This is a genomic window from Streptomyces sp. NBC_00029, from assembly GCF_045160505.1.
In the GTDB taxonomy this organism is placed as follows: Bacteria; Actinomycetota; Actinomycetes; order Streptomycetales; family Streptomycetaceae; genus Streptomyces.
Window position 1 is genome coordinate 6024556 of sequence record NZ_CP108292.1, and the last position, 230686, is coordinate 6255241.

Below are 230686 nucleotides of genomic sequence, written 5' to 3' on the forward strand. Positions count from 1 at the left end.
GAGCAGTACTACGAGCGGGCGCGACGGGTGATCAGGGAGGTGTCCGACTGACGTGTGGCCCACACGCTCCTCACACGGGACCAGTGCGTAGCAACGACAAAGGCCCGGACTCAGTGGGACTGAGTTCGGGCCTTCATGCTTGGCACTTCAGCTGGTCAGCGGCGTGATCGCGCTGTCTCTGCTGGAGTGCCCCCGGCAGGATTCGAACCTGCGCACACGGCTCCGGAGGCCGTTGCTCTATCCCCTGAGCTACGGGGGCGCGTCGTTGGTGTTGCGGCGACGGGTTGAACACTACCAGCTTCCACGGGGTGATCAGGAACTGCTTTGCGGGGGAGGCGGGGGTGGTTCGCCCGCAGGGGGTGGAAGTGGCAAAAACCCGGACGCGGGGCCCCGGCTCGACCTACTCTCGAGTTGTGCCAGGCGTCTCGGGCCGGGTTCTTGTTGTCGACGACAACAAGGTCATCCGGCAGCTGATCAGGGTCAACCTCGAGCTGGAGGGCTTCGAGGTCGTGACCGCGAACGATGGTGCCGAGTGTCTGGACGTCGTGCATCGGGTGGCTCCCGATGCGATCACCCTTGATGTGGTCATGCCGCGGCTGGACGGGTTCGGGGCCGCCGCGCAGTTGCGGGCCGATCCGCGGACCCGGGACGTGCCCGTCGCCATTGTCAGTGCCTGTACGCAGCATGAGGTCGAGGCCGGGATCGCGGCCGGGGTCGATGCCTTCCTCGCCAAGCCGTTCGAGCCCACCGAGCTGGTCAGGGTCGTGCGCAGGCTGGTCGAACGCAAGGATCGGCGCGACGGGAGGAAAGGGGCTCCCGCTGGGAGGGGGAGGGGATAGGTTCTTCTGCTTCCCCTGTTTCCCCTCGTTTCCTCCTGCCCCTCCCTTCGCTTGTTCCGTCCTCCTCGCGTCCGCTGTTCACATGCCGAAACCCTTGGCGGGATGAGGGGTCGTCTCCCCTAGGCTTGGACCCGTGAACCCCGCCGACCTCCCCCGTGCCGTCGTACGCGCCGTGCGCTGCGCCGTCGCCGACGGGGAGCTGGCCGCCGGCGCGGGTGTGCCCGAGCGGGTCGTCGTCGAGCGGACCCGGCCCGGCGGGGTGGGGGACTACGCCACCCCCGTCGCCTTCCAGGTCGCCAAGTCCGCCGGGTGTGCGCCGCAGGCCGTGGCGCAGGTGCTTGCCCGGCGGCTCGCCCAGGAGCCTGGGATCGAGCAGGTCGAGGTGACCGGTCCCGGCTTCCTCTGTTTCGTGCTGCCGGCGCCCACCGCCCCCGGCGTCATCTCGCGGGGGATCGTCGACGACATCGTCATCCGCGACGTGCGCGGAGGTGCCGCTCTCCTCTCGCCGGCCGACACCGCCGACGCCGACGCCTCCCGCGGACCCCGCGAGCGCGTCGTGCACGCGTGCGTGCTGCGGCTCCTGCGCACCCAGGGCATCCAGGGCGTCCAGAGCACCCAGGGCATCCAGGGCGTCCAGGGCATCCAGGGCGTCCACGATGAGATCGGCCCGCTTACCGTCGCCCCCGTCGCCAAGCGCGACGGGGACGTGCTCGCCCGCTACGGGCGCGACGCAGCCTTCTGGGCCATGCTCGCCGTGCCGGCCGGTCAGACGCCCGCGTTCAGTGAGGCGCTGCTCCTCCAGTCCGAGGCCAGCGAGTTCTTCCGGGTGCGGTACGCCCACGCCCGCGCGCATGCCCTCGTACGCAACGCCGATGAGCTGGGCTTCCACCCCGAGGCGGGTGATGTCGACGCGCCCGCGCTGCTGCGCGCGCTCGCCGACCACGCCCTCGTCCTCGAAGCCGCCGCGCACCACCGTGCGCCCGAGCGGCTGGTGCGGCAGCTCGTCGACGTGGCCGACGCGCTGCTCGACTTCCAGTACCGCGTCCTGCCCAAGGGTGACGAGAAACCCTCGGCCGCCCACCGCGCCCGGCTGGCTCTTGCCGAAGCCGCCGGGACGGTGCTGGCCGGTGGCCTGGCCCTGCTCGGCATAGACGCACCGACACGCCTGTGACCCGCGAAGAGAGATACCGATGAGCCGTTCCGCGCACCCCGCCGGGCCCCGCCACGCCGACGTCCTGCCCGAGGGCCACTACTCCCCGCCGCCCGCCGACCTGAACGCGCTCGACGAGAAGGTCTGGGCCCGGACCGTCGAGCGCAACGCGGACGGGGTCGTCGCCGTCGGCGGCATCGAAGTGACCAGGCTCGCCGAGGAGTTCGGCACCCCCGCCTACTTCCTCGACGAGGAGGACTTCCGGTCCCGGTGCCGGGCCTGGGCGCACGCCTTCGGCCCCGACGCCGACGTCTTCTACGCCGGCAAGGCGTTCCTCTCCAAGGCCGTCGTGAAGTGGCTGAAGGAAGAGGGTCTCAATGTGGACGTGTGCTCCGGCGGGGAGCTGAGCACCGCGCTCGCCGCCGGGATGCCCGCCGACCGGATCGCCTTCCACGGCAACAACAAGTCCGAGGGCGAGATCCGCCGGGCCGTCGAGGCGGGGGTCGGGCGCATCGTGCTCGACTCCTTCCAGGAGATCGCCCGCGTCGCGCACATCGCCCGTGAGCTCGGCGTTCGCCAGCCCGTCCAGATCCGTGTGACGGTCGGCGTCGAGGCGCACACCCACGAGTTCATCGCCACCGCGCACGAGGACCAGAAGTTCGGCATCGCGGTCGCCGACGGTTCCGCCGCCGAGGCCGTGCGCCGCGCGCTCGGGCACGACTCGCTGGAGCTGCTCGGCGTCCACTCCCACATCGGTTCGCAGATCTTCGACATGGCCGGCTTCGAGGTCTCCGCCAAGCGCGTCGTACGACTGCTCGCGGCCGTACGGGACGAGCACGGCGTGGAGCTGCCCGAGATCGACCTCGGCGGCGGCCTCGGCATCGCCTACACCTCGGGCGACGACCCCCGCGAGCCCCACGAGATCGCGAAGGCCCTGCACGAGATCGTGGCCCGGGAGTGCGAGAGCGCCGGGCTGCGCGCCCCCCGGATCTCGGTGGAGCCCGGCCGCGCCATCGTCGGCCCGACCGCCTTCACCCTGTACGAGGTGGGGACGATCAAGCCGCTGGAGGGTCTGCGGACCTACGTGAGCGTCGACGGCGGGATGTCCGACAACATCCGCACGGCCCTGTACGACGCCGAATACTCCATCGCGCTCGTCTCCCGCACGTCCGACGCCGAGCCCATGCTCGTGCGCGTCGTCGGCAAGCACTGCGAGAGCGGCGACATCGTCGTGAAGGACGCGTTCCTGCCCGCCGACCTCGCCCCCGGCGACCTCCTGGCCGTCCCGGCGACCGGCGCGTACTGCCGCTCCATGGCCAGCAACTACAACCACGCACTCCGCCCGCCCGTCGTCGCCGTGCGTGACGGACAGGCCCGAGTGATCGTCCGCCGCGAGACGGAGGAAGATCTCCTGCGTCTCGACCTCGGATGATGAAATAGGTGTCTCACTCAATGGACCGAGGATGGAAACTGCTGTCCATTGAGTGAGACTTGTTCCACCCGGCGGGCAAACCGCCCGCACGGGGACTGATGGAAGATCGAAAGGCGTAGGTCGAATGATGCGTACGCGTCCGCTGAAGGTGGCGCTGCTGGGCTGTGGAGTGGTCGGCTCAGAGGTGGCTCGCATCATGACGACGCACGCCGACGACCTCACGCAGAGGATCGGCGCGCCCGTGGAGCTCGCCGGCGTGGCCGTACGCCGCCCCTCCAAGGTCCGCGAGGGCATCGATCCCGCGCTGATCACCACCGATGCGACCGCCCTCCTCAAACGCGGTGACATCGACATCGCCATCGAGGTCATCGGCGGCATCGAGCCCGCCCGCGGCCTCATCACCACCGCCTTCGAGCAGGGCATCTCGGTGGTCTCCGCGAACAAGGCGCTGCTCGCCCAGGACGGCGCCGCGCTGCACGCCGCGGCGGAGCAGCACGGACTGGACCTGTACTACGAGGCCGCCGTCGCCGGTGCCATCCCGCTGGTCCGCCCGATGCGCGAGTCGCTCGCGGGCGACAAGATCAACCGCGTGATGGGCATCGTCAACGGCACGACGAACTTCATCCTCGACAAGATGGACTCCACCGGCGCCGGGTACCAGGAGGCGCTCGACGAGGCCACCGCCCTCGGGTACGCCGAGGCCGACCCGACCGCCGACGTCGAGGGCTACGACGCCGCCGCCAAGGCCGCGATCCTGGCCGGCATCGCCTTCCACACCCGCGTCCGCCTGGACGACGTGTACCGCGAGGGCATGACCGAGGTCAGCGCGGCCGACTTCGCCTCCGCCAAGCGGATGGGCTGCACCATCAAGCTCCTCGCCATCCTGGAGCGCGCCGCCGACGGCGAGTCCGTCACCGCCCGCGTCCACCCGGCGATGATCCCGCTCACCCACCCGCTCGCCTCCGTCCGCGAGGCGTACAACGCCGTCTTCGTCGAGGCGGAGGCCGCCGGGCGGCTCATGTTCTACGGGCCCGGTGCGGGCGGCGCGCCGACCGCGTCCGCGGTCCTCGGCGACCTCGTCGCCGTCGCCCGCAACAAGCTCGCCGAGGCAACGGGGCCTGGCGAGTCGGCGTACACCCAGCTGCCGGTCAGCCCCATGGGGGATGTCGTCACCCGCTACCACATCAGCCTCGATGTGGCGGACAAGCCGGGCGTTCTCGCCCAGGTGGCGACCACCTTCGCGGAGCACGGTGTGTCCATCGACACCGTCCGCCAGCAGGGCAAGGACGGCGAGGCCTCCCTCGTCGTCGTCACCCACCGCGCCGACGACGCGGCCCTCTCCGGGACCGTCGAGGCGCTGCGGAAGCTGGACACCGTCCGCGGTGTCGCCAGCATCATGCGTGTTGAAGGGGAGTAAGGACCCATGAGCAGCAATCGCACCCACCAGTGGCGCGGCATCATCGAGGAGTACCGGGACCGCCTGCCGGTCACGGCCACGACTCCCGTGGTGACGCTCCGTGAGGGCGGCACTCCCCTCGTCCCCGCCCAGGTGCTCTCCGAGCGCACCGGTTGCGAGGTGCACCTGAAGGTCGAAGGGGCGAACCCCACGGGGTCCTTCAAGGACCGCGGCATGACCATGGCGATCACCAAGGCCAAGGAGGAGGGTGCGAAGGCGGTCATCTGCGCCTCCACCGGCAACACTTCGGCCTCCGCCGCCGCGTACGCGGTGCGCGCCGGGATGGTCTGCGCGGTGCTCGTGCCCCGCGGCAAGATCGCGCTGGGCAAGATGGGCCAGGCGCTGGTGCACGGCGCCAAGATCCTGCAGGTGGACGGCAACTTCGACGACTGCCTGAACCTGGCCCGCGCGCTCTCCGACAACTACCCCGTCGCGCTGGTCAATTCGGTCAACCCGGTGCGTATCGAGGGCCAGAAGACGGCCGCGTTCGAGATCGTCGACGCGCTCGGTGACGCCCCCGACATCCACGTGCTGCCCGTCGGCAACGCCGGCAACATCACCGCGTACTGGAAGGGCTTCAAGGAGTACAAGGCCGACGGCCTGTCCACCCGTACGCCCCGCGTGTGGGGTTTCCAGGCCTCCGGTTCCGCGCCCATCGTGCGCGGCGAGGTCGTCAAGGAGCCGCACACCATCGCCACCGCGATCCGGATCGGCAACCCGGCCTCCTGGGACTACGCGCTGGCCGCGCGCGACGAGTCGGGCGGCTTCATCGACGAGGTGACGGACCGCCAGATCCTCGCCGCCTACCGGCTGTTGGCCTCCCAGGAGGGCGTCTTCGTCGAGCCCGCCTCGGCCGCCTCGGTGGCCGGCCTGCTCAAGGCCGCCGAGCTGGGCCTGGTCGACCCCGGCCAGCAGATCGTGTGCACCGTCACCGGCAACGGCCTGAAGGACCCCGACTGGGCGATCGCCGGCGCTCCGCAGCCGGTCACCGTTCCGGTGGACGCCGAAGCCGCCGCGCTGCGCCTCGGCCTGATCTGACCGCAGCACCGCAGCACCTGCGGTACCGCAGCACAGCAGCACCCGCAGCGCAGCAGTACCCGCAACACCGAGTGAGCCGGGTCCCGGAGGGCTCCCGAAGGCCTTCCGGGGCCTTCCCGGGGCCCTCCGGAACCCGGCAACTCGCCCCGTACGACAACAAAAATGCGGCCTAAGCCGGTCGAAGTCGGTCGAAGTCCGCGACACGCATCGTGCGCCTCCTGTGCGCCCTATGTCGCGAGAGAACCTTCCTTCGATACGCTGTACCTACATCCGCCACCGCGCATATGACTGCGGTGCTGCCCCGAGGGCCTTCGGGTGTCGTACGTTCTCCAGTACATTCGCAGCGAGCCAGCGAAGAGCGAAGATCTCGCACAGTCACAAGGAGTGTCATCGGACGATGGCCGGTCCAGCGTTCCGCGCCGCCGCCGTACGGGTGCGCGTCCCCGCCAGCAGTGCCAACCTCGGCCCGGGCTTCGACGCCCTGGGCCTGGCCCTGGGGCTCTACGACGACGTAGTCGTCCGGGTGGCCGACTCCGGCCTGAACATCGACATCGCGGGTGAGGGTGCCGACACCCTCCCGCGGGACGAGAGCCACCTGCTCGTACGCTCCATGCGCACCGCCTTCGACCTGCTGGGCGGCCAGCCGCGCGGCCTCGAGGTCGTCTGCGCCAACCGCATCCCGCACGGCCGCGGCCTCGGTTCCTCCTCCGCCGCCATCTGCGCCGGCATCGTCGCCGCCCGCGCCGTGACCATAGGCGGCGAGGCCAAGCTCGACGACGCGGCGCTGCTGGAGCTCGCCACCGAGATCGAGGGCCACCCCGACAACGTCGCCGCCTGTCTGCTCGGCGGATTCACCCTCGCCTGGATGGACGGCGGCAGCGCCAAGGCGATCCGGATGGAGCCCGCAGAGTCCATCGTTCCGGTGGTCTTCGTACCGTCCAGGCCGGTTCTGACGGAGACCGCGCGCGGCCTGCTGCCGCGCAACGTCCCGCACGTGGACGCGGCCGCCAACGCGGGCCGTGCGGGCCTGCTCGTGGAAGCCCTGACCAGGCGTCCCGAGCTCCTGCTGCCGGCCACCGAGGACCGGCTCCACCAGGAGTACCGCTCCCCGGCGATGCCGGAGAGCGTCGCACTCGTCAACAGGCTGCGGGCGGACGGGATCCCCGCGGTCATCTCCGGTGCGGGCCCGACGGTCCTCGCGCTGGTCGACAACGGCGCGGCCGACAAGGTCGCGCAGCTCGCGGGCGAGGGATGGGCCGCAAACCGGCTCGCGCTCGACGCCGCGGGCGCGAGCGTACTTCCGCTGGGCACCCAGGGCGGCTGAGCCGCTTTTCGGAGTGCACAGCCGGTCAGGGGCGGGCGGCCTGGGCAGGCCGCCCGCGCGGAAGGGCGCGATTGCCGGTGATTGAGAGGGGGAATATCTATTGGATCCGGTAGTGTTAGTCTCAAGTGCGCATCGGAAGCCGCCATGGCTCGGTGCTCAGTGTCCCCATTCGGGACCACATTTCTTCCGGGAGCCTCCCCGACTGCTTTGATCACTCCAGCAGTTTCGAGCACGCTCCGGAATCGGCGTGACATTCCCACGCTTTCAGCTCGGGGGCTTCTCGCCGGAACCAGCCATGCACGTTTCCCTCCGCCGTATTTCTACCGGCGGACCACCGCCCCGGCACGGTCCACACCTAGGACTGTTGTCGGACAGCACAACCGGTCGCCGAGCCAGACAGGCCGACGTCCGCTCCAGGGAAGGACCCTTCGTGAGCGACACCACCGATCTGATGGGCGCTGCCGACACCTCTGTCGACACCAGTGCCCCCGCCGCGGGCGCCGCACCCAAGCGTCGACGCACCGGCACCGGCCTTGACGGCATGGTCCTGGCCGAGCTGCAGCAGGTCGCGTCGGGCCTCGGGATCAGGGGCACCGCGCGGATGCGCAAGAGCCAGCTGATCGAGGTCATCAAGGAGGCGCAGGCGGGCAGCGGTGCCCCCAAGGCCGCTGCCTCCGCCGCCGCGGACACCGCCGAGGCCAAGCCGAAGCGCCGTGCCACCAGCAAGGCCCGTTCGGCCACCGCCGATGCTTCGCAGGCGGGTGGGGCCGCCGCCGAGGCGCCCGCCGAGAAGCCTGCCGCGCAGGCGCAGATCGAGATCCCGGGCCAGCCGGCCAGCGACGACGCGCCGGCCGGCGAGCGCCGCCGCCGTCGGGCCACCGCCCCCTCCGGCAGCCCGGAGGCCTCGGCCCCCGTCGCCGTGCAGGTCGAGCAGAAGACCGAGACGGTCCCCGCCGCCACCGCCCCGTCCGAGGCCAAGGCCGAAGCCGCCACCGCGGTCTCCGCCGGCCAGGCGCAGGGCCAGGACGGCGAAGGCCGTGGCCGTCGCGACCGCCGTGACCGCGGCGACCGCACCGACCGTCAGCGTGACCGTCGTGACCGCGGTGCCAAGGCCGACGACCAGGGCCAGGGCGGCCAGGGTCAGGGCCAGGGCGCGCAGGGCGGCCAGGGCCAGGGCGGCGGTCGCCAGGACCGTGCCGACCGCGCCGACCGCCAGCAGCAGGGCGGCCGAGGCCAGGGCCAGGGCCAGGGCCAGGGCCAGGGTCAGCAGGGCCGTCAGGACCGCCAGGACAACGGGCCGCAGGACGACTTCGACGGTGAGGACGGCCGTCGTGGCCGTCGCGGCCGCTACCGCGACCGCCGTGGCCGTCGTGGCCGCGACGAGTTCGCGCCGAGCGAGCCGCAGGTCGCCGACGACGACGTCCTGATCCCCGTCGCGGGCATCCTCGACATCCTCGACAACTACGCGTTCATCCGGACCTCGGGCTACCTGCCCGGCCCCAACGACGTGTACGTGTCCCTCGCGCAGGTCCGCAAGGCCGGCCTGCGCAAGGGTGACCACACCACCGGCGCCGTGCGCCAGCCCAAGGACGGCGAGCGTCGCGAGAAGTTCAACGCCCTCGTGCGTCTGGACTCGGTGAACGGCATGGCGCCCGAATCCGGCCGTGGCCGCCCGGAGTTCCAGAAGCTCACCCCGCTCTACCCGCAGGACCGGCTCCGTCTGGAGACCGACCCGGGCGTGCTGACCACCCGCATCATCGACCTCGTGTCGCCGATCGGTAAGGGCCAGCGCGGTCTGATCGTGGCCCCGCCGAAGACCGGTAAGACCATGATCATGCAGGCGATCGCCAACGCGATCACCGTCAACAACCCCGAGTGCCACCTGATGGTCGTCCTGGTCGACGAGCGTCCGGAAGAGGTCACCGACATGCAGCGGTCGGTCAAGGGCGAGGTCATCTCCTCGACCTTCGACCGCCCGGCCGAGGACCACACCACCGTCGCCGAGCTGGCCATCGAGCGCGCCAAGCGTCTCGTCGAGCTGGGTCACGACGTGGTCGTCCTGCTGGACTCCATCACCCGTCTGGGCCGCGCGTACAACCTCTCGGCCCCCGCCTCCGGCCGCATCCTGTCCGGTGGTGTCGACTCGACCGCGCTGTACCCGCCGAAGCGCTTCTTCGGTGCCGCGCGCAACATCGAGGACGGCGGCTCGCTGACCATCCTGGCCACCGCGCTGGTCGACACCGGCTCGCGCATGGACGAGGTGATCTTCGAGGAGTTCAAGGGCACCGGCAACATGGAGCTCAAGCTCGACCGGAAGCTCGCCGACAAGCGCATCTTCCCGGCCGTCGACGTCGACCCGTCGGGCACCCGCAAGGAGGAGATCCTCCTCAACGCGGAGGAGCTCGCCATCGTCTGGAAGCTGCGCCGGGTGCTGCACGCGCTCGACTCGCAGCAGGCGATCGAGCTGCTGCTCGACAAGATGAAGCAGACGAAGTCGAACGCCGAGTTCCTGATGCAGATCGCGAAGACGACCCCGTCGGGCAAGAACGACGACTGACGTCCCGCTCGCGCGTCACCGCGACAGCCCCCGCCGCACCCGCGGCGGGGGCTGTCGCGCTTCCACGTCCCGTACGGCACCGCGTGCGGCGGTTCGGCCCGGAATGGAACCCTGCGCGGCGTACGCCCGTCTGTGTCAGGGGGACCGCGGGATCGGGAGCGGGCCACAGCGACCAGGGGACCGGACCCGGGACTGAGGAGAGCATGACCGAGGAGAGCAAGGACCACGGCGGGCGTGCCGCGGCCCGGCGACGGCGCAAGCCGGCCGGGCGACGCAAGGCCCTCGCCGTCGCCGCCTGGAGCGCCGCGGGGGTGGTCCTGCTGGGGGGCGCGGGCCTCGGCTACTTCTACTTCAAGTTCAACGGCAACCTGAAGACCGTCGACATCGACCAGGCCCTCGGCGCCGACCGACCGCAGAACGTCGACAACGGCTCGATGGACATCCTCGTCCTCGGCTCCGACTCCCGCGACGGCGCCAACGGCGAATACGGCCGGGACGACGGCGGCTCCGCCCGCTCCGACACGGCGATGATCATCCACCTCTACGAGGGCCACGAGAAGGCCAGCGTGGTGTCCATACCCCGCGACACCATGATCGCCCGGCCCTCCTGCGCGACGGCCGGCGGGAAGACCGACCCCGGGGGCCGGCGCACGCAGTTCAACGAGGCGTTCACCGTCGGCGGCGCTGCCTGCGCGGTGAAGACCGTCGAGAAGATGTCGGGGATCCGCATGGATCACTACATAGAGGTCGACTTCACCGGCTTCAAGAAGATCATCGACAACCTCGGCGGCGTCGAGGTGACCACCAACAAGCCGATCAAGGACGGCGCCAGCCACCTCGACCTCGCGGCCGGCACCAACAAGCTCGACGGGGAGCAGGCCCTCGGCCTCGTACGCACCCGCAAGAGCGTCGGCGACGGCAGCGACCTCGGCCGAATACAGCTCCAGCAGGCCTTCATCAAGGCGCTCATCAAGCAGGTCAAGGGCATCGGGGTGTTCGACAACCCCAAGCGGCTGCTCGACCTCGCGGACTCCGCCACCAAGGCGATCACCACCGACAAGGCGCTCGGCGATGTGAAGTCCCTCATGGGCTTCGCCCAGGGCCTCCAGGGCATCGACGCCCAGGACATGCAGATGATCACGCTGCCGGTGACGGCGGACGCCCTCGACAGCAACCGGGTGGCGCCGCTGGCCAAGGAGACCAAGATGGTCTGGGACGCCCTGCTGGCCGACCGGCCGATCCCGGCCGAGGCCACCGTGAACTCCTCCGGCGACAAGGGCACGGCCGGGTCGATCGTCCAGTAGAACACCAGCTCACAGGGGGTGCGGCACAGGCCGCACAGGGGGCCGTACAGGCGCTTGGGGCCGGTGCGGAATAGATGCCGACCCCTTCCCGTTGAGGAAGGCGTCCTCAGAATTTTGACAGGCAGCCCGGTCCTGGCAGACTGGTCTGTCGGCCCCGGTTCACGCAGTGCGCAATTCGGCTCCTGCGACCCGGCGCCCTCCCGAATCTAGGAGACACCTTGAAGCGCGATGTTCACCCCGAGTACGTCGAGACCCAGGTCAGCTGCACCTGTGGCGCGTCGTTCACCACTCGTAGCACCCTGACCGAGGGCTCCATCCGAGCCGAGGTCTGCTCCGAGTGCCACCCGTTCTACACGGGCAAGCAGAAGATCCTCGACACCGGTGGCCGTGTGGCCCGCTTCGAGGCCCGCTTCGGCAAGGGTGCGGCCAAGAAGTAGCGCGACCCAGGCGCCGGTCTCCGGCCGCCCCCTGTCCACTCGGGGGCGGCCGGACCGGCGCCTTTGTCGTCGTTCCGCCACGTCACCCCCGCCCGTGCAGTCCCCTCGCACTTTCACCCCAGGAGTCCCCCGATGTTCGAAGCGGTCGAGGAATTGGTCGGCGAGCACGCCGACCTCGAGACGAAGCTCGCCGACCCTTCGGTCCACTCGGATCAGGCCAACGCGCGCAAGCTGAACAAGCGCTACGCGGAGCTGACCCCGATCGTCGCGACCTTCCGTGCCTGGAAGCAGTCCGCCGAGGACATCGAAACGGCCAAGGAGTTCGCGGCCGACGACCCCGACTTCGCGGCCGAGGTCAAGGAACTGAGCGCGCAGCGCGAGGAGCTCACCGAGAAGCTCCGCCTGCTGCTCGTTCCGCGCGACCCCAGCGACGACAAGGACGTGCTCCTCGAGGTCAAGGCGGGCGCGGGCGGCGACGAGTCGGCACTGTTCGCCGGCGACCTGCTGCGCATGTACCTGCGCTACGCCGAGCGCGTGGGCTGGAAGACCGAGATCATCGACGCCACCGAGTCCGAGCTCGGCGGCTACAAGGACGTCCAGGTCTCCGTCCGCACCAAGGGCGGCAACGGCGCCACCGAGCCCGGCCAGGGCGTGTGGGCCCGCCTGAAGTACGAGGGCGGCGTGCACCGCGTCCAGCGCGTTCCGGCCACCGAGTCCCAGGGCCGCATCCACACCTCCGCCGCCGGCGTGCTCGTCACCCCGGAGGCCGAGGAGGTCGAGGTCGAGATCAACATGAACGACCTCCGCATCGACGTGTACCGCTCGTCCGGCCCCGGCGGTCAGTCCGTCAACACCACCGACTCGGCCGTGCGCATCACGCACCTCCCGACCGGTGTGGTCGCCTCCTGCCAGAACGAGAAGAGCCAGCTCCAGAACAAGGAGCAGGCCATGCGCATCCTGCGCTCGCGGCTCCTGGCCGCAGCCCAGGAGGCCGCCGAGCAGGAGGCCTCCGACGTGCGCCGCAGCCAGGTGCGTTCCGTGGACCGTTCCGAGAAGATCCGTACGTACAACTTCCCGGAAAACCGGATCTCGGACCACCGCACCGGATTCAAGGCGTACAACTTGGACCAGGTGCTCGACGGTGACCTCGACTCGGTCATCCAGGCCTGTGTCGACACGGACTCCGCGGCCAAGCTCGCGGCCGCGCACTGACCTGATCCCTGCATCACCCCCGTACGACAGCAGCCCGGAGGACCAGCGTGAACTTGCTGCTTGCCGAGGTGGCCCAGGCCACCCAGCGGCTGGCCGCCGCCGGCGTGCCCTCACCGCGCTTCGACGCGGAGGAGCTCGCCGCCTTCGTGCACGGCGTCAAACGGGGGGAACTGCACCACGTCAAGGACGCGGACTTCGACGCCCGCTACTGGGAGGCCGTCGCCCGCCGCGAGGCGCGCGAGCCGCTCCAGCACATCACCGGACGCGCGTTCTTCCGGTACCTGGAGCTCCAGGTCGGGCCCGGGGTCTTCGTGCCCCGGCCCGAGACCGAATCGGTCGTGGACTGGGCCATACACGCCGTCCGCGCGATGGACGTCGTCGAGCCGCTGATCGTGGACCTGTGCACCGGCTCCGGCGCGATCGCGCTGGCCATGGCGCAGGAGGTGCCGCGCTCGCGCGTGCACGCGGTGGAGCTGTCCGAGGACGCCCTGCGGTGGACCCGCAAGAACGCCGAGGGCTCCAGGGTCACCGTGCACCAGGGCGACGCCCTGAGCGCGCTGCCCGAGCTCGACGGCCAGGTCGACCTGGTCATCTCCAACCCGCCGTACATCCCGCTCACCGAGTGGGAGTACGTCGCCCCCGAGGCCCGCGACCACGATCCGGAGATGGCGCTCTTCTCCGGCGAGGACGGCCTCGACACCATCCGCGGTATCGAACGCACCGCCCACCGGCTGCTGCGGCCCGGCGGCATCGTCGTCATCGAGCACGCCGACACCCAGGGCGGCCAGGTTCCGTGGATCTTCGCCGAGGAGCGGGGCTGGGCCGACGCGGCCGACCACCCGGACCTCAACAACCGCCCGCGCTTCGCGACCGCCCGCAAGGCCCTGCCGTGACCGGCGCGACGATTACCGCCACCCCCCTGCTGCACGAGGAGGCCCGCTGATGGCCCGGCGATACGACTGCAACGACGCGACGGACCGTAAGACGGGTCTGCGCGAAGCCGCATCCGCCGTGCGCCGCGGCGAGCTCGTCGTGCTGCCCACCGACACCCTGTACGGGATCGGCGCGGACGCCTTCAGCCCGGAGGCCGTCCACGACCTGCTCGCCGCCAAGGGCCGGGGCCGCGGCATGCCCACCCCGGTGCTCATCGGCTCCCCGAACACGCTCCACGGCCTCGTCACGGACTTCTCCGAGCAGGCCTGGGAGCTCGTCGACGCCTTCTGGCCGGGCGCGCTGACGCTCGTCGCCAAGCACCAGCCCTCGCTGGCGTGGGACCTCGGCGACACCGGTGGCACCGTGGCCGTCCGCATGCCCCTGCACCCCGTCGCGATCGAGCTGCTGACCGAGGTCGGCCCGATGGCGGTGTCCTCGGCCAACCTGTCCGGGCACCCGGCGCCCGAGGACTGCGACGCCGCGCGCGAAATGCTCGGGGACTCCGTGTCCGTGTACCTGGACGGCGGCCCGACGCCCGGCATCCAGCCGTCGTCGATCGTCGACGTCACCGGCAAGGTTCCCGTCCTGCTGCGCGAGGGGGCGCTCACCGCAGACCAGCTGCGGGAGGTCGTACCCGACCTCGAGGTCGCCCCGTGAGCCCTGAGGGGCGTGGCATAGCAGGGGGGTACCGCCCGCCGGTGGCCGGGGGAAACACCTTTCGCATACTCCACGTCAGCACCGGGAACGTATGCCGCTCGCCCATCACCGAGCGGCTGACGCGGCATGCCCTCTCGCACCGCCTGGGCGGGCCCGTCACCGGCGACCTCATCGTGGAGAGCGCCGGCACCTGGGGGCACGAGGGCGCCCCGATGGAGGCGAACGCGGCCGCCGTGCTGGCGGACTTCGGCGCCGACGCGTCCGGGTTCACGGGGCGGGAACTGCTGGACGAGCACGTCATACGCGCCGACCTGGTGCTGACCGCCACCCGTGACCACCGGGCCCAGGTCATCTCGATGGGCCACTCGGCGGGACTGCGCACCTTCACGCTGAAGGAGTTCACCCGGCTGGTACGGGCGATAGACCCGGCCACCCTGCCGCCGCTGGACGACGGCATGGCGGAGCGGGCACGGGCGCTGGTCCGGGCCGCCGCGGCGCTGCGCGGCTGGCTGCTGGCGCCGTCGCCCGACGCGGACGAGGTGTACGACCCGTACGGGGCGCCGATCACCTTCTTCCGCTCCATCGGCGACGAGATCAACCAGGCGCTTGACCCGGTCGTGACGGCCCTGACGGGCGTGACGACCCCGCGCTGACAGGGCACGGCGGGGTCCGCGGGCCTACAGTGGCTGGTACCCGGTACCCCTGGAGTCGCGCCATGAGCGTCATCACCCAGCCCACGGACCTGCTGCGCACGCAGGACCCGCAGATGGCCGACGTACTGGCCGGGGAGCGGCAGCGGCAGGCCCGCACGTTGCAGATGAGCGCCGCGGAGAACTTCACCTCGACCGCCGTCCTGGCCGCGCTCGGGTCCGCGCTCGCCAACAAGTACGCGGAGGGCTATCCGGGCGCCCGGCACCACGGCGGCTGCGAGTACGCCGATCTGGCCGAGCGGACCGCCGTCGAGCGGGCCAAGGCGCTCTTCGGGGCCGAGCACGCCAATGTGCAGCCGCACTCCGGCTCCTCCGCCGTCCTCGCCGCGTACGCCGCCCTGCTGCGCCCCGGGGACACCGTGCTGGCGATGGGGCTCCCGTACGGAGGCCACCTCACCCATGGTTCGCCCGCGAACTTCTCCGGGCGGTGGTTCGACTTCGTCGGGTACGGCGTGGATGCCGAGACCGGCCTCATCGACTACCGGCAGGTGCAGCGCCTCGCCCACGCGCACCGGCCCAGGGCGATCGTGTGCGGCTCGATCTCCTACCCCCGCCACCCCGAGTACTCGGCCTTCCGGGAGATCGCCGACGAGGTCGGGGCCTACCTGATCGCGGACGCCGCCCACCCGATCGGGCTGGTGGCCGGCGGGGCGGCGCCCAGCCCCGTCCCGTACGCCGACCTCGTCTGCGCGACCACGCACAAGGTGCTGCGCGGGCCCCGCGGCGGAATGGTGCTGTGCGGCGCCGAGTACGCCGAGCGCGTCGACCGGGCGGTGTTCCCCTTCACCCAGGGCGGGGCCCAGATGCACACCATCGCCGCCAAGGCCGTGGCCTTCGGCGAGGCGGCCCGGCCGGCCTTCACCACCTACGCGCACCGGGTCGTCGCCAATGCCCGGGCGCTGGCGGGCGCACTCCAGGAGCGCGGCTTCGCCATCACCACCGGTGGCACCGACACCCATCTGATCACCGCCGATCCGGCGGGGCTGGGCCTGGACGGCCCGACCGCACGCGGCCGGCTGGCGGCCGCCGGGATCGTGCTGGACACCTGCGCCCTCCCGTACGGGGACCAGCGGGGCGTCCGGCTGGGCACGGCCGCCGTGACCACCCAGGGGATGGGGGAGCCGGAGATGGTCCGGATCGCGGCGTTGTTCGCCGCGGCGCTGGGCGGGGATGGCGTGAAAACACGTACGGAGGTCAGTGAGCTCGCGATGGGATTTCCCCCTTACGGGGAGTAAATGGGGCAAGCGGGGCGTACCGCAACCAGGGTGTGGCCCCCTCGCGTCCTCGAAGGAGGTGACATCGCAGCTAATGTGTGGGGCTGAGATGGCCGGCGATACATCTGGGGCAGCCCGTGCGTGAATATCTGCTGACGCTTTGCGTCACGGTCGCGGTGACCTACCTGCTGACCGGGCCCGTGCGGAAGTTCGCGATCGCGGCCGGGGCCATGCCGGAGATCCGTGCCCGTGACGTGCACCGCGAGCCCACACCGAGGCTGGGCGGCATCGCCATGTTCGGCGGTCTGTGCGCGGGACTGCTGGTCGCGGACCACCTGAAGAACCTCAACGGCGTCTTCGAGCTGTCGAACGAACCACGGGCGCTGCTCTCCGGGGCCGCCCTGATCTGGCTGATCGGCGTCCTCGACGACAAGTTCGAGCTCGACGCCCTGATCAAGCTCGGCGCACAGATGATCTCCGCCGGCGTGATGGTCATGCAGGGCCTGACCATCCTGTGGATTCCCGTCCCGGGAATCGGGACGGTCCCGCTCACCCAGTGGCAGGGCAACCTGCTCACCGTGGCCCTCGTCGTGATCACCATCAACGCCGTGAACTTCGTGGACGGGCTCGACGGCCTGGCCGCGGGCATGGTCTGCATCGCGGCCGCCGCGCTCTTCCTCTACGCCTACCGGATCTGGTTCGGCTACGGCATCGAGTCGGCGGCGCCCGCCACCCTCTTCGCCGCCATCCTGATGGGCATGTGCCTGGGCTTCCTGCCGCACAACATGCACCCGGCCCGGATCTTCATGGGCGACTCCGGGTCGATGCTCATCGGCCTGGTGCTGGCCGCCTCCGCGATCTCCCTCACCGGGCAGGTGGACCCGGACGCGCTCGCCCTCTTCGCCGGTGGCGAGCGCAACGCGACGCACGCGATGCTCCCGGCCTACATCCCGCTGATCCTGCCCCTGACGGTCATCGCGATCCCGATGGCGGACCTGGTTCTGGCCATCGTCCGGCGTACGTGGAAGGGCCAGTCGCCCTTCGCGGCCGACCGCGGGCACCTGCACCACCGGCTGCTGGAACTCGGACATTCGCACAGCCGTGCGGTCCTGATCATGTACTTCTGGTCGGGGCTGATCGCCTTCGGCACGGTGGCCTACTCGGTGCATTCCGCCACGATGTGGATCGTGCTCGCGATCGCGGTACTGAGTGCGGTGGGCCTGATCCTGCTGCTCCTGCCGCGCTTCACCCCGCGCGCCCCGCGCTGGGCGGAGGGGCTTGTTCCGCCCCGCTACCGGCATGCCGCACGCGCGGCCGAGGCCGCCGCGGAGGCGGCTGCGCGGGACGCCTCGGGGACGGAGCCGGAGCCCGCGAGGCCCATCGCCGCGGGCGTCTCGGGAGTCAACGGAGCAACCGCCGTGGGCCCCCGCTCGCGCTTCCCCGACCGGCGGAAGGCCGAATCCACCCGCTGACGTCCCGCGCCCCCGCAGGGCGGCGGGAGTCCGCCGCACGGTGGGCAGCCGCGTTCGTGGAACATGCCGTGGGCCCCGTGCGTGAGCCGGGGCCCACGGTCATGTGTGCGGTCAAGCGCGCGCGTCCGCCGTCCCCGATTGAGCACGTCCGCACTGGTGCGCATTACGGACGCCGAATGCCAATACCAGACAAGACGACGGCCTGTCGCGCACACACGCGCAGGGTCACTCTCATGTGTGACAGTCGGCACACCCAGCAGGTAAAGCTCTCATCAAATAGTTTGTGATACCGTTCACTAAACCCGGCGACAGAGCCGAAGGACCGTAGTGCGACGGTCCCTTGGCCCGAGGTTCTCTCTCGGACCGGGCTTACGCTCGTCCTGTACGAGTCCAGTGCCCCCACCACCACGCGGAGCAAACCGCCATGCGGTCAGATGACGTCCGACTCCTCCTGCAAGCCGCTGTACCCACAGCGGTAGCCGGCGCTATCGCCGCCGTGATCAGCGCGCTGGTCGTCGGCAGCAAGGGCGCAGTCGGAGCCGTTGTCGCGACGCTGGTCGTGATTCTGTTCATGGGCATCGGATTCGTCGTTCTGCAGCGCACGGCGAAATCACTTCCGCATCTCTTCCAGGCCATGGGGCTCATGCTCTATACGGCCCAGATCCTGCTGCTCTTCGTGTTTGTCGCGGCGTTCAAGAACACCACCCTGTTCAATCCCAAGGCGTTCGCGATCACGCTCGTCGCCACCACCCTGGTGTGGATCGGCGCGCAGACCCGTGCTCACATGAAGGCCAAGATTCTTTACGTCGAACCGGACTCGGTGAAGGGCGACAAGCCCGAAAATCCGGGGCCGAAGTCGTGAAGGGTAGGGCCGGGATAAGTGGGCGTTCGAGATCCTGCTATCGTCCGGTGCCAACTGCGGCACTGCGGGCGCGGGCATCTGAGCTGACGCCTGTTCCATCGCGAGGCTCGATGCCTGACTGCCGCCCCACCATCCGTTACACCAGTCCAGTGCCGAACCGCGGCTGCGCGCCGCGCCGACACAACGAGGTTGCCGTACCTATGCGCCACGCTGAAGGAGCCCTGCGGTGAGTGCTGCTGACATGACGCTCGCCTTCGAGATCAATTGTCATTTCGAAGACGGCACTGGCTGCGGCTTCCCGGGCCCGACCCTGTACTCGTTCCTGTTCAAGCCGATCTTCGGTGACGACAGCGGCCTGTACTTCAACAAGACGATGCTGCTGGCCCTGCTGGGCTCGGTCATCATCGTCGGCTTCTTCTGGGCTGCGTTCCGGAAGCCGAAGGTCGTCCCGGGCAAGCTGCAGATGGTCGCCGAGGCCGGCTACGACTTCGTGCGCCGCGGCATCGTCTACGAGACGATGGGCAAGAAGGAGGGCGAGAAGTACGTCCCCTTCATGGTCGCGACGTTCTTCTTCGTCTGGATGATGAACCTCTGGTCCATCATTCCGCTCGCCCAGTTCCCGGTGACCGCGGTCATCGCGTACCCGGCCGGTCTCGCCGCCGTCATCTACGTCATGTGGATGTCGGTGACCTTCAAGCGCCACGGCTTCGTCGGCGGCTTCAAGAACATCACCGGCTACGACAAGTCGCTCGGCGGGATCCTGCCGCTGGTCATGGTGATCGAGTTCTTCTCGAACGTCCTGGTCCGGCCCTTCACCCACGCGGTCCGACTGTTCGCGAACATGTTCGCCGGCCACACCCTGCTGCTGCTGTTCACCATCGCCAGCTGGTACCTGCTGAACGGGATCGGCATCGCCTACGCGGGCGTCTCGTTCGTCATGGTCATCGTGATGACCGCGTTCGAACTCTTCATCCAGGCTGTCCAGGCCTACGTCTTCGTGCTCCTGGCTTGCAGCTTCCTGCAGGGCGCGCTCGCCGAGCACCACTGAGCGCGACCCGCTCCAAGCAATCCCCCCAGTCGTCCGGTGGCCAACCCCCACCGGTCCGTGAAAGAGAAGGAAGAACTGGCATGTCCCAGACCCTTGCTGCCGTCACCGGTTCCCTCAGCTCCGTGGGCTACGGCCTCGCGGCCATCGGCCCCGGCGTCGGCGTCGGCATCATCTTCGGTAACGGCACCCAGGCGCTCGCCCGTCAGCCCGAAGCTGCCGGTCTGATCCGCGCCAACCAGATCCTCGGCTTCGCCTTCTGTGAGGCGCTCGCCCTCATCGGTCTGGTCATGCCGTTCGTCTACAGCTGACGAACCCCACGACTAGTCCGAATCGACGAAAGGCACTGATGTGAACCTCCTGGTTCTCGCGGCCGAGGAGCCGGGTAACCCGCTCGTCCCGCCGATCCCCGAGCTCGTCATCGGTCTGCTCGCCTTCGTCATCGTCTTCGGTTTCCTCGCGAAGAAGCTCCTCCCGAACATCAACAAGGTTCTGGAAGAGCGCCGCGAGGCCATCGAGGGCGGTATCGAGAAGGCGGAATCCGCCCAGACCGAGGCCCAGAGCGTCCTGGAGCAGTACAAGGCCCAGCTCGCCGAAGCCCGGCACGAGGCCGCGCGCCTGCGCCAGGAAGCGCTGGAGCAGGGCACTGCGCTCAAGGAAGAACTGCGCGCAGAGGGCCAGCGGCAGCGTGAGGAGATCATCGCTGCCGGCCACGCCCAGATCGCGGCCGACCGTAAGGCTGCTTCCCAGGCGCTGCGTCAGGACGTGGGCAAGCTCGCCACCGACCTGGCCGGAAAGCTCGTCGGCGAGTCCCTTGAGGACCACGCCCGGCAGAGCCGCACCATCGACCGCTTCCTCAGCGAGCTTGAGGAGAAGGCCGAGGCGGCCCGATGAACGGAGCGAGCCGCGAGGCGCTGGCCTCCGCGCGTGAGCGTCTCGACGCGCTGACGGACAACACGTCCGTCGACGCGGCGAAGCTCGCCGGTGAGCTGGCTGCCGTCACTGCGCTGCTCGACCGTGAGGTCTCGCTGCGTCGGGTCCTCACCGACCCGGCGCAGTCCGGCGAGGCCAAGGCCGAGCTGGCCGGTCGGCTGCTCGGCGGACAGGTCGGCGGGGAGACCGTCGACCTGGTGTCCGGCATGGTCCGGTCCCGCTGGTCGCAGTCCCGCGACCTGGTGGACTCGCTGGAGGAGCTGGCGGCCACCGCCGACCTCACGGCGGCCCAGCAGGGCGACGCGCTCGACAACGTCGAGGACGAGGTGTTCCGGTTCGGCCGGATCGTCTCCTCGAGCACCGAGCTGCGTTCCGCGCTGACCGACCGCGCGGCGACCGCCTCCGCCAAGAGCGAGCTGCTGCGCAGCCTGCTCGGCGGCAAGGTGAACGCCGTCACCGAGCGCCTGGTGATCCGTCTTGTCACGCACCCGCGTGGACGTAGCCTGGAAGCGGGACTCGAGTCCCTTTCCAAGCTCGCCGCCGAGCGCCGTGACCGCATGGTCGCCACTGTGACCAGCGCGGTTCCGCTCAGCGACGTGCAGAAGGCCCGTCTCGGTGCGGTGCTGGCCAAGCTGTACGGCCGCCAGATGCACCTGAACCTCGACGTGGACCCCGAGGTCCTCGGCGGGATCTCGGTGCGAGTCGGCGACGAGGTCATCGACGGCACCATCGCGGACCGCCTCGCCGAGGCGTCGCGCCGCATGGCCGGCTGACCAGCCACCAAAAGAACAAAAGCATTCCTAGCGGCCCGGTTGGGCCGTGCAGAACTTGCAGAAGATTCCTGGGGGTCGCCCCCAGACCCCTAAGAAGCTTCAGGCCCAACAAGGAGAGCAGGGAACCCAGATGGCGGAGCTCACGATCCGGCCGGAGGAGATCCGGGACGCACTGGAGAACTTTGTCCAGTCGTACCAGCCGGACGCGGCCTCGCGCGAGGAGGTCGGAACGGTCAGCGTTGCCGGCGACGGCATCGCGAAGGTGGAGGGTCTGCCCTCCGCCATGGCGAACGAGCTGCTGAAGTTCGAGGACGGCACCCTCGGTCTCGCCCTCAACCTCGAGGAGCGCGAGATCGGTGCGGTCGTCCTCGGCGAGTTCAGCGGTATCGAGGAGGGCCAGCCGGTGCAGCGCACCGGTGAGGTGCTCTCCGTCGGCGTCGGCGAGGGTTACCTCGGCCGCGTCGTCGACCCGCTCGGCAACCCGATCGACGGTCTCGGCGAGATCGCGACCGAAGGCCGACGCGCCCTCGAGCTGCAGGCCCCCGGCGTCATGGTCCGCAAGTCGGTCCACGAGCCGATGCAGACCGGCTACAAGGCCATCGACGCGATGGTCCCCGTCGGCCGCGGCCAGCGTCAGCTGATCATCGGCGACCGTCAGACGGGTAAGACCGCTCTGGCCGTCGACACGATCATCAACCAGCGCGACAACTGGCGCTCGGGCGACGTGAACAAGCAGGTTCGCTGCATCTACGTCGCCATCGGCCAGAAGGGCTCGACCATCGCGTCCGTTCGCGGCGCCCTGGAAGACGCCGGTGCGCTCGAGTACACGACGATCGTCGCCGCCCCGGCGTCCGACCCGGCCGGCTTCAAGTACCTGGCGCCGTACACCGGTTCCGCCATCGGCCAGCACTGGATGTACGCCGGCAAGCACGTCCTGATCATCTTCGACGACCTGTCGAAGCAGGCCGACGCCTACCGCGCCGTGTCGCTGCTGCTGCGCCGCCCGCCGGGCCGCGAGGCCTACCCGGGTGACGTCTTCTACCTGCACTCCCGTCTGCTGGAGCGCTGCGCGAAGCTGTCCGACGACATGGGTGCCGGTTCGATGACCGGTCTGCCGATCGTCGAGACCAAGGCGAACGACGTGTCGGCGTTCATCCCGACCAACGTCATCTCCATCACCGACGGCCAGTGCTTCCTGGAGTCCGACCTGTTCAACGCGGGCCAGCGCCCGGCGCTGAACGTCGGTATCTCGGTCTCCCGCGTCGGTGGCTCCGCCCAGCACAAGGCCATGAAGCAGGTTTCCGGCCGTCTGCGCCTGGACCTCGCCCAGTACCGTGAGCTGGAGGCGTTCGCCGCCTTCGGTTCCGACCTGGACGCCGCTTCGAAGGCTTCGCTGGAGCGCGGCAAGCGCCTGGTCGAGCTGCTGAAGCAGGGCCAGTACCAGCCGATGCCCGTCGAGGAGCAGGTCGTCTCCGTCTGGGCCGGCACCACCGGCAAGATGGACGACGTTCCGGTCGCCGACATCCGTCGCTTCGAGTCGGAGCTGCTGGAGCACCTGCGCCGCGAGCGCAAGGACCTCCTCACCTCCATCGCCGACGGCAGCAAGATGTCGGACGACACCCTGTCCTCCATCGCGGACGCCATCACCGGCTTCAAGCGGCAGTTCGAGACCTCGGACGGCAAGCTGCTGGGCGAGGACGCACCGGCCGTCAACGTCTCCAAGTGACGACGGAAGGGACCTGACTCATGGGAGCGCAGCTCCGGGTCTACAAGCGTCGCATCCGTGCCATCACGGCGACCAAGAAGATCACCAAGGCGATGGAGATGATCGCCGCCTCGCGCATCGTCAAGGCGCAGCGCAAGGTGGCGGCGTCGATGCCGTACGCGACCGAGCTCACCCGTGCGGTGACCGCGGTGGCGACCGGTTCGAACACCAAGCACGCCCTGACGACCGAGGTCGAGCAGCCGACCCGTGCCGCGATCCTGCTCATCACGAGCGACCGCGGTCTGGCCGGCGGCTACTCCTCGAACGCCATCAAGCAGGCGGAGCGGCTCACCGAGCGGCTGCGCGCTGAGGGCAAGGAGGTCGACACGTACATCGTCGGCCGCAAGGGTGTCGCCTACTTCGGGTTCCGCGAGCGCAAGGTCGCGGATTCGTGGACCGGCTTCACCGACAGCCCGGCCTACGCCGACGCCAAGCGCGTCGCCGGACCGCTGATCGAGGCCATCCAGCTGGACACGGCCGAGGGCGGCGTCGACGAGCTGCACGTCGTCTACACGGAATTCGTGTCGATGATGACGCAGAACGCGGTCGACGGCCGGATGCTGCCGCTCAGCCTCGACAAGGCAGAGGAGGAGGACGGCGCGAAGGGCGAGATCCTTCCGCTGTTCGACTTCGAGCCGTCGGCGGAGGACGTCCTCGACGCCCTTCTGCCGCGCTACGTCGAGAGCCGTATCTACAACGCACTGCTGCAGTCGGCCGCTTCCGAGCACGCCGCCCGCCGCCGCGCGATGAAGTCGGCGACCGACAACGCCGGAGACCTCATCAAGAGCCTCTCCCGGCTTGCCAACGCGGCCCGCCAGGCCGAAATCACCCAGGAAATCAGCGAGATCGTCGGTGGCGCGAGCGCCATGGCTGACGCGACCGCGGGGAGTGACAAGTAATGACGACCACTGTTGAGACGGCCGCCGCCACGGGCCGCGTCGCCCGGGTCATCGGCCCGGTCGTCGACGTGGAGTTCCCCGTCGACGCCATGCCCGAGATCTACAACGCCCTCAAGGTCCAGGTCGCCGACCCGGCCCAGGACGGCGAGCTGAAGACCCTGACCCTCGAGGTCGCGCAGCACCTGGGTGACGGCCTCGTCCGTACCATCTCGATGCAGCCGACCGACGGTCTGGTCCGCCAGGCCCCGGTGACCGACACGGGCGAGGGCATCACCGTCCCCGTCGGTGACTTCACCAAGGGCAAGGTGTTCAACACCCTCGGTGAGGTGCTGAACTACCCGGAGGAGAACGCCAACGTCACCGAGCGCTGGCCGATCCACCGCAAGGCGCCCCGCTTCGACGAGCTCGAGTCGAAGACCGAGATGTTCGAGACCGGCGTCAAGGTCATCGACCTTCTCACCCCGTACGTCAAGGGTGGAAAGATCGGTCTGTTCGGTGGTGCCGGTGTCGGCAAGACCGTTCTGATCCAGGAAATGATCTACCGCGTCGCCAACAACCACGACGGTGTGTCGGTGTTCGCGGGCGTCGGTGAGCGTACCCGTGAGGGCAACGACCTCATCGAGGAGATGGCCGACTCCGGCGTCATCGACAAGACGGCGCTCGTCTTCGGCCAGATGGACGAGCCCCCGGGCACCCGTCTGCGCGTCGCGCTTGCCGGTCTGACCATGGCGGAGTACTTCCGCGATGTGCAGAAGCAGGACGTGCTCTTCTTCATCGACAACATCTTCCGGTACACCCAGGCGGGTTCCGAGGTGTCGACCCTGCTCGGCCGTATGCCCTCCGCGGTGGGTTACCAGCCGAACCTGGCCGACGAGATGGGTCTCCTCCAGGAGCGCATCACCTCGACCCGTGGTCACTCGATCACCTCGATGCAGGCGATCTACGTCCCCGCGGACGACCTGACCGACCCGGCGCCGGCGACCACCTTCGCCCACCTCGACGCGACGACGGTTCTTTCCCGTCCGATCTCCGAGAAGGGCATCTACCCGGCCGTGGACCCGCTGGACTCGACGTCCCGCATCCTCGACCCGCGGTACATCGCGGCGGACCACTACGCCACGGCGATGCGCGTCAAGGGGATCCTGCAGAAGTACAAGGACCTCCAGGACATCATCGCGATCCTCGGTATCGACGAGCTGGGCGAGGAGGACAAGCTCGTTGTCCACCGTGCCCGTCGCGTCGAGCGCTTCCTGTCGCAGAACACCCACGTGGCGAAGCAGTTCACCGGCGTGGACGGTTCGGACGTTCCGCTCGAGGAGTCGATCACCGCGTTCAACGCGATCTGCGACGGTGACTACGACCACTTCCCCGAGCAGGCGTTCTTCCTGTGCGGTGGCATCGAGGACCTGAAGGCCAACGCCAAGGAGCTGGGCGTCTCCTGATCCGGCGCGCTCCTCACGGAGCGCATCCGGTGTCACAGGTTTCATGGAGAGGGGCGGGTGTGTCCCGTCCCTCTCCCCACGCCCATTAGAATTTGACCCAACACCCGGCCGACCCGCCGGGTGGTGACCCGAGGAGCCACCTTGGCTGCTGAGCTGCACGTCGAGCTGGTCGCGGCGGACCGCAATGTCTGGTCCGGCGAGGCCACCCTTGTTGTCGCCCGCACCACGTCCGGCGACATCGGCGTCATGCCCGGTCACCAGCCGCTTCTCGGTGTGCTGGAATCGGGCCCGGTGACCATCCGCACCAGCGAGGGCAACACTGTCGTCGCCGCGGTGCACGGCGGTTTCATCTCGTTCGCGGACAACAAGCTGTCCCTGCTGGCCGAGATCGCCGAGCTCGCGGACGAGATTGACGTCCAGCGTGCGGAGCGGGCACTGGAGCGCGCGAAGGCGGAGGCCGATGCGGCCGCCGAGCGTCGCGCTGATGTCCGGCTGCGCGCCGTAACGGGCTGAACGCCCGTCGGAGTTTGATCGCTTGAGTCCCGGTGGGCGACCGCCGGGACGCAGCAGACCTCAGCCGCGGTCCGTGCTGGAATTTTCCAGACCGGGTCGCGGCTGAGGCGATGCAGGTCCTCCCCCGGACTCCGTCTGGGAGGGGCCCCCAGTTCTCATGCGTATTCGATGTGCGAGGAGGTCGGTGAAGATGCTCCTCGCTCTGCTTGTGAGCGGCCTGGTCGTAACCCTGGTGGTGATCGGGCTGTTTGTCTTCGGGCTGCGCCGCAGACTCATCCAGCGGTCCGGCGGAACCTTCGACTGCAGCATGCGGTGGGGTGTGTCCGACGAGCCCGACATCTCCGGCAAGGGCTGGGTGTACGGGGTCGCGCGCTACAGCGGTGACCGGATCGAGTGGTTCCGGGTGTTCTCGTACTCCCCGCGCCCGCGCCGGCTGCTGGAGCGGTCCTCCATCGAGGTCGTCGCCCGCCGCGCCCCGGAGGGCGAGGAGGAGCTGGCGCTGCTCTCCGACGCCGTCGTGCTCGGCTGTCTCCACCGGGGGACCCGCCTGGAGCTGGCGATGAGCGAAGACGCGCTGACCGGTTTCCTGGCCTGGCTGGAGGCGGCGCCTCCCGGCCAGAGGGTGAATGTGGCCTGATCGGGCCGCACGCACGCCGGACGTGAAGAAGCCGGGGAGACGGGGGCGGACCCGTCTCCCCGGCTTCGGTCCTTACTGCAGCCCGGTGTGGACCGCGTTCGCGAGCTCACCGTTCGTGGTGTCGCCGCTGAACTCCCAGTAGAAGGCTCCCCGCAGGCCCTGCTGCTTGGCCCAGGTCATCTTCCCGGCGATCGTGGCGGGGGTGTCGTAGCTCCACCAGTTGCTGCCGCACTTGGCGTAGGCCGTGCCGGCGACGGTGCCGGTGGCCGGGCAGCTGTTCTTGAGCACCTTGTAGTCCTCGATGCCCTGCTCGTACGTGCCGGGCGCGGGCCCGGTGGCGGTGCCGCCGGGGGCCGCCTGGGTGACTCCGGTCCAGCCGCGGCCGTAGAAGCCGATGCCGAGGTTCAGCTTGGAGCCTGCGACGCCCTTGGCCTTGAGCTTGGCGATGGCGTCGGCCGAGTTGAAGCCGGCCTGCGGGATGCCCGCGTACGAGGTGAGCGGGGAGTGCGGGGCCGTCGGCCCCTGCGCCGCCCAGGCACCGAAGAAGTCGTACGTCATGACGTTGTAGAAGTCGACGTACTGCGCGGCGCCGCCGTAGTCGGCCGCGTCGATCTTGCCGCCGCTGGAGGCGTCGGCGGTGATGGCCGCGGTGACCAGGTTGTTCGCGCCGAACTTGGCCCGGGTCGCCTGCATCAGGTTCTTGAAGGCGGCCGCTCCGCTGGTGTCGCAGGACAGGCCGCAGGCGTTCGGGTACTCCCAGTCCAGGTCGATGCCGTCGAAGACGTCGGCCCAGCGCGGGTCCTCGACCAGGTTGTAGCAGGACTGGGCGAAGGCGGTCGGGTTGGCGGCGGCTTGCGGGAACCCGCCGGACCAGGTCCAGCCGCCGAAGGACCACAGGACCTTGATGTTCGGGTAGGCCTTCTTCAGCTTGCGCAGCTGGTTGAAGTTGCCGCGCAGGGGCTGGTCCCAGGTGTCGGCGACGCCGTCGACGCTCTGGTCGGCGGTGTAGGCCTTGTCGTAGTCGGCGTAGGCGTCACCGATGGTGCACTGGCCGTTCTGGACGTTGCCGAAGGCGTAGTTGATGTGGGTGATCTTGCCCGCGGTGCCGGAGGTGACCAGGTTCTTCACGTGGTAGTTGCGGCCGTAGACGCCCCAGTTGGTGAAGTAGCCGAGCTTGACCTTGCCGCTCGGGTCCGGGGGAATGACCCCTCCGGTCGTCGTGACCGTGGTGGAGCCGGAGGAGGGACCGGTCTGGTCGATGGTGTCGCGGGCGGTGACGCTGTAGGTGTACGTCGTGCCCTTGGTCAGGCCCGAGTCCGCGTAGCTCGTCCCGGTGACGGTGGCGATCCTGGCGGAGCCCCGGTAGACGTCGTAGTTCTTGACGCCCTTGTCGTCCGTGGCCGGGGTCCAGGTCAGGGTCAGCGAGGTGTCGGCGACGTTGCTCGCGGCGGGGGCGCCGGGAGCCGTGGGGGGAGTGTCACCGGGCTGGGTGCCGCCGTCGCAGGAGGCTCCGTTGATCCTGCAGCCGCTCGGGGCGCCGGAGCCGGCGCCGTTGAAGCCGAAGCTGGCGGTGGCCCCGGGGGCGAGGGTGCCGTTCCAGCCCAGGTTCTTCGCGGTCCAGTGGGTGCCCGAGCTCGTGACGGTGGCGTCCCAGGCGGAGGTCACCGAGGTGCCCGCCGGGTAGTCCCACTCCACGGTCCAGCTGCTGAGGGTGGTGGTGCCGGTGTTCTTCACCACCCACTTGCCCTCGAAGCCGGAGCCCCAGTCGGAGACCTTGGTGTACGTCGCCGTCGCGGAGGCGGCCGCCTGGGCCGGGCCGGCGAGTGCGACCAGGCCGGTGACGGGGAGGGCGAGCACGGCCACGATCGCCGCGACTCGACTGAAGAACCGGGTGCGCCTGGTGCGGGGTGGGGATGCTGTGCTCAAGGATCCTCCGTAGGTCCGTCGCGGCCGTGGGGCCGGCTGCGACATGGGGGTGGGACCTGCGCCGCCCGTGAGCACGCTTTGTCATGGCACGCTCACCACAGTGTTGCGGCGAGCGTAGAAAGGTCTGGACCAACCGTCAAGAGGTCCAGACCGGTGGGCGACTTCGTGCCTATATCCCCAACTCCTGCGCCAGTACAGCCGCTTGGAGGCGACTGCGCAGCTCCAGCTTGCCGAGCAGCCTGCTGACGTGCGTCTTGGCCGTCGCCTCCGCCATCTCCAGCCGCGCCGCGATCTCCGCGTTCGACAGCCCCTCGCCCAGAGCGCTCAGCACCTCCCGCTCCCGCCGGGTGAGGGAGGCCACCGCCGCGGCCCGCTCGGGCGCCGGAGCGGGCCGCGCCGGACGGGGAGCCGCGAACTCCGCGATCAGCCGTCTGGTCACCGCCGGGGAGATCAGGCCCTCGCCGCGCGCGACGGTGCGTACCGCCTCGATGAGCTCCGCCGCGTCCGCGTTCTTCAGCAGGAAGCCCGACGCCCCCGCCCGCAGCGCCCCGAAGACGTACTCGTCGAGGTCGAAGGTGGTCAGCACCAGGACATCGGCCAGGCCCTCCGCGACCACCTGTCGGGTCGCCGAGACCCCGTCCAGCCTGGGCATCTGCACGTCCATGAGGACGAGATCCGGCCGCAGCTCCCGGGCCAGGCGCACCGCCTCCTCCCCGTCGGCCGCCTCGCCCACCACCTCGATGTCGCCCGCGCTGCGCAGGATGAGCACCAGCCCGGCGCGCACCGCGCCCTGATCCTCCGCCACCACCACCCGAATGGTCATGCCTCCACCGCCTTCTCCTCCGCGGGCAGTGTCGCCCGTACCTGCCACACCGCATCGCAGCGGCCCGCCGTGAACTCCCCGCCCAGCAGTTCCGTCCGTTCCCGCATGCCGATCAGCCCGGCCCCGGAGCCCGGGGCTCGCGGGCCCGGCCGGTCGCCGTAGGGGGAGTCCACCGCCACCGTCAGCAGTCCGCCGGTGTGCTCCACGCGGACCGTGACCGTGCCCGGAGCGGCGTGCTTGAGGGCGTTGGTCAGCGACTCCTGGACGATCCGGTAGGCGGCCAGCTCCACCGGGGCCGCCGCCGGTTCCCCGGGCGGCCGCTCGTCGTGGAGTACGAAGGCCAGCCCGCTCGCCGAGCCGTTGGTCCGGGCCTGTCCGATCAGGGCGTCCAGGCCGTCCAGTGAGGGCACGGCGACCGGTTGCCGGTCGCCCCCCGCATCCCGGAGCAGCCCGATCAGACGGCGCATTTCGGCCAGCCCCTGCACGCTGTTCTCACGGATCACCCCGAGCGCGTCGCGGCTGGTCGCCGCCGTGTCGATGGACAGCGCGGCGGTGGAGTGGATGGCGATGGCGGAGAGGTGGTTGGCCACCATGTCGTGCAGCTCCCGGGCCATCCGGGCACGCTCGGCCGCCACCGCCTGGCTGCGGTCCATCTCGGCCAGCAGCGCGGTCTGCTCCGCCCGCAGCCGGGCCGCCTCGGCGGCCTCGCGGTGATTGCGCAGGGTGGCGCCGGTCAGGGCCGGGGCGAAGCTGACGATGCCGGTGATCGCGCCGATCAGCAGGGCCTGCGGGGAGCGCAGCCAGGCCAGCGAGGCGATGGTGATCACGATCGTGATCAGGCCGGTGCTGACCGGGAGGCGCCGGGCCATGGCCGGTTTTCCGTAGACCACGGCGGCGTACATCAGATCGGTGAAGATGACGACGGTGGCGAGGCAGCCGACCGTGAACTGGTCGGCGATCACCCCGAGGGTGCCGACGACGAGGGTCACCCGGGGCCTGGTGCGGCGCAGCAGCTCCATCGAGCCGAGGACCACCAGCGGCACCAGGGCCGCCCAGGCCGGCAGAGAGTTCCGGCTGGGGCTGCTGTAGACGCCGAGCGACCAGAACGCCAGGCCCGCGGCCGTGCTGACCGCCGCGAGGAGGACGTCGTCCCGGTGCGGACGCAGGTCGTGGATCTTCGTGGTCACGGTCCCATCCAACAGGGTGCGCGGCTCCTGCACCTCGGCGGAGAGACCGAGGTCCGGGTACATCGAACGATGCATGCCGACATGGTCACTGGTGACGACGCAACGGGCCCGGCCGGACGGGAGCCTTGAAGGGAACGAGGAAACCGAGCGGACGGAGAGTCCCATGATCGTCGCGCTGATCATCGCCTGTGAGATCGGCTTCTGGGTATTGCTGGCGGCCGGACTGGCCCTGCGCTACCTGGCGAAGATGCCCAGGCTGGGGGCGGCGGTCCTGCTCTGCGAGCCCCTGATGGAGCTCGTCCTGCTGGTGGTCACCACGCTCGACCTCAAGAACGGCGCCGAGCCGGACTGGAAGCACGGACTGGCCGCGCTCTACATCGGCTACACCGTGGCTTTCGGCCACTACACGGTCAAGTGGCTCGACGGGCACGCCGCGTACCGGCTGGCCGGAGGACCGAAGCCGGCGGGCGCCGGGTACGGAAGGGCGCGGTCCCTGCACGAGTGGAAGCTCTGGGTCCGTACGGTGATCGCCGCCGCCGTCGCCCTGGCCCTGCTGCAGGTGGCGATCTGGTACGTCGGCGACGCGGGCGACGTCAGCTCCCTCCAGGCCTGGCAGTTCGGCGCCCTGCGCGTGGTCGGCATCCACGCCCTGGTCGCCGCGGCGTACACGATCTGGCCGGGCAAGGCCCCGGCGGCCGCCGCCGAGGACCCTTCTTGCGTCCGGTCCGAGCGCTGACCCGGGTCGTCCCGTCAGCGCTCGCCGCCCGGCACCCACAGCACGTCCCCGACCTCCTTGTTGGCCACCCTGGCCAGAATGAACAGGAGGTCGGACAGGCGGTTCAGGTAGGTGGCGGTCAGCGGGTTCATCACCTCGCCGTGCACCTCCAGGGCCGCCCACGTCGAACGCTCGGCGCGCCGGACCACGGTGCAGGCCTGGTGCAGCAGGGCGGCGCCGGGGGTACCGCCGGGGAGGATGAAGCTGCGCAGCTTCTCCACCTGCTCCAGGAAGTGGTCGCAGTCCGCCTCCAGCTTGTCCACGTAGAACTGCTCCACGCGCAGCGGCGGGTACTCCGGGTCCGCGACCACCGGGGTGCACAGGTCGGCTCCTACGTCGAACAGGTCGTTCTGCACACGAACCAGGACCTTCACGACCTCCGCCGGCAGTCCGCCGAGCGCGATCGCCGTCCCGATGGCCGCGTTCGCCTCGTTGGCGTCGGCGTACGCGGAGATCCGCAGGTCGGTCTTGGCCGTGCGGCTCATGTCGCCCAGGGCGGTCGTGCCCTTGTCGCCGGTACGGGTGTAGATGCGCGTGAGGTTCACCATGCGGCCAGGGTAGACGGGCCCGCCGGGGAAATTCCGGGCGAGGTCGCCGCTTCGCGCGTACGGTCCGAGGGGGCCGCAGGAGCCCCGGGAACGGGGGAGTGGCCACGTGGCCGACGCGTACTACATCTGGCGGCTCGCCGAGGCCGCCCAGCAGATCGACCTCCTGGCGGGTTTCCTCGCGACGCGGCGCGAACCGGGCCCGGACCGCCTCGCCGCACCGGCCGAGTGCGCCGGGGCCGGGCGTGCGGCCGTGGCCGCCGGACGCCTGGGGGACGCCCTCGAGCGCCTCGACGACCTGCGCGAGCACGCCGCCCGCTGGGCGGGGCATCCGCACCATCCGGGCGAACCGGGCGCCGCCGAGCACGACGCGCAGGTGTGGGACTACGCGAAGGACATGCTGCGCGAGGAGCGCGGGCCCGTGCCGACGTACCTCCCCACGGCGCGCGACATCCTCTGGCAGCTCCGCTTCCTGCAGCGGAGGATCTGTGCGTGCCCGCAGGCGGACGCGCAGGCCAGGGCCGACGCGCACTACCTCGCGGGCCGCGCCGCCATGGCCGTCGAGATCGGTCACCTCGGCGCCGCGCGCAGGGAGCTGAGGCGGCTGCGCGCACTGGCCGAGAAGCACGCCGGGGACGACGGCGGATGAACTGGACGCCGGGGCAGGGGTGCTGGGCCGTACCGGTGTGATGTCCGTCATCTGAGACGTGACGCGTGTTACTTCGCGGTCACACCGCACCGCCCGGGCGCTAGTCTCCGCCGGAGTGGCTACGTGACTGTGGCGTATGGAAACGAGGGGTGTGTAGTGGCTGGGAAGCTCGCCGTCATCGGTGCCGGACTCATGGGTTCCGGCATCGCGCAGGTCTCCGCTCAGGCGGGTTGGGACGTCGTACTCCGCGATGTCACCGATGCCGCGCTGACCCGCGGCACGGACGGAATCAAGGCCTCCTACGACAAGTTCGTCTCCAAGGGCAAGCTGACGGCCGAGGACGCCGAGGCCGCGCTCGCGCGCATCACCACCACCACGGACCTCGACGCGGTCTCCGACGTCGACATCGTGGTGGAGGCGGCCTTCGAGAAGATCGAGATCAAGCACGAGATCTTCCGCGCCCTGGACAAGATCGTCCGTGAGGACACGATCCTCGCCTCCAACACCTCCGCCATCCCGATCACGAAGATCGCTGCCGTGACGGAGCGTCCGGAGCGGGTCGTCGGCGCGCACTTCTTCTCGCCCGTCCCGATGATGCAGCTGTGCGAGCTCGTACGCGGCTACAAGACGAGCGACGAAACCCTCGCCACCACCCGGGCCTTCGCCGAGTCCGTCGGCAAGACCTGCATCGTCGTCAACCGCGACGTGGCCGGCTTCGTGACGACCCGTCTGATCTCCGCGCTGGTCGTCGAGGCCGCGAAGCTGTACGAGTCGGGCGTGGCCTCCGCCGAGGACATCGACATCGCCTGCAAGCTCGGCTTCGGACACGCGATGGGCCCGCTGGCCACCGCCGACCTCACCGGCGTCGACATCCTGCTGCACGCCACCAGCAACATCTACACCGAGTCCCAGGACGAGAAGTTCGCCCCGCCGGAGCTCATGCGCCGGATGGTGGACGCCGGGGACATCGGCCGCAAGAGCGGCCAGGGCTTCTACAAGCACTGAGGTCTGGCCCCGCCACGGAGCACCACCGTTCGAATGCCTTCACCCCTCAGGGTGAATTAGGTATCGGTTCGCTCACGGTCGGCAACTTCCCTGCCCGTGCGGCAGTCAGTTGCAGTGAGAGTTGCCGACCACGGACCAGTCGGACCCATACGTACGCAGTACTGCCGGGAGTACACATGCACATCAGGGGCGACCACGCCGAACTCGCTGTCGGGGGCCGCCTCGACGTGCGCAGCGCGGCGGACGCCCGTACGGTCCTCCACACCGCCCTCGACGACGGCCAGGGCGATCTCGTCCTCGACCTCACCGGGCTCGACTCCTGGGACGCCACCGGCCTCGGCGTGATCATGGGCGCGCACCGCCGGGCCGGCCGGACCGGCCGGCGCCTGGTCCTGCGCGGGGTGCCGCCGCAGATGCAGCGGCTCCTCGTGGCGACCAGGCTGCACCGGATCCTCGCGATCGAGGGCGGCCTCGAAGCCGAGTCCCTGCCCCGCGTCTGACCGGCAGCCCGCTGACCTTTGCATTTCCTGCGGAAACGTAACGGTCCGGTGGTGATCCCCTCCCTGCGGTTTCCCGCACGACCGGGCACGGTCTAGGGTTCGGGCGGAAACCGGACCAGTAGCGACAGCGGGTGCGCTCAGGCCGGGCGGTACGACGGCGAGGCGCGCGGCCCGCGATCGGGGGACTGGGTCATGGACCGTACACAGGGGCAGAGCGAGCAGCACGAGCAGCCCAAGGGCGACTCCGCGCCCGCGGCGCCGGCCGCGGCCACCACACCGGCCGCGCCCGCCGCGGCCGGGCCCGCACGGGTGGTCAGCCTGACCACGGGCGAGTTCACCCTCACCGTCAACCCGGTCGACGGCAGCGAGATCGAACCGCTGCGCCCCGGCACCGGACGGCCGGGCCGCCCCGCCAAGCGTGACGCGGCCGCCCGCGCGGTCCGAGCCGCCGCCGCACGACCTCCCGTACTGCCGGGCCCCGCCGTCCCCGCCCGGCCCCTGCTGGAGCGCGAGGAGGAGCGGGAGCGGCTGGTGCGGCTGCTGGGCCGCGGCCGTTCCGTACGGCTGACCGGGCCCTCCGGATCCGGCCGCAGCGCCCTGCTCGACGCGGTCGCCGACCGGTGCGAGGGTCTCGCACCCGACGGCGTCGTACGGCTCTCCGGCCACGGGCACCAGCAGCCCGGGGAACTGCTCCACACGCTCTATGCCACCGTGTACGAGGCCGTGCGGGAGCGGCCCGCACGGGCCGAACTCCTGGCCCGCGTACGGGAGATAGGCGCCGTCGTCCTGCTGGACGACCTGGAGATGGGCGGGCCCGCCCTCGACGAGCTGCTGCGCGCCACCCCCGAATGCGCCTACCTGCTGGCCGCGACCCCCGACACCCGGGCCCCCTCCGACGACTCGCACATCGAGGAGGTCTTCCTCGGCGGGCTCGGCAAGGCCGACTGCGTGCAGCTCCTGGAGGCGGGCCTCGGACGTCCGCTGACGGACGAGGAGACCGCCTGGGCGGGCGACCTGCGCTTCGCCTCCGAAGGGCTTCCGCTTCGCTTCGTCCAGGCCGCCGCGCTGCTGCGCCAGCGGGACGAGCTCAACCACAGCGACGAGGACGACGAGGAGGAGGAGCCCGGCGTCTTCGAGGAGCGCCCGCGCGACGCCGTGCACGTGCCGCTGCCGACGCTGGCCGAGGCCGCGGCCCCGGCCGAGCTGCTGGCCTCGCGGGTCAGCGAGTCCGCGCGCGCCGCCCTGCGGATCGCGTGCGCGCTGGGCGGGGAACTGCCGCACCACGCGCACCTGCCGGCACTGGTGGGGGACACCCACGCCGACACGGCCGTGGCGGAACTGCTCGCCTGCGGGCTGCTGACGCCCGTCGGAACGCGCTACCGGCTCGCCCCCGGCGTCGCGCGCCAGCTGGAGGAGGTCGGGTACGGGGACACCGCGTCCGAGGAGGCCCGTACGGCCGCACGGCACTACGCCTGGTGGACCGGGCACGCCTCGGTGGTCCCGGAGCGGGTCGCGGCGGAGGCGGACGCGGTGCTCGCGGCGCTGGCCGGTGCGGACGTGGTCGCGGCGGTGCTGCTGGCGCGGACCGCGGCCCCGGCGTTCGCCGCCTCGCTGCACTGGGAGGCCTGGGAGCGGGTGCTGCGCTCGGGGGCGGAGGCCGCGCGCAAGGCCGGAGAGGTCGCCGAGCAGGCGTACTTCCACCACGAACTCGGCGTGCTGGCCCTGTGCGAGGAGCGCCTGGACCGCGCGCGGGCCGAGCTGGAGACCTCGATCGGGCTGCGGGGCGCGCTGGCGGACAAGCGGGGCACGGTCGCCGGCCGGCGGGCACTGGCCCTGGTCGTCGACCGGGAGACCGCGGGCGCGGCGTCGCCGCCGCTGCGGCTGGAGGCACCGGCCGCCCTGGCGGCCGCCTCGGAGGCCGTGACGGCGGCCACCCCGGCTGCCCCGGCCGTTTCGACCACCAAGGCCACCAAGGCCACCAAGGCCGATCCGGCCGCCCGGGCGGCCTCCGAGGCGCCCACGGCCCGCGTGGCCCCGGTCGCTGCCGTCGGACCGGCGACCGCTGCGTCTCCGGTGGGCCGGGTTTCCGCCGAGGCGGTGACCCGTATGACTCCGGTCGTGCCGGTGACCGCCCGCTCGCAGACCCCCACCACGCTGTCCGAGGTCTTCGAGGACGCCTTCCCGCTGGATCCGAAGCCCGCCGCGCCCGCCGCCCCCCGGCCGGCCGCCGCGCAGGCCCCGGTCCCCAGCCGCCGCCGGCGGGTGCTGCTGGCCGGCGCGGGCGCGCTGACGGTGGTGGCCCTGGGCACGGTCGTGAGCCTGGCGGTCAGTTCCTCCGACACCTCGCCGCCGGCGCAGGGACCGGCGGTGTCCTCCACTCCGACGGCCACGGTGCCCATGACGGCCCCGAGCACCAGCGGGAACGATCCTGCACCGGAGCCGCCCGTATCGGCGCCGCCGTCGCAGGCCGCGGTTCCCGGCCAGAGCGTCGCCCCGGCCCCGGGCCGCACGCCCGTCCGGACCCCGTCGCGCCGTCCGTCCGCGACCACGCCCGGCTCCACGCCGCCGTCGCCCGTCTCGCCCCCGCCGACGAGCGCGAACCCCTCTCCCACCCCGACGGAGACCGCCGTACCGTCGCCGACGGCCACCCAGGCGGTCACGGCCACGGCCACCTCACCGGTCACCGGCCGCTGAACGAAGAACGGCTCCGTCCCTGGGGGCGGAGCCGTTGCCCGGAGGCGCCGTTGACCACGAGCGCCGATGGACCGGAAGAACAGAAGGACCGGAGGATCAGAACAGGCGGAGCTTGTCGTCCTCGATGCCGCGCAGCGCGTTGTAGTCCAGCACCACGCAGTCCATCCCGCGGTCCGTCGCCAGGACCTTCGCCTGCGGCTTGATCTCCTGGGCCGCGAAGATGCCGCGGACCGGGGCCAGGTGCGGGTCGCGGTTGAGGAGTTCGAGGTAGCGGGTCAGCTGCTCGACACCGTCGATCTCGCCGCGGCGCTTGATCTCCACGGCCACCGTCGCACCGGAGGAGTCCCGGCACAGGATGTCGACCGGGCCGATCGCCGTCATGTACTCGCGCCGGATCAGCGTGTAGCCCTCGCCCAGCGTTTCGATGCGGTCCGCCAGCAGTTCCTGCAGGTGTGCCTCGACGCCGTCCTTGATGAGCCCCGGGTCCGTGCCCAGCTCGTGGGAGGAGTCGTGCAGGACTTCCTCCATGGTGATGATGAGCTTCTCGCCCGCCTTGTTGATGACCGTCCACACGTTGGCCTCGTCCCCGCTCCCCTCCTTGAGGGTGCACGGCGGCGACATCCAGTTGAGCGGTTTGTACGCTCGGTCGTCCGCGTGGATCGAGACACTGCCGTCGGCCTTCACGAGGATCAGACGGGGTGCCGAGGGCAGATGGGCGGTGAGCCGGCCCGCGTAGTCGACGGAGCAGCGGGCAATGACGAGACGCATGGTCGGCAACGCTACTCGACGGATGCGCCTTCACGCGATTCGCCCCTGAAAGCCCCGTTCGCCGATGGCGCGTTGTATGCGCATTCTCCTGGTGCGTCACCCATGGGACGCCTACCGTGGTGAGCGGGAGGTTGTCGAGCGTGCACTCTGCGTCGCGACCTCCTTCCCTGCCCGTAAGACTCCGGCAACCCAAACAGCCGGGGTCGCGAGAGGAGAACCCATGTCGCTCGACGTCTCACCGGCCCTACTCGAACAGGCCGAGCGAGGCGAGGTCGACGAAGCCGCCTTCGTCGACTGCGTCCGGACCTCCCTGCCCTACGCCTGGGAGATGATCAGCTCGCTGGTGGCCCAGCTGAAGGTGGACGGCGGAGAGTTCGCCGACAACCAGACGCCGCCGCCGGACGAGCAGGCGCGGGGGCAGCTGCTGCGCGCCCTCGCGAGTGACGCGATACGCGGTGCGCTGCAGCGGCACTTCGGAGTGCGCCTGGCATTCCAGAACTGCCACCGGCTGGCGGTCTTCCCGCTGGATCCCTCGGTGGACGACCGGCTGGCCAAGTTCACTTCGATACGTGGTCAGCTGCTCAACCAGTCGCCGGAGCTGCGCGACTGCTAGGTCCTGTCGTCAGAGTTCCTCCCCCCGGCCACCGCCGGGTGGTGTGCCCCCGGACCCGCGACGCCCGGCACCGGACGTCGCGGGCCCGGGCGGCGCTGCTTTGACGACAGAACCTGGGCCGTCTCCTGCGGATCGTGCCGCACGGGCGTGATCCGCGGGAAACGGCCCGGGCAGGACCGGCAGGTCTCAGCCGAGGCGGGGAAGGACTTCGGCGCCGAGTCGTCGGACGTTCTCCTCCGTCGCGGCGAGATCGCCGCTGCCCTCCGTCAGGAGGGCGAAGCGCGTGATGCCCGTCCGTGCCGACGTGGCCGCCAGCCGGTCCGCCGCCACCTCAGGGGTGCCCACCGGGTGCAGGTCGCACAGCAGTTCCGTATAGGCGACCGGATCCCGCATCGCGCGCACGCGGCCGTCCACCGTCACATGCGCGTCGAGGCCCTGCTTGAGCCAGCCCGGCATCGCCTTCAGCAGGGTCTCTCGCGCGTCCGCCGTACGGTCCGCGATCTGGCACACTCCGGCCGAGACGTGTCCCGCTCCCGCCACGACCTCGCGCGAGTGGCCCGCCGCGAGCGCCGTGCTGCGCCACAGCGCGACCATCTCGGCCTTGCTCTCGTCCCCGCAGTGCATCCCGAGCAGCATCGGCAGCCCCCGCTCCGCGGCCATCCGTACCGACGCGGCCGAGGTGCAGGCCACGATGACCTCGGGCCCGGCCACGTCCCCGTCCAGGGCCTCCGAGGGCCGCGGTACGACGGCCACCTCGCGGAATCCGTACCGCTCGCCGGCGGCCCCCACCCGCGCCTCGGTCAGCCACCGCCGCAGCAGGTCCAGGGCCTCCGGGAAGCCGTTCTCGTAACTGTCCAGGCCTCCCCCGAACACCTCCAGGTCGACCCACGGCCCGCCGCGGCCCACGCCGAGGGTGAACCGGCCGCCCGAGGTCACGTGCAGCAGGGCCGCCTGTTCCCCGAGCGCCACCGGGTGCGTGCTCGGCAGCACGCTCACCGCCGTCCCCACCCGCAGCCGCCGGGTCCTGCCCAGCATCAGGGCCGCCAGGGTCACCGCCGAGGGGCAGACCCCGTACGGCACGAAGTGGTGCTCGGCGAGCCAGACCGAGTCGAGCCCGGCCTCCTCGGCCACCTCGGCGGTCCGCACCGCCCGGTGCAGTGCCTCTCCCTGTCCCTGGCCCGGGAACTGGGCCGCCAGTACAAACGCTCCTACGCGCATCGCCTTTAGCCTCCTCGCGGCTGACGCGGCCTCCCCCAGGTGGACCGGTTCTTCCTATGGCAACAACGTCTGACACGTGCCAAAGGCACGGGCTGACACGAAAGTTATTGGGATTGTCGGGCCATTCCTCTTCGCGCGCCGGCCTTCATCAGCCACCCTGCGGGTACCCGGCCTCGCTGCGCGTAGTCTGGGAGAAAGTCACTGCCGTCCGCCCATCCGTGAGGTATACGTGTCACCGCGCAACAACCGCCCCAGGGGCGGCGAGACTCCGGAAGAACGCCCCGGCACCGGCCTCGACCGCTACGGGCTGGAGCGCACGGAGGAGTACCAGGGCGAGGACTGGAAGGTCCGGCACGTGGCCGGCGCGAGCGCTGCGGGCAAGCGCTACCGCTGCCCCGGCTGCGACCAGGAGATCCCCTCCGGGACCCCGCACCTGGTGGCCTGGCCCGAGTACGGCGGCGTGGACGACCGCCGCCACTGGCACAAGGCCTGCTGGAACGCGAAGGACCGCCGCACCACGAAGGTGCAGCGGTCCCGCAACGCTCCCCGGTACTGACCGGGCGAAGGCCCCGGCCTAGGCCGTCTCTTTCGGATCCTGCTCCCCCAGCTACCGCTGGGAGGTGCCCCCAGGCCCGCGCTGCCCGGTGCCGCACCTCGCTGTGTTGTCGGGGCTCCCGAGTACGTCCAGTACGAGGGAGCTCCTCCGCCTTGCGATGCACGGCACCGGGCAACGCGGGCTCGGCCGACAAGATCCGAAAGAGACGGCCTAGACGTCCCGGCGGCCGACGATCACGTACGAGGCGGCCACCGCGCCGCCCGTGACCAGCACGATGAGCATCAGCTGCGAGAGGGTGCTCGGCTCGGGGCCCACGTCGCCGCCCTGCGGCAGACCGAACAGCGTCATCAGCGCCACCGGCACGTTGTGGCGCAGGATGAGCTCACCGGCGGCCGCGACGGCCTCCCACATGCTGAGCATGGCCCCGATCACCGGCGGCAGCGTGACCACGCCCAGCATGACGGCGATCCCACCGGCGGAGTGCCGCACCAGGGAGCCGATGGCGAGCGCGAGCACGCCGAGCAGCGTGACGTAGCCGCAGCCGGCCAGCGCTCCGAACCACTCGCCGGCCGCGTGCGGGCCGGACGCGGAGCCGCCGCGCACGACGGCCGCGGTGATCCCGACCACGAAGACCGACAGCGTGGTGGTGGCGAAGGCCGCCATGCTGAAGACGAGGTACTTCGCGGTGAGCACCCGGTACCGGTCCGGGGCGGCCGTGAACGTGGTCCGCACCAGCCCGGTGCCGTGCTCCGAAGTGATGGTCAGGACGCCGAGAACCATCACCGCGAGCTGGCCGACCATCAGGCCGACGAGCGCGGGCGTGGTGAAGTTGATCTGCGAGTAGTCCCCGTCCGCGGTCTGCGAGACGACGATCAGGCCGATGCCGACCACGGTCAGCACGAGCGAGCCCAGCGTCCACAGGGTGGAGCGCAGCGAGACCAGCTTGGTCCACTCCGAGGCCATGGCGTGCCCCAGGTGCGGCCGCGGCGTGGCGAGGGGGGAGCTGTAGTTCCCGGGCTGCTCCACCGTCGTGGTCGTCGCGGTCATCGGGTGTCCTCGGGGGTGTGCGGGGTGTTCCTGGCGGCGCTCGCGAGCTCGCCCGGCTTGCTGGGCATCAGGAAGGGCTGCCCGCCCGCCCCCGGCGGCGGGGGCGCGTAGAAGCCGGTCTGCGGGACCTCGGGGGCCGCCGCCTCCGACTCCTCCTCCCAGGCCGGGAGGGAGAGCGGCTCCGGCTCCCACAGCTCGGCCCGCGGGTCGTCGGTGGAGGTGTACTCGACGGCGGACTGGGTCATCCGCATGTACGCCTCCTCCAGCGAGGCCCGGTGCGGAGACAGCTCCCACAGCCGTACGCCGGCCCCGTGCGCGAGATCGGAGATCCGCGGCAGCTCCAGGCCGGTCACGCGCAGTGCTCCGCCGGGCTCCTGGAGGACCCGGCCACCCGCCTCGGCGAGGGCCTTACCCAGCGCGTCCCGGCCATCAGGATCAGTGTCGGCCGCGCGCACCCGAGCGAATCCGGCCGAGTTGTGCGCGATGAACTCCTGGGTGCCCATATCGGCCAGCAGCCGGCCCCGGCCGATCACGATCAGGTGGTCGGCGGTCAGCGCCATCTCACTCATCAGGTGCGAGGAGACGAAGACGGTGCGGCCCTCGGCGGCGAGGCGGCGCATGAGATTGCGGACCCAGAGGATGCCCTCGGGGTCGAGACCGTTGACCGGCTCGTCGAACAGGAGCACCTGCGGGTCGCCGAGCAGGGCGGTGGCGATGCCGAGCCGCTGGCCCATGCCGAGCGAGAAGCCCTTCGTACGCTGCCGGGCGGCGTCCTGGAGGCCGACCACGGCCAGCACCTCGTCCACCCGCTTCTCCGGGATCCCGGAGAGCTGGGCGATGGACAGCAGGTGGGCGCGGGCCCGCCGGCCGCCGTGGACGGCCTTGGCATCGAGCAGGGCCCCTACGTGCCGCTGGGCGTTCGGCAGGTCCCGGAAGGGCCGGCCGTTGATCGTGACATGACCGGACGTGGGCCGGTCGAGGCCGACGATCATGCGCATGGTGGTCGACTTGCCGGAGCCGTTGGGTCCCAGGAATCCGGTGACGTGACCCGGCTTGACCTGGAAGGACAGCTGCTCGACGGCGGTCTTGGCGCCGTAGCGCTTGGTCAGGCCGACTGCCTCGATCATCTTGCTGCCCCTTACCAGGCCGGGACGACTTTCGCCCGCGTAAGGGTTAAGAGGATAACGAGGTTCCTGTGGTTCCGTCCCCGGCCGGATCCCTGAGCCGCCCCTGAGACCGACCCGGGCATCACCCGTAGTACTTCAGCGGGGGGCGCGGGGTCAGGCGTCCTTCTTCCTGAGGACGACGTAGCCCCCGAGTACTGCGGCGAGCGCCCACAGGGTCATGATCCCGAGGCCGCCCCACGGGCCGTACGGGGTGTCGGCGGTGTCCATCCCGTTGGGCACGACCTGCATGATCCTGGATCCCGCCTGGTTGGGCAGGTACATGCCCACCTTCCGGGTCGCCTCGGCGATGGCCAGGATGGCCGGGAGGACCAGGACGAAGGGGATCAGGAGGCACATCGAGAGGACCGAGCTGCGCAGCAGTGTGGTCACCCCCATCGAGAACAGGGCGAGCAGGGCCATGTAGAGGCCCGCACCGACCACCGCGCGCAGCACGTTCTCCTCGCCGATCCCGATACTGCGCCCGCCCAGCAGGGCCTGGCCGATGAAGAAGGACAGGAAGCTGGTGAGGAGGCCGACCAGCAGGGCCAGGGCCGTCGCCACCACGAGCTTGCCGAGCAGGAAGTGCTCCCGGCGCGGTACGGCGGCCAGCGAGGTGCGGATCATGCCGGTGCTGTATTCGGTGCCGACCACCAGCGCCCCGAAGACGATCATCGCCAGCTGGCCGAGGGTCATCCCGGCGAAGCTCACCTGGGTGGGGTCGAAGGTGGCCTGCTGGGCCGGGGGCATGTCCTGGAAGCTCGCGTTGACGAAGGCGCAGATCGCGGCGCCGATGCCGACGGTGACCACCAGTGAGACGATCAGGGTCCAGCTGGTGGAGGCGACCGTGCGGATCTTGGTCCACTCGGACTGCAGGACGGCGGTGAAGGCCATGTTCACTCGCCTCCCTTGTGCGTCGCCCCGAAGCCGGCGCCCCAGGCGGGAACATCGGCCGGCCGGGCCGGGTTGTCGTTCGCCCCGGCGCCCGGTGCGTGGGCGTGGTACTCGACGGAGTCGGCGGTCATGCGCATGAAGGCTTCCTCCAGCGAGGCCCGTTGCGGACTGAGTTCGTGCAGCACGATCCGGTGCTCGGCGGCCAGCTCGCCGAGCCGCTCCGCACTCACACCGTCGATCTCCAGCGTGCCGGTGGCCGGAACGGCGACGGCATCGATTCCGGCCTCGTGCAGCAGGTCCTTGAGGCGCTCCTGCTGCGGCGAGCGCAGCCGGACGTAACTGCGTGAGTTCTGCTGGATGAAATCGGCCATCGGCAGGTCTGCCAGCAGCTTTCCCTGTCCGATGACGACCAGATGATCTGCGGTCAGCGCCATTTCGCTCATCAGGTGGGAGGAGACGAAGATCGTCCTTCCCTCGGCCGCCAGGCCCTTCATCAGATTGCGGATCCAGAGAATTCCCTCGGGATCCAGACCGTTGACCGGCTCGTCGAACATCAGGATTTCCGGATCGCCCAGCAATGCATAGGCGATTCCCAGCCGTTGGCTCATTCCCAGCGAAAATCCTTTGGACTTCTTCTTCGCCACAGGCGTCAGACCGACCAGATCCAGCACCTCGCCGACCCGTTGCCGCGGGATGCGGTTCGACTGGGCCAGGCACAGGAGGTTGTTGTACGCACTCCGGCCACCGTGCATGGCCTTCGCGTCCAGCAGCGCCCCGACGTGCTTCAACGGCTCCTGCAGGTCGCGGTAGTGCTTCCCGTACACCCGGACCGTGCCGCTGGTCGGGTTGTCGAGGTCGAGCATCATGCGCATGGTCGTGGACTTGCCGGCCCCGTTGGGGCCGAGGAAGCCGGTCACCACCCCCGGTCTGACCTGGAAGCTGAGGTGGTCCACGGCGGTCGTCGCACCGAATCGCTTGGTGAGGCCCTCAAGCTCGATCATGCGGCCACGCTAGAACGCCCGAGGGCCCTACGCCACCTCTACAGGTGACATAGGGCCCTCGAACGGGCGAACGGGGGGCGGTGCGCCCTGCCCGTCGGTGATCAGCGGCTCTGCTGCGCCGGGACGCCGCGGGTGACGGGCTCGTCGTCGACGATCGGGGTGGCCGCCGCGACGGCCGCACCGGTGAGCGTCGCCAGCATCTCGCGGACGTTGGTCAGCTGCGCGTTGATCGAGTCGCGGCGGTTGGTGAGCGCCGCCAGCTCGCGCTCGGACTCGCTGCGGATGCGGTCCGCCTTGGCGTTGGCGTCGGCCACGATGTCCTCGGCCTGGCGCTGCGCGGTCTCCACGGTCTGGCGGGCCCGGCGCTCGGCGTCCGTACGCAGCTTCTCGGCCTCCAGGCGCAGCTGCTCGGCGCGGTGCTCGATCTCCGCGAGACGCTTCTCGGCCTTGGCCTGGCGGGAGGCGAGGTCGCGCTCGGACTGCTCACGGCGCTTGGCGAGGTTGGTCTCGAAGTCCGCGGCGGCCTGGGCGGCCTTGGCACGGGTCTCCTCGAACAGGGCGTCGGCCTCCTCGCGCTTGGAGGCCGCGTCCTTCTGGGCCTCGGCGCGCAGGGTGGAGGCGTCGCCCTTGGCCTTCTCGACAATACGGACGCCCTCGTCCTCCGCCTTCGACTTGCGGTCGGCGGCGAACGACTCGGCGTCGTTGCGCACCTGCTGGGCGGCCGACTCGGCGAGCTCACGGTGCTGCTCGGCCGCGCGACGGGCCTCCTCGCGCAGGTCCTTCGCCTCCTCCTCGGCCAGCCGCAGGATCTTCTCGACCCGGGCGCCGAGACCGGCGTACGACGGCTCGGCGTCGTTCACCTGGGCCTGGGCGTTCTGCGTCTCGAGGTGCAACTCCTCGATCCGCTTTTCCAGAGAGTTGATTCGTCCAAGGGCGCTGTCGCGGTCGGAGACCAGCTTGGTAATGCGGTCGTCCACCTGACCGCGGTCGTAACCACGCCGCACGAGCTCGAAGCCGAAGGGGGAGGAAGTGTCGCTCATGGGGTTCCTGTCGAATGAGACCGATGAGGTGCTACGTGAGGTGTTAGGGGAATCCTAGGCGCCCAGACGGCGTGTCATCGAGTCAATCCGCGTTTGATCTGGACAATGACACCCCTTTTGAGTGGCAAGGCGAGAGAACGCTTGTCACTCGTTCGCCTGAACCTTCATCAGGTGCACACATCGCTGAGCATTTGGCTACCCCTCCGACGCCTTGCCACCCGAACGAGTGGAACCCGCTGTCGCCCCGGCCTTCACGCCCCCTGCGCCCTGACCGCCGACCGCCGGCTTTCCGCCGCCCGAAGGCGCCTCGAATGATTCCAACGCCTCAAGAACGTCCTGGACACGGGAGATCTCCGCCTGAATGTCCTCGCGACGGCGCACCAGGACCTCCAGCTCGCGGCGGCCCTCGTCGACGAGCTGCTCCGCCTCCGCCTTGGCCTCGGCGAGCGTGCTCTCGGCCTCCCGGGTCAGCTCGGCCTTCTTCTGCTCGGCCTCCTTGAGCAGCGCCTCCGCCTTGCGGACCGCGGCGATGCGCACCTTGCTCGCCTCGCTGCTCGCGTCCGAGACCAGCTCCTTGGCCTTCGCCTCGGCCTCGACGCTCTGCTCGGTGGCCGCGCGCACCAGCTTGTCCACGCGCTCACCGGCCGACTTCATCTGCTCGGCCGACTCCCGGCGGGCCCGCTCGTGCAGCTCCTCGACCTCGCCCTCGACGCGGCCGCGCAGCTCCTCCGCCCGTTCCCTTATGGCGGCCGCGTCCGTGCGCGCGCCGACCAGCAGCTCGTCCGCGTCCGTACGGGCCTTCTCCACCATGGAGTTGCCCTCGACGGTCGCCTCCGAGGTGATCCGCACGGCCTCCTTGCGGGCCGCGTCGACCATCGCGTCCGCCTGCTCCTCGGCCGCCGTCGTCGCGGCGAGGGCCTGCTTCTGCGCGTCGGCCGTGAGCTTCTCGGCTTCCGCCGAGGCCTCCGTGATGAGCCGGTCGACCTGCTCCGCGGCCTCGCTGCGGCGCTTGTTGGCCGCCTCGCGGGCCTCGTCCAGCAGCCGCTCGGACTCCGCGCGGGCCTCGCCGCGGTTGCGCTCCGCCTCGGCCGCCGCCTGCGCCTTGACGCGCTCGGCCTCCGACCGGGTACGGGTCGCGTGCTCCTGGGCGGAGGACAGCGCCTCCGACGCGTCCGCGCGCAGCCGCTCGGCCTCGCCGGCCGCCTCGCCCACCGTCCGCTCGTTGTCCTTGCGGGTCTGCGCGGTGAGCTTCTCCGCCTCGGACACGGCCTCCGCGACGAGCCGGTCCGCCTGCTCGGCCGCCTCGGTGCGCAGCCGGTTCGCCTCGGCGCGCGCCTCGTCCAGCGTCTGCTCGGCGTCGCGCTCGGCGCCCGCCAGCGTCTCGTTCGCCGCGACCGTGACGCGGTCCGCCTCCGCGGTGGCCTCGCCGATGATCCGGCCGCCTTCCGCGCGGGCGTCGTCCAGGACCCGGGCCGCCTCGGCGCGCAGCCGGTCCGCCTCCGCGGCCGCCTCGCCGACGGTGGCCTCGTTGGCCACGCGGGTCTCGTCGATCAGACGGTCGCCCTCGGCGCGCGAGTCGACCATGATCCGGGCGGCGTCGCGCTCGGCGCTCGCCAGGGTGTCGGCCGCCTGGGCCTTGAGCCGGGCCGCCGCCGCGGTGACCCGCTCCGCCTCGGCCGTCGCCTCGCCGACGGTGGCCGCGTTCGCGGCGCGGGTCTCCTCCGTGAGCCGGTCCGCCTCCGCCGAGGCCTCCGTGATGAGCCGGTCGATCTGCTCCGCGGCCTCGGTACGCAGCCTGTTGCCCTCGGCGCGTGCCTCGTCCAGGATGCCCGCGGCCTCGATACGGGTGGCCTCGGCGATCTCGGACGCGTCGGTGGTGATCCGCTCGCCCTCGGCCTTCGCCTCGTCGACGGTGGCCGCGTTCGCGGCGCGGGTCTCCTCGGTGAGCCGCTCGGCCTCCGCCGTCGCCTCGGCCGTGATCCGCGCGCCCTCGGTGCGGGAGGCCTCCAGGGACTCCGCCGCCTCGCCGCGGATGCGGTTCGCGTCGTCCCGGGCGTCGGCCCGGGTCCGCGCCGCGTCCCGCTCGGACGCGGCCAGCGCGTCGGTGGCCTCCGTACGCACCCGCTGCGCGTACTCGGCGGTGTCGCTGCGCAGCTGCTCCGCCTCGGCGATCGCCTCGCCGACCGTCCGCTCCGCCAGCGACTTCGCCGCGTCCGTCTCGGCGCGCGCCTCGCTGCGGATCCGGTTGGCGTCCTCGGTGGCCCGCTCCCGTTCCGCGTAGGCGTCGCTGCGGACCCGGCCGGCCTCTTCCTCGGCCTCCGTCCTCGTACGCTCCGCCGCGTGCTCGGCGGCGTTGCGCAGTCCGGCGATCTCCTCCTCGGCCTGCTCGTGCAGCCCGGCCACGGAGTCGCGCACCTGCGTGGCGGTGGCCTCCGCCGCCGCCACGACCTCCGACGCGCGGCGCTCGGCCTCCTCCGTCAGCCAGACCGCCTCGGCCTGCGCCTCCTCGGAGCGCTTGCGGGCCTGCGCCAGCAGTTCCTCGCTCTGCTCGCGGGCCTGGGCCCGCTCGCTCTCCGCCTCGGTCCGCGCCGACGCCAGGGTCTCCTCGGACTCCCGGCGACGCCGGGCGGCCTCCTCCTGAGCGGCGGCCAGCGCCTCCGCGGCCTCCTCGCCGACCCGCTCGGCGGCGGCCTTCGCCTCCGCGCGCAGCCGGTCCGCGGTCTCCTGCGCCTCGGAGCGCACCCGCTCCGCCTCGGCCTCGACCTCGCCGCGCAGCCGTACGGCGGACTGCTCGGCCTCCGCGCGCACCCGCCCGGCGTCCTGCGCCGCTTCGGTGCGCAGCTGGTCGGCCTCCGTCTCCGCCTGCGCCTGCAGGGTACGGATCCGCTCCGCCGACTCGGCGCGCAGCCGGTCGTTCTCCTCCGTCGTCTCCCGGCGGATGTTCTCCGCCGCACCACGGGCGTCGCGCAGCGTCTGCTCGGCCGTCGTCAGCCGGCCTTCGGCCTCCGTGTGCAGCCGTACGAGGTCCTCGTCGGCCTCCGCGCGCCGCGCGGCCACGGCCTGCTCGGTCTCCTCGCGCCGGGCGAGGGCCGCGGCGTCAGCCTCGGCCCGTACGGCCTCGGCCTGCTCCTCGGCCTCGGCGCGCAGCCGCTCGGCCTCCGCGCGGGTCCGCTCCAGGGTCTCCTCGGCCTGCTTGCGCAGGGTGCCGGCCCGCTCCACGGCCTCGGCGCGCACCCGCTCGCTCTCGGCGGTCGCCCCGCCGCGCAGCTCGTCCGCGTCCGACTTGGCCTTGCCGAGCAGTTCCTCGGCGGTACGGGCCGCCTCCTCGATCTGCTGGACGGCCTCGCGGCGGGCCTCGCCGCGGATCCGCTCGCCCTCGGCGACGGCCTCGGCACGCAGCTGCTCGGCCTCGCCGCGCAGCCGCCGGGCCTCCTCCTGGAGCTCGACCGTGCGGGCCCGGTACTCCTCGGTGTCGTCCTTCGCGGCGCCCTTGAGCTCGTCGGCCGTGGTCGCCGCCTGCAGGCGCAGCCGGTCGGCCTCGGTCTCGGCCTCGCGGCGGATCCGCTCGGCCTCCTCGGACGCGGCCCGGGTGGTGGCCCGGGCGTCCTCCGAGGCCTTGTTCAGTACGTCCTCGGCGGTGCGGGCGGCCTTCGCCAGCTGGGCCGCCATGTCCTCGGCCGCGGCCGTACGGGCGCTGTCGCCGGCCTCGGAGCGCAGCCGCTCGGCCTCCGCGCGGGCGTCGGCCAGGGCCTGCTCCGCCTCCGCCTTGAGGGCCTCGGCCTCCTTCGTGGCCTCGCCGACCAGCCGGGCGACCTGCTCCTTGGCGGTGCGGGTGCGCTGCTCGTTGACGGATTCCGCCGACGCCAGCTGCCGGGTGGAGCTCTCCTTTGCCTCCGCGAGGAGCTTCTCGGCCTCGGCGCGGGCCTCGCGCAGGGCGGAGTCGGCCTCCTGCACCCGGGATTCGGCCAGCCGGCCGAGATCCAGGGTCTGCTGCCGGGTGTGCTCGGCCTCGGCGGACGTGGTGGAGCGCAGCCGCTCCGCGTGCTCGCTGGCCTCCTGGGCCTGCGAGGAGGCGGCGGTCAGCAGCCGCTCCGCCTCCTTGCGGGCGCGCAGCAGGGTGGACTCGGCCTCCGCACGGGCGGTCTCGGCGTCCGCGGCCATCCGGCGCCGGGTCTCCTCGGCGACCCGGGCGGCTTCGGCGCGGGCGGCGTTCAGGGACTGCTCGGCCTCGGCGCGGGACTCCTCCATCAGCCGGCGCGCCTGGGACTCCGTACGGGCGCGCAGCTGCTCGGCCCAGGCCACGTTCTCGTTGACGTGGGCCTCGACGGTCTGGCGCCGCTCGCCCAGCTCCTGGTCCAGGCGCTGGCGGCGGTTGACGGCCTCGGCGTGCAGCTCGGCCTGCAGGCGCGCCTGGTGCTCGGCGTGCTCCTGGAGGATGCGCTGGGTCTGCGCCCGGGCGTCGCGCAGCTCGCGCTCGGCGTCGGAGCGCATCTGGTCGGCCTGGATCTGGGCATTACGGAGCAGCTGCTCCGCCTGGTAGCCCATGTCCGCGCCGTCGTAGGCGGGGCGGGACGCCAGTGAGCGTCGTACCTCGTGAAGCTTGGCGCGCAGCACCTCGACCTGGTATCCCAGGTCCTCAGCGTGCTGGACGGCCTTCCCGCGCTCCTTCTTCAGCCGCTCCATCTCGGCCTCGAAGCGCGAGAGATGGTCGGCCTCGGCCTGATGGCTCTCCTGGCTTTCGTAGCCCCGCACAGCGCGGTCCCATCCGTCCCCTGGTCGCAAGCTCACTCCCAAATGAGCATCGCTCGCCCGCTGAACGACGCCCCCGGGGGAATGGTGTCAGATACCGGGGCAGGGGTCACAGGCCCCGACCCCGTCTCCGCACCGAACCCCGGCCGAGCCATGGCCACTCTACCGGCCGGGGAATCGGGCCATCAGTGGTCCGTCAGTGCTCGGGGTTCGAGGTGACCAGTTCGGTGAGAACGCCGTGGCAGTCCTTGGGGTGCAGGAAGGTGATCGAGGAGCCCATCGAGCCGGTGCGGGGCTGGTCGTAGAGGACGCGGACGCCCTTGCCGCGGATGGCCTCGGAGTCTCCCTGGACGTCCTCGGTGCCGAAGGCGATGTGGTGGACGCCCTCGCCGTTCTTGGCCAGCCATTTACCCACCGCGGAGTCCTCGCGGGTGGGCTCCAGGAGCTGGAGGTAGGAGGCGCCGCCGTCGGACGTCTCGTTGATCTTCAACATGGCCTCGCGGACACCCTGCTCCTCGTTGACCTCGGAGTGGAACACCTCGAAGCCGTACGTGGCACGGTAGAACTCGACGGTTTTGTCCAGGTCGAAGCAGGCGATCCCGATGTGGTCGATTCTTGTCAGCATGGTGACAGTGCACCGCCGAAGGGGGTGGTCACGCAACGTGCGCGCGATCACACCGGCAGCCCGGTGACCGCTGCGGTACCGCCCAGTACATTCACGTAAACCCTCGTTCACTCCTCATCCAAGGGGCTGTGCCTCATGTCCGGATCGAACAACACCACTTCTGTGATCGTCGCCGGGGCCCGCACGCCCATGGGGCGCCTGCTCGGCTCGCTCAAGTCCTTCTCGGGTGCCGACCTCGGCGGCTTCGCCATCAAGTCCGCGCTGGACCGGGCCGGGATCTCCGGCGACCAGGTGCAGTACGTGATCATGGGCCAGGTGCTGCAGGCCGGCGCGGGCCAGATCCCCGCCCGCCAGGCGGCGGTCAAGGCCGGCATCCCGATGAACGTGCCCGCCCTCACGATCAACAAGGTGTGCCTCTCGGGCCTGGACGCGATCGCGCTGGCGGACCAGCTGATCCGCGCCGGTGAGTTCGACATCGTGGTCGCCGGCGGCCAGGAGTCCATGACCAACGCCCCGCACCTGCTGCCCAAGTCGCGCGAGGGCTTCAAGTACGGCGCCATCGAGATGCTCGACGCGATGGCCTACGACGGCCTCACCGACGCCTTCGAGAACATCGCGATGGGCGAGTCCACCGAGAAGCACAACACCCGCCTGGGCATCGAGCGCGCCCCGCAGGACGAGTTCGCCGCCTCCTCGCACCAGCGGGCCGCGGCCGCGCAGAAGAACGGCGTCTTCGAGGCCGAGATCGTCCCCGTGGAGATCCCGCAGCGCAAGGGCGACCCGGTGATCTTCTCGACCGACGAGGGCATCCGCCCGGAGACCACGGTGGAGTCCCTCGGCAAGCTGCGTCCGGCCTTCGCCAAGGACGGCACCATCACCGCCGGCACCTCCTCCCAGATCAGCGACGGCGCGGCCGCCGTGGTCGTGATGAGCAAGGCGAAGGCCGAGGAGCTCGGCCTGGAGTGGATCGCCGAGATCGGCGCCCACGGCAATGTGGCCGGCCCCGACAACTCGCTCCAGTCGCAGCCGTCCAACGCGATCCTGCACGCCCTGAAGAAGGAGGGCCTGGAGGTCTCCGACCTGGACCTCATCGAGATCAACGAGGCCTTCGCCGCGGTCGCCGTGCAGTCAATGAAAGACCTCGGCGTGACCCCGGAAAAGGTGAACGTCAACGGCGGCGCCATTGCCCTGGGGCACCCGATCGGCATGTCCGGCGCCCGTGTGGTGCTGCACCTGGCGCTGGAGCTCAAGCGCCGCGGCGGCGGCGTCGGCGCGGCCGCGCTGTGCGGCGGCGGCGGCCAGGGCGACGCGCTGATCGTCCGCGTCGCCAAGTAACCGGCGCCAGGCCGCCGGGCCCCGCCACGGGAGCCCGGCGGCCCGCACGGCACGAACCCGTACGAGAACCGAGGAGCGCAGCACGTATGACGGCGGTGGACGTCCCCCAGCTGGTGGCCCAGGCGCGTGAGGGCCGGCCGAGAGCGGTGGCCCGGCTGATCTCGCTGGTCGAGGGGGCGTCCCCGCAGCTGCGCGAGGTGATGGCCGCGCTGGCGCCGCTGACGGGCGGGGCGTACGTGGTGGGGCTGACGGGGTCGCCGGGCGTCGGCAAGTCGACCTCGACCTCGGCGCTCGTGTCCGCGTACCGCAAGGCCGGCAAGCGGGTCGGCGTCCTCGCCGTCGACCCCTCCTCGCCCTTCTCGGGCGGGGCGCTGCTCGGCGACCGGGTGCGGATGTCGGACCACGCCTCGGACCCCGGGGTCTACATCCGCTCCATGGCCACCCGGGGCCACCTGGGCGGGCTGGCCTGGGCCGCGCCGCAGGCGATCCGCGTGCTGGACGCGGCCGGCTGCGAGGTGATCCTCGTCGAGACGGTCGGCGTCGGGCAGTCGGAGGTGGAGATCGCCTCGCAGGCCGACACCTCGGTGGTGCTGCTGGCGCCAGGGATGGGCGACGGGATCCAGGCCGCCAAGGCGGGCATCCTGGAGATCGGCGACGTGTACGTGGTCAACAAGGCGGACCGGGACGGGGCGGACGCGACGGCCCGGGAGCTGAACCACATGCTGGGCCTCGGCGAGGCGCGCGGCCGGGACGACTGGCGGCCGCCGATCGTCAAGACGGTCGCGGCCCGCGCCCAGGGCATCGACGAGCTGGTCGAGGCGCTGGAGAAGCACCGGGCGTGGATGGACGAGCGCGGGGTGCTGGCGCAGCGCCGGGCGGCCCGGGCGGCCCGGGAGGTCGAGACGATCGCGGTGACGGCGCTGCGGGCGCGGATGGCGGACCTGCACGGCGACGCGCACCTGGACGCGCTAGCCGCCAGGGTGGCCGTGGGCGAGCTGGACCCGTACGCGGCCGCGGACGCGCTGCTGGCGACGCTGACGGAGGCCTGAGCGGCGCGTGCCCGGCCCCCGGGCCGGGCCGTCAGGGGCGCGTGGGCGGCCCTGACGGCCTCCTGCCGCCCCGGGGCGGCCGCGGGCGGGCCCGCAGCCGCGCAGCCGGGCTGCGGCGCGCGCAGACCCTCCACGGGCTCCGCTCGCCGTCGGTCGCCGTGAGATGCCGTCCGCCGTCAGTTGTCGCCGTCCTCGTCGTTCCCGTCACCGTCGGCCGAGCCGGACTGGGTGACCTTGCCCGTGGCGTGGTCCACCTGGGCGTTCCAGGTCTTGCCGTCGGGCGACCGCACCTCGACGTCCCAGGTGTGGGCGTCGCCGTCCTCGTCGTCGTCCCAGCTGACGGACCAGACCTGCCCGGGGTGCGCGGCCAGTGCGGCCTTCATCGCGTCCTCGGCCGTGACCTTGGCGGCGACCAGGGCCTTGTTCTCCGCCGCGTTCTCGTCGGTGTCCCGGTTCTGCTCGGTGACCGTGCCGCTCGCGGAGACCTCGAGCTCGGCGTGCCCCTTGCCGTCCTTGCTGATCACGTCGACGTGCCAGACGTCGCCGTCCTTGTCGAGGGACTCGACGACGCCCGGGTAGTGCTTCACGGCCGCCGCGGCAGCCCCTTCGGCGGTCACGTCGGCCTGTACGGCGACGGCGGGGACGAGCGTTCTCGCCGTGTCGGCGGTGGCCGCTGCCGCGACCGCCACCGGGCCTCCCGCCATCAGGACGACGGACACGGCCGTGGAGATGCACAGATTGCGCTTCATGGCTGGACCTCCTCGGGCCGGCCAGGGTGCGCACGGTTGCCCGGCGGCGGCCGGCTTCAGGCGAACAGTGCCCATTGTCCGGCCGGCCGCCGTTCGCGGCGCGTCGAGCGCGCCGGCCTCAGATCTTGCCGCGGTTGTCGCGCAGGTGCTCCGCGACCGGGGCGAGCGAGGCGCGCAGCGCCGCCAGGGCGTCCGGCGGCAGCAGGTCGATGAAGTGCTGGCGGACGGACGCCACGTGGTGCGGGGCGACCTTGCGCATCGTCTCCATGCCCTCGTCCGTGAGCACCGCGTACAGACCGCGGCGGTCGGACTCGCAGTTCACCCGGCGGACCAGGCCAGCCGTCTCCATGCGTGTGATCTGGTGCGAGAGCCGGCTCTTGGACTGCAGCGTGGCGGTCGCGAGATCGCTCATGCGCATCCGGTGGTCCTTCGACTCCGAGAGGTTCACGAGGATCTCGTAGTCGTTGTTGGTGAGTCCGAAAGGCTGGAGATCCTTTTCCAGCTGGTGCATCAGCAGTCTGCTGACGTCCAGATGGGTGCGCCAGGCGCACTGTTCGGCGTCGGTCAGCCAGCGCGTGGCCGTCTCGGTCTCCATGGTCTCCATGAATGAACTCTACCTAAGAAGTTGAATTACGTACAAAAAATCTGACATTCGGAGGATCACAGACCGAGGCGACGCTGGAGATCACCCAGCTGTCCCGGCATCCGCGGCACGCCCAGCTGCCCCATCGGGCCCTGGCCGGCACCGGGGACGCCCTGCGCGTTGCCCGTCGCCGCGCCGGCGCCGACCGCGCCGATCGCCTGCTCCGCCATCAGCATCTCCGAGGACTGCAGCAGCACCGTCCCCGCACCGACGAACTCGAACTGGTGCTCCTCGCCCGAGCTGCCCCCGATGCCGGTCAGCGAACGCAGTCCGCCCATCACGCCCGTCATGTACTTGTGGTCGTAGTGGTGACACGGCGAGGGGCAGTCCGCCCAGCCCACGAGCGCCTGCGGGTCCACGCGCAGCGGCGGTTCCATGAACACCACCGGACCGTTGGACGCCGCCACGAACTTCCCGGTTCCGATCAACGTCAGGAAACCCGGGACGATCGACTGCTTCAGGGCGAGCGAGGGCTGGTACGCGAGCAGGTTGCCCGACCTGATGGTCAGGTTGCCGTTGTCCAGGTCGTACGAGTTCACGTCGAAGGCCCGGTCGGCCAGCAGCATCTTGCCGGAGCCCTCGGCGACCACCCAGTCGCTGGCGTGCAGGGGGGAGTGGAAGCTGGTGCGCAGCAGCCGGTCGAAGCGGCCGTTGCCGATCCCGTTGAACTCGATCTGCCCGTAGTAGGAGATCATCTTGCCCTTCTGCAGGAACCACTGGCTCCCCTTGAGCTCCACGCAGAAGGTGTACGCGTTCACGTTGTCGTCGGAGGGCAGCGTGTACGGGTCGAAGACCGTCGGGCCGCCCGGTCCGCCGGTCACGGGGCCAAAATTCACAGCTTCTCCTCGGAGGCCTGTACGTACACCGCGCCCTGGCCGGACAGCTCCAGCTGGAACGCCTCGCCCGAGCCGCGGCCCACCATGTCGCGCCAGCCGAGCGCGGTGGACAGCTTGTTGCGCACGTCGCCGTGGTGGGCGACGTACGCCTGCGGGTCCACGTGGATCGGGCGCTGGGGGGTGATCGGCAGCTCGATGACCCCGCCGTGGGCCATCACGGCGACGGAGCCGTGGCCCTTGAGGGTGGTGGTGAAGAGGCCCTGGCCGGTCACCTGGCCGCGGACCATGCCCATGACCCCGCCCTGGGAGCCCATGAACATCGTGCCCTGCTGGAGGCTGCCGTCGAAGGCGAGCAGCCGGTCGGCCTCGACGTAGAGGGTCTCGCCGGTCAGGTTGATGACCTGGATGTGGTGGCCGCCGTGGCCGAACATCACGGTGCCGCTGCCCTCGACCGACATCAGCGGGGTCTGCTCGTTCGCCACCCGGCGCCCGATCATGCCCATGACCCCGCCCTGACCGCCCGTCAGGCTCGGGGTGAAGGAGACGTCGCCGCGGTACGCGAGCATCGCGCCGCGCTGGCTGTACATCTTCTGGCCCGGGACGACCTGGGCCTCGACCATCTTCGAGTTGATCTCGCGGAACGGCATCAGATGTCGCCCCCGACGGTGTTGCGTTCGCTGGGCTGCACGTAGACCAGGCCCTCGCCCTCGAAGCGGATCTGGAACGCCTCGCCCGAGCCCTCGCCGATGAGTGTGCGGAAGTTCACACCGGACTGGAAGGACTGCTGGAGGTTGCCCGTGTGCGCGATGTACGCGCCGGGGTCGACGGAGAGCGGGTACTGGGCGCTCACGCGCAGCACCACCGCCGGCCCGTCGGACATGATCGCGGCCTGGCCCGATCCCTCGACGGTGGTGGTGAACAGGCCGTTGCCGGTCGTCGCTCCCCGAAGGCCGGTGAAGGTGGTACCGGTGCGCAGACCGGCGTCGGTGCACAGCAGGTTGCTGGACTCGACGTAGAGCTTCTCGCCGCGCAGGTTGACCAGGTTGATCTCACTCGCGCGGTCGGCGAAGAAGCAGGTGCCGTGCCCCTGCACTTCCATCACTGTCATCTGTTCGCCGGTCAGCCGGCGGGTCACCATGCCGCGGAGGCCTTCGCCACCGCCGGACATCTTCTTGAAGGCCATCTGCCCGTCGTACGCGACCATGGAGCCGTTCTTCGCTTTCACGGCATCCCCGGTCAGGTCGACGGCCAGCACCTTGCTGCCTTGGAGTCGGAACTGAGCCACGGGGAGACGTTATCGGCAGCGGGCGACCCCGAACAGGGCCCCGTGGCTGATATATGCCACACCCGGGAGATATGGGGGCGATGCCGTCCCCTCTCCCGGCCCGCCGCGGAGGCCGCGGAGGGGGAGGGGCCGGGTCAAGATCCCGTAAAGCGGCTGAGACACTGGAGCCGACCCTGGCCTCCACCCCGAAGGTTCCACGTGGACATCAAGACCGCCTCCGCCCTGCACCGCCTGCGCCTCGTCTCCGTTCCGGAGGCGCTGTCGTTCCCGGCCCTGCTGATCTTCGGCTCGCTGCTGAGCCGGGTCTCGGACATCGACTACCTGATGATGCCGCTCGGCGTCATCCACGGGATCCTGTTCGTCCTGTACGCGGTCTTCCTGCTGGACGTCTGGAACAAGGCGAAGTGGCCCTTCAAGAAGGTCGTGCTGTTCTTCGCGCTCGCGGTCGTGCCCTTCGGGGGGCTCTACGGCGACAAGCTCCTCAAGCGTGACGAGGGCGACAGCGTGATCGCGGCCCGTGCGCGCGAGGCGGCCGGGGCGTGATCGTCGCGTTCTCGGTGACCCCGCTGGGGGTCGGCGAAGAGGTCGGCGAGTACGTCGCCGACGCGGTCCGGGTGGTCCGCGAGTCCGGGCTGCCGAACCGCACCGACGCGATGTTCACGACAGTCGAGGGCGACTGGGACCAGGTCATGGACGTCGTCCGGCGCGCGGTGGCCGCCGTCGAGGAGAGGGCGCCCCGCGTCTCCTTCATCCTGAAGGCCGACATCCGCCCCGGGGTCCACGACGGGATCACCTCCAAGGTCGAGACGGTCGAGCGGCACCTCGCCGAGGGCTGACCCGCCCTCACCCGCCCGGCTTCCACCCGTATTTCCGAAAGCGCCCCCGGCCTCCCGGCCGGGGGCGCTTTCGCGTGCCCCGGGGGATCCGGGGCGTGGCCGGACCGGCCCGGCGGGCGCGGTTTGAGCGATCGCTCAACTTCCCCTAAGGTGCCGTTTGAGCGATCGCTCAACACGTGGAACGGGGGGTGACGATGGGCCTGTACGTCGAGACGGTGATCCGCGCCGGAATGGACGAGCTCTGGGAGCGCAGCCAGGACCCTGCGCAGCACCAGCGGTGGGACCTGCGGTTCACCTCCATCGGCTACCTGCCGCGCGCCGAGGGCGAACCCCAGCGGTTCCGGTACGCCACCCGCGTGCTGCCCTTCCTCTCCGTCGACGGGACCGGGATCTCCGCGGGCGAACGGCACCGGGACGACGGAACCCGGGTCTCCGCCCTGCGGTTCGCCTCGGAGCACCCCCTCTCGCTGCTCGCCGAGGGCAGCGGGTACTGGCGCTACGTCCCCGGCCCCGACGGCATCCGCTTCCTCACCGGCTACGACTACCGCCCGCGCTGGGGCCGGTTCGGCGCTCTCGCCGACCGCCTGGTGCTGCGCCCGCTCATGGGCTGGGCCACCGCCTGGTCCTTCGACCGGCTGCGGCTGTGGTGCGAGCGCGGGACCACCCCGGGCCTCGCCCTCGCCCGTGCGATCGGCGAGAGCGCCCTGCGCGCCCTGCTGTGCGCGGCCGCCCTGGTGTACGCGCCGCCGGTGGCCGCCCTGTTCGTCCTGGCCGCCGCCCTGCTGCTGCCCCCGCTGCCCGGTACCCCGGCCGCCCGCCGCTGCCTGCGCACCCCGCCGGGCCGCACCTCCGCCACCGCGCCCCGCCTGCTCAGCACCCTGGAGCCGTCATGACCTCGATCTTCCGGGCCCACATGGGCGCCGACTTCGACCGTCTGCACCCGCAGATCCAGCGCCGCTTCTCGGTCGGGCTGACGAGCGGCGAGGGCTGCATCGGCCGCGGCACCATGGATCGGATATGGCACGGCCCCGGCTATGTGAAGCCCTTCCTGCGGCTCGGCGGCATGCGCAACATCCTGGTGCCGCGCGAGGGGCGCGACGTCCCCTTCGTCATCGAGAACCTCCCCTACCTCGACTCCTTCGGACGCGAGACCGTCACCTTCGTACGGACCTTCCGGCTGCCCGGCGGACCCCATCGGTTCGACGCCACGATGGTCCACAGCCCCGAGCGCGACTGCGTCCTCGACTACCTGGGCACGCACCAGCACCTCGCCAGCGACCTCCACATGAGCGCCGAGCCCGACGGCTCGCTGCTCATCCGGTCCGGTGAACACCGCTTCCGCGAGGGCCCCCTCGACGTCCGCGTCCCCGACCTCATCGGCGGCGAGGCCGAGGTCCGCGAGTCCTTCGACGAGGCCACCGGCCGGTTCCGGATCCGGGTGCGGGTGGTCAACCGCCGCTTCGGACCGCTCTTCGGGTACGAGGGCTCCTTCACCGCGGAGTACGTCGACGCCCGCGACCGGTGGGCGACCGGACTCTGCGGCGACCTGCGGCCCGTCCGCGAGGAGGTCCGGGCATGAGCGCCGCCACCAGGGACAAGCTCCTCGAAGGAGCCCTGCGCACCCTGGTCGAACAGGGCATCGCCAAAGCCTCCGCCCGCACCATCGCGGCCACCGCCGGCGTGGGGCAGGGCCTGATCTTCTACCACTTCGGCTCCGTGGACGAGCTGCTCGCCGCGGCCTGCCGGTCCGGAGCCGAGCAGCGGGTGGCCCGCTACCGCGAACGCCTCGCCGAGCTGGGCAGCCTCGCCGAACTGCTGGAGTTCGCCCGCGCGATGCACGAGGAGGAACGGACCGCCGGGAACGTCGCCATGCTCGGGCAGCTGCTGGCCGCCGGGCAGAACTCGCCCACCCTCGCCGCCGCCACCGCCGACGGGCTCGGCCTGTGGATCGCGGAGCTGGAGAAGGTCCTCACCCGGCTGCTGGCGGCGACCCCGCTGGCCGGGTACGCCGACCCGGCGGGCCTCGCCCGGGCCACGGCCGCCTCCTTCATCGGCATCGAGCTGTACGAAGGGGTGGACCCGCAGGGCGCCGGCAGCGCGCTCGACGCCCTGGAGCAGCTCGCCGGGCTCGCCGCCGTGCTGGAGGGCCTGGGCTCCCTCAGCCAGCGCGTGGTGCGCCACGGCCTGCGGCGCGGCACCCGCTGACCCGCCCGCGCCGCCCCGGCCGGCGGCGCGCGTCACCCGTACGGCCCTGTGCCCCGACCCGGACGAGGATTCGCCCGGACGGCCGATCCCCGTTCGACACGCCCCGGTCCGTCGCCTTTCGTGGGGTGAAGGCCTCGGGGACCGAGCACCGGGAGGGACCGTGGCAGGGACCGTGCCGGAAGGCTTCGACTACGAGACACACAGCCGCCTCGCCGGTCCGTTCGCCGATCCGGCGCCCGGCCCCGACGGCGTCCACCACGTGGCGTACCGCTCCCTGCTCTCGCGCGAGGAGGTCAGTACCCGAATACGGGCGATCGCCCTCATGACGCTCGCCCCGGTGGCCGCGGCCGGCCTGCTCCTCTACCTCGTGTGGCCCACCCACTGGACCGTCCGGGAGGGCGCCGCCCGCTGGCTGATCGTCTGCGACGCCGCGATGCTCTGCTCGCTCGCGCTGATCATGCTGTTCACCCTGGTCAACGTGGTGTCGATCGCCCACGCCACGATGGTCGCCCGCGACCCCGTCCCCGTACCGGCCGAGCCCGGCACCCGCGTCGCGTTCCTGACCACCTATGTCCCCGGCAAGGAGCCGCTCGCCATGGTGCGGGCGACCCTCCTGGGCGCGCGGCGCATCAGGCACGACGGGCCGCTGGACGTATGGCTGCTGGACGAGGGCGACGACCCCGAGGCCAGGGAGCTGTGCGCGAAGCTCGGCGTACGGCACTTCACCCGCAAGGGCGTGCCCGAGTGGAACACGGCCAGGGGCGCCCACCGGGCACGGACCAAGCACGGCAACTACAACTCCTGGCTGGCGCGGCACGGCGACGACTACGAGTTCTTCGCCTCCGTCGACACCGACCACGTACCGCTCGCGAACTACCTGGAGCGGATGCTCGGCTACTTCCGCGACCCCGATGTCGCCTTCGTCGTCGGCCCGCAGGTCTACGGCAACTACACCGAAGCCGTCACCAAGGCCGCCGAGTCCCAGCAGTACCTCTTCCACGCCCTGATCCAGCGCGCCGGCAACCGGTACGGCGCCCCCATGTTCGTCGGCACCAACAACGCCGTACGGATCAGCGCCCTGCGCCAGGTCGGCGGACTCTACGACTCCATCACCGAGGACATGGCCACCGGCTTCGAGCTGCACCGCAGCCGCAACCCTGCCACCGGCCGGTTCTGGCGCTCCGTCTACACCCCCGACGTGCTGGCCGTCGGCGAGGGCCCCGCCTCCTGGACCGACCTCTTCACCCAGCAGCTGCGCTGGTCGCGGGGCACCTACGAGACCCTGTTCAGGCAGTACGGCAAGAGCCTCCTCACCATGCCCGCCGGCCGCCGGCTCAACTACACGCTGATGCTCGTCTACTACCCGATGACCGCGGTGAACTGGCTGCTCGGCATCCTCAGCTGCGTCCTGTTCCTGTGGTTCGGCGCCTCCGGCACCCAGGTCTCCTCCAAGGTCTGGCTGATGCTCTACGCCGACGCGGCAGCCCTCCAGGTGGGCCTCTACCTGTGGAACCGCCGCCACAACGTCTCGCCCCACGAACCGGAGGGCTCCGGCGGCGTCGCGGGCATGGCGATGTCCGCCGTCTGCGCGCCCGTCTACCTCAGGTCCCTCGGCTCCGCGGTGCTGCGCACCGAGGGCCGTTTCGTCGTCACCCCCAAGGGCGGGGACGCGAGCCCCGACCGGCTGGCGACCTTCCGCATCCACCTCTTCTGGGCCGCCGTCCTGATCCTCTCGCTGCTGGCATCCGTCGTCCTCGACCACACGCACGTCGCCATGAGGGTCTGGGCGGTGCTGGCGCTGGCCATCGCACTCGCCCCGCTCGTCGTGTGGTGCGTGACGCGCGGCCGGGCGGGATCCGGGGGCGGGGCGGACGGAGGGTCCGAGCCGGGTGAGGAGCCGGCGTACGTCCGGGCGACAGGAGGGAACTGAACATGGCCTACCAGCCGTCGAAGAAGCTCAAGAAGACCGCCCTGGGCGCCGGCGCCGCGCTGGTGCTGATCGCTCTCAACGCGCCCGCCGCGATCTCCTTCGCCGAGGACCGGTACCACTCGTACAAGATCGGGCAGCCCAGCTACCGGATCCAGTACGGCTCGTGGGACCTCGTCGGACTCCCCGACGAGTACCGGATCAACGCCATGCACGCCGCCCTGCTGCACACGGGCAAGGTGCTGCTCATCGCCGGCAGCGGCAACAACCAGAAGAACTTCGACAAGGGCACCTTCGACACCGTCCTGTGGGACCCGAAGGACGACAGCTTCAAGAAGATCCCGACGCCCGAGGACTTCTTCTGCGCCGGGCACAGCCAGCTCCCCGACGGACGGCTGCTGGTGGCCGGCGGCACCGCCCGCTACGAGGTGCTCGACGGGAAGGTCACCCGGGCGGGAGGCCGGATGCGGGTCAAGAACGAGAACCCGGACAAGGCCGTCAAGCTGCGCAAGGGCACCCGGTTCCGGTCCCCGTCCGGGGTGGAGTACGAGGCGAAGTTCGACGTCGTCGTGGCGAAGGCGAAGAAGAAGTTCGAGATCACCTACGGGCGCGGCGGCCAGGTCGTGCCATGGCGGACCACGGTGGTGGCCGCCGAGTCCCGGGTCTTCGTGGAGGCGGTGAAATCCGGCGCCGAGGGGCTGACGACGGAGGCCGCGCAGTACGAGGTGGTCGGGCTGACGGGAAGGGACGCCCACAACGTCTACGGGCTCGCGGAGCGGCTGAGCGCCGACAAGCAGGACTTCCAGGGCATCAAATCGGCCTACGAGTTCGACCCGGTCGCGGAGAAGTACCTCCGCGTCGACCCGATGAGGGACGCCCGCTGGTACCCGACGCTGGTGACCCTGGCGGACGGGCGGGTGCTCGCGGTGTCCGGGCTCAACGACGTCGGCGACGTGGTGCCCGGCGACAACGAGTACTACGACCCGCGGACGAAGAAGTGGTCGAAGGCTCCCTTCCACTACTTCCCGACCTATCCCGCGCTCTTCCTCATGCAGGGCGGCAAGCTCCTCTACACCGGCTCCAACGCGGGCTACGGTCCGAAGACCAAGGGCCGCGAGCCGGGCGTGTGGGACCTTGCGACCAACGAGTTCAAGAAGGTGGGCGGGCTGGCCGAGCCGGACCGGATGGAAACCTCCTCCTCGCTCCTGCTGCCGCCCGCCCAGGACCAGAAGGTGATGGTCCTCGGCGGCGGCGGGGTCGGTGAGTCCAGGCTCTCGTCCAGCCGGACCGCGATCGTGGACCTGAAGGAGGAGAACCCCGTCTTCCGGTCCTCGGCGCGGCTGCCGCGCGCCACCCGCTACCTGAGCAGCGTGCTGCTGCCGGACGACTCGGTCTTCACCACCGGCGGTTCGGCCGACTACCGCGGCCGGGGCGCCAGCGACATCCTCAAGGCGCAGTTCTACTACCCGCGCACCGACTCCTTCGCGGCCGCCGCCGATCCGGTCGTGGGCCGCAACTACCACTCGGAGGCGCTGCTGCTGCCCGACGGCCGGGTGGCCACCTTCGGCTCGGACCCGCTCTTCGCCGACAAGGACAACACCCGGCTCGGCAAGTTCGAGCACCGGCTGGAGGTGTACACGCCGCCGTACCTCTACCGGGACCCCGGGCTGCGGCCGGTACTGGGCGCGGGGCCCGAGGAGCCCGACGAGAACGGCCGGGCCACCTTCGCCACGGCGCACCCCGAGCGGATCGAGCGGGCCCGCCTGATGCGGCCGAGCGCGGTCACGCACACCACGGACGTGGAGCAGCGCTCGATCGAACTCGGGCTGACCCGGACGGACGACTCGGTCACGGTCGAGGTGCCGCGGGACCCGACGCTGGTCCCGCCGGGCCGGTACATGCTGTTCGTGACGGACGCGGACGGCACGCCCTCGGTGGCGAAGTGGCTCCATGTGAAGGCCCCGCAGCCGGCGGACACCCCGTAGGGGGACGGGGCGAGGCGGCGGCACGGCGGGTTCCGCGTCATTCCCTGGCGCGGCGGGCCAGCCCGAGGGCGTAGTCCGGCCACCAGGTGCCGGCCGTCGGACCGCCGCGGCACGTCCCGTCGGACTCGCCGGGCCGCTTGACCCAGAGGTACGCGTCGACGAGCGGGTCGCCCGTCCGGTCGGTCGGCGGGGTCCCGAGGGCGCGGCCCGGCGGATTGCACCAGGCCTGCCCGCGGTCGCCGGCCAGCGGCCCGTCGCCGTTGCGGCTGGTGTCGATGACGAAGTGCTTGCCGCTCGCGCCCTTGGAGATCCTGGCGCCGTAGGCCCGGGCGGCCGCGTCGGGCTGGAAGTTGGAGACGTTGAGGGCGAAGCCGTCGGCGCGGGCGAGGCCCGCCTTGAAGAGGGGCTCGACGAGGTCCATCGGGTTGGGGATCCAGGCCGGATTGCCGGCGTCCAGGTAGACCTTGGTGTTCCGGTTCTTCTTCAGCCGGTCCACGGCCTCGGAGAGGAGCTGGTAGCGCTCGGCGTGGTGCTCGGGCGGGGTGCAGCCGTCGATGACGTGCGCGATGGCGTCCGGCTCCAGGATGACGACGGCCTTGGTGTCCTCGATGTTGTCCGCGAAGGCGCCGATCCAGCTGCGGTAGGCCCGGGCGTCCGGGGCGCCGCCGGCCGAGTGCTGCCCGCAGTCCCGGTGGGGGATGTTGTACGCGGCGAGCAGCAGGGTGCGCCCGGTGGCCCTTGCTCCCGTCCGGGCGCGGCGGATCTCGGGGCCGGGGTCGTCGCCCGGCCCCCACAGGGTGAGCGGGCGGTCCGCGATCCTGCGCAGCACCTGGGCGTCGCCGTTGCGGCCCGCCGTCTCCCAGGCCGCGACCTGCCGGGCGGCGTCGCTGTGCGGGTCCACCCAGAACGGGGACTCCTCGGCCGCGACGATGGGGGAGGGGGCCCGGGGCGTGGCCGCGGGGGTCCCGGGGCCCGGTGTGGCCGACCCGCTGCACGCGGGGGTCGCCGCGAGGAGCAGGAGGAGGCCGAGGACGGGGGCGGGGGTTCGAAAACGCGGCCTGCGAGCGGCGGGGGGCATCCGGCTTCCTCGGGACGAAGGGTCGGGCAGCGGACCGGGATACCGCAATATGGTGACATGTTGGACAGGTGGCGCGGCTGTGCGACACCGTACGAGGAGCATTGGGCGTGGGCCGGGGCCGGTCGGGCCGGGTTCAGCGGGCCGGCTCACCCGTGGTGAGCGCGATCGCCAGCGGGGTGCGCTCGTAGCGGACCTGGTGGCCGTGGCGGGCGGAGAAGAGCAGTCCCGCCGCGTGCAGCACCTTCAGATGGGCCGAGACGGTCGACGGGGCGAGGCCGAGCCGGTGGGCCAGCGCCGTGGTGGAGGCCGGCTCCTCCAGCGCGCACAGCACCTCGGCCCGGGCCCGGCCCAGCAGCCGGACGAGCGCGTCGGGGGTGTTCTCCTGCGCCGGGGTCCACAGTGCGCCGATGCCGCGGGCCGGGTAGACGATGGTCGGCTGCCAGGGCGGGTCGAAGCCGCCCGCGATGCCCGGCCAGATGAAGGCGCTCGGCATCAGGAGCAGCCCCTGGCCGCCCAGGACCCGCTCGTGGTGACTGGGCCGCTCGATGGTCAGGGTGAGGGAGGCGGGGTCCCAGGCGAGGCCCGGGTGCAGACCGTCGAAGAGCGACTGGAGCCCCCCGGCGGCGAGGCGTCGCGAGTGGAAGAGGACGTCCGCCTCCAGCAGGGCCCGCAGCCGCGGCCAGTGAGGCTCGATCAGCAGGCGCCAGACCCGCTCCATCAGGTCGGCCAGGTCGTGCACGGCCCGCGCCGGATCGGCGAGCAGGGCCCGGCCCAGGTCGCTGTCCAGGGCGCCCGGCGTACAGGCCAGGGACTTGCGCATGTCCTCGCGCGCCGCGGCCGGATCCGTCCCGCGGATCAGCGCGAGCTCCTCCTCGAAGGACACCCCGGGCCCGCTCGGCGGCGGGCTGATGAAGTCCGTACTGTGCCCCCGGTTCGGCATGAGCAGCCACAGCGGCCGCAGGTCCAGCCCGTCGACCGCATCCCGGTTCCGCCGCAGCCAGGGCAGGTGGTAGCCCAGCCGGTCGGGCCGGCTGAGGGTGCGGACCGCCTCCTGCGTCTCCCACGCGGGCGACAGCGCGAACCGGCACCGCAGCAGGTCCTCGTGCCCGAAGTAGTGGTGCAGTCCCATCCCGGTCCTTCCCTCGACGCACCGCACTCTGCCTCAACATTCGGCCAGGGACGAATCTCTGGGGAGCCGGATCCGGGGCCGCGACGCTGGGCCCATGCCAGCCGACACCAAGGCGCCCGGGCCGTCCGCACCGCCACCGGGCTACCGCTCCGTGTTCCGGGTCCGGGAGTTCCGGACCGTCTTCGCCGCCCACCTGCTGTCCGTACTGGGTCTCGTGGTCGCCGAGATCTCGCTGTCCGTCCTCGTCTACCGCACCACGGGCTCGCCCCTGATGAGCGCGCTCACCTTCGCCCTCGGCTTCCTGCCGTACGTCCTCGGCGGCACCCTGCTCGCCGGGATCGCCGACCGCCACCCCGCCCGCCGGGTCCTCGTGGCGTGCGACCTGATCTGCGCGCTCTGCGCGACTGCCATGGTGCTGCCGGGCACGCCCGTCGCCGTGCTCCTCGTACTGCGCTGCGCGATGGCCTTCGTCGCACCGCTGTTCCAGGGCACGCGCAACGCCTCCCTCTCCGACATCCTCGGCGTCGGCGACGCCTTCGTCCTGGGCCGCTCGCTGCTGCGCATGGTGGCCCAGAGCGCCCAGCTCATCGGCTTCGGCCTCGGCGGGCTGCTGCTCACCTTCGTCGCACCGCGCGGGGCCATCGCCCTGACCGCGGCCGGGTTCCTCGGCTCCGCGCTCCTGCTCCGGCTGGGCACGCTCAGCCGCCCCGCCCGCACCGGAACCCGTACCTCCCCGCTCGCCGGACTGCGCGCCGTCCTCGGCCGGCGCCGGCTGCGGGCACTGATGCTGCTGTTCTGGCTGCCGCCCCTCTTCCTCGTCGTGCCCGAGGCGCTGCTCGCGCCGTACGCCGACGGCATCGGCGCCGGCACCGCCGCCCTGGGCCTGATGATGTGCGCCATGCCCGTCGGCACCATCGCCGCGGAACTCTGGGCCGGCTCGGCCCTCAGCGCCCGGACGCGCTCACGGATCGTGGCCCCGCTCGCCGCCGCCGGTCTGCTGCCGCTCCTGCTCTTCGCGCTCCGGCCGGGCCTGCCCATCGTCCTCGCCGCGCTGCTGCTCGCCGGGCTGGCCCACGCCTACACCCTCGGGCTGGACCAGTGGTACGTCGACGCCGTTCCCGACGAGCTGCGCGGGCGGGCGATGACCCTGCTCAGCACCGGCCTGATGACCCTCCAGGGGGTCGGTATGGCCCTGGCCGGCCTCGCCGCCGAATTCCTTCCGGTGCACCAGGTCGTCACCGGCGCCGCGGTCCTCGGTACGGGGGTCGTCCTGCTGCTCCTGGCCGAACTCCGGTCCGCAGTCCGGCAGGAGGAACGACTGAGGCGTGAGACGGCCCCCGCCGTGAAGTGACCTCCCGGTAGGGTCACAGGCGTGCCCAAGCCGCTCAGCCTTCCCTTCGACCCCATCGCCCGCGCCGACGAGCTCTGGCAGCAGCGCTGGGGACCCGTGCCCTCGATGGCCGCGATCACCTCGATCATGCGCGCGCACCAGATCCTCCTCGGTGAGGTCGACGCGGTCGTCAAGCCGTACGGGCTGACCTTCGCCCGGTACGAGGCGCTGGTGCTGCTCACCTTCTCCAAGGCCGGCGAACTGCCGATGTCGAAGATAGGCGAGCGGCTGATGGTGCACCCGACCTCGGTGACCAACACCGTGGACCGGCTGGTGAAGTCGGGGCTGGTCGCCAAGCGGCCCAACCCGAACGACGGCCGGGGCACCCTCGCCTCCATCACCGACAAGGGCCGCGAGGTCGTCGAGGCGGCGACGAAGGACCTGATGGCCGTCGAATTCGGCCTCGGGGCGTACGACGCCGAGGAGTGCGGCGAGATCTTCGCACTGCTGCGCCCCTTGCGCGTGGCCGCCGCGGACTTCGACGAAGCCTAAGGGCTGTCCCGCAGCCCCCGGCGGGCGCACGACGCCAGCTACGGCACCTCGTTGCGTTGTCGGATCGCCCGAATGTGCCCGGTATGAGTACGACCCTCCGCCTTGCGATGCACCGCATCTGACGCCGTGCGCTGACCCACCGCGGACTACGGGACAGCCCTTAGGGGGCGTTCTGCCGGCAGGCCCGGCGGGCGTCGAGCGTCATCCGCCGGACCGGCGACAGGGCGCATCCGGCCGTCACGTACCCCGCGGCGATCGACAGCGGGCCGAGAGCGGCGAGGATCAGCAGGGTGGACGCCATCAGGGGGTCCCGGGGCTGCTGGCGCCGAGGCGCCGGACAGGGGGCGGCCGGCGCGGTGTCCCGGGGCGGCGGACAGGCGGTGGTCACCAGGACGACCGAGGTGCCGGGACCCATGTTCAGGACCGGCTCGCTGCCCCGGCTCACGGCCTGCCCCGCCAGCAGGTGCACCACGGCCAGCAGGACCGTCCCGGCCGTCATGAACACCCCGCCGTAGACGCACGTGAGGCGCAGGCGGGTCACGGGCCGCCGCCGCGGCGAAGGCCGGCCACGACGCGGCCCCGGACTCGGATCGGCACCGGCACTTCCCCCCTCATGGCATGACGAGCGTCCGCTCACCCCACTGTCGCCGCTGCACCCCTAAGAGGAGCGTCAGCACGGAACGCGCCCGGGCTGCGGGGGCCCGGCCCCGCCCGGGGCCGCGTCAAGATCGAGCAAAACGGACGGCTAGGCTCGTCCGCATGAAACGAAGCGTGCTGACCCGCTACCGCGCCATGGCCTACGTGACCGCGGTCATGCTCCTGATCCTCTGTGCCTGCATGGTGGCGAAGTACGGCTTCGACACCGGTGCCGACCTGACCTTCGTGGTCTCGCAGGCCCACGGTGTGCTCTTCATGATCTACCTGGCCTTCGCCCTCGACCTGAGCTCCAAGGCCAGGTGGCCCTTCGGCAAGATGCTCTGGGTCATGCTCAGCGGAACGATTCCGCTGGCCGCCTTCTTCGTCGAGCGCAAGGTCCGCGCCGAGATCGAGCCGCTGGTCGACGACTCGCTCGCCACCGCCAAGGCCTGACCGGGGCCTCGTACGAGGCGAGCGTCACTCACCCCCGGGGCGACTCCCCGGGGGTTTGCCATCGACATTTACTAGGACGTCCTAGTAAATTCATGGGTATGGACGCTGACGCCATCGAGGAAGGCCGCCGTCGCTGGCAGGCCCGTTATGACAAGGCCCGCAAGCGCGAGGCAGACTTCACCACGCTCTCCGGCGACGAGGTCGAGCCGGTCTACGGGCCCCGGCCCGGCGACGCGTACGAGGGCTTCGAGCGCATCGGGTGGCCGGGTGAGTACCCGTACACCCGAGGACTCCACGCCACCGGCTACCGGGGGCGGACCTGGACCATCCGGCAGTTCGCCGGCTTCGGCAACGCCGAGCAGACCAACGAGCGCTACAAGATGATCCTGGCCGCCGGCGGCGGCGGGCTCTCCGTCGCCTTCGACATGCCGACCCTCATGGGGCGCGACTCCGACGACCCGCGCTCGCTCGGCGAGGTGGGCCACTGCGGCGTCGCCATCGACTCCGCCGCCGACATGGAGGTCCTCTTCAAGGACATCCCGCTCGGCGACGTCACGACCTCGATGACGATCTCCGGGCCGGCCGTGCCCGCCTTCTGCATGTACCTGGTCGCCGCCGAGCGGCAGGGCGTGGACCCCGCCGTCCTCAACGGCACGCTCCAGACGGACATCTTCAAGGAGTACATCGCCCAGAAGGAGTGGCTCTTCGAACCCGAGCCGCACCTGCGCCTCATCGGCGACCTCATGGAGTACTGCACGAAGGGCATCCCGGCCTACAAGCCGCTGTCCGTCTCCGGCTACCACATCCGCGAGGCCGGGGCCACGGCCGCGCAGGAGCTCGCGTACACCCTCGCCGACGGCTTCGGCTACGTGGAGCTCGGTCTCTCGCGCGGGATGGACGTCGACGCCTTCGCGCCCGGCCTGTCCTTCTTCTTCGACGCGCACCTCGACTTCTTCGAGGAGATCGCCAAGTTCCGCGCCGCGCGCCGGATCTGGGCCCGCTGGATGAAGGAGGTCTACGGGGCGAAGAGCGAGAAGTCCATGTGGCTGCGCTTCCACACCCAGACCGCCGGCGTCTCGCTGACGGCGCAGCAGCCGTACAACAACGTCGTGCGCACCGCCGTGGAGGCCCTCGCGGCCGTGCTCGGCGGCACCAACTCCCTGCACACCAACGCCCTGGACGAGACCCTCGCCCTGCCGAGCGAGCAGGCGGCCGAGATCGCCCTGCGCACCCAGCAGGTGCTGATGGAGGAGACCGGCGTCGCCAACGTCGCGGACCCGCTGGGCGGTTCCTGGTTCGTGGAGCAGCTCACCGACCGCATCGAGGCCGAGGCCGAGAAGATCTTCGACCAGATCAAGGAGCGCGGCCTGCGCGCCCACCCCGACGGGCAGCACCCCATCGGGCCGATCACCTCGGGCATCCTGCGCGGCATCGAGGACGGCTGGTTCACCGGGGAGATCGCCGAGTCGGCCTTCCAGTACCAGCGGTCCCTGGAGAAGGGCGACAAGCGCGTCGTCGGCGTCAACGTGCACCACGGGTCGGTCACCGGCGACCTGGAGATCCTCCGGGTCAGCCACGAGGTCGAGACCGTCCAGGTACGGGAGCTGGCGGCCCGCAAGGGACGGCGCGACGACACGAAGGTCGACGCCGCGCTGAAGGCCATGCTGGACGCCGCCCGGGACGGGTCGAACATGATCCCGGCCATGCTGGACGCGGTGCGGGCCGAGGCCACGATGGGCGAGATCTGCAACATCCTGCGCGACGAGTGGGGCACCTACACGGAGCCGCCCGGCTTCTAGCCCGTCCTGGACCGCTCGCGGATCGGACCGGAGCGCGTCCGCCGGAAGGGTGGGCAGGGCCGGTCGTGGCGCCCGTACGGTGGCGCCATGACCGGCCTTCCCGTTTCCGTGCCCGGTGTCAGCGCCCGTGTGGCGATGCAGACCGGCTGCGGTCCGTACGCGTACATCGTGGCCGACTTCGAGCCGCCCGGCCCCGACGGGGAATCGGAGTTCCGGCACACCGTGGCCGACCGCCGGCTCCCGCACGAGTTCCTGCCCGCGGTGTGGGAGGGGATCCGGGAGGGGCTGGGCGGGGTGGCGGCCGTCGTGGTCCTCACCGACGGCGGCTTCCACGAGGTCGACTCCCGCGATTCCGGCTACCGGCTCGCCGGCCGGTACGCCGGGCTGGCGGCGCTCGCGGCCGCCGGTCTGGGGGAGCCGCCCGAGGACCGGGGCCGGGGGATCCGGGTGAACTGGCCCGGGAAACCCCGGCCGGCGCCCTGACCGGCCGTCCGCGTTCCGGGAGCGGCGGCCGTGGGGTCAGACCGCGGCCGGGCCCTGGAGGCCGTGCATCAGGAGGGCCGTGAACGTGGCCACCCAGAGCTCGTCCACCGGCTCGGAGCTCACCAGGGCGCGGTGCACCACCGTGCCCGCGATCACATCGAAGATCAGGTCCGTGGTGCGGCCCGCGAGGGAGTCGTCCTCCTCGTACGGGAGTTCGCCGCGGGCCTGGGCCCGTTCGCGGCCCAGAACGACGAGACGTTTCTGCCTGTCCACGATCGCCGACCGGATCCGGTCACGCAGCGCCTCGTCCCGGGTGGACTCGGCGACGACCGCCATCAGCGCGGTACGGGCCTCCGGGCGCCGCAGCAGCTCCGCGAACTGCAGCACCACGTACTCGATGTCCGCTTCCAGGGAGCCGCGGTCCGGGAGTTCGAGTGCGTCGAAGAGCTCCGCGACCGCGTCCACGACCAGCTCGTTCTTGCCCGCCCAGCGTCGGTAGAGGGTGGTCTTGGCGACTCCCGCGCGGGCGGAGACGTCCCCCATCGTCAGCTTCGACCAGCCCAGCTCGACCAGTGCGTCCCGGGTCGCGGCGAGGATCGCGGCGTCCGCGGCGGCACTGCGGGGACGACCGGTGCGGCCGGGGCTGGGGTTGCGCATGGCCGAGACCATACCCGTCGGTAGCCGGACCGGCCGCTGTGGTTCAGATCACGGGCGGAGAAGGGGAGCGGCGGGCCTTCGGGGGAGTTACGCTACGGCTCGTAGCGTAAGAGCGACAACCACGCGAAGGGCTACAGGCGCCAGGTGGGGACCCGGCGCCGTTCAGCATCACGATCGCGTCAGTACGGCGGCACCACGGCCAATTCACGCGATCTTTTTCGTCGGCGCGCGCACACGGGGGAGGATGTACGCATGCAGCCCAGAAACATGTCCATGAGCGGCGTCGTCGACCTCGCCGCGGTGAAGGCGGCCGGCGAGGCCAAGGCCAAGGCCGAGCAGGCCCGCGCCGAAGCGGCCCGCCAGGCGGGTCAGGCAGGCGGGGCGGGTCCGTCCGCCGGTGCCGTACCGCCGTCCGCGCTCGTCGTCGACGTAGACGAGGCCGGTTTTGAACGCGATGTGCTCCAGCTCTCCGCCGAGGTCCCGGTCGTCCTGGACTTCTGGGCCGAGTGGTGCGAGCCGTGCAAGCAGCTCAGCCCGCTGCTGGAGCGGCTGACCCTGGAGGCGAACGGCCGCCTCGTGCTGGCCAAGGTCGACGTCGACGCCAACCAGATGCTCATGCAGCAGTTCCAGATCCAGGGCATCCCGGCCGTCTTCGCCGTGGTCGCCGGTCAGGTGCTGCCGCTGTTCCAGGGCGTGGCCCCCGAGCAGCAGATCCGCGACACCCTCGCCCAGCTGGTGCAGGTCGCCGAGGAGCGCTTCGGGATCATCGGCCTCGAGGTGGACCCGAACGCGGAGGGGGCCGCTCCGGCCGCCTCGGCCACGGACGAGATTCCGGCCGGCCCGTACGACGCGCTGCTGGAGGCGGCCGTCGTCGCACTGGACGCCGGTGACCTGGGCGGCGCGGTCCAGGCGTACAAGAACGTACTCGCGGACGACCCGGGCAACACCGAGGCCAAGCTCGGCCTGGCCCAGGCCGAGCTCCTCGCCCGGGTCCAGCACATGAACCCGCAGGCGGTGCGCGCCGCGGCGGCCGAGAACCCGCGCGACCCGGCGGCGCAGATCGCCGCGGCCGACCTCGACCTGGTCGGCGGTCACGTGGAGGACGCCTTCGGACGTCTGGTGGACACCGTGCGGGTCACGTTCGGTGAGGACCGGGACGCCGTACGGCTTCGGCTGCTGGAGCTGTTCGAGGTCATCGGTGCGGACGACCCGCGGGTGTCGGCGGCGCGTACGGCGCTCGCGCGGGTGCTCTTCTAGACCGGCTCGGGACCGGCTCCGGACCGCTTCCGGGGCCGCTCCGGGCCCGCCGCGGTGACTCTCCCGTACATCGGCGGGCCACCGGCGATTTGTTGACAGGTAGATAAACAGCGGCCGCGCTTTGCCAAAACTTGGTAATCGCGGCCACTGTTACTCGCAGTAAATCGAACCCCGTGAACTGTCCGGTGTGTTCGACATTCGTCCGTTCTGTCGTGGCCCTGGGTGACACCCTGTGTTGCTGCCCGACGGCGGGGGGTCGTACTCAGGTTATCTGGCCGTTACCCGCCAGTAACGAACCCCCTTGTGCCCCGGCCTGGAATGGACCACGATCGGCGACGCTCGGTCCTTCCCGCAGAGCCGCTCACTCGGAGCCGCGGTGAAGGGTCCCCACCGAGCCGGCCGGTGGCAGTGGCACCGGCCGTGGGACAGGGGGGTCTCTGCCACACCGGCGGGGCCTGTCCTCCAGGTTGCGCGAACGCGTGGCCCAGTGGTTGTCGCTCGGGGGTGATCGCCGGTGAATCGGACGTGGCACAGCCGCGGCCCGGCCGCCTGCGCTCCTTCCCGAGGACGTAGCACTTCTCCCATCCCAGGACGGGCACGGCCCGGACCGGAGATGTACGTCCGAGAAGGAGGAACGAAATGAGTTCTCAGGTTCGTGGCGGGACCAGATGGAAGCGCTTCGCGCTCGTCATGGTGCCGAGCATCGCGGCCACGGCCGCGGTCGGTGTGGGTCTGGCGCAGGGCGCCCTCGCGGCGTCGTTCAGCGTCTCCGGCCAGGACTTCAAGGTCTCGGCCGACAAGCTCGATGGTCAGAACCTCATCCAGTACGGCGGTATCGCCGAGGGGCACGACCTCAAGGGCAACCCGCAGCACCACCCGGTCACCATCTCCGGGTTCAGCAACGCCAAGATCACCAACATGTGCCAGTCCCTGGTCACCCCGACTCCGCTGGGCCCCATCACGCTCCAGCTGAAGACCGGTCACAAGGGCACCCCGGCCGAGGCCAGCAACATCTACCTGGATGTGGCCGAGCTCGACACCGACGCCGAGTTCACCAACCTGGACATCGGTGTCGCGGTCGGCGACGCGAGCCACAAGACCAAGCCGCAGGCCGGCACGGTCGCCAGCCCGTACGCGTTCTCGCAGCGCGCCGACCGGGCCATCCTGACGAACGTGAAGCAGAAGGCGTGGGCCACCACGGCGGGCACCTTCAAGCTGCCCAACCTGAAGCTGCGCCTGATGGGCGGCGACCAGCCGTGCTACCAGGACATCAAGGACTGACGTCCCGGTGCTTGACCGGACGGGCGGGCGGCGGCAGCCGTCGCCGGCCGCCCCTCCGGGCTCCACAGATTTCTCCGTACCACCGTTTCCAGGGAGCTGTTGTCCATGAACCCCCAGGCCCCGGTTTACGTTCGCGCAGAAGACGACGCCTGGCCCACCGTGGCGTATTACCACTTCCATGCCTGGCGCGGTCGCCGTCCCTTCTGGGCCGGGCTGTTCACGCTCCTCGGTGGATTCCCGATCGCTTACTTCCCTTACGCGGACCTCCGGTTGGGCAACGTCAGCCTCGCGATGGCCACCACGGGCGGCGCGGGCGCACTGATCATCGGTGTACTGCTGATCACGCTGGGCCTGGCCCTCTGGTTCCAGGAGACCATCCGCGTCTTCGCCGGCGTGGCCGCGATCCTGCTCGCCCTGGTCTCGATCCCGGTGTCCAACCTCGGCGGTTTCTTCATCGGCTTCACCTTCTCCATGGTCGGCGGCGCTCTCGCCCTGGCCTGGGCGCCGGGTCAGCCGGCGGAGGAGACCGAGGAGCCGACGGCCGAACAGCACCCGGGTCCGGTCGCCCTGAGCAAGGCGGACGTGACGGCGGACATGGGAACCCAGGACATCCCGGGTCCTCGTGACACGGAGACGGCATACGCGAGCGAGACGACTGCCCACGCCGATGGCGGGAGGAACAGTGCGGGGTGACGAGACGCAGCGGGGCGTGGCCCCAGGCGCAGGGTCCCGTGTAGTGAAGGGGCCGCGGCACGCGGCGCCCAGGAAGTCGCTGCTGAACAAGATCCAGATACCCGTCGGCAAGACGATGGCGCTCGCGGCGATGCCGACGGCCGTGTTCGTCGGGATGGGAATGGCGCCGAAGCTGGCGGTCGCCGACGACAAGGAGATCCCCTTCGCGCCCGGCCCGTGTGTGACACGGTCCGACGAACCCGCGGAGACCGAGTCGAAGTCCCCGTCCCCCACGCCTTCGACGACGCCCTCGCCGAGTACGTCGCCCAGTGCGACGCCCTCGCCGTCCGCGTCCGCGAAGTCGAAGCCGAGCCCGTCCCCGTCGGCGACCAAGCCCGCGGCGACGAAGGAGGCCGCTCCGGCCCCGACGCCGTCGGCGGACACGCCGAAGACCACGAACCCGCTGGACCCGCTGGGCCTCGGCGACAAGCTCAAGGACCTCGTCGACGAACTCGGCAGGCCCCTCAAGGACGCGAAGGCGACGGCGACCCCGACGCCCACGCCCACCCCCTCCGGCACCGCCACGCCCACCCCGGCTCCGGACCCGGCCGCGGACGCGATCCGCGAAGCGGCGAAGAAGGCCGGCGTCGACGTCAAGGAACTGTCCGACGAGGTCAAGAAGACCGAGAAGGACCCCAAGGACGAGACGGGCGAGGCCGACGACAAGGCCAAGGACGAGGACAAGGCCAAGGACGAGGAGAAGAAGGACGCGGACGGGAAGCAGCCCTTCCCGTGCCCGACCTACGACGCCAAGGCCCTGGCCGACGCCGAACTGGAGCAGGGCGTCCCGCTCCTGCCGGACGAGCCCTGGTACCTCGACAGCTCCCTGCTGACCCTCTACGGCCTGGACTACCACGGCATCGTCGAGGTGAAGACGGGCAGCGGCAAGACCAAGAAGGTCCTGAAGTTCACGGCGGACTCGCTGGACATCAAGGACCTGTACCAGACGGTCGGCACGTCGGGGAACGTCGCCCACCTGAAGTCGCGTCCGGGCTCCACGTCCAAGATCCGCGGCGGCACGGTGACGATGTACACCGAGAGCCTCAAGGGGAACCTGTTCGGTCTGATCCCGATCGAGTTCACCCCGAACAGCCCGCCGCCCCTGAACGTCCCCTTCGCGTTCTTCACGGACGTCAAGGTCGTCCAGGCCGGCCAGTTCGGCGGCACCCTCACGGTGCCGGGCCTGAAGAACTACATCGGCCCGCCGGAGTAGTCCCGCACCGGGCACACGCGAAAACGCCGAGGGCGGCACCCCGCATCACTGCGGGGTGCCGCCCTCGGCCTCTGTGCGGCAGAGTCGGTGCGGCGGGCGACGTCAGTCGCGGGTGTCGCCGCCCAGGTGGTGGACCCGGACCATGTTGGTGGTGCCCGGGACGCCGGGGGGCGAGCCGGCGGTGATGATCATGGTGTCGCCCTGGTTGTAGCGGCCCAGCTTGAGCAGCTCGCCGTCCACCAGGTCGACCATCGCGTCGGTGGTGTCCACGTGCGGGACGATGTAGGACTCGACGCCCCAGCTCAGCGTGAGCTGGTTGCGGGTGTTGACGTCGGTGGTGAAGGCCAGGATCGGCTGGGTGACGCGGTAGCGCGACAGCCGGCGGGCGGTGTCCCCGGACTGGGTGAAGGCGATGAGCGCCTGGCCGTCGAGGAAGTCCGCGATCTCGCACGCCGCACGGGCGACGGAGCCGCCCTGGGTACGCGGCTTCTTGCCCTGGACCAGCGGCTGGAGGCCCTTGGAGAGGAGCTCCTCCTCGGCCGCCGTGACGATCTTCGACATCGTCTTGACGGTCTCGATCGGGTAGGCGCCGACCGAGGACTCGGCCGAGAGCATGACCGCGTCCGCGCCGTCGAGGATCGCGTTGGCGACGTCGGACGCCTCCGCGCGCGTCGGGCGGGAGTTGGTGATCATCGACTCCATCATCTGGGTCGCGACGATCACCGGCTTGGCGTTGCGGCGGCACATCTCGATGAGCCGCTTCTGGACCATCGGGACCTTCTCGAGCGGGTACTCGACGGCCAGGTCGCCACGGGCCACCATGACCGCGTCGAAGGCGTCCACGACGGCCGCCATGTTCTCGACGGCCTGCGGCTTCTCGACCTTGGCGATGACGGGGACCCGGCGGCCCTCCTCGTCCATCACCTTGTGGACGTCCTTGACGTCGTTGGCGTCGCGGACGAAGGACAGCGCGACCATGTCGCAGCCCATCCGCAGAGCGAAGCGGAGGTCGTCGACGTCCTTCTCCGACAGGGCGGGGACGTTCACGGCGGCACCCGGCAGGTTGATGCCCTTGTGGTCCGAGATGACACCGCCCTCGATGACGATGGTCCGCACCCGCGGGCCCTCGACCTCGGTCACCCGCAGTTCGACGTTGCCGTCGTTGATCAGGATCTGGTCACCCTTGGCGACATCGCCCGGGAGGCCCTTGTAGGTGGTTCCGCAGATGGACTTGTCGCCCGGGACGTCCTCGGTGGTGATGGTGAACTCGTCACCGCGCACCAGCTCGACGGGACCCTCGGCGAAGGTCTCCAGACGGATCTTCGGCCCCTGGAGGTCGGCAAGGACGCCGACGGCGCGCCCGGTGTCCTCGGAGACCTGCCGGACGCGGTCGTACCGCTCCTGGTGTTCTGCCTGGGACCCGTGGCTGAAGTTGAATCGGGCCACGTTCATACCTGCCTCGATGAGCGCTTTCAGCTGCTCATACGAGTCGACGGCGGGGCCCAGCGTGCAGACAATTTTGGAACGGCGCATGACTGGATCCTATCGGTTTGTTTCGTAGCGGAATATTCCGTCTGGTGGAAACTCCAAGTGACTACTGAGTAACCAGCGCATACGCCTGGGTGGCGATCTCCAGTTCCTCATCCGTGGGGACCACCGCCACCGCCACGCGGGCGCCCCGGGCCGAGATCAGCCGGGGCTCGCCGGAGCGCACCGCATTGGCCTCCGGGTCCAGCGACAGGCCCAGCCCGGCCAGGCCGTCGAGGGCCGCTTCCCGCACCTGGTGGGCGTTCTCGCCGACCCCGGCCGTGAAGGTCACCGCGTCCACCCGCCCGAGCACCGCCGAGTAGGCCCCGATGTACTTCTTCAGCCGGTGGACGTACGCGGCGAAGGCGAGGCTCGCCGCCTCGTCGCCCTCGCCCGCCCGCCGCAGCACCTCGCGCATGTCGTTGTCGCCGCACATGCCCAGCAGACCGCTCTTCTTGTTCAGGAGCGAATCGATCTCATCCACCGAGAAGCCCGCCACCCGCGCCAGGTGGAAGACGACCGCCGGATCGACATCGCCCGAACGGGTTCCCATGACCAGGCCCTCCAGCGGGGTCAGGCCCATCGACGTCTCCACGCACACCCCGCCCCGCACGGCCGACGCGGAGGCGCCGTTGCCCAGGTGCAGCACGATCACGTTCACGTCCTCCACCGGCCTGCCGAGGAGGCGCGCCGTCGCCCGCGAGACGTAGGCGTGCGAGGTGCCGTGGAAGCCGTACCGCCGAATGGAGTACGCGTCGGCCGTCGCGGCGTCGATCGCGTACCGCGCCACGTACTCCGGCATCGTCGAGTGGAACGCGGTGTCGAAGACGGCGACCTGCGGAATGTCCGCGCGCAGCGTGCGGGCCACCTCGATGCCCGTCACGTTCGCCGGGTTGTGCAGCGGAGCCAGCGGGATCAGGTTCCGGATCTCCGCCAGCACCTCGTCGTCGATCACGGTCGGCTCGGTGAACCGCGTCCCGCCGTGCACGACCCGGTGCCCCACCGCCGCCAGTTCGGGGGAGTCCAGGCCCATACCGTCCGCGGCGAGCTCGGCCGCCACGGCCTTCAGCGCCGCCCCGTGGTCCGCGATCGGGCCGACCTGCTCGCGCCGGCCGCCGGCCGCGCCCGGACCCGCGAGCGGCTCGTGCACCAGCCGGGAAGCCTCCTCGCCGATGCGCTCCACCAGGCCCGAGGCGAGCCGGGAGCGGTCCGCCATGTCGAGGAGCTGGTACTTCACCGACGAGGAGCCGGAGTTGAGGACGAGTACGCGCGATGCGGTCACGATGCAGGTCTTTCCTTGTCGCGGGTGGTGAGGGAGGGAAGGGAGGGCGAATCAGGCGGTGGTCGCGGGCCCCGGCGCCGGTGTGCCCTGCGCCTGGATCGCGGTGATGGCAACGGTGGTGACGATGTCCTGGACCAGAGCACCGCGTGACAGGTCGTTGACCGGCTTGCGCAGGCCCTGGAGCACCGGGCCGACCGCCACCGCACCCGCCGACCGCTGCACGGCCTTGTAGGTGTTGTTGCCCGTGTTGAGGTCCGGGAAGATCAGCACCGTCGCGCGGCCGGCCACCTGGGACCCGGGCAGCTTCGTCGCGGCGACCGAGGGCTCCACGGCCGCGTCGTACTGGATCGGCCCCTCGACGGCCAGGTCGGGACGCTGCTCGCGGACGAGCTCGGTGGCCCTGCGCACCTTGTCGACGTCCGCGCCGCTGCCGGAGGTGCCGGTGGAGTACGAGAGCATCGCGATCCGCGGCTCGACCCCGAAGGCGGCCGCGGTCGTGGCCGACTGGACGGCGATGTCGGCGAGCTGCTCGGCGTTCGGGTCCGGATTCACGGCGCAGTCGCCGTAGACGAGGACCCGGTCGGCCAGGCACATGAAGAAGACCGAGGAGACGATGGACGTCTCGGGCCTGGCCCTCCCGTCGCCCGCCACCCCCGTGTCCGACGCGCTTCGCGCGGCTGCGTCGGTCTTGATGATCTCGAAGGCCGGGCGGATGGTCGCGGCGGTGGAGTGCACCGAACCGGAGACCATGCCGTCGGCCAGGCCGCGCTGGACCATCAGGGTGCCGAAGTAGTTGACGTCGGTGACCACGTCGCCCGCCAGCTCGACGGTCATGCCCTTGTGGGCGCGGACCTGGGCGTAGTACTCGGAGAAACCTTCCCGCAGCGGGGAGGTGGCGGGATCGATGATCTGTGCGCCCGAGATGTCGAGGCCGAGGTCGCCGGCCTTCTTCAGGATCACCTGCTCGTCGCCCAGCAGGGTCAGGTCGCAGACCCCGCGGCGCAGCACCACGTCCGCGGCGCGCAGTACGCGCTCCTCCGTGCCCTCGGGCAGGACGACACGGCGGCGGTCCGAGCGGGCCCGCTCCAGCAGCTCGTGCTCGAACATCATCGGGGTGACGCGCTCGGAGCGGGACACCGACAGCAGACCGCGCAGCTCGCCGGTGTCCACGTGCCGCTCGAACAGGCCGAGCGCGGTCTCCAGCTTGCGCGGGGTCGCGGAGTTCAACCGGCTCTGCAGCGAGAAGAGTTCGGCGGCGGTCGGGAAGCTGTTGCCGGCCACCGACACCACGGGCGTGCCCGGCGCCAGCTTGGAGGCCAGCGTCAGGATGTCCTTGCCGGGGCGCTCGTTCAGGGTGAGCAGCACACCGGCGATCGGCGGGGTGCCGGAGGTGTGCGCGGCCAGCGCGCCGATGACCAGGTCGGAGCGGTCGCCGGGGGTGACGACCAGGCAGCCGGGGGTCAGGGCGTTCAGGAAGTTCGGCAGCATGGCTCCGCCGAAGACGAAGTCCAGGGCATCGCGGGCCAGCCCGGCGTCGTCGCCGAGGAGCACCTCGCCGCCGAGCGCGCGGGTGATCTGGGCGACGGTCGGGGCGGAGAGCGACTTGTCGTCCGGCAGCACGTAGCAGGGCACGGGCAGCCGGGCGGCCAGTCGCTCGGCTATGACGTCGCGGTCCTCCGCGGCCACCCGGTTGACGACCATCGCGACGACGTGGCAGCCCAGGGTCTCGTAGGCGCGGTAGGCGTTGCGGGCCTCGGCGCGCACGGCCTCGGCGTGGTGCTTGGTGCCGCCCACGACGGGGACGACGACCGCGCCCAGCTCGTTGGCGAGGCGGGCGTTGAGCGCCAGCTCGTCGGGGAGGTTGGTCTCCGCGTAGTCGGTGCCGAGGACGAGCATGACCTCGTAGTCGCGGGCCACCCGGTGATAGCGGTCGACCAGCCGTGACACCAGTTCGTCGGTGCCCTTCTCGGCCAGGATCGCCGAGGCCTCCTGGTACGACATCCCGTAGGCCGTCGCGGCGTCCTGCTCGATCCGGTAGCGGGCCTTGAGGAGGTCGAAGAGCCGGTCCGGTGCGTCGTGCAGGAGCGGACGGTAGACGCCGACCCGCCCCGTCTGCCGGGTCAGCAGCTCCATGATCCCCAGCTCGACGACCTGCCGACCGTCCCCCCGCTCGATACCGGTCACGTACACGCTGAGCGTCACGCCCGCTCTCCGTCCCATGCTGTGAGTGTCATTTTGGTCTGGCTCGACCCCTTGACAATACCTCTGTCAATGGATAGGGCGCTCTCCGGAAAAAGGCCTGGCCGGGGCGGCCGAAAGGCCTTCGGGGCGGAGCAGCCGAAAACGCGCGGCACCCCGGGCCCGTGGAACAATCGGACAGGCTTCACCATTACGCCCTTCATATGGACGGCAGGAGACACAGCACGATGCGTATCGGAGTTCTCACCGCAGGCGGCGACTGTCCGGGCCTCAACGCTGTCATCCGGTCGGTCGTACACCGCGCCCTCGTCGGTCACGGGGACGAGGTCATCGGCTTCGAGGACGGCTTCAAGGGCCTCCTCGACGGCAACTTCCGCCCCCTCGACATCAACGCCGTCAGTGGCATCCTCGCCCGCGGCGGCACGATCCTCGGTTCGGCGCGCATGGAGCGCGCCCGTCTTCACGAAGCCGCCGAGAACGCGCAGGAGCTGGCGACCCGCTACGGCATCGACGCCCTCATCCCGATCGGCGGAGAAGGCACCCTGACCGCGTCCCGGATGCTGTCGGACGCCGGGATGCCGGTCGTCGGCGTACCGAAGACCATCGACAACGACATCTCCTCCACCGACCGCACCTTCGGCTTCGACACCGCCGTCATGGTCGCCACCGAGGCGATCGACCGCCTCAAGACCACCGCCGAATCGCACCAGCGCGTGATGGTCGTCGAGGTCATGGGCCGTCACGCGGGCTGGATCGCCCTGGAGTCCGGCATGGCCGGCGGTGCGCACGGGATCTGCCTGCCCGAGCGCAACTTCGAGGTGGACGCCCTGGTGAAGATGGTGGAGGAACGATTCGCCCGCGGTAAGAAGTTCGCCGTCATCTGCGTCGCCGAGGGCGCGCACCCGGCCGAGGGCTCCATGCCGTACGAGAAGGGCGCGATCGACCAGTACGGTCACGAGCGCTTCGCCGGCATCGGCAACCGCCTCGCGATCGAACTGGAGCACCGCCTCGGCAAGGAGGCCCGCCCGGTCATCCTCGGCCACGTCCAGCGCGGCGGCACCCCCACCGCCTACGACCGCGTCCTCGCGACCCGCTTCGGCTGGCACGCCGTCGAGGCCGTCCACCGCGGCGAGTTCGGCAACATGACCGCCCTGCGCGGCACCGACATCGTGATGGCCCCGCTGGCCCACGCGGTCACCGAACTGAAGACGGTCCCCGAGGAGCGCATGTACGAGGCCGAGTCGGTCTTCTAGCCAGGGGTGACCGTCCCCGCGAGCGGGGCTACGCTCGCAGCCCCTGAGCCGATCGGCCGTGGAGGCGCCATGGACACCCCTGTCCCGGGCACGCCCGTCTTCCTCCTCCCGCCGCCCGCCGAACCCGGCGACGCACCGGTGCGCGTCGTATGGGCCCTGGGCGACCCCCGCCGTGACCTCGACGCGAACCTGGTCCGGCTGCGCGCCGGAGCCGTCGTCGAAGAGGACACCGGGACGCTCCCGGGCGCGCTGCTCCTGGTCGTCGCCGGCTCGGGCGAGATCCGCACCCCGGGCCGCACCGTGGAGCTCACCCCCGGCTGCGCGACCTGGCTGCCCGCCGGCACCCCGCGCGCCCTGCGGGCCGGCGCCGAGGGGCTGACCTACACCGCCGCGCACCGCCGGAGCCCCACCGAGGCCGTCCTCCCGGAAGCCGGCGAGCCTGCTTGTCTGCTGCACCTGGTCTGCGACGGCTGCGGACGCCTGGCCGCCGACCGCGACGCCCGCTTCTGCTCCCGCTGCGGAACCCGGCTCGGCCCGCAGGGCCAGGATCCGGATCCGGATCCGGATCCGGATCCTGATCCGCACGAGGCCGCCTAGGCGGCACCGCCCGCCAGGTACCAGAACCGGTCCACGATCTCGACGAGGAACTCCCGGCCGGCGTCGCCGCTGCCGGCCTCGCCCTGGCCGCCGCCCCAGCTGAGCGTCGCCACCATCCGCGACTGGTAGTCCCCGTGCAGCTGCTCCAGGACCCGCTCCAGGTGGTGCTTGGGGATCGGCAGCAGCTTGCCCAGCGGTTTCACGTACGCCTGCCAGCGCGTGGTGACCGCGCTGCGCAGCAGTTCGGCCAGTTCCTCGTGCTTGCCGGTCGCCGTCACGAACTGGGCCAGCGTCAGACCCAGTACCGAGGCCAGGGCGGCGGACTGCCGCTCGTTGCCCTTCCAGCGGCCGGTGTCCTCCATCTTCTGGTACGAGCCCGTCTCCAGGCCGATCCGCCGGGCCAGGTCGTCCGCGGCGAGGCCCCGGGCGACCCGGTGCTCCCGCAGGGTGACCGGTTCGGCGAGGAGCTCGCCGGGGGCACACCACAGCACGCCCGCGAGGGCCGTGACCTCGGCCGAAGAGGGTGATATCTCGCCACGCTCCCAGGCCATCACGGTCTCGGGCGCGACGACGAGTCCGTACTGGGCGCGCAGGCCATAGGCGACATGACCGGGAGCCATGCCCAGGGCCGCGCGCAGGCGACGCGCGGCGGGGGCATTGAAAGGCGGGCTGGAGTGCACACCGCACACCGTAGAAGTGGCCAGGCTGTGGCGCCTACAGACCAAACAAACAAGCCCATACCTCGTAGGAACGTCCTATGAAGTTAAGGGCTTTCGTCGGTTTTTCGGGCGACTGTCCGGTAATCGGCGACTCCGTAGATCCTTTCCGTGAGTACGGTTCCAGCCAACGTCCGTCGAGGCAAGCGCCTTCACACGCTCCCCACCATGTGTGAACCGGCCATCCACCTCCTCCGTGATCCCTTTCGGCGGCCCTCGCCCACCGGGGGGGGCGAGGGTCCGGTCCTTGCCTTGACGTCGGCGTCAAGGAATACGGTCGGTCCATGCGCATCGGCGAACTGGCGGAGCGGGCCGGGACCAGCACCCGGACGCTGAGGTACTACGAGTCGCGCGGGCTGCTCCCCGCGCGGCGGGCCGGCAACGGCTACCGGACCTACGACGAGGACGACCTGCGGCTGCTGAGCCAGATCCGCATGCTCCAGGACTTCGGCTTCGAGCTGGAGGAGACCCGGCCCTTCGTGGACTGCCTGCGGGCCGGCCACCCGGCCGGGGACTCCTGCCCCGCCTCGCTCGCCGTCTACCGGCGCAAGCTCGCCGAGCTGGACGGCCTGATCGGCCAGCTGGCCGACGTGCGCGAGCAGCTCGGGCGGCAGTTGGCCGACGCGGAACGGGCGGCCGGCGAGGAGGCCGTGCCGAAGTGCGAGATGACCGGATGAGAGGGATGGGGACATGAAGGCTCACGGTGTGGCGCAAGTGACCGACGAGGATTTCGAGGCGGAGGTCCTCGGGGAGCGGGGACGGCCCGTCCTCGTGGAGTTCACGGCGGACTGGTGCGGCCCCTGCCGCCAGCTCGCACCCGTGCTCTCCTCGATCGCGGCCGAGGAGGCCGACCGGCTCAAGGTCGTGCAGATCGACGCGGACGCCAACCCGGGGACCGTCACGCGGTACGGGGTGCTGTCCATGCCGACCCTGCTCGTCTTCCGTGACGGCGAGCCCGTCCAGCAGATGGTCGGGGCCCGGGCCAAGCGCAAGCTGCTCCAGGAACTGGAGGAGCAGCTGGCCCCGGCCTGAGCCCCGGGGCGGCGGCCGGCGCCCCGGCCCGCCGCCCCGGCCCATGGATCTCAGTCCTGCGGCCGGAACCAGACCGTCGCCAGCGGCGGCAGGGTCATGCGCAGGCTCGCCGGACGGCCCTGCGCCGGCACCGGATCCGGCCGCAGCGGCTGCGCGTGGTGGATGCCGCTGCCGCCGTAGACCTCATGGTCGGTATTGAGCACCTCCTGCCACAGCGGCACCTCCTCCGGCACCCCGATCCGGTAGCCGTGCCGGACCACGGGCGAGAAGTTCGACACCGCGAGCAGCTGCGAGCCGTCCTGCGCGTACCGGAGGAAGGCGAAGACGTTGTCCTCCGCGGCATCGGCCTCCACCCAGGCGAAGCCCTCCGGCACGGTGTCCCGCTCCCAGAGGGCGGGCGTCGCCGTGTACGTGCGGTTCAGGTCGCGCACGAGGTCGCGTACGCCGCGGTGGTCGCCGGCCGCCGAGTAGGAGGTGTCCAGCAGCCACCAGTCCGGCCCGTGCGCCTCCGACCACTCCGACCCCTGGGCGAACTCCTGCCCCATGAAAAGCAGTTGCTTGCCCGGATGGGCCCACATGAAGCCCAGGTACGCCCGGTGCGAGGCCCGCTGCTGCCACCAGTCGGCCCCGGGCATCCTCGACACCAGCGATCCCTTGCCGTGCACCACCTCGTCGTGCGAGATCGGCAGCACGTAGTTCTCGCTGAAGGCGTAGATCATCCCGAAGGTCATGTCGTGGTGGTGGTACTTGCGGTGCACCGGCTCCTTCGACATGTAGCGCAGGGTGTCGTGCATCCAGCCCATGTTCCACTTCAGGCCGAAGCCGAGCCCGCCGGAGTCCGTCGGCCGGGTCACGCCCGTCCAGGCCGTGGACTCCTCCGCGATCGTCACCACCCCCGGGCAGCGCCGGTACACGGTCGCGTTCATCTCCTGGAGGAAGCCCACCGCGTCCGGGTTCTCCCGGCCGCCGTGCTCGTTGGGCGTCCACTCGCCCTCGTTGCGCGAGTAGTCGAGGTAGAGCATCGAGGCCACGGCGTCCACGCGCAGGCCGTCCACGTGGAACTCCTCGCACCAGTACACGGCGTTGGCGACGAGGAAGTTGCGGACCTCCTTGCGGCCGTAGTCGAACTCCAGCGTCCCCCAGTCCGGGTGCGCGGCCCGGCGCGGGTCGTGGTGCTCGTACAGCGGGCGCCCGTCGAACTCGGCGAGGGCCCAGTCGTCGCGCGGGAAGTGCGCCGGCACCCAGTCGACGATCACCCCGATCCCGGCCCGGTGCAGCGCGTCCACGAGGAAACGGAAGTCGTCCGGGGTGCCCATCCGCGAGGTCGGCGCGTAGAAGCCGGTGACCTGATAGCCCCACGAGCCGCCGAAGGGATGCTCGGCGACCGGCATCAGCTCCACGTGTGTGAAGCCCAGCTCCTTGACGTACGCGGGCAGCTGCTCGGCGAGCTGCCGGTAGGAGAGCCCGGGCCGCCAGGACGCCAGGTGAACCTCGTACACCGAGAGGGGGGCCTGGTGCGGGGGCAGGGCCCCGCGCTCGGCCATCCACTGCGCGTCCTGCCACTCGTACTGCGAGGCCGTGACCACCGAGGCGTTCGCCGGGGGCACCTCCGCGGCCCGCGCCATCGGGTCGGCGCGCAGCGTGTGGCTGCCGTCGGGCCGGGCGATGTCGTACTTGTACAGCGTTCCGGCGCCCACCCCGGGAAGGAACAGCTCCCACACGCCCGTCGAGCCGAGCGAGCGCATCGGGTAGGCGACGGAGTCCCAGTACGAGAAGTCCCCGCTGACCCGGACCCCCTGGGCGTTCGGCGCCCACACCGTGAACCGGGTCCCGGTGACGCCCTGGTGCTCCATCGGCTGGGAACCCAGCGCCGTCCACAGCTGCTCGTGGCGGCCCTCGCCGATCAGGTGCAGGTCCAGCTCGCCGAGCGCGGGCAGGAACCGGTAGGGGTCGTGGACCTCGATCTCGTCGCTGTCGTACGTGACCAGCAGCCGGTACTCCGGTACCCCGGCCAGCGGCAGCAGCCCCGAGAACAGTCCGTCGCCGTCGTCGACGAGCTCGGCCCGCAGCCCCTTGGCGACGATCGTGACCGCCTTGGCGTGGGGCCGCAGCACCCGGAAGGCCACCCCGCCCCGTTGGGCACGGGCCCCCAGCACCGCGTGCGGATCGTGGTGGCGGCCCTCCAGCAGCCGGGCCCGTTCGTCGGCTCCGAGTGGGGGCGCCGGCCGGACGCCGTGCGAAGGGGTGGCACGGCGGGCCCGGGGAGCGCGGGCCTTCTTCGCCGCCGCCGGGGCGGGTGCGGCTTCGTCGCGGACGGTCGGTGACGGCTGTCGTGCGGCGCTCACGCGAGCGGCCTCCTCGGGGGCTTCGGGTGGGGGTGCGGGGAGATGGAGCCGGGGGCGGGCGGGGTGGGCGGTACGCGGTGGGCGGGCCGCACGGGCTCCGAGAGCCGCCGGATCGCGGCCATCGGGACGTGCAGCCAGTCGGGGCGGTGCCGGGACTCGTAGCGGGCCTCGTACACCGCCTTGTCGGTCTCGTACGCGCGCAGCAGTACCGGGTCCTCGCGGGGGTCCCGGCCGGTGGTGCGGGCGTAGCCCTCGCAGAACGCGGCCCGGCAGTCGTCCGCCCAGGCGGGGGCGAACGGCCGGTGCGAGCGGGCGGCGTAGTCGAAGGAACGCAGTATCCCGGCGATGTCGCGCACCGCCGGTTCGGGACGGCGCCGGTCGGCCAGCGGCCGGGCCGGCTCGCCCTCGAAGTCGATCAACGACCAGCTGCCGTCGAGGGTGCGCAGGGTCTGCCCCAGATGGAGGTCCCCGTGGATCCGCTGGGCGGGGACGCCCGCTCCCCGGGAGGCGGCCAGCGCGTCGAAGGCGCCCCGCAGCCCCGCCTCGTAGGGCCGCAGTGCGGGCACCTCACGGGCGGTCGCGGCCAGCCGCGCCGTCATTCCCGCGGCGAGCCGGGCGGTCTGCTCCGGGCCCAGAGCGACCGTGGGCAGCGCCGCGGCCAGCGCGCTGTGCACCTCGGCGGTGGCCCGGCCCAGCGCGTGCGCCTCGGCGGTGAAGTCGGCCCCGGCGCCGAGCCGGCGCAGCGCGAGCTGCCAGCCGTCGTCGGAGCCGCGCAGGTACGGCTGGAGCACGCCCAGGGTCAGCGGCTCGCTGCCGGGCGGCTCGGCCTCGTACCAGGCGACGGGTGCCGGCACCCGGGTGCAGCCGGCCGCGGCCAGCGCCCGGGGCAGCTCCAGGTCCGGGTTGATCCCGGGCCCGACCCGCCGGAAGACCTTCAGGATGAACGAATCTCCGTAGATCAGAGAGGAATTCGTCTGCTCCCCGGAGAGCGGCCTGGGCGTGAGTCCCGCCGGGATCGGCGAGGCCGGGTCCCGGTCGAAGCGCAGCGGCCCGAGGGCGCCGGGGGAGCGCAGCCGCTCCAGCAGCATGGCGGCGAGCCGGGGATCGCCGAGCGCCTCGTAGACCGCCCGGCCCGCGTACGGGCCGTGCTCGGCGTGCCCGATCAGGGTGGGTGCGAGGGCGGGCGGCAGGGACGGCCTGATGCCCAGCAGCAGTTGGTAGCAGTCCCCGTCGACATCGAGGAGCAGGTGCAGCAGTCCGGGAGTGGATCCCGGCGGCAGCAGCTCGGCCGCCGAGACGGTCCTGAGCCTGCTGATGGTGCGGCCCTTGCCCGCGAACCAGCGCTGTGCGGGCAGCCAGGCCCTCAGCATCGGTTCCAGCGGAGCGATCCCGGCGGCCCGGTCGGCCGTCAGCCGGCTCCGGGCGGATGCAGCCTCCGACATGGCGTCGCGTCCTTTCCCCGGGCCGTCACAGAATGCGCAGAGTGTCCCGGATGCGCGGCAGTTGCTTCTCCGGCATGTGCGAGTGTCGGGTCAGGATGGTCCGTACAGGGCGGGCGATTGACCCATTCGAGCTGCCCGCCCCGTTTTCGGGCCGCTACTTCGCGCGTTTGTCGACGCGCTGTTCGGTCCGCAGCCGGAACCAGTAGAAGCCGTGGCCCGCCAGGGTCAGCAGGTACGGCCACTCGCCGATCGGCGGGAAGCGCACATCACCCGTGAGCTCCACCGGGACCCGCCCGTTGAACGACCGCAGATCCAGCTCGGTGGGCTGCGCGAAGCGCGAGAAGTTGTGCACGCACAGCACCAGGTCGTCCCCGTACTCGCGGAGGAACGCGAGCACCGCCGGGTTCGACGACGGCAGTTCGGTGTACGAGCCGAGTCCGAAGGCCGGGTTCGCCTTGCGGATCTCGATCAGTCGCCGGGTCCAGTGCAGCAGCGAGGAGGGCGACGCCATGGCCGCCTCGACATTGGTGACCTGGTACCCGTGGACCGGGTCCATGATGACCGGCAGGTTCAGCCTGCCCGGATCGCACGAGGAGAAACCGGCGTTGCGGTCCGGGGTCCACTGCATCGGCGTGCGGACGCCGTCGCGGTCGCCCAGCCAGATGTTGTCGCCCATGCCGATCTCGTCGCCGTAGTAGAGGACCGGCGAGCCGGGCAGCGACAGCAGCAGGGCGGTGAACAGCTCCATCTGGTTGCGGTCGTTGTCCAGGAGCGGGGCGAGCCGGCGCCGGATGCCGATGTTGGCCCGCATCCTCGGGTCCTTGGCGTATTCGGCGTACATGTAGTCACGCTCTTCGTCCGTGACCATTTCGAGGGTGAGCTCGTCGTGGTTGCGCAGGAAGATGCCCCACTGGCAGCGGTCCGGGATCGCCGGGGTCTTGGCCAGGATTTCGGAGACCGGGTAGCGGGACTCTCTTCGTACGGCCATGAAGATGCGCGGCATGACGGGGAAGTGGAAGGCCATGTGGCACTCGTCCCCGCCCTTCGCGTAGTCGCCGAAGTAGTCGACGACGTCCTCGGGCCACTGGTTGGCCTCGGCGAGGAGCACGGTGTCCGGGTAGTGCGCGTCGATCTCGGCCCGGACCCGCTTGAGCAGCTGGTGGGTGCGGGGCAGGTTCTCGCAGTTGGTGCCCTCCTCGGCGTACAGGTAGGGCACGGCGTCGAGGCGGAAGCCGTCGATGCCGAGGTCGAGCCAGAACCGCAGGGCGGAGACGATCTCCTCCACCACGGCCGGGTTCTCGTAGTTGAGGTCCGGCTGGTGGGAGAAGAACCGGTGCCAGTAGTACTGCTTGCGTACGGGGTCGTACGTCCAGTTCGAGGTCTCGGTGTCGACGAAGATGATGCGGGCGTCCTGGTACTGCTTGTCGTTGTCGGCCCACATGTAGTAGTCGCCGTACGGCCCCTCCGGGTCCTTGCGCGACTGCTGGAACCACTCGTGCTGATCGCTGGTGTGGTTCATGACGAAGTCGATGATCACCCGCATGCCGCGGGTGTGCGCGGCGTCCACGAACTCCACGAAGTCGGCGAGGTCGCCGAACTCGGGGAGCACGGAGGTGTAGTCGGCGACGTCATAGCCCCCGTCGCGCAGGGGTGAGGCGAAGAACGGCGGCAGCCAGAGGCAGTCGACACCGAGCCACTGGAGGTAGTCCAGTTTGCTGGTGAGTCCCTTCAGGTCCCCGACGCCGTCGCCGTTGCTGTCGTGGAAGGAGCGGACGAGGACCTCGTAGAAGACCGCCCGCTTGAACCAGTCGGGATCGCGGTCCTTGGCGGGGGTGTCCTCGAAGGTGTCGTGGACGGGATCGTTGATCATCATGTGGTGGGTGACCCTCCGGTGGGCGGGGACGGTCGCAGAGCGGCCAGTACGTGCGCGGGCGCGCGGCCCGGCTCTAGGCGCACGTAGTTCGCCCTGCCCCAGTGATAGGTCTCGCCGGTGAGCTCGTCGCGCACCGCGAGGGACCCGTGCCAGTCGAGGCCGAGTACCGGCATGTCCAACGACACCGTCGCCTCCTGGGTGTGGTGCGGATCGAGGTTGACGACCACCAGTACGGAATTGGCTCCGGCATGCTTCGAATAGGCGATCACCTGTTCGTTGTCGGTCGAGTGGAAGTGGATGTCGCGCAACTGCTGGAGAGCGGGATTGCGGCGGCGCATCCGGTTCAGCGAGGTGATCAGCGGGGCGATCGTGGCGCCCGTGCGCTCGGCCTCGGCCCAGTCGCGTGGCCGGAACTCGTACTTCTCGGAGTTCAGGTACTCCTCGCTGCCCTCCCGCACCGGGGTGTTCTCGCAGAGCTCGTAGCCGGCGTACACCCCCCAGGCGGGGGAGAGGGTGGCGGCGAGGACGGCCCGCACCTCGAAGGCGGGGCGGCCGCCGTGCTGCAGGTACTCGTGCAGGATGTCCGGGGTGTTCACGAAGAAGTTCGGCCGCATGACCGAGGCGGAGGGTGTGGCGGCCAGCTCGGTCAGGTACTCGGTCAGCTCGGCCTTGGTGTTGCGCCAGGTGAAGTACGTGTAGGACTGCTGGAAGCCGACGGCGGCGAGCGCCCGCATCATCGCGGGCCGGGTGAAGGCCTCCGCCAGGAAGATCACGTCCGGGTCGGACTTGTTGATGTCCGCGATCACCTTCTGCCAGAAGACGACCGGCTTGGTGTGCGGATTGTCGACCCGGAAGATGCGGACGCCGTGGTCCATCCAGTGCCGCAGGATCCGGCAGGTCTCCTCGACGATGCCGGCCATGTCGGTGTCGAAGTGGATCGGATAGATGTCCTGGTACTTCTTCGGCGGGTTCTCGGCGTACGCGATCGTCCCGTCGGCGCGGTGGCGGAACCACTCCGGGTGCTTCTCCACCCACGGGTGGTCGGGGGAGCACTGCAGCGCGAAGTCCAGCGCGATCTCCATGCCCAGCTCGCGGGCGCGCCCGACGAAGGCGTCGAAGTCCTCCATGGTGCCGAGCTCCGGGTGGACAGCGTCGTGCCCGCCCTCCGTGGAGCCGATCGCCCACGGCACTCCGGGATCCCAACTCCCCGCGGAAAGCGTGTTGTTCGGCCCCTTGCGGTAGGTGGACCCGATCGGGTGGACGGGCGGCAGGTAGACCACGTCGAAGCCCATCGCGGCGATCGCCGGCAGCCGCTCGGCGGCGGTCCGGAAGGTCCCGCTGACCGGAGCCTCGCCGGGCTCCAGGACGGCGCCCTCCGAACGCGGGAACATCTCGTACCAGGAGCCGAAGAGGGCCCGCTTGCGCTCCACCAGGAGCGGCAGGGGCTTGGAGGCAGTGACCAGCTCCCGGTACGGACGCCTGGCCAGCGCGGCGTCCACGGCGGGGTTCAGGGCGGCCTCGTACCGTTCGGCGGCGGGCAGGTCCTCGTCACGCATGGTGCAGGCGGCGGCCAGGACGGCCTCGCGCCCGTCGCGCTTGGGGATCCGGGCCCCGGCCCGCTCGTAGAGCTCCGCGCCCTCCAGCAGCATCAGCCCGGTGTCGATCCCGGCGGGGATCTTGATCGCGGCGTGGGCCCGCCAGGTGGCCACCGGATCGCTCCACGCCTCGACGGTGTACGTCCACCTCCCCTCGGCGTCGAGGGAGATCCTGGTCCCCCACCGGTCGGTTCCGGGGGCGAGCTCGCTCAGCGGCACGGGGGCCCGCAGCCTCCCGCCCGGATCGCGCAGGACGAGGTGGGCGGCTACGGCGTCGTGTCCTTCTCGGAACACGGTGGCGGAGATCTCGAAGACCTCGTCCACGACCGCCTTTGCGGGTCTGGCGCCGCAGTCGACGGCGGGGCGGACGTCCAGCACGGGAATGCGACCGATCATGATGGGATCACCTGGGGGCAGTTCGCAGGGCTCGGTGACAACAGGCCAGCCGGAATCACGGCTGGTAGTGCACGCTCTGTTCGCTCTGTTTCTAGCCGCTCAGTGGACGGCTGGGCTGCGGGCATGGCCGCTCCTGTCCGCGTTCACTCGGGTGGCGGGGAGAGGGTTTGTGGGCGGGTGCGCCGTGCGTGTACGACGTTCGTGTGCGACGTGTACCCGGGGAGCCCTTCCCAGTCTCGCCCAACCCAATCCGCGCTCTCGGTCAACTACTCGTACGTAGTGGCACGGGTGTCACCGGGTGCCGGATCGACATCCGGCGGGGCTTCGTCAAGTCGGCCGGAATCAAAGGGTCCGGGCTGCGGAACACCCGTCCCAAGGGTCCCGCGGACCCCTCCCGCAGGGACGGTCGGACCGCCCCGGAGGACAATGACCCGCCACCCCCGAAGGCGGAACGGCCGGCGGTCCGGAAACCCTTCAGGATGTGGCCGAAAGACGTCCCCGGACGGCTTGCGGGCGACGGTACGTTCGAGTCCTCCGGGACCCTCCGGGGCGGTCCCGCGCCGTCCACACCTGTCATCCGTACGGGGGACAATGCCCCATGCACTCGGAGGCACTGCACGAACTGATCGGCGCCCGGCTGCGTGCGGCCGACCCGCGGATGCGGGAGGCGGCCGCGCGCCGGGCGGCGTCCGTCGCCTGGGGTCCGGACCAGGAGCGGTACCTGGCCGCAGCCCTCGCCGCCGCCGTCGGCCGCGAGCACGACCCCGCCGCCCTGGCGGCGCAGATCGATGCGCTGCCGGCCGTCGAACCGGCCCTCGACGACACCGCGCTGGTCCGCCTCGCCGGCCGCAGCGCCGACTCCCCGGCCCTGGCCGCACTGCTCGTCCGCGCGGCCAGGCTGCAGATATCCGGCCCGGCGGAGCCCAGCGGCGACGCGACCCGGGTCGTCGTGCGCTGCCTGCGCGGGGCCCCGCACACCGGGCTCGGGCTGCGCACCCCCGGCGGGGAGTGGGTGGTGCTGGAGCGGATCGAGTTCTACGGCAGGGCCGTGGACCGGCTGGACCCCGGCTGCACGGCCCGGGTGCTGCTGTCCGGTCCCGGCGCGCGGGAGCTCGCCGAGTGGGACCGCCTGGACGCCGACCCCCGGGCCAGGGAGTACGCACCCTGGCTGCGCGCGGCCGACGCCCGGTTACGGTCGCGCGCCGCCGAGGACATCGCGGACTGGCCCGACTCCTGGGCGCCCGAAGTGGGCCGCTACCTGTGCGGCGTGCTCGCCTGGGCCGCGGTGCGGGAGACGGACCACGGCGTGCTGGAGTCCCACCTGCACGCACTGCTCGCCCTGAGCCGCTTCCTGGCGGAGCCGGCCTTCGCCCTGCTGCGCACCATGGACCGCGCCGCCCTGCCCCGGGTGCTGCGGCCCTGTCTGGACGACCTGTTGGAGGCGGACCGGCCCGGTACCGGCCGGTGAGCCCCGCCCGAGGCCCCATGGCCGGAACACGCGGGCGTCGCTAGCCTTCCCGGGGTGATGCGCGGGTGCACAGCGTGGTGTGGCCGCTCCGATCCGTAATCCCCTGCGAAGGTGGAACACGTGAAGGCTATCCGTCGATTCACCGTGCGCCCCGTCCTCCCGGAACCCCTGCTGCCGCTCACCGGCCTCGCGCGCAATCTGCGCTGGTCGTGGCATTCCGAGACCCGTGAACTCTTCCAATCCGTCGACCCCGAGGGCTGGCAGGCCGCCGGCGGCGATCCCGTCCGGCTGCTCGGTGCCGTCTCCGCGGCCCGGCTCGCCGAACTGGCCGCGGACCGCCGGTTCCTGCGGCGGCTCGCCGTCGCGGCCGCCGACCTCGATGACTACGTCAACGGCGGGAGGTGGTACCAGAGCCAGGAGAACGGCGCGGAACTGCCCGCCGCCATCGCCTATTTCTCGCCCGAATTCGGGATCACCGCCGCCCTGCCGCAGTACTCGGGCGGCCTCGGCATCCTCGCCGGGGACCACCTGAAGGCCGCCAGCGACCTCGGCGTCCCGCTCATCGGGGTGGGCCTGCTCTACCGCCACGGCTACTTCCGCCAGTCGCTCTCCCGAGACGGCTGGCAGCAGGAGCACTATCCCGTCCTCGACCCCAACGAACTCCCGCTCGGCCTGCTCCGCCAGGACGACGGCACCCCCGCCCGCGTCTCCCTGACCCTGCCCGGCGGACGCACGCTGCACGCCCACATCTGGCAGGCCCGCGTCGGCCGCGTACCGCTGCTGCTCCTGGACTCCGACGTCGAGGACAACGACGCCCCGGCCCGGGAGGTGACCGACCGGCTCTACGGCGGCGGCAGCGACCACCGGCTGCTCCAGGAGATGCTGCTCGGCATCGGCGGCGTGCGCGCGGTGCGCGCGTACTGCCGGATCACCGGGCATCCCGATCCCGAGGTCTTCCACACCAACGAGGGCCACGCCGGCTTCCTCGGGCTCGAACGCATAAGGGAACTGGAGAGGGAGCAGGGCCTCGGTTTCGAAGCTGCCGTCGAGGCGGTGCGCGCCGGAACCGTGTTCACCACGCACACCCCCGTCCCTGCCGGGATCGACCGCTTCGAGCGGGCCCTGGTCGCCCGGCACTTCGGGGAGGGCGGGGAGCTGCCCGGCGTACCGGTCGAGAGGATCCTGGAACTGGGCGCCGAGACGTACCCCGGCGGCGATCCCGGCGTGTTCAACATGGCGGTGATGGGACTGCGCCTGGCCCAGCGCGCCAACGGGGTGTCCACCCTGCACGGCGCGGTCAGCCGGGAGATGTTCGCCGGGCTGTGGCCGGGCTTCGACCCGGCCGACGTGCCCATCACCTCCGTGACCAACGGGGTGCACGCCCCGACCTGGGTGGCCCCCGAGGTGATCCGGCTCGGCGCCCGCCAGATCGGCGCGGGCCGCACCGAGGACGCCCTGTCGGTGGGCGGCTCCCCCCGCTGGGACGCGGTCGCCGACATCCCGGACCAGGACGTGTGGGACCTGCGGCGGGTGCTGCGCGAGCAGCTGGTGCAGGAGGTACGGGACCGGCTGCGGGCCTCGTGGCACCAGCGCGGGGCCGCCGCGGCCGAACTGGGCTGGGTGGACTCCGTACTCGACCCCGACGTGCTCACCATCGGTTTCGCCCGGCGCGTGCCCTCGTACAAGAGGCTGACGCTGATGCTGCGCGATCCGGAGCGGCTGCGCAGGCTGCTGCTGGACCCGGAGCGGCCGGTGCAGATCGTCGTGGCGGGCAAGGCCCACCCGGCCGACGACGGCGGGAAGCGGCTCGTGCAGGAGCTGGTGCGCTTCGCCGACGACCCGCGGGTGCGGCACCGGATCGTCTTCCTGCCCGACTACGGCATGGCCATGGCGCAGAAGCTCTACCCGGGCTGCGACGTCTGGCTCAACAATCCGCTGCGGCCCCTGGAGGCGTGCGGGACGAGCGGGATGAAGGCCGCCCTGAACGGCTGTCTCAACCTGTCCGTGCTGGACGGCTGGTGGGACGAGTGGTTCGAGCCGGACTTCGGCTGGGCCATCCCGACCGCCGACGGGCTCGGCGCGGACGAGGACCGGCGCGACCACCTGGAGGCGAGCGCCCTCTACGAGCTGATCGAGAACCGGGTCGCGCCCCGGTTCTACGACCGGACCGGGCGCACCGGCCTCCCGGTGCGGTGGATCGAGATGGTCCGGCGCACACTGGTCTCGCTGGGACCGAAGGTGCTCGCGGGGCGGATGGTCCGGGAGTACGTGGAGCGGCTGTACACGCCGGCCGCGCTCGCCCACCGGGCCCTGGACTCCGAGGCGGCGCGTGACCTCGCCTGGTGGAAGGGGCGGGTCCGGGCGGCCTGGCCGCGGATCTCCGTCGAGCACGTGGAGACGCTGGCCGAGGCCCCGGTGGGCGGCACCGCCGAGCTGGGCGCCACCCTCACCCTGCGCGTGCAGGTGGCGCTGGACGCGCTCGCGCCCGAGGACGTGGAGGTGCACGCCTTCGCCGGGCGGGTGGACCCGCAGGACGTGATCCGGGACGGTCGGAGCTTCCCGCTCAAGCCGGCCGCGGGGCCCGATCTGGAGGGGCGCTGGGTGTACGAGGGTCCGCTCGCGCTCGACCGTACGGGGCCCTTCGGCTACACGGTGCGCATCCTGCCCGCGCACCCGCTGCTGGCGACCCCGGCCGAATTGGGCCTGGTCGCGGCGCCGGTGGAGACGGACGCGGGGGGCGGGGTGCTCCTGCGCTGACCTCGTGGGGCCGGGCGGCGCGGTGCGGGTGCGCGCCGCCCGGCCTCATGGGTGAACCACGTCCGCACAGGATCTGCGGAAACGTTCCGGCGGTGGGTCGCGCTCCTACGCTGCCCGAGGGTGCCACCGGACCGGCATCCGCGGAACCCGAGGAACGGACACCTCCCATGCGTCTTCGCTCGACCGCCGCCGTGCTCGTCGGCGCTCTCGCGCTCGCCCTGCCCACCGCCGGCCCGTCACTGGCCGACGACCACGAGGAACGCGCCCTCGGCACGCTGCACTACACCTACCTCGACGCGTCGGGCTCCCAGCGGAGCGGGCGGATCCGGCCCGCCGGCAACGACACCTGCTACCTGCTGACGCGCACCTCCCGCGACGAGCCCGCCATCGAGGTGCGCAACGAGACGGAGTCGCTGGCGGTCCTCTTCGACAACCGCAGCTGTGAGGGCGAGGCGGAGACGGTGCTGCGGCCGGGGGCGAAGGCGAAGCAGGTGGAGGTCGTCTCGGTCTACTTCAAGCCGGCGGACGACGAGGACGCGGGCCGGGGCGACAACGGGGGCAACGGCGGCAACGGGGGCAATGGCGGCAATGGCACCTGGCCGGGCCGCGAGGACCAGCCGCGCCAGGACCAGAGCGCCCCGGACCAGAGCCAGAACCGTGACGAAGAGGAAGAGGAGCAGGAGGAGCAGGAGGAGGACTTCCTCACCGCGATCCTCCGCGCCCTCCACTGACACCGGTCAATGGAACAGGGCCGCCCGGGGAGGATTCCTCCCGGGCGGCCCCGTGGTCTCACTGCTCAGCCGGTGTTCACTTCACCCCGGTGGGGTCAGAAGGTGAGCTTCCAGCTGTTGATGTAGCCGGTGTCCAGGCTGGCGGCATCCCTGACGCGCAGCTTCCAGGTGCCGTTCGCGACCTCGGAGGAGGCGTTCACGGTGAACTGCTGGACGATGTTGTCCGCGCTGCCGCCGGTGCGGTTGCGCAGGTTGTAGACGCTGCCGTCGGGGGCGATCAGGTCGACCACCAGGTCACCGACGTAGGTGTGGACGATGTTCACGTCCACCTTGAGGGCGCTCGGGGCGTTGCCCGTGCGCGTCACGCTGATCGGGGACTCGACGGTCGCGTTGTCCTTGATCTGGTAGTCCGTGGTGTTCTCGAAGACGTTCGGCTGCGTGGTGCCGACCGTCCAGGTGAACGCCGCGGTGCCGGTCTGGTTCTGCGAGTCGGTCACCGTGACGGTCACGTTGGACGTGCCCGCGGTGGTGGCCGTGCCCGAGATCAGGCCGTTGGAGGAGTTGATCGACAGCCCGGCCGGCAGGCCGGTCGCCGCGTAGCTCAGCGCACCCGGGTTCGTGCTGGTGGCCTGGACCTGCAGGCTCACTGCGCCACCGGTGGCGGTGTTCTGGTTGGCGATCGGGGTGACCGTGACACCGTTGGAGATACGGCCTCCGACGGCGACGCCGGCCCAGGCGTTGGCGACGTTGTTGTAGATCGTCGAGCCCTGGCCGTAGAGGTCGGCGGCCGCCTTCAGCGTCTGCACGCGGGCGTCGGCGTAGTTGGTGTTCGACTTGAAGTAGCCCACGGTCAGCGCGCGGAACCAGATCTTCGAGGCGGCGTCCCGGCCGATCGCGGTGACGGGCAGGCCGTCCGCGGTCGGCGAGTTGTAGCTCACGCCGTTGACGACCTTGGCGCCCGAGCCCTCGGAGGCCAGGTAGTACCAGTGGTTGGCCGGACCCGAGGAGTAGTGGACGTCGATGGAGCCGATGCCCGAGTACCAGCTGTCCTTGGACGAGCCGTCCTTGCTCGGCTTGTCCATGTAGCGCAGCGGGCTGCCGTCGCCGTTGATGTCGATCTTCTCGCCGACCAGGTAATCACCGACGTCGGCCGGGTTGTTGGCGTAGAACTCGACGGCGGCGGCCATGATGTCGGAGGTCGCCTCGTTCAGACCGCCGGGCTCACCGCTGTAGGTCATGTTGCCGGTGACCGAGGTCAGGCCGTGGGTCATCTCGTGCGCGGCCACGTCGGTGGAGGTGAGCGGCTTGTTGTTGCCCTCGCCGTCGCCGTACGTCATGCAGAAGCAGGAGTCCTGCCAGAACGCGTTGACGTAGGCGTTGCCGTAGTGGACCCGGGTGTACGGGGCCACGCCGTCGTTGCGCAGGCCGTTGCGGCCGTGCACGTTCTTGTAGTAGTCCCAGGTGACCGCGGCGCCGTAGTGGGCGTCCGCGGCGGCCGTCTCCAGGTTGGCCGGCAGGCCGTTGCCCCAGACGTCGTCCGGGCCGGAGAAGAGCGTGCCGGTGCCGGAGGAGCCGCGGTTGAGGTTGTAGGTCTTGTGGTTTCCGCGCGCGGCGTCGGTCAGGTTCCACGTGCTGCCCGACTGGCTGGTCCCCAGGGTCACCTGACCGCTGTACATCGTGTTGCCGGTGCCGGTCTCGACGGCCTGCCACTCGGTGATCTTGGCGCCGGTCCTGGCGTTGGTCACCACGTGGAGCTCGTTCGGCGTGCCGTCGTGCTGGAGGCCGCCGACGACGGTCTCGAACGCGAGGACCGGTACGCCGTCTGCCGCCCAGATCACCTTGCGGGCGTTCTTGGAGGCCTTGGCCTCCTTGGATCCCTCGGCGTTCGCGACGGAGACGGCCTGGCTCTCGGCCGCCGCCGGGGTGACCGAGGCCTCGGTGGTCGCCACCTTGATCTCGTGGTTCGTCGCCTTGGTCACGCTCTTGGTGACGCCGTCCTTGGCGTGGACGGTGAGGTCACCACCCAGGACGGGGAGCCCGTCGTAGGTCCGCTCGTAGGTGGTGTGCGTGGTGCCGTCCGCGTCCTTGACCACGTCGCGGACGACGAGCTTCTCGCCGCTGCCGAGGCCGAGCGCCTTGGCGGCCTGCGCAGTGGTCGAGTTGGCCTCGGCGAGGAGCGTCGCACGCTCCGAAGCGCTGAGTACGAGGTTGGCCGCGCCCGGGTTGGACTGGGTGGCCTTGGGTGCCTTTGACGCGGTGGCGTCGGCGGTTGCGGTGCCGGACTGTATGCCGACGGCGAGCAGCGCTGCGGCGGCAACGAGCGCGCCGGCCGCGGTGGCACGCCTCTGGGGGGTGGACCTCAACGCAGACTCCTTCTGCAAGGGGGGTTCCGGATGGCTGGGTGGGCCTCCGGGCAGAACAGGGCTGGTGCGATGAACGGTCGAAGATTGCCACTCGCAGAGTCAGATGTCAGGGCCGCGTCAAAAGGTTGGCCGGAAACGGTTCGTTGTCCGAAGATACGTATCCGGTATCCGGAGCATTCACCTACGGATGCGTCCCTGCACCGCCCGGCATACGGAACGCCTGCTACCGGTTGCTAACACTTGCGCAACAAGCGGCTGCGTTGACCCAAACGGCATTTACCGTACGGGTGTTTGTCGTACTGTTTCCCGGTGCGGCGGATGTTCGTAGCCAGGGGAAGCCATGGACACCTGCCACTGTCATAGACCACGTGCCAGGGGGGCCCATGAGGCATGTTCATTTTCCTGCGCAAAGAGTGGCCAGAGCGGCCCGGGAGTCCCTTGCGCCCGCACGGCGCATCGGGGACAAGGCCCGTTGGTACCGCCCGGCCGCCATCGCCGCCGACTTCCTCGGCGCCGCCATCCCCGTAGGACTCGTCTTCGACGCCGCGCAGCAGGTCCGGCCGGTCTACTGCGCCCTGGCCGCCGCCGTGGCGTGGACCGGGGTACAGGCGCTGCGCCGGCGCTACGCGGCCCGGGCGCTCGGCGAGTCCCGAGGTGTGCTGCCCGTCGTGCACGACTGGCTGATTCTCATCGGGGTTCTGGCCGTGGCCCGCGTGGTGACCGAAGAGGCCACCCCCCGGCTGTCCGCCCTCGGGGCCCTGCTGCCCGCATTGCTCATCACCGTCGCCGTCCACAAGCTGACCTACCGTCACCTCTCGGCCGCCCGCCGCGAGGCCCAGGCCGTCAGCCGGGTCCTGGTCGTCGGCGAGCCCGACGCGGCCGAGGACGTCATCGCGCACCTCGCCGCCCGCACCGACCACCCGTACGTCGTCGTCGGCGTGGTCCCGGTCGGCGCCGGGCCCCTCACCAGCGGCATACCCGTGGCCGCCCGGCTCGACAAATGGACCCCCGAGGCCCCCAACGGCGACTCCGCGGCGGTGCTCGGCGCCGTCGCCAGCCACCACGCCGACCTGGTGCTCGTCGCCCCCGGCGTGCGGATCACGGGGGAGCGGCTGCGCCGGATCGCCTGGGCCCTGCACGATGCGGGCCTGGAACTCGCGGTCTTCCCCGGGCTGGTGGAGGTCTCCGTCAAGCGGCTGGAGACCCTGTCCGCGGGCGGGCTCGCCGTGCTGCGCGTCGCGCCCCCCGTCAGCCGCGGGGTGCAGACCCTGCTCAAGTCGGCCCTGGACCGGGTGGGCGCCGCGGCCGGACTGCTGCTGCTCTCCCCGTTCTTCCTGGGGATCGTCCTGGCCATCCGCTTCGGCTCGCGGGGCCCGGCCTTCTACCGCCAGCGGCGCATCGGCCGCGACGGCGCGCCGTTCGTCATGTGGAAGTTCCGCACGATGGTCGTGGACGCCGACGCGCTCAAGGCCGATCTGTCCGGGTCGAACGAGAACGACGGCCTGATGTTCAAGATGCGCCGCGACCCCCGGGTCACCCGCGTGGGCCGGCTGCTGCGCCGCACTTCGCTGGACGAACTCCCGCAGCTCATCAACGTGCTGACCGGCCACATGTCGCTGGTCGGCCCGCGCCCGCCGCTGCCGGAGGAGGTGGCGAAGTACGACGAGGTCGAGCTGCGCCGGCTCACCGTACGGCCCGGGATGACGGGACTGTGGCAGATCAGCGGCAGGTCGGACCTGTCCTGGGACGAAACGATCCAGCTCGACCTGCAGTACGTCGACAACTGGTCCTTCACCAGTGACGTCGACGTCATGGGCCGCACGCTCCGCGCCGTCGTCGACGGTCGCGGAGCGTACTGAGGAACCTGGGCCGCCTGTGCGATCAGCTCTGCTCGCGCCACCACTGGTACGTGGCGGCGATGCCGTCCCGCAGCGGGACGCCGGGCTTCCAGCCGAGCGACGTCAGGCGGCTCACGTCCAGCAGCTTGCGCGGGGTCCCGTCCGGCTTGGACGTGTCCCAGGCGAGCCTGCCGCGGAAGCCGGTCACCTCGGCGACCGTCTCGGCCAGCTCCTTGATGGTCAGGTCCTCGCCGCACCCGATGTTGACGGGCTCGTCGCCGTCGTAGGAGTTCAGCAGCACGGCGCAGGCCGCAGCCAGGTCGTCCACGTGCAGGAACTCCCGGCGCGGGGTGCCCGATCCCCACAGCGTGACCTCGTCGCGGCCCTCGGCGGCGGCCTCGTGGAAGCGCCGGACGAGCGCCGGCAGGACGTGCGAGGTCTCCAGGTCGAAGTTGTCGCCCGGACCGTAGAGGTTCGTCGGCATCGCCGAGATGTACGAGGCCCCGTACTGCTTGCGGTACGACTGGACCTGGACGATGCCGGCGATCTTCGCGAGGGCGTAGGCCTCGTTGGTCGGCTCCAGCGGGCCGGTCAGCAGCGCGTCCTCGCGGATGGGCTGCGGGGCCAGCTTGGGGTAGATGCAGGACGATCCGAGGAACAGCAGCCTGCCCACGCCGGCGGCGTGCGCGCCGCCGATCACGCTGAGCTGGATCTGCAGGTTCTCCTCCAGGAACTGCACCGGGTACGTGCTGTTGGCCATGATCCCGCCGACCTTGGCGGCGGCCAGCACCACGGCGTCCGGGCGGACGTCCTTGAGGTACGCACCCGTGGCGGCGGCGTCGCGCAGGTCGAGGTCGGCGCGGCCCCGGGTCAGCACCTCATGGCCGTCGGCGGTGAGCCGCCGGGCGACCGCGGACCCCACGAGGCCGCGGTGGCCCGCGACGAAGACGCGGGCGTTCGGGGGCAGGAGCGGCTGCGAACTTGTCATACCGCCGATGATGCCAGTTCGCGCCCGCGGGTCCGGCAGGGGTCCACCGGCTCGGGATCAGGCCGCGGGCCGGGACCGGCGCCGGCTTTCGGCCCGGCTCGGGACCCGGCCCCGGACCCGGCCCCGGACGCCGCCGCGGCGGCGTCCGGAACCGGGCCCGGCCCGGCCCGCGTCCGCTTCGGGCAGGGGCATCCGCCCCGCCGGGGCAGCCCGCAAGGGGCCGTGTACGGTAACGCAATCCGGCCCCCGGGCCGCGGCCGGGCCGCCCGGTGCGACGCCTGACGGCCCGCTCCGCACCCGCTTTGAGGCGCAGCCTCACTACGACAGACAGAAACCACCAGCAAGGGGACCCCATGGGCAAGACCGCACTGATCACCGGAGTCACGGGACAGGACGGCTCCTACCTCGCCGAGCTCCTGCTCTCCAAGGGCTACACGGTGCACGGGCTCGTGCGGCGGTCCTCCAGCTTCAACACGGAGCGGGTCGACCACATCTACCAGGACCCGCAGGCCCCCAACCGGTCCTTCGTCCTGCACCACGCCGACCTCTCCGACGGCGTCGCCCTCGTGAACCTGCTCCGCGACATACGCCCCGACGAGGTCTACAACCTCGGCGCGCAGTCTCACGTCCGCGTCTCCTTCGACGCCCCGCTCTACACGGGCGACGTGACCGGCCTCGGCGCGCTGCGGCTGCTGGAGGCCATCCGGGCCAGCGGCGTCGACACCCGCATCTACCAGGCCTCGTCCTCGGAGATGTTCGGTGCCACCCCGCCCCCGCAGAACGAGGGCACCCCGTTCCACCCGCGCAGCCCGTACGGCGCCGCGAAGGTCTTCGCGTACTGGACCACGGTGAACTACCGCGAGGCGTACGACATGTTCGCCGTCAACGGGATCCTCTTCAACCACGAGTCCCCGCGCCGCGGGGAGACCTTCGTGACCCGCAAGATCACCCGCGCGGTGGCCCGCATCAAGGCCGGTCTCCAGGACCACCTCTACCTCGGCAACCTCGACGCGGTGCGCGACTGGGGCTACGCCCCCGAGTACGTGGACGCCATGTGGCGGATGCTGCAGCAGGACGAGCCCACCGACTACGTCGTCGCCACCGGCGTGGCCGCGACCGTCCGCGAGTTCGTCGAGTCCTCCTTCTCGCACGCCGGTCTCGACTGGGCCGAGCACGTCCGCTACGACCCCAAGTACGAGCGCCCGAGCGAGGTCGACGCCCTCATCGGCGATGCTTCCAAGGCGCATGACCTGCTTGGCTGGAAGCCGACGGTCCTGGTCGCGGAGCTCGCGCAGATCATGGTCGACGCCGACATCCGTCAGGTCGAGGACCAACTGGCGGGCGTGACGGTCCGGATCGACCGCTGAGGCCTTATATTTCCCCTACGGTTTGCCGTGTTCCGGCCATACTCCGCAGCTCTGCGCGGGTGTGGCCGGGGTAAACCTGCCGTATGTCCCTTGTGCACCCTCCATGCTGAACCTGTTGATTCCAAGTTGGTATGCAATGGGTCAAGAGAGGTGACCAGGCCCTCATATGAGCCCTAGTCTGCGCCAGTACATATGGCTGTTCGGATAGTTCCAGCCATCAAACCGGGCGATTGCCCTGGGGGGCTCATGCGTAGATCCAGAGGGCTGACTGCTGCCCTCGTCCTGTCACTGGCCGGTGCCGGTACCGGCATAGGCCTGGTGTTGATGCCTCAGGCGTCCGCCATCACGCCGCCTGTGGCATTCACCGCCGACGAGCTGCCGACGTGGCAGCCCGACGGCATCGTCTGGGCGATGGCCCAGGCGAACGGCACCGTCTTCGCCGGCGGTACCTTCTCGGCCGTCCGCCCGCCCGAGGGCGCTGCAGGAGCCGAGCAGGACGCCGTGAACTTCGTCGCGCTCGACGCCGCGACCGGTAACCCCACCTCCTGCAAGCTGGCCTTCACCATCGGCGAGGGCACCGCGACGGTGCGCACGCTGGTCGTCTCGAAGGACAAGAAGACCCTCTACGCGGGCGGCTCCTTCGGTGCCGTGAACGGCACCCCGGTCTCCAGCCTCGCGGCGATCGACATCGCGAGCTGCACCCCCAAGGCATCGTTCCACCCGAGCTTCCCCGCCACCGTGCGCGCGCTCGCCCTCACGGACGACACCCTGTACGCGGGCGGCGACTTCAACACCGTCGAGGGCCAGACCCGCGAGCGGTTCGCCGCCGTGGACGCGTCCTCCGGTGCGCTCAAGCCCTTCGTCGCCAACGTCGACGAGCCGGGCCGCGCCGTCGAGGTCACCCCCGACGGCAAGAACGTGCTCCTCGGCGGCGACTTCTTCACCGTCAACGGCACCAACAGCCACGCCCTGGCCGTGGTCAACGCCACCACGGGCGCGGTCACCAAGACGTACAGCAACATCCCGTCGAACTCGGTCGTCAAGGACATCTCCACCGACGACACCGGCTTCTACACGGGCAACGAGGGCTCCGGCGGCGGCGTCTTCGACGGCCGCATCGGCCTGCGCCTGAGCGACTTCACCGAGAAGTGGCGCGACCGCTGCCTCGGCGCCACGCAGTTCGTCCTGCCGTACGAGGGCGTGCTCTACAGCTCCTCGCACGCGCACGACTGCTCCACCGAGCTCGAGTTCCCCGACGGCAAGCGGAACTTCCTGCTGGCCCAGCCGACCAACCACGAAGGCGCCGCCCCCGCGCCCGTGGACGGCTTCGTGCGCGGCCCGGGCAAGCTCGGCTGGCACCCCACGGCCAACGACGGACTCGGCGAGGGCATCGGCCCGCGCGTCATGTCCGTGGCCGAGAAGAACGACGTCAAGTACATGTGGGTCGGCGGTGAGTTCACGCTCATCAACGGCAAGGCCCAGCAGGGCCTGACCCGCTTCGCCTCCACCGGCGACGTCGGCGCCCCCACCACCCCGGTGGCCAGCACCTCCAGCGTCAAGCCCGGCGAGGTCCAGGTCCGCTGGCGCACCAGCTACGACGCGGACGACAGCAAGCTGACGTACCGCATCTACCGCAACGGCTCGGCCACCCCGGCCGCCACGGTCACCGCCAGCTCTCTGGAGTGGGAGCGCCCCCAGGCCTCCTGGAACGACACCACGGTCAAGGCCGGCCAGACCTACACCTACCGGGTGACCGCGACCGACGCGGCGGGCAACACCAGCGCCCTGTCGGCCGTCTCCTCGGTGACGGTTCCGACCTCGGTCCAGAGCTACCCGAACCAGGTCCGCACGGACGGCGCCGACCTGTACTGGCGCTTCGACGACGCGGTCAGCCCGTACGTCGCCGACTCCTCGGTGTCCGGCAACCGCAGCGGCATCCAGGTCAACGCCCCCGCCCTGAAGCAGTCGCCCGGCGCCGTCTCCGGCAGCACGGCGATGGGCTTCAACGGGACCAGCCAGCAGGTGCACAGCGACCGCCGTCAGACGGTCGGCAACACGTTCACCATCGAGACCTGGTTCAAGACGAACACCACGCGCGGCGGCAAGCTGATCGGCTTCGGCAGCAACACCACGCGCAACAGCGGCACCTACGACCGCCAGATCTACATGACCAACACCGGTCGTCTGATCTTCGGTGTCCACAACGGCTCGACCCGGACCGTCTCCACGGGCCTGTTCGAGACGTACAACGACAACAAGTGGCACCACGTGGTCGGCACCCAGGGCCCCGGCGGCATCACGCTGTACGTCGACGGCCAGAACAAGGGCTCGCTGAACGCCACCAGCACCGCCAACTACGCGGGCTACTGGCACGTGGGCGGTGACAACCTCTCCGGTTGGCCGACCCGCCCGACGAGCAACTTCTTCGCCGGCCAGCTCGACGAGACCGCCGTCTACCCGACGGCGCTCACCCAGGCCCAGGTCAAGAACCACTTCGACCTGGCCAAGGCCCCCACCGACTCGGTCTCCGCGGTCAAGGCGACCGAGGACACCTACGTCAACCAGGGCGCCCCGAGCACCGCCTACGGCACGTCCACCTCGCTCGCGGTGCGCGGCAGCGGCTCGCTGTACGAGTCGTACCTGCGCTTCAACCTGCCGGCCGCCCCGGCCGGCCAGGTCCTGAAGTCCGCCTCGCTGCAGTTCAAGACCACCACGCAGACGGGTGCCGGCACCCCCGACACCGTCAAGGTGGTCCCGGTCACCGGCACCTGGACCGGTGCGGGCACGACCTTCAACACCAAGCCCACCCTGGGCACCACCCCGCTCGGCAGCATCGCGGGCGTGCCGGACGGCTCCGCCGTCCACGGTGTCGAGCTGGACACCGCCGCAGTCACCGCGGCGCTGGGCACCAGCTACGGCCTGGGCCTGACGAGCACGGGCACCGACCCGCTGTGGATCTGGTCCTCCGAGGCCACGGCGGCGGAGGGCGCTCCGCAGCTGGTCCTCACCTTCGGCGCGAAGTAAGCGACGAAAACCGGAACAACCGCCTTACGGCGTGCGGGGCCCGGCTCACATGGCCGGGCCCCGCTTGTACACCCCCTTGAGTACGGGAGCCATCCGATGTACCGACGCTCCGCAGCGGCTGCTGTCCTGCTGACCGCCGCCCTGACGCTCACCGCCTGCAGTTCGGGCGGGGACAAGGCCGACTCCGGCGCCAAGCCGAAGCCCCCGGCCTCGTCGGCGGCCCCCGATCCCGCGGACACCCCGCAGCCGGCCGGGTCCCCGGCCGAGGCGAAGCCGACGGGTCCCGTCCTCCCCGACGCGAAGCTCACCCCGAAGACGGGCAGCTTCACGGCGCAGGAGAAGAAGTACCTGAGCGGGCGGGTCCCCGAGAAGATGGACCCGGCGGCCGTTCTGCAGACCGGCCAGGACGCCTGCCAGCGGGTGGAGCGCACCGCGAAGCGCGACAAGGACGCGGCGACCGGGGCGGTCATCACCGGTGAGATCGCGGGCGCCAAGGACGCGATCAACCTCCTGTGCCCGGAGCAGAAGCCGATCCTCGCGGCGGCGGAGAAGGGCTTCGCCGAAGGCCCCCGCACCTCTCCCGCGGCGGGCACCTACCGGGCGCTGACCCAGGCCACCAACTGCACCTGGGAGGCCAAGGGCAAGGACGGCTCCGTCCTCAGCTCGGGCCCCGAGACCCCGCCCAAGGCGGGCGACAAGATCACGGCGACGATCCCGGCGGGTACCGCGGAGTTCAACTCCTCGGGCTGCTACGCCTGGATCCCCGCGTAGCGGACCGACAACGCCCCCGAGGACCGGACTCCCGGCCCCCGGGGGCGTTTTCGTGCCCGGAACCGGGGTACCCGCGCGGTCACAGCCCCGACGGCGGAAGGCGGATCCATGGGCATCGGCGGATGCATCGTCCTGATTGTGGTGGGTGCCATCCTCACCTTTGCCAGCGACTGGGAGATGGAGAGCGTCAACCTCGACCTGGTCGGTCTGATCATGATGGCGGTGGGCGGGATCGGCCTCGCCGTGTACACCAGCATCTACAAACGCCGCCGCACGGCGGGCGCCGCGATCCCGGTGGTGGAGGAACACCGCCGCGACGTCCTCTGATGGCCTACGCCCCGCTCGCGCGGTCCGGCTCCCGGCCGCGGGCGGATGACGGCACGGCCCGCACCGCAGCGGTGCGGGCCGCGTGAGCGGCCGTCCTCAGCGGCGGATGCCCTCGTAGACCGGCGCCAGCGTGTCCAGGACCGCGTCCATGGAGAAGGACTCCGCGGCGAGCTTGCGGGCCGACAGCGAGGCCTCGCGGCCCGCCGCAGGGTCCAGCAGCTCAAGGACCGCCGCGGACACGCCCGCCGGGCCGGGTTCGACCGCGCGGCCGGCGCCGGCCCGTGCGATGTCCCGGGCCAGGCCGTTGGAGTGGGTCACCACCGAGGGGACACCCACCGAGAGGGCCTCCAGCACCGACATGGGGAACGGCTCGTCCACCGACGGCAGGACGTACACGTGGGCCCGGCGCAGCTCTGCCAGCACCTCCGCGGTGGAGAGCGCCCCCGGGACCGTGAACCGGTCGGTCAGGCCGAGCTCCCCGATCCGGGCGCGTACGGCGGCCAGTTCGCCCTCGTCCGGGCCCGCGACCACGAAGTGCGCGTCCGGGTGCGCGGCGAGGACCGCCGGGGCCGCGTCCACGAAGTCCACCGGCCGCTTACGGGCCTGCAGGCGCGCCGAGTACAGGATGCGCGGCGGGCCGCCCAGCGGGGGCCGCTCCTCCTGCGCAGGGGTCCCGTTGACCAGGCGGACCGCCTGCGCCACCGGAGCGCCGACCACCGCGTCCAGCCCCTCCCGCTCGTGCGGGGTCAGGTACAGCACCGCGTCCGCGCCGCGCAGCAGGCGGCGTACCGCCACCGCGTCCAGCACCTTGGCCAGCAGCTTCTCGCTCGGGTCCACCATGCCGTGGGTCTGCAGCACCAGCGGCCGTCCCGCCCGCAGCGCCGCCAGCGCCACCGGCAGCGTCACCAGGTCACGGGCCAGGTGGACATGCACGACGTCGGCGTCCCGCACCAGCCGGCCCGCCGAGGCCAGCAGCGCGGGCGAGGTCATCCCGCTGAAGCCGAGGGGCAGCAGGCGCCGGGCCGGGAACAGCTTCGCCGGGACCCCTTCGACGTCGGTCGGCCACGGTTCGGGGAAACCCTCGCCGAGCGCGAGCAGCCGCGCCTCGTGCCCCCGGGCCCGCAGCCCCTTCGCCAGGTTCAGCGCGACCCGCACCGGCCCGCCGAAGGCGTGCGAGGGGGAGTGCAGGGTGACGGCGTGCAGGACTCTCACTTGGGCTCCTCCACCGGGCGGCGGTGCCCGTCCTGGGTCTGCAGGGTCAGCTCGGGCAGGTCCTTGTGGACCACGGAGCCGGCTCCGGCGACCGCGCAGCGGCCCACCGTGACCCCGGCGAGCACGGTCGCCCGGACCGCCACCCACGCGCCGTCCTCGACGGTGATCGGGGCGTTGCGGTAGCGGAAGTCGGCGGCCCGGTGGTCGTGCGAGCCGGTGCACAGCATGGCTTCCTGCGAGATGCAGACGTTCGCCCCGACGGTCACCGGCTCCAGGTTCAGCAGCCAGGCACCCTCACCTATCCAGGTGTGGTCCCCGACGTTCAGCTTCCACGGCCACAGCACCCGCACCCGGTGCCGGATCAGGACGCCCTCGCCGATCTTCGCCCCGAAGGCCCGCAGCAGGGCCACCCGCAGCCGTGCCGGACAGAACCAGCTCATGAACAGCGTGTTCATCACGGCGAACCACAGCGCCTGCGTCAGCAGCCCGCGGCCCTTGTCGTACCCGGCCAGCGTGAAGGAAGGAAGATCCCGCAACTGTCGCCCCCATCTGCTCCCCGGACCCGGTCCGGGGGGACCTCCGGCCGCCGCCTCCCCGGGCGTGGCCCGCTCAGACTAGACTGCGCGCGGACCAGGCACATCGGGTGGGGGCGGCAGTGACGACGGACATACGCAAGCCCTCCGCTCCGCCCGCGAAGCGGCCGGTTCCGTCCCCCTTCGAGGACGAGAGCCTGTGGGGCCGGGCCACCCTCCCGCGCACCCTGCTCTCGCGCGCGCTGGCCGTTCCGCTCGCGCTCGGATTCACCGTCTTCCTGCCGTTGTTCGTCGCCCTCCAGTCGGGCGCCGGCGCCCACGACGCGGCCTTCTGGCTCCAGCTGCTGCTCACCATGTACGCGGGCGCCCGGCTCTCCGCCATGGTGCTCACCAGCCGACGCAAGCTCCTGCAGGGCTCCTTCTGGCTCTTCGTCTACATGGCCATGGGCGTCGCCCCGCTCGCGCAGGCCGTCCTCGGCCAGGTCCCGACGCCGGTCGTCGGCCCGCGCTCCGACCTGACCGCCGCCATCGGGCTGGTGCTGCTCGGCTGCACGGCCTTCGACGTCGGCGTGCTGCTGGCCCGTCACCGGCCGGCCGGGCGCGCCGGCGGCTCCCAGAAGGCTTCGAAGCCCGTCATGGCGCACCGGCGCCGGCTCCAGCTCCTGACGGCCCTGTCGTTCCTGTGCAGCGCCGTATTCATCATGAAGCTGGGCGGTCCGGCGGTCTTCTTCTCCAGCCGCCAGGAGATCATCGCCGGCATCGAGGAGGCGGGCGTCTCCAACGGCGACGGCCAGGCCGGACAGGCCCTGCTGCGCGGCTTCGGCACCGTACCGGCGCTGCTCGCGCTGCTCCTGTACACGCGCTGGCTGATCACCTCGAAGTTCGCCCGCCGCAAGGTGTCGATCATCGTCACGTGGGCGGCGCTCGCCGGCCTCAACCTGATCGTCAACAACCCGATCTCGAACCCGCGGTACTGGTTCCTGACGGTCATGTTCGCCCTGCTGTTCACCGTCTTCCCGGTGAGTGCGGCGATGTACCGGGTGGCGCTGTCCATGGCAGTGGTCGTCGCCCTCCTGATCTTCCCGTTCGCGGACCGCTTCCGCTACGACGAGAAGAACTACCGGCCGGTCGAGACCACGTCCTTCCTGGAGCCGATGGCCCTCAAGGACTACGACCAGATCGGCATGTTCGCGAACACCATCACCTACTCGGAGTCGGGCCCCGGGCACTTCTACGGGCGCCAGCTGGCCGGGTCGATCTTCTTCGCGGTGCCCCGCTCGGTCTGGGAGGGCAAGCCGCGGGACACGGGCGTGATGGTCGGCCAGTGGATGGGCACGGTCAACACCAACCTCTCCTCCCCGATCTGGGCGGAGCTGTGGCTCGACTTCGGGCCGCTGGGCATGGGCGCCGGACTGCTGGGCATGGGATACGCCTCGGCCCGCGTCGACCGGCGCTATGCGAAGCGCGCCACTCGCCGCAGTCCACCGGGCAGCCTGATCTCGGTGGTGGTTCCGCTGGTCGCGGGCTACTCCTTCATCCTGCTGCGCGGACCGCTCCTGCAGGCCTCGGGGCGCGTGGCGATCGCGGCCCTCTGCCTCGCGCTGGTCGCGACGTACCGCACGGACAAGTCCACCACCCTGCGCTGACGCGCCGCCGTTGCGGGGGCGCTGCCCCCGAACCCCCGCGTCCGGGCGGAGCCCGGGACAGCGGTCAGGCCGCGGAGGCCGGGAGGGGCTCGCGGTCCTGCGCAGCAGGGACTCGCAGGCGGGCGACCCGAAGCCAGGCGGCCAGAGCCTTGATCGCGGAGCCGGCCGCCAAGGCCCAGGCGGCGCCCGCCACCCCCCACACCGCGTACCCGCCGAGCAGCAGCCCCACGGACAGCAGCGAGAAGACCACCTGCAGGGACAGCGTGGCCTTCGGGGCCAGCACCCGCAGGGTCAGCAGCGCGCACGTGCCGAGCCCCATCGCCGCGTACTGCGCCCCGGTCGCCGGCAGCAGCGCGGACGCCGCCGCCCAGGTGTCGCCGAGGAGTTCTCGGCCCAGCCGGTCAGGCAGCAGGTACAGGGCGGTCGCCCAGCCCGCGCCGAGCGCCGCCAGGACCAGCCCCAGCGCGGCCGTGGCCCGGACCGTGGCCCGCTTGCCGCCGAGCCTGCCGAGTACCGGCGGCCCGAAGGCGTTCGCGGAGTTGAACAGCACGTTCAGCGGGCCGAAGAGCGTGGTCGCACCCCGCAGCGCGCCGACGGCCAGCGGCGTCGCGAAGACGCCGAGGCCGAGGACGGCGAGCTGGCTGGAGCCGTTGCCCACCGCGAACTCGACCACGAACCGCTGTCCGAGGTGACCCCGCCGCAGGTACGGCCGCAGGTCCGCGCGGGTGCCGCGTACGTACGGCCGCAGCAGCCACAGTCCGAGCCCGAGCGCCGGCAGCGCGGAGAGCCCCCAAGCGAGCACCAGCCGCCCCGCAGAGGCTCCTTCGGGCTGCACGGCCAGCGCCGCGACCACGCACACCAGCCGCAGCGCGTCGGCGGCCAGGGCCCGCTCGGGGGCGCGCAGGGCGGAGAAGCAGTACCGCAGGCCGTCCTGGAGGAGCACCAGCGGCAGTACGAGGCCCAGCGCGAGGAAGGCCGTCCCGGTGGCACCGGACAGCGCGAGGCCCACCACCAGCAGCAGTGCGCCCACGGCGGCCGAGGAGGCGGCGGTGAAGCCCACGGCCGAACGGCACCGGGCGCCGAGCAGTTCACCCTTCTCCAGCACCAGGCTCTGGCCGACGTAGGCCATGTTCAGTCCGAGGAGCACGCTGAAGGTCACGTACACCATCGAGAAGCCGGCGAACCCGGAGGCCGAGGACAGCCGGGCGGCCAGCACCAGCACCAGGATGTTGGTGGCGCTGGACGCTGCCTGGTCCAGGACCGATGCGACGGCGGCGAGGCCGCGTCGGCTCATCTGCGGCCCATGCGGACGGTGCGCAGCGCGACGGTGTCGGTGCCGTCACCGGGGATGTGCTGTTCGGGCTCGGCCACTTCGTACGGGATCGGCTGGGGCTGCGGCACGGGCTTGCCGGGGGTACCGGGACCCCCGGCGGGGCCGACGGGCGCCGGGCCGTCCTTGTCCTTGCCGCGGCCGCGCTTCTCACCGGGCAGCGGCGCGTGCAGCACGGCGCCGAGCACGGTGCCGCCGGCGCCGCTGATGAGCTCGCGGATCCGGGACAGGTCGGTGCGGTGCACGCCGCGCGGGTTGCAGACGACCAGGACGCCGTCGACGCGGTCGACCAGGGCGAGCGCGTCGGCGTACGAGAGCACGGGCGGCGCGAGCACGACGACGGTCGCGTTGGGGGAGTCGGCCTCGGAGATCAGCCGGGTGGCGCGGGGGGAGGTCAGCGCGCGCGGCACGTTGCGCGCCCGCTCGCCGGGGATCAGGTCGAAGGAGCCGGACTCCCCGGCGTCCACGACGAGCTGGCGCCCGTCGGGCCACTCGGAGTCGGAGTGCCGTCCGCCGCCGCCCTTCGCGCCCGGGGTCTGGCTCCAGCGCGGCCGGCCGCCGGCGTCCGTCGGCAACTGGCTGGCCAGCACGGGGGTGCGCAGGTCGGCCTCGATGAGCAGGACGTCCTTGCCGGTCTCCGCGAAGGAGGCGGCGAGGTTCACCGCCACGGCGGCGGCGGTCTCGCTGCTGCCGCGCGGGGCGACGACGAGCAGCCGGCGCCGGTCGGCGAAGCGGGCGTCGTAGGCGAGCCGGAAGGCCACCGAGCGGTACTCCTCGGCGAGGCGGGGATCGGCCTCACCGGCGGCGAGCAGCGGCCCGCCGCCCGTCCGGTCCCGCGGCAGGTAGCCGAGTACGGGTGCGCGCAGGGCCCGTGCCACGTCGCCCTCGGAGCGGGGCGCCGGGTCGAAGACGAGCCGGACCCAGGCGGCCAGCAGGCCGAGGGCGAGGCCCACGGCGGCGCCGAGCGCGAGGGACATCACGATGCCGGGGCCGTCGGCTCCGGGGGGCGCGGTCGCGGCGCTGGTGACCCGGCCCGGGGTCATGTCCAGGGCTTCCAGCTTGGTGATCTTGGTGTTGTAGCCGCCGACCTCGCTCTGCAGATCGGTCTTGGACGAGCTGGCCGCGTCCCGGCCGGCGCCGGCCGGCATCCGGGCGATCTCCTTGGAGAGCTCGTCGAGCTGCTTGGCGATCGGGTCGCGCTGCTCCTTGTAGCCCTTGACCATCTTGTCGCGGGTGGCGTCGAGGGATTCCTGCCGCTTGAGCAGGTACGCCTCGGTCATCGCGTTGGCGCGCTTGGCGGCCTCCTTGGGGGAGGACGCCGTGTACGTGAAGCGCAGCACCATGGTCTGCGGCGGGTTGGTGACCTGCAGACCGCTGCGCAGGGCGGCGAAGCCGGACGCGCCCACGCCGAGCCTCTTCGCCGCCTCGTTGGCTATGGAGGAGCTGAGCGCGACCTGGCGCTCCGAGCCGATGTTGATCGCCTTGTCCGGGGCGAGGCTGGGGTTGAACGGGTCGTCGGTGGGCGCGCGCAGCACGACGTCGGCGGTCGCGACATAGGTGTCGGCCGTGGAGATGCCGAGGTAGACGCCGCCCAGCAGGCCGACCCCGATGCCCGCGCCGATGAGGCGGCGGTAGCGCAGGAGCTGGCGGAACTGATCCCTGAGGAGATCGGGTTCGTCGTCGGCCGGTGCCGCTGCAGGGCGGTTCGTCTCGATCACGGCCGGGGTCCCCCAAGTGCTTCGTCCATCAGTGCGTCGATGCGGGCCAGGCCCGCTTCGCGGCTCAGGTGTGCCGCCACGTGGCGGGGCCCGGCCGCTCCCAGTGCGTCCGCGCCCTCGGGGTCCTCGGCCAGGGCCCGAACGGCCTTCAGCAGGGCCTCCGGGTCCTCCGGCGGTACGAGTACCCCCGCGCCCGAGCGTTCCACTTCCTGGGCGGTCCCGCCCTCCGCCGCCACGGAGGCGACGACCGGCCGGCCGGTCTGGAAGTAGGACGTGAGCTTCGACGGGACGCTCATGTCCAGCACGGCGGCGTGCTGCGTGACCGCGAGTACGTCCGCCGCCGCGAGGATATCCGGGAACTCGCCGTCAGCGGCAGGGGGGATGATGTCCAGATTCGGCACATCCGCCGCGAGTTCGGACAGAGCCGACCGCTGGCTGCCGTCGCCCATCAGGACGAAGCGGACGCTCGGATCCAGCCGGGCGGCGCCCACGAGGACTTCGAGGCCCTGCTTGAGGCCCATGTTCCCGGAGTGCAGGACGACGGTCTCGCCGGGGCTCCAGCCCAGGTGGTGGCGGGTCTCGCCGCGCGGTTTGGTGGGCACCGGCACGTGGGACCAGTTGGGCACGAGGCGGATCCGGCCCGGGTCCACGCCCATGCCGACGACCCGGTCCACGAAGGTCTCGTGGATGACGCCGACGAGGGTGGCCCGCTTCAGGGCGTACGCCTCGGCGCGGCCGGCGATCGCGGCGGCCTTGTCGCCGCCGCTGATTCCGCTCTGTGCGGCGGCGGCGCCCATCAGGTCCTGGACGACCGGGACATAGGGGACCTTCCACCGCGCCGCGAGCCGGGCGGCGAGCACCCCGCCAGCCAGGCTGGGCATCTGGGCGAGGACCGCGTCCGGCTTGGGCATCCGGGGCGGGGCCACGGCGCCGTGCAGGAGAATCGATCCTTCAAAAAGCGCCCGCTTCACGGCGGTCTGGCGCGGCGGCACGGTGTGCGCACGCCGGTGCACGGTGACCCCCGCGCGCTGCTCCGTGCGCCGCAACGCGCCCTTGTACTCCGGCTCGAGCGACCACGCGGGGTAGTGCGGCATGCCCGCCAGCACGTGGGTCTCGTGACCGAGATCCGCCCAGTGCTCCGCGATCTGGGTGGCGTACGGGCCGATTCCCGCGTGCTCCGGAGCGTAATTGGTGGAAACCAGCAGCAAGCGCCGGTGACCGGATCTGGACACTGAGCGTCCCCTTCTCCCCTGGATGATGCGCACGTCACCCTATTCGTTCACCCGCGTGGTGCGGAACGTGCACGCTATTGTCTGCTAATCCGCTACACCGGGGGGTGTGGCTGCTGGGGGTAAAAGATGACGGAGCACGACATGTCCGACCTTGGCGCGCCTTCGCGCCGACCGTATCGAGTCGGCTACGCGCCCGGCGCCTACGATCTGTTCCACATCGGGCACCTCAACATCCTTCGGCACGCACGGAGCCAGTGCGACTATCTCGTCGCCGGAGTGGTCTCCGACGAGATGGCCGAGCTCGCCAAGGGGCGCCGCCCGATGATCCCGCTCGTCGAGCGGCTGGAGATCGTCCGCAGCGTGAAGTACGTCGACGCGGCTTTCGTCGAGACGGTCCCCGACAAGGTCGAGACCTGGAAGCAGGTCCGCTTCGACGTCATCTTCAAGGGCGACGACTGGCGCGGCACCCCCAAGGGGGACCGGCTGGAGAAGGACTTCGCCGCCCACGGGGTCGACGTCGTCTACTTCCCCTACACCGTGCACACCTCCAGCACCCAGCTGCGCCGGGCGCTGGACGCGCTCGCCGAACCGGCCCAGGTTCCCGGTCAGGTCACCGGCGAACGGCGCTGAGCTCCCGGAACCACTTCGCGAGGAACGCCAGCAGGAACAGCGCGGCGACCGCGCCGAGTCCCGCGTACGCCCAGGTGAAGGCCTTCCCGCCGCCGAGCAGCAGGAACACCAGGCAGAACACCCCGTAGTCCACCGGCAGCAGGGCCACCGCGCGTGCGGTCGACGGCGCGGCGGCGGGGCTGCCGGGGGCGGGCTTCGGCTTGAGCTTCTCGGTCAGCAGCCCGCCGAAGAAGGTCACCACCGCGGCGAACTGGAAGCCCAGCGGCACCAGTAGCCAGCCGTCCCCGCCCGTCCCGTACGCCTCGGGGAAGCGGTAGAAGGCGATCAGCACGCACGAGTGCAGGGCGGTGAGCTTGGCGGCGTCCACGACGTGGTCGAGCCATTCACCCGCCGCGCTGCCGCCCCCGCGCAACCGGGCCAGCTGCCCGTCGGCGGAGTCGAAGGCGAAGCCGACGGCCAGGGCCGCCCACACCGCGATCCCCAGCCCCCACGAGGGGGCGGCCAGCGCGACCGCCGCCACGGCGGCGAAGCTGAAGGCGGCACTGATCAGCGTCACCTGGTTCGGGGTGAGCCCCAGCGCGTACGAACCGGCGGCCAGATACCGCCCGGCGGGCCGGTTGACGAACCGCGAGTAGAGCGACACCCCCTTCGCCGACTTCTGCGCTCCGCGCAGTTCCTGCAGCGCGGTCGTGACTCTGCCCATGCAGGGACCCCCTCCGAGATGATGTCGAACACATCATCGCAGGACGGACGGGCGAGCTGGTTCCGGATGTGCGGGTACGTCCGGAACCAGCGGCGCCGGCCGGGCCGCCGCAGGCCACTTGGGCTCAGCCCACCACCTTCAGCAGCAGCACCGACCGCGCCGGGACCACGAGGGGTTGTCCGCCCCGGTGACGGGTGCGGGGAGGGTCGGACTGCTCCTCCACGGAGGTGTCCAGGACGACCTCGTACACCTCCGCCCACGGCGCCCCCGGCAGGACCCACTCCAGCGGCCGGTCCCCGGTGTGCAGCAGCGCGAGGAAGCTGTCGTCCGTCACCTGCCGGCCCCGCTCGTCCCGGCCCGGGATGTCGCGGCCCGACAGGTACATCCCCAGAGCGGCGGACGGCGCGTACCAGTCCCGCTCCGTCATCTCCGCGCCCGCCGGGGTGAACCAGGCCAGGTCCCGCAGCCCGTCCGCGCCCTGCGAGCGCCCGGAGAAGAACGCCCGCCGCCGCAGCACCGGATGGGCGTGGCGCAGCGCGATCAGCCGGGAGGCCAGGGCGAGGAGCGACCGCCAGGCCGGATCCTCCAGGAGCGACCAGTCCACCCAGCCCGTCTCGTTGTCCTGGCAGTACGCGTTGTTGTTGCCGTCCTGCGTCCGCCCGAACTCGTCCCCGGCCACCAGCATCGGCACGCCCGTCGACAGCAGCAGAGTGGTGAGCAGGTTGCGCAGCTGGCGGCGCCGGAGCACGCCGATCCGCGGATCGTCGCTCTCGCCCTCCGCCCCGCAGTTCCACGACCGGTTGTCATTGGTCCCGTCCCGGTTAGCCTCCCCGTTCCCCTCGTTGTGCTTGCGCTCGTAGGTGACCAGGTCGCGCAGGGTGAAACCGTCGTGCGCGGTCACGAAGTTCACCGAGGCGTACGGCCGCCGCCCGCCCCACGCGTACAGGTCGCTGGAGCCCGACAGCCGGTACCCGAGATCCCGTACGTCGGGCAGCGCGCCCCGCCAGAAGTCCCGTACGGCGTCCCGGTAGCGGTCGTTCCACTCCGTCCACAGCGGCGGGAACGCCCCCACCTGGTAGCCGCCCGAGCCCACGTCCCACGGCTCGGCGATGAGTTTGACCCGCCGCAGCACCGGGTCCTGGGCGATCACCGCGAGGAACGGCGACAGCATGTCCACGTCGTGCATCGACCGGGCCAGCGCCGCCGCCAGGTCGAAGCGGAAGCCGTCCACACCCATCTCCGTGACCCAGTAGCGCAGCGAGTCCGTGATCATCCGCAGGACGTGCGGGCGCCCCGCGTGCAGGGTGTTCCCGCAGCCCGTGTAGTCGGAGTACCGCCGCTGGTCGGACTGGAGCCGGTAGTAGCCCCGGTTGTCGATCCCGCGCAGCGACAGCGTGGGACCCAGCTCGCCCGCCTCGGCCGTGTGGTTGTAGACCACGTCGAGGATGACTTCGATCCCGGCCGCGTGCAGGGCCCGGACCATCCGCTTGAACTCCCCGACCTGCTGCCCCGCCGTACCGCTCGAGGAGTAGCCCGCGTGCGGGGCGAAGTAGCCGACCGAGTTGTAGCCCCAGTAGTTGCGCAGGCCCCGGCGCAGCAGGTGGTCCTCGTGCGCGAACTGGTGCACCGGAAGCAGCTCGACCGCGGTCACGCCCAGGCTCGTCAGGTGCTCGATCGCCGCCGGGTGGGCGAGGCCCGCGTAGGTGCCGCGCAGTTCCTCGGGAATACCCGGATGGCGCATGGTGAAGCCGCGCACGTGCAGCTCGTAGATCACCGAATCGGCCCACGGGGTCTTCGGCCGGACGTCGTCCGCCCAGTCGTCGTCATCGTGGACGACCACGCCCTTCGGGACGAAGGGAGCGGAGTCCCGGTCGTCGCGCACGGTGTCCGCGATGTACTGCTGCGGCCAGTCCCGGACGTGCGCGTACACCTCCGGGGGCAGCGTGAAGTCCCCGTCCACGGCCCGCGCGTACGGGTCCAGGAGCAGCTTCGCCGGGTTGTACCGGGCGCCCGTCCAGGGGTCCCATCGGCCGTGCACCCTGAATCCGTACCGTTGCCCCGGGCGTACGCCCGGCACGAAACCGTGCCAGATCTCGTGGGTGTGCTCCGTCAGGGCGCAGCGGGTCTCGGCGCCGGCCTCGTCGAACAGACAGACCTCCACCGCCTCCGCGCCCTGCGCCCACAGGGCGAAATTGGTGCCCGCGGTCCCGTCCGGACCGTGATGGAACCGGGCCCCCAGCGGATGCGAGGACCCCGGCCACACCGGTGCCCCCGGGCGCGATTGCACCCGTACCACCTGGCCCCTGACCTGGCCGTTCGTTCGTTCCTCGGGCCGCTCCTTCGGCCTCTCCTGCGGTCGGCCGTCGATCTGCGGTACGGGCGCGGCATGGCCGCTCCGCACCGCTTCGACGGCATTGCTGACGGCTTCCACCGCCTCCTGCTCGGCTGCGCTCGACACTGCCCGCCTCCACGGCTCCTGGGTACCGGCGGGGGTAGGGGAGAGTGCGGCCCCGGCGTCCCGGCCTGGGCCCGCCCCCGTCTGGTCCTTCACACTGTTCTGCCCGGACAGTTCTGCCCGGAACGTGGCCCGCGCTCACGTTTCCCCGGCAGCGCCCGGTCGTTGGAGGGATCGTGACACTTCTGACGAGGCGGGCAGGGGCGGGCTTGGCCGCCGTGGCGGCATGGGCGGGCCTGCTGGGCGGCCTGGCCGGATGCACCCAGGACGGCAGGGCCCCGGTCGAGATCCAGCTGCCCGGCAAACCCCGCTCGCCGGACGAGGCCATCCGGATCACCCCCGACGACAACGCGAAGGGGGTGCCCGCCGACGGGCGGCTGTCGGTCACCGTGCCCGAGGGCCGCCTGGAGCGGGTCGTCGTCACCAAGGTGGAGGACGCGCAGCAGGAACAGGTCCCCGGCGCCATCGCCGCCGACGGGCTCAGCTGGAGCCCCGAGCCCGCGTCCGCCCGGCTCGCGCTCGCGGCCAAGTACACCGTGGACGCCGTCGCCCTGGACGGGCACGACCGCCGCCAGGCCCGCCACACCACCTTCACCACCTACGTTCCCGAGGAGCGGTTCATCGGCTACTTCAAGCCCGAGAACCGTTCGACCGTCGGCACCGGCATGATCGTCTCCTTCAGGTTCAGCCGGGCCATCGAGCGCCGCGCCGAAGTGGAGCGGGCCATTTCCGTCACCTCGGACCCGGGCGTCCAGGTCGTCGGCCACTGGTTCGGCCGGGAGCGGCTCGACTTCCGGCCCAAGGAGTACTGGAAGTCCGGCACTAAGGTCACCGTGAAGATGGACCTGCGCGACATCGAGGGCGCCCCGGGCTCGTACGGCATCCAGGACAAGACCGTCACCTTCACCGTGGGCCGCTCCCAGATCTCCACCGTGGACGCGGCCGCGCACACCATGGAGGTCCGCCGGGACGGGCAGCTGGTGTCGACCGTCCCGATCAGCGCCGGGGCGCCCAAGACCACCACCTACAACGGCAAGATGGTGGTGATGGAGATGTTCGACGTCACCCGGATGAACGGCCAGACGGTCGGCTTCGGCGGCGAGTACGACATCCCCGACGTCCCGCACGCCATGCGGCTCACCTCCTCCGGGACCTTCCTGCACGGGAACTACTGGTCCAGCCCCGACAGCTTCGGCACCACCAACCTGAGCCACGGATGCGTGGGCCTGCGCGACGACAAGGGCGGCGGCTCCGACACCCCGGCCGGCTGGTTCTTCGACCGGACCCTGGTCGGGGACGTGGTGGAGGTCGTGAACTCGCAGGACAAGACGGTCGCCCCCGACAACGGCCTGGGCGGCTGGAACATGTCCTGGGCGGACTGGGTCGCCGGCTCCTCCATCGCCTGAGCGCGGGCCGCCCCGGCACCCCGCCCCCGTCCGCCGGGGCCGGACGGGTGATTCGTGTGATCGGAATGCCGTAGCGCCCGTGTGTCCCTGCGTACGTGTGCACGAGGGTCCCCCCAGCCTGTCAGGGCGAAGCAGCCCCGGGGCGACGGACGGAGTGGCATGGCAGCCGGCACAGCAAGGGTGTGGCCGCTCGGCCTCGCCGCCGCGGTGGTACTCGCCGCAGCGGCACCGGCCCGTTCGGCCGACCGGGACGGGCCCGCCCCCGCGGCGCAGCCCGTCACGTCGGCCGTGGCCCCGGCGGGCAGCGCCCGCGTGGTCCTGCTGAACAGGGATCAGGACACCGGCGCGCCCCTGCCCGGCGCGAGGTTCGAGCTCTGGCGGGAGACCAACGACCGGCCGGGCCTCCAGAGCGCGGGTCCGGCGGCCGACGAGAAGCACGAGGGGGCATGCGTCACCGACGCCAGGGGCAGCTGCACGGTGGAGCTCGCGGTCAACGAGACCTACTACTGGCTGGAGGCGGGCGTCCCCGCCGGGTACGAGCGGCCCGCGGAACCCGTCACCGGCTTCGACCTGCAAGCGGGCACCCCCGAGGAGGGCCTCGTCCTCAACGTCGCGAACCGGCTGGAGGACGCGCCGTACGGCGGCCTGATCCGGGTCCGCACGAAGGACGCGAAGACCGAGTGGCCGCTGCACGGCGCGGTGGTCGAGCTCTGGAAGGAGACCAACCGCACCATGGGCCTCCAGACCGCCGGCATCGGCGCCGACCACAGGGCCAGGACCGGCTGCGCCACCGACGCCGACGGCATCTGCGACTTCGACCGGCTCGCCGACGGCTGGTACTACGTGGCCGAGAAGGACGTACCCGAGGGCTACGTCATGCCGAAGACCCCGGTGACCGCCCCGCAGTGGCTGGACGGCGAGACACCCGACCAGCGGCTCGTGGTCACCCTCCACAACAAGCGCGACGACCACGGCCGGGTCCCCGCCGCGGACGACGAGCAGGACGGGAGCGAGGAGGAGGCGGCGGCCGGCCGCCGGGCCGTGGCGCCGTCCCCCGGTACCCCGGTGAAGTGACCTCCTCACTCCGTCGGTGCATCAGCGCGAGCCGTACCCCCGCTCCACGGGATTAGCTGGGCTGCGAGCGTCCGACCCACAGCCCGAGGAGGCCCGGATGGCTGCACGCAAGGGGAGAGGCCCGCTGGCGGGTGCGGTGGCGCTCGGCGCCCTGCTCGCACTGGCGGGCCCGCACCCGGCCCGGGCCGCGGCGGCCCCGGCGGAACCGGAGAGCGCGTGCGTGGCCGGTACCGGCCCCTACCAGTGGGAGCTGGAGCAGCACCTGGGCCGGCCCGTCGACGGGGTGCAGTCGTCCGCGGACTGCTACGCGGTCCGCGCCTTCCAGCGGGCCAACGGAGTCACCCCGGCGGACGGCTATCCGGGCGTGGCCACCTTCCGCACGATGCTCGTCGTCGCCGCACGCCCGGACCCCAATGCCGCGGGCGACTGCCCCGTCCGCTCCCACCGCGTGACCTGCGTGGACATGGACCGCCAGTTGCTGTGGGTGCAGAGCGGCAGCCGCGTCGTCCTCGGGCCCGTCCCCATCCGTACCGGCCGCGACTTCCAGGAGACCCGGCCCGGCTGGCACGAGGTGTACTGGCGCAGCAAGGACCACGTCTCCTCCCTGTACGGCTCGCCCATGCCGCACGCCCAGTTCTTCGACGGGGGCCAGGCCCTCCACGGTTCACCCGGCTACCTGTACGGACACGGCGGTTCCGCCGGCTGTGTCAACCTCGCGGAACCGGACGCGGAACGCCTGTGGAACCTGCTCACCGAGGGCGACGCGGTCTACGTCTGGGGCACCAAGCCCGGCACCGAGGACTGAGGGCCGATTCCGGTCCCGGCTGCACCCCGGCAGTTGGGACGGAACGGTGACAAGACCGTGGCTCATCGTGATCCCTCCCTGTGATTACCTGTCAACAAGCGCGCGACAGTCCGCGCGCGGGGGACATGGGGAGAACACGAGTGAACCTGCAGCCGATACGCGGCCGCGCCCGCACCGGCCTGCCGGCCCTTCTGCTGGGGGCGGCCCTGCTGTTCACCACCGCCTGCAGTGGCGGTGGTGGGGGTAACGGCAGCGGCAGCGGCGGCGACAACGGCGGGGGTGGCGGCAAGACCGGTACCGAGGCTTCCAAGGCGGTCGTCGCCGTCAAGCCCGACGACGGGGCCAAGGAGGTCGCCACCAGCGGCGTCCTGAAGATAACGAGCACGGGCGGCAAGCTCACCACGGTGACGGTCGCCGACACCAAGGGCAACGCGGTCGAGGGCAAGCTCGCCGACGACGGCGCGAGCTGGGAGCCGGCCCGCCACCTGGCCTCCGCCACCGAGTACAAGGTGCACGCGGTCGCCAAGGACGAGGCCGGCCGGGAGTCCGCCAAGGACACCAGCTTCACCACCCTGACCCCGACCAACACCTTCGTGGGCCACTACACGCCCGAGGACGGCACGACCGTCGGCGTGGGCATGCCGGTCTCGATCAGGTTCACCCGGGGCATCACCAACCCCGAGGCCGTCGAGAAGGCCATCACGGTGACGGCCGAGCCGGCCGTCCCGGTCGAGGGCCACTGGTTCGGCAACGACCGCATCGACTTCCGCCCCGAGAACTACTGGGCCGCGAACACCAAGGTCACCGTGAAGCTGGCCCTCGACGGAGTCGAAGGCCGCCCCGGGGTCTACGGCAAGCAGACCCGTACGGTCACCTTCACCGTCGGCCGCTCGCAGGTCTCCACCGTCGACGCGAGCAGCAAGCAGATGGAGGTCGTCCGTGACGGCCAGGTGCTCAAGAACGTCCCGATCACCGCGGGCGCCCCGTCGACGACCACCTACAACGGGCAGATGGTCATCAGCGAGAAGTACAAGGTGACCCGGATGAACGGCGCGACCGTCGGCTTCGGCGGCGAGTACGACATCCCCGACGTCCCGCACGCGATGCGCCTGTCGGACTCCGGCACCTTCGTCCACGGCAACTACTGGGCCTCGGCCGGTACGTTCGGTTCGTCCAACGTCAGCCACGGCTGCGTCGGCCTGCGCGACTCCCGCGGCGGCGGCGACGGCAACCAGCCCGCGGCCTGGTTCTTCAACGAGTCGCTGATCGGTGACGTGGTCATCGTGAAGAACTCGAAGGACAAGCAGATCGCCCCGGACAACGGCCTCAACGGCTGGAACATGCCGTGGGCGGAGTGGATCAAGTAGTCGCTTCACGGGCGTCCCGTACGCCCCGTAGGTAGTCCCGGTGGCCCGGTGCTGTGACCCACAGCACCGGGCCACTTCACGTTAACCGGCGCTAACCTGGCCGTATGACCCTCTCTCTCGAAGTCTCCGAAGGCGTCGGCACCATCCGCCTGGACCGGCCGCCCATGAACGCCCTGGACATCGCCACCCAGGACCGGCTGCGCGAGCTCGCGGTGGAGGCGACCGACCGGGCCGACGTCCGCGCGGTCATCATCTACGGCGGCGAGAAGGTGTTCGCGGCGGGCGCGGACATCAAGGAGATGCAGACGATGGACCACGCGGCGATGGTCGCCCGGTCCCGCGCGCTCCAGGACGCCTTCACCGCCGTCGCCCGCATCCCCAAGCCCGTCGTCGCGGCCATCACCGGCTACGCGCTGGGCGGCGGTTGCGAACTCGCGCTGTGCGCCGACTACCGGATCGCCGCCGACAACGCGAAGCTCGGCCAGCCCGAGATCCTGCTGGGCCTGATCCCGGGCGCCGGCGGCACCCAGCGGCTGTCCCGGCTGATCGGACCGTCCAAGGCCAAGGACCTGATCTTCACCGGCCGCATGGTCAAGGCCGACGAGGCGCTGACCCTCGGCCTGGTCGACCGGGTGGTGCCCGCCGCCGAGGTGTACGAGCAGGCGCACGCCTGGGCCGCCAAGCTCGCGCAGGGTCCGGCGATCGCGCTGCGCGCCGCCAAGGAGTGCGTGGACGCGGGCCTGGAGGCCGACATCGACACCGGACTCACCATCGAACGCAACTGGTTCGCGGGCCTGTTCGCCACCGAGGACCGCGAGCGCGGCATGCGCAGTTTCGTCGAAGAGGGCCCGGGCAAGGCGAAGTTCGTCTGAGCCGGGTGACCCGGCCGAGGACCCCGGTCCTCCCTCCGGGTGGATTAGCCAGGCCTTAAGGCAACCTTAAGGAGAATCGGTGATCCACTCGCTGTGATCAATTACGTGCGGCGCGTCACCGCAGGTCAAGGTGGGCACCGGGGCCCTCCGATTGCCTCCTGCATATGACAGAACACCCCCTTGGATTCGTTGAATCCGGGGGGTGTTTTCCTGTGGAACGGCCCGGGCGGGCGGGTCGGCCGTCCATGATGGGTGCATGGCGGGCCTGGAGGGTGTGGAACAGCCGCGGCAGCGCGGCAGCGCTTCGGCGGTACGGCTCACGGCGGCCGTTGAGGACGAACAGGGCCTCAAAGCGCTGGAGTTGTACGGTAATCCGGCCGAAGGTGAAGTGACGTTGCCGTCCATGCCGGAGTCCGCGAGCACCGCGCGCCGGCTCACCCAGTGCGTGGTGATCCGCCTCTGGGGCCTCTCGCCGCAGATCGCCGAGCACGCCGTCCTGCTGGTCTCCGAACTCGTCGGCAACGCGGTCCGGCACACCGGGGCCCGCTCCTTCGGCTTACGCATGCTGCGCCGCCGCGGCTGGATCCGGGTGGAGGTGCGCGACCCCTCGCGCGGACTGCCCTGCCTGATGCCGGTCCATGAGATGGACACCACCGGCCGGGGCCTCTTCCTCGTCGACAAGCTGTCCGACCGCTGGGGTGCGGACCTGCTGCCGCGCGGGAAGATCACCTGGTTCGAGATGCGGGTGGCCGACCGCCAGAACGCCTGAAGCCCCCGTGCGCCGTGTGGGGCGGTATGGGGGCTCCATGGGTGCGCCGAGGATCTAAGGGGGTGTGATCCTCGGCGTGGCGACTTCGCTCGGGTCAATGGGAAGTCGTGCTTCCGACTATGGCAGACGAGGGCTCAAACGCCAAAAGTCCCTACTTGGACATAAGTGGGCAAATCGTAAGACTTTCTTGCTAAATCTTAGGTGAGGTGGGCCACTGACCTCGCAATCCATGAATAAGTATCGACTGCTCTGTGTAAATCGTTGATCACATAGCGACCTCATCACCCGGTTGGCCTCTTTTCGCGACCGTCCTGAATTGGGTCAATCATTACCATCCGGGTCATCCACCCCTTAAATGGGCAAGTGCTCTCACAACCAGGCCGCCGCGCGGCCCTGCGCGTCGCCCTGCGCGCGGCCGGTGCCGGGGCGGCCGCCGCCGCGGCCGGCCTCACCGCCGCCTGCGGACCGGGCCGGCCCCGCACCGCGCCCGCCGCCGAGCCGCCCTCCGGCACTCCGACCGGTCCTGCCCGCCCGGCCCGCCCGGCGCAGGCCGCCCCGGCCGCCGCCCCCCGCCGGTTCGCCGGGCAGCCCGCCGAGATCGGCCACGGTCCGCGCGACCGCCCCCGGGTCGCCCTCACCTTCCACGGCAACGGGGACCCCGCCATCGCCCGGGAGGTGCTGACCGCGGCCGAGAAGGGCGGCGCGAAGGTCACCGTCCTCGCGATCGGATCCTGGCTCGACGCCCATCCGGAACTGGCCCGCCGCATCCTCGACGGCGGTCACGAGCTCGGCAATCACACCCAGCGCCACCTCGCGATCAACGACATGCCCGAGGTGGAGGCCTACGCCGAGATCACCGGCTGCGCACAGCGGCTCAAGCGGCTCACCGGCTCCATCGGCACCTGGTTCCGGCCCTCCCAGACCCAGTACGCGACCCCGCTCGTCCAGAAGCTGGCCCAGCGGGCGGGCTACCCGCACGTCCTCTCGTACGACGTGGACTCCCTCGACTTCACCTCGCCCGGCGCCGCGGCCGTCATCCGCACCGTCACCGGGACGATCCGGCCCGGATCGGTGGTGAGCCTGCACTTCGGCTACGCGGACACGGTCGACGCGATGCCTCCCCTCCTCGAAGAACTCGCGCGCCGCAACCTGCGCGCGGTGACCACCACGGAGCTGCTGACCCCATGACGACCACCCGCCTTCCCCGGACCGCCGGCGTGCTGCTGGCAGGGCTGGTCCTCGCCGCCCTGGCCGGCTGTGGATCGGCCGACAAGGGACCCGCCGAGGCGCTCGGCACCAAGGGCCCGGCCGGGCCCGTCAAGGCCGTGCCGGCCGCCCCGCCCGGTCTGCCCGGCATGCCGCCGCTCCTCGATCCGAACGACGTCTACGCGGCGGACCGGCCGAACAAGCTCTCCCCCGTGGTCAAGGACTTCCCCTCCCGCATCTACGTGCCGAACACCAACTCCAACACGGTGTCCGTCATCGACCCGGAGACCTACCGGGTCATCGACACCATCCCGGTCGGGGTCCAGCCCCAGCACGTGGTGCCCTCCTGGGACCTGAAGACCCTGTGGGTCAACAACAACCGGGGCCACACCCTCACCCCGATCAACCCGGCCACCGGTGAGGCCGGAAAGCCCGTCGAGGTGCACGACCCGTACAACCTGTACTTCACGCCGAACGGCAAGTACGCGATCGTCATGGCCTCGATGGACAAGGAGCTGGTCTTCCGCGACCCGCACACGATGGACCGCGTGAAGACGGTCCCCGTGACCTGCTACGGCGTCAACCACGCGGACTTCTCCGCCGACGGCCGCTACTTCATCGTGAGCTGTGAGTTCTCCGGGGAACTCCTCAAGGTCGACACCGAGCGCATGGAGGTCGTCGGCCAGCAGAAGCTCCCGTTCGAGGGCGCGATGCCGCAGGACGTCAAGGTCTCCCCGGACGGGAAGACGTTCTATGTCGCGGACATGATGGCGCACGGCATGTGGGTGCTGAGCGGGGACAAGTTCGAGATCCCCAAGCTGCTGCCCACGGGCAAGGGCTGCCACGGCCTCTACGTCAGCCGTGACTCCAAGGAGATGTACGTCTCCAACCGCGGCGAGGGCACCATCTCGGTCTTCAACTTCCCCGAGAACAAGCTCACCAAGAAGTGGACGCTGCCGGACGGCGGCAGCCCCGACATGGGCGGTGTCTCCGCCGACGGCAAGGTGCTGTGGCTGTCGGGCCGCTACAACTCCGAGGTCTACGCGGTCGACACCCGGACCGGGAAGCAGATCGCCCGGATCCCGGTCGGCGGCGGACCGCACGGACTTGCCGTGTACCCGCAGCCCGGCCGCTACTCGCTCGGCCACACCGGCATCTTCCGCTAGGCGGTCTCCCGCTGACCCCGTCGGGTGCATGACGCGGCAGTGCCCCGGGAGCTCGCACAGCTCCCGGGGCACTGCCGTCGGTCCGTCGGTCCGCGGGCCGTCACTGTGCGACCGCAGGACGCTCCGGCAGCCGCTCGACCCCGGCCCTGCCCGCCGAGGAGCCCCGTACGCTCCTCGGCGGGCAGGGCCGGGCGGTCTTTCGGTCGGTGAACCGGTCGACCGTGGTCGATTCACCGTCGGGAAGCGCGGAACCGGCAAAATGCCGGGCCATTTCCGTGCGGCCCTTTCGGGGTTTGACGCCGGTTCCCGGAGAATTTTGGATGCGCCGGTGCGGGAATGGGTGAGATGGATTTCGGCCGGAATTCCTCAAGGCGCCCGCGCGCGGATTTCCGCCCGGAGCGGCCCCGGTTCCGGTGCGCCCCTGAGGGCCCGTCACCGGCCGGCCCCGATCTTTTCACGTGGAGGTTCGCGCAGACGAAGCCCGGCGGGGCGGGGCCTGCGACGCGCCGAGCCCGCCACCGCTGTTTTCCCGGATGCGGTGGCAGGTGCGGGTGAAGGGCGGAACTCCGAATGATGCGTCCGTTGTGATCGTCATCTGAATGATCGCCCTTGTTGCCACTTGTCCCTGGGAGCCCTGTGCTCCTGGTGTGGCGGCAACGTCATTACGTTATGCCGTGATCCCGGAGTGTGACAAGTGGAATCTCGGTCCGTTTCGGTCGGAATTATTGATTCCGTATTACGTCGCGGTAATTGAAATCGTTTCTGCCGTCCGAACGGGACCCGAGGCGGGGCCGGAACGGGGCGGCCGCTACCCTGAGCCGGTCAGCAAGGCATCAAGAAGGAGTGGACCCAGTGGCGGACATCGAGAGCGCACGGACGACGTTCGGCAAGTTCGACGTGAACGGTGACGGCTTCGTCACGGCCAACGAGTTCAAGGCGGCCATGGCGGCCATGGGCGACCCGTTCGTCACCGGCCCCGTCGCGGACGCCGTGATCGCCGCCAAGGACGCGAACGGCGACGGCCTGCTGAGCTTCGACGAGTTCTGGGCCTCCCTGAACAAGTAGTCCCTCCGCCGCTGCCCCCACCCCGGTTCGCCGGGCCGGGGGCAGCGGCGTGCGACCCGCGTCCGGGATCCCGCGTCAGGCCTGCGGACCGGACATGTCCTCGACCTCGCCGAGGGCCTCCTCCAGCCAGTGCAGCCAGAACGTCTCCAGGGCGATCCCGCCGTGCAGCACGAGCCGGCGCAGCCGGTCCTCCACCGCGTCCCGCCCCGGCGGGAAGTCCTTCTCCTCGATCGCCTCGTACTGCGCCAGCTGGCGCCGGTGCAGCTCCAGATGGCGCCGCAGCTCGGGACCGAGCCCCTGCGGCCCGACCACACCCGCCGCGCGGATCCGCAGCAGCAACGGGTCGCGCATCGGTTTGGGGTCCTGGCTCTCCGCGACCCAACGGGCCAGCTCCGCGCCGCCGGCCGGCAGCACCTCGTACTCCTTCTTCTGCCCCCGCACGGGCACCGCGCTCGGCAGCTCCCGGATCAGCCCGGATTCCTCGAGCCGCCCCAGCTCGCGGTAGATCTGCTGGTGCGTCGCCGACCAGAAGTACCCGATCGACTTGTCGAACCGCCGGGTCAGCTCCAGCCCGGACGAGGGCTTCTCGAGCAGGGCGGTGAGGATGGCGTGCGGCAGGGACATGGCGCCATCCTAGGTTTGCCGCGGCGCGGGCAGCGAAGCCGCCCGTCCTCGCCCGCGCACGGCCGACCACGGACGGGCGCGGCCCGGTGGCGGTGCGGGGGCCCGCTGCCGACGCTGGGGGAGTGGCTGCCTCATACGACTACTCGGACCTGACCGCCCTCTACGTGAACTGCACGCTCAAACGCTCGCCGGAGACCAGCAACACCGAGGGCCTGATCGACAAGAGCCGCGCGGTCATGGAGGCGGCCGGCGCCCGGACCTCGCTCCTGCGCGCCGTCGACCACGACATCGCGACCGGGGTCTGGCCCGACATGACCGAGCACGGCTGGGAGAGCGACCAGTGGCCGGTCCTCTACAGCCAGATCATGGACGCCGACATCCTCGTGCTGTGCGGCCCCATCTGGCTCGGTGACAACAGCTCCGTGATGAAGCAGGTCATCGAGCGGCTCTACGCCTGCTCCTCCCTGCTGAACGAGCGGGGCCAGTACGCCTACTACGGGCGGGTCGGGGGCGCGCTGATCACCGGCAACGAGGACGGCGTCAAGCACTGCGCCATGAACATCCTCTACAGCCTGCAGCACCTCGGCTACACGATCCCGCCGCAGGCCGACGCGGGCTGGATCGGCGAGGCCGGACCCGGACCCTCGTATCTGGACCCCGGCTCGGGCGGCCCCGAGAACGACTTCACCAACCGCAACACCGCCTTCATGTCGTGGAACCTCCTGCACCTGGCCGCGCTGCTCAAGCGCACGGGCGGCATCCCGGCGCACGGCAACCAGCGCTCGCTGTGGGACGCGGGCTGCCGGTTCGACTTCCCCAACCCCGAGCACCGCTGAACCCGCGGCAGGCAGGAGCGGTCCCGTGGAGCAGCTGCTGAGAGTCCAGAACTTCACCGTCTCGCGGGACGGATTCGGCGCCGGTGAGCACCAGAGCCTGGAGCGGCCGTTCGGCGACGCCGATCCCGGGGAACTGTTCGCCTGGGCCGGAGCCACGGCGAGCTGGCCCCACCGCACCGACCCCGCGGGGAGCCGGGGCCTCGACGACTACTTCACGCGGGACTTCGCGCACAACATCGGCGCAGAGATCATGGGCCGCAACAAGTTCGGACCCCAGCGCGGGCCCTGGGCCGACCACGACTGGCGCGGCTGGTGGGGTGACGAGCCCCCGTTCCACACCCCCGTCTTCGTCATGACCCACCACACGCGTCCTTCGTTCACGCTCTCCGACACCACCTTCCACTTCGTCGACGACGACCCGGCCACGGCCCTCGCCATGGCGCGGGACGCGGCACGGGGCAAGGACGTCCGGCTCGGCGGCGGGGCGACCACCATCCGCGAGTTCCTCGACGCCGGCCTCGTCGACACCCTGCACGTGGCGGTCTCGCCGGTGGAGATCGGCTCCGGTGTGCGGCTCTGGGAGTCGCCCGAGGAGCTGCTCGACCGGTTCCACCTCGACGTCGTGCCCAGTCCGAGCGGTGTGACGCACCACCTGTTCTGGCGGAGGTGACGGGCGGGCCCGCGCGCGGGCCGGATGCGGATCCGGGCGGCGCCCCGACGCACCGCAGGGCCCGGGGCGCGGATGCCCCGGGCCCTGCGGCAGCGGTGGTTCAGCGTGCGATGTCGACGACGAACCGTTCGGGCGAGTGAAGGGTGAAGGCGCGGTAGTACGGCAGGGTGTCGAAGGCGGCGCCGAAGGTGACGTACCCCTCGTAGTCGCCGGTCAGGGCGATGCCCTTGAGCTTGGGCAGGTTGATCTTCTGCAGCTTGGGCCCCTGGTAGACGCTCTGACCCGCGTCGTTGTGCGCGGCGGCGGGGTTGAGGCGGATCTCCAGGAAGTACTTCCCGGCCAGCGGCACGGGTTTCCCGGACCCGTCGTAGACCAGCTGCGGTACGGGAGTGACGGTGGCCGTGGGGACGTAGCCCTGGATGTCGATGACGATCCGGTCGAACGTGGGGTGCCCGGCCCAGCGCGCGTTGACGACGAGCGGGGTCTGGGTCTGTGTGTTGGCGGCGACGGTGTTGGTGGCGGCGCCGGTGGAGGCCGAGGCAGGTGCGGCGAAGGAGAGGCAGGCGGCGAGCAGGGCGCCGGTTGCCAGGGCCGTGAACTGCCGGAGACGGGCGTGGATCATGTTGTCCCCTCGATTCTCGAGAGACGGGGACGGGTGGCACAGCGTAGGACGCCCTGGGCGACCCCGCGGTTCCGCTTCCGCGCGCGGCCGGTTTCCGGTGCCGTGAACGGGTGGATGCGAGAGGGGCCCGGCGCACGCGCCGGGCCCCTCTCGCATCACGCGGTGCGCGTCAGCACTCGATGACGTTGACCGCGAGGCCGCCGCGGGCGGTCTCCTTGTACTTGACCTTCATGTCGGCGCCGGTCTCCTTCATGGTCTTGATGACCTTGTCGAGGGAGACCTTGTGACTGCCGTCGCCGCGCATCGCCATCCGGGCCGCGGTGACGGCCTTGACCGCCGCCATGCCGTTGCGCTCGATGCACGGGATCTGCACCAGGCCGCCGACCGGGTCGCAGGTCAGGCCCAGGTTGTGCTCCATGCCGATCTCGGCCGCGTTCTCGACCTGCTCCGGGGTGCCGCCGAGCACCTCGGCGAGGGCGCCGGCCGCCATCGAGCAGGCGGAGCCCACCTCGCCCTGGCAGCCGACCTCGGCGCCGGAGATCGAGGCGTTCTCCTTGAAGAGCATGCCGATCGCGCCCGCGGCGAGCAGGAAGCGGACCACGCCGTCCTCGTCCGCGCCCGGCACGAAGTTCATGTAGTAGTGGAGCACGGCCGGCAGGACGCCCGCGGCGCCGTTGGTCGGCGCGGTCACGACCCGGCCGCCCGCCGCGTTCTCCTCGTTGACCGCCATCGCGTAGATCGTCGCCCACTCGCTGCGGTGCAGCATCGGGTCGCCCTCGGTGCGCAGCTGGCGCGCCGTGGAGGCGGCCCGGCGCTTGACCCGCAGGCCGCCGGGGAGGATGCCCTCGCGGGACATGCCGCGCGAGACGCAGGACTGCATGACGCGCCAGATCTCCAGGAGACCCTCGCGGATCTCCTCCTCCGTGCGCCAGGCCTTCTCGTTCTCCAGCATCAGCGAGGAGATCGACAGACCGGTCTCGTTCGCGAGGCGCAGCATCTCGTCGCCCGAGCGGAAGGGGTACTTCAGCACCGTGTCGTCGAGCTTGATCCGGTCCTCGCCGACCGCGTCCTCGTCCACGACGAAGCCGCCGCCGACCGAGTAGTAGGTCTTCTCCAGCAGCGGGGTGCCGGCGCTGTCGTAGGCGAAGAGCGTCATGCCGTTCGCGTGGTACGGCAGGGAGCGCCGGCGGTGCAGGATCAGCTGGTTCGGCTCGTCGAAGGCGATCTCGTGGGCATCGCCTATCTCCGCGCCCAGCAGCCGCAGCCGGCCGCTCCTGCGGATGCGCTCGACCTCGTCGTCGGCGGTCTCCACGTTCACCGTGCGGGGGGAGTGGCCCTCAAGGCCGAGCAGCACCGCCTTGGGGGTGCCGTGTCCGTGGCCGGTCGCGCCGAGGGATCCGAAGAGCTCGGCCCGGACGGAGGCGGTCTGGGCCAGCACGCCGTCCTTCTTCAGCCGCGTCACGAACATGCGCGCGGCCCGCATCGGACCGACCGTGTGGGAGGAGGAGGGACCGATGCCGATGGAGAAGAGATCGAAGACGGAGATGGCCACGGTGGCGGACTCCCTTGTCTGCTCGTGGGGTGGGAGGGGGCAGGAGAAGTGGATTATTCGGATTTTGTCCGGCAGACGAGCTTAACGCGGGCAGGTGAACGTCTCGTCGGCCGGACGAGGTGGGATGGATTACGCGGACGGGGCGGGCGGGTGCCGGTCCCCGGCCCCGGGCCCGTGCTCAGGCCCGCGCCGGCCCCTGTTCCGGCCCCGGCCCGGCTCCGCGCGGCGGAAGACGAAAGGGGCCCGGCCTGTACGAGAACATGGCCGGGCCCCCTTCGTAGCCGTGTGCGGACCGCCGGCTAGAGCGACGGGTACAGCGGGAACTTCGCGGCGAGCGCGGAGACGCGCGCCTTGAGGGCCTCGCCGTCGTACGCGGGCTTCAGTGCGGCCGCGATGATCTCGGCGACCTCGGTGAAGGCCTCGGCGTCGAAACCGCGGGTGGCCAGGGCCGGCGTACCGATCCGCAGACCCGAGGTGACCATCGGCGGCCGCGGGTCGTTCGGGATGGCGTTGCGGTTGACCGTGATGCCGACCTCGTGGAGGCGGTCCTCGGCCTGCTGGCCGTCCAGCTCGGAGTTGCGCAGGTCGACCAGGACCAGGTGCACGTCGGTGCCACCGGTGAGGACGTCCACGCCCACGGCCTTGACGTCGTCCTGGACCAGGCGGGCGGCGAGGATCTTCGCACCCTCCAGGGTGCGCTCCTGGCGCTCCTTGAACTCGGGCGAGGCCGCGACCAGGAAGGAGACCGCCTTGGCCGCGATCACGTGCTCCAGCGGGCCGCCCTGCTGACCCGGGAAGACCGCGGAGTTGATCTTCTTGGCCAGCTCCTGCGTCGACAGGATCACACCGCCGCGCGGACCGCCGAGGGTCTTGTGCGTGGTGGTGGTGACGACGTGGGCGTGCGGCACCGGGTTCGGGTGCAGACCCGCGGCGACCAGGCCGGCGAAGTGCGCCATGTCGACCATCAGGAACGCGCCGACCTCGTCCGCGATCCGGCGGAAGGCGGCGAAGTCCAGCTGGCGCGGGTAGGCGGACCAGCCGGCGACGATCAGCTGCGGCTTGGACTCCTTGGCGAGGCGCTCGACCTCGGCCATGTCCACCTCGCCGGTCTCGTCGACGTGGTACGGGACCACGTTGTAGAGCTTGCCGGAGAAGTTGATCTTCATGCCGTGGGTCAGGTGACCGCCGTGGGCCAGGTTCAGACCCATGATCGTGTCGCCCGGCTTCAGCAGCGCGAACATCGCGGCGGCGTTGGCCTGCGCACCGGAGTGCGGCTGGACGTTCGCGGCCTCGGCGCCGAACAGCGCCTTGATGCGGTCGATCGCGATCTGCTCGACCACGTCGACGTGCTCGCAGCCACCGTAATAACGGCGGCCCGGGTAGCCCTCGGCGTACTTGTTGGTCAGGACCGAACCCTGGGCCTCCATGACGGCGACCGGAGCGAAGTTCTCCGACGCGATCATTTCCAGGGTGGACTGCTGGCGTGCGAGCTCGGCGTCGACAGCGGCGGCGACGTCCGGGTCGAGCTCGTGGAGAGGGGTGTTCAGTACAGACATCAGGGTCCCCTGGGGTCAGTTACCGGCGGTGAGCTTGGTGTACTCCTCGAAGGAGAGCGTGTCCTTCGGCTCCTCCGAGAGACGCACCTTGAAGAGCCAGCCGCCCTCGAACGGGGCGGTGTTCACGAGCGCCGGGTCTTCCACGACGTCCTGGTTGGCCTCGACGATCTCACCGGAGACGGGGGAGTAGAGGTCGCTGACCGACTTAGTCGACTCCAGCTCGCCACAGGTGTCGCCCTCGGTCACGGTCTCGCCGGCCTCGGGGAGCTGGGCGTAGACGACGTCACCGAGCGCGTTGGCCGCGAACTCCGTGATGCCGACCGTCGCGACGCCGTCCACGGCGTCCGACAGCCACTCGTGCTCCTTGGTGTAACGCAGCTTCTCGGGGTTGCTCATGACCTGATTCTCCTGGATGCGGGGGAGTGGATACGAACTGCGGTCTTGGGTACTGAGACGGCGCCGTACGGGTTTCCGTACGGCGGACGTGGTGCGTGGGGCTACTTCTGCCGCTTGTAGAACGGCAGCGCCACGACCTCGTACGGCTCATGCGTACCGCGAATGTCGATGCCGACGCCGGAGGTACCGGGCGCGGCGTGCGCCGCGTCCACGTACGCCATCGCGATCGGCTTGCCCAGCGTCGGGGACGGGGCGCCGGAGGTGACCTCACCGATGACCTGGCCGTCGGCGACGACCGGGAACCCGGCGCGCGGAACGCGGCGCCCCTCGGCGATCAGACCGACCAGCTTGCGCGGCGCCTTGGTGGCGGCGCGCTCGGCGGCGGCCTCCAGGGCGGCGCGGCCGACGAAGTCCCCCTCCTTCTCGAACTTCACGACCCGGCCCAGACCCGCGTCGAACGGGGTGAGGGAGGTCGTCAGCTCGTGCCCGTACAGCGGCATGCCCGCTTCCAGGCGCAGGGTGTCGCGGCAGGACAGGCCGGCCGGCACCAGGCCGACGCCCTCGCCCGCCTTGGTCAGCGCCTGCCACAGCTCCACGGCGTGTTCGGGGGCGACGAACAGCTCGAAGCCGTCCTCGCCGGTGTAGCCCGTACGCGCGATCAGCGCGGGCACGCCCGCGACGGTGCCCGGCAGGCCGGCGTAGTACTTCAGGCCGTCCAGGTCGGCGTCGGTCAGGGACGCCAGGATGCCGGGGGACTCCGGACCCTGCACCGCGAGCAGCGCGTACGCGTCACGGTCGTCGCGGACCTCGGTGTCGAAGCCGGCGGCGCGCTCGGTCAGGGCGTCCAGGACGACCTGGGCGTTGGAGGCGTTGGCGACGACCATGTACTCGGTCTCGCCGAGGCGGTAGACGATCAGGTCGTCGACGATCCCGCCGTCCTCCTGACAGATGTGCGTGTAGCGGGCGCGGCCGACGCCGACGGTGGAGATGTTGCCGACCAGCGCGTAGTCCAGGGCCTTGACGGCCTCCGGGCCGGTGAGCGTGATCTCGCCCATGTGGGACAGGTCGAAGAGACCGGCCCTGGTGCGTACGGCGTTGTGCTCGTCGCGCTCGCTGGCGTACCGCAGCGGCATGTCCCAGCCCGCGAAGTCGGTCATGGTCGCACCGAGAGAACGGTGCAACGCATCGAGGGCGGTCAGGCGGGGGGCAGTGCTCATGGGTGTGGCTCCCGGGTCCCAGGGCATCGACATGACATGACGAGGACGTTCCTCCCCATCTGTCATCGGAACCTGAGAGGTTCGCCGAGAGTTCCACCGATCAGCAGATCGCCGGATTTCATCGACTTGCACCTTGGGTGGAGCTGCGCAGCAGCTCGCTTTTCAGATCTGCCTCATCCACGCGGTACGGGGCCTGAGAGATTCAAGGGAGGTTCTTGCTCCTTCGGCGCCCGCGCACGGCCTTGCGGCGTGCCGGGACTCTCCCGCGCGGATTCAAGCGGCCTGTATGCAGTTGGTCCAGATGGCGCACATCATTGCACGCCATGCCCGAGATCGGGCGGCGGGGTCCGAAAGTTCGTACGGCCCTCCGAAGGGGCCGACCGGAACCGGCCCCGCCGGATTACCGTCTCTTTACACTCAGTGGGCAAGGGTCCTGGTGACCCGATTCGGGGGAGGCGAACACTGTGCGGAGATTCGGAGTGGTGACGACGACGGGAACCGTGGACGCGGTGCCGGCGCAGCGCGGCGCGCGCGAGCGCAGGAGGGCGGCCGACGCGGGCCTCGGCCTCGTCCGTGACCTGCGCGGACCGGCCGTACGCGCCCCGCAGTCGCTCGGCTTCGCGGCCGGGGACATCGTCGTGGTGTCCGGCCTGCCCGGTGGCGGCAAGAGCACCCTGATCAAGCGGGCGGCCGCCGAGGGCGGGGCGGTCGACTCCCAGGACACCCGTGAGCGCTGGGAGCAGCGGATGCCCGCGGCACTCCCGTACGCCGTGTACCGGCCGCTGGTGCGCGCCGCGCACTACTGGGGGCTGTGGCAGATCCTGCGCTCCGGGGCCTCCGTGGTCGTCCACGACTGCGGCACGCAGAGCTGGGTACGGGGCCTGCTCGCGGCCGCCGCCCGTCGCCGAGGCCGGGCGCTGCACCTGCTGCTGCTGGACAGCAGCCCCGAGGAGGCGCTCTCCGGACAGGCCGCGCGCGGCCGCCGGGTCTCCGTGTACGCCTTCGCGCGCCACCGCGGCGCGGTGACCCGGCTGCTCCGCGAGGCCGAAGCGGGCCGGCCGCCCGCGGGCTGCGCCTCGGCGACCCTGCTGGACCGCCGCTCGGCCGCCGCCGTGACCGGGATCCACTTCCACGGCTGAGCCCCGGCGGACGGCACGTGGCCGGGCCCGATAGCCTCGGCACGACACGCGCGGGATTCCAGACAGGGGCAGGGGCAGATGCAGGGCAGCGGCTGGCCGGGAAATGAGCTGGAGCAGGTGCTCGGGGCGGCGCTGGGGCAGCCGGACGCCGGGGGGCGGATCCTGGAGGTCCTCGGGCGCAGCCGGGTCTGGGTGCCGCTGCCGGGCGGCAGCGGCCGGGCGACGGCCGGCCTCGACCTGCCCACCATGGACATCGGCGGGGCGGCGTACGTGCCCGTCTACAGCTCCGAGGCCCAGTTCCTCGCCTGCGTCGGCCCCGGCATGGACTTCGCGGTGGCTCCCGCCGTCGAGTTCGCCCGCGGCCTGCCCCCGCAGCTCGGCATCGCCCTGAACCCCGAGGGGGCCGTCGGGGTACCGCTCCCGCCGCCCGCCGTCGCGGAGCTGTGCCGTGCGGGCCGCGGCCCGCTCGACGGCCCTGCCACCGGCGGCCGCGTCCGGCTCTACGAGCCCGACTGGCAGGAGGACCCGGTGGACTTCCTGGCCGCCGCCACGGAGGAGTTCCGGGCCACGGGGGTGGTCGCCGCCGCGCACCGCTGCCTCGCCAGCGTCGAGGGCGGGGCGCCCCAGCTGTTCATCGGTGTCCGCCTGGTGGGATGGGAACCGGAGATGCAGAGCGCTCCGATGGAGGCCCTCGGGCGGGCCCTGACGCGCGTCCCGCCGCCGTGGCCCGTCCAGTTGATCCTGCTCGATGCCGCCCAGGACCCGGTCACGGACTGGATTCGTGAGCGCGTACGCCCCTTCTACCTGCCGTAGGGCCGCTTAAGCTGGTTACATCTCCTGGCCGCACGCGCGACTGCCGGTTCGGAGGACACGCGTGGAGCGACGGGCGGACGAAGAGGGGTACCGGGTGAGTGCGTCAGGCACGGCCGCGGCCGGGCAGGTCGAGCACATGATGCGCCAGGTGACTCCCGGGCGCTATGAGAGTTACGAGTCACTCCTGCACGCCCTCTCCGAGGGCCGGCTGTGGATGCTGCTCTGGCAGGGGCAGCCGGGATCCCCGGACGCCCAGTACGGGGGCATGGAGGTCGAAAGCCTCGGCTACGCGCCCTGCGTCACCTCCCCCCAGGAGCTGGCGGCCAGTGGCTGGAACCGGGGCTACGAGGTGGTCACCGGGCGGGACATCGCCCGCGCGCTGTACCCGGACCGCTGGGGGCTGTGGCTCAACCCGCACGCCCAGGGCGGCGGCCTCGGCGTGCCCTGGGCCGACCTGCGCCGGATCGCCACGGGCCTCGACCGGATGCCGGCCGGACCGCTGCGGCTGTCCGAGCCCGCGATCGAGCTCCCGCAGTTCTACGGACTGCTGACCCAGCACGCGCACCGCACCCCGGCCGTCCGGTCGCTGCGCCGCGCCTGGGTGCAGCCCGCGCTCGGATCGCCGTACCTCGCGGTCGGGCTCGACCTGTACGACGCCTCCGCGCCCGCGCTGGAATCCGTACGGGAGATGATGCGGCAGTCGGTCGGGGTGGTCCCCGAGGGGGTGCCGGTGTGCACGGTCGCGCTCGGGGACGAGCACGACCCCGTCGCCATGTGGCTGCGCGCGCAGACCCGCCCCTTCTACGACCGCGAGGGCCAGGCGCCGGCGTACTGACCCGGCGCGGGACCCGCCCCGACGACGGGCGGAGCCGCGTTCCGCGATATCCGCATATTGAGACATCCATCTCGAAGGCCGCACCGGTCCCATCGGTGCGGCCTTCGGCATATCCGGTGATTGCGCCCAAGATCCATGGCCGAAAGGGCAGTTGGGCCGGATGTCCGTTCCGCGCAGAACGGGCGGTGTTTCACCGCTCAACAGGTCCCGGGGTTCGGATAACGGAAGGTGTAGGCGTAGATCACGGTTGCGCATCACATCCCCGGCAGGTCTGGCGGGCGCTCGAGAGGGCGTTGAAGACTCCACCCCACCGAAGGCCGGGCCAACCGGGCCCGCCGCAAGGAACAGCTCTTCAGGCTGACTTCGGACTCGCCGCACCACCCACGCCGACGCAGCCGCCGGCACGCACCACCAGTGCCACCGATGTGAACCAAGCCGCTACGGCGGCGGCCAGGGCCGGCGACCGTCGGCCGAGAGGGGTCCCCACCACGATGACGGCTTCACCCACAGCGCCCAGTGAGCCGGTGCTCACGCAGCCCGACGGGACATCCGGCGGGGCGACGCAGAAGCGGATCGAGGGACGTTCGCTCGGCCGCATCGCGTGGATCAGACTCAAGCGCGACAAGGTGGCGATGGCCGGCGGCACCGTCGTGCTGCTGCTCGTGGTGCTGGCCATGCTCTCGCAGCCGATCCAGTGGATGTTCGGACTGGACCCGGACGCCCTGCACCAGGACCTCATCGACCCCTCCCTGGCGACCCCCATCGGCTCCTTCGGCGGCATCAGCTGGGAGCACCCGCTCGGCGTGGAGCCGAAGTTCGGCCGCGACATAGCCACCCGCATCCTGGAAGGCTCCTGGGTCTCCCTGCTGGTCGCCTTCGGATCGACCCTGGTCTCGGTCTTCATCGGCTCCGTGCTCGGCGTCATCGCCGGCTACTACGGAGGCTGGGCCGACACGGTCATCAGCCGCATGATGGACACCTTCCTGGCCTTCCCGCTGCTGCTCTTCGCGATCTCCATCTCGGCCGCCCTCCAGGGCGGGGCCTTCGGCCTCGAGGGGCTGCCGCTGCACATCAGCGTGCTGATCTTCGTGATCGGCTTCTTCAGCTGGCCCTACATCGGACGCATCGTGCGCGGCCAGACGCTCTCGCTGCGCGAGCGGGAGTTCGTCGACGCGGCCCGCAGCCTCGGAGCCCGCGGCCCCTTCATCGTCTTCCGGGAGCTGCTGCCGAACCTGGTCGCCCCGATCCTCGTCTACTCCACGCTGCTCATCCCGACCAACATCCTGTTCGAGGCCTCCCTGAGCTTCCTCGGCGTGGGTATCCAGCCACCGCAGGCCTCATGGGGCGGAATGCTCAGCTCCGCCGTGGACTACTACAAGGTCGACCCGATGTTCATGGTCGTCCCGGGCATGGCGATCTTCCTCACCGTGCTCGCCTTCAACCTCCTCGGCGACGGTCTGCGCGACGCCCTGGACCCCAAGAGCTCGCGCTGACCCACCCGTTCCTCGGGCACCCGGCCGAGGCTCCGCCAGTACCCACCATCACTCCGAATCAGGGGGCATCACTCCGCCATGAGAAGCAGGTCGAGAACAGCCGCGGTGCTTGCCGCCGCCATCACCGTCGTCCTCACCGCCTCCGCCTGCAATGGTGGTGACAAGACCGGCGGCGACGACAAGTCGGCCGGCGCCAACGCCGCAGTCAAGGCCGTCGTCAACGCCGCGGACAAGAAGGGCGGGACGGTCGTCTACGAGGCGTCCGACACCCCCGACTCCTTCGACCCCGGCAACACGTACTACGGCTTCGTCTTCAACTTCAGCCGCCTGTACGCGCGTCCGCTGACCACCTTCGCGCCCGCCCCGGGCGCCGAGGGCAACAAGGTGGTCCCGGACCTCGCCGAGGGCCTCGGCACGCCGAGCGACGGCGGCGCCACCTGGACGTACAAGCTGCGCAAGGGCGTCAAGTACAGCGACGGCTCGCTGGTCACCTCCAAGGACGTCAAGTACGCGGTCGAGCGCAGCAACTTCGCGCGTGACGTGCACTCCAACGGCCCGAACTACCTCGCGCAGTACCTCAAGAACAACGAGACCCCGTACGAGGGCCCGTACAAGGACAAGTCCGACACCGGACTGCAGTCCATCGAGACCCCCGACGACCAGACGATCGTCTTCAAGCTGAAGCAGCCCTTCGCCGAGTTCGACTACCTGCTGGCGAACCCGCAGTCGGCCCCCGTGCCGAAGGCCAAGGACAACGGCGCGGACTATGTGAAGAACATCGTCTCCTCCGGCTCGTACATGTTCGAGAGCTACGAGCACGACAAGCAGGCCGTCCTGGTCCGCAACCCCAACTGGGACGCCTCCACGGACCCGCTGCGCAAGCAGCTCCCGGAGAAGATCGTCGTCAAGCTGAAGGTCAACCAGGAGACGATCGACTCCAACCTGAAGGCCGGCAACACCCACATCGACATCGTCGGTAACGGTGTGGCCCAGCAGACCCAGACCGAGCTGCTGACCTCGAAGGACCCGAACACCGACAACGCCGAGGGTGGTCGCCTGGTCTACATGGCGATGAACACCAAGGTGGCCCCGTTCGACAACGTGGAGTGCCGCAAGGCGGTCCAGTACGCGATCGACAAGGTGTCGGTGCAGACCGCCTTCGGCGGCCCGATCCGCGGCGCCATCGCCAGCACCGTCCTGCCGACCGACATCCCGGGTCACGTGGACTTCAACACCTACAAGACCCCCGATGACAAGGGCGACGAGGCCAAGGCCAAGGCCGCGCTGACCGCCTGCGGCCAGCCGAACGGCTTCGAGACCACCATCACCGCGCGCAACGACCGCGCCGGCGAGGTCGACATGGCCACGGCCATCCAGGCGTCCCTGAAGAAGATCGGGATCACGGTCAAGATCCAGCAGTTCCCGGCCGGCAAGTACTTCAGTGACTACGCGGGTGTCCCGAAGTTCACCGAGGACAACAAGATCGGCCTCATGATGATGCAGTGGGGCGCCGACTGGCCGAGCGGCTTCGGCTTCCTCCAGCAGGTCGTCCACGGTGACGCGATCAGCAAGACGGGCAACACCAACCTGTCGCAGCTGAACGACCCCGAGATCAACAAGCTGCTGAACGACAACATCGCCAACACCGACGCCGCCGCGCGCGAGAAGGTCTACGGCGAGATCGACAAGAAGGTCATGGACCAGGCGGTCATCGTGCCCCTGACCTACTTCAAGGTGCTGCACTACCGCTCGCCCAAGCTCACCAACGTGGTCTCCAACCCGGCGTGGAGCGGTCAGTACGACTACCTCAACATCGGCCTGAAGTAACCCCGGGCCGTAAGTCCGAAGGCAGTTTGACCCTCTCAGCCAGATCTGCCAGAACCGTGGAAGGCAGGTGAAGGCAGCAGTGCGCGCCGGTCCGTCCCGCGCCCCCGACCGGGGAGCGGGGCGGACCGGCGGACGCCGAAGCCGACCCCCGTGTTTGTGTACATCGTCCGGCGGCTGTTCGCCGCGGTGTTCCTGCTGCTCGTTGTCAGCGCGATCACCTTCGCGATCTTCTTCCTGCTGCCCCGGCTGGCCGGCGGCACGGCCGACTCGCTGGCCACCCAGTACGTGGGCAAGAACCCCTCGCCCGAGTCCATCGCCGCGGTCAAGAAGAACCTCGGTTTCGACCAGCCCCTGTACGCGCAGTACTGGGACTTCCTGAGGGGCATATTCGCGGGCCGCGAGTTCAACTACGGCCCCGACCCCTCGCAGTGCAACGCCCCCTGCCTCGGCTACTCCTTCAAGGACCACGTCGAGGTCTGGCCCGACATCGTCACCCGGCTGCCCGTCACCGCCTCCCTCACCCTGGGAGCCGCTTTCATCTGGCTGATCACGGGTGTCACCACCGGCGTGGTCTCGGCCCTGCGGCCGGGCTCGCTGTTCGACCGGCTCGCGATGGGCGTGGCCCTCGCCGGCGTCTCGCTGCCGATGTTCTTCACCGGCACGCTCTCGCTGGCCGTGTTCGTCTTCAACTGGCCCATGTTCACCAATGTGTACGTGGACTTCTCCGAGGATCCGGCGGCCTGGTTCCAGGGGCTGGTGCTGCCCTGGTGCACGCTCGCCTTCCTCTACTCCGCGCTCTACGCCCGGCTCACCCGGGCCGGAATGCTGGAGACCATGAGCGAGGACTACATCCGCACCGCGCGCGCCAAGGGCCTGCGCGAGCGGGTGGTCGTCACCCGCCACGGGCTGCGCTCCGCGCTGACCCCGATCGTGACCATCTTCGGCATGGACTTCGGGCTGCTCCTCGGCGGCGCCATCGTCACCGAGACGGTCTTCTCGTACCACGGCATCGGTGAGTACGCGTACCACGCCATCGCGGTGAACGACCTGCCGAAGATCCTCGGGGTGACCCTCTTCGCCGGATTCTTCATCGTGCTGTGCAACCTGGTGGTCGACCTCGTCTACGCCATCATCGACCCGAGGGTGAGGCTGTCGTGACCGATCCGACTCCGAAGGGGAGCGAGGCCGGCGCCGGCGACCGCGCCACCGACACCGCCACCACCGGCACCACCACCGCCCTCGCGGCGGTACCGGGCGACGGCCGTCCCGCCGAGGCCTTCCTCGACGTACGCGACCTCAAGGTCCACTTCCCCACCGACGACGGCGTCGTCAAATCGGTCGACGGGCTCTCCTTCCAGCTGGACAAGGGCCAGACCCTCGGCATCGTGGGCGAGTCCGGCTCCGGCAAGTCGGTCACCTCGCTGGCCGTCATGGGCCTGCACCGGGTGGGCAACGCCAGCCGCTCCACCGTCGAGATGTCGGGCGAGATCTGGCTCGGCGGCAAGGAACTGCTGTCGGCCGAACCCGAGGAGGTGCGCCGGCTGCGGGGCCGCGACATGGCGATGATCTTCCAGGACCCGCTGAGCGCGCTGCACCCGTACTACACGATCGGCTCCCAGATCGTGGAGGCGTACCGCGTCCACAACGACGTGGACAAGAAGACGGCGCGCAAGCGGGCCGTCGAGATGCTCGACCGGGTGGGCATCCCCGAGCCGGGCAAGCGCGTCGACGACTATCCGCACCAGTTCTCGGGCGGCATGCGCCAGCGCGCGATGATCGCGATGTCGCTGGTCAACAACCCCGACCTGCTGATCGCGGACGAGCCGACCACGGCCCTGGACGTCACCGTGCAGGCGCAGATCCTGGACCTGATCCGTGATCTGCAGAAGGAGTTCGGCTCGGCCGTCATCATGATCACGCACGACCTCGGGGTCGTGGCGGAGATGGCCGACGAGATCCTCGTGATGTACGGCGGCCGGTGCGTCGAGCGGGGCACCGCCGAGAAGGTGTTCTACGAGCCCCGCCACCCCTACACCTGGGGCCTGCTGGGCTCGATGCCGCGCATCGACCGCGAGCAGAGCGAGCGCCTCATCCCGGTCAAGGGCTCCCCGCCCAGCCTCATCAACATCCCGGACGGCTGTGCCTTCAACCCGCGCTGCCCGTACGCCGACGTGCCCAAGGGCAACGTGACGCGTACGGTCCGGCCCGAGCTCACACAGGACGACAGCCGTCACTGGTCCGCCTGCCACATGTCGCAGGACGAGCGGACCCGGATCTGGACCGAAGAGATTGCGCCGAAGCTGTGACCGATACGCCTGAGATGAAGAAGACGGACACGGTCGTCATCCCCGCGCAGGCCAAGGAGTCACCCGAGGTCCTGCTCAAGGTCACCGGCCTGGCGAAGCACTTCCCGATCACCAAGGGGCTGATCCGGCGCCAGGTGGGCGCGGTCAAGGCCGTCGACGGCCTCGACTTCGACGTCCGGCGCGGTGAGACCCTCGGCATCGTGGGCGAGTCCGGCTGCGGGAAGTCGACGATGGGCCGGCTGATCACGCGGCTGCTGGAGCCGACCGGCGGTTCCATCGAGTTCGAGGGCAAGGACATCACGCACCTGGGGGTGTCGGGCATGCGCCCGCTGCGCCGCGACGTGCAGATGATCTTCCAGGATCCCTACGGCTCGCTGAACCCCCGCCACACGGTGGGCACCATCGTCAGCGCGCCGTTCAAGCTCCAGAAGGTCACCCCGGAAGGCGGGCTCAAGGCGGAGGTCCAGCGGCTGCTGTCGCTCGTGGGTCTCAACCCCGAGCACTACAACCGCTACCCGCACGAGTTCTCCGGCGGCCAGCGCCAGCGCATCGGCATCGCCCGGGCCCTGGCGCTGAAGCCGAAGCTGGTGGTCGCGGACGAGCCCGTCTCGGCGCTGGACGTGTCGATCCAGGCCCAGGTGGTGAACCTGCTGGACGACCTCCAGGACGAGCTGGGTCTCACCTACGTGATCATCGCGCACGACCTGTCGGTCATCCGGCACGTCTCGGACCGCATCGCGGTGATGTACCTCGGCAAGATCGTCGAGCTCGCCGACAACAAGTCGCTGTACGGGGCGCCCATGCACCCGTACACCACGGCCCTGATGTCGGCCGTGCCGGTGCCCGACCCGAGGCGGCGCGGCGCCAAGAGCGGCCGCATCCTGCTCAAGGGCGACGTGCCGTCGCCGATCTCACCGCCGAGCGGCTGCCGCTTCCACACCCGGTGCTGGAAGGCCACGCAGATCTGCGCCACGCAGGAACCGCCGCTGCTGGCGCTGAAGCCGGGCCACCAGGTGGCCTGCCACCACCCGGAGAACGCCGCGGACCAGGCCCCGGGCGACCAGCCCCTGCCGGGCGCGGCGGACGCGGTGGCGACGGTCACGGAGTAACCGCTCCGGCAGCACGGCCCTGCCCGGCAATCCGGGCAGGGCCGCACATGTCCAGCCTCGTCGGCGTGTGAGGCGCGGGGTCCGGGGCGGAGCCCCGGGTCCTGAAGCCGCACCGGCCCTCGGCCCGAGCCCCCCGGCGGAGCCGAGCGGCCCGTCCCCCGGCGGGAGCCGAGCGGCCGAGGGGCGACAATGGCCCGGTGCTCCACGATCTCTTCCCGCCCGGGATCCAGCATGCCCTGGACCTCGCCGGCATCTTCGTCTTCGCCACCGCAGGCGCCCTGCTCGCCGTCCGCAAGAACTTCGACGTCTTCGGCATCGTCGTCCTCGCCCTGGTCACGGCCCTGGGCGGCGGTCTCTTCCGCGACCTCGTCATCGGCGCCGTGCCGCCCGCCGCCTTCGGTGAGCTCAGCTTCTTCGTCACCCCGCTGGTCGCCGCCGCGATCGTCTACTTCCTGCACCCCGAGGTCCAGCGGATCAACCGCGCCATCAACGTCTTCGACGCGGCCGGCCTCGGACTGTTCTGCGTGACGGGCACGACCAAGGCCTACGAGTACGGCCTCGGTCTCACCGCCTCCGCGGCGCTCGGCGTCACCACGGCCGTCGGCGGCGGCGTCCTGCGCGACGTGCTGGTGAACGAGGTGCCCTCGCTGCTGCGCGACCGCGAGATGTACGCCGTGCCCGCCCTCGTCGGGGCCACGATGGTCGCCGTCTTCATCAGCATGGACGCGCTCAACGGCATCACCACGGGCCTGGCGATCGTCACCACCTTCGTTCTCCGCCTCCTCGCCATGCGCTACCACTGGCGGGCGCCGCTGGCCTGGAACCGGCGGTCGTCGGTGGCCGAAGAGCCGTAACAAAAGAAAGCTACCGCTTAGTAGCAAGCCGGTGTACCGTCGTTTGCATGTCACACGCAGCTGCCAAGGCATTCATCGGCGACAGTGAGTTCGACCGCGACACCGCCATCACCGCACGCGCGGGCGAGCCCGGGGTGTACGACGCGGAACTCTCCGCCGGCTGGACGATCATCGCCGCCGTGAACGGCGGCTACCTGCTGGCCCTGGTCGGCCGGGCCCTGTCGGCGGCCCTCCCGCACCCGGACCCGTTCACCGTCTCCGCGCACTACCTGACCTCATCCGTGCCCGGCCCCGCCGTGATCCGCACGCAGGTCGTCCGCGTCGGCCGCACCCTCTCCACGGGCCAGGCCTCGCTGTTCCAGTACGACGAGAACGGCGCCGAGATCGAGCGCATCCGCGTCCTCGCCTCCTACGGCGACCTCGCGGCCCTGCCGGACGACGTACGGACCGTCGCCGTGCCGCCCGCCATCCCCGCCTACGAGGACTGCATCGGCCCCGAGGCCGGCCCGGCCCCGATCCCCGGCAGCTCCGCCATCGTGGACCGGCTGCGCCTGCGGCTGGACCCGGCGACCGCCGGCTGGGCCGTCGGTGCGCCGTCCGGCAAGGGCGAGATGCGGGCCTGGTTCGAGCTGGCCGACGGCCGCGACGCCGACCCGCTGTCCATCCTCCTGGCCGTGGACGCGCTGCCGCCGACCGCCTTCGACCTCGGCCTGGTGGCCTGGACCCCGACGGTGGAACTCACCACCCACGTCCGGCGCCGCCCGGCCCCCGGCCCGCTCCGGGTCTCCATCACCACCCGCAACCTGGCCGGCGGCTTCCTGGAGGAGGACGCGGAGGTCTGGGACTCGTCGGACCACCTGGTCGCCCAGTCCCGCCAGCTGGCCCGCGCCCTGCGCCCGGCCTGACCGCTCCCCGATCCGGCCGGCAGCGCACTCCCCGGGAGTGCCGTGCCGGCCATCACGGGGTCCCGCGGCGCAAGGGGCCACCGGTCGACTCGTAGAATCGGGGGATCATGGCCTACCTCGACCACGCCGCCACCACCCCGATGCTGCCGGAGGCCGCCGCGGCGATGACCGCGCAGTTCGCCGCCACGGGGAACGCCTCCTCCCTGCACGCCGCCGGCCGCCGGGCCCGCCGTACCGTGGAGGAGGCCCGCGAGGCCTTCGCCGAGGCGGTCGGCGCCCGTCCCAGCGAGGTGGTCTTCACCGCCGGCGGCACGGAGGCCGACAACCTCGCCGTCAAGGGCCTCTACTGGGCCCGGCGCGACGCCGATCCCGCCCGGACCCGGGTCATCGCCAGTCCCGTCGAGCACCACGCCGTGCTCGACGCCGTCCACTGGCTCGCCGAGCACGAGGGCGCGCAGGTCGAGTACCTGCCCGTGGACCGCCACGGGCGCGTGCACGCCGACGCCTTCCGCGAAGCCGTCGGGCGCAACCCCGACGACGTGGCCCTGGCCACCGTGATGTGGGCCAACAACGAGATCGGCACCGTCATGCCGGTCCGCGAACTGGCCGCCATCGCCCGCGAGTCCGGGATCCCGCTGCACTCCGACGCCGTCCAGGCCTTCGGGCAGCTCGACGTCCACTTCGGCGACAGCGGCCTCGCCGCCATGACCGTCAGCGGCCACAAGATCGGCGGACCCTACGGCATCGGGGCACTGCTCCTCGGCCGGGACCAGAGCCCCGTACCCGTCCTGCACGGCGGCGGCCAGGAGCGGCACGTCCGTTCCGGCACCCTCGACGTACCGGCCGTCGCCGCCTTCGCCGTGGCCGCCGTGCTCGCCGCCGAACGGCGCGAGCGGTTCGCCGCCGAAATCGGCGCCCTGCGCGACGAACTGGTCGCCGCCGTCCGCGCGGCCGTGCCCGACGCCGTCCTCGGAGGAGACCCCGACGAGCGGCTCCCGGCCAATGCCCACTTCAGCTTCCCGGGCTGCGAGGGCGACTCCCTGCTGCTCCTGCTCGACGCGCAGGGCATCGAGTGCTCCACCGGATCCGCCTGCACCGCGGGCGTGGCCCAGCCGAGCCACGTCCTGCTGGCGACCGGTACCGACCCGCAGCTGGCCCGCGGCACCCTGCGCTTCTCCCTCGGCCACACCTCCACCAAGGAGGACGTCGCGGCCCTGGCCGCGGCCATCGGCCCGGCGGTGGAACGTGCCCGCACGGCGGGCCTCAGCTGACGGGGTCCCGCTCGTCGAGTGCCTGCTGCACCAGGCCGATGTACCGGTTCCAGTCCCAGTGGCGGCCGGGATCGGTGTGGTCGGCGCCCGGTACCTCGGAGTGGCCGACGATGTGGGCGCGGTCCGCCCGTATGCCGTACCGGCGGCAGATGCCTGCCGCCAGCCGGGCCGAAGCCGCGTACATCTCGTCCGTGAAGTCCTGCGGGCGGTCCACGAAGCCCACGTGCTCGATGCCGACGCTGCGCTCGTTCATCGAGCGGTTCCCGGCGTGGAAGGCCACGTCCAGCTCCCGCACCATCTGCTCCACATGGCCGTCCCCGCGCACTATGTAGTGCGCCGAGGCTTTGTGCCACGGATTCCGGAAGGCGTCCACCGAGGACTCGAAGCCGCCCTGTGTGACATGGACGACGATCCGGTCCACCCGGTAGTCGTCGGGCCGGTCCGCCATCCGCCAGTTCGCCGGCGAGGCCGCCGTCCAGTTCGCGCCCACGTGGTCGAGCTCGCCCTCCTTGCGCGGCTTGGCCACCCCCGGTATCAGCCACCAGCCCCGGGCGATCTCCTCCCGGCCGGCGACCCCCGCCACCGCGAGGACCCCGAGCCCGCCGAACAGCACGGCCCTGCGGGTCCGCCCCGGCGACTTCTGTCCCTTGTTCCCCTGCTCGACGATGTGATCCACCCCCCGTACCCCGATAACGCGCTGTGACCCCGCTCGGTTCCCCCGTACTCTGGACGGTGCTATGACTGAGAACCTGCCGCCCGCACACCGCCCGCTTCGCATCCTGGCCGCCATGTCCGGCGGAGTGGACTCCGCCGTCGCCGCCGCCCGTGCGGTCGAAGCCGGGCACGACGTGACCGGCGTCCACCTCGCGCTCTCCGCGAACCCGCAGTCCTTCCGGACCGGCGCCCGTGGCTGCTGCACCATCGAGGATTCCCGCGACGCCCGCCGCGCGGCCGACGTCATCGGCATCCCCTTCTACGTCTGGGACCTGGCCGAGCGCTTCCGCGAGGACGTGGTCGAGGACTTCATCTCGGAGTACGAGGCCGGGCGCACCCCGAACCCCTGCCTGCGCTGCAACGAGAAGATCAAGTTCGCGGCGCTGCTCGACAAGGCCCTCGCGCTCGGCTTCGACGCCGTCTGCACCGGCCACTACGCGACCGTCGTGCTGAACGAGGACGGCTCACGCGAACTGCACCGCGCCTCCGACATGGCCAAGGACCAGTCCTACGTCCTCGGGGTCCTCGACGAGAAGCAGCTCGCCCACGCCCTCTTCCCCCTCGGTGACACCCTCACCACCAAGGAAGAGATCCGCGCCGAGGCCGAGGAGCGGGGTCTGGCCGTCGCGAAGAAGCCCGACAGCCACGACATCTGCTTCATCGCCGACGGCGACACCCAGGGCTTCCTCGCGAACCGCCTCGGCAAGGCCGAGGGCGACATCGTCGACGGGGCGACCGGCGAGAAGGTCGGCACCCACGACGGCGCCTTCGGCTTCACCATCGGCCAGCGCAAGGGCCTGCGCATCGGCCACCCCGCCCCCGACGGCAAGCCGCGCTACGTCCTCGACATCTCCCCGGTGAACAACACCGTCACCGTCGGCCCGGTCGAAGCCCTCGACGTCACGGCCCTCACCGCGATCCGCCCCCGCTGGTGCGGCGCCGTGGCCGCGGCCCCGGGCACGTACACCGCCCAGCTGCGCGCCCACGGAGGCGAGACCGAGGTCTTCGCCGAGGTCGTGGACGGCGAGCTGCGCGTCTCCTTCACCGAGCCGGTCCGGGGCGTCGCCCCCGGCCAGGCGATCGTGCTCTACGACGGCACCCGCGTGGTCGGCTCGGCCACCATCGCGACCACGACGCGGGCCGCCGCCACCGTCTGACCGGCCCCCTCCGCGCCACGACGCCGCGGTCCGTCCCCCCGGACGGGCCGCGGCGTCGCGCGGTGCGGATCAGGCCGCCGAATACCACACGGTGCCGCTGCCGCCGTGGTTCGCCAGGATGCTCGCGTTGATCTCCAGGATCGGCCGCCTCCCCTGGGCGGCGGACGCCTTTCTGGAGGACGCCTACCGGCGCGGCGTCCTGCGCCGCGTCGGCGTCGTCCACAGGTTCCGCCACGCCCGTCCGGAGCGTCACCTGCGCGGGCGGCCCACCGGCTGAGGGCCGCCCGGGGCGCAGCGCGCTCAGGCGACGGTCAGGACGATCTTGCCGGTGGTGCGGCCCTGCTCGCCGATCTCGTGGGCCTTGGCGGCCTGCTCCAGCGGCAGCACCGTGTCGACCAGCGGCTTCAGCAGGCCCTGCTCGACGAGGGCCGCGATCTCCCGCAGGCCGCCGAGGTCCGGCTCCACCAGCACCCAGGAGGCGTGCACGCCCTGCGGGTCGGCCGGGAGGGAGTCGGGGCCGGGCAGGGTCACCAGGTGGCCGCCGGTCTTGAGGACCTTCAGCGAGCGCTGCGTGTAGTCCCCGCCGATGGCGTCGATCACGACGTCCACGTCGGCGACGGCGTCCTCGAAGTCCGTGGTGCGGTAGTCGATCACCTCGTCGGCGCCGAGCTCGCGCAGCAGCTCGTGCTTGCCGGCGCTCGCGGTGCCGATCACGTAAGCGCCGCGGGCCTTGGCGATCTGCACCGCCAGGTGACCCACGCCGCCGGCCGCCGCGTGCACCAGCACCCGCTGCCCGGCGCTCACCCCGGCCGTGTCCACCAGGGCCTGCCAGGCGGTCAGCGCGGCCAGCGGCAGGGCCGCGGCCTGCACGTGGTCCAGCGTGGCCGGCTTGTGGGCGAAGTGCCGGGCGGGGCCCGTCACGTACTCGGCGTACGCGCCGGCCTGCTGCGGGAAGCGGGGCATCCCGTAGACCTCGTCGCCCGCCCGGTACAGGGTCACGCCCGGTCCCACGGCCTCGACGGTGCCGGACACGTCCCAGCCGACCGCCGGCACCGGGCCCCAGGGGATCAGGGCGCCGCTCTCGCGCGTCTTCCAGTCCACCGGGTTGACGCCGGCGGCGTGGACCCGGACCAGGACCTCGCCCATGCCGGGCTCCGGACGCTCGGCGTCCGTCTCGACGAGGACCTCGGGTCCGCCCCACTTGCTGATGACGACGGCGCGCATGACATGTCTCCTTGCTGGGTTCTCCGGTGCCGGTGTCCCGGCCGATGACCTCACTGTCTCCGCTCGCCGACCCCCGTAGTGTTGGCCGTACGGCCACCATGTGTCAGGATCTGGCCATGCACCGAATCGCCGTACTCGCCCTCGAAGGGGTCCCCCCGTTCGAGCTCGGCATCCCCTCCCGCGTCTTCGGCAACGCCCACGACGAGGCCGGGAATCCGCTCTACGAGGTGACCGTCTGCACCGCCGACGGCCTGCCCGTGACCAGCGACGCGGGCTTCACCGTCGGCGTCACGGCCGGCCCCGAGGCCCTCGCCGCCGCCGACACCGTGATCGTCACGCCCACCCACGCCATGGACGAGCTCGCGCACGGCGCCCCCCTGCCGCAACCGCTGACCGACGCCCTCGCCGCGATCCGGCCCGGCACCCGGCTGGTCTCCCTGTGCACCGGCTCCTACGTCCTCGCCGCCGCCGGGCTGCTCGACGGCCGGCCCGCCACCACCCACTGGCTGCACGCGCCCGAGTTCCAGCGCGGCTTCCCGCGCGTGCGGCTCGACGAGGAGGTCCTCTTCGTCGACGACGGCGACATCCTCACCTCGGCCGGCGTGGCGGCCGGCATCGACCTCTGCCTCTACCTGATCCGCCAGGACCACGGCACGGGCGTCGCCAACCGGGCCGCGCGGCTGTGCGTGGTCCCGCCCTGGCGGGACGGCGGCCAGGTCCAGTACATCGACCGGCCCGTCCCGGAGCCGACGCTCGCCACCACCACCGCCACCCGCGCCTGGGCCCTGGAACGCCTCGCCGAACCGGTCACCCTCGCCGAACTGGCCGCGCACGCCCGGATGAGCCTGCGCACCTTCACCCGGCGCTTCCGCGACGAAGTCGGCATGACCCCGGTGCAGTGGCTCACCGCCCAACGCCTGGAACTGGCGCGCCATTTGCTGGAATCCAGCGATCTCCCGGTCGACCTGGTCGCCCACCGTGCGGGCTTCGGATCGGCCAACTCCCTGCGCCAGCACATGCGTTCCACGCTCGGCGTCTCCCCGATCGCCTACCGGCGCACCTTCCAGCCCGCATCGGCATGACCTCGCAGGTCATCGCCGGCGCGGCCGCGTGCTGACAGGATCGGAGCAACGGCCCGCACCGGCGGGCCCGTTCACAGGGGGAGAGACCATGACCGCGTACGCCATCGCCCACATACGCCCCGACACCATGAACGAGGACATCCTCGAGTACATCGAGCGGATCCCGTCGACGATGGAACCCTTCGGCGGCCGCTTCCTCGTCCACGGCAAGGAGGTCGAGGTCATGGAGGGCCCCTTCCCCGGCACCGTCGTCATGATCGGCTTCCCGGACATCGAGAGCGCCCGCGCCTGGTACGCCTCCGACGCCTACCGGGCCATCATCCCGCTGCGCACCGACCACATCCCGGGCGAGGTCATCCTGGTCGAGGGCGTCCCGGCCGACTACGACGCCCGGCGGACGGCCGCGGCCCTGCGCGAAGCCGCGGGGCCGCGATGAACCCGGTCGTCTACATCCTCGGCGGACCGGACGGATACGGGGCCACCGACGACGACTGGGGGGCCGGGGGCCTGGAACCCGACCTGCTGGCCGGTCCGGACTTCCTGTTGGCCCTGATGCGCCGGGGCCGCGCGTACGGACAGCCGTACTCCTGGCGGCCCGACGACAAGATCGACGCGGGCGTCGCGGTGGACCCGGACCGCAAGGTCCTGCGGCTGTTCGTCATGGAGGGCCCCCTCGTCGAGCCGTACACCCGCCGGGCCGCCTTCGCCCTCCTGCGGGCCGCCTGGCCCGGCTGGGAGGTCCACTGGATCTACGGCGCCCAGACCGGGCTGCGGAGCCACCTCGGCCTCGACCCCGCGGACGACGAGGACCGCGAGCGCCCGGCCTGGGCCGACGACCTCTTCGTCTCCCGGCCCGGGGTGCCGCACACCCCGGTTCCGGGCATGCCGTCCACCGTGGTGACCCTGGACGGCCCGGACCGCTGCCACCTGGTGGGCTACGGCTTCGACCACCCCGTCATGCACGGTCCGGCCCTGCTCGGCTTCCTGGACGGGGCGACGGACGAGGGCGGCCACCACGGGCTCGCCGAGGGCGGTGTGCACATCGACGCGCACCGCCGCCGGGTCGGCTGGTGGACCATCGGGACCCAGATCCACTCCGACACGGTGGCCGCGCGCTGGCCGGGCTGGACGGTCGAGTTCTGGGAGGACCGCTGGGCCGGGCATCGCGCGGCCTCGGGCGGCCGCTTCGATCCGACCGAGCCGGACGACACGGCCGCGCTGATCTCCGTACGGGACGCGGCGCTGCGGCACTGGACGCCGATCCCCACCGATGAACGCGACGGGCTCCTCTGCCTGGCGGGACTCACCGGGAGGAGCCTCACCACCCGGCAGGCGCCGCCCGTTCGGGCCCGGATCGAGGCGGCGTACCGGCAGGCCGCCGGGGGATGACGGGGGACGACGAGGGATGACGGGGGATGACGGGGGATGACGGGGGGTGACAGGGGATGGCGGGGTGCGAGCATGGGCGGTATGGCTACTCACTTGATCACCGGTGCCGGCTCCGGCATCGGCGCCGCCGTCGCGGCCCGGCTGCACGCCCGCGGCGACGACCTCGTCCTCCTCGCCCGGGACGCCGGCCGCGCCCGTCAGCTCGTCGAGCGCTACCCCGGCGCCACGTCCCTCGTCGGCGACCTCGCCGACCCCGACCGGCTGTCGTGGGCGTTCTCCAAGCAGGCCGTCCCGGAACGGATCGACTCCCTGCTGCACATCGCCGGGATCGTCGACCTCGGACCGGTCGGTGAGCTCCGGCCCAAGACCTGGCACCAGCAGCTCAACGTGAACCTGATCGCCCCCGCCGAGGTCACCCGGCTGCTGCTGCCCACCCTGCGGGCCTCGCAGGCCGACATCGTCTTCGTGAACTCCGGCGCCGGCCTGCGCGCCCACGCCGACTGGAGCGCGTACGCCGCCTCCAAGCACGGTCTCAAGGCCCTCGCCGACTCGCTGCGCGACGAGGAGAAGCCCCACGGCATCCGCGTCACCTCCGTCTACCCGGGCCGCACCGCCAGCCCCATGCAGGCCAAGGTGCACTCCCAGGAGGGCAAGGACTACGACCCGGCCGACTGGATCGACCCCGAGTCCGTGGCGACCACGATCGTCATGGCCATCGACCTGCCCCGCGACGCCGAGGTCAACGACCTGAGCGTCCGGCCGGGCCGATGAGCGCGGGCGCCACCGGCGTCGGATCGCTGCCCGGCGGCGACGCCCGTGAGGCCGCGAAGACCGTCACCGGATCCTTCGAGGAGTTCCCCTACCTCGCCGAGCTGCCCGCCCGCGGGCCCGGTGCGGACATGATCGGCCGCTCCCTCGGCCTGCTCGTCGACATGTACGCCCACGTCGAGCCCAGCGGCTGGCGGATCAGCGACCGCCCGGGACGGGACTCGAAGCGGGCCCGGTCCTGGCTCGGCGAGGACCTCGACGCACTGGAGGAGTTCACCCAGGGCTACACGGGCAAGCTCAAGGTCCAGGCCGTCGGGCCGTGGACGCTCGCCGCCGCCCTGGAACTGCACGGCGGCGAGGCCATGCTCCAGGACCCGGGGGCCTGCCGGGACCTGGCCGGATCGCTGGCCGAGGGCCTGCGCGAGCACCTGGCCGACGTACGCAAGCGCATCCCCGGGGCCCAGGTCGTGCTGCAGCTCGATGAGCCGTCGCTGACGGCCGTACTGCTCGGCCGGGTCCGCTCGGCGAGCGGCTACCGCACCTACCGCGCCGTCGACCGGCAGGTGGTCGAGGGCGCGCTGCGCGACCTGTTCGCCGTCCACGACGGGGAGGTCGTCGTGCACTCCTGCGCACCCGAGGTCCCCTTCGGCCTGCTCCGCAGAGCCGGCGCCACGGGAGTGTCGTTCGATTTCTCCCTGCTCACCGAGCGCGAGGACGACGCCATCGGGGAGGCCGTCGAGGGCGGCACGAAACTCTTCGCCGGAGTGGTGCCCGGCACGGACGCCCCGTTGTCGGACCCGGGCGGTAGCGTCATGGGTGTCAGGAAGCTCTGGCGCAGGCTGGGGCTGGCCCCGGGGACTCTGGCGGAGTCCGTCGTGGTCACCCCGTCGTGCGGTCTGGCGGGTGCCTCACCCGCCTACGCCCGCGCGGTGCAGGCGCATTGCGTCAGGGCGGCGAGGTCGCTCGCCGACAACCCTGAGTGACGGTCGAGACGGGCCACGGGAGGACACGGCATGGCAGCCGAACAGCAGGACACGGCAGTACCGGCGGCGGTGCGTGATCAGCACGCGCTGCTGGCCGAGCAGGTCGAGGAGCACCGCTTCCGGTACTACGTGAACGACCAGCCGGTCGTCAGCGACGCCGAGTTCGACCAGCTGCTGCGCTCGCTGGAGGCGCTGGAGGAGCAGTATCCGGAGCTGCGGACGCCCGACTCGCCCACCCAGAAGGTGGCCGGGGCGTACGAGACGGACTTCGCCTCCGTCGAGCACCGGGAACGGATGCTCTCCCTCGACAACGCCTTCGACGACGAGGAACTGGCCGCCTGGGCCGAGCGGGTGGCCCGGGACGTGAACACCTCGGACTACCACTACCTGTGCGAGCTCAAGGTGGACGGCCTCGCCGTCAACCTCACCTACGAGAACGGCCGCCTGACCCGGGCGGCCACCCGCGGCGACGGCCGCACCGGTGAGGACATCACGCCCAACGTCCGCACCATCGCCGAGATCCCGGACCGGCTGGGGGGCGACCGGATCCCGGCGCTCGTCGAGATCCGCGGCGAGGTCTACTTCCCGATGGAGAAGTTCCAGGAGCTCAACGCGCGCCTCGTGGAGGCGGAGGGCAAGCCCTTCGCCAACCCGCGCAACGCGGCGGCCGGTTCGCTGCGGCAGAAGGACCCCAAAGTCACCGCGAGCCGCCCGCTGCACATGGTCGTGCACGGCATCGGCGCCCGCGAGGGCTTCGAGATCGAGCGCCAGTCGCAGGCGTACGCGCTGCTGCACGAGTGGGGTCTGCCGACCGCGCAGCACAACAAGGTGGTCTCCACGCTCGCCGAGGTCCGGGACTTCATCGCGGACTTCGGCGTGAACCGGCACTCGGTGGAGCACGAGATCGACGGCGTGGTCGTCAAGCTCGACGAGATCGCACTCCAGGGCCGGCTCGGCTCCACCGCGCGCGCCCCGCGCTGGGCGATCGCCTGGAAGTACGCTCCCGAAGAGGTCAACACCAAGCTGATCGACATCAAGGTCGGCGTCGGCCGCACCGGCCGGGTGACCCCGTACGCCCAGGTGGAACCGGTGAAGGTGGCGGGCTCCGAGGTGGAATTCGCGACGCTGCACAACCAGGAGGTCGTCAAGGCCAAGGGCGTCCTCATCGGGGACACCGTCGTCCTGCGCAAGGCGGGCGACGTCATCCCCGAGATCCTCGGCCCGGTGGTGGACCTGCGCGACGGCAGCGAGCGGGAGTTCGTGATGCCGGCCATCTGTCCCGCGTGCGGGACGGAACTGCGGCCGATGAAGGAGGGGGACATCGACGTCCGGTGCCCCAACGCCCAGACCTGCCCCGCCCAGTTGCGCGAGCGGCTCTTCTACCTGGGCGGCCGGCAGTCCCTGGACATCGAGAACTTCGGCATGGTGGCGGCGGCCGCGCTCACCGGCCCGCTGGAGCCGGCCGAACCGCCGCTGCTGGACGAGGGCGACCTCTTCGGCCTGACCATCGAGCAGCTGCTGCCCATCAAGGCGTACGTCCTGGACCCGGACAGCGGGCTGCCCAAGCGGGACCCCAAGACGGGCGACGAGAAGATCGTCACGGTCTTCGCCAACCAGAAGGGCGAGCCGAAGAAGAACGCCCTGGCCATGCTGGAGCACATCGCCGCCGCCAAGGAGCGCCCGCTCGCCCGCATCATCAACGGCCTGTCGATCCGTCACGTCGGACCGGTCGCGGCCGAGGCCCTCGCCCGGGAGTTCCGGTCGATCGAGCGCATCGAGCAGGCCACGGAGGAGGAGCTGACCGCCACCGAGGGGGTCGGCGCGATCATCGCCGCCTCCCTCAAGGAGTGGTTCGCCGTCGATTGGCACCAGGAGATCCTGCGCAAGTGGCGGGAGGCCGGGGTCCGGATGGAGGAGGAAGGTTCCGCCGAGGAGGAGGGGCCTCGGCCGCTCGAGGGACTGACCGTCGTCGTCACCGGCACTTTGCAGAGCCACACGCGGGACGGCGCGAAGGAGGCCCTGCAGAGCCGCGGTGCCAAGGTCACCGGATCCGTGTCGAAGAAGACCTCCTTCGTCGTGGTCGGCGACAACCCCGGCTCGAAGTACGACAAGGCCGTGCAATTGAAGCTCGCCGTCCTCGACGACGCCGGGTTCGCCGTGCTGCTGGAGCAGGGGCCGGACGCGGCAAGAGAGGCCGCGCTCCCGGTGGACGGCGGGGGTGAAGGGGAGTAGTACCGAAAGGGGGATCCCCGAGGGGGAGTAGCGAAGGCGAACGGATGCGTGGCGTGCGGCCGTACGGGCGGGCGCACGCCAGGCGCGGCGAACGGTGGTAAACGGCCGGTACAAGGCTGGTCGCAGGGCGGTGACCTGTCGGATCATCGGATGGGTGACGAGGGGGTCCTGTCCAAACTCACCCGTTCGGCGGATACCGTACTGATGAGGATGGCTGGGTCGCATTCGGGCAACCACTGCCGACCGCTGCCCCTGGAAGCCTCGCGCGTCCTACTGTTGAGGGGTGCGCCTGTCGTGCACGGCTGCAGGATGCGATTTCGGCCGTGGTGGCATGACATCGGGGCCATCGCGTGACATCGGCATCGCCGGCTGTGAGAGGTACGGGCATGAAACCCACCGAAAGCGCCGACCCGTCACCTGAATTCGGCGGGGAACTCCCGTCCATGCGGGCGGGCAGGGCGGGCAGACTCGGTGTCCTGGGTACCAGGACGCCCGAGACCCGACCGCTCGACACCGGTGCGGGCGGACAGGAGCGGCGCGGTGTGCTGCCCTTCCTCGTCGTGGGACTCGCCGTCGCGGTGCTCACCACCGGCATCGTGTCCGCGCTGAGCGGCCGTCACGCGCTGTTCCCCGGCGGCCCGGTCGGCTGGGCACTGGCCCTCCTCACCGGCATCATCGTCGGCCACCTCGTCGCCCTCGGCCGCGACCGCTGGTGGGGCGGCACCGGATCGGGCGCCGCCCTCACCCTCGGCGTCCTCATCCTCTACGGATGGGTCCCCGCCGGACTGGTCTCCCTCGCCGTGGTCTCCCTGGTCGGGGCGGCCCGCAGGCACCGCTGGCGGCAGGGGCTGCTGCACGGCTCCGTCGACATCCTCGGCATCGGCGCCGGGGCCCTCGTACTCGCCGCCTTCGGCGAGGTGCCCTCCGTCGAGAACCCCTGGCTGCCCACCTTCTGGGGGCTGGAGGCGGTCCCCGAGATCGTCCTCGTCGCCGTCGCCTACCTCCTCGCCACCCGCGTCCTGCTCTGGATCGCGCTGGCCCCGCGCGGCGGCGGGCTGCCCACCGTCGCCCGCACCGCCCTGCTCCGGCAGGCCTTAGTAGCCGTCGCGCTGCTCGGCATCGCCCCCCTGATCTGTGTCGTCGCCGTCACCCAGCCGGTGCTGCTGCCGCTGTTCGCCGTACCGCTGATCGCCCTGGACTCCACCCTGTGGATCGCCCGGGCACGCGCCGAGGAGCAGCTGAGGGACCCGCTGACCGGGCTGCCCAACCGGCAGTGGCTGCTGGAGCGGGCCTGGTCCGCCCTGGACGAGGCCGAACGTTCCGGCACCCGGGCCGCCCTCGTGCTCATCGACCTGGACCGCTTCCGGGCGGTCAACGACACCCTGGGGCACCTGGCGGGCGACCGGCTGCTCCTGCAGATCGCCGAACGGCTGCGCCAGGCCCTCCCCGAGGACGCGGAGGCGGCCCGGCTCGGCGGCGACGAGTTCGCCGTCCTGCTCCCCTTCACCGACTCCACCACCAGCGCCCAGCGCATCGCCCGCCACCTGGTCGCCGATCTCAGCTCCCCGCTCGACCTGGACGGCCTGACCCTCGTCCTGGAGGCCAGCGCCGGCCTCGCCGTCTTCCCCGATCACGCGCTCGACGCGGAGGGGCTGCTGCGGCGCGCGGACGTGGCGATGTACCAGGCCAAGCGCGACCGCACGGGCGTGGAGGTGTACGAGTCCAAGCGCGACAGCAACACCCCCGACCGCCTGGGCCTCCTCGGCGACCTCCGCAGGGCCCTGGACGCAGGCGAAGTGGAACTGCACTACCAGCCGAAGGTCCGCTTCGACGGCCAGGTGGCCGGGCTCGAAGCCCTCGTACGGTGGGTGCACCCGGAACGCGGACGGGTGTCGCCGGACGAGTTCATCGCGATCGCCGAGACCTCCGGGCTGATGCCGCACCTGACCGAGTACGTACTGGAGACCGCCCTCGCCCAGGTCGCGCGGTGGCGGGCCCAGGGCCTCAAGGTCCCGGTCGCCGTCAACGTCTCACCGCGCGACGTCCACACCCCGGGCTTCGCGGGCGCCGTCGCCGCGCGACTGGCCCGCCACGGGGTCCCGGCGAGCGGGCTGCAGCTGGAGATAACGGAACACGTCCTGCTGGAGGACCCCCAGCGGGCCGCGGACACCATGGCCGGGCTCACCGGCCACGGCGTGAAGATGTCACTCGACGACTTCGGCACCGGCTACTCCTCCCTCGTGCACCTGCGCCGCCTGCCGGTCAGCGAGCTGAAGATCGACCGCTCGTTCGTCGGCCGGCTGGCGGTCGACGCGCAGGACGCGGAGATCGTCCGGTGCACGGTGGACCTGGCGCACTCGCTGGGCCTGCTGGTCGTGGCGGAGGGCGTGGAGGACGACGAGACGTGGGAGCGCCTGCGGGACCTGGGCTGCGACGCCGTCCAGGGCTGGCTGGTCGCCGCCGCCATGCCGCCGCAGGAGGCCACCGCCTGGCTGCTGGCCCGCGGCGAGCGCGGCTGGCGCCGCCCGGCGGACATCACGGCGGAGCTCGCCGCGGCCGAGGCCGACGCGGTCTGATCCCGCGGCGCCGCTGCGGGGGCGGCGCCCCCGCACCCCGCCCGCCTCACACGCCGGCGGGGCTGGAAGATCCAGCCCCGCCGGCGTGTGAGGCGCGGGTCCGGGCGGAGCCCGGGAGGCTCCGCGCCGCGGCCCGTCCCGGCATCCGCGCAAACCGTTTCGCAGGCCGAGCGCCCGGCCCCATAGGATTGGGTCCGAAACGAAACATCCACCCACCCCCAGAGGATCGCTGCATGCCTGGCATTACGCGCGAGGAGGTCGTCCACCTCGCTCGGCTGGCGCGCCTTGAGCTGTCCAGCAACGAGCTGGATCACTTCGCCGGACAGCTCGGCGACATCATCGGCGCGGTCGCCCGTGTCTCCGAGGTCGCCGACCAAGACGTCCCGCCGACCTCCCACCCGCTGCCGCTGACGAACGTCATGCGCGCGGACGAGGTCCGTCCTTCGCTCACCCCCGAGCAGGCGCTCTCCGGTGCTCCCGCCCAGGAGCAGCAGCGTTTCAAGGTGCCGCAGATCCTGGGGGAGGACTAACAATCATGGTCGACATCATCAAGCTCACGGCCGCCGAGACCGCCGGGAAGATCGCCTCCGGCGAGCTCACGGCCGTCGAGGTGACCGAGGCCCACCTGGCCCGCATCGACGCCACCGACGAGAAGGTCAACGCCTTCCTGCACGTGGACCGCGAGGGCGCGCTCGCCCAAGCCCGCGCCGTCGACGCCAAGCGCGCGGCCGGCGAGAAGCTCGGCCCGCTGGCCGGCGTGCCCCTCGCCCTCAAGGACATCTTCACCACGGTCGGGATCCCGACGACCGTCGGTTCGAAGATCCTCGAAGGCTGGATCCCGCCCTACGACGCCACCCTGACGCGCAAGCTGAAGGAAGCCGACGTCGTCATCCTCGGCAAGACCAACATGGACGAGTTCGCCATGGGGTCCTCCACCGAGAACAGCGCCTACGGCCCCACCGGCAACCCGTGGGACCTCACCCGGATCCCCGGCGGTTCCGGCGGCGGCTCCGCGGCGGCCCTCGCCGCCTTCCAGGCCCCGCTCGCCATCGGCACCGACACCGGCGGTTCCATCCGCCAGCCCGCCGCCGTCACGGGCACGGTCGGCGTGAAGCCCACGTACGGCGGTGTCTCCCGCTACGGCATGGTCGCCTTCTCCTCCTCCCTCGACCAGGGCGGGCCCTGCGCCCGTACGGTCCTGGACGCGGCCCTCCTGCACGAGGTGATCGCCGGGCACGACCCGCTCGACTCCACCTCCATCGACGCCCCGGTCCCGCCGGTCGTCGAGGCCGCCCGCAACGGCTCGGTGGCCGGTATGCGCGTCGGTGTGGTCAAGCAGTTCGCCGGTGAGGGCTACCAGGCCGGTGTCGTCCAGCGCTTCAACGAGTCGGTGGAGCTCCTCAAGGAGCTCGGCGCCGAGATCGTCGAGCTGGACTGCCCGTCCTTCGATCTCGCGATGGCCGCGTACTACCTGATTGCGCCGTCCGAGTGCTCCTCGAACCTGGCCCGCTTCGACGCCATGCGCTACGGCCTGCGCGTCGGCGACGACGGCACCAAGTCCGCCGAGGACGTCACCGCCCTGACCCGCGAAGCCGGCTTCGGCGACGAGGTCAAGCGCCGCATCATCCTCGGCACGTACGCGCTCAGCTCCGGCTACTACGACGCGTACTACGGCTCCGCCCAGAAGGTCCGCACCCTCATCACGAAGGACTTCGAGAAGTCCTTCGAGCAGGTCGACGTGATCGTCTCCCCGACGACCCCGACCACCGCCTTCCCCATCGGCGAGCGCACCGACGACCCGCTCGCCATGTACCTCGCGGACCTGTGCACCATCCCGACCAACCTGGCCGGCAACTCCGCCATGTCGCTGCCCTGCGGCCTGGCACCGGAGGACGGTCTCCCGGTCGGGCTCCAGATCATCGCCCCGGCGATGAAGGACGACCGGCTCTACAAGGTCGGTGCGGCCGTCGAGGCCGCCTTCGTCGCACGCTGGGGTCACCCGCTGCTTGAGGAGGCACCGTCCCTGTGAGCACCAGTGCACTGACCAAGGCCAAGGGCTTCAAGAAGTCCAAGACCGGCACCTACCTGTCGATCGGCACCACCGCCTTCGGCGCGATCAGCGTGATCAAGCAGGTCAAGAAGGCCCGCAGCGAGAACGACGTGCTGAAGCTGGTCGACGCCGCCGTGTCCGCCGCCGCCATCGTCACCGGCCTCGCGATCCTGTACCGCGAGCTGAAGCGCCTGGGCGACGACGACGTCCTGCTGGGCTGAGAGGGAATAGTTTCACCGTGAGCACCTACACCGAACTGATGTCGTACGAGGACGCTCTCGCCTCGTACGACCCCGTCATGGGCCTGGAGGTCCATGTCGAGCTCGGCACCAAGACCAAGATGTTCTGCGGCTGTTCCACCGAGCTGGGCGCCGAGCCCAACTCGCAGACCTGCCCGACCTGCCTCGGTCTGCCCGGCTCCCTGCCGGTCGTCAACGCGATCGGCGTCGAGTCGGCCATCAAGATCGGCCTCGCGCTGAACTGCGAGATCGCCGAGTGGTGCCGCTTCGCCCGGAAGAACTACTTCTATCCGGACATGCCGAAGAACTTCCAGACCTCCCAGTACGACGAGCCCATCGCCTTCAACGGCTTCCTGGACGTCCAGCTGGAGGACGGCGAGATCTTCCGCGTGGAGATCGAGCGCGCCCACATGGAGGAGGACACCGGCAAGTCGCTGCACGTCGGCGGCGCCACCGGCCGTATCCACGGCGCGTCCCACTCCCTGCTGGACTACAACCGCGCCGGCATCCCGCTCATCGAGATCGTCACCAAGCCCATCGAGGGCGCGGGCGAGCGGGCACCCGAGGTCGCCAAGGCGTACGTCGCCGAGCTGCGCGAGGTCATCAAGGCGCTCGGCGTCTCCGAGGCCCGCATGGACAAGGGCCAGATGCGCTGCGACGTGAACCTGTCGCTGCGCCCGACCCCGGAGTCCGAGTTCGGCACCCGCTCGGAGACCAAGAACGTCAACTCCCTGCGTTCCGTCGAGCGCGCGGCCCGCTTCGAGATCCAGCGCCACGCGGCGGTGCTCTCGTCGGGCGGTTCGATCGTGCAGGAGACCCGGCACTTCCACGAGGAGGACGGCTCCACCACGGCCGGCCGCATCAAGGACAACGCCGAGGACTACCGCTACTTCCCGGAGCCCGACCTGGTCCCCGTCGCCCCGGCCCGCGGCTGGGTCGAGGAGCTGCGCGGCGGTCTGCCCGAGATGCCGCGCGTGCGCCGCAACCGGCTCCGCGAGGAGTGGGACGTCACCGAGCACGACATGCAGTCGATCCTCAACGCGGGCGCGGTGGACTCCATCGTCGCCACGATCGAGGCGGGTGCCGACTCGGCCGCCGCACGCAAGTGGTGGATGGGCGAGCTGGCCCGCAACGCCAACGAGCAGGGCGTCGTCGTCGACGAGCTGCCGATCACCCCGGTGCAGGTGGCCCGGGTCGCGGCCCTGGTCGCCGACGGCTCGCTCAACGACAAGCTGGCCCGCAAGGTCCTCGAAGGCGTCCTCGCGGGTGAGGGCACCCCGGACGAGGTCGTCGAGAAGCGCGGCCTGAAGGTCGTCTCGGACGAGGGCGCGCTGGGCGCGGCCGTGGACGAGGCCATCGCGGGCAACGCGGCCATCGCGGACAAGATCCGCGGCGGCAAGATCGCTGCCGTCGGCGCCCTGGTCGGAGCGGTCATGAAGACCACCCGCGGCCAGGCGGACGCGGCGCGCGTCAAGGAGCTCATCCTGGAGCGCCTGGGCGTCTCCGAATAGTCCCGTTCACGTACGGCGCCCCCGCACCGGATCTCCCGGTGCGGGGGCGCCGTCGTTCAGACTGGGTGCGGGGTGATCGCGTACGACGGGCACGCGGTCGGTGGAGTCGGGGGATGTGCCGGTGGAGATCGGTTCGATGGTCATCGCGGTGGCGGGCGTCGCGGGCACGCTGGGCGGCGCGCTGCTCACCCAGCGGGGTGCCGAGCGCACGAAGCGCCGTGAGATCGAGCTCGTGCGCGCCCACGACGAGAAACGCGAGAACCGGACGCTGCGGCGCACGTGTTACGCGGACCTCAACCGGGACGCCCGGCAGTTCACCACCGCCCTCAACCGGCATCTGCACACGATGCGGGAACGCGGTGTCGAGGACGCCGACCGGGGCGCGCTCGACGCCGCGAAGGACGCCTTCCGCGACCGCTACTCAGAGGCGCAGATGATCGCCCCCGACCCGGTCCTCGCGCCCGCGACGGTGGTCCACCACGCCCTGACCGCCGTCTATGGGCAGGTGAAGCGGCTGGAGCGGGGCACTCCGGAGGCGGGGGAGTCGATGGAGTCGGCGGTGGAGGCACAGCAGGGGATCTGGGACCCGCTCCGGGAGATGCGGGCGGCCATGCGCGCCGACCTAGGCGTGGGCTGAGGCGCCGCGGCCTCGGTGCTGCCGGGCGCACGGGTCGCGGAGCCGCCCATCGGGCAGCTTCCGTTCGCCGAGCGCCCGGCCGAACGGGCCGTGCTGTAAGCGGGTTCCTGTCGGACTACGGCGCCGTCAGCGCTTGAGGACCGGGGCGGCGATGACGGCGTTGCCGGTGTTCCGGCAGCCCTCCTCCACCTTCAGGCGCAGGCGCAGGGCCCCCTTGATGTCCAGGGACTTGGTGACCGGCTTGCCCAGGTGGACCGCCTCGGAGAAGAGGGCGGGCTTGTCGTCCACGGAGATGGTCACGCGGGCCTGTTCCATGGTCGAGCCGTCGTCGACGCCCACGGTGAACTCCAGCGTGGACCACGCCCGGTTCACGTCGTACTCGATCGTCGCACCGTAGTAGCAGCTGCCGAGGAGGGCGGCTCCGTACTCCTTCGTGTTCAGCTTGGCGGAGCCCACTTCGAAGTGCCGGACCGCTCCGACCGACGACAGCACGGTCAGATCGGCCACGTTGCTGTCCTTGACCGAACCCGGCGTCCCGGGGCTCGACGAGCCCTCCGGAGCGGCGGATCCGCCGGGCGAGGCTTCGGAGGCCGTGGGGTCGGCGGACTCGCTCGCCCGCGCCGACGGCGAGGAAGGCGACGCCGGTGCCTGTGGTGCGCTCGTCCCGCCGGGCTTCCCGCCCCCCGCGGTGTCGTCCTTGTCCTTGTCGCCCAGGAGCTGTACGCCGACGACGGCGAGGGAGGCCAGCACCAGTACCGCGGCCACCGAGCCGAGGATCAGGCCGGTCCGCCGCTTCTTCTGCGGGCGCACGGGCTCCGGGGCGGGGGCCGGGCTCAGGTTGTACGTGGGGCCGTACCCGGCGGGCACCGCCGGCTCCGGCTCCGGCTCCGGCTGCGGAACCGGGACGGGGACGGGGGCAGGAACGGGGGCCGGGGCGGGCGCCGTGGGCTCCGGCGCGGTGACCGGCTCCGACTGCACGGGCTGCACGGGCTGCGCGGCCGGGGCGTACGCGGGCGGAGCCGCCACCGGCGCAGCCGCGGGCGGCGGGGTGAACGGCTGCGGCGGCACCACCGGCGGCGGCGGGGCGGCCGGCCTCGGCGGAGCCGCCGGGGCGGCCTGCTGCGAGGTCGCCGTGGTCGTGGAGACCACCGCGTGGCGGACGTCCTTCATCCAGCCGGCCAGGCTCACCGGCCGCTTCCCCGGATCGGCCGCGTAGATCGAGGTGATCCGCGCCCGCTGCTCGGAGTCCAGCACGGCGATCTGCGGCAGCCCGGTCAGCGCCTGCGCGAGCTGCTCCGGCGTTGCGGGCGGGGACTGCCCGCTCAGCAGGAAGTACGCGATCGCCCCGAAGGCGTACCGGTCCGTCCCCGGTGTCCGCTTGCCGTCGAAGACCTCGGGCGCCGCGTAGCCCGGCGTGAACCAGACCTCGGCCGTCTGGTGGTCGGCGGTCAGCTTGCTGAGGCCGAAGTCCACCAGGGTGGCCTGCCCGTGCGCGTCGACCATCACATTGCCGGGGGAGAGGTCGCCGTGGATGACCTGGCGCCCGGACGGGGTGGCCTTCCCCGAGTGCAGCCAGTCCAGTACGTCGGCCAGCTGCTCCAGCGTGCGCATCACCTCACGCCGCTCGGCGGCGGTGGCCAGCGTCCGCTCGGCCCGCCAGTCCCGCAGGTCGAGCCCGTCGACGTGGTTCATGACGAGGACGAGCGCCCGCCCGGTCAGCGTCGAGGACTCCCCGGGCCGGTGGATCGGAGGGCCCTCGAAGTGCTCCCGCACGCCCACGACACCCGGCCGGTGGACGAACCGCAGCAGCTCGGCCTGCTCGTTCCACTTCTGGCTGATCCGGTCGAAGATGTCCGGCGTGATGGTCGTCTTGGAGTCGAGCACCTTGACTACCACGGGCTCGGATCCGCCCGCGAGTTCGATCTCGGCCAGATACAGCACGGCTTCCCCGCCGCGCCCGATCGAGCGGAGCAGACGGTACCGGTCGGCCGCCGAATCCGGACCGATGTGCAGGTTCTGACTGGTCAATGTCCCCCACCTCAAGCTGCATTGATAGACCATCAGCTTCACGGGGGGAGGCGCGCGGGGTCAATCGGAATCGGCAATCCCCGTCGCGGTTCACCCTCTTGTAGGCGGGCCACCGGCTGCCGGGCGGCGGTCTCCGGGACCGCCGTCGCCCCCGGCCCCGGACACGCCGCCGGGCGCCCGGCTCGTGGAACCGCCCGGTGGGCGGCATCCGTTCGCCGGACGCCCGGTCGAAGAGGAGGTTCCGGTCAGCCGGCTGCCGGCGCCGCCCCCGGAGCGGTGAAGAAGGCCAGCCGGGCCGGCTTGGCCGGGAGGTAGACCTCGGGCAGGTCGATCTCCGGGAGCACGACCTCCGGCCCCAGGACGAACCCGGTGCGTTCCATACGGGCGATGGCCTTGGTGTTGCGGGCGTCCGGCTCCACGACCACGCGGCGCGCGACGCCGTCGGAGAACACGAACCCGATGAACGCGGTCATCAGGAACCCGGTGAAGCCGGGCTCGGCCGCCCCCTCGGTCGGGCCGATCAGCAGGTGCACGCCGACGTCCCCGGGCTGGACCTCATAGCACTCGCTGACCCGGTCCTCGGCGCAGTCGTACGTCTGGAACAGCGCGACCTGCTCGCCGTCGCGGCCGACCATGTAGGCGTGGTGGGTGGTGCGGCGGTCGACGTCCTCGTAGATCTCCTGGACCAGTTCGCGGCTGGCCTCGCCCATGCCCCAGAAGCGGGCGCGCTCCTGCGTGACCCAGCTGTGGATCAGCGCGGAGTCGGCGGCCGGGTCGACGGGGGTGATGGTGATGGTGCCGAAGCCCTCGACGACCTGGGTGTGCACGGGCTGTCCGACGGAGGGGGCGGAGGTCATATCGATTCCTTGGTGAGACGGGTCCAGTCGGTGACGACGGGGACGAGTTCGCACTGTGCCCACAGGGGCAGCTGGTCGCGGTGGTGGGGGGAACCGGTGACGCCGTCCGCGCCCAGCGGGACCGCCCAGAGGCTGTCCTCGCGGCGGGCGAGGTCCCAGACGTAACGCGCCGCCGATGCGCGGGCGGTGAGGTCGGTGAAGCCGGGAACGGCGGAGGTGGCGTTCACGCAGTCGTGGTCCCCGCCGAGGCCGGGCCACTCCACGGGCTCCCGGTCGGGCACGGCCTGCCAGGGGGTGAGGCGGTGGACCTGCGACCAGGCGGTGTCGGGGGTGCCGGCCGCGGCCGTCTCCTCCAGCGCGGCCCGGACGTGCGCGGCACGGTCGAGACCGGGGACGAGGGAGGTGGTGAGCAGGCCTTCGAGGGCGTAGCCGATCCGCGGGACCAGGTACAGCCAGGGGTGGAAGACGGCCGGGCCGGTGGGAGCCCCCCACAGTCCTTCGAAGACGGGGTCGGCGGCGAAGCGGCGTACGGTCGCGCTGCGGAAGGCCGAGAAGACGGTGGCGTCGGTGCTGTCGGCCGCCATGTGCCGGTCCCAGGCGAGCAGCCGGGTGCGCAGGGCCTGCGCCGCCGGGGTCAGGTCCTCGAACCCGGGCAGCAGGGCGAGCAGCGGAGCCGCCGAGGCCAGGTGCGTGTCCCGGTGTACGTCGGCCATCGCCTTCGGGGACCAGTCCGCGGAGCCGCTGAGCAGCTCGCGGATGCGGTTGGCGCGGTGCGGGGGCGCGAACTCCACGCCGAGCGGGGAGGCGATCCCGCGCGCGTTCGCCATGACGGCGAAGCCCTGCACCGGCTCGACGGGGGTCGGGGCCCAGCCCTGCCAGTCGTGCTGCGGGTCCCAGGCGGGCACGGGGCGCAGCCGGTTGGTGCGGTGGCGCAGCGGCACGGCGCCCGCGACGCGGTGCAGCAGGCCGCCCTCGGTGTCGGCGGCGTGGACGACGTTGACCGGCTCGGCCCAGCGGTCGAAGGCGCGGTCGATGTCGGCGACGGTGCGGGCCCGCAGCAGCGCGGGAAGGGCCGCGAAGCCGAGGTCCAGGCGGACCCGGGGCGGGTAGCGCAGGGAGAGGGTCTGGGCGCTGCCGTCGGCGTGGCCCTCGACGTCGGCGTGCACGTCCGCCCCGAGGTCGCCGTCCGCGTGGATGATCACGGGGCCGCGGGGGGTCTCCAGGACCTCCACCTCGACGTCGTCGCCGTCGGCGACGGTGATGGTCTCGGTGTGGCGGGAGACGGGCTCCCAGACGCCGTCCGTACCGAGAGCCCGGACGGTGCCGTCGTCCTCCCGGCGCAACTGCTCGACGTACAGGTCCTGGTAGTCGGACATCGCGTTGGTGATGGCCCAGGCGGCGGTCCCGGTGTGCCCGAAGTGGCCGAGGCCGGGGACGCCGGGGACGGCGAGGCCGATCACGTCGTATTCCGGGCAGGAGAGACGTATCTGCTGGTAGACGCCCGGGTCCTCGATGAACCGGTGCGGGTCGCCGGCGATGATCGCCGAGCCGGTGGTGGTGCGGTCGCCCGGGACCAGCCAGCCGTTGCTGCCGGCGGTGCCGGGGCCGTCCGTGGCGAAGAGGGTGACCGCCTCGTCGCCGAGGGCGCGGGCGACGCGCTCGCGCCACAGCTTGGTGGCGAAGCCGGCGAACAGGATGTGCGTGGCGATCCAGATGGCGAGCGGGACCCACGGCTCCCAGGGGGTGGGGGCGAGGCCGGTGCGCGCGAAGCGTTCGTCGCGGGCGGCGCCGGCGGCGAGCCCCTCGTTGACCCCGTCCACGTAGGCGCGGACCCAGGCGGCGGTGGCGGGGTCGTCGGCCTCCATGGCCCCGTAGCAGCGGCGGGCCGTGTCGGCCAGCCGGGACTGGCGGGCGAAGCGGTCCCAGGTGACGGCGTCCGCACCGAGGAAGGAGGCGCTGGAACCCTCCGCGCGGTGCCGTTCGACCTCCAGCTGCCAGGCGCGGTCGTAGGCGGTCACGCGGCCCTGGGCGTGGACGAGCCGGAGTTCGTCGACAGCGCGCAGGTGGGGCACGCCCCACTGGTCGCGGTAGACACCGTAGGATTCCGGGGTCTCCACAGGGGGCTCGCTCCGGTCCGTTGCGTACGACTGCGCGTCGCCGCTCTCGCTGCTGGCACTGCTCACGCTGCTCACACTCTTCCCCGACGTGCGTTTAGGTTAGGCTGACCTAACTATAGGGGCGCTAGGGGAGGGGTTGGACATGGCGGTCGGCAAGGGCTGGGAGGGCGTGGTCCTCAAGCTCATGCGGGGCAAGGACTTCACGTTCACGGTGACGGGAGCGGAAGACCTCACAGGGAACTACCGCCGCGTGAGCTTCACGGACGGCGGGCTGCTGGCGGCCGCCGGTGAGTCACTGCATCCGACGATGTGGGTGCGCGTCTGGTTCCAGGGTGCGGGCAAGCCGCACCAGCGGGCGTACACCCTGGTGGACCCGGACCCCGAAGCGGGCACCTTCAGCTTCGAGTTCGCCCTGCACGACGGGGTCGCCAGTGCCTGGGCGCGCGACGCGAAGCCGGGCGACACGATAGACGCCACCGTCCAGGGAACCGGATTCACGGCCCCCGCGCCGGCCCCGGAGCGCCTGCTCGTCATCGGGGACCCGGCGTCCCTCCCGGCGATCAACTCGCTGCTGGACACGTACCCGCAGACCCCGGCGACCATCTGGTTCGAGACGCAGCACGACTCGGACGAGCAGTTGCCGATGCGGGTGGAGCAGGGCCGGCACGACATCCGCCGGGTGCGGCGCGACGGTACGGCCCTGGCCGACCGGGTGCGGGCCGAGCTTCCCGAGCTGGCCGGGGACCCGGAGTCGGCGTACGTCTGGCTGGCGTGCGACACGGCGACGACGCGCGCCCTGACGGCGTACCTGCGCAAGGACCTCGCACTGCCCAAGCACCGGGTGAACGCGCTGGGGTACTGGCGGCCGGCGGCCTGAGGCCGAACCGGGAGCCCCCTTCCGCGGTCCGTCCGGCACCGCACGGTGCCGGACGGGCAGGAGAAGGGGGCCGCCGGTTCGGTACGTCGGCAGGCCGGTGGGTCCGGGCCCGGCTGCGGCTACTGGACGGACACCTTGCAGGCGCTCACCGCGGTTCCGTTGGTCACACCGCTCTTGGTGAGGCCGCTCACGCACTCCTCGTGCTCGCCGGAGTAGCCGACGGAACACGCCGTGCGGACCGCTTCCGGGGCCTCGCCGCCCTGTAGCTCCCGCTCGACCTGGTTGATGCAGGCCGAGACGTCCGCGTGGGCGGCGGGGGCCGTGAAGGCCGCGCCACCGAGTACGAGGGCCAGGCCGCTGAGGACACCTGCGATACGGGTCGACGTGCGCATGGACGCACCTGCTCTCCGGGATCGTCGCGCGGCCCGGGACCGGAAGGCGCCGGATCCGCGTGGGAACTGCGCCGGGCGCACGCGGCCGCCGTGCGGCCGCAGGGCCCGGGTCCCCGGCCCGGACCGGCTCGGCAGGGAAATCCCCTCCTCCGTCCGACGCTAGAGCAGCCCTCCGCGACACGCACCCGCAGGACCTACGCGCCGGTGGTGCCGTCGATGCCCTCGCGCAGGAAGTCGGCGTGGCCGTTGTGACGGGCGTACTCGTGGATGAGGTGGAGCATCACCAGGCGCAGCGAGGCCTCCTCCTGCCAGCTCGGCACGTACGCCGTCACGTCCAGGGACCCGGCGGCTGCCTCGATGCGGCGGGCGTGCCCGACCTCCTCCTCCCAGGCGGTGAACGCCTCGGCCCGGGTGGCCCCCGAGGCGTCGTAGGCGGCCTGGAAGTCGTGGGTGTCCGACCACCGGTGGGGCAGGTCCTCGCCGCCCAGGACGCGGCGGAACCAGTGCCTCTCGACCTCGGCCATGTGCCGGACCAGCCCCAGCAGGGACAGCGTGGACGGTGGCATCGACGCGCGGCGCAGCTGCTCGTCGGTGAGCCCCTCGCACTTCAGGGCCAGGGTGGCCCGGTGGTAGTCGAGGAAGGTCCGGAGGGTCTCGCGTTCGTCGCCGGTCAGGGGCGGGCTGATGCGTTCCATGAGGCGATCCTGCCGCTCACCCCAGGGCCCGACAAGATCCGCCGGATGCGGCCCGGGGGGCGGTCCACAGGTACGGCACCGTCACGCCCAGCACCCCGAAGCCCAGCCGTTCCAGGATCGGGCGGCTGTCGTCGGAGGCGTCCACCTGCAGGTACGGGATCCCCAGCTCCGCCGCCAGGCGGGCGCGGTGGGCGACCAGCAGCCGGTAGATGCCCCGGCCCCGCCACTGCGGGAGCGTGCCGCCGCCCCAGAGGCCTGCGAAGGACGTGCCCGGCCGCATCTCCATCCGGGCCGCGCTCACCGGGGTCCCGCCCGCCATGGCGAGCACCGCGGCGATGGTGTCCGGCTCCTCGAGCAGCCGGCTGAGCAGCTGCTCCCGGATCCGCGGCCGCTCCGTCCCGAAGGCGCCCGCGTGGACCTCCATCATCAGGTCGACGCCGGCCTCGTCCGTCACCACCCGCAGCGTGATGCCCTCCGGCGGTTCCACCGGCAGCTTCGCGAGCTCGGACGTCAGGCCCACCATCAGCGTCTCGGGCGGCTCCGGCACGAAGCCCGCCGCCCTCAGCCGGTCCCCGAGGTCCGCCGGACCGTCGTGGCCGTACAGCTTCCACTCGAACTCCGGGCACCCGCGCCCCTCGAAGAACGCCACCTGCGCAGCGATCTCCGCGTCCGCCGTCTCCTCGTCGAGGTCCGACCAGAGCACGGCGTTCCAGCCGAGCCCGGGCACGGTGTGCCGTACGACGGCCCCCGCCCGCTCCACGCTCGCGTGCGGGGCGTCCGCCTGCGCACCCTCGCGCACCTCGGCGTCGAACCGGGCGCGCACCTTCAGCAGTTCATCAAGACCGATCGTCATAGGCCCAGCTCACCAGTGTCCCGGCAGTCACCACAACTGCATTAGCCTCACCCCCGTGCATCACGACTCCGCCATCTACACCGGTAAGGCCACCCCCGACGCCGCGGCCGACCGTGGCTGGCTCCTCGGTCACTTCAAGGACCCCTCCGATCCCCGTCACAGCGAGGACGTGGAGATCAAATGGGGGGTTCACCCGAAGGGTGACCAGCGGGAGCGGTGGGCGACCGCCGAGAGGCGCACCGCGCTGCTGGTGCTGATCAGCGGACGCTTCCGGCTGGAGTTCCCCGGCCGCACCGTCGTCCTCGCCGAGCAGGGGGACTACGTGCTCTGGGGGCGCGGCGTCGACCACTCCTGGTACGCCGAGGAGGACGCCGTGGTCCTCACCGTCCGCTGGCCCTCGATCCCCGGGTACCGGGTGGACGAGCCCGAGGGGCACGCGGAGGCCGAGGCCGAGGGGCACGCGGAGGCCGAGCCCGAGGGGCAGGGGCAGCGGCAGGGGGAGGCCGAGCCCGCGGGCAGCCCCGTGCTGTGACGATGCACACGAAAGGGGCCAACGATCACGAAACGCTGAGATCGTGCAGGGTGTAGACCATCTGTGCCGAACCTGCCGGGGTGATCCCCCGGGCCCCTCGGCCGGGCCTTCACGCGTTCATGCGTTCTTTGCGACGGGCTGCCCCCGGTAAAGACCCGAACCACCAGGGAGCACGTCCGTTGGCTGTAATAGCACGCTGGTGCATGCGCCATCGCCTCCTCGCCGTCCTGATCTGGCTGCTCGCACTCGGCGCGACCGCAGCGGCCGCGGCGACCACCGGGTCGGCGTTCTCCAACGACTACGAGGTCCCCGGCACCGAGTCCGGCAAGGCGAACGCCCTCCTGCGCGAGGGCTTCCACGGCCAGGGCGGGGACACCGACACCATCGTGTGGCGGGCCCCGGACGGGCAGAGCGTGCGCACCCCGGACACGGAACGGCGCATGACCCGCGCGCTCGAGGCCGTCGCCGGGCTCCCCGGCGTCGGATCGGTCGCCGGACCCTACGGTCCGGGCCCCGAGAACGCCGCACGGATCAGCCCCGACGGGCGCACCGCCTACGCCGTGGTGACCTTCGACCGGCAGGCGGACTCCGTCCCCAAGGCCCAGGCCCGGGCGGTCGTCGACGCCGCGAAGAACCCCACCACCGAGACCGGCGGTCTCCAGGTCGAACTGGGCGGCCGCGCCATCCAGCTCACCGAGGCCCCCACTGCGCACCTGGCCGAGGTCATCGGCGTCGCCGTCGCCGCCCTGGTCCTCTTCCTCGCCTTCGGCTCGCTCGCCGCGAGCCTGCTGCCCATCGCGACCGCCCTGGTCAGCGTGGGCACCGCCTACTTCGGCATCACCCTCCTCGGGCACGCGATGCCGGTCGCCGACTTCGCCCCGATGCTCGGCACCCTCATCGGCCTCGGCGTCGGCATCGACTACGCGCTGTTCATCGTCACCCGGCACCGCAAGGCCCTGGCACGGGGCAGCACCGTCGAGGAGGCGGCCGCGAACGCCGTCGCCACCACCGGCCGGGCCGTCGTCTTCGCCGGTGCCACCGTCTGCATAGCCCTGCTCGGCATGCTGGTGCTGCGGCTGAAGTTCCTGGACGGCGTCGCGATAGCGGCCTCCGTGACGGTGGTCCTGACGGTCGCCGCCTCGGTCACCCTGCTGCCCGCCCTCCTCTCGTACATCGGCACCCGCGCCCTCTCGCGTCGCGAACGCCGCAGGCTCGCCGCCGAGGGCCCGGCCCCCGAGCAGACCTCCGGCTTCGCCGTCCGCTGGTCCGCTTTCGTCGAACGGCACCCCAAGCTGCTGGGCGTCATCGCCACCGCGGTCATGCTGGTACTGGCCGTGCCCACCCTCTCCCTCCACCTGGGCACGTCCGACCAGGGCAACAACCCGGCCACCTCCACCACCCGGCAGGCCTACGACCTGCTGGCGCAGGGGTTCGGTCCCGGTACCAACGGCCCGCTGACCGTCGTCGCCCGGCTCGACGGCGCCGGCGACCGGCTCGCCGTCGACCGGCTGGCACAGGCGCTCCGTACGGCCGAGGGCGTCGCCTCCACCGGCCCCGCCGTCCTCAACCGCAGCGGCGACACCGCCGTCCTGACCGTCGTACCGGACTCCGCCCCGCAGTCCCGGGCCACGAGCGACCTCGTCGACAGGCTCCGCCAGGACGTCATCCCGGTTGCCGGGCAGGGCAATTCCATGGAGATCCACGTCGGCGGCGTGACGGCCGCCTACGACGACTTCGCCGAGGTCATCATCGGCAAGCTGCCGCTCTTCGTCGGCGTGGTCGTCGCCCTCGGCTGCGTGCTCCTGCTGCTGGCCTTCCGGTCCATCGGCATCCCGCTGAAGGCGGCGGCCATGAACATCGCCGCCGTCGCCTCCTCCTTCGGCGTCGTGGTCGCGATCTTCCAATGGGGCTGGGGCAGCGAGCTGCTGGGCCTGGGCAGCGCCGGGCCGATCGAACCCTTCCTGCCCGTGATCATGGTGTCCGTCCTCTTCGGGCTGTCGATGGACTACCAGGTCTTCCTCGTCAGCCGGATGTACGAGGAGTGGCTGGAGACCGGTGACAACCGGCGGGCCGTGCGCGTGGGCCTCGCCGAGACCAGCCGGGTCATCAACTCGGCCGCCGTCATCATGATCTCCGTGTTCCTGGCCTTCGTACTCAGCGGCGACCGGATCATCGCGATGTTCGGCATCGCGCTCGCCGCCGCCGTCGCCCTCGACGCCTTCGTGCTGCGCACCCTCCTCGTCCCGGCCCTGATGCACATGCTCGGCGGGGCAAACTGGTGGCTGCCCGCCTGGCTCGACCGGCGCCTGCCCCGGATCAGCATCGAGCCCCCCGAACACCGCCCGCATGCGAAACTTCCCGGGCAGCGGCCCGCCGCGGACCTCGCCACGAGCGAGGACCGCGCCGAGCCCGCCACCACCTCCCGGTGATCCGGCCACCCGCCGCCCGAGACCCAAGGAAGACCGCGCATGTTCTCGATAGATCTCGCCGAAGACGCCCAGTTGTTCCCGCTGGAGGCCCGGCACGCCCAGGAGTTCTTCGCGCACATCGAGCGCGGACGTGAATTCATCGGCCAGTACGTCGGCTTCCCGGACCGCTCCACCGACCTCGACTCCGCCCGGGCCCTGCTGGCCAAGTACGCGGTGAAGGCGGGGGAGGACGGTGCGCGCTTCTTCGGCATCCGGCTCGACGGCACGCTCGTCGGCGGGGTCCTCTTCCCGGCGTTCGACGCGGAGAGCGGCAACTGCGAGATCGGCTGCTGGCTGGAGCCCGACGCGGCCGGCCGCGGCCTGATCACCAAGGCCTGCCGGGTCCTGATCGACTACGCCTTCGGCGAGCGCGGCATGCACCGCATCGAGTGGCACGCAGCCTCCGGCAACAAGAAGAGCCTCGCCGTGGCCGCACGCCTCGGCATGAGCCGCGAAGGCGTCATGCGGGAGAACCACCTCCACCGCGGGGTCCGCCAGGACACCGAGGTCTGGTCGATCCTCGCCCACGAGTGGGCCGCGACCCGATCCGCCTGATCCCCGCACGGGCCCCGCCGGGCGCGGGGCCCGCGAAGTCCGCGTCCGCAGCCACGGCCCGCGGATTCTCAGAAGAATCTCAGACAGGGCGCCTACGGTGCCCCGCATGGACACCACGAAGACCCCCGCCCCGAACGCCTCCGAGGCGGACACCACCCCGGCCGACCTCACCAAGGCCGAGACCCCCGAGCCGGCCGAGGCCGACACCGCCGTCACCGACGAGGTCACCGACGCGGACCTCGACGACGAGGCGTTCGCCGAGGACCGGGAGCCCGGCCACGTCGGATCCGCGGCCTCCGCGATCGTCGCCGCGGGTCTGGGTGTCGTCGCCCTCAGCGGGAGTTGGGTCGCGGGCATCGTGTCCGAGCGCGCGAGCGTCGCCGCCCGGCTCGAGCTGAGCCAGGCCGCCGACGCCAATGCGCAGATCGCCGCCCAGTTCGTCGACCCGTGGCACACCACCGCGATGGTGAACGGCATCTTCTCCGCCCTCGCCCTGATCATCGCCATCTTCGTGCTGGCCCTCCCCGCCTTCAGCAGCCCCGAGCGCATCCTCCCGACCTGGGTGCGGTCCGTCTCCTGGGCCGGCATCGGACTGGGCGCCCTCGGCGTACTGCTCTTCGTCCTCATGTACTTCGACCTCCTCCTCGCCATCCCCAAGGCGGCGGGCGCGGGCGCCTAGGCACGGCCTAGGCACTGCCTTAGGTCCGCACGGACCGCCCCGGGGCTCCACGGCCCCGGACTAAGGCCCCCCGCCCCCGGCAGATGCGGCATGCGACCGATGTGCCGGTACCCCCTGGGACGCGAATCTTGGATCACACCGAACGAGGTGTCCGGGAAACGCGACCAGGGAGCACGAGATGTTCGAGTACGAAATCGCCACCGCCGTCCGCAGCGCCGACCTCATCCGCGAGGCTGCCGAATACCGCACGGCCCACGCGGCCGGGAACGCCCACCGCGCCTCCTCGCCCGGCCAGGGCCCCCGAAGGCCGGTGAGCACGCTCCGGAGCCGGTTCACCCGCTCCGCGCCCCGCGCCGCGTGACCCCACGCGTGATCATGAGCGCACCGGCGACCAGTGCCGCCGGGCAGGACCTCTGTGCGATGCTCGGCGACGTGGAGACCAGATCTGTCAGCCCGGTGTTCGTCGGCCGAGCCGACGAACTGGCCGTACTCACCGACGCACTGGCCCGCGCCGCGGGCCAGGAGCCGCAGGCGATGCTCGTCGGGGGAGAGGCCGGAGTCGGCAAGACCCGCCTCACCGAGGAGTTCCTCTGCGAGGCGGACCGCCGCGGCGCCGTCGTCGCCGTCGGAGGCTGTGTGGAGATCGGGGCGGAGGGACTTCCCTTCGCCCCTTTCTCGACGGCGCTGCGCACCCTGCACCGCCTGCTGCCCGGGGAGCTCGCCGCCGCTGCCGCCGGCCACGAGGACGAACTCGCCCGGATCCTCCCCGAACTCGGCGACACCCCGCGCGGCCCGCACGACGAGGAGAGCACCGCCCGGCTCTTCGAACTGACGGCCCGCATGCTGGAGCGCCTCGCCGCCGACCGGACCGTCGTCCTGGTCCTGGAGGACCTGCACTGGGCGGACACCTCCACCCGGCACCTGCTCTCCTACCTCTTCCGCGCCCTCGGCAGCGGCCGCCTCGTCATCGTCGCCACCTACCGCGCGGACGACGTGCACCGGCGCCACCCCCTGCGCCCGCTCCTCGCCGAACTCGACCGGCTCCGCACCGTCCGGCGCATCGAACTGTCCCGCTTCAACCGGGCCGAGGTACGCCGCCAGCTCGCCGGCATCCTCGCCGCGGAGCCCGACGAGGACTTCGTGGACTCCGTCTTCGACCGGTCCGACGGCAACGCCTTCTTCGTCGAGGAACTCGTCGCCTCCAAGGAGAGCGGCTGCCGCACCGGACTCACCGAATCCCTGCGCGACCTCCTCCTCGTCCGCGTCGAGGTGCTCCCCGACGAGACCCAGCGCCTGGTGCGCATCGTCGCCGAGGGCGGCTCCACCGTGGAGTACCCGCTGCTGCGCGCGGTCGCCGGGCTCACCGAGGACGAGCTGATCGAGGCGCTGAGAGCCGCGGTCGGGGCCAACATCCTGCTCGCCACCCCCGACGGCGACGGCTACCGCTTCCGGCACTCGCTGGTCCGCGAGGCCGTCAGCGACGACCTGCTCCCCGGCGAGCGGGCCCGCGTCAACCGCCGCTACGCCGAGGCCATGGAAGCCGACGGCACCCTCGTCCGTGCCGAGGAGCGGATCATCCGGCTGGCCAGCTACTGGTACCAGGCGAACGATCCCGCCAAGGCGCTGCCCGCCGTACTGGCCGCCTCCGTCGCGGCCCGGCGCCGGCACGCCTACTCCGAGCAACTGCGCCTGCTGGAGCGGGCCGTGGACCTGTGGGACAGCGCTCCCGAGGACGTCCGCGACGCCCTCCACCCGGCGGACTTCACCGAGGTGTACCCGCCCGGCGGCTGCGACCCGGCCACCACCGCGCTCCAGCGGCTCGACCTGCTGGCCGAGGCCACCGTCACGGCGCGCTACGGCGGGGAGCGCGATCGCGCCCTGAAGATCACGAAGACGGCGCTGCGCATGCTGGAGGACGACCACGAACCCCTGCGGGCCGCCTGGTTCTGGACCGAGCGCTCCCGGCTGATCGCGGGCCTCGGGCGCGGCGACGGCTGGCAGGAGATAGCCAAGGCGCAGGAGCTCGTCCGGGGGCTGCCCCCGTCGCAGGTGCACGCCGAGGTCCTGGTCCGGGCCGCGAGCTGGGGCATGCTCCACAAGCCGGGCCCCGACAACCTCGCCGCCGCCGAACGCGCGGTCGAGTACGCGCGCATGGTCGGCGCCGAGGAGACCGAGCTCAACGCCCGGATCACGGCCGGAGCCCTGCTCATCGACGCCGGCGACGGCCCGGGCGGCCTCGCCGAAATGCACGCGGTACGGGAACGGGCCACGAGCCTGGGCCTCACCATGCTGGCAGGGCATGCACATATCAACCTCACCTCTCAGTTGGAAAGCCTGGGCCGGTCCCGCGAAGCCGTGGAACTGGCCGAACAAGGGGCCGAACTGGTGCGCAGGTCCCGGCTCCTGGACAGCGAGGCCTGGGTCTGCGGGAACATGGCCGAGAGCCTCTACAGCCTCGGCCGCTGGGACGAGGCAGCCGAGGCGGCCCGGCGCACCCTGCTCGTCGGCCAGAGCGCGGCCCCGCGCGGCTCCGCCACCGCACGGCTGGCCTATCTGGCCCTGGCCCGCGGTGAGTCGACGGAGGCGGCCCACCAGCTCGCCGCCGCCCACGCCCACTTCGGCACGGACGAGACACAGCCCCAGCACCGGATACCGCTCCACCGCCTCGCGGTCGGAGTGGCCGCGGAAGAGGGCCGGATCGCCGACGTCCGCACCGAGACGTCCGCTGCCGTCGCCTCCGGATTCCCGCTCGGGCAGCACCGCTACGCCTGGCCGCTGCTGCTCGCCGCCGCCACCGCGGAGGCGGACGCCCGGGGGCTGCCCGCCGCCGAGGCCGGCCGGGACGCCGCCCTCGACGTGCTGCGCACCGCCGCCCACTCCCTCGCCACGCCGGTCCCGGTGTGGACCGCCTACGCCGAGTACGTCCGGGCCGAACTGCTCCGGGCCGAGGCCCGGGACACCGTCGCCGACTGGGCCGGCGTCGAGAAGGCCGTCCGCCCGCTGGAGCGCCCGTACCTGCTGGCCAAGGCCTGCCACCGGCACGCGGAGGCCCTGCTGGCCGCCGGTGACCGGGAGCCCGCGGCCGCCCTGCTCCGCGAGGCCCACACCACCACCGAGCGCATCGGCGCACGAAGGCTCCGCGAGGACCTGGCCCTGCTGGCCCAGCGCGCCCGGCTCCCGCTGACGGCCGCCGACCCGGCCGCCCCGCCGCCCGCACCGGAGACCGACCCGGCCGAGGCACTCGGCCTGACCAGCCGGGAACGGGACGTCCTACGGCTGGTGGCGGCCGGCAGCACCAACCGGAAGATCGCCGAGGAGCTCTTCATCTCCCCGAAGACGGCGAGCGTGCACGTCTCGAACATCCTGGCCAAGCTCGGTGTCACCGGCCGCGGCGAGGCGGCCGCCCTCGCCCACCGGCTGCGCCTGTTCGCCGAGCCCTCCCCGGTCAGCCCCCGCCCGGAGGCTGATCGTCCAGGCGTATGAGGACCTTGCCGGAGTCGAGGTCTATCGGACCCCGTCCCGGATCGTTGTCATTGACGTCGGTCCGGGACATCTCCAGCCGCTTCTTCTCCTCGTCGGTGTGTTTGCGTCCCGGGTTGAACAGCTCCTCGATCAGGTTGAACACCGCGCCCACCATGCCCTTCGTCCCCGTCCGGGGACATGCCGGTCACCGCACCGTGAGGGTGAGGATCCGATCGTCGGCCGCTTCCGGCGACCCGCGCCCGTCCGTCTCGCTCGTGACCAGCAGCATGCGGTCCCCGCCGAGGGGCACCACCGTCCGCAGCCGTCCGTACTCACCTTCCAGGAAGGCCTCGGGCTCCGCCACCGGCGCACTACCGGCCAACGGGATGCGCCACAGCCGCTTGCCCCTCAAGCCGGCCATCCAAATCGAACCCTCGGCCCAGGCGATCCCGCTCGGCGAGGCCTCGTCGGGCTTCCACACCGCCACCGGATCCCGGAAACCGGGCAAGCCCGCCTTCCCCTCGGCCTCGGGCCAGCCGTAGTTGGCACCGGGCTCGATCAGATTCAGCTCGTCCCAGGTGTTCTGGCCGAACTCGGCCGCCCACAGACGCTTGTCCTTGTCCCAGGCGAGGCCCTGCACATTGCGGTGCCCGTAGGAGTAGACGACGGAGTCCGCCTCCGGGTTGCCGTGCACCGGATCTCCGTCCGGGGTCATCCGCAGGATCTTGCCGCCCAGCGACTTCTTGTCCTGCGCGAGCCCCGTGTCACCGGTCTCGCCCGTCCCCGCGTAGAGCATCTTGTCCGGGCCGAAGGCGATCCGGCCGCCGTTGTGGATGCGACCCTTGGGAATGCCCCGGAACACCGTGTCCGGCGCGCCCAGTTGCTGCCCGGCAGGCCTCTGCTCGTCATAACGCAGCCGGGCGATGCGGTTGTCGGACTCGGTCGTGAAGTACACATACACCAGCCGGTCCGAAGCGAACGCGGGCGACAGCGCGAGGCCCATCAGCCCGCCCTCGCCGCCAGGAGCCACCCCCGGCACCTTGCCGATCTGCGTCACCGCGCCGGAGCCCGCCGCGACCCTGCTGATCGTCCCCTTGTCCCGCGAGGCGACCAGCAGGTCCCCGTCGGGCAGCGGGGCCACGCCCCACGGCGACTCCAGGCCCTTGGCGACCTCGCCGGTCACCGTCACCGCCCCCTTCGCCGGCGGACCCGTGGCCTCGGGCGAGGCGGACGGTCTCCCCGACGGGCCGGGTGACTTGGATCCGGCCGCGGCCGTGCCCGGTGGTGAGCCGCCCGGCCCCGCACCCGGGGCGCCCTCCGGTGAGCAGCCCGCCGCCAGCAGGGCGCCGCAGCCGGCCAGCGCGAGCGCCGCCAGCACACCCCGGCGCCGCCCGCCCGCGCCCTCGGACTCCGTCTGCCCGGGAGAACTTCCGTATCGCATCGCCCTGCTCCCTTCCGGTCCTCCGATCCTGCCTTCCATCTGTCTCAACAGCTCCGGCAGTTCGCGAAGTTCCGCCACTCGTACACTCGATCGAGTGGATGTGGTTCGGCCCCGGCCGCCCGCATCGGCGCCGGAACCCGGGCCCCGATCCGGCCCCGATCCGGCCCCGATCCGGCCCCGGCCCGGGTCAGTCCCAGGCTCCCACCTCGACCGGGAGGGCCGCGATCTCTGCCAGGTCCCCGGCAGAGAGCCTGACCTCCGCCGCCCGCGCGTTCTCCGCCGCCCAGGACGCCCGGTCGGCCCCCGGCACCGGCACCACCTGGGGCCCTTGCGCCAGCACCCACGCCAGCGCCACCTGCGCGACCGTGACCTCGGGACCGTGCCGCCGCGCCACCCGCCGCAGCCCCGCCAGCAGCACCTGGTTCGAGGCCATCGCCTCCGCCGTGAACCACGGGTGCCGGGCCCGCACGTCCTGCGGCTCGAAGCCCTCACCCGGCGTGAGGGTCCCCGTGAGGAACCCGCTGCCCAGCGGCATCGCCGCCAGGAACCCCACCCCGCGCGCCGCGCACCACGGCAGCAGCTGCCACGCCGCCTCCGGCGACCACACCGACAGCTCCGCCTGCACCGCGCTCACCGGGAACACCTGCTGCAGCCGCTCCAGGTGCCGCAGGGTCGTCCGGTACCCCCGGTCCCTGCTCCGCCCCGCCCCCGGCCCGGCCCCGGCGCCCAGTGCGCAGAAGCCGAGCGCCCGCACCTTGCCCGCGCCCACCAGCTCCGCCATGGCGCCCCAGGTCTCCTCCACGGGGACGTCCGGGTCCACCCGGTGCAGCTGGTAGAGGTCTATGACCTCGGTCCGCAGCCGCCGCAGCGATGCGTCGCAGGCCCGCCGCAGGTAGCCGGGCCGGCCGTCCGCGACCACGTGCTGGTCGCCCGCCCGCAGGCCCACCTTGGCCGAGACGAACGCCTCGGACCGCCGTTCCCGCAGCACCCGCCCGAGCAGCAGCTCATTGGTGTACGGCCCGTACACGTCGGCCGTGTCCAGCAGGTTCGACCCCAGGTCCAGTGCCGTGTGCACGGCGGCCACGGACTCCTGCCCCCGCCGCCGCGAGGGTGCGTACGCCCAGCTCATCGGCATACAGCCGAGGCCGATGGCGCCCACGCTCAGTGCCCCCGCCCCGATCGACCTGCGCTCCACCCCTGCGTCCCCCTCCGGCTCCGGCCATCAAACTAACGGCTTGATCCGGATGCCTTGGCATAGCCTCGTGATCATGACTGCAATGACCCCGGATGTCTGGCTCCCGTTCCCCGCCGAGGAGATCGAGGGCCTTCCCGACTCCTTCCGGTACCGCCTCTGGGACGGCGAGGACGCCTTCCCGGCCGATCCGGCAGACTGCGTCTTCTACGTGACGCCCTACATGAAGTCCCCCGAGGTGACCGTGCGCCCGCTTGCGGCGATGCCCGCGGTCCGGGTCGTCCAGACCCTGACCGCCGGAATCGACCACGTACTGGGCGGCCTCGGCGACCTGCGACCCGGCGTACGGCTGTGCAACGCCGTCGGGGTCCACACGGCCAGCACCGCCGAGCTCGCCCTCGCGCTGACCCTCGCCTCCCTGCGCGGCATTCCCGGCATGGTCCGTGGCCAGGACCGCGAGGAATGGCGCTCCGGGTTCTACGACGCCCTTGCCGACAAGTCGGTTCTGATCATCGGCTACGGATCCATCGGCTCCGCAATCGAGGACCGGCTCGTGGCCTTCGAATGCGGGCCGGTCGCACGCGTGGCGCGGACGGCGCGGACCACCGCCCGCGGCCCCGTGCACGCCCTCGCCGACCTGCCCGGGCTCCTGCCGCAGGCCGACGTGGTGATCCTCGTGACACCGCTGACCGACGCCACCCGGGGCCTGGCCGGTGCCGACTTCCTCGGCCGGATGAAGGACGGCGCCCTGCTGGTGAACGTCTCGCGCGGCCCCGTCGTCGACACCAAGTCCCTTCTGGCGGAGGTGGAGTCGGGCCGGCTGCGGGCGGCACTCGACGTCACCGACCCGGAACCGCTGCCCGCGGGCCACCCTCTCTGGCATGCTCCGAATGTCCTGATCACGCCTCATGTCGGCGGCAGCAGCTCGGCGTTCGAGCCGAGGGCCAAACGTCTGCTGGCCCGCCAGCTCACCCGGTTCGCAGCCGGAGAGCCCGTGGAGCACACGGTGTTGATCACCGAGTGAGGCGTGCTGTGCACGCTCCGCTGTCACCCGAATGCTTAGGGTGTGTGCAACTCCCCGCGCGGTAACGGAGAGTAGAGGGACTATGTCCCTGAGTGACGAAAGTGGTGTATCGTCCGGAAGAAGGGGCTGCGCCACGAACGTCTGGCGCTGGGGAGTGTCGGACACTTTGGGGGGCGACGGGCGATGTACGGCCAATGGACGAAGGATCCGATGCGGCACAGCCGCCGAAGGCGACGCTGCCGGGACTGGGCTGCACCGGAACCAGCCGGCGAGGGGGACCGGTGAGTACCCCGGGGGCGGCTCTCCTGAACCGTCCGTCCGTCTCGGGCGGAGGCAAGGGCCTGGCGATGCAGCTGCTCCTCGCGGTGGTCAGCGGCGGGTATGCCGTCGGCGCCGCCCTCAACTGGGGTTCGGAGGAAGTCGCCGAGATCATGGGCGACTTCGGGCTCAGCGCGGCCGGACTGCTCGCCGCCGTCTCCTGCTACTCGTACGCCAGGGCGATCGACAGCCGTGAACGCCCCGCCTGGCTGCTCTTCGCCTTCTCCTCCCTCATGGGCGCCTGCGGCAACGCGGTCTGGGGCTGGTACGAGGTGGTCCTCGGTGAGGAGGTGCCCAAACCCTCGCTCGCCGACTTCGCCTTCCTCTGCTTCGCCCCGCCCGCCATCGTGGGCCTGCTCGTCCTCGCCAAACGTCCGGTCACCCGCGCCGGCTGGGTGTGCCTGGGACTCGACTCCTGGCTCATCGGCGGCTCCCTGCTCACCCTCTCCTGGAGCCTCGCCCTCGCCCACGCCGCGCGGACCGCACAGTCCGGCGCCCCCGGCAGCGTCCCGCGCGCCGCGCTCTCCCTCGCCTACCCGCTCCTGGACATCGCGCTCGTATCGATGGTCCTGGTCCTGCACTTCCGGCGCAGCGAGACCAACCGCTCCGCCGTCAACACCGCCATCGCGGCGCTGGCCCTGACCGTGCTCAGCGACGCCCTGTTCACCTCGCCCCTGCTCAGCGCCGAGTACCAGTCCGGACAACTGCTCGACGCCGGCTGGTTCGCCGGCTCGCTGCTGCTCGCGTACGCGCCCTGGGGCGCCCGGCGCATCCACCCGCCCCCGGAGCCGGCCGGGCGCCCGCGCCCGGACCGGTCCCACAGCCGCCCGATCACCGGCTCGCTGCCCGCCCTCACCCCGTACCTCGCGGCCGCCGTGTGCACCCTCGGCATCCTGTACAACGTCGTGGACGGCCGGAAGGTGGACCGGATGGTCGTCTTCACCGGCTGCACGGTCGTACTCGCGCTCGTCATCCGGCAGGGCATCATGCTCCTCGACAACATCGCGCTGACCCAGGAACTGGCCCAGAAGGAGAACCACTTCCGCTCCCTGGTCCAGGGTTCCAGCGACGTCATCATGATCGCCGCCCCCACCGGGACCCTGCGCTACGTCAGCCCCGCCGCCGCCGGGGTCTACGGCCGCGAGGCGGAGGAGCTGGTCGGCTCCGAACTCGCCACCCTGATCCACCCCGACGACCTCGGCCGGGTGGTCCACGAGGTGCGCCGCTTCCTCGCCGCACCGCCGGCCGAGGAGCCCACCACCCGCATCGAGTGCCGCTTCAAGTCCGGCGACGGCGAGTGGCTGAACGTGGAGTCCACGGTCAACCGCCACCAGGGCGGACTCATCCTCAACAGCCGGGACGTCACCGAGCGGGTCCGGCTCCAGGCCCAGCTCCAGCACAGTGCCGAACACGACCCGCTGACCGACCTGCCCAACCGGGCCCTGTTCACCCGGCGCGTCCGGCAGGCCCTGACCGGCCGGCGCGCGGGCGACCGCAGCACCGCCGTGCTCTTCATCGACCTCGACGGCTTCAAGGCGGTCAACGACACCATCGGCCACCAGGCCGGTGACGAGCTGCTTGTCGAGGCCGCGCGCAGGCTCCAGGACTCGGTCCGGGCCGGGGACACCGCGGCCCGCCTCGGCGGTGACGAGTTCGCCGCGCTGATCCTCGGCGACGGAAACCGCGATGCCAGTGCCCGCGAGTACCAGGTGCGGGAGATCGCCGACCGGCTGCGCACCACCCTCTCCCAGCCGTACCGGATCGGCGGCAGCGAGGTGCGCGTCGCCGCGAGCATCGGAGCGGCCTTCGCCGACCCCGGCATCACCCCTTCGGACCTGATGCGCAACGCGGATCTCGCCATGTACCGGGCCAAGGCGGGCGGCAAGGACCGCGTCGAGATGTACGCCCCCCAGATGCAGGCCGAGGTGGTGCGCAAGGCCGAGCTGGCGGGCAAACTGCGGACCGCGCTGCACGAGGGCGAGTTCGCCCTGCTGCATCAGCCCGTGGTCTCGCTGGCCACCGGCGAGGTGTCGGCCGTCGCCGCGCAGGCCCGCTGGCGCTCCGCCCAGGGGATCCTCTTCACCCCGGCGGAGTTCCTGCGGGTCGCCGAGTACAGCGAGGGCAGTGCCGGCGGCCCCGGCTCCGCCGGCCAGGACGCCTCGCGCACCGCCGAGCTCGGGCGCTGGCTGCTGGAGGAGGCCGTGGAGCAGGCCGCCGACCGGCACCGGGCCGGCCACGGCGTACCGGTGGCCGTGCGGATGACCGCGCAGCGGCTGCTGGACCGGTCCATGCCGCTCGGCTCCGTGGAGGCGCTGCTGACCCGGCACGGCCTGCCCTCCGGCGCCCTGGTGCTGGAGCTCGCCGTATCCGACCCCAGAGTGCCCTTCGATGACCTGGAGCGCCGCCTGACAGCTCTGCACCGGCTCGGGGTGGGTATCTCCCTGGACGGCTTCGGAAGCGGCTACGCGGCCATCAGTGCCCTGCGCCGCCTCCCCGTGGACATGCTCAAGCTGGACCGCGGGCTGGTGGAGGGCGTGGTCGAGTCCGCCCGGCTGCACAAGATCACCGCCGGTCTCTTGCGGATCGCAAACGACCTGGGCATGCGCTCCGTGGCCGACGGCGTGGACCTGCCCGAGCAGGTCCTGGCGCTGCGCGCGATGGGGTGCACACACGGCCAGGGAATGGCTTTTTCCGGCCCGCTCGACGAGTACAGGCTGCGGCGTGCGCTGGTGCGCGGTACGTTCCCAGTACCGGGCGGAGCAGCCCAGCCAGCACTGGCCGGAGGTTCCCCCGGGGGCTCGATGGCCATCCGCAGAGGCTCACATAATGAGACGCCCGTCCCACCTACTTGACATCACCCTCCCGCCAGAGGGAGGGTCAATGCCATGCGCACCCGAATTCTCGTACTTGGAAAGCGCGTCGGCTGAAGCTGGGACCTGCATGTCCCCGCTCAACACACCCGACGCGCTCCCCTCGCTTGCCTCCTGGCACGAGGGGTTTTTTGTTGCACTGGCACAGAGTCGAATCCGCGTAAAACCCTCAGCTTCGAGAAGAGAATGCCGATGACCGAGCAGGCCACCGGGGCCCACCATCCGCAGCCGCGGCCCCGTTCCGGCGGACAGCAGTCCGCCGCAGTTGAGCACGTCACGGGTGCGCAGTCCCTCATCCGCTCTCTCGAAGAGGTGGGGTGCGACACCGTTTTCGGAATTCCGGGCGGCGCCATCCTTCCCGCGTACGACCCGATGATGGACTCGAAGAAGGTCCGTCACATCCTGGTCCGCCACGAGCAGGGGGCCGGTCACGCCGCCACCGGCTACGCGCAGGCCACCGGCAAGGTCGGCGTCTGTATGGCCACCTCCGGCCCGGGCGCCACCAACCTCGTCACCCCGATCGCCGACGCGCACATGGACTCGGTCCCGCTCGTCGCGATCACCGGTCAGGTCTCCTCCAAGGCGATCGGCACCGACGCCTTCCAGGAGGCGGACATCGTCGGCATCACGATGCCGATCACCAAGCACAACTTCCTGGTCACCAAGGCCGAGGACATCCCGCGGACGATCGCGGAGGCCTTCCACATCGCGGCCACCGGCCGTCCCGGCCCGGTCCTGGTCGACATCGCCAAGGACGCCCTGCAGGCGAAGACCACCTTCTCGTGGCCGCCCGCCCAGGACCTCCCCGGTTACCGGCCGGTCACCAAGCCGCACGCCAAGCAGATCCGCGAGGCTGCCAAGCTCATCTGCCAGGCCAAGCGCCCGGTTCTGTACGTCGGCGGCGGCGTGATGAAGTCCGGCGCGACCGCCGAGCTGAAGGTCCTCGCCGAGCTGACCGGCGTCCCCGTCTGCACCACCCTGATGGCGCTGGGCTCCTTCCCCGACAGCCACCCGCTGCACGTCGGCATGCCGGGCATGCACGGCAGCGTCACCGGCGTCACCGCGCTGCAGAAGTCGGACCTGCTGATCGCCCTCGGCACCCGCTTCGACGACCGCGTCACCGGCAAGCTGGACAGCTTCGCCCCCTTCGCCAAGATCATCCACGCGGACATCGACCCGGCCGAGATCGGCAAGAACCGCGCGGTCGACGTCCCGATCGTCGGTGACGCCCGCGAGGTCATCGCCGACCTGATCCAGGCCGTCCAGGCCGAGCACACCGAGGGCAACGCAGGCGACTACACCGCCTGGTGGAACGACCTCAGCCGCTGGCGCGACACCTACCCGCTGGGCTACGACCTGCCCGCCGACGGCAGCCTCTCGCCCCAGCAGGTCATCGAGCGGATCGGCGCGCTCGCCCCGAAGAGCACGATCTTCGCGGCGGGCGTCGGCCAGCACCAGATGTGGGCCTCGCACTTCGTCAAGTACGAGGAGCCGCGCACCTGGCTGAACTCCGGCGGCGCCGGAACCATGGGCTACGCAGTCCCCGCCGCGATGGGCGCCAAGGTCGGTATGCCCGAGCGCACGGTCTGGGCGATCGACGGCGACGGCTGCTTCCAGATGACCAATCAGGAACTGGTCACCTGCGCCCTGAACAACATCCCGATCAAGGTCGCGATCATCAACAACGGCGCGCTGGGCATGGTCCGCCAGTGGCAGACCCTGTTCTACAACCAGCGGTACTCCAACACCGTTCTGCACGCCGACGAGACCGGTCACGACACGGTCGGCTCCCAGCTCGGCGAGTCCATCGCGCCCCGCAAGGGCACGCGCGTCCCGGACTTCGTCAAGCTGTCGGAGGCCATGGGCTGCGTGGCGCTGCGCTGCGAGGACCCGGCCGACCTGGACAAGGTAATCGCCGAGGCCAACGCGATCAACGACCGCACCGTCGTGATCGACTTCATCGTCCACGAGGACGCCATGGTCTGGCCGATGGTCGCCGCCGGCACCTCCAACGACGAGGTCATGGCAGCCCGGGGCGTCCGTCCCGACTTCGGCGACAACGAAGACGACTGAGCCGAGAGAGCCGAGAGAGAGAACGCCTCACATGTCCAAGCACACGCTCTCCGTCCTGGTCGAGAACACGCCCGGCATCCTCGCCAGGATCGCCGCGCTGTTCTCCCGCCGCGGGTTCAACATCGACTCCCTCGCGGTCGGCGTCACGGAGCACCCCGACATCTCCCGCATCACCATCGTCGTCAACGTCGAGGACCTCCCGCTGGAGCAGGTGACCAAGCAGCTCAACAAGCTGGTCAACGTGCTCAAGATCGTCGAGCTGGAGTCCCACAACGCCATCGAGCGCGAGCTCGTCCTGGTGAAGGTCCGCGCCGACAACGAGACCCGCTCGCAGATCGTCGAGATCGTCCAGCTGTTCCGCGCCAAGACGGTCGACGTCTCCCCGGAGGCCGTCACCATCGAGGCCACCGGCGGCTCCGACAAGCTCGGCGCGATGCTCAAGATGCTGGAGCCCTTCGGCATCAAGGAGCTCGTCCAGTCCGGAACGATCGCCATAGGGCGTGGCGGCCGGTCCATCACGGACCGCAGTCTGCGCGCGCTCGACCGCAGCGCCTGACCCGCCGGCCCGGCCCGGCGGACACGTCGGCCGGGTCAGACACGCTCTGCTCGCATAGCGAGACCGAGAAACTCAGATTCCGTTCCCCGCCGTACGGTGGGAGCAACACCAGCGCACCAAGGAGATATCCCAGTGGCCGAGCTGTTCTACGAGAACGACGCCGACCTGTCCATCATCCAGGGCCGCAAGGTCGCGGTCATCGGTTACGGCAGCCAGGGCCACGCCCACGCGCTGTCGCTCCGTGACTCCGGCGTCGACGTCGTCGTCGGTCTGAAGGAGGGCTCGAAGTCCAAGGCCAAGGCCGAGGAGCAGGGTCTGAAGGTCGTCCCCGTGGCCGAAGCCGCCGCCTGGGCGAACGTCATCATGATCCTCACGCCGGACCCGCTGCAGGCCGAGATCTACGAGGAGTCCATCAAGGAGCACCTCGAGGAGGGCGACGCGCTCTTCTTCGGCCACGGCTTCAACGTCCGCTACGGCTTCATCAAGCCCCCGGCCAACGTGGACGTCGCCCTGGTCGCCCCGAAGGGCCCGGGCCACCTGGTCCGCCGTCAGTACGAGGAAGGCCGCGGCGTGCCCTGCATCGCCGCCGTCGAGCAGGACTTCACCGGTTCCGCCTTCGCGCTCGCGCTCTCGTACGCGGCCGGCATCGGCGGCACCCGCGCCGGCGTCATCAAGACCACCTTCACCGAGGAGACCGAGACCGACCTGTTCGGTGAGCAGGCCGTCCTCTGCGGTGGCGCCTCCGCGCTGGTCAAGGCCGGTTTCGAGACCCTGACCGAGGCCGGCTACCAGCCGGAGATCGCGTACTTCGAGTGCCTGCACGAGCTGAAGCTCATCGTGGACCTCATGTACGAGGGCGGCCTGGAGAAGATGCGCTGGTCCGTCTCCGAGACCGCCGAGTGGGGCGACTACATCACCGGCCCCCGCGTCATCACCGACGCCACCAAGGCCGAGATGAAGAAGGTCCTCGCGGAGATCCAGAGCGGAGAGTTCGCCAACACCTGGATGGCCGAGTACAAGGCCGGTCTGCCGAAGTACAACGAGTACAAGAAGGCCGACGAGGCGCACCTGCTGGAGACCACCGGCAAGAAGCTGCGCAAGCTGATGAGCTGGGTCGACAGCGACGAGAGCTGATCGGGTGACAGTGGGGCCGGGACACCTGAGGTCCCGGCCCCACCGCGCATCACCGGAGGGCCGCGGCCGTCCGGACGGACGGGGTACCGGGGCCCGGGAATCCGGCCCTCACGGGCCCGGGTTGTCCACCTCGGCCAACCACGGACGGGTGATCCTTCCGTACAGGCGGAAAGCCGGCCCGTCGGCGCCACTACACTGCTCAACACATACGCGTCAGGCCCACAGTGTCGTGCGTCTTCCACGCGGCTACCCCCTCCACCGCCTGCGGCCGTCGGGACGGCCGTCCGCACTGGACTTGTGAGGACCCACGTGAGCTCGAAACCTGTCGTACTCATCGCCGAAGAGCTGTCGCCCGCCACCGTGGAGGCGCTCGGACCGGACTTCGAGATCCGGCACTGCAACGGCGCCGACCGCGCCGAGCTGCTGCCCGCGATCGTCGATGCCGACGCGATCCTCGTTCGCTCCGCCACCAAGGTCGACGCCGAGGCCATCGCCGCGGCCAAGAAGCTGCGGGTCGTCGCGCGCGCCGGTGTCGGCCTGGACAACGTGGACGTCTCCGCCGCCACCAAGGCCGGCGTGATGGTCGTCAACGCCCCGACCTCGAACATCGTGACCGCGGCCGAGCTCGCCTGCGGCCTGCTCGTCGCCACTGCCCGCAACATCCCGCAGGCCAACACCGCCCTGAAGAACGGTGAGTGGAAGCGGAACAAGTACACGGGTGTCGAGCTCAGCGAGAAGACCCTCGGTGTCGTCGGCCTCGGCCGCATCGGCGTCCTCGTCGCGCAGCGGATGTCGGCCTTCGGCATGAAGATCGTCGCGTACGACCCCTACGTACAGCCCGCGCGCGCCGCCCAGATGGGCGTCAAGATGCTGGCGCTGGACGAGCTGCTGGAGGTCGCCGACTTCATCACCGTGCACCTGCCCAAGACCCCCGAGACCCTCGGTCTCATCGGGGACGAGGCCCTGCACAAGGTGAAGCCGTCCGTCCGCATCGTCAACGCCGCCCGCGGCGGGATCGTGGACGAGGCTGCGCTGTACACGGCCATCAAGGAGGGCCGCGTCGCCGGCGCCGGTCTCGACGTGTACGCGAAGGAGCCCTGCACGGACTCCCCGCTCTTCGAGCTCGACCAGGTCGTCTGCACCCCGCACCTCGGCGCGTCCACGGACGAGGCCCAGGAGAAGGCCGGTGTCTCGGTCGCCAAGTCGGTGCGACTCGCACTCGCCGGTGAGCTCGTGCCCGACGCGGTCAACGTCCAGGGCGGCGTCATCGCCGAGGACGTACGTCCGGGCCTGCCGCTCGCCGAGAAGCTCGGCCGCATCTTCACCGCCCTCGCGGGCGAGGTCGCGGTCCGCCTCGACGTCGAGGTCTGCGGCGAGATCACCCAGCACGACGTCAAGGTGCTGGAACTCTCCGCCCTCAAGGGTGTCTTCGAGGACGTCGTCGACGAGACCGTCTCCTACGTCAACGCCCCGCTGTTCGCGCAGGAGCGTGGCGTCGAAGTCCGCCTGACCACCAGCTCGGAGTCCCCGGACCACCGCAACGTGGTGACCGTGCGCGGCACCCTGTCGGACGGTCAGGAAGTCTCGGTCTCCGGCACGCTCGCGGGCCCGAAGCACCTTCAGAAGATCGTTGGCGTCGGCGAGTACGACGTGGACCTGTCGCTCGCCGACCACATGGTCGTCCTGCGCTACACCGACCGCCCCGGCGTGGTCGGCACCGTCGGCCGCGTGCTCGGCGAGGGCGGTCTGAACATCGCGGGCATGCAGGTCGCCCGTGCCGAGGCGCACGGCGAGGCGCTCGCCGTCCTCACCGTCGACGCCGCGGTACCGGCGAACGTCCTCGCGGACATCGCCTCCGAGATCGGCGCCGTCTCGGCGCGCACGGTCAGCCTCGCCTGAGTCCTTCGGGGCAGTGACGTGAAGGAAGGGCCCGGGGGACGCCCCCGGGCCCTTCCGCATTCCCGCGGCCCCGTGCCGCACAGGACCGTTCAGTTGTACGTCGCCTCGTGGACGCGGGCTCCGTCGCCCGCGGCCGGCTCCGCCGCGGGCGGGGCGGGAGCTTCGATCCCGCGCATCAGAGTCGCGGCGAGCACGGCCGCCCCGAGCAGCAGCGCCGTACCGCCCCAGGCCGCGTACTGCATGCCGTGGACGAAGGCCTCCCGGGCCAGGGCCAGTACCTGCTCGCCCGCGGCGCCGCCCACCTGGTGGGCGGTGGCGACGGCCCCGCCCAGGGTCTCCCGCACCGCGGGCTCGGAATCCGTAAGGTCGCTGCGGTACACGGTGGTGCCCAGGCTCCCCAGCAGGGCCATCCCGAGCGCCCCGCCGAACTCCTGGCCGGTCTCCAGCAGCGAGGCGGCGGTCCCGGCCTTCTCGGCGGGGGCCGAGGACAGGGCCAGGTCGGACACCAGGGACATCACGGTGACGATGCCCGAGGCCAGCAGCCCGGCACCGACCAGGAGCAGCCACAGGGAGTCCGTCCCGACCAGCCCGAGCAGGGCGAACCCGGCTGCGGCGAGGACGAACCCGCCGGCGATGACATGGGCCCGGTCCGTCTTCAGCGCCAGGGCCGCGCCGACCGGCGCGGCGGCGCCGATCACCACCGAGGGCGCGAGGCTCCACAGGGCGGCTTCCAGGGTGCCCATGCCGAGCACCGACTGGAGGTACTGGGTGGTGAAGTAGGCCGAGCCCATCATGGCGAACGCGGCGACGGTGTTCAGGCCGATGCCCGCCCCGAAACCGCGGCCCCGGAACAGTTCCCGGCTCACCATGGCGTCGTCACGGGTGCGCTGGCGGCGGACGAAGAGGTGTCCGAAGGCCAGGCCTACGGCGATGCAGCCCACGTACGCGGGCTCGAAGCCCTCGGCGGCGATCTCCTTGAGCCCGTAGACGACCGGCAGCACGGCCGCCATGGACAACGGCACGCCCAGCAGGTCGAAGCGGCCGGGGGCGGGGTCCTTGAACTCCGGTACCAGGACCGGGACCAGGATCAGCAGGAGGAGCATCGCGGGCACGTTGATGAGGAAGACGGAGCCCCAGTACCAGTGGTTCAGCATCACTCCGCTGAGCACCGAGCCGAGGGCGATGCCGCCGGTCATGGCCCCGGACCAGATGGCGATGGCCTGCCCGCGCTGGCGGTCGTCCTGGAAGAGGTTCCGTACGAGGGCCAGCGTGGACGGCATCAGGGTCGCGCCGCCGATGCCGAGCAGGACACGGGCCACGATCAGCATCTCGGCGCTGGTGGCGAAGCCGGCGCCGATCGAGGCGAGGCCGAAGGCGCTCGCGCCGATCAGGAGCAGCTTGCGGCGCCCGATCCGGTCGCCGAGCGAGCCCATCGTGATGAGCAGGCCGGAGAGGGCGAAGGCGTAGCTGTCGAAGATCCAGAGCTGCTGGGTGGAGCTCGGGTCCAGCTGTTCGGTGATGGCCGGGACGGCGAAGTAGAGGACGGAGACGTCCATCGAGACCAGGAGCAGCGGCAGCAGGAGGACGCAGAAGGCTGTCCATTCGCGGCGGCCGGCACGTCGCGCTGTGGCGGCGGGAGTTGTCATGAGCAGAAATGTACAGACGTATTAAACGCTTGTCTATGACGGATGTATGAAACTGTTGTCTGGGACGGTTGTCTTGCTACCGTTCGGTCATGGGACATCGCGAAGATCTGCTCGAAGGCGCCAAGAAGTGCCTGGTCGAGAAGGGGTTCGTGCGCACCACCGCGCGCGACATCGTCAGCGCCTCGGGGGCCAACCTGGCCTCCATCGGGTACCACTACGGCTCGAAGGACGCCCTGCTCGCCCAGGCCTTCATCGGTCTGATCGAGGAGTGGGGCGCGGGCTTCCAGGACGGCCTCGAGGGCGAGGGCGGCTCGCTGGAGCGCTTCCGCGCGCTGTGGGAGGGCGTGCTGGCGCAGCACGAGAAGTCGGGTCCGGTGTGGGCGGCCAGCCTGGAGGTGGCGCTCGGCCGTGACGAGCGGCCGGAGCTGCGGTCGATGCTCGCGGCCTCGCAGGCCGAGGGGCGCCGCGGGTTGATCTCGATGCTCACCGGCACCCCGGAGGACCGGCTCGACGAACGGGACGTCCGCACCCTGGGCAGCTTCTACCAGGCGCTGCTCAACGGCCTGATGATCCAGTGGCTCTTCGATCCGGAGTCGGCGGCCACCGCCGAGGAGTTCACCGAGGGGATGCGCCGGGCCGCCGAGGCGATGACCCGGTCCCACGGATAACCGGAGCCGGAACCACCGTCGGCCGCTCCCCGTCCCAGCCCCGAATCGGCCCTGGACGAGGGGGAGTCACCGTGGTGCGAGCGACAGTGGGAGTGCGGGCACGAGCGCGAGCGCGAGCGCGAGTGGGCGCCGTGCTGTGCGGCCTGGCGGTGGCGGCCCTGACCGCCGGATGCGGTGCGCCCGGGCCGCAGCCGGGCCGGGGCATCGTCCACTGTGCCCCGCCGGACACCCGTACGCGCATGGAGCAGGTGGCCGCGGCCTGGGAGGACTCGGCGGTCGTCAGGCGGTGGCGCGAGGGCTTCCACCCCCTGGACCCCCAGGACTGGCAACCGCCGGGCGGTTTCCGCTCCGGCGAGGACAAGGCCGCCCACGCGGCGGGGAACTTCGTCCTGCGCACCGGGCTGCCCGACGCGCTCCCGCCGGCCACCGCGGTCCAGTGGCCCGACGGCAGCACGCTCACCCTGCCGCTGCGGACCGCTGCGCAGGCGTACGGCGAGATCGACCGGGTCCCCGACCGGGCCCCTGACCGCGACCAGGCACTGGCGGTCACGGCCGTCCGCTTCGGCGGGACGACCGTGCGCACCAGCCGCGGCCCGGCCCGGGTGCCCGCGTGGCTGTTCACGGTGGAGGGGTACGACACCCCGCTCGCCCGCATCGCCGTGGCACCGCAGGAGGCCGTGACACCCCCGATCGTGCCCGTGGACGATCCCGACGGCACCACGGCCCGGCTGTTCGGCCACCGGTCAGCCCCGGAGGCGACGACCCTCAGAGTGTCCGCGAGCCACGGAAGTTGTGACGCCGGCGTGGCCGTGGACGTGCTGGAGAGCGCCGGCACGGTGGTACTGGCCGGGCGGATCCTGTCCGGCGCGCCAGGGCCGGGGGTGGTGGCCTGTGACGCGATGCTGCGCGTGCAGACCGTCCAGGTCGCGCTGAGCCGGCCGGTGGGGGGCCGGATCGTCGTCGACGCCACGACGGGCGGGGCGCTGGAACAGACCGGGGACAACTGACCGCCGACCGAACCCCGTTGCCGCCCCCGGACAGTCCCTAGGTCAGCCGGGAGGCCTTGAGGGCCATGTGGAGCAGCAGGCGGTCCTCGCCCTCGTCCAGGTCGAGGCCGGTCAGCTGCTCCACCCGGCCGAGGCGGTAGTAGAGCGTCTGGCGGTGGATGCCCAGGGCCGCCGCCGCGCGGCCCGCCTGTCCGGCGCAGTCCAGGAACACCTCGGCGGTACGGGCGAGTTCGCGATGGGCCGGAGTGAGCAGGGTGCGGGCCGCGGGATCGTCCACCGGGTCGGAGGTGAGGGTCGCCAGCAGCCGGTACGGGCCGATCGCCGACCACTGGGCGACCGGGCCGAGCCGGGGCTGGGCCACCGCCGCCCGCGCGGCGGCGACGGCCTGTTCCCAGGCGGCGGGCAGGTCCGCGAGGCCCCGTACGGGATCGGCGACGCCCGCCGTCACGCGCGGGGCGGTGTCCGCGCCGCCCGCCGAGGCCGGGTCCGCCGCGCGCGGGAGCAGCCTGGTCACCGCCGCCAGGGCCGGGGTCAGCGCGTCCGTCGAGCGCAGCCGGAGCAGGACCGCCAGGGCCGTGCCGTCCCCGGGCCCGGACCCGGGCCGGGTACCGCCGCCGCCGGGCTCGCCCGCGGCCCGCCGCGGTACGACGCACACCGCCGCCGCGCCGGGTACCGACGCCGGAGCCTCCCCGGGCCAGGGCGTGACGCAGACCGCCGCGTGCGGGCCGTCCCCGCCCGGGCCGAGGGCGACCCGCAGCGCCGCCACCGCCATGTCCTGCTGCCAGCCCCGTCCGGCCGTGAGCACCGCCAGGAACTCCCGCGACAGGTCGGCCCCCGCCTTCGCCTCCTCGGCGAGCAGCACCCCGATCCGCTCGGCCACCTCCATGGCCGCGTCCAGGGCCGCCGGTTCGGGCCCGGGCGTGCCGGGCTCCTGGTCCAGGAGCCATACGTAGCCCTGGACGATGCCCCGGTACCGCACCGGAAGGCAGATCCGGCCGCGGAGGACCCCCGCGTCGGGCGTCGCCGGGATCCGGACGGGCCCCGTGGCGCGGGCGATGCCGAAGCCCTCGAACCAGGACCGGACGTCCGCCGTCGACTGCCGCGTGAGGATCGAGCGGGTCCGGACCGGGTCCATGGCGAGATCGTCGTCGCTGTCGTGGGCGCCGAAGGCGATCAGCCGGAAGTCCCGGTTCTCCAGGGTCGCCGGGGCGCCGAGCAGCGCGGAGATCTCGTCCACCAGGTCCTGGTAATCGCCCTTCACGCGGCCATTCTCCCACCCCGCAACGGACCCTTCAGACAGATGTATGAGATCCGGGACACGGATGCGTGACAGCTGTCGATGGCAGAGGATCAAAGCGATCCTTAGGTTTCACGGTGGTTTTACTTGCGCTTTTCTTCTGCCACCCGCTGGAGGTGCCCCCGTGCTGGGTCCCGTGATCCTCGCCGCTTCGCGCAGCGACAAGATGCGTCGTATCGTCTCCGCCGCCCCGGTGACCAAGCCCGTGGTGAACCGGTTCATCCCCGGCGAGACCGTCGACCAGGTGATCCCGATCGTCGAGGAGCTCACGCAGGCCGGCCTCGAGGTCACCCTCGACGTGGTGGGCGAGGACATCACCGAGGTGGCGCAGTCCCACGCCGCCCGGGACGCCTACCTCCAGCTCATCGAGCGCCTCGCGGAGCTCGGCCTCGGCGAGAAGGCCGAGATGTCCGTCAAGCTGTCGATGTTCGGCCAGGCGCTGGAGGGCGGCCACGAGCTCGCCCTCGCCAACGTCCGCCCGGTCGTCGAGGCCGCCGCCGCCATCGGCACCACCGTGACGCTCGACGCCGAGGACCACACCACCCTCGACTCGATGTTCGCCATCCACGAGGAGCTGCGGAAGGACTTCCCGCAGACCGGCTGCGTGATCCAGGCGTACCTCTTCCGCACCGAGGCCGACGCCCGGCGCCTGGCCGCCGCCGGCAGCCGCGTCCGCATCGTGAAGGGCGCCTACAAGGAGCCCGCCGAGGTCGCGTACCTGGACAAGGCGGAGATCGACAAGGCGTACGTCCGCATCCTGAAGATCCTGATGGACGGCGAGGGCTACCCGATGATCGGGTCGCACGACCCGCGTCTGATCGCCATCGGCCAGGAGCTCGCCCGCAAGGCCGGGCGCAAGCTGGACGAGTACGAGTTCCAGATGCTGTACGGCATCCGCAGCGAGGAGCACCTGCGGCTCGCCGCCGAGGGACACCGCATGCGCGTCTACACCGCCTACGGGACGGACTGGTACGGCTACTTCATGCGCCGCCTCGCTGAGAAGCCCGCCAACCTGCTCTTCTTCGTCCGCTCGATGATCACCAAGAACTAGCCAAGAACTAGGTCAAGGAGTTACCAGCCCCATGGATGCTGTGACCCAGGTCCCCGCTCCGGTCAACGAGCCGGTCCACTCGTACGCCCCCGGCACCCCGGAGCGCACGCGGCTCGAAGCGCAGCTCAAGCAGCTGTCCGAGAACCCGATCGAACTTCCGATGACGATCAACGGCGTCAAGCGGATGGGCGCCGGCGAGCGCTTCGACGTGGTTCAGCCCCACGACCACAAGTCGGTGCTCGGCACCTACGCCAACGCCACCGAGGCCGACGCGCAGGAGGCCATCGACGCCGCCCTGGCCGCCGCCCCGGCCTGGCGCGCGATGTCCTTCGACGACCGCGCCGCGATCATCCTGCGCGCTGCGGAGCTGCTGTCCGGCCCGTGGCGCGAGAAGCTCGCCGCCTCCACCATGCTGGGCCAGTCGAAGACCGCCCAGCAGGCGGAGATCGACACCCCGTGCGAGCTCGTCGACTTCTGGCGCTTCAACGTCCACTTCGCCCGCCAGATCCTGGCCGAGCAGCCGGTCGCGAACTCCGCCGGCGTGTGGAACCGCAGCGACCACCGCCCGCTCGAGGGCTTCGTCTACGCGATCACGCCGTTCAACTTCACGGCCATCGCGGGCAACCTGCCGACCGCCCCCGCCCTCATGGGCAACGTGGTCCTGTGGAAGCCGTCCCCGACGCAGACCCACTCCGCGATCCTCCTCATGGAGCTCCTGGAGGAGGCCGGCCTGCCGAAGGGCGTCATCAACCTGGTGACCGGCGACGGCATCGCGGTGTCGGAGGTGGCCCTGAACCACCCCGAGCTGGCCGGCATCCACTTCACCGGCTCGACCAAGACCTTCCAGTACCTGTGGAAGACGGTCGGCAACAACATCGAGAAGTACAAGTCCTACCCGCGCCTGGTCGGCGAGACCGGCGGCAAGGACTTCGTCGTCGCGCACCCCTCCGCGGACCGCGCCGTCCTGAAGACCGCCCTGACCCGCGGTTCCTTCGAGTTCCAGGGCCAGAAGTGCTCGGCGTCGTCGCGCGGCTACGTTCCGGCCTCGATCTGGAACGACGGCTTCAAGGAGGCCTTCGCCGCCGAGGTCGACGGCATCTCCATGGGTGACGTCCGCGACCTGACCCACTTCATCGGCGCCGTCATCGACGAGCGTTCCTTCGCGAAGAACAAGGCCGCGATCGACCGTGCGATCGCCGACCCGACCTGCGAGATCATCGCCGGTGGCACGTACGACGACTCGGAGGGCTACTTCGTCCGCCCGACCGTCATCGCGTGCACCGACCCGGAGAACGAGGTCTTCACGACCGAGTACTTCGGCCCGATCCTGGCGATCCACGTCTACGAGGACGCCGACTTCGACGCGATGCTGGCGCAGATGGAGTCCGTCTCGGCGTACGCCCTGACCGGCTCGATCATCGCCGCCGACCGCTACGCGGCCGCGGACGCGATGGAGAAGCTCCGCTTCGCGGCGGGCAACTTCTACATCAACGACAAGTCGACCGGCGCCGTCGTCGGCCAGCAGCCCTTCGGCGGTGGCCGTGCCTCGGGTACGAACGACAAGGCGGGCGCCGCGTCGAACCTGATGCGCTGGACCTCGACGCGCTCCATCAAGGAGACGCTGGTCGCGCCGACCGAGTACCAGTACCCCCACATGGGCTGATCCGCCCCCGCAAGACCCCCGCCCCCGCTCCGGTACCCCCAATTCCGGAGCGGGGGCGGTATCCATTTCCCCTGCCTAGGCCCGGTCCGGTCCGGTCCGGCCCGGTCCGCTCCTAGACCTCCACGATGACCTGGTCCAGGGACTTGCGGACGAGGTCCGGGACCTCGCAGTCGTCCGCCGGGTAGCCCACCGGGATGACGGCGAAGGCCTTCTCGTTCTCCGGGCGGTCCAGGACGTGGCTGAGGAAGCGCATGGGGCTGGGGGTGTGGATCAGCGCCGCCAGCCCGGACAGGTGGAGGGCGGACAGGAGCATGCCGACCGCGATGCCGACCGACTCGTCGACGTAGTAGTGCTTGTGCCTGGTGCCGTCCGGGCCGAGCCAGTAGCGCTGCTGGAAGACCACGATCAGCGCGGGGGCGTCCGTGAGGTGGGTCTTCACCGCGTCCGTGCCGATGGGGCGTAGGGCGGCGAGCCATTCGTCGCCGAGCCGGCCGTCGTAGGACAGCTGCTCCTCCTGCTCGGCGGCGGCGCGGATCTGCTGCCGCTTGGCCGGGTCCTTGACCAGGACGAAGGTCCACGGCTGCTGGTGCGCCCCGGAGGGGGCGGTGGCCGCGCAGGCGACGGCGTCCCGGACCACCTGCTCGGGCACCGGGTCGGGGGAGAAGTGGCGTACGGTCCGCCGCTCGTCCATCCGCGCCCGCAGCCCGGCGGCCCGCGCCAGGGATTCGTGCTGCGGCATCCGCTCGGGCCGGTAGGGCGCGGGACGGTACGGCTGGCCGTGGATCGGGGTCCACTGCTGGGTGTTGGGGGACATGGGCCGAGTCTGCCGAGGCATTGGTCCAGACCGCTAGAGGCGCTTCGGCCGATGGCGGCCGGTGTACGGCGTTCGGCGTCCGCAATGCGGTCCGGTCCTTGGTACGTTCGCAGGATGACCATGTGGGACGCGGCGGCCGTACGGGCGCGGCTGCGCGCGAAGATCCTCCGGTACGAACTCAGGCCGCCCCTCCCGGAGGCCGATGTCCGGGCCTTCGAGGCGGAGCACGGCATCCGGCTGCCCGAGGAGTACCGGACGTTCGTCACCACGGTCGGCGACGGACCGGCGGGCCCCGAGTACGGGCTGATGCCGCTGATCACCCCGCGCGCGGGGGTCGACGACGACTGGGCGGTGGACGACGAGTGGCGGGAGGACCGCCGCCCCGGCCGGCTGGCCGCGCCCTGCCCGATCCGCACGCCCCGTCCGTTCGACGTGAACCGCAGGTTCGACGAGGCCGAGGGGCTGACCCTGGGCACGCTCATGCTGGCCGAGCAGGGGTGCGGCATGTATTCGAGGCTGATCCTGGCCGGGCCGCTGGCCGGTCAGGTCTGGCACCTGGACCAGGATTTCGGGACCTGTGTGCCCGAGAGCCCGGACTTCCGGACCTGGTACACCGACTGGCTGGAGAAGTGATGGACACGCGGACCGCGCACACCGCGCACACCTCGCAGCTGACCGCCGCCGAGCTCCGCGAGATCCGGGTCATGCTCGACGAGGCCTTCGACGGGGATTTCGCCGACGAGGACTTCGAGCACGCCCTCGGCGGGATGCACGCCCTGGTCCGGGACGCGGGCGGACGGCTCGTCGCACATGGCAGTGTCGTCATGCGGCGCGTCGTGCACCGGGGGAGTGCCCTGCGCACCGGGTACGTCGAGGCCGTGGCCGTTCGGGCCGACGCACGGCGCCGCGGCCTCGGCGGGAAGGTGATGGCGCGGCTGGAACAGGTGATCGGGCGGGCGTACGTGCTCGGGGCGCTGTCGGCCTCCGAGGACGGGGCCGCGCTGTACCTGGGCCGCGGCTGGGAGGTGTGGGGCGGGCGCATCGGCGCTCTCTCGCCGCAGGGCCCCGTCCCGCTCCCCGAGGAGGAGGGGTCCACGTACGTGTGGACGCCGCCCGGCAGGATGCGGCTGGACCCCGCCGGGCGGCTCGACTTCGACTGGCGCGACGGGGACGTCCTCTAGGTCCTGCTACGACCCCGAGATGCTGGGCGCGCCCGATTCGATGTGCCCCGTGTAGCGGCGCGACCAGGTGCCGTCGGAGTCGGCCAGGATCGTGAAGTCGTACCAGCCGTTGCTGTAGGCCACGGCGTTGAACCAGTCCTCTCGCGAGGAGTTCGCCGGGACCGCGTACGTCCACGGGCCGTCCGTGCGGTAGGCGTTGGAGCGGATGGTGAAGGTGACGGGGGAGCCGGAGGAGTTCTTCATCCGGAAGTAGACCGCCGTCCTGCCGGTGCCCGGCTCGACCGCGAAGCGGGCCGCCACCTCGATGTCCTTGCCCGGCTTCGACGCGTCGCCGATGAAGCGGCGCAGGAAGCGGTTCGGCCCGTGCATCGAGATGTCGTACTTGCCGGAGCCGTGGCCGAGGCCGATGTTGAAGTAGTCGCTGCCGGTGGTGCCCGGGTCGACCGTGTACTGCCAGGCCGCCGTGTCCCGGTGCTGGTGCGGGTGGATCGAGAAGTGCGCCGCCCGCTTCGCCTCGGCGCCCTGGTTGGTCATCGAGAACCAGGCCAGGATCTTGCCGGCCGCCCCGAACTCGAAGCGGTCCAGGTTGCCGTTCACCTGGTACGGCAGGGCCCGCGCCGGGCGGGTGCCGGGCTCCTGTGCCGGGAGGGCGTTGTCCTGCGGTACCGGGTTGGGGAGCGGGGCGCAGGTCGACTGCCCGATCACCCTGGCGGTCGACGGGAGGCCCGCGGGGACCCCGAAGACGGGGTGCGCGAAGTCGAAGACGCCGGTCAGGTCGCCGGTCACCCTGCGGCGCCAGGCGCTGATGTTCGGGCAGGTGGCGGGGGTGCCGAGAGCGGCCGTCCACGTCTCCATGAAGCGCAGGACCGAGGTGTGGTCGAAGACCTCCGAGCTCACCCAGCCGCCACGGGTCCACGGGGACATCACGATCATCGGGACGCGGAAGCCGAGCCCGATCGGCGTGCCGTCGAGGTACTCGCCGGGGGTGCCGGGCGGGGCGACCGGCGGCGGGACGTGGTCGAAGAAGCCGTCGTTCTCGTCGTAGTTGAGGAAGAGGACCGTGGAGTCGAAGACTTCGGGGTCCGCGGCCAGTGCCCGGTACACCAGGTCCACGAAGTGCGCGCCGTCGCCGGGCGGGGCGTAGGGGTGCTCCGAGAAGGCCTCGCTGGCGACGACCCAGGACACCTGGGGCAGGGTGCCCGCGAGGACGTCGGCGCGTATCGCGGCCGCGATGTCGTCGGGGGTGGAGCCGGTGACCTTGGGCACCGAGCCCATGCCGCGGTCCCACAGCGGGTTGCCGGGGGCCGCGTCCGTGAACCTCTTGAAGTAGGCGAGCCCGTTGTCCCCGTAGTTGTCCTGCGCGTTCTGGTAGACCTTCCAGCTCATCCCGGCCCGCTGGAGGGCCTCCGCGTACGTCTCCCAGGTCAGCCCCGATTCGTCGCCGCCGTCCTTGCTGGAGGCGTCGATCCGGCCGCTCCACAGGAAGGTGCGGTTCGGGCCCGTCGCGCTGAGGGTGGAGCAGAAGTAGGCGTCGCAGATCGTGTAGTTGTCGGCGAGGGCGTAGTGGAAGGGGATGTCGCCGCGGTCCAGGTGGCCGAGGGTGCGGGTGTTGCCGACACCGAGGACCCAGTTGTCCATCCGGCCCTTGTTCCAGGCGGCGTGCTGGGAGGTCCAGCTGTGCGGGAGGTCGCCGTTGCACTGGGCGAGCGTCTCGCCGTCGACCCCGCCCGCCGGCGGGGTCGAGCTGAGCTTCCACGGGTACTGACGGCCGCCCCAGTTGGGCTGGTTGAACATGCCCCAGCCGCCCGGGATGTTGCCCGCGGCGCGGTCGCCGAAGCCGCGGACGCCCTTCAGCCTGCCGAAGTAGTGGTCGAAGCTGCGGTTCTCCTGCATCAGGATCACCACGTGCTTCACATCGGTGATGGTGCCGGTCGCGGCGGCCGCGGCCGCCGTCGCCGACGTGACCGCGGGCAGGGTGGCGCCCGCCACGAGCCCGGCACCGATCCCCACGAAACCTCTGCGGCTGATGGGTTTCACTGGCTTCTCGCCTCCAACTCACGTGCCCCGCTGGCACATCGACGGCAAGAGTGGCGGCGCCCGGGTCAAAGGTCTACATCCGTGCGGTAAGAGTTCGGTGAACATGGTGGTCGCCGGAATCAGCCACCGGTCCGGACCGGCATCCTGCCCAGGTTGTCCCCGCGGAGCATGCCCAGGAAGGCCTCCACCGTGGGGTCGAACCCCTGGATAACGGTGGTGCCGGTGCCGATCCGGCCGCTGCGCAGGTGGGGTACCAGGAACTCCGCCGGCTCCTCCTGGAGATTGGTGTGATGGCGAACCAATACCCCTTCCAGCCGAAGGGACTTGTGTACGACCTCGAACAGGTTGCGGGGCGCGGCCGGCGAGCGGTCCTTGTTGTACGTCGAGATCGCGCCGGCCCACGCGATCCGCCCGTACTCGCGCAGCGAGTCGATCGCCCCCTCCGGATGGTCCCCGCCGTCAGGTGGCGGACGTCGGCCGCCGAGTCCGCGCTGCCGATGATCCGCCGGGCACCCGGCAGCCGGGCGGTCGCCCTCGGCCCGATCTGCGACCGCGGCCGCGGCGGGGCCGCGCCCACCCCGGCGGGGGAGCGGGCCGTCGCCCTCGCCCGCCGGATCCTGCGGATGCCGGAGCTGTCCCTGAGGGAGGCCGCCGAAGCCTTGGACATCACCGATCTGGACCCTGAGGGGCCGGTGAGGCAGGTGGGGTACGTCACTACGGCGGAATCGGCCTCGATTCTCGCCGCAGGTGCTCTGATCAGGGAATTTCGCTCCGGGAAGGGCTGAAACGGACCCTCGGCGCAGGGCCTTTCGAGGGGCCTTGCGTCTCAGATAGTAGGAAGCCCGAGTATTTGCCGAGACATACAACGGGACCTGCTTTAGCTTTGTAGAAGCCGAACGTCTCGCCGATCCGGCGAATGGCGGTCGAGAGCGCGCGCCCCTGGCAGGCAACCCCTGCGGCGCACTGCTCCCCGCCTCTTCCGGCGCCTTGAAGGAACCCCTCATCCGTGGCTTCGCCACGCCGTGATCTCAAGGAGTCGATCACCATGACCTCTTCCACCGCCACCCGCCGCGTCCGCCACAGCTCCGCCTCGGCCGACGACCGCAAGAACGCCGCCGCCGCCCTGCAGCGAGCCCTGGACCGCCGTGACAACGGCGGCTCGACCGGCCACTGACCTGCGACGCCCCGGGGCATTCTGTGTCCGCCACGATCCACCTTGGTCCACATGGTGGACGCAGAATGCCCGAGGGCTGGGACACGGAGTACGGTTCCGTCATGTCGACCAGCATCAATCTCGCAGTGATCCCCGGTGATGGCATCGGCCAGGAAGTCGTGGCTCAGGGACTCAAGGTCCTTACCGCGGTCCTGCCCCAGGATGTGAAGCTGGAGACCAAGCAATACGATCTCGGGGCCCAGCGCTGGCACCGCACCGGTGAGACCCTCCCGGACGCGGAGCTCGAGGCCCTCAAGCACCACGACGCGATCCTGCTCGGCGCCATCGGCGACCCGTCGGTCCCGTCCGGCGTGCTGGAGCGCGGCCTGCTGCTGAAGCTCCGCTTCGCCTTCGACCACTTCATCAACCTGCGCCCGTCGAAGCTGTTCCCGAACACGGCCACCCCGCTCGCCGGCCGTCCGGACATCGACTTCGTCGTGGTCCGCGAGGGCACCGAGGGCCCGTACACCGGCAACGGCGGCAGCCTGCGCACCGGCACCCCCGCCGAGGTGGCCACCGAGGTCAGCATCAACACCGCTTACGGCGTCGAGCGCGTCGTCCGTGACGCGTACGAGCGGGCGAACGCCCGTCCCCGCAAGAAGCTGACGCTGGTCCACAAGAACAACGTCCTCGTGTACGCGGGCCACATGTGGAAGAACATCTTCGACAAGGTCGGCCAGGAGTACCCCGAGGTCACCACCGACTACCTGCACGTCGACGCCGCGACGATCTTCTTCGTCACGCAGCCCGAGCGCTTCGACGTCATCGTCACTGACAACCTCTTCGGTGACATCCTCACCGACCTGGCCGCCGCGGTGACCGGCGGAATCGGCCTCGCCGCCTCTGGGAACATCAACCCGACCGGCGCCTTCCCGTCCATGTTCGAGCCCGTCCACGGCTCGGCCCCGGACATCGCCGGCACCGGCAAGGCCGATCCGACCGCGACGATCCTCTCGGTCGCCCTCCTGCTGCGCCACCTGGGCCACGAGGCCGAGGCCGTCCGCATCGAGGACGCGGTCACCGCCGACCTGGCCGAGCGCGACGGCACCTTCCGCTCCACCGACGCGATCGGCGACGCCCTCGCCGCGCGAGTAGCCGGCTGACCCGGCAGCTCCACCTCAGGAAGCCGCCGGGTCACAATGGGACCCGGCGGCTTCACCTGTGCGGCCCCCGGGTGCCACCATCTCCCCTGGGCCGCATCTCCCCGCTTCTCCGAAGCCTGCCCGCGCGCGATAATCGAACGCGAGGCCGCGGAATGCGGGGAAGCTCGGACGTCCTAGTACGCCGTGAGCGCGGTCCGCCATACACAACCGGTGAAGGACAAGCACTCATGACGACGCCCACGATCGAGCTCAAGCCCTCCTCGAACCCGCTGTCCGATGCGGAGCGCGAGGCGATCCTGGCCAGCCCCGGCTTCGGCCGCCACTTCACCGACCACATGGTGACGATCAAGTGGACCGAGGGTCGCGGCTGGCACGACGCCGAGCTGGTCCCGTACGCGCCGCTCGCGATCGACCCGGCGAACATGACCCTGCACTACGCGCAGACGATCTTCGAAGGCCTCAAGGCCTACCGTCAGCCCGACGGCACCGTGGCCACCTTCCGCCCGGAGGCCAACGCCGCGCGCTTCCAGTCCTCCGCCCGCCGCATGGCCATGCCGGAGCTGCCGACCGAGCTCTTCATCGAGGCCTGCGACGCGCTGATCAAGCAGGACCGCGCCTGGGTTCCGGACTCCGGCGAGGCCTCGCTCTACCTGCGGCCGTTCATGTTCGCCTCCGAGGTCGGCCTCGGCGTCCGCCCGGCGAACGAGTTCCTCTTCATCGTCATCGCCTCGCCCGCCGGCGCGTACTTCCCCGGCGGCGTCAAGCCCGTCTCCGTCTGGCTCTCCGAGGACTACGTCCGCGCGGTCAAGGGCGGCACCGGAGCGGCCAAGACCGGCGGCAACTACGCGGCCTCGCTGGTCGCGCAGGCCCAGGCCGCCTCGCACGGCTGCGACCAGGTGGTCTGGCTCGACGCCGTCGAGCACCGCTGGATCGAGGAGATGGGCGGCATGAACCTGTACTTCGTGTACGGCGACCGCATCGTCACCCCGGAGCTCACCGGATCGCTCCTGCCCGGCATCACCCGCGACTCCCTCCTCACCATCGCCCGCGACCTCGGCTACACCGCCGAGGAGGGCCGCCTGACCACCGAGGACTGGCAGCGCGACAACGCCAACGGCACCCTCACCGAGGTGTTCGCCTGCGGCACCGCCGCCGTGATCACCCCGGTCGGCTCGGTCAAGTCCGAGCGTGCCGACTGGACCCAGGGCGACGGCGAGCCGGGCCGGGTCACCATGCGCCTGCGCAAGGCGCTGCTGGAACTCCAGACCGGCCACAGCGCCGACACCCACGGCTGGATGCACCCGCTGGGCTAGTCCCCCCCACGTTCCACGCGACAGGCCCGCCCCCGGACATCCGGGGTGCGGGCCTGTCGCGTACGTACGGGGGTGCTCAGGCGTTCGCCGGCTCCTCGGCGGCGAGCGCCGGGACCGGGGCGGGGGAGCGGCGGGCGGTGAGCGCGGTGTACACGAGCCCGCCCGTCAGGCCGGAGAGGACGAACGAGCAGTCCACACCGCCGGTGAGGGCGAGCAGCGGACCCTCGTAGAAGGGGGTGGTCACGGCGAGCAGGCCGATGCCCGCGCCGATCGCCCAGGAGGCGGTGGCCGCGACGTTCCAGCCGGAGCGGTACCAGTAGATCCCGCCCACCGAGCGGCGGTTGAAGACCTGCAGCGCGTCGGCGTCGTAGCGCCCGCGGCAGCGCACGTACCCGATCAGGGTGATCACGGCCCACGGGGTGCCGATCGCGGTCAGCACCAGCACGAACGAGGTCATCGCGGACTGCACGTCCCATTCGAAGGAGCCGATGAACACGAAGGCGGTGGCGACGGCGGCCGCGACCAGGGTGGCCGTGGTCCGGGTGGCCCTGGGCACGATCGCGTCGAGGTCGAGGCCCATCGAGTAGAGCATCAGCCCGGCGTTGCCCACCGAACCGCCCGCGGCGGCGGCGAGCAGCGGCACCAGGTACCAGAACGGTGCGGCCTCGACCAGCGGTCCGGCGTACTCGGCCCCGGCCCGGGCGGCCAGCGCCGTGTAGGTGCCGAAGAGCTGCGGGATCAGCAGGCCGAAGAGCAGTCCGAGGCCGGTGGCCCAGAGCACCTTGCGGGAGCTGTGCCGGCGCGGGGAGATGTAGCGGGTGTAGTCGCCGAGCAGGGTGATGAAGGCGACCGGGCCGCTGAGCCCGGCGGCGACGGCGGCGAGGATCCAGGTCGGCCAGAACGAGCCGAGCAGGTACGGGGTCTGCGGCGGGGCGGCGGTGGTGAAGTCCCCGGAGTACGCGAAGACGCCGACGGCCAGCAGCGCCACCATGCCGATGGCCAGGATCTTGCTCATGCGCAGCAGCAGCCGGTAGCCGAAGACGGCTGCGACGACGGTGCACGCGGCCAGCGCGCCGTACATCACCCCCCGCGAGGCTCCGGTGTCCGGCAGCCCGGTGAGCCGGGACAGGACGCCCACCATCACGTCTCCGCCGATCCACAGGGTCAGCGCGGTGTAGCCGAGGGAGAGCAGCAGGCCCACCACCGAGCCCACGAGCCGGCCGCGGACGCCGAACTGTGCGCCGCTGGAGGTCGAGAGGTTCGTCGCGGTGCGCAGGGAGACGAGTGCCAGCGGCGCGGTGAAGGCGATTCCTACGAGCGTGCCGGTCACGATGGCGGTGACCGAGGGCCACAGCCCCAGTCCGAAGGACGGGGGCAGCCAGCCGAAGACGATCACACCGAGGCAGAGGTTGGAGCCGAGAAGGATCGAGATCAGGTCACGGGGACCGCTCGTCCGCTCCTCCTCCGGGATGGTGTCGACTCCGCGCTGTTCGATGGGCATGGGGGACTCCCTTGGCAGGGCGGGGGGTGGTTGCGCTTCTATTTGAGCGACACTCAATGTGACTCAAGGCCTGCTCCCAGGTCAATGATTCCCTCCAAGGAAATGAAGAGTTAGAGTGATGCTCTAACCCATCGACTCAAGAGGTGGTGGATCGGCGTGCGGCTGACCCCTACGGAGCGCGACCGGCTGCTGCTCCGCAGCGCTGCGGAACTGGCCAGGGCCCGGCGCGCCCGCGGCCTGAAGCTCAACGTCCCGGAGGCGACCGCGCTGATCGCGGACACGGTCTGCGAGGCGGCGCGCGACGGCAAGCGGCTCGCGGAGGCGATCGAGGAGGCCCGCAGCGTCCTGGGCCCGGACGACGTCCTGCCGGGCGTCGCCGATGTGGTCGCCGAGGTGCACGTGGAGGCCGTCTTCGACGACGGATCCCGTCTCGCCGTGGTCTCCTCGCCCATCCGGGGCGCCGTCCCGATGGGCGACGACGCCCCGGGCGCGGTCGTCCCCGGCCCCGGCGCCCCCCAGCCGGAGCCGGTCCTGAGCCTGCACGTGCGCAACACCGCCGCGGTGCCGGTGAGCGTGACCTCGCACTTCCATTTCTTCGAGGCGAACCCTCGGCTCGACTTCGACCGGGCGGCGGCCTACGGGATGCGGCTGTGCGTGCCGGCGGGCTCGTCCGTCCGGTTCGACCCCCACGGCGAGGGCGAGGTCGGACTCGTACCCATCGGCGGGGACCGGATCGCGATCGGCTTCGCGGGACTGGTCGACGGACCCCTGGACGCACCCGGAGCCAAGGACGAGGCCCTGCGCCGCGCGGCGGCCTGCGGTTACCTCGGCGTCGCCGCCGAACACGAGGACGGAGACCGGGCGTGAGCAAGAAGACCCCGCACAGCGATCACTGTGCGCCGGGCAGCCGGCACATCGACCCGCACGAGTACGCGTCCGTCTTCGGCCCCCGTGCCGGGGACCGGGTGCGGCTGGGCGACTCCGGGCTGACGGTCCGCGTCGAGCACGACGCGCAGAGGCCCGGCGACGAGTTCCTGGCGGGTTTCGGGAAGACGGCCCGCGACGGCCTGCACCTGAAGGCCGCCGCGGTCCGTGAGACCTGCGACGTCGTCATCAGCAATGTGCTGGTCATCGACGCCGTCCTCGGTATCCGCAAGGTCTCCATCGGTATCCGCGAGGGCCGGATCCACGCGATCGGCCGGGCCGGCAACCCCGACACCCTCGACGGCGTCGACGTGGTCGTCGGCACCGGCACCTCGATCGTGTCCGGTGAGGGCCTGATCGCCACCGCCGGGGCCGTGGACACCCACGTCCACCTGCTCTCCCCCCGCATCATGGAAGCCTCGCTCGCCGCGGGAGTCACCACGATCATCGGCCAGGAGTTCGGCCCCGTCTGGGGCGTCGGCGTCAACTCCCCGTGGGCGCTGAAGCACGCGTTCAACGCCTTCGACGCCTGGCCCGTCAACATCGGCTTCCTCGCCCGCGGCTCCTCCTCCGACGCCGCCCCGCTGGTCGAGGCGCTCGCCGAGGGCGGCGCGTCCGGTTTCAAGGTCCACGAGGACATGGGTGCCCACACCCGGGCCCTGGACACGGCGTTGCGGGTGGCCGAGGAGTACGACGTGCAGGTGGCCCTGCACAGTGACGGTCTGAACGAGTGCCTGTCCGTCGAGGACACCCTGCGGGTGCTGGACGGCCGGACCATCCACGCCTTCCACATCGAGGGCTGCGGCGGCGGTCACGTCCCGAACGTGCTGAAGATGGCGGGCGTGCCGAACGTCATCGGCTCCTCCACCAATCCGACGCTGCCCTTCGGGCGGGACGCGGTGGCCGAGCACTACGGAATGATCGTCTCGGTCCACGACCTCAAGCCCGACCTGCCCGGTGACGCCGCCATGGCCCGTGACCGGATCCGGGCCGGGACCATGGGCGCCGAGGACGTGCTCCACGACCTCGGGGCCATCGGGATCACCTCCTCCGACGCCCAGGGCATGGGCCGGGCCGGTGAGACCATCCGCCGCACCTTCGCGATGGCCGCCAAGATGAAGGGCGAGCTCGGCCCGATGGACGGCGACGGCGACGGCGACGACAACGCCCGCGTCCTGCGCTACATCGCCAAGCTCACCATCAATCCCGCCATCGCCCACGGCCTCGCCCACGAGATCGGCTCCATCGAAGTCGGCAAACTCGCCGACATCGTGCTCTGGCGCCCCCCGTTCTTCGGCGCCAAGCCCCAGCTCGTCCTGAAGTCCGGTTTCCCCGCCTACGGCGTCACCGGCGACCCCAACGCCGCCACCGACACCTGCGAACCGCTCGTCCTCGGACCGCAGTTCGGCTCCTACGGGGCCACGGCCGCCGACATCTCCGTCGCCTTCGTCTCCGCCGCGGCCGCCGCCCTCGGCAGCGACGAGATGCCGACCCGCCGCCGCCGGGTCGCCGTACGCGGCACCCGCGGGATCGGCCCCGCGGACCTCCTGCTCAACTCCCGGGTGGGCGCGGTCGATGTGGACGCGCGCAGCGGACTGGTCTCCCTCGACGGGGAACCGCTGCGCTCCGAGGCCGCCGAATCGGTCTCCCTCAACCGCCTGTACTTCCTGTAAGCCAGCACAGCCCGTGAGGACCTGCCTGCCATGACCAAGCCTGTGAACGACGGCTTCCGGATGCCCGCCGAGTGGACCCCCCACGAGCGCACCTGGATGGCCTGGCCCAGCCCCAACCCCACCTTCACCAACGCGCAGGAGCTCGCCGAGGCCCGCGAGGCATGGGGCGCCGTCGCCCGCGCCGTCCGCGCGTACGAGCCGGTGACCCTCGTGGTCTCGCCCGGTGACGCGGAAAGCGCCCGTGCGATCGTGGGCGACGACGTACAGCTGGTCGAGCGGGAGCTCGACGACGCCTGGATGCGCGACATCGGCCCGACCTTCGTCACCAACGACGCCGGCGGGCTCGCGGCCGTCGACTGGACCTTCAACGGCTGGGGCGCCCAGGAGTGGGCCCGCTGGGAGCACGACTCGAAGGTCGCCCGGCACGTCTCGGACGTGGCCGGCACCCGCACGTACAGCACCGAGCTCGTCAACGAGGGCGGCGCCATCCACGTCGACGGCGAGGGCACCGTGCTGCTCACCGACACCGTGCAGCTGGGCGAGGGCCGCAACCCCGGCTGGACCCGCCAGCAGGTGGAGGCCGAGATCCACGCCCACCTCGGCACCACCAAGGCGATCTGGCTGCCGTACGGCCTGGCCGGCGACTACGGCACCTACGGCACCCAGGGGCACGTGGACATCGTGGCCGCCTTCGCCCGCCCCGGTGTCGTCATGGTCCACACCCAGCCCGACCCGGCCCACCCGGACCACGAGCGCTGCAAGACCATCGCGGCCATCCTGCGCGCGTCCACCGACGCCCGGGGGCGGCAGCTGGAGGTCGTGGAGATCCCGGCGCCGACCGTGCTGGAGGAGGACGGCGAATGGGTGGACTATTCGTATATCAACCACTACCTGTGCAACGGCGGCGTCGTCCTGTGCTCCTTCGACGACCCGCGCGACGAGGAGGCCGCCGAGATCTTCCGCGGACTGTTCCCCGGGCGGACCGTGACCCTCGTTGACGCACGTACGATTTTCGCCGGGGGTGGCGGCATTCATTGCATCACCCAGCAGCAGCCGAAGGTCTGATCCGCAGACGGCCGGCAGCCGACCGACAAGGAGTGGGTCCATGGTGGCGGGTGGAGTACCGGTACGCGCGGCGCGGAAGAACGCGCCCCCGCGCGAGGACGTACTCGTCGCCGCCATGGCCACGATCGCCGAGCGCGGCCTCGAAGGCCTGACCATGGCCGGACTGGGCCGCGAGGTCGGCATGAGCAGCGGCCACCTCCTCTACTACTTCCGCAGCAAGGACGAGCTCCTGCTGCAGACCCTGGAGTGGAGCGAGGCGGAACTGGGCGGCGAGCGGCGGGCCCTGCTCGCCCGCCGCGGTCCGGTGAGCGAGCGCCTGCAGGCGTACGTGGACCTGTACGTGCCCACCCGCGCGCGCGATCCGCACTGGACGCTGTGGCTGGAGGTCTGGAACCGCTCCCAGAACGCCGGCCCCCAGGAGCGCGAGAGGCAGGCGGCCATCGAGGGCGCCTGGCACCGTGACCTGGTGGCCCTGCTGGCCGAGGGCATCTCGCGCGGCGAGTTCCGCCCGGTGGACGCCGAGCGCGTGGCGACCCGGGTCCGGGCCCTGCTCGACGGATTCAGCATCCAGCTGGCGGTCGGTCTGCCGACGCTGGACCGCACGGCGATCCTCACCCACGTGAGGGAATTCCTGGTGGAGACGCTCTCCCCGGACGCCTAGGTCGTCTCTTTTGGATCTTGTCGGCCCGACAAGATCCAAAAGAGACGACCTAGGTCAGGCGCCGGTTCTTCCGGTGTGCGGCCGCGGTGGAGAGGGTGCCCGCATGCTGAGATCCCTGTCCATCCGCGGCGAGCGGTGTGGCACACTGCCAGCGTGCCTGCTCAGCTCATGATTATCGCCAGCAGCGCGCCGGTCCCCAGTGGCCGCTGAACCGCGGAAGAACTTCGCGGAAGCGGCCACCGTGCCTCGGACCCGCGCGCAGACCTCTCGCTACCCGCGAGGGGTTTTTTCGTTTCCCGGACCATCCGTACCGGGACCCGACCGCGCGCGATGATGGGGGCAGTGACGGCGGCCTGCCCCCTCCGGCGGGCATCCGGAACCACTCATCCGACAGGAGTCAGATCAGCATGACGACGACACCAGAGGCGGCAACTGCGCTGTCAGAAGGCCTGGACGACAGCTTCCACGTCTTCGACACCACCCTGCGCGACGGCGCCCAGCGCGAGGGCATCAACCTCACGGTCGCCGACAAGCTGACGATCGCCCGGCACCTGGACGACTTCGGAGTGGGCTTCATCGAGGGCGGCTGGCCCGGCGCCAACCCCCGTGACACCGAGTTCTTCGCCCGCGCCCGCGCGGAGATCCGGTTCAAGAACGCCCAGCTGGTCGCCTTCGGTGCCACCCGGCGCGCCGGCGGCTCGGCGGCCCAGGACCCGCAGGTGCGGGCCCTGCTGGAGTCCGGCGCCCCGGTCATCACTCTTGTCGCCAAGTCCCACGACCGCCACGTCGAGCTCGCCCTGCGCACCACCCTGGAAGAGAACCTGGAGATGGTGCGCGACACCGTCTCCCACCTCGTCGCCGAGGGCCGCCGCGTCTTCGTCGACTGCGAGCACTTCTTCGACGGCTACCGGGCCAACGCCGAGTACGCGAAGTCCGTCGTGCGCACCGCCCACGAGGCCGGCGCCGACGTGGTCATCCTCTGCGACACCAACGGCGGCATGCTGCCCGCCCAGGTGACCGCGACCGTCGCCACCGTCCTCGCCGACACCGGGGCCCGCCTGGGCATCCACGCCCAGGACGACACCGGCTGCGCCGTCGCCAACACCCTCGCGGCGGTGGACGCGGGAGCCACCCATGTCCAGTGCACGGCGAACGGCTACGGCGAGCGCGTCGGCAACGCCAACCTCTTCCCTGTCGTCGCCGCCCTGGAGATCAAGTACGGGCGCAAGGTCCTCCCCGACGGGGCGCTCGCCGAGATGACCCGCATCTCGCACGCCATCGCCGAGGTCGTGAACCTCACCCCCTCCACGCACCAGCCCTACGTCGGCGTCTCCGCCTTCGCGCACAAGGCGGGCCTGCACGCCTCGGCCATCAAGGTCGACCCGGACCTCTACCAGCACATCGATCCCGAGCGGGTCGGCAACACCATGCGGATGCTGGTCTCCGACATGGCCGGCCGCGCCTCCATCGAGCTCAAGGGCAAGGAGCTCGGCGTCGAACTGAACGGGGACCGCGCCCTGATCTCCCGGGTCGTGGAGCGGGTCAAGGAGCGCGAGCTCAAGGGCTACACCTACGAGGCCGCCGACGCCTCCTTCGAACTGCTGCTGCGCGCCGAGGCCGAGGGCCGGGCCCGCAAGTACTTCCGCATCGAGTCCTGGCGGGCGATCGTCGAGGACCGCCCGGACGGCACCCATGCCAACGAGGCCACGGTCAAGCTGTGGGCCAAGGGCGAGCGGATCGTCGCGACGGCGGAGGGCAACGGCCCGGTCAACGCACTGGACCGGGCGCTGCGGGTGGCGCTGGAGCGGTTCTACCCGCAGCTCGCCAAGTTCGAGCTCGTCGACTACAAGGTCCGCATCCTGGAGGGCACGCACGGCACGGAGTCCACGACACGCGTGCTGATCGCCACGTCGGACGGTGAACGCGACTGGTCCACGGTCGGCGTGGCCCCGAACGTGATCGCGGCGTCCTGGCAGGCCCTGGAGGACGCGTTCACCTACGGCCTCCTGCACGCGGGCGTCGAACCGGCCGAATAGCGGCCCCGCGGCAGCCCGCCGGGCCCGCGCCCACCGGTCCGCACCTCGCCGGGCTTCGGCCCGGCGAGGCCCTTATGTCCAGCTCACACGGGAAAGTACCGGTTCCGGTAGCGTCATGGTATGAGGACCAGGCTGATATCCGTACGTTGTGGATCGTTGCTGTCCGGTCTGCTGCTGGCGCTCTCGGCGACCGCGCTCGTGGCCGCGCCGCAGGCTTCGGCCGCCACCGGGGTCGCCGCCGTGGGGGAGGCCCTCAAGCAGGGGCCGGTCTACGTCGCGCCCGGAGCCGAGGCCCAGCTGTCCAAGGCCCAGGCGGACGCGCTCGCGCAGAAGATCGAGGACGCGGGCAAGCCGGTGTTCGTGGCCGTGCTGCCGGCCACTGCCGAGTACCCGCAGGACAAGGTGCTCGGAGCCGTCCGCGCCGAGACCGGCATCACCGGGCTCTACGCGATCCGCCTCGGCGACGGCTTCAACGCCGGAGCCGACCGGGCGGTCATGCCGGCCAACGCCGTGCGCAACCTCACCGAGGCCGTGAAGACCGGCGCGCCGGTGGACGCCGACACCCAGCTGAATAACTTCGTGGACCAGGCCCTGACCCAGGCCAAGGGCGGCGCTCCCGCCTCCTGGGGTACGACGGGCGCCGCCGAGGGCGTCCCGGTCGGCGGGCTGGTCGCCCTGGGTGCGGTGGCCGTGATCGGCGGCGGCGGGGCGTACGCGCTGGTGCGCCGCAACCGGAAGAAGAAGGAAGACATCCGGCGCGAGGCCGTCGCCCGGCTCGGTGTGGTCGTGGACGAGGACATCACGGCTTACGGCGAGGAGCTGGAACGGCTCGACTTCCACCCCGGTGAACCCGGCGCCGACGACGCGATGCGCAGGGACTACGAGCAGGGGCTCGACTCCTACGAGAAGGCCAAGCAGATCATGGCCTCGGTGCAGCGCCCCGAAGAGGTCACGGGGGTCACCCAGGCCCTGGAGGACGGCCGCTTCGCGCTGGCCACCCTCGACGCGCGCCGACAGGGACGGCCGCTGCCCGAGCGGCGCTCGCCCTGCTTCTTCGACCCGCGCCACGGGCCGAGCAGCGAGGACGCCACCTGGGCTCCGGCCGGCGGGACGGCCCGTACCGTGCCGGTCTGCACGGCGGACGCCGTACGGCTGCGCGACGGCCTGGACCCGGCGGTCCGTACGGTCGACACCGACCGGGGGCCGCGGCCCTACTACGACGCCGGCCCGGCGTACGGTCCCTGGGCCGGCGGCTACTTCGGCGGGGGCGTCCTGCCCGGCCTGCTCATGGGCACGATGCTCGGCTCGATGATGTCCAGCCCGGCCTACGCCTCGGACTTCGGTGGGGCGGGCAGCGGTTTCGAGGGCGGGGACGTCTCCGGGGCCGACTTCAACCCGTCCGACTTCGGCGGCGGGGACTTCGGCGGCGGTGGTTTCGGCGGAGGCGGCTTCGACGGCGGGGGCGGCTTCTAGCCGCCCCCGGGTGCCGGGCCCGCGGGGTCCGGCGGTCAGGCCTGCTTGATGGCCGAGATGTCGAAGGTCAGCTTGACCTTGTCGCTGACCATGACACCGCCGGTCTCCAGGGCGGCGTTCCACGTCAGGCCCCAGTCGGAACGCAGGATCTCGGCCGATCCCTCGAAGCCGGCGCGCTCATTGCCGTACGGGTCGGTGGCCGAGCCGTTGAACTCCAGGTCGATGGAGAGCGGGCGGGTGACGTCCTTGATCGTCAGGTTGCCCGTGATGCGGTACAGGTCCCCGCCGAGCGCGGCCGCCGCGGTGGAGCGGAAGGTCATCAGCGGGAAGGTCTCGGCGTCGAAGAAGTCCCCGCCGCGCAGGTGGCCGTCACGGTCGGCGATGCCGGTGTCGACGGAGGCGATCTTCACGTCGATGGACGCGGTCGAGCGGGCCGGGTCGGAGCCGTCCAGGTGCAGGGTTCCCTCGTGCTCGGCGAAGGCGCCGCGCACGTTGGTGACCATGGCGTGCCGGACGGTGAAGCCGATGCTGCTGTGGGCGGGGTCGACGACGTAGTCGCCGGTGAGTGCGGCGAGGGCCGGGTTCACCTCGAGGGTGGCGACGGCGCCGTCCTGGGCGTTCGCGGTGGCGTTCTGGCTGCGGCGGGTGAAGAGACCCATGATGTGCTCCTTGTGGGTTCGTGCTCGGTCCGAAGAGTCGGTTGAACTTTCAACGACTTCAACGGGAACGACGCTAGACCCATTCCGTTTAAATTTCAACATCTAGTCGGGGTGTCAGGCCATTTTGTGAAGGTCCTACAACAGAGCCGTGCCCCGTCTGGCGGAGTCCTTACATCCCCCGGGCGTTCTGTGCGGGCCGGACAGCGGAAGACTCTCGAGACTGTGCGGAATGAACGGAGGTTTTTCATGGCGATCTTCGTAAGGTCGGTACATGACCGTTGTGGACCAGACCCCGAGCGAGCCGACGGACGCCCGCGGACGCGTGGCCGAACTGCACTCCCTGCGCGAGCAGGCGAGGCGCGGCCCCAGTGACCGTGCGACCGAGGCGCAGCACGCCAAGGGCAAGCTGACCGCCCGCGAGCGCATCGCGCTGCTGCTCGACGAAGGTTCCTTCAGGGAGGTCGAGCAGCTCCGCCGCCACCGGGCGACCGGGTTCGGCCTGGAGAGCAAGAAGCCCTACACCGACGGTGTCATCACCGGCTGGGGCACGGTCGAGGGCCGCACGGTCTTCGTCTACGCGCACGACTTCCGCATCTTCGGCGGCGCCCTGGGCGAGGCCCACGCCACGAAGATCCACAAGATCATGGACATGGCCATCGCGGCCGGTGCTCCCCTGGTCTCCCTGAACGACGGCGCCGGCGCCCGTATCCAGGAGGGCGTCTCGGCGCTCGCCGGCTACGGCGGCATCTTCCAGCGCAACACCAAGGCCTCGGGCGTCATCCCGCAGATCTCGGTCATGCTGGGCCCCTGCGCCGGTGGCGCCGCGTACTCCCCGGCCCTGACGGACTTCGTCTTCATGGTCCGCGAGACCTCGCAGATGTTCATCACCGGCCCGGACGTGGTCCGCGCGGTGACCGGCGAGGAGATCACCCAGAACGGCCTCGGCGGCGCCGACGTGCACGCCGAGACCTCGGGCGTCGCGCACTTCGCGTACGACGACGAGGAGACCTGCATCTCCGAGGTGCGCTACCTCATCTCGATGCTGCCCTCCAACAACCGCGAGAACCCGCCCATCCACGAGACGAGCGACCCGGCCGACCGGCGCAGCGAGGTCCTCCTCGACCTGGTGCCCGCCGACGGCAACCGCCCCTACGACATGCTCAAGGTCATCGAGGAGCTCGTCGACGAGGGCGACGTCCTGGAGATCCACGAGCGCTGGGCCCGCAACATCATCTGCGCCCTGGCCCGGATGAACGGCCAGGTCGTCGGCATCGTCGCCAACCAGCCCGGCCACCTCGCCGGCGTCCTGGACATCGAGGCCTCCGAGAAGGCCGCGCGCTTCGTCCAGATGTGCGACGCCTTCAACATCCCGATCCTCACGCTGCTGGACGTCCCCGGCTTCCTGCCGGGCGTCTCGCAGGAGCACGGCGGCATCATCCGCCACGGCGCCAAGCTGCTGTACGCGTACTGCAACGCCACCGTCCCGCGGATCTCGCTGATCCTGCGCAAGGCCTACGGCGGCGCGTACATCGTCATGGACTCCCAGTCCATCGGCGCCGACATCACCTACGCCTGGCCCACCAACGAGATCGCCGTCATGGGCGCCGAGGGCGCGGCCAACGTCATCTTCCGCAAGCAGATCGCGGACGCCGAGGACCCCGAGGCCATGCGCGTACGCATGGTCAAGGAGTACAAGGCCGAACTGATGCACCCGTACTACGCGGCCGAGCGCGGCCTCGTCGACGACGTCATCGACCCCGCCGAGACCCGCGAGGTGCTCATCAGCGCCCTCGCGATGCTCCGCAACAAGCACGCCGATCTGCCGTCCCGCAAGCACGGCAACCCGCCGCAGTAACCGCGAAGGAGACCTGCCACCACATGACCACCGCCACTGACACCCTGCTGCGCGTCGAAAAGGGCAACGCCGCCCCCGAGGAGCTGGCCGCGATCACCGCGATCCTGCTCGCCCGCGCCGCCGCCACGCCGGACGAGACCCCGGTCAGCGTGCCCCGCCAGGCCGGCTGGCGCCGCCTGGAGCGCACGCCCGGCTTCCGCGCCCCCCACAGCTGGCAGGGCTGAGTTCCCGAGCCTCCGGAAGGCCCCGCACCCGTTTTCCAGGGTGCGGGGCCTTCCGCGTAACCCCGTACAGGCCCTCTCGGCGGGTCTTTGACGGCCTGTCGTACGGGCTGCGGCACCTGAAGCGCTGCGCGCACCTCCGCGGGCCCGTGGGGCCCGTGTACGGCGAAGGCCCCCGCGTCGTGTGACACAGGGGCCTGTCGGGTGCGGCGGTACTGCTACCGCAGGCGCGCCATGAGGGCGTGCTCGACGAGCGTGATGAGCGCGCTCTTGGCGTCCGCGCGGTGGCGGGCGTCGGTGGTGATGATGGGGGCGTCCGGGCCGATCTGCAGGGCCTCGCGGACTTCCTCCGGCGTGTAGGGCTGGTGCCCCTCGAAGCCGTTGAGGGCGATGACGAAGGGCAGGCCGCTGTTCTCGAAGTAGTCGACCGCGGGGAAGCAGTCGGCGAGACGGCGGGTGTCGACGAGGACGATCGCACCGATGGCGCCGCGGACCAGGTCGTCCCACATGAACCAGAAGCGGTCCTGGCCCGGCGTACCGAAGAGGTACAGGATCAGGTCCTGGTCCAGGGTGATGCGGCCGAAGTCCATGGCGACCGTGGTGGTCGTCTTGTCACCGGTGTGGGTGAGGTCGTCGATCCCGGCCGAGGCGCTGGTCATGACGGCTTCGGTGCGCAGCGGGTTGATCTCGGAGACCGCGCCGACGAACGTGGTCTTGCCCACGCCGAAGCCGCCCGCCACCACGATCTTCGCGGAGGTGGTGGAGCGGGGAGCCGCTCCGCCGTTAGAGCTTGCGAAGTCCACTGAGCACCCTTTCGAGCAGTGTCACGTCTGGCTGGCCACCGGCAGACTCGTCGCCGCCGGGCTGGTGAATGGCGACAAGGCCCGCCTCCGCCAGGTCGGCGACGAGGATGCGGGCGACACCAAGAGGAATGGAGAGAAGTGCCGAGATCTCCGCTACGGATTTGATCTCCTGGCACAGGCGGCAGATGCGCTGGTGCTCGGGCAACTGCCCTTGCAGACGCGCGGGATCCGCCGTGGTACTGACCAGCGCCTCGATGGCGAGCTGGTAGCGCGGCCGAGTACGGCCGCCGGTCATCGCGTACGGACGCACCAGCGGGTTGTGGGCCTTCGGAGAAGGCTGCCGCGCTGCGCGCGGCGGCTGCTGCGGAGGCGGCATCTGGGGGTGTCCGTACTGCTGCTGCTGGTAGGGATTCTGCTCCTGCACGGGCCGGCTCGGCGCGGAGGGGAAGTTGAAGCGGTTCTGGTCGTGCCCACCCTGCGGCTGCTGCGCGCCGCCATAAGGATGTCCTCCGGGTGTTGTCACGTCTCCTCCTCCGACTCCAAGTACGCAGTACTCCCTGTGGAACCGCGCCACCGCACCCTATGGTGCGATGGCGCGAAACGCACTGCCTGTCTGCTAGTTGAGCAGACTTCCCTGCAGCTCGGCACGCAGATCCGGAGTGAGGACACTGCCCGCGCGATCCACCAGAAGGGCCATTTCGTAGCCCACGAGGCCGATGTCGCACTCGGGGTGCGCGAGCACCGCGAGGGACGATCCGTCCGAGACGGACATGAGGAAAAGGAATCCCCGGTCCATCTCGACCACGGTCTGGTTGACGGCGCCACCCTCGAAGATGCGGGAGGCACCGGCGGTCAGCGAAGTCAGTCCGGAGGCCACGGCCGCCAGCTGATCGGCGCGGTCGCGCGGAAATCCGTCGGACATCGCCAGAAGAAGGCCGTCGGCGGAGACCACCACCGTGTGCGACACCCCTGGGGTGTTGTCCACGAAGTTGGTGATCAACCAGTTCAGGTTCTGTGCCGCCTGGCTCATCGGGCTCACACTAACGCTCCTGGTCATAGCTGTTACTTGACTGCTCAGATCCCGCGTTGCGTCCCTGCTGGACACCGCGCCGCAGGTTGCTCAACCTGCCGCGGACGTCCTCCGGAGCGCGGGAGACCTGGGGGCCGCCCTGCGGGGTCGTCTCCGCCGCGCCCTCGACCAGGTTGGCCTTGGGCACCCGCCGAGGGAGACCGGACGGGGTGACCCCGCCCGCCTTCGGCTCACGGAGCTTTCCGGCCTGCTGCCAGCGTTCGTCGTTGCGCGAACGCCAGGCGGCGGTGCCTTCAGTTTCCTCCGGGGACCGCTCCGGTTCGGCGGGCTGCTGCTGACGCGGCGACCGCTGTTCGAAGAGGGATCCGGTGGACTCCGCTTGCTGCTTTCCGGGGGGCCACTGCTGCTGGCCGCCGCGTCGCGGCAGGCCCGCTCCGGTCACCGCGTGACCGGTGTCGGCAGCGGCACCCGGACGGTCGAAGCCTACGCGCTCCTGGGCCGGTTCGGGGACGGCCCGGGATTCCGATTCGGTCCCGTAATCCTGCTGGTAGGCAGCCGGATAGGTGTTCTGCTCGGGCCACTCGGCCTGCTCCGGCCCGGCTGCGAAGCCATTGTCGTAGCCCTGGGTGGCCGGCTGCTGGTCCGGGTAGCCGTCTTCCGTATAGCCGTAGTCCTGCTGCGGGTAAGCGTCGTACCCCTGCTGGGCCTGCTGGGCCTCGTACGAGGTGTCGTAGGCCTGCTCGGACTGCTGTTCGTAGCCCTGGTACTCCTGGTACCCATGCTCCGGCTGAGGTTCCGGATACTCCTGGCCGGGGTACTGCTGCTGTTCCTGCGGGTAACCCACCTGGGCCGCCAGCGCGGCCCGGCGCTCCTGCTGTCCCAGCGACCGGCCGAGCGGGTCGGCCTGGGCGCCGTCGGAGCCCTGCTGGTCGTACCGCGAGTCGTCGAAGCCGAGCTCGGCGGCGGTCCGCAGCGGGGGAGCCAGCTGGGCCTGCTGCTGTTCCGGAATGATCTGGGAGACCGTGAAGTCGTCGTCCGGAATGCCCTCGCCACCGCCACCGTGGGTGATGGCGTCGGGGAGCATGACCAGCGAGGTGGTGCCGGCCGCCTCGCCCGAGGGGCGCAGCTGCACGCGGATGCTGTGGCGGTCCGCCAGCCGGCCGACCACGAACAGACCCATGCGCTGCGAGATCGCGGCGTCCACGGTCGGCGGGTTCGCCAGCTTGTGGTTGATGTCCGCGAAGTCCTCGGCGGTGAGGCCGATGCCCTTGTCGTGGATCTCGACCATCACGCGGCCGTCGGGCAGACGCGTGGCGTTGACGCGGACCTTGGTCTGCGGGGAGGAGAACGTGGTGGCGTTCTCCAGGAGCTCGGCGAGCAGGTGCACGAGGTCGGTCACGGCCTGGCCGTGGATCTCCGCGTCGGAGACCCCCGAGAGCTCGATGCGCTCGTACTGCTCCACCTCGGAGGAGGCGGCGCGCAGCACGTCGACCAGCGGGACCGGCTGGTCCCAGCGGCGGCCCGGCTCCTCACCCGCGAGGATGAGGAGGTTCTCGCCGTTGCGGCGCATGCGGGTGGCCAGGTGGTCCAGGCGGAAGAGGTTCTCCAGCTGGTCCGGGTCGGCCTCGTTGTTCTCCAGGTCGGTGATGAGGGTGAGTTGGCCCTCGATCAGCGACTGGTTGCGCATGGAGAGGTTCGTGAAGATCGCGTTGACGTTGCCCCGCAGGAGGGCCTGCTCGGCGGCGAGCCGCACCGCTTCACGGTGGACCTGGTCGAAGGCGCGGGCGACCTCGCCGATCTCGTCCTGGGAGTCGATCGGGATCGGGTGGACACGGGTGTCCACCTTGCCCGGGTCGGTGCGCGAGAGCTGGTCGACGAGCATCGGCAGGCGCTGCTCGGCGATGTCGAAGGCGGCGGTCCGCAGGCGGGCCATCGCGCGGCCCATCTGGCGGGCCATCATGCCGGCCAGGATGAACGCGGCGAGGAGGGCCACGACCACGATGGCGCCGTTGACGATGGCGTCGGTGCGGGCGTCGTCGGAGACCGCGACGGCGTCCTTGACGGCCTTGTCGAGGAGTTCCTTCTCGACCTCGTCGTAACCGTCGAACTTCGCGGTGGCGGCGGCCTGCCAGAAGGCGGGGTTGGTGCCGTTCTCGGCGAGCTTCTTCTTGGGGTCACCGCTCGCGATGGCCTCGGTCATGCCGAGGAGCGGGGACTGGTTCACCGTGGGCGGCGGCACGAAGCGGACGCCGGCCTGCTCGGCCTGGTGCTTGGCGTCGGCGATCTTGGCCGCGCCCTCTTCGGACTTCTTGGCCATGACCGCCTTGAGGCGGTTCACGTCGTCCTCGGTACCGGCCGCGACGTACTCGCCGATGGCGATTTCTTCGAGGTAGGCGTAGGAGGAGAAGGCGACGAGCTGGGCCTTGCGGGTGTTCTCGTCCGTGCTCGGGCGCACCAGCAGGTGGGTGCCGACGGAGCGCTGCAGCGAGTTCGCGGCCTTGGCGAGCTGGATCGCGTAGACCATGCGGCCGTACGAGGTCACGTTGCCGGTGCCGAGACCGAGCTCGTTGGCGAACTGCATGAGGTAGTGCTGGACCAGCACATAGCCCTCTTCGGTCGGGATGGGGCCGGCCGTGTTGGGGAGGTTCTTCTTGGGGCTCTCCAGCGCCGCCAGGTACGCCTTCTCGCGCACCTGCGACAGCTTGGGCTCCTCGTTGCGGAAGAGGTCCAGACGCCGCTCCAGGCCGAGGTTCTTCGGCATGTCCTGGACGGCCTTGTCGAACTTCTCCTTGGCCGCGGCGGTGTCCTCGTAGGCCTTGGTGACCTTCGGGTCCTTCGTCAGGCCGTTCAGGAGGGGCTCGGCAGTGAGGTCACGCTCGTTGAGCAGTGCCTGACTGTAGCCCGAGGCCGCCTGGACGACCGTGGCTATCTTCTCGGCGTCCTTGGCCTCGTTCCAGGTGTCGATGGACCCCTTCACCTGGAAGCCGCCCATGACCAGGCCCACGAGGGCCGGTACGAGCAGGATGGCGTTCAGACGGGTCGGCACACGCCAGTTGCGGGGCGAGAACCTGCTGCTGCTCCCGCTGCTCACGGGCGGTTCCACGGGCACGTCGACGGGCGACGCGGCCGCTCGCGGCGGCGGGGTGAAGTTGCCGCGCGCGGGTTCATCCGCGGGGCTTGCGATGCTTCGCCTCACTCGACCAACAACCTCTCGGCGGTGCTACTAGCTAGTTCGTTGAATTCCAGCACGGTTAACGGCCGTGTTCCAAACAGTTGGAACCAGCCATTCGCAGAACCTTATGCCCTACATAAATCGGACATAAAGAGCGTCCTGCGGCAAAAATAGGGGCAGTTGTGCGCGCAGGGGCACCAGGCGAACGCACCCCGTTGCCAAATGGCTGCAATTCTCTGTCGAAACGTTATGAACGACAGGGGCGGGCCGTGTCGTAAGACACAGCCCGCCCCTCCCGCGCGACAACCAAACCGTGTTACTTGAGCCGCGCCATGAGGGCGTGCTCGACGAGCGTGATGAGCGCGCTCTTGGCGTCCGCGCGGTGGCGGGCGTCGGTGGTGATGATGGGAGCGCCGGGGCCGATCTGCAGGGCCTCGCGGACTTCCTCCGGCGTGTAGGGCTGGTGCCCCTCGAAGCCGTTGAGCGCCACGACGAAGGGCAGCCCGCTGTTCTCGAAGTAGTCGACCGCGGGGAAGCAGTCGGCGAGACGGCGGGTGTCGACGAGGACGATCGCACCGATGGCGCCGCGGACCAGGTCGTCCCACATGAACCAGAAGCGGTCCTGGCCCGGCGTACCGAAGAGGTACAGGATCAGGTCCTGGTCCAGGGTGATGCGGCCGAAGTCCATGGCGACCGTGGTGGTCGTCTTGTCACCGGTGTGGGTGAGGTCGTCGATCCCGGCCGAGGCGCTGGTCATGACGGCTTCGGTGCGCAGCGGGTTGATCTCCGACACGGCTCCGACGAACGTGGTCTTGCCCACGCCGAAGCCGCCCGCCACCACGATCTTCGCGGAGGTGGTGGAGCGAGGAGCCGCTCCGCTAGATGTTCCGAAGGCCACTGAGCACCCTTTCGAGCAGCGTTACATCCGGCGTGCCGCCGGCCTCTCCATTGCCCGGCTGGTGGATGGCCACCATTCCGGCCTCCGCCAGGTCGGCGACGAGGATCCGGGCGACACCGAGCGGCATCGACAGAAGTGCGGAGACCTCGGCGACCGACTTGACCTCGCGGCACAGGGTGCAGATGCGCTGGTGCTCCGGGAGCAGGCCGGACAGGTGCATCGGATCGGCGGTGGTGCTGACCAGCGCCTCTATGGCGAGCTGGTAGCGGGGCCGGGTCCGGCCGCCGGTCATCGCGTACGGACGCACCAGCGGCTGATCGCCTTCCGAGTACGAGTCTCCGTACGTATCGGAGTAGGCGGGGGGCGGGGTCATTGATCCTCCGGGCTGGACAGCAGTGGTCAGCGTGCCGTCTGACGGGGCGGCCGGTGGGGGGAACGGTATGACGGCCTGGCGGTGGTACTGGATTCCGGGGCGGTGCCCCGGTCTCCCGGCCGGTAGTACCGTCCGGCCGGGAGAGGGGGAAGTCAGCCGAGCAGGCTTCCCTGAAGTTCGGCACGCAGGTCCGGGGTGAGGACACTGCCCGCGCGATCCACCAGAAGGGCCATCTCGTAGCCCACGAGGCCGATGTCGCACTCGGGGTGCGCCAGAACGGCCAGCGAGGATCCGTCCGAGACGGACATGAGGAAGAGGAATCCCCGGTCCATCTCGACCACGGTCTGGTTGACGGCGCCACCCTCGAAGATGCGGGAGGCACCGGCGGTCAGCGAGGTCAGTCCGGAGGCCACGGCCGCCAGCTGATCGGCGCGGTCGCGGGGGAATCCTTCGGACATCGCCAGAAGGAGTCCGTCGGCGGAGACCACCACCGTGTGCGACACCCCTGGGGTGTTGTCCACGAAGTTGGTGATCAACCAGTTCAGGTTCTGTGCCGCCTGGCTCATCGAACTCAACTAACGCTCCTGCTGGTAAGTGGGGTCGATGTGGTAACTGCCGGTCGCCGGTCCGTTGTTGCCGGCCTGACGGCCCTGCTGGATACCGCGTCGGAGGTTGGTCAGACGGCCGCGGACGTCGTCCGGGGCGCGCGAGACCTGGGGACCAGCCTGCGCCTCGGACTGCTGCTGCGCGGTGCCGGCCACGAGGTTCGCCCGCGGGACCCGGCGGGGCAGCCCCGAGGTCGTGATACCGCCGGCGGCGGGCTGACGCACGCGCTCGGCCTGCCGCATCAGCTCGTCGTTCGGCGAGGACCGCCAGCTGACGGTCGGCGTGGCGCCGGTCGCCGTGACGGCGGACTCGGCCGCCTGCTCCTGGCCGCGCTGCGGCAGCGGCCGCTGCGGAGCGGGGGACGCCGGGGCGGACTGCTGCGGCTGCTGGGGCACGGCCGGTCCCTGCGCGGGGGGCTGCTGCCCCTCCTCGCGGAACCAGTTCGACTCCAGGGTGTCGAAGATCGGGCTGCGGGCGTCGCCGGAGCTCTGGGCCGGGGGCAGGGCCTCCGGCCGGTGGCCCTGCGGCAGCGGCTGCATGTGCTGCGGCTGGGGCTGCTGCGGGGTCTGGGGCTGCGGGGCGTAACCGCCGACACCGGGGCCGCCGGGACGCTGGGGCTGGTAGCCCGGGCGCTCGAACTGTCCGGTGGTGGACGGGTTCACGTTGCCCCGCACGTCCGGACGCTCGAACTGACCGGTCGTGCTGTTGCCGGCGTCGCCCTGGGGCATCGGGGCGTTGAAGTCCGGGCGGGCGAACTCGGAGGTCGAGCCGGGGCCCGAGAGCTCGTCGTGACCGCGCGCCTGGTCGCTGCCCCAGCTGGTGGTCTGCGGGCCGGGGAGCTCGGCACGGGGAGCGCCACCGCGCGGCGGCAGCTGCGGCCGGGGGCCGCCCGGAGCCGGAGCCGCGGGAGCGGCCGGCTGCTGGGGCTGCTGCTGCTGGGGCGGCTGCGGTCGCTCGAAGCCGTTGCCCTGCGGGAAGCCGGAGGGACCGGACGCCGGACGGGCCTGAGGGCCACCGCCGAAGCCGGCACTGGCGACCGGACCGCGGGCGGGCAGCGGAGCACCGGAACCGAAGGCACCCTGACCCTGTCCCGCGGTGGTCGGACCCTGCTGGGGACGGCCACCGGGACCACCCTGCTGGGGCCGGCCGCCCTGCGGGCCCTGCGGACGCTGACCGGCGCCGTCGCGGCCCGGAAGGGCCGCGCGCTGGGCGCCCGGGGCGACCTGACCGCGCTGCGGGCCCGAGCCCACGGACGGACGTGCGCCCGCACCGGGCACGGCACCCTGCGCACCGGGAGCACCCGGAGCGCCGGCGGGGCCGCCCTGAGCACCCTGACCGCCCTGGCCCGCCATGGGAGCCGGCTTCTTGCCGCCCTGGGCGACGTCCACCGGAAGCATGACGAGGGCCGTCGTACCGCCCGAGTCGGACGGGCGCAGCTGGATGCGGATGCCGTGTCGCAGGGACAGGCGGCCGACCACGAACAGACCCATGCGGCGGGAGACGGAGACGTCCACGGTCGGCGGCGACGCGAGTCGCTCGTTGATCGCGGCGAGGTCCTCGGGGGAGAGGCCGATACCGGTGTCGTGGATCTCGACGAGCACGCGCCCGTCGGGCAGTGCGTGACCGGTGACCTTGACCTTGGTCTGCGGGGAGGAGAACGAGGTGGCGTTCTCCAGCAGCTCGGCGAGGACGTGCACGAGGTCGTTGACCACGCGGCCGGCGACATCGGTGCCGGGCACCGACGCCAGCTCGACACGCTCGTACTGCTCCACCTCGGAGGCGGCGGCACGGAGCACGTCGACCAGCGGGACGGGGCGGGTCCACCGGCGGCCCGGCTCCTCGCCCGCGAGGACGAGGAGGTTTTCGCCGTTACGGCGCATGCGGGTCGCGAGGTGGTCGAGCTTGAAGAGGGAGGACAGCTGGTCCGGGTCGGCCTCGCGCGACTCCAGTTCGGAGATGAGCGAGAGCTGACGCTGGATGAGGCCCTGCGAGCGGCGGGAGAGGTTGGTGAACATCGCGTTGACGTTGCCTCGCAGGAGGGCCTGCTCGGCGGCGAGGCGGACGGCCTCGCGGTGCACGTCGTCGAATGCCGCGGCCACCTGGCCGATCTCGTCGCGGGTGTGCACACCGACCGACTCCACGGACGTGTCCACGTCCTGCGGGTCGGACTCGGACAGCTGCTTGACGAGCTCGGGCAGCCGGTCCTGGGCGACGCGCGTCGCGGTGTCCTGCAGGCGGCGCAGCGAGCGGATCATGGAGCGGGCCATGACGAACGCGCCGACGAGGGAGACGCCGAGGACGAGGAGGATCAGGGCACCGTTGATGATGGCGTCCTGCTGGGCCTCGTTCTTCAGCTCGCGGGCCTTCTGCTCCATCTCCTCGAGCAGGGTCAGCTCGATGACCTTCATGGCCGTGAGCTTGGTGCCGTCGGCGTCGTACCAGTCGAGCCAGGAGCGGTTCCGCTCGCGGAGGAACGCGTCGGGGCTGGACAGGACGCGGCGGGAGTAGCCGTCGGCGGTGGAGATCTCGGAGTTGCTGTCGCCCAGACCGGCGAGGAGGTCCTCGGTGCGGCCCTGGTAGACGAGTCCGAAGGTCGTCTTCGCCTGCTGCTCGCCCTTCTGCGCGGAGAGGGCGTACAGCCGGTCGTTCTCCTTCAGCTCGCCCTGCTTCTCCGAGGTGTCGGGGAGCGAGGCGGCGATGATCGCGCGCTGGATGGAGGCGTACTCCTTGGCGGCGGAGAACGCCGCCAAGGCACGGGTACGCTTGATCATCTCCGGGTTGGAGGTGGCCTGCGCCATGTCCTGGGAGAGGGAGAGCAGCGAGACGATCACCGAGTTGTATTCGCTGACGGTCTGCTGGGCGCCGTTGACGTACGCCCGGCTGCGGATCGTCTCGATGTTGGTGAGCTGGCGACCGATCTGCAGGACGTTGTTGCGGATCGACCGGAGCGTGTCGTCCTTCTCGCCCGTGCTGTCGACCTTGTCGGTCGCGGCGGCGAAGGCCTTCGCTGCGGTGTCCGTCGACTGACGGGCGACGTCCACCGTGGTGGTGCTCTTGCCCTTGGAGAGCGAGAGCGGACCTGCCGAGAGGTCGCGCTCCTCCTGGAGCATGGCGGCCAGGTTGGTGGCCTGTCGCGTCATCGTCGTCAGCAGCTGCATGTGCTCCAGCTGCGCGATGTCGTTGAGCGAGTCGTTGATACGGAAACCACCGAGCGTGGTGGCG

Annotated in this window: 203 protein-coding genes, 1 tRNA gene and 1 riboswitch (2 of these 205 running past the window's edge); of the genes, 132 read left to right on the forward strand and 72 right to left on the reverse strand. The window is 71.3% G+C overall.

The features are described 5' to 3' along the window. On the forward strand, positions 1-51 hold the end of the coding sequence (locus OG753_RS28330; protein ID WP_405790648.1) for a hypothetical protein. 591 nt of this gene lie to the left of the window's left edge; the window shows 51 of its 642 coding nt (coding positions 592-642); its start codon lies off the left edge, out of view; it ends in the stop codon at positions 49-51. A 136-nt stretch (positions 52-187) separates the two neighbouring features. Here OG753_RS28330 and OG753_RS28335 read toward each other — a convergent pair. Further along, positions 188-259 (reverse strand) — tRNA-Arg (locus OG753_RS28335). Between the two features lie 106 nt (positions 260-365). Here OG753_RS28335 and OG753_RS28340 point away from each other — a divergent pair. From OG753_RS28340 to OG753_RS28460, 25 genes are all read left to right on the forward strand, one after another. Next, a complete protein-coding gene (locus OG753_RS28340) occupies positions 366-839 on the forward strand; it encodes a PleD family two-component system response regulator (protein WP_405792838.1) in 474 nt (157 codons plus the stop codon). 133 nt (positions 840-972) lie between these two features. Then, positions 973-2010, forward strand: a complete 1038-nt coding sequence (gene nrtL, locus OG753_RS28345; protein WP_405790650.1) for an ArgS-related anticodon-binding protein NrtL — start codon at positions 973-975, stop codon at positions 2008-2010. Positions 2011-2029: 19 nt separating this feature from the next. Further along, the gene (lysA, locus tag OG753_RS28350; RefSeq protein ID WP_327264458.1) at positions 2030-3421 is read left to right on the forward strand and encodes a diaminopimelate decarboxylase; all 1392 of its coding nucleotides are present in this window, start codon (positions 2030-2032) and stop codon (positions 3419-3421) included. A gap of 127 nt (positions 3422-3548) precedes the next feature. After that, positions 3549-4838: a homoserine dehydrogenase gene (locus OG753_RS28355; RefSeq protein WP_327266933.1), complete on the forward strand. Its 1290-nt coding sequence runs from the start codon at positions 3549-3551 to the stop codon at positions 4836-4838. A 6-nt stretch (positions 4839-4844) separates the two neighbouring features. Further along, entirely contained in the window at positions 4845-5915 is a 1071-nt protein-coding gene (thrC, locus tag OG753_RS28360) for a threonine synthase (RefSeq protein WP_327264459.1), read from the forward strand. Between the two features lie 397 nt (positions 5916-6312). Further along, positions 6313-7239 (forward strand): homoserine kinase, encoded by a 927-nt coding sequence (gene thrB, locus OG753_RS28365; protein ID WP_383202732.1) that lies wholly within the window; start codon positions 6313-6315, stop codon positions 7237-7239. Positions 7240-7669: 430 nt separating this feature from the next. Next, positions 7670-9796: a transcription termination factor Rho gene (rho, locus tag OG753_RS28370; protein WP_405790652.1), complete on the forward strand. Its 2127-nt coding sequence runs from the start codon at positions 7670-7672 to the stop codon at positions 9794-9796. Between the two features lie 203 nt (positions 9797-9999). Continuing rightward, complete coding sequence (locus OG753_RS28375) at positions 10000-11100, forward strand: LCP family protein (RefSeq protein ID WP_405790654.1); 1101 nt, start codon at positions 10000-10002, stop codon at positions 11098-11100. A gap of 218 nt (positions 11101-11318) precedes the next feature. Continuing rightward, positions 11319-11537 carry a 50S ribosomal protein L31 gene (rpmE, locus tag OG753_RS28380; protein WP_030708126.1) on the forward strand — a complete coding sequence of 73 codons (219 nt, stop codon included), beginning with the start codon at positions 11319-11321 and terminating at the stop codon, positions 11535-11537. Between the two features lie 132 nt (positions 11538-11669). Beyond that, the gene (prfA, locus tag OG753_RS28385) at positions 11670-12749 is read left to right on the forward strand and encodes a peptide chain release factor 1 (protein ID WP_327264463.1); all 1080 of its coding nucleotides are present in this window, start codon (positions 11670-11672) and stop codon (positions 12747-12749) included. A gap of 47 nt (positions 12750-12796) precedes the next feature. After that, on the forward strand, positions 12797-13642 hold the full coding sequence (prmC, locus tag OG753_RS28390) for a peptide chain release factor N(5)-glutamine methyltransferase (protein ID WP_030008688.1): 846 nt from the start codon (positions 12797-12799) through the stop codon (positions 13640-13642). A gap of 49 nt (positions 13643-13691) precedes the next feature. Next, positions 13692-14339 carry an L-threonylcarbamoyladenylate synthase gene (locus tag OG753_RS28395; protein ID WP_030386960.1) on the forward strand — a complete coding sequence of 216 codons (648 nt, stop codon included), beginning with the start codon at positions 13692-13694 and terminating at the stop codon, positions 14337-14339. Then, positions 14336-14992, forward strand: coding sequence for a protein-tyrosine-phosphatase (locus tag OG753_RS28400; RefSeq protein ID WP_327264464.1), 657 nt, complete (start codon positions 14336-14338; stop codon positions 14990-14992). Before OG753_RS28395 ends, OG753_RS28400 begins: the two co-directional genes overlap by 4 nt. A gap of 62 nt (positions 14993-15054) precedes the next feature. Continuing rightward, on the forward strand, positions 15055-16284 hold the full coding sequence (gene glyA, locus OG753_RS28405; RefSeq protein ID WP_327264465.1) for a serine hydroxymethyltransferase: 1230 nt from the start codon (positions 15055-15057) through the stop codon (positions 16282-16284). A gap of 116 nt (positions 16285-16400) precedes the next feature. After that, positions 16401-17735, forward strand: coding sequence for an MraY family glycosyltransferase (locus tag OG753_RS28410; RefSeq protein WP_327264466.1), 1335 nt, complete (start codon positions 16401-16403; stop codon positions 17733-17735). A gap of 424 nt (positions 17736-18159) precedes the next feature. Then, positions 18160-18597, forward strand: a complete 438-nt coding sequence (locus OG753_RS28415) for a hypothetical protein (protein WP_030386956.1) — start codon at positions 18160-18162, stop codon at positions 18595-18597. A gap of 241 nt (positions 18598-18838) precedes the next feature. After that, complete coding sequence (atpB, locus tag OG753_RS28420; RefSeq protein ID WP_327266934.1) at positions 18839-19645, forward strand: F0F1 ATP synthase subunit A; 807 nt, start codon at positions 18839-18841, stop codon at positions 19643-19645. Positions 19646-19725: 80 nt separating this feature from the next. Then, positions 19726-19953, forward strand: coding sequence for an ATP synthase F0 subunit C (gene atpE / locus OG753_RS28425; RefSeq protein ID WP_030386954.1), 228 nt, complete (start codon positions 19726-19728; stop codon positions 19951-19953). Positions 19954-19993: 40 nt separating this feature from the next. After that, entirely contained in the window at positions 19994-20536 is a 543-nt protein-coding gene (locus tag OG753_RS28430; protein WP_053705305.1) for a F0F1 ATP synthase subunit B, read from the forward strand. After that, complete coding sequence (locus OG753_RS28435) at positions 20533-21348, forward strand: F0F1 ATP synthase subunit delta (protein ID WP_405790658.1); 816 nt, start codon at positions 20533-20535, stop codon at positions 21346-21348. The genes OG753_RS28430 and OG753_RS28435 overlap by 4 nt, the downstream gene beginning before the upstream one ends. 130 nt (positions 21349-21478) lie before the next feature. Then, on the forward strand, positions 21479-23074 hold the full coding sequence (atpA, locus tag OG753_RS28440; protein ID WP_405790660.1) for a F0F1 ATP synthase subunit alpha: 1596 nt from the start codon (positions 21479-21481) through the stop codon (positions 23072-23074). Positions 23075-23094: 20 nt separating this feature from the next. Next, on the forward strand, positions 23095-24012 hold the full coding sequence (locus tag OG753_RS28445) for a F0F1 ATP synthase subunit gamma (RefSeq protein WP_327264469.1): 918 nt from the start codon (positions 23095-23097) through the stop codon (positions 24010-24012). Continuing rightward, a complete protein-coding gene (atpD, locus tag OG753_RS28450; protein ID WP_327264470.1) occupies positions 24012-25454 on the forward strand; it encodes a F0F1 ATP synthase subunit beta in 1443 nt (480 codons plus the stop codon). Before OG753_RS28445 ends, atpD begins: the two co-directional genes overlap by 1 nt. Positions 25455-25595: 141 nt before the next feature. Continuing rightward, positions 25596-25967 carry a F0F1 ATP synthase subunit epsilon gene (locus OG753_RS28455; RefSeq protein ID WP_150259378.1) on the forward strand — a complete coding sequence of 124 codons (372 nt, stop codon included), beginning with the start codon at positions 25596-25598 and terminating at the stop codon, positions 25965-25967. A 190-nt stretch (positions 25968-26157) separates the two neighbouring features. Next, entirely contained in the window at positions 26158-26604 is a 447-nt protein-coding gene (locus OG753_RS28460) for a DUF2550 domain-containing protein (protein ID WP_327264471.1), read from the forward strand. Positions 26605-26676: 72 nt separating this feature from the next. On the opposite strand, the gene OG753_RS28465 is transcribed toward OG753_RS28460, so the two are convergent. The 3 genes from OG753_RS28465 to OG753_RS28475 form a co-directional block, all read right to left on the reverse strand. Further along, on the reverse strand, positions 26677-28575 hold the full coding sequence (locus OG753_RS28465) for a glycosyl hydrolase family 18 protein (protein WP_327264472.1): 1899 nt from the start codon (positions 28573-28575) through the stop codon (positions 26677-26679). A 124-nt stretch (positions 28576-28699) separates the two neighbouring features. Beyond that, a complete protein-coding gene (locus tag OG753_RS28470) occupies positions 28700-29353 on the reverse strand; it encodes a response regulator (RefSeq protein ID WP_405790662.1) in 654 nt (217 codons plus the stop codon). Beyond that, positions 29350-30552 carry a sensor histidine kinase gene (locus OG753_RS28475; protein ID WP_405792841.1) on the reverse strand — a complete coding sequence of 401 codons (1203 nt, stop codon included), beginning with the start codon at positions 30550-30552 and terminating at the stop codon, positions 29350-29352. The genes OG753_RS28470 and OG753_RS28475 overlap by 4 nt, the downstream gene beginning before the upstream one ends. A 151-nt stretch (positions 30553-30703) precedes the next feature. Between OG753_RS28475 and OG753_RS28480 the strand changes: the two genes are divergently transcribed. Continuing rightward, the gene (locus tag OG753_RS28480; RefSeq protein ID WP_327264474.1) at positions 30704-31276 is read left to right on the forward strand and encodes a hypothetical protein; all 573 of its coding nucleotides are present in this window, start codon (positions 30704-30706) and stop codon (positions 31274-31276) included. Positions 31277-31290: 14 nt separating this feature from the next. On the opposite strand, the gene OG753_RS28485 is transcribed toward OG753_RS28480, so the two are convergent. Then, entirely contained in the window at positions 31291-31863 is a 573-nt protein-coding gene (locus OG753_RS28485) for a cob(I)yrinic acid a,c-diamide adenosyltransferase (RefSeq protein ID WP_327264475.1), read from the reverse strand. A gap of 106 nt (positions 31864-31969) precedes the next feature. On the opposite strand from OG753_RS28485, the gene OG753_RS28490 reads away from it, so the two are divergent. The 4 genes from OG753_RS28490 (at position 31970) to OG753_RS28505 (ending at position 36708) form a co-directional block, all read left to right on the forward strand. Beyond that, a complete protein-coding gene (locus OG753_RS28490) occupies positions 31970-32509 on the forward strand; it encodes a hypothetical protein (protein WP_405790664.1) in 540 nt (179 codons plus the stop codon). A gap of 156 nt (positions 32510-32665) precedes the next feature. Further along, positions 32666-33514 (forward strand): 3-hydroxyacyl-CoA dehydrogenase family protein, encoded by an 849-nt coding sequence (locus OG753_RS28495; protein ID WP_327264477.1) that lies wholly within the window; start codon positions 32666-32668, stop codon positions 33512-33514. A gap of 176 nt (positions 33515-33690) precedes the next feature. Beyond that, a complete protein-coding gene (locus OG753_RS28500; protein ID WP_031148287.1) occupies positions 33691-34014 on the forward strand; it encodes an STAS domain-containing protein in 324 nt (107 codons plus the stop codon). A gap of 192 nt (positions 34015-34206) precedes the next feature. Further along, positions 34207-36708, forward strand: coding sequence for an ATP-binding protein (locus OG753_RS28505; protein WP_405790666.1), 2502 nt, complete (start codon positions 34207-34209; stop codon positions 36706-36708). A gap of 96 nt (positions 36709-36804) precedes the next feature. On the opposite strand, the gene nucS is transcribed toward OG753_RS28505, so the two are convergent. After that, entirely contained in the window at positions 36805-37476 is a 672-nt protein-coding gene (gene nucS / locus OG753_RS28510; protein WP_327264479.1) for an endonuclease NucS, read from the reverse strand. Between the two features lie 220 nt (positions 37477-37696). Between nucS and OG753_RS28515 the strand changes: the two genes are divergently transcribed. Further along, complete coding sequence (locus tag OG753_RS28515; protein WP_327264480.1) at positions 37697-38089, forward strand: SCO5389 family protein; 393 nt, start codon at positions 37697-37699, stop codon at positions 38087-38089. Between the two features lie 186 nt (positions 38090-38275). Here the strand turns inward: OG753_RS28515 and OG753_RS28520 are convergent, their stop codons facing one another. After that, positions 38276-39307, reverse strand: coding sequence for an LLM class flavin-dependent oxidoreductase (locus OG753_RS28520; RefSeq protein ID WP_405790667.1), 1032 nt, complete (start codon positions 39305-39307; stop codon positions 38276-38278). 229 nt (positions 39308-39536) lie between these two features. Between OG753_RS28520 and OG753_RS28525 the strand changes: the two genes are divergently transcribed. Continuing rightward, positions 39537-39863, forward strand: coding sequence for an ATP/GTP-binding protein (locus OG753_RS28525; RefSeq protein WP_327264482.1), 327 nt, complete (start codon positions 39537-39539; stop codon positions 39861-39863). Between the two features lie 210 nt (positions 39864-40073). On the opposite strand, the gene OG753_RS28530 is transcribed toward OG753_RS28525, so the two are convergent. The 7 genes from OG753_RS28530 to mce form a co-directional block, all read right to left on the reverse strand. After that, complete coding sequence (locus tag OG753_RS28530) at positions 40074-40910, reverse strand: ABC transporter permease (RefSeq protein ID WP_405790668.1); 837 nt, start codon at positions 40908-40910, stop codon at positions 40074-40076. Then, positions 40907-42037 carry an ABC transporter ATP-binding protein gene (locus OG753_RS28535; RefSeq protein WP_327264484.1) on the reverse strand — a complete coding sequence of 377 codons (1131 nt, stop codon included), beginning with the start codon at positions 42035-42037 and terminating at the stop codon, positions 40907-40909. The genes OG753_RS28530 and OG753_RS28535 overlap by 4 nt, the downstream gene beginning before the upstream one ends. A gap of 153 nt (positions 42038-42190) precedes the next feature. Beyond that, a complete protein-coding gene (locus OG753_RS28540) occupies positions 42191-42967 on the reverse strand; it encodes an ABC transporter permease subunit (RefSeq protein WP_405790670.1) in 777 nt (258 codons plus the stop codon). Between the two features lie 2 nt (positions 42968-42969). Beyond that, entirely contained in the window at positions 42970-43968 is a 999-nt protein-coding gene (locus OG753_RS28545) for an ATP-binding cassette domain-containing protein (RefSeq protein ID WP_405790671.1), read from the reverse strand. 101 nt (positions 43969-44069) lie between these two features. Then, positions 44070-45008 (reverse strand): cellulose-binding protein, encoded by a 939-nt coding sequence (locus OG753_RS28550; protein ID WP_327264487.1) that lies wholly within the window; start codon positions 45006-45008, stop codon positions 44070-44072. Between the two features lie 195 nt (positions 45009-45203). Next, the gene (scy, locus tag OG753_RS28555) at positions 45204-49760 is read right to left on the reverse strand and encodes a polarized growth protein Scy (RefSeq protein WP_405790672.1); all 4557 of its coding nucleotides are present in this window, start codon (positions 49758-49760) and stop codon (positions 45204-45206) included. Between the two features lie 193 nt (positions 49761-49953). Continuing rightward, the gene (gene mce, locus OG753_RS28560; protein ID WP_008738238.1) at positions 49954-50382 is read right to left on the reverse strand and encodes a methylmalonyl-CoA epimerase; all 429 of its coding nucleotides are present in this window, start codon (positions 50380-50382) and stop codon (positions 49954-49956) included. A 135-nt stretch (positions 50383-50517) separates the two neighbouring features. On the opposite strand from mce, the gene OG753_RS28565 reads away from it, so the two are divergent. Further along, positions 50518-51717 (forward strand): acetyl-CoA C-acetyltransferase, encoded by a 1200-nt coding sequence (locus tag OG753_RS28565; protein ID WP_327264489.1) that lies wholly within the window; start codon positions 50518-50520, stop codon positions 51715-51717. A gap of 86 nt (positions 51718-51803) precedes the next feature. Beyond that, positions 51804-52766, forward strand: a complete 963-nt coding sequence (meaB, locus tag OG753_RS28570) for a methylmalonyl Co-A mutase-associated GTPase MeaB (RefSeq protein ID WP_327264490.1) — start codon at positions 51804-51806, stop codon at positions 52764-52766. 176 nt (positions 52767-52942) lie between these two features. Here the strand turns inward: meaB and OG753_RS28575 are convergent, their stop codons facing one another. From OG753_RS28575 to OG753_RS28595, 5 genes are all read right to left on the reverse strand, one after another. Then, positions 52943-53515, reverse strand: a complete 573-nt coding sequence (locus OG753_RS28575) for a PepSY domain-containing protein (protein ID WP_405790675.1) — start codon at positions 53513-53515, stop codon at positions 52943-52945. A gap of 118 nt (positions 53516-53633) precedes the next feature. Then, entirely contained in the window at positions 53634-54110 is a 477-nt protein-coding gene (locus OG753_RS28580) for a MarR family transcriptional regulator (protein ID WP_327266936.1), read from the reverse strand. 65 nt (positions 54111-54175) lie between these two features. Continuing rightward, on the reverse strand, positions 54176-54979 hold the full coding sequence (locus OG753_RS28585; RefSeq protein WP_383198348.1) for an AIM24 family protein: 804 nt from the start codon (positions 54977-54979) through the stop codon (positions 54176-54178). An 11-nt stretch (positions 54980-54990) separates the two neighbouring features. After that, complete coding sequence (locus tag OG753_RS28590) at positions 54991-55641, reverse strand: AIM24 family protein (protein WP_327264492.1); 651 nt, start codon at positions 55639-55641, stop codon at positions 54991-54993. After that, positions 55641-56279 (reverse strand): AIM24 family protein, encoded by a 639-nt coding sequence (locus OG753_RS28595; RefSeq protein ID WP_327264493.1) that lies wholly within the window; start codon positions 56277-56279, stop codon positions 55641-55643. Before OG753_RS28595 ends, OG753_RS28590 begins: the two co-directional genes overlap by 1 nt. Before the next feature lie 198 nt (positions 56280-56477). Between OG753_RS28595 and OG753_RS28600 the strand changes: the two genes are divergently transcribed. The 7 genes from OG753_RS28600 to OG753_RS28630 all read left to right on the forward strand — a co-directional run bounded on the left by OG753_RS28600 (position 56478) and on the right by OG753_RS28630 (position 63232). Then, positions 56478-56822, forward strand: a complete 345-nt coding sequence (locus OG753_RS28600) for a DUF3817 domain-containing protein (RefSeq protein WP_327264494.1) — start codon at positions 56478-56480, stop codon at positions 56820-56822. After that, positions 56819-57115: an MTH1187 family thiamine-binding protein gene (locus OG753_RS28605; RefSeq protein ID WP_301366420.1), complete on the forward strand. Its 297-nt coding sequence runs from the start codon at positions 56819-56821 to the stop codon at positions 57113-57115. The genes OG753_RS28600 and OG753_RS28605 overlap by 4 nt, the downstream gene beginning before the upstream one ends. A gap of 194 nt (positions 57116-57309) precedes the next feature. Further along, positions 57310-58008, forward strand: coding sequence for a hypothetical protein (locus tag OG753_RS28610; RefSeq protein ID WP_405792844.1), 699 nt, complete (start codon positions 57310-57312; stop codon positions 58006-58008). Then, positions 58005-58694, forward strand: coding sequence for a DUF4166 domain-containing protein (locus OG753_RS28615; RefSeq protein ID WP_327264495.1), 690 nt, complete (start codon positions 58005-58007; stop codon positions 58692-58694). The genes OG753_RS28610 and OG753_RS28615 overlap by 4 nt, the downstream gene beginning before the upstream one ends. Beyond that, a complete protein-coding gene (locus tag OG753_RS28620) occupies positions 58691-59320 on the forward strand; it encodes a TetR/AcrR family transcriptional regulator (protein WP_327264496.1) in 630 nt (209 codons plus the stop codon). The genes OG753_RS28615 and OG753_RS28620 overlap by 4 nt, the downstream gene beginning before the upstream one ends. Before the next feature lie 160 nt (positions 59321-59480). Then, entirely contained in the window at positions 59481-61250 is a 1770-nt protein-coding gene (locus tag OG753_RS28625) for a glycosyltransferase family 2 protein (RefSeq protein ID WP_405790676.1), read from the forward strand. A gap of 2 nt (positions 61251-61252) precedes the next feature. Beyond that, positions 61253-63232: a kelch motif-containing protein gene (locus tag OG753_RS28630; RefSeq protein WP_327264498.1), complete on the forward strand. Its 1980-nt coding sequence runs from the start codon at positions 61253-61255 to the stop codon at positions 63230-63232. Positions 63233-63269: 37 nt separating this feature from the next. Here OG753_RS28630 and OG753_RS28635 read toward each other — a convergent pair whose 3' ends face one another. Continuing rightward, complete coding sequence (locus OG753_RS28635; protein ID WP_327264499.1) at positions 63270-64310, reverse strand: glycoside hydrolase family 6 protein; 1041 nt, start codon at positions 64308-64310, stop codon at positions 63270-63272. 133 nt (positions 64311-64443) lie between these two features. Then, complete coding sequence (locus tag OG753_RS28640; protein WP_327264500.1) at positions 64444-65439, reverse strand: DUF5937 family protein; 996 nt, start codon at positions 65437-65439, stop codon at positions 64444-64446. 94 nt (positions 65440-65533) lie between these two features. Here OG753_RS28640 and OG753_RS28645 point away from each other — a divergent pair, with 94 nt between their 5' ends. Both OG753_RS28645 and OG753_RS28650 read left to right on the forward strand, forming a co-directional pair. Next, positions 65534-66790, forward strand: coding sequence for an MFS transporter (locus OG753_RS28645; protein WP_405790677.1), 1257 nt, complete (start codon positions 65534-65536; stop codon positions 66788-66790). Between the two features lie 21 nt (positions 66791-66811). After that, positions 66812-67321: a MarR family transcriptional regulator gene (locus OG753_RS28650; protein WP_327264502.1), complete on the forward strand. Its 510-nt coding sequence runs from the start codon at positions 66812-66814 to the stop codon at positions 67319-67321. Between the two features lie 160 nt (positions 67322-67481). On the opposite strand, the gene OG753_RS28655 is transcribed toward OG753_RS28650, so the two are convergent. Continuing rightward, positions 67482-67862, reverse strand: a complete 381-nt coding sequence (locus OG753_RS28655) for a hypothetical protein (RefSeq protein WP_405790678.1) — start codon at positions 67860-67862, stop codon at positions 67482-67484. A gap of 218 nt (positions 67863-68080) precedes the next feature. On the opposite strand from OG753_RS28655, the gene OG753_RS28660 reads away from it, so the two are divergent. The 3 genes from OG753_RS28660 (at position 68081) to OG753_RS28670 (ending at position 70692) form a co-directional block, all read left to right on the forward strand. Further along, positions 68081-68410 carry a DUF3817 domain-containing protein gene (locus OG753_RS28660; RefSeq protein ID WP_327264504.1) on the forward strand — a complete coding sequence of 110 codons (330 nt, stop codon included), beginning with the start codon at positions 68081-68083 and terminating at the stop codon, positions 68408-68410. Between the two features lie 98 nt (positions 68411-68508). Next, complete coding sequence (locus OG753_RS28665; RefSeq protein ID WP_327264505.1) at positions 68509-70209, forward strand: methylmalonyl-CoA mutase family protein; 1701 nt, start codon at positions 68509-68511, stop codon at positions 70207-70209. An 87-nt stretch (positions 70210-70296) separates the two neighbouring features. Then, complete coding sequence (locus tag OG753_RS28670; RefSeq protein WP_327264506.1) at positions 70297-70692, forward strand: hypothetical protein; 396 nt, start codon at positions 70297-70299, stop codon at positions 70690-70692. Between the two features lie 36 nt (positions 70693-70728). On the opposite strand, the gene OG753_RS28675 is transcribed toward OG753_RS28670, so the two are convergent. Beyond that, the gene (locus OG753_RS28675) at positions 70729-71349 is read right to left on the reverse strand and encodes a TetR/AcrR family transcriptional regulator (protein ID WP_327264507.1); all 621 of its coding nucleotides are present in this window, start codon (positions 71347-71349) and stop codon (positions 70729-70731) included. 252 nt (positions 71350-71601) lie between these two features. On the opposite strand from OG753_RS28675, the gene OG753_RS28680 reads away from it, so the two are divergent. The 4 genes from OG753_RS28680 to OG753_RS28695 all read left to right on the forward strand — a co-directional run bounded on the left by OG753_RS28680 (position 71602) and on the right by OG753_RS28695 (position 75832). After that, positions 71602-72606, forward strand: coding sequence for a tetratricopeptide repeat protein (locus OG753_RS28680; protein ID WP_327264508.1), 1005 nt, complete (start codon positions 71602-71604; stop codon positions 72604-72606). Positions 72607-73245: 639 nt separating this feature from the next. Then, positions 73246-73887 (forward strand): DUF6230 family protein, encoded by a 642-nt coding sequence (locus OG753_RS28685; RefSeq protein ID WP_327264509.1) that lies wholly within the window; start codon positions 73246-73248, stop codon positions 73885-73887. Positions 73888-73992: 105 nt separating this feature from the next. Continuing rightward, positions 73993-74580, forward strand: a complete 588-nt coding sequence (locus OG753_RS28690) for a DUF6114 domain-containing protein (protein ID WP_327264510.1) — start codon at positions 73993-73995, stop codon at positions 74578-74580. Then, positions 74570-75832 carry a hypothetical protein gene (locus tag OG753_RS28695; RefSeq protein WP_405790679.1) on the forward strand — a complete coding sequence of 421 codons (1263 nt, stop codon included), beginning with the start codon at positions 74570-74572 and terminating at the stop codon, positions 75830-75832. Before OG753_RS28690 ends, OG753_RS28695 begins: the two co-directional genes overlap by 11 nt. Positions 75833-75934: 102 nt before the next feature. Here the strand turns inward: OG753_RS28695 and pyk are convergent, their stop codons facing one another. The 3 genes from pyk to pta form a co-directional block, all read right to left on the reverse strand. Then, positions 75935-77365, reverse strand: coding sequence for a pyruvate kinase (gene pyk, locus OG753_RS28700; protein WP_327264512.1), 1431 nt, complete (start codon positions 77363-77365; stop codon positions 75935-75937). 61 nt (positions 77366-77426) lie between these two features. After that, complete coding sequence (locus OG753_RS28705; protein ID WP_405790680.1) at positions 77427-78641, reverse strand: acetate kinase; 1215 nt, start codon at positions 78639-78641, stop codon at positions 77427-77429. A gap of 51 nt (positions 78642-78692) precedes the next feature. Continuing rightward, positions 78693-80843, reverse strand: a complete 2151-nt coding sequence (gene pta, locus OG753_RS28710; RefSeq protein ID WP_405792846.1) for a phosphate acetyltransferase — start codon at positions 80841-80843, stop codon at positions 78693-78695. 224 nt (positions 80844-81067) lie between these two features. Here pta and OG753_RS28715 point away from each other — a divergent pair, with 224 nt between their 5' ends. Next, positions 81068-82093 (forward strand): ATP-dependent 6-phosphofructokinase, encoded by a 1026-nt coding sequence (locus tag OG753_RS28715; RefSeq protein ID WP_327264514.1) that lies wholly within the window; start codon positions 81068-81070, stop codon positions 82091-82093. A 69-nt stretch (positions 82094-82162) separates the two neighbouring features. Next, entirely contained in the window at positions 82163-82690 is a 528-nt protein-coding gene (locus OG753_RS28720; RefSeq protein WP_405790682.1) for a hypothetical protein, read from the forward strand. On the opposite strand, the gene OG753_RS28725 is transcribed toward OG753_RS28720, so the two are convergent. After that, entirely contained in the window at positions 82687-83370 is a 684-nt protein-coding gene (locus OG753_RS28725) for a helix-turn-helix transcriptional regulator (RefSeq protein WP_327264516.1), read from the reverse strand. The genes OG753_RS28720 and OG753_RS28725 overlap by 4 nt on opposite strands. A 320-nt stretch (positions 83371-83690) precedes the next feature. Between OG753_RS28725 and OG753_RS28730 the strand changes: the two genes are divergently transcribed. Both OG753_RS28730 and trxA read left to right on the forward strand, forming a co-directional pair. Beyond that, positions 83691-84083 (forward strand): MerR family transcriptional regulator, encoded by a 393-nt coding sequence (locus OG753_RS28730; RefSeq protein ID WP_383197128.1) that lies wholly within the window; start codon positions 83691-83693, stop codon positions 84081-84083. A gap of 13 nt (positions 84084-84096) precedes the next feature. Beyond that, a complete protein-coding gene (gene trxA, locus OG753_RS28735; protein ID WP_405790684.1) occupies positions 84097-84438 on the forward strand; it encodes a thioredoxin in 342 nt (113 codons plus the stop codon). Between the two features lie 50 nt (positions 84439-84488). Here the strand turns inward: trxA and glgB are convergent, their stop codons facing one another. From glgB to OG753_RS28755, 4 genes are all read right to left on the reverse strand, one after another. Next, positions 84489-86783, reverse strand: a complete 2295-nt coding sequence (gene glgB, locus OG753_RS28740; protein ID WP_405790686.1) for a 1,4-alpha-glucan branching enzyme — start codon at positions 86781-86783, stop codon at positions 84489-84491. Beyond that, a complete protein-coding gene (locus tag OG753_RS28745; RefSeq protein WP_405790688.1) occupies positions 86780-88225 on the reverse strand; it encodes a maltokinase N-terminal cap-like domain-containing protein in 1446 nt (481 codons plus the stop codon). Before OG753_RS28745 ends, glgB begins: the two co-directional genes overlap by 4 nt. Positions 88226-88379: 154 nt before the next feature. Beyond that, positions 88380-90098, reverse strand: a complete 1719-nt coding sequence (treS, locus tag OG753_RS28750; protein ID WP_327264521.1) for a maltose alpha-D-glucosyltransferase — start codon at positions 90096-90098, stop codon at positions 88380-88382. Beyond that, on the reverse strand, positions 90095-92089 hold the full coding sequence (locus OG753_RS28755) for a maltotransferase domain-containing protein (protein WP_405790690.1): 1995 nt from the start codon (positions 92087-92089) through the stop codon (positions 90095-90097). The genes treS and OG753_RS28755 overlap by 4 nt, the downstream gene beginning before the upstream one ends. Before the next feature lie 598 nt (positions 92090-92687). On the opposite strand from OG753_RS28755, the gene OG753_RS28760 reads away from it, so the two are divergent. The 3 genes from OG753_RS28760 to OG753_RS28770 all read left to right on the forward strand — a co-directional run bounded on the left by OG753_RS28760 (position 92688) and on the right by OG753_RS28770 (position 97045). Beyond that, positions 92688-93557 carry a hypothetical protein gene (locus OG753_RS28760; RefSeq protein ID WP_401273235.1) on the forward strand — a complete coding sequence of 290 codons (870 nt, stop codon included), beginning with the start codon at positions 92688-92690 and terminating at the stop codon, positions 93555-93557. 120 nt (positions 93558-93677) lie between these two features. Beyond that, complete coding sequence (gene glgP / locus OG753_RS28765) at positions 93678-96314, forward strand: alpha-glucan family phosphorylase (RefSeq protein WP_327264524.1); 2637 nt, start codon at positions 93678-93680, stop codon at positions 96312-96314. A gap of 167 nt (positions 96315-96481) precedes the next feature. After that, positions 96482-97045: a hypothetical protein gene (locus OG753_RS28770; RefSeq protein WP_405790692.1), complete on the forward strand. Its 564-nt coding sequence runs from the start codon at positions 96482-96484 to the stop codon at positions 97043-97045. A gap of 95 nt (positions 97046-97140) precedes the next feature. Here OG753_RS28770 and OG753_RS28775 read toward each other — a convergent pair whose 3' ends face one another. After that, positions 97141-99408: a M4 family metallopeptidase gene (locus OG753_RS28775; RefSeq protein ID WP_327264526.1), complete on the reverse strand. Its 2268-nt coding sequence runs from the start codon at positions 99406-99408 to the stop codon at positions 97141-97143. 383 nt (positions 99409-99791) lie between these two features. Here OG753_RS28775 and OG753_RS28780 point away from each other — a divergent pair, with 383 nt between their 5' ends. Further along, entirely contained in the window at positions 99792-101267 is a 1476-nt protein-coding gene (locus tag OG753_RS28780) for a sugar transferase (RefSeq protein ID WP_405790694.1), read from the forward strand. A 22-nt stretch (positions 101268-101289) separates the two neighbouring features. Here the strand turns inward: OG753_RS28780 and OG753_RS28785 are convergent, their stop codons facing one another. Further along, positions 101290-102234: a GDP-L-fucose synthase gene (locus tag OG753_RS28785; RefSeq protein ID WP_327264528.1), complete on the reverse strand. Its 945-nt coding sequence runs from the start codon at positions 102232-102234 to the stop codon at positions 101290-101292. A gap of 353 nt (positions 102235-102587) precedes the next feature. On the opposite strand from OG753_RS28785, the gene gmd reads away from it, so the two are divergent. The 4 genes from gmd to OG753_RS28805 all read left to right on the forward strand — a co-directional run bounded on the left by gmd (position 102588) and on the right by OG753_RS28805 (position 107723). Beyond that, positions 102588-103601 (forward strand): GDP-mannose 4,6-dehydratase, encoded by a 1014-nt coding sequence (gmd, locus tag OG753_RS28790; protein ID WP_327264529.1) that lies wholly within the window; start codon positions 102588-102590, stop codon positions 103599-103601. Positions 103602-103847: 246 nt separating this feature from the next. Then, complete coding sequence (locus OG753_RS28795) at positions 103848-106625, forward strand: DNRLRE domain-containing protein (protein ID WP_405790695.1); 2778 nt, start codon at positions 103848-103850, stop codon at positions 106623-106625. Positions 106626-106721: 96 nt separating this feature from the next. Beyond that, positions 106722-107396, forward strand: coding sequence for a hypothetical protein (locus OG753_RS28800; RefSeq protein ID WP_327264531.1), 675 nt, complete (start codon positions 106722-106724; stop codon positions 107394-107396). Positions 107397-107504: 108 nt separating this feature from the next. Continuing rightward, positions 107505-107723: a DUF6458 family protein gene (locus OG753_RS28805; RefSeq protein ID WP_327264532.1), complete on the forward strand. Its 219-nt coding sequence runs from the start codon at positions 107505-107507 to the stop codon at positions 107721-107723. Positions 107724-107819: 96 nt separating this feature from the next. On the opposite strand, the gene OG753_RS28810 is transcribed toward OG753_RS28805, so the two are convergent. Both OG753_RS28810 and OG753_RS28815 read right to left on the reverse strand, forming a co-directional pair. Beyond that, a complete protein-coding gene (locus OG753_RS28810; protein ID WP_405790696.1) occupies positions 107820-108935 on the reverse strand; it encodes a glycosyltransferase in 1116 nt (371 codons plus the stop codon). Next, entirely contained in the window at positions 108932-109471 is a 540-nt protein-coding gene (locus OG753_RS28815; RefSeq protein WP_405790698.1) for a WcaF family extracellular polysaccharide biosynthesis acetyltransferase, read from the reverse strand. The genes OG753_RS28810 and OG753_RS28815 overlap by 4 nt, the downstream gene beginning before the upstream one ends. 119 nt (positions 109472-109590) lie before the next feature. Between OG753_RS28815 and OG753_RS28820 the strand changes: the two genes are divergently transcribed. Further along, positions 109591-111114 carry a hypothetical protein gene (locus tag OG753_RS28820; protein WP_327264535.1) on the forward strand — a complete coding sequence of 508 codons (1524 nt, stop codon included), beginning with the start codon at positions 109591-109593 and terminating at the stop codon, positions 111112-111114. A 64-nt stretch (positions 111115-111178) separates the two neighbouring features. Here the strand turns inward: OG753_RS28820 and OG753_RS28825 are convergent, their stop codons facing one another. From OG753_RS28825 to OG753_RS28835, 3 genes are read right to left on the reverse strand one after another with little or no spacing between them, the layout of a single operon-like run. Next, positions 111179-112408 (reverse strand): hypothetical protein, encoded by a 1230-nt coding sequence (locus tag OG753_RS28825; RefSeq protein WP_327264536.1) that lies wholly within the window; start codon positions 112406-112408, stop codon positions 111179-111181. Then, positions 112405-114162 (reverse strand): lipopolysaccharide biosynthesis protein, encoded by a 1758-nt coding sequence (locus OG753_RS28830; RefSeq protein WP_327264537.1) that lies wholly within the window; start codon positions 114160-114162, stop codon positions 112405-112407. The genes OG753_RS28825 and OG753_RS28830 overlap by 4 nt, the downstream gene beginning before the upstream one ends. Next, on the reverse strand, positions 114159-115364 hold the full coding sequence (locus OG753_RS28835; protein WP_327266940.1) for a glycosyltransferase family 4 protein: 1206 nt from the start codon (positions 115362-115364) through the stop codon (positions 114159-114161). The genes OG753_RS28830 and OG753_RS28835 overlap by 4 nt, the downstream gene beginning before the upstream one ends. Before the next feature lie 156 nt (positions 115365-115520). Between OG753_RS28835 and OG753_RS28840 the strand changes: the two genes are divergently transcribed. Next, positions 115521-116024, forward strand: a complete 504-nt coding sequence (locus tag OG753_RS28840; RefSeq protein ID WP_401686705.1) for an adenylyltransferase/cytidyltransferase family protein — start codon at positions 115521-115523, stop codon at positions 116022-116024. On the opposite strand, the gene OG753_RS28845 is transcribed toward OG753_RS28840, so the two are convergent. Next, positions 116005-116727: a CDP-alcohol phosphatidyltransferase family protein gene (locus OG753_RS28845; RefSeq protein ID WP_327264539.1), complete on the reverse strand. Its 723-nt coding sequence runs from the start codon at positions 116725-116727 to the stop codon at positions 116005-116007. The genes OG753_RS28840 and OG753_RS28845 overlap by 20 nt on opposite strands. Positions 116728-116851: 124 nt before the next feature. Beyond that, complete coding sequence (gene glgX, locus OG753_RS28850; protein ID WP_405790701.1) at positions 116852-119185, reverse strand: glycogen debranching protein GlgX; 2334 nt, start codon at positions 119183-119185, stop codon at positions 116852-116854. A gap of 182 nt (positions 119186-119367) precedes the next feature. On the opposite strand from glgX, the gene OG753_RS28855 reads away from it, so the two are divergent. The 9 genes from OG753_RS28855 to OG753_RS28895 all read left to right on the forward strand — a co-directional run bounded on the left by OG753_RS28855 (position 119368) and on the right by OG753_RS28895 (position 128912). Beyond that, positions 119368-120588 carry an Ig-like domain-containing protein gene (locus tag OG753_RS28855; protein WP_383197579.1) on the forward strand — a complete coding sequence of 407 codons (1221 nt, stop codon included), beginning with the start codon at positions 119368-119370 and terminating at the stop codon, positions 120586-120588. A 159-nt stretch (positions 120589-120747) separates the two neighbouring features. Beyond that, complete coding sequence (locus tag OG753_RS28860) at positions 120748-121662, forward strand: collagen binding domain-containing protein (protein ID WP_405790703.1); 915 nt, start codon at positions 120748-120750, stop codon at positions 121660-121662. Between the two features lie 97 nt (positions 121663-121759). Continuing rightward, complete coding sequence (locus tag OG753_RS28865) at positions 121760-122467, forward strand: L,D-transpeptidase family protein (protein ID WP_405790705.1); 708 nt, start codon at positions 121760-121762, stop codon at positions 122465-122467. A gap of 125 nt (positions 122468-122592) precedes the next feature. Next, on the forward strand, positions 122593-123834 hold the full coding sequence (locus tag OG753_RS28870; RefSeq protein ID WP_383197541.1) for an Ig-like domain-containing protein: 1242 nt from the start codon (positions 122593-122595) through the stop codon (positions 123832-123834). Positions 123835-123938: 104 nt separating this feature from the next. Further along, a complete protein-coding gene (locus OG753_RS28875; protein ID WP_030009108.1) occupies positions 123939-124706 on the forward strand; it encodes an enoyl-CoA hydratase/isomerase family protein in 768 nt (255 codons plus the stop codon). 256 nt (positions 124707-124962) lie between these two features. Continuing rightward, positions 124963-125475 (forward strand): ATP-binding protein, encoded by a 513-nt coding sequence (locus tag OG753_RS28880; RefSeq protein ID WP_327264542.1) that lies wholly within the window; start codon positions 124963-124965, stop codon positions 125473-125475. A 363-nt stretch (positions 125476-125838) separates the two neighbouring features. Then, complete coding sequence (locus OG753_RS28885) at positions 125839-126663, forward strand: polysaccharide deacetylase family protein (RefSeq protein WP_405790708.1); 825 nt, start codon at positions 125839-125841, stop codon at positions 126661-126663. Next, a complete protein-coding gene (locus OG753_RS28890) occupies positions 126660-127847 on the forward strand; it encodes a YncE family protein (protein WP_327264544.1) in 1188 nt (395 codons plus the stop codon). The genes OG753_RS28885 and OG753_RS28890 overlap by 4 nt, the downstream gene beginning before the upstream one ends. Positions 127848-128699: 852 nt before the next feature. Beyond that, the gene (locus OG753_RS28895; protein WP_405790710.1) at positions 128700-128912 is read left to right on the forward strand and encodes an EF-hand domain-containing protein; all 213 of its coding nucleotides are present in this window, start codon (positions 128700-128702) and stop codon (positions 128910-128912) included. Positions 128913-128987: 75 nt separating this feature from the next. Here OG753_RS28895 and OG753_RS28900 read toward each other — a convergent pair whose 3' ends face one another. Continuing rightward, positions 128988-129536 (reverse strand): PadR family transcriptional regulator, encoded by a 549-nt coding sequence (locus OG753_RS28900; protein WP_327264545.1) that lies wholly within the window; start codon positions 129534-129536, stop codon positions 128988-128990. A gap of 122 nt (positions 129537-129658) precedes the next feature. On the opposite strand from OG753_RS28900, the gene OG753_RS28905 reads away from it, so the two are divergent. Together OG753_RS28905 and OG753_RS28910 are read left to right on the forward strand one after the other, a co-directional pair. Beyond that, complete coding sequence (locus tag OG753_RS28905; protein ID WP_327264546.1) at positions 129659-130372, forward strand: flavodoxin family protein; 714 nt, start codon at positions 129659-129661, stop codon at positions 130370-130372. A 25-nt stretch (positions 130373-130397) separates the two neighbouring features. Next, positions 130398-131042, forward strand: a complete 645-nt coding sequence (locus tag OG753_RS28910) for a dihydrofolate reductase family protein (RefSeq protein ID WP_327264547.1) — start codon at positions 130398-130400, stop codon at positions 131040-131042. 100 nt (positions 131043-131142) lie between these two features. Here OG753_RS28910 and OG753_RS28915 read toward each other — a convergent pair whose 3' ends face one another. The 5 genes from OG753_RS28915 to gcvT all read right to left on the reverse strand — a co-directional run bounded on the left by OG753_RS28915 (position 131143) and on the right by gcvT (position 136385). After that, positions 131143-131664, reverse strand: a complete 522-nt coding sequence (locus OG753_RS28915) for a hypothetical protein (protein ID WP_405790712.1) — start codon at positions 131662-131664, stop codon at positions 131143-131145. A 169-nt stretch (positions 131665-131833) separates the two neighbouring features. Then, entirely contained in the window at positions 131834-133216 is a 1383-nt protein-coding gene (locus OG753_RS28920) for an L-serine ammonia-lyase (protein WP_327264549.1), read from the reverse strand. 299 nt (positions 133217-133515) lie between these two features. Further along, positions 133516-134772, reverse strand: coding sequence for a serine hydroxymethyltransferase (gene glyA / locus OG753_RS28925; RefSeq protein ID WP_327264550.1), 1257 nt, complete (start codon positions 134770-134772; stop codon positions 133516-133518). A 15-nt stretch (positions 134773-134787) separates the two neighbouring features. Then, positions 134788-135168 (reverse strand): glycine cleavage system protein GcvH, encoded by a 381-nt coding sequence (gene gcvH, locus OG753_RS28930; protein WP_327264551.1) that lies wholly within the window; start codon positions 135166-135168, stop codon positions 134788-134790. A gap of 101 nt (positions 135169-135269) precedes the next feature. Beyond that, positions 135270-136385 carry a glycine cleavage system aminomethyltransferase GcvT gene (gene gcvT / locus OG753_RS28935; RefSeq protein ID WP_327264552.1) on the reverse strand — a complete coding sequence of 372 codons (1116 nt, stop codon included), beginning with the start codon at positions 136383-136385 and terminating at the stop codon, positions 135270-135272. A gap of 172 nt (positions 136386-136557) precedes the next feature. After that, positions 136558-136661, reverse strand: a riboswitch (glycine riboswitch). Positions 136662-136867: 206 nt separating this feature from the next. On the opposite strand from gcvT, the gene OG753_RS28940 reads away from it, so the two are divergent. The 11 genes from OG753_RS28940 to OG753_RS28990 all read left to right on the forward strand — a co-directional run bounded on the left by OG753_RS28940 (position 136868) and on the right by OG753_RS28990 (position 148937). Beyond that, positions 136868-137524, forward strand: a complete 657-nt coding sequence (locus OG753_RS28940; RefSeq protein ID WP_405790715.1) for an AAA family ATPase — start codon at positions 136868-136870, stop codon at positions 137522-137524. 78 nt (positions 137525-137602) lie between these two features. After that, positions 137603-138337: an enhanced serine sensitivity protein SseB gene (locus OG753_RS28945; protein WP_327264553.1), complete on the forward strand. Its 735-nt coding sequence runs from the start codon at positions 137603-137605 to the stop codon at positions 138335-138337. A 94-nt stretch (positions 138338-138431) separates the two neighbouring features. Then, positions 138432-139172, forward strand: a complete 741-nt coding sequence (locus tag OG753_RS28950) for an enhanced serine sensitivity protein SseB C-terminal domain-containing protein (protein WP_301366361.1) — start codon at positions 138432-138434, stop codon at positions 139170-139172. Between the two features lie 491 nt (positions 139173-139663). Then, the gene (locus OG753_RS28955; protein ID WP_327264554.1) at positions 139664-140665 is read left to right on the forward strand and encodes an ABC transporter permease; all 1002 of its coding nucleotides are present in this window, start codon (positions 139664-139666) and stop codon (positions 140663-140665) included. A gap of 78 nt (positions 140666-140743) precedes the next feature. Next, positions 140744-142492 (forward strand): ABC transporter substrate-binding protein, encoded by a 1749-nt coding sequence (locus tag OG753_RS28960; protein WP_327264555.1) that lies wholly within the window; start codon positions 140744-140746, stop codon positions 142490-142492. Between the two features lie 150 nt (positions 142493-142642). Continuing rightward, entirely contained in the window at positions 142643-143650 is a 1008-nt protein-coding gene (locus tag OG753_RS28965) for an ABC transporter permease (protein ID WP_327264556.1), read from the forward strand. Beyond that, on the forward strand, positions 143647-144798 hold the full coding sequence (locus OG753_RS28970) for an ABC transporter ATP-binding protein (RefSeq protein ID WP_327264557.1): 1152 nt from the start codon (positions 143647-143649) through the stop codon (positions 144796-144798). Before OG753_RS28965 ends, OG753_RS28970 begins: the two co-directional genes overlap by 4 nt. 14 nt (positions 144799-144812) lie before the next feature. Then, on the forward strand, positions 144813-145907 hold the full coding sequence (locus OG753_RS28975; RefSeq protein ID WP_383199634.1) for an ABC transporter ATP-binding protein: 1095 nt from the start codon (positions 144813-144815) through the stop codon (positions 145905-145907). A gap of 197 nt (positions 145908-146104) precedes the next feature. Continuing rightward, on the forward strand, positions 146105-146761 hold the full coding sequence (locus OG753_RS28980) for a trimeric intracellular cation channel family protein (protein ID WP_327264558.1): 657 nt from the start codon (positions 146105-146107) through the stop codon (positions 146759-146761). 47 nt (positions 146762-146808) lie between these two features. Further along, on the forward strand, positions 146809-147666 hold the full coding sequence (locus OG753_RS28985; RefSeq protein WP_383199630.1) for a thioesterase family protein: 858 nt from the start codon (positions 146809-146811) through the stop codon (positions 147664-147666). Positions 147667-147773: 107 nt separating this feature from the next. Continuing rightward, positions 147774-148937, forward strand: coding sequence for a cysteine desulfurase family protein (locus OG753_RS28990; RefSeq protein ID WP_405790719.1), 1164 nt, complete (start codon positions 147774-147776; stop codon positions 148935-148937). Here the strand turns inward: OG753_RS28990 and OG753_RS28995 are convergent. Next, entirely contained in the window at positions 148930-149613 is a 684-nt protein-coding gene (locus OG753_RS28995) for an N-acetylmuramoyl-L-alanine amidase (RefSeq protein ID WP_327264561.1), read from the reverse strand. The genes OG753_RS28990 and OG753_RS28995 overlap by 8 nt on opposite strands. A 61-nt stretch (positions 149614-149674) precedes the next feature. Here OG753_RS28995 and mnmA point away from each other — a divergent pair, with 61 nt between their 5' ends. Together mnmA and OG753_RS29005 are read left to right on the forward strand one after the other, a co-directional pair. Continuing rightward, on the forward strand, positions 149675-150808 hold the full coding sequence (mnmA, locus tag OG753_RS29000) for a tRNA 2-thiouridine(34) synthase MnmA (protein WP_327264562.1): 1134 nt from the start codon (positions 149675-149677) through the stop codon (positions 150806-150808). Between the two features lie 127 nt (positions 150809-150935). Continuing rightward, positions 150936-151085, forward strand: coding sequence for a hypothetical protein (locus OG753_RS29005; protein ID WP_327264563.1), 150 nt, complete (start codon positions 150936-150938; stop codon positions 151083-151085). Positions 151086-151108: 23 nt separating this feature from the next. On the opposite strand, the gene OG753_RS29010 is transcribed toward OG753_RS29005, so the two are convergent. Beyond that, complete coding sequence (locus OG753_RS29010; RefSeq protein ID WP_405790721.1) at positions 151109-152032, reverse strand: NADP-dependent oxidoreductase; 924 nt, start codon at positions 152030-152032, stop codon at positions 151109-151111. 116 nt (positions 152033-152148) lie between these two features. Here OG753_RS29010 and OG753_RS29015 point away from each other — a divergent pair, with 116 nt between their 5' ends. From OG753_RS29015 to OG753_RS29070, 12 genes are all read left to right on the forward strand, one after another. Next, positions 152149-153114 carry a helix-turn-helix domain-containing protein gene (locus OG753_RS29015; RefSeq protein ID WP_327264565.1) on the forward strand — a complete coding sequence of 322 codons (966 nt, stop codon included), beginning with the start codon at positions 152149-152151 and terminating at the stop codon, positions 153112-153114. A gap of 88 nt (positions 153115-153202) precedes the next feature. Then, positions 153203-153550, forward strand: a complete 348-nt coding sequence (locus tag OG753_RS29020; RefSeq protein WP_401273290.1) for a DUF1330 domain-containing protein — start codon at positions 153203-153205, stop codon at positions 153548-153550. Then, on the forward strand, positions 153547-154503 hold the full coding sequence (locus OG753_RS29025; RefSeq protein WP_405790723.1) for a hypothetical protein: 957 nt from the start codon (positions 153547-153549) through the stop codon (positions 154501-154503). Before OG753_RS29020 ends, OG753_RS29025 begins: the two co-directional genes overlap by 4 nt. Positions 154504-154584: 81 nt before the next feature. Beyond that, positions 154585-155274, forward strand: a complete 690-nt coding sequence (locus OG753_RS29030; RefSeq protein ID WP_327264568.1) for an SDR family oxidoreductase — start codon at positions 154585-154587, stop codon at positions 155272-155274. Further along, positions 155271-156254 (forward strand): methionine synthase, encoded by a 984-nt coding sequence (locus OG753_RS29035; protein WP_405790725.1) that lies wholly within the window; start codon positions 155271-155273, stop codon positions 156252-156254. The genes OG753_RS29030 and OG753_RS29035 overlap by 4 nt, the downstream gene beginning before the upstream one ends. 30 nt (positions 156255-156284) lie before the next feature. Continuing rightward, positions 156285-158486: an NAD-dependent DNA ligase LigA gene (gene ligA, locus OG753_RS29040; RefSeq protein ID WP_405790726.1), complete on the forward strand. Its 2202-nt coding sequence runs from the start codon at positions 156285-156287 to the stop codon at positions 158484-158486. A gap of 386 nt (positions 158487-158872) precedes the next feature. Then, a complete protein-coding gene (locus OG753_RS29045; protein ID WP_383199608.1) occupies positions 158873-161062 on the forward strand; it encodes a putative bifunctional diguanylate cyclase/phosphodiesterase in 2190 nt (729 codons plus the stop codon). Positions 161063-161295: 233 nt separating this feature from the next. Then, positions 161296-161592: an Asp-tRNA(Asn)/Glu-tRNA(Gln) amidotransferase subunit GatC gene (gene gatC, locus OG753_RS29050; protein WP_030010586.1), complete on the forward strand. Its 297-nt coding sequence runs from the start codon at positions 161296-161298 to the stop codon at positions 161590-161592. 5 nt (positions 161593-161597) lie between these two features. Continuing rightward, positions 161598-163091, forward strand: a complete 1494-nt coding sequence (gene gatA, locus OG753_RS29055) for an Asp-tRNA(Asn)/Glu-tRNA(Gln) amidotransferase subunit GatA (RefSeq protein ID WP_327264571.1) — start codon at positions 161598-161600, stop codon at positions 163089-163091. Then, the gene (locus OG753_RS29060) at positions 163088-163333 is read left to right on the forward strand and encodes a hypothetical protein (RefSeq protein WP_033224566.1); all 246 of its coding nucleotides are present in this window, start codon (positions 163088-163090) and stop codon (positions 163331-163333) included. Before gatA ends, OG753_RS29060 begins: the two co-directional genes overlap by 4 nt. A gap of 38 nt (positions 163334-163371) precedes the next feature. Then, positions 163372-164862: an Asp-tRNA(Asn)/Glu-tRNA(Gln) amidotransferase subunit GatB gene (gatB, locus tag OG753_RS29065; RefSeq protein WP_327266946.1), complete on the forward strand. Its 1491-nt coding sequence runs from the start codon at positions 163372-163374 to the stop codon at positions 164860-164862. A 121-nt stretch (positions 164863-164983) separates the two neighbouring features. Continuing rightward, positions 164984-165499 (forward strand): hypothetical protein, encoded by a 516-nt coding sequence (locus OG753_RS29070; protein WP_229876333.1) that lies wholly within the window; start codon positions 164984-164986, stop codon positions 165497-165499. Positions 165500-165625: 126 nt separating this feature from the next. Here OG753_RS29070 and OG753_RS29075 read toward each other — a convergent pair whose 3' ends face one another. From OG753_RS29075 to OG753_RS29085, 3 genes are all read right to left on the reverse strand, one after another. Beyond that, positions 165626-167527 carry a protein kinase domain-containing protein gene (locus OG753_RS29075; RefSeq protein WP_405790729.1) on the reverse strand — a complete coding sequence of 634 codons (1902 nt, stop codon included), beginning with the start codon at positions 167525-167527 and terminating at the stop codon, positions 165626-165628. 245 nt (positions 167528-167772) lie between these two features. Beyond that, positions 167773-168384 (reverse strand): GNAT family N-acetyltransferase, encoded by a 612-nt coding sequence (locus tag OG753_RS29080; RefSeq protein WP_327264576.1) that lies wholly within the window; start codon positions 168382-168384, stop codon positions 167773-167775. Further along, entirely contained in the window at positions 168381-170501 is a 2121-nt protein-coding gene (locus OG753_RS29085) for a penicillin acylase family protein (protein WP_405792849.1), read from the reverse strand. Before OG753_RS29085 ends, OG753_RS29080 begins: the two co-directional genes overlap by 4 nt. Before the next feature lie 142 nt (positions 170502-170643). Between OG753_RS29085 and OG753_RS29090 the strand changes: the two genes are divergently transcribed. After that, positions 170644-171378 carry a siderophore-interacting protein gene (locus OG753_RS29090; RefSeq protein ID WP_327264577.1) on the forward strand — a complete coding sequence of 245 codons (735 nt, stop codon included), beginning with the start codon at positions 170644-170646 and terminating at the stop codon, positions 171376-171378. 119 nt (positions 171379-171497) lie between these two features. Here OG753_RS29090 and OG753_RS29095 read toward each other — a convergent pair whose 3' ends face one another. The 3 genes from OG753_RS29095 to OG753_RS29105 form a co-directional block, all read right to left on the reverse strand. Further along, positions 171498-171770, reverse strand: a complete 273-nt coding sequence (locus tag OG753_RS29095) for a hypothetical protein (RefSeq protein ID WP_405790731.1) — start codon at positions 171768-171770, stop codon at positions 171498-171500. Between the two features lie 194 nt (positions 171771-171964). Further along, positions 171965-172465: a DinB family protein gene (locus OG753_RS29100; protein ID WP_327264579.1), complete on the reverse strand. Its 501-nt coding sequence runs from the start codon at positions 172463-172465 to the stop codon at positions 171965-171967. Between the two features lie 16 nt (positions 172466-172481). Continuing rightward, a complete protein-coding gene (locus OG753_RS29105) occupies positions 172482-173318 on the reverse strand; it encodes a GNAT family N-acetyltransferase (RefSeq protein WP_327264580.1) in 837 nt (278 codons plus the stop codon). Positions 173319-173373: 55 nt separating this feature from the next. Here OG753_RS29105 and OG753_RS29110 point away from each other — a divergent pair, with 55 nt between their 5' ends. The 6 genes from OG753_RS29110 to OG753_RS29135 all read left to right on the forward strand — a co-directional run bounded on the left by OG753_RS29110 (position 173374) and on the right by OG753_RS29135 (position 181035). Beyond that, a complete protein-coding gene (locus tag OG753_RS29110; RefSeq protein WP_327264581.1) occupies positions 173374-173850 on the forward strand; it encodes a signal peptidase I in 477 nt (158 codons plus the stop codon). Positions 173851-174029: 179 nt separating this feature from the next. Continuing rightward, positions 174030-176279 (forward strand): MMPL family transporter, encoded by a 2250-nt coding sequence (locus tag OG753_RS29115; protein ID WP_405790734.1) that lies wholly within the window; start codon positions 174030-174032, stop codon positions 176277-176279. A 39-nt stretch (positions 176280-176318) separates the two neighbouring features. After that, positions 176319-176873, forward strand: coding sequence for a GNAT family protein (locus OG753_RS29120; protein WP_327264583.1), 555 nt, complete (start codon positions 176319-176321; stop codon positions 176871-176873). A gap of 106 nt (positions 176874-176979) precedes the next feature. After that, positions 176980-177552, forward strand: coding sequence for a hypothetical protein (locus tag OG753_RS29125; protein WP_405790736.1), 573 nt, complete (start codon positions 176980-176982; stop codon positions 177550-177552). Positions 177553-177730: 178 nt separating this feature from the next. Continuing rightward, positions 177731-177913, forward strand: a complete 183-nt coding sequence (locus tag OG753_RS29130) for a hypothetical protein (protein WP_327264585.1) — start codon at positions 177731-177733, stop codon at positions 177911-177913. Between the two features lie 59 nt (positions 177914-177972). After that, positions 177973-181035 (forward strand): AAA family ATPase, encoded by a 3063-nt coding sequence (locus tag OG753_RS29135; RefSeq protein ID WP_405792851.1) that lies wholly within the window; start codon positions 177973-177975, stop codon positions 181033-181035. Here OG753_RS29135 and OG753_RS29140 read toward each other — a convergent pair. The 3 genes from OG753_RS29140 to OG753_RS29150 all read right to left on the reverse strand — a co-directional run bounded on the left by OG753_RS29140 (position 180998) and on the right by OG753_RS29150 (position 183650). Beyond that, positions 180998-181189, reverse strand: a complete 192-nt coding sequence (locus tag OG753_RS29140) for a DUF6191 domain-containing protein (RefSeq protein ID WP_405790738.1) — start codon at positions 181187-181189, stop codon at positions 180998-181000. The genes OG753_RS29135 and OG753_RS29140 overlap by 38 nt on opposite strands. Before the next feature lie 30 nt (positions 181190-181219). Next, positions 181220-182455 carry a PQQ-dependent sugar dehydrogenase gene (locus tag OG753_RS29145; RefSeq protein ID WP_405790740.1) on the reverse strand — a complete coding sequence of 412 codons (1236 nt, stop codon included), beginning with the start codon at positions 182453-182455 and terminating at the stop codon, positions 181220-181222. Positions 182456-182642: 187 nt separating this feature from the next. Continuing rightward, positions 182643-183650 carry an aldo/keto reductase gene (locus OG753_RS29150; RefSeq protein ID WP_405790742.1) on the reverse strand — a complete coding sequence of 336 codons (1008 nt, stop codon included), beginning with the start codon at positions 183648-183650 and terminating at the stop codon, positions 182643-182645. Between the two features lie 73 nt (positions 183651-183723). Here OG753_RS29150 and OG753_RS29155 point away from each other — a divergent pair, with 73 nt between their 5' ends. From OG753_RS29155 to serA, 6 genes are all read left to right on the forward strand, one after another. After that, complete coding sequence (locus tag OG753_RS29155) at positions 183724-184671, forward strand: 2-hydroxyacid dehydrogenase (RefSeq protein WP_327264591.1); 948 nt, start codon at positions 183724-183726, stop codon at positions 184669-184671. A gap of 281 nt (positions 184672-184952) precedes the next feature. After that, on the forward strand, positions 184953-187841 hold the full coding sequence (locus OG753_RS29160) for a putative bifunctional diguanylate cyclase/phosphodiesterase (RefSeq protein WP_405790744.1): 2889 nt from the start codon (positions 184953-184955) through the stop codon (positions 187839-187841). Positions 187842-188045: 204 nt separating this feature from the next. Next, positions 188046-189932, forward strand: a complete 1887-nt coding sequence (locus OG753_RS29165) for an acetolactate synthase large subunit (protein ID WP_314244265.1) — start codon at positions 188046-188048, stop codon at positions 189930-189932. A gap of 31 nt (positions 189933-189963) precedes the next feature. Then, a complete protein-coding gene (gene ilvN, locus OG753_RS29170; RefSeq protein ID WP_030010002.1) occupies positions 189964-190488 on the forward strand; it encodes an acetolactate synthase small subunit in 525 nt (174 codons plus the stop codon). A 132-nt stretch (positions 190489-190620) separates the two neighbouring features. Next, a complete protein-coding gene (ilvC, locus tag OG753_RS29175; RefSeq protein ID WP_327264593.1) occupies positions 190621-191622 on the forward strand; it encodes a ketol-acid reductoisomerase in 1002 nt (333 codons plus the stop codon). Between the two features lie 309 nt (positions 191623-191931). Next, a complete protein-coding gene (gene serA, locus OG753_RS29180) occupies positions 191932-193521 on the forward strand; it encodes a phosphoglycerate dehydrogenase (protein WP_327264594.1) in 1590 nt (529 codons plus the stop codon). Between the two features lie 89 nt (positions 193522-193610). Here serA and OG753_RS29185 read toward each other — a convergent pair whose 3' ends face one another. Continuing rightward, the gene (locus tag OG753_RS29185) at positions 193611-195167 is read right to left on the reverse strand and encodes an MFS transporter (RefSeq protein WP_405790747.1); all 1557 of its coding nucleotides are present in this window, start codon (positions 195165-195167) and stop codon (positions 193611-193613) included. Between the two features lie 89 nt (positions 195168-195256). On the opposite strand from OG753_RS29185, the gene OG753_RS29190 reads away from it, so the two are divergent. Both OG753_RS29190 and OG753_RS29195 read left to right on the forward strand, forming a co-directional pair. Beyond that, positions 195257-195835, forward strand: coding sequence for a TetR/AcrR family transcriptional regulator (locus tag OG753_RS29190; RefSeq protein ID WP_327264596.1), 579 nt, complete (start codon positions 195257-195259; stop codon positions 195833-195835). Between the two features lie 122 nt (positions 195836-195957). Continuing rightward, positions 195958-196842, forward strand: coding sequence for a hypothetical protein (locus OG753_RS29195; protein WP_405790749.1), 885 nt, complete (start codon positions 195958-195960; stop codon positions 196840-196842). Positions 196843-196879: 37 nt separating this feature from the next. Here OG753_RS29195 and OG753_RS29200 read toward each other — a convergent pair whose 3' ends face one another. Next, positions 196880-198103, reverse strand: a complete 1224-nt coding sequence (locus OG753_RS29200) for a PucR family transcriptional regulator (protein ID WP_405790751.1) — start codon at positions 198101-198103, stop codon at positions 196880-196882. A 160-nt stretch (positions 198104-198263) separates the two neighbouring features. On the opposite strand from OG753_RS29200, the gene OG753_RS29205 reads away from it, so the two are divergent. Next, positions 198264-199190, forward strand: coding sequence for a proline dehydrogenase family protein (locus OG753_RS29205; protein ID WP_030725499.1), 927 nt, complete (start codon positions 198264-198266; stop codon positions 199188-199190). Positions 199191-199221: 31 nt separating this feature from the next. Further along, positions 199222-200853, forward strand: coding sequence for an L-glutamate gamma-semialdehyde dehydrogenase (gene pruA / locus OG753_RS29210; protein ID WP_327264599.1), 1632 nt, complete (start codon positions 199222-199224; stop codon positions 200851-200853). 112 nt (positions 200854-200965) lie between these two features. On the opposite strand, the gene OG753_RS29215 is transcribed toward pruA, so the two are convergent. Continuing rightward, positions 200966-201667, reverse strand: coding sequence for a nitroreductase family protein (locus OG753_RS29215; protein WP_327264600.1), 702 nt, complete (start codon positions 201665-201667; stop codon positions 200966-200968). A 114-nt stretch (positions 201668-201781) separates the two neighbouring features. Between OG753_RS29215 and OG753_RS29220 the strand changes: the two genes are divergently transcribed. Then, positions 201782-202300: an SMI1/KNR4 family protein gene (locus tag OG753_RS29220; RefSeq protein WP_327264601.1), complete on the forward strand. Its 519-nt coding sequence runs from the start codon at positions 201782-201784 to the stop codon at positions 202298-202300. After that, positions 202300-202848 (forward strand): GNAT family N-acetyltransferase, encoded by a 549-nt coding sequence (locus OG753_RS29225; RefSeq protein WP_383197146.1) that lies wholly within the window; start codon positions 202300-202302, stop codon positions 202846-202848. Before OG753_RS29220 ends, OG753_RS29225 begins: the two co-directional genes overlap by 1 nt. 6 nt (positions 202849-202854) lie before the next feature. On the opposite strand, the gene OG753_RS29230 is transcribed toward OG753_RS29225, so the two are convergent. Both OG753_RS29230 and OG753_RS29235 read right to left on the reverse strand, forming a co-directional pair. Further along, positions 202855-204885, reverse strand: coding sequence for a phosphocholine-specific phospholipase C (locus tag OG753_RS29230; protein WP_405790754.1), 2031 nt, complete (start codon positions 204883-204885; stop codon positions 202855-202857). Positions 204886-205004: 119 nt separating this feature from the next. Beyond that, positions 205005-205187, reverse strand: coding sequence for a hypothetical protein (locus OG753_RS29235; RefSeq protein WP_405790755.1), 183 nt, complete (start codon positions 205185-205187; stop codon positions 205005-205007). Positions 205188-205331: 144 nt separating this feature from the next. Here OG753_RS29235 and OG753_RS29240 point away from each other — a divergent pair, with 144 nt between their 5' ends. The 4 genes from OG753_RS29240 to OG753_RS29255 all read left to right on the forward strand — a co-directional run bounded on the left by OG753_RS29240 (position 205332) and on the right by OG753_RS29255 (position 208514). Continuing rightward, positions 205332-205670 carry a hypothetical protein gene (locus OG753_RS29240; protein WP_405790756.1) on the forward strand — a complete coding sequence of 113 codons (339 nt, stop codon included), beginning with the start codon at positions 205332-205334 and terminating at the stop codon, positions 205668-205670. A 260-nt stretch (positions 205671-205930) separates the two neighbouring features. Then, positions 205931-206059 (forward strand): hypothetical protein, encoded by a 129-nt coding sequence (locus tag OG753_RS29245; protein ID WP_327264606.1) that lies wholly within the window; start codon positions 205931-205933, stop codon positions 206057-206059. A 101-nt stretch (positions 206060-206160) separates the two neighbouring features. After that, positions 206161-207201: a 3-isopropylmalate dehydrogenase gene (locus tag OG753_RS29250; RefSeq protein ID WP_327264607.1), complete on the forward strand. Its 1041-nt coding sequence runs from the start codon at positions 206161-206163 to the stop codon at positions 207199-207201. Positions 207202-207428: 227 nt separating this feature from the next. Then, a complete protein-coding gene (locus OG753_RS29255) occupies positions 207429-208514 on the forward strand; it encodes a branched-chain amino acid aminotransferase (protein WP_327264608.1) in 1086 nt (361 codons plus the stop codon). 76 nt (positions 208515-208590) lie between these two features. Here OG753_RS29255 and OG753_RS29260 read toward each other — a convergent pair whose 3' ends face one another. Beyond that, on the reverse strand, positions 208591-210015 hold the full coding sequence (locus OG753_RS29260) for a cytosine permease (RefSeq protein WP_405790759.1): 1425 nt from the start codon (positions 210013-210015) through the stop codon (positions 208591-208593). A gap of 156 nt (positions 210016-210171) precedes the next feature. On the opposite strand from OG753_RS29260, the gene ureA reads away from it, so the two are divergent. The 6 genes from ureA (at position 210172) to OG753_RS29290 (ending at position 217847) form a co-directional block, all read left to right on the forward strand. Further along, the gene (gene ureA / locus OG753_RS29265) at positions 210172-210882 is read left to right on the forward strand and encodes an urease subunit gamma (protein ID WP_327264610.1); all 711 of its coding nucleotides are present in this window, start codon (positions 210172-210174) and stop codon (positions 210880-210882) included. Then, positions 210879-212612, forward strand: coding sequence for an urease subunit alpha (locus tag OG753_RS29270; RefSeq protein ID WP_405790761.1), 1734 nt, complete (start codon positions 210879-210881; stop codon positions 212610-212612). The genes ureA and OG753_RS29270 overlap by 4 nt, the downstream gene beginning before the upstream one ends. Positions 212613-212642: 30 nt before the next feature. Then, a complete protein-coding gene (locus OG753_RS29275; RefSeq protein ID WP_327264612.1) occupies positions 212643-213677 on the forward strand; it encodes an agmatine deiminase family protein in 1035 nt (344 codons plus the stop codon). Between the two features lie 40 nt (positions 213678-213717). Beyond that, the gene (locus OG753_RS29280; RefSeq protein WP_327264613.1) at positions 213718-214338 is read left to right on the forward strand and encodes a TetR/AcrR family transcriptional regulator; all 621 of its coding nucleotides are present in this window, start codon (positions 213718-213720) and stop codon (positions 214336-214338) included. Between the two features lie 407 nt (positions 214339-214745). Continuing rightward, positions 214746-216374: a citramalate synthase gene (gene cimA / locus OG753_RS29285; RefSeq protein WP_327264614.1), complete on the forward strand. Its 1629-nt coding sequence runs from the start codon at positions 214746-214748 to the stop codon at positions 216372-216374. A 120-nt stretch (positions 216375-216494) separates the two neighbouring features. Beyond that, positions 216495-217847 carry a hypothetical protein gene (locus OG753_RS29290; RefSeq protein WP_405790764.1) on the forward strand — a complete coding sequence of 451 codons (1353 nt, stop codon included), beginning with the start codon at positions 216495-216497 and terminating at the stop codon, positions 217845-217847. 35 nt (positions 217848-217882) lie between these two features. Here OG753_RS29290 and OG753_RS29295 read toward each other — a convergent pair whose 3' ends face one another. Further along, on the reverse strand, positions 217883-218506 hold the full coding sequence (locus tag OG753_RS29295) for a YceI family protein (RefSeq protein WP_405790766.1): 624 nt from the start codon (positions 218504-218506) through the stop codon (positions 217883-217885). 271 nt (positions 218507-218777) lie between these two features. On the opposite strand from OG753_RS29295, the gene OG753_RS29300 reads away from it, so the two are divergent. Both OG753_RS29300 and OG753_RS29305 read left to right on the forward strand, forming a co-directional pair. After that, positions 218778-220361: an acyl-CoA carboxylase subunit beta gene (locus tag OG753_RS29300; RefSeq protein ID WP_405790768.1), complete on the forward strand. Its 1584-nt coding sequence runs from the start codon at positions 218778-218780 to the stop codon at positions 220359-220361. A 23-nt stretch (positions 220362-220384) separates the two neighbouring features. Beyond that, positions 220385-220585, forward strand: a complete 201-nt coding sequence (locus OG753_RS29305) for an acyl-CoA carboxylase subunit epsilon (RefSeq protein WP_327264618.1) — start codon at positions 220385-220387, stop codon at positions 220583-220585. 215 nt (positions 220586-220800) lie between these two features. Here OG753_RS29305 and OG753_RS29310 read toward each other — a convergent pair whose 3' ends face one another. From OG753_RS29310 to OG753_RS29345, 8 genes are all read right to left on the reverse strand, one after another. Further along, entirely contained in the window at positions 220801-221385 is a 585-nt protein-coding gene (locus OG753_RS29310; RefSeq protein ID WP_109781528.1) for an ATP/GTP-binding protein, read from the reverse strand. Continuing rightward, a complete protein-coding gene (locus OG753_RS29315) occupies positions 221366-221908 on the reverse strand; it encodes a DUF742 domain-containing protein (protein WP_327264619.1) in 543 nt (180 codons plus the stop codon). The genes OG753_RS29310 and OG753_RS29315 overlap by 20 nt, the downstream gene beginning before the upstream one ends. A gap of 93 nt (positions 221909-222001) precedes the next feature. Then, complete coding sequence (locus OG753_RS29320; RefSeq protein WP_030037347.1) at positions 222002-222415, reverse strand: roadblock/LC7 domain-containing protein; 414 nt, start codon at positions 222413-222415, stop codon at positions 222002-222004. Positions 222416-222425: 10 nt separating this feature from the next. Then, entirely contained in the window at positions 222426-225611 is a 3186-nt protein-coding gene (locus OG753_RS29325) for a nitrate- and nitrite sensing domain-containing protein (protein WP_327264621.1), read from the reverse strand. A 292-nt stretch (positions 225612-225903) separates the two neighbouring features. Further along, the gene (locus OG753_RS29330) at positions 225904-226485 is read right to left on the reverse strand and encodes an ATP/GTP-binding protein (RefSeq protein WP_046776286.1); all 582 of its coding nucleotides are present in this window, start codon (positions 226483-226485) and stop codon (positions 225904-225906) included. After that, positions 226466-226858 (reverse strand): DUF742 domain-containing protein, encoded by a 393-nt coding sequence (locus OG753_RS29335; RefSeq protein WP_327264623.1) that lies wholly within the window; start codon positions 226856-226858, stop codon positions 226466-226468. The genes OG753_RS29330 and OG753_RS29335 overlap by 20 nt, the downstream gene beginning before the upstream one ends. Before the next feature lie 152 nt (positions 226859-227010). Next, on the reverse strand, positions 227011-227424 hold the full coding sequence (locus OG753_RS29340) for a roadblock/LC7 domain-containing protein (protein ID WP_030708442.1): 414 nt from the start codon (positions 227422-227424) through the stop codon (positions 227011-227013). 9 nt (positions 227425-227433) lie between these two features. Next, on the reverse strand, positions 227434-230686 hold the 3' portion of the coding sequence (locus tag OG753_RS29345) for a nitrate- and nitrite sensing domain-containing protein (protein WP_405790770.1). It continues 335 nt past the right edge of the window; 3253 of the gene's 3588 nt are visible here — the last part of the coding sequence; its start codon lies off the right edge, out of view; it ends in the stop codon at positions 227434-227436.

What these genes read in the sequence shown, in the direction of transcription:
- OG753_RS28530 (WP_405790668.1), bottom strand. Translation starts at nt 40,910, where the DNA reads ATGACCGCGACGACCACGACGGTGGAGCAGCCCGGGAACTACAGCTCC.
- OG753_RS29080 (WP_327264576.1), bottom strand. Translation starts at nt 168,384, where the DNA reads ATGACCTCCGCCCCCTCCGTCGGACAGCCCGTGCACACCCAGGTCGTC.
- OG753_RS28640 (WP_327264500.1), bottom strand. Translation starts at nt 65,439, where the DNA reads ATGGGACTGCACCACTACTTCGGGCACGAGGACCTGCTGCGGTGCCGG.
- glyA (WP_327264550.1), bottom strand. Translation starts at nt 134,772, where the DNA reads ATGTCTGTACTGAACACCCCTCTCCACGAGCTCGACCCGGACGTCGCC.
- OG753_RS29010 (WP_405790721.1), bottom strand. Translation starts at nt 152,032, where the DNA reads ATGCGCGCCGTCGTCATCAGCAAGTGGGGCGGACCCGAGGTCCTCGTC.
- OG753_RS28890 (WP_327264544.1), top strand. Translation starts at nt 126,660, where the DNA reads ATGACGACCACCCGCCTTCCCCGGACCGCCGGCGTGCTGCTGGCAGGG.
- OG753_RS28915 (WP_405790712.1), bottom strand. Translation starts at nt 131,664, where the DNA reads ATGATCCACGCCCGTCTCCGGCAGTTCACGGCCCTGGCAACCGGCGCC.
- OG753_RS29300 (WP_405790768.1), top strand. Translation starts at nt 218,778, where the DNA reads ATGACCGTTGTGGACCAGACCCCGAGCGAGCCGACGGACGCCCGCGGA.
- pyk (WP_327264512.1), bottom strand. Translation starts at nt 77,365, where the DNA reads ATGCGCCGTTCCAAAATTGTCTGCACGCTGGGCCCCGCCGTCGACTCG.
- OG753_RS29130 (WP_327264585.1), top strand. Translation starts at nt 177,731, where the DNA reads ATGTTCGAGTACGAAATCGCCACCGCCGTCCGCAGCGCCGACCTCATC.
- OG753_RS28880 (WP_327264542.1), top strand. Translation starts at nt 124,963, where the DNA reads ATGGCGGGCCTGGAGGGTGTGGAACAGCCGCGGCAGCGCGGCAGCGCT.
- OG753_RS28670 (WP_327264506.1), top strand. Translation starts at nt 70,297, where the DNA reads ATGACCGGCCTTCCCGTTTCCGTGCCCGGTGTCAGCGCCCGTGTGGCG.
- OG753_RS29135 (WP_405792851.1), top strand. Translation starts at nt 177,973, where the DNA reads ATGCTCGGCGACGTGGAGACCAGATCTGTCAGCCCGGTGTTCGTCGGC.
- OG753_RS28875 (WP_030009108.1), top strand. Translation starts at nt 123,939, where the DNA reads ATGACCCTCTCTCTCGAAGTCTCCGAAGGCGTCGGCACCATCCGCCTG.
- OG753_RS28720 (WP_405790682.1), top strand. Translation starts at nt 82,163, where the DNA reads ATGGACACCCCTGTCCCGGGCACGCCCGTCTTCCTCCTCCCGCCGCCC.
- OG753_RS29245 (WP_327264606.1), top strand. Translation starts at nt 205,931, where the DNA reads ATGACCTCTTCCACCGCCACCCGCCGCGTCCGCCACAGCTCCGCCTCG.
- OG753_RS28580 (WP_327266936.1), bottom strand. Translation starts at nt 54,110, where the DNA reads ATGGAGACCGAGACGGCCACGCGCTGGCTGACCGACGCCGAACAGTGC.
- OG753_RS29185 (WP_405790747.1), bottom strand. Translation starts at nt 195,167, where the DNA reads ATGACAACTCCCGCCGCCACAGCGCGACGTGCCGGCCGCCGCGAATGG.
- OG753_RS29095 (WP_405790731.1), bottom strand. Translation starts at nt 171,770, where the DNA reads ATGCGCACGTCGACCCGTATCGCAGGTGTCCTCAGCGGCCTGGCCCTC.
- OG753_RS29025 (WP_405790723.1), top strand. Translation starts at nt 153,547, where the DNA reads ATGAACCCGGTCGTCTACATCCTCGGCGGACCGGACGGATACGGGGCC.
- gatC (WP_030010586.1), top strand. Translation starts at nt 161,296, where the DNA reads ATGCCTGGCATTACGCGCGAGGAGGTCGTCCACCTCGCTCGGCTGGCG.
- OG753_RS28780 (WP_405790694.1), top strand. Translation starts at nt 99,792, where the DNA reads ATGAGGCATGTTCATTTTCCTGCGCAAAGAGTGGCCAGAGCGGCCCGG.
- OG753_RS28355 (WP_327266933.1), top strand. Translation starts at nt 3,549, where the DNA reads ATGCGTACGCGTCCGCTGAAGGTGGCGCTGCTGGGCTGTGGAGTGGTC.
- OG753_RS28760 (WP_401273235.1), top strand. Translation starts at nt 92,688, where the DNA reads ATGCACTCGGAGGCACTGCACGAACTGATCGGCGCCCGGCTGCGTGCG.
- OG753_RS29090 (WP_327264577.1), top strand. Translation starts at nt 170,644, where the DNA reads ATGGCGGTCGGCAAGGGCTGGGAGGGCGTGGTCCTCAAGCTCATGCGG.
- OG753_RS29335 (WP_327264623.1), bottom strand. Translation starts at nt 226,858, where the DNA reads ATGACCCCGCCCCCCGCCTACTCCGATACGTACGGAGACTCGTACTCG.
- OG753_RS28860 (WP_405790703.1), top strand. Translation starts at nt 120,748, where the DNA reads ATGGCAGCCGGCACAGCAAGGGTGTGGCCGCTCGGCCTCGCCGCCGCG.
- OG753_RS29220 (WP_327264601.1), top strand. Translation starts at nt 201,782, where the DNA reads ATGACCATGTGGGACGCGGCGGCCGTACGGGCGCGGCTGCGCGCGAAG.
- OG753_RS28470 (WP_405790662.1), bottom strand. Translation starts at nt 29,353, where the DNA reads ATGACCATTCGGGTGGTGGTGGCGGAGGATCAGGGCGCGGTGCGCGCC.
- OG753_RS29275 (WP_327264612.1), top strand. Translation starts at nt 212,643, where the DNA reads ATGACCAAGCCTGTGAACGACGGCTTCCGGATGCCCGCCGAGTGGACC.
- thrC (WP_327264459.1), top strand. Translation starts at nt 4,845, where the DNA reads ATGAGCAGCAATCGCACCCACCAGTGGCGCGGCATCATCGAGGAGTAC.
- meaB (WP_327264490.1), top strand. Translation starts at nt 51,804, where the DNA reads ATGACGGCGGTGGACGTCCCCCAGCTGGTGGCCCAGGCGCGTGAGGGC.
- OG753_RS28395 (WP_030386960.1), top strand. Translation starts at nt 13,692, where the DNA reads ATGGCCCGGCGATACGACTGCAACGACGCGACGGACCGTAAGACGGGT.
- OG753_RS28730 (WP_383197128.1), top strand. Translation starts at nt 83,691, where the DNA reads ATGCGCATCGGCGAACTGGCGGAGCGGGCCGGGACCAGCACCCGGACG.
- OG753_RS28505 (WP_405790666.1), top strand. Translation starts at nt 34,207, where the DNA reads ATGGACCGTACACAGGGGCAGAGCGAGCAGCACGAGCAGCCCAAGGGC.
- atpB (WP_327266934.1), top strand. Translation starts at nt 18,839, where the DNA reads ATGACGCTCGCCTTCGAGATCAATTGTCATTTCGAAGACGGCACTGGC.
- OG753_RS28485 (WP_327264475.1), bottom strand. Translation starts at nt 31,863, where the DNA reads ATGGTGAACCTCACGCGCATCTACACCCGTACCGGCGACAAGGGCACG.
- OG753_RS29145 (WP_405790740.1), bottom strand. Translation starts at nt 182,455, where the DNA reads ATGCGATACGGAAGTTCTCCCGGGCAGACGGAGTCCGAGGGCGCGGGC.
- OG753_RS28415 (WP_030386956.1), top strand. Translation starts at nt 18,160, where the DNA reads ATGCGGTCAGATGACGTCCGACTCCTCCTGCAAGCCGCTGTACCCACA.
- OG753_RS28540 (WP_405790670.1), bottom strand. Translation starts at nt 42,967, where the DNA reads ATGGCCTTCACCGCCGTCCTGCAGTCCGAGTGGACCAAGATCCGCACG.
- treS (WP_327264521.1), bottom strand. Translation starts at nt 90,098, where the DNA reads ATGATGATCAACGATCCCGTCCACGACACCTTCGAGGACACCCCCGCC.
- OG753_RS28770 (WP_405790692.1), top strand. Translation starts at nt 96,482, where the DNA reads ATGCGTCTTCGCTCGACCGCCGCCGTGCTCGTCGGCGCTCTCGCGCTC.
- OG753_RS29035 (WP_405790725.1), top strand. Translation starts at nt 155,271, where the DNA reads ATGAGCGCGGGCGCCACCGGCGTCGGATCGCTGCCCGGCGGCGACGCC.
- OG753_RS29225 (WP_383197146.1), top strand. Translation starts at nt 202,300, where the DNA reads ATGGACACGCGGACCGCGCACACCGCGCACACCTCGCAGCTGACCGCC.
- OG753_RS28990 (WP_405790719.1), top strand. Translation starts at nt 147,774, where the DNA reads ATGGCCTACCTCGACCACGCCGCCACCACCCCGATGCTGCCGGAGGCC.
- OG753_RS28480 (WP_327264474.1), top strand. Translation starts at nt 30,704, where the DNA reads ATGATCGTCGCGCTGATCATCGCCTGTGAGATCGGCTTCTGGGTATTG.
- OG753_RS29305 (WP_327264618.1), top strand. Translation starts at nt 220,385, where the DNA reads ATGACCACCGCCACTGACACCCTGCTGCGCGTCGAAAAGGGCAACGCC.
- OG753_RS28755 (WP_405790690.1), bottom strand. Translation starts at nt 92,089, where the DNA reads ATGATCGGTCGCATTCCCGTGCTGGACGTCCGCCCCGCCGTCGACTGC.
- ilvN (WP_030010002.1), top strand. Translation starts at nt 189,964, where the DNA reads ATGTCCAAGCACACGCTCTCCGTCCTGGTCGAGAACACGCCCGGCATC.
- OG753_RS28535 (WP_327264484.1), bottom strand. Translation starts at nt 42,037, where the DNA reads ATGATCGAGGCAGTCGGCCTGACCAAGCGCTACGGCGCCAAGACCGCC.
- OG753_RS29250 (WP_327264607.1), top strand. Translation starts at nt 206,161, where the DNA reads ATGTCGACCAGCATCAATCTCGCAGTGATCCCCGGTGATGGCATCGGC.
- OG753_RS28795 (WP_405790695.1), top strand. Translation starts at nt 103,848, where the DNA reads ATGCGTAGATCCAGAGGGCTGACTGCTGCCCTCGTCCTGTCACTGGCC.
- OG753_RS29190 (WP_327264596.1), top strand. Translation starts at nt 195,257, where the DNA reads ATGGGACATCGCGAAGATCTGCTCGAAGGCGCCAAGAAGTGCCTGGTC.
- OG753_RS28870 (WP_383197541.1), top strand. Translation starts at nt 122,593, where the DNA reads ATGGGGAGAACACGAGTGAACCTGCAGCCGATACGCGGCCGCGCCCGC.
- OG753_RS28675 (WP_327264507.1), bottom strand. Translation starts at nt 71,349, where the DNA reads ATGCGCAACCCCAGCCCCGGCCGCACCGGTCGTCCCCGCAGTGCCGCC.
- OG753_RS29260 (WP_405790759.1), bottom strand. Translation starts at nt 210,015, where the DNA reads ATGCCCATCGAACAGCGCGGAGTCGACACCATCCCGGAGGAGGAGCGG.
- OG753_RS29030 (WP_327264568.1), top strand. Translation starts at nt 154,585, where the DNA reads ATGGCTACTCACTTGATCACCGGTGCCGGCTCCGGCATCGGCGCCGCC.
- OG753_RS28615 (WP_327264495.1), top strand. Translation starts at nt 58,005, where the DNA reads ATGACCTCGATCTTCCGGGCCCACATGGGCGCCGACTTCGACCGTCTG.
- OG753_RS28545 (WP_405790671.1), bottom strand. Translation starts at nt 43,968, where the DNA reads ATGATCGAGCTTGAGGGCCTCACCAAGCGATTCGGTGCGACGACCGCC.
- gcvT (WP_327264552.1), bottom strand. Translation starts at nt 136,385, where the DNA reads ATGAGCACTGCCCCCCGCCTGACCGCCCTCGATGCGTTGCACCGTTCT.
- mce (WP_008738238.1), bottom strand. Translation starts at nt 50,382, where the DNA reads ATGCTGACAAGAATCGACCACATCGGGATCGCCTGCTTCGACCTGGAC.
- pruA (WP_327264599.1), top strand. Translation starts at nt 199,222, where the DNA reads ATGGATGCTGTGACCCAGGTCCCCGCTCCGGTCAACGAGCCGGTCCAC.
- mnmA (WP_327264562.1), top strand. Translation starts at nt 149,675, where the DNA reads ATGACTGAGAACCTGCCGCCCGCACACCGCCCGCTTCGCATCCTGGCC.
- OG753_RS29340 (WP_030708442.1), bottom strand. Translation starts at nt 227,424, where the DNA reads ATGAGCCAGGCGGCACAGAACCTGAACTGGTTGATCACCAACTTCGTG.
- OG753_RS28665 (WP_327264505.1), top strand. Translation starts at nt 68,509, where the DNA reads ATGGACGCTGACGCCATCGAGGAAGGCCGCCGTCGCTGGCAGGCCCGT.
- OG753_RS29100 (WP_327264579.1), bottom strand. Translation starts at nt 172,465, where the DNA reads ATGGAACGCATCAGCCCGCCCCTGACCGGCGACGAACGCGAGACCCTC.
- OG753_RS28590 (WP_327264492.1), bottom strand. Translation starts at nt 55,641, where the DNA reads ATGCCGTTCCGCGAGATCAACTCGAAGATGGTCGAGGCCCAGGTCGTC.
- OG753_RS28680 (WP_327264508.1), top strand. Translation starts at nt 71,602, where the DNA reads ATGCAGCCCAGAAACATGTCCATGAGCGGCGTCGTCGACCTCGCCGCG.
- OG753_RS28900 (WP_327264545.1), bottom strand. Translation starts at nt 129,536, where the DNA reads ATGTCCCTGCCGCACGCCATCCTCACCGCCCTGCTCGAGAAGCCCTCG.
- OG753_RS28645 (WP_405790677.1), top strand. Translation starts at nt 65,534, where the DNA reads ATGCCAGCCGACACCAAGGCGCCCGGGCCGTCCGCACCGCCACCGGGC.
- OG753_RS28520 (WP_405790667.1), bottom strand. Translation starts at nt 39,307, where the DNA reads ATGCGCGTAGGAGCGTTTGTACTGGCGGCCCAGTTCCCGGGCCAGGGA.
- OG753_RS29015 (WP_327264565.1), top strand. Translation starts at nt 152,149, where the DNA reads ATGCACCGAATCGCCGTACTCGCCCTCGAAGGGGTCCCCCCGTTCGAG.
- OG753_RS28985 (WP_383199630.1), top strand. Translation starts at nt 146,809, where the DNA reads ATGTCACACGCAGCTGCCAAGGCATTCATCGGCGACAGTGAGTTCGAC.
- OG753_RS28960 (WP_327264555.1), top strand. Translation starts at nt 140,744, where the DNA reads ATGAGAAGCAGGTCGAGAACAGCCGCGGTGCTTGCCGCCGCCATCACC.
- OG753_RS29105 (WP_327264580.1), bottom strand. Translation starts at nt 173,318, where the DNA reads ATGACGATCGGTCTTGATGAACTGCTGAAGGTGCGCGCCCGGTTCGAC.
- OG753_RS28845 (WP_327264539.1), bottom strand. Translation starts at nt 116,727, where the DNA reads ATGGGCAGAGTCACGACCGCGCTGCAGGAACTGCGCGGAGCGCAGAAG.
- OG753_RS28865 (WP_405790705.1), top strand. Translation starts at nt 121,760, where the DNA reads ATGGCTGCACGCAAGGGGAGAGGCCCGCTGGCGGGTGCGGTGGCGCTC.
- OG753_RS28465 (WP_327264472.1), bottom strand. Translation starts at nt 28,575, where the DNA reads ATGTCGCAGCCGGCCCCACGGCCGCGACGGACCTACGGAGGATCCTTG.
- OG753_RS28435 (WP_405790658.1), top strand. Translation starts at nt 20,533, where the DNA reads ATGAACGGAGCGAGCCGCGAGGCGCTGGCCTCCGCGCGTGAGCGTCTC.
- OG753_RS29125 (WP_405790736.1), top strand. Translation starts at nt 176,980, where the DNA reads ATGGACACCACGAAGACCCCCGCCCCGAACGCCTCCGAGGCGGACACC.
- OG753_RS28945 (WP_327264553.1), top strand. Translation starts at nt 137,603, where the DNA reads ATGCAGGGCAGCGGCTGGCCGGGAAATGAGCTGGAGCAGGTGCTCGGG.
- OG753_RS28515 (WP_327264480.1), top strand. Translation starts at nt 37,697, where the DNA reads ATGTCGCTCGACGTCTCACCGGCCCTACTCGAACAGGCCGAGCGAGGC.
- OG753_RS29240 (WP_405790756.1), top strand. Translation starts at nt 205,332, where the DNA reads ATGGTCCCCGCCGTCAGGTGGCGGACGTCGGCCGCCGAGTCCGCGCTG.
- OG753_RS28460 (WP_327264471.1), top strand. Translation starts at nt 26,158, where the DNA reads ATGCTCCTCGCTCTGCTTGTGAGCGGCCTGGTCGTAACCCTGGTGGTG.
- gatB (WP_327266946.1), top strand. Translation starts at nt 163,372, where the DNA reads ATGTCGTACGAGGACGCTCTCGCCTCGTACGACCCCGTCATGGGCCTG.
- OG753_RS28785 (WP_327264528.1), bottom strand. Translation starts at nt 102,234, where the DNA reads ATGACAAGTTCGCAGCCGCTCCTGCCCCCGAACGCCCGCGTCTTCGTC.
- OG753_RS28745 (WP_405790688.1), bottom strand. Translation starts at nt 88,225, where the DNA reads ATGTCGGAGGCTGCATCCGCCCGGAGCCGGCTGACGGCCGACCGGGCC.
- OG753_RS29280 (WP_327264613.1), top strand. Translation starts at nt 213,718, where the DNA reads ATGGTGGCGGGTGGAGTACCGGTACGCGCGGCGCGGAAGAACGCGCCC.
- OG753_RS29155 (WP_327264591.1), top strand. Translation starts at nt 183,724, where the DNA reads ATGACTGCAATGACCCCGGATGTCTGGCTCCCGTTCCCCGCCGAGGAG.
- OG753_RS28715 (WP_327264514.1), top strand. Translation starts at nt 81,068, where the DNA reads ATGCGTATCGGAGTTCTCACCGCAGGCGGCGACTGTCCGGGCCTCAAC.
- atpA (WP_405790660.1), top strand. Translation starts at nt 21,479, where the DNA reads ATGGCGGAGCTCACGATCCGGCCGGAGGAGATCCGGGACGCACTGGAG.
- gcvH (WP_327264551.1), bottom strand. Translation starts at nt 135,168, where the DNA reads ATGAGCAACCCCGAGAAGCTGCGTTACACCAAGGAGCACGAGTGGCTG.
- OG753_RS28825 (WP_327264536.1), bottom strand. Translation starts at nt 112,408, where the DNA reads ATGAGCCGACGCGGCCTCGCCGCCGTCGCATCGGTCCTGGACCAGGCA.
- OG753_RS29045 (WP_383199608.1), top strand. Translation starts at nt 158,873, where the DNA reads ATGAAACCCACCGAAAGCGCCGACCCGTCACCTGAATTCGGCGGGGAA.
- OG753_RS28445 (WP_327264469.1), top strand. Translation starts at nt 23,095, where the DNA reads ATGGGAGCGCAGCTCCGGGTCTACAAGCGTCGCATCCGTGCCATCACG.
- OG753_RS29290 (WP_405790764.1), top strand. Translation starts at nt 216,495, where the DNA reads ATGAGGACCAGGCTGATATCCGTACGTTGTGGATCGTTGCTGTCCGGT.
- OG753_RS28620 (WP_327264496.1), top strand. Translation starts at nt 58,691, where the DNA reads ATGAGCGCCGCCACCAGGGACAAGCTCCTCGAAGGAGCCCTGCGCACC.
- thrB (WP_383202732.1), top strand. Translation starts at nt 6,313, where the DNA reads ATGGCCGGTCCAGCGTTCCGCGCCGCCGCCGTACGGGTGCGCGTCCCC.
- OG753_RS28630 (WP_327264498.1), top strand. Translation starts at nt 61,253, where the DNA reads ATGGCCTACCAGCCGTCGAAGAAGCTCAAGAAGACCGCCCTGGGCGCC.
- OG753_RS29140 (WP_405790738.1), bottom strand. Translation starts at nt 181,189, where the DNA reads ATGGTGGGCGCGGTGTTCAACCTGATCGAGGAGCTGTTCAACCCGGGA.
- gatA (WP_327264571.1), top strand. Translation starts at nt 161,598, where the DNA reads ATGGTCGACATCATCAAGCTCACGGCCGCCGAGACCGCCGGGAAGATC.
- OG753_RS29165 (WP_314244265.1), top strand. Translation starts at nt 188,046, where the DNA reads ATGCCGATGACCGAGCAGGCCACCGGGGCCCACCATCCGCAGCCGCGG.
- trxA (WP_405790684.1), top strand. Translation starts at nt 84,097, where the DNA reads ATGAAGGCTCACGGTGTGGCGCAAGTGACCGACGAGGATTTCGAGGCG.
- OG753_RS28955 (WP_327264554.1), top strand. Translation starts at nt 139,664, where the DNA reads ATGACGGCTTCACCCACAGCGCCCAGTGAGCCGGTGCTCACGCAGCCC.
- nucS (WP_327264479.1), bottom strand. Translation starts at nt 37,476, where the DNA reads ATGCGTCTCGTCATTGCCCGCTGCTCCGTCGACTACGCGGGCCGGCTC.
- OG753_RS28375 (WP_405790654.1), top strand. Translation starts at nt 10,000, where the DNA reads ATGACCGAGGAGAGCAAGGACCACGGCGGGCGTGCCGCGGCCCGGCGA.
- OG753_RS29295 (WP_405790766.1), bottom strand. Translation starts at nt 218,506, where the DNA reads ATGGGTCTCTTCACCCGCCGCAGCCAGAACGCCACCGCGAACGCCCAG.
- lysA (WP_327264458.1), top strand. Translation starts at nt 2,030, where the DNA reads ATGAGCCGTTCCGCGCACCCCGCCGGGCCCCGCCACGCCGACGTCCTG.
- OG753_RS28550 (WP_327264487.1), bottom strand. Translation starts at nt 45,008, where the DNA reads ATGAGCGACACTTCCTCCCCCTTCGGCTTCGAGCTCGTGCGGCGTGGT.
- OG753_RS28635 (WP_327264499.1), bottom strand. Translation starts at nt 64,310, where the DNA reads ATGCCCCCCGCCGCTCGCAGGCCGCGTTTTCGAACCCCCGCCCCCGTC.
- ligA (WP_405790726.1), top strand. Translation starts at nt 156,285, where the DNA reads ATGGCAGCCGAACAGCAGGACACGGCAGTACCGGCGGCGGTGCGTGAT.
- OG753_RS29020 (WP_401273290.1), top strand. Translation starts at nt 153,203, where the DNA reads ATGACCGCGTACGCCATCGCCCACATACGCCCCGACACCATGAACGAG.
- OG753_RS29255 (WP_327264608.1), top strand. Translation starts at nt 207,429, where the DNA reads ATGACGACGCCCACGATCGAGCTCAAGCCCTCCTCGAACCCGCTGTCC.
- atpD (WP_327264470.1), top strand. Translation starts at nt 24,012, where the DNA reads ATGACGACCACTGTTGAGACGGCCGCCGCCACGGGCCGCGTCGCCCGG.
- OG753_RS28660 (WP_327264504.1), top strand. Translation starts at nt 68,081, where the DNA reads ATGAAACGAAGCGTGCTGACCCGCTACCGCGCCATGGCCTACGTGACC.
- OG753_RS28575 (WP_405790675.1), bottom strand. Translation starts at nt 53,515, where the DNA reads ATGAAGCGCAATCTGTGCATCTCCACGGCCGTGTCCGTCGTCCTGATG.
- OG753_RS29120 (WP_327264583.1), top strand. Translation starts at nt 176,319, where the DNA reads ATGTTCTCGATAGATCTCGCCGAAGACGCCCAGTTGTTCCCGCTGGAG.
- OG753_RS28805 (WP_327264532.1), top strand. Translation starts at nt 107,505, where the DNA reads ATGGGCATCGGCGGATGCATCGTCCTGATTGTGGTGGGTGCCATCCTC.
- OG753_RS28610 (WP_405792844.1), top strand. Translation starts at nt 57,310, where the DNA reads ATGGGCCTGTACGTCGAGACGGTGATCCGCGCCGGAATGGACGAGCTC.
- OG753_RS28690 (WP_327264510.1), top strand. Translation starts at nt 73,993, where the DNA reads ATGAACCCCCAGGCCCCGGTTTACGTTCGCGCAGAAGACGACGCCTGG.
- gmd (WP_327264529.1), top strand. Translation starts at nt 102,588, where the DNA reads ATGGGCAAGACCGCACTGATCACCGGAGTCACGGGACAGGACGGCTCC.
- OG753_RS28685 (WP_327264509.1), top strand. Translation starts at nt 73,246, where the DNA reads ATGAGTTCTCAGGTTCGTGGCGGGACCAGATGGAAGCGCTTCGCGCTC.
- atpE (WP_030386954.1), top strand. Translation starts at nt 19,726, where the DNA reads ATGTCCCAGACCCTTGCTGCCGTCACCGGTTCCCTCAGCTCCGTGGGC.
- cimA (WP_327264614.1), top strand. Translation starts at nt 214,746, where the DNA reads ATGACGACGACACCAGAGGCGGCAACTGCGCTGTCAGAAGGCCTGGAC.
- OG753_RS29320 (WP_030037347.1), bottom strand. Translation starts at nt 222,415, where the DNA reads ATGAGCCAGGCGGCACAGAACCTGAACTGGTTGATCACCAACTTCGTG.
- OG753_RS28800 (WP_327264531.1), top strand. Translation starts at nt 106,722, where the DNA reads ATGTACCGACGCTCCGCAGCGGCTGCTGTCCTGCTGACCGCCGCCCTG.
- OG753_RS29215 (WP_327264600.1), bottom strand. Translation starts at nt 201,667, where the DNA reads ATGTCCCCCAACACCCAGCAGTGGACCCCGATCCACGGCCAGCCGTAC.
- prfA (WP_327264463.1), top strand. Translation starts at nt 11,670, where the DNA reads ATGTTCGAAGCGGTCGAGGAATTGGTCGGCGAGCACGCCGACCTCGAG.
- OG753_RS28840 (WP_401686705.1), top strand. Translation starts at nt 115,521, where the DNA reads ATGACGGAGCACGACATGTCCGACCTTGGCGCGCCTTCGCGCCGACCG.
- OG753_RS28565 (WP_327264489.1), top strand. Translation starts at nt 50,518, where the DNA reads ATGTCCGGATCGAACAACACCACTTCTGTGATCGTCGCCGGGGCCCGC.
- OG753_RS28500 (WP_031148287.1), top strand. Translation starts at nt 33,691, where the DNA reads ATGCACATCAGGGGCGACCACGCCGAACTCGCTGTCGGGGGCCGCCTC.
- OG753_RS28975 (WP_383199634.1), top strand. Translation starts at nt 144,813, where the DNA reads ATGAAGAAGACGGACACGGTCGTCATCCCCGCGCAGGCCAAGGAGTCA.
- glyA (WP_327264465.1), top strand. Translation starts at nt 15,055, where the DNA reads ATGAGCGTCATCACCCAGCCCACGGACCTGCTGCGCACGCAGGACCCG.